General features: G+C 68.0%; 210 protein-coding genes and 1 pseudogene (2 of these 211 only partly in view). 99 read left to right on the forward strand and 112 right to left on the reverse strand.

Annotated features, from left to right (window positions below):
• Both WS54_RS11360 and WS54_RS11365 read left to right on the forward strand, forming a co-directional pair.
• Window positions 1-141, forward strand: the final stretch of a protein-coding gene (locus WS54_RS11360; protein WP_059780021.1) for a bifunctional sugar phosphate isomerase/epimerase/4-hydroxyphenylpyruvate dioxygenase family protein. The gene continues 1752 nt to the left of window position 1, outside the view; the window shows 141 of its 1893 coding nt (coding positions 1753-1893); its start codon lies beyond the left edge, outside the window; its stop codon occupies window positions 139-141.
• 281 nt (window positions 142-422) lie between these two features.
• Window positions 423-686, forward strand: coding sequence for a hypothetical protein (locus tag WS54_RS11365; RefSeq protein WP_006489463.1), 264 nt, complete (start codon window positions 423-425; stop codon window positions 684-686).
• A 94-nt stretch (window positions 687-780) separates the two neighbouring features.
• Here the strand turns inward: WS54_RS11365 and WS54_RS11370 are convergent, their stop codons facing one another.
• Window positions 781-1575, reverse strand: coding sequence for an AraC family transcriptional regulator (locus tag WS54_RS11370; RefSeq protein WP_059780022.1), 795 nt, complete (start codon window positions 1573-1575; stop codon window positions 781-783).
• 587 nt (window positions 1576-2162) lie between these two features.
• Between WS54_RS11370 and WS54_RS11380 the strand changes: the two genes are divergently transcribed.
• Together WS54_RS11380 and WS54_RS11385 are read left to right on the forward strand one after the other, a co-directional pair.
• Window positions 2163-3341: a branched-chain amino acid ABC transporter substrate-binding protein gene (locus WS54_RS11380; protein ID WP_059780023.1), complete on the forward strand. Its 1179-nt coding sequence runs from the start codon at window positions 2163-2165 to the stop codon at window positions 3339-3341.
• Window positions 3342-3657: 316 nt separating this feature from the next.
• Window positions 3658-4968, forward strand: a complete 1311-nt coding sequence (locus WS54_RS11385) for an MFS transporter (RefSeq protein WP_034206090.1) — start codon at window positions 3658-3660, stop codon at window positions 4966-4968.
• A 105-nt stretch (window positions 4969-5073) separates the two neighbouring features.
• Here WS54_RS11385 and WS54_RS11390 read toward each other — a convergent pair whose 3' ends face one another.
• From WS54_RS11390 to garD, 4 genes are all read right to left on the reverse strand, one after another.
• The gene (locus tag WS54_RS11390; RefSeq protein WP_059780024.1) at window positions 5074-5511 is read right to left on the reverse strand and encodes a DoxX family protein; all 438 of its coding nucleotides are present in this window, start codon (window positions 5509-5511) and stop codon (window positions 5074-5076) included.
• Between the two features lie 194 nt (window positions 5512-5705).
• Window positions 5706-6161, reverse strand: coding sequence for an RbsD/FucU family protein (locus tag WS54_RS11395; RefSeq protein ID WP_034206088.1), 456 nt, complete (start codon window positions 6159-6161; stop codon window positions 5706-5708).
• A 79-nt stretch (window positions 6162-6240) separates the two neighbouring features.
• The gene (locus tag WS54_RS11400) at window positions 6241-6633 is read right to left on the reverse strand and encodes a nuclear transport factor 2 family protein (RefSeq protein WP_059499365.1); all 393 of its coding nucleotides are present in this window, start codon (window positions 6631-6633) and stop codon (window positions 6241-6243) included.
• 224 nt (window positions 6634-6857) lie between these two features.
• A complete protein-coding gene (gene garD / locus WS54_RS11405) occupies window positions 6858-8411 on the reverse strand; it encodes a galactarate dehydratase (RefSeq protein WP_034206086.1) in 1554 nt (517 codons plus the stop codon).
• 228 nt (window positions 8412-8639) lie between these two features.
• Between garD and kdgD the strand changes: the two genes are divergently transcribed.
• Entirely contained in the window at window positions 8640-9554 is a 915-nt protein-coding gene (gene kdgD, locus WS54_RS11410; protein WP_034206085.1) for a 5-dehydro-4-deoxyglucarate dehydratase, read from the forward strand.
• Window positions 9555-9670: 116 nt separating this feature from the next.
• On the opposite strand, the gene WS54_RS11415 is transcribed toward kdgD, so the two are convergent.
• Entirely contained in the window at window positions 9671-10225 is a 555-nt protein-coding gene (locus WS54_RS11415; protein ID WP_059780025.1) for a hypothetical protein, read from the reverse strand.
• A gap of 374 nt (window positions 10226-10599) precedes the next feature.
• Entirely contained in the window at window positions 10600-12177 is a 1578-nt protein-coding gene (locus WS54_RS11425) for an aldehyde dehydrogenase (NADP(+)) (protein WP_059780026.1), read from the reverse strand.
• Between the two features lie 238 nt (window positions 12178-12415).
• On the opposite strand from WS54_RS11425, the gene WS54_RS11430 reads away from it, so the two are divergent.
• Window positions 12416-13807, forward strand: coding sequence for an MFS transporter (locus WS54_RS11430; RefSeq protein ID WP_059780027.1), 1392 nt, complete (start codon window positions 12416-12418; stop codon window positions 13805-13807).
• 65 nt (window positions 13808-13872) lie between these two features.
• Here WS54_RS11430 and WS54_RS11435 read toward each other — a convergent pair whose 3' ends face one another.
• Both WS54_RS11435 and WS54_RS11440 read right to left on the reverse strand, forming a co-directional pair.
• On the reverse strand, window positions 13873-14598 hold the full coding sequence (locus WS54_RS11435) for a site-2 protease family protein (RefSeq protein ID WP_034206080.1): 726 nt from the start codon (window positions 14596-14598) through the stop codon (window positions 13873-13875).
• Window positions 14595-15548, reverse strand: coding sequence for a DUF2167 domain-containing protein (locus WS54_RS11440; protein ID WP_059780028.1), 954 nt, complete (start codon window positions 15546-15548; stop codon window positions 14595-14597). Before WS54_RS11440 ends, WS54_RS11435 begins: the two co-directional genes overlap by 4 nt.
• Before the next feature lie 199 nt (window positions 15549-15747).
• Here WS54_RS11440 and WS54_RS11445 point away from each other — a divergent pair, with 199 nt between their 5' ends.
• Window positions 15748-16596, forward strand: a complete 849-nt coding sequence (locus tag WS54_RS11445) for a helix-turn-helix domain-containing protein (RefSeq protein ID WP_059780029.1) — start codon at window positions 15748-15750, stop codon at window positions 16594-16596.
• 31 nt (window positions 16597-16627) lie between these two features.
• Here the strand turns inward: WS54_RS11445 and WS54_RS11450 are convergent, their stop codons facing one another.
• Window positions 16628-17254 (reverse strand): LysE family translocator, encoded by a 627-nt coding sequence (locus tag WS54_RS11450; protein WP_034206077.1) that lies wholly within the window; start codon window positions 17252-17254, stop codon window positions 16628-16630.
• 166 nt (window positions 17255-17420) lie between these two features.
• Here WS54_RS11450 and WS54_RS11455 point away from each other — a divergent pair, with 166 nt between their 5' ends.
• Window positions 17421-17885 (forward strand): Lrp/AsnC family transcriptional regulator, encoded by a 465-nt coding sequence (locus WS54_RS11455; RefSeq protein ID WP_059780030.1) that lies wholly within the window; start codon window positions 17421-17423, stop codon window positions 17883-17885.
• Here the strand turns inward: WS54_RS11455 and WS54_RS11460 are convergent.
• The 11 genes and pseudogenes from WS54_RS11460 to WS54_RS11510 all read right to left on the reverse strand — a co-directional run.
• A pseudogene (locus WS54_RS11460) lies at window positions 17882-18046 on the reverse strand (dihydroorotase); the annotation flags it as partial. The gene WS54_RS11455 and the pseudogene WS54_RS11460 overlap by 4 nt on opposite strands.
• A gap of 45 nt (window positions 18047-18091) precedes the next feature.
• Window positions 18092-18652 carry a gamma carbonic anhydrase family protein gene (locus WS54_RS11465; protein ID WP_034206075.1) on the reverse strand — a complete coding sequence of 187 codons (561 nt, stop codon included), beginning with the start codon at window positions 18650-18652 and terminating at the stop codon, window positions 18092-18094.
• Window positions 18649-19230: a 6-pyruvoyl trahydropterin synthase family protein gene (locus WS54_RS11470; RefSeq protein WP_059780032.1), complete on the reverse strand. Its 582-nt coding sequence runs from the start codon at window positions 19228-19230 to the stop codon at window positions 18649-18651. Before WS54_RS11470 ends, WS54_RS11465 begins: the two co-directional genes overlap by 4 nt.
• Entirely contained in the window at window positions 19224-20144 is a 921-nt protein-coding gene (gene folE2 / locus WS54_RS11475) for a GTP cyclohydrolase FolE2 (protein ID WP_179955197.1), read from the reverse strand. Before folE2 ends, WS54_RS11470 begins: the two co-directional genes overlap by 7 nt.
• A 60-nt stretch (window positions 20145-20204) precedes the next feature.
• Entirely contained in the window at window positions 20205-21413 is a 1209-nt protein-coding gene (zigA, locus tag WS54_RS11480; protein ID WP_179949014.1) for a zinc metallochaperone GTPase ZigA, read from the reverse strand.
• Window positions 21414-21568: 155 nt separating this feature from the next.
• Window positions 21569-22780 (reverse strand): acyl-CoA dehydrogenase family protein, encoded by a 1212-nt coding sequence (locus WS54_RS11485; RefSeq protein WP_059780034.1) that lies wholly within the window; start codon window positions 22778-22780, stop codon window positions 21569-21571.
• Window positions 22777-23619: a hypothetical protein gene (locus tag WS54_RS11490; RefSeq protein WP_034206070.1), complete on the reverse strand. Its 843-nt coding sequence runs from the start codon at window positions 23617-23619 to the stop codon at window positions 22777-22779. Before WS54_RS11490 ends, WS54_RS11485 begins: the two co-directional genes overlap by 4 nt.
• Before the next feature lie 53 nt (window positions 23620-23672).
• The gene (locus WS54_RS11495) at window positions 23673-24329 is read right to left on the reverse strand and encodes a methionine ABC transporter permease (protein WP_034206069.1); all 657 of its coding nucleotides are present in this window, start codon (window positions 24327-24329) and stop codon (window positions 23673-23675) included.
• Window positions 24322-25500, reverse strand: a complete 1179-nt coding sequence (locus WS54_RS11500) for a methionine ABC transporter ATP-binding protein (protein ID WP_059780035.1) — start codon at window positions 25498-25500, stop codon at window positions 24322-24324. The genes WS54_RS11495 and WS54_RS11500 overlap by 8 nt, the downstream gene beginning before the upstream one ends.
• Window positions 25501-25518: 18 nt before the next feature.
• Window positions 25519-26931: an LLM class flavin-dependent oxidoreductase gene (locus tag WS54_RS11505; protein ID WP_034206067.1), complete on the reverse strand. Its 1413-nt coding sequence runs from the start codon at window positions 26929-26931 to the stop codon at window positions 25519-25521.
• Window positions 26932-26942: 11 nt separating this feature from the next.
• Complete coding sequence (locus tag WS54_RS11510; protein WP_059780036.1) at window positions 26943-27785, reverse strand: MetQ/NlpA family ABC transporter substrate-binding protein; 843 nt, start codon at window positions 27783-27785, stop codon at window positions 26943-26945.
• A gap of 493 nt (window positions 27786-28278) precedes the next feature.
• On the opposite strand from WS54_RS11510, the gene WS54_RS11520 reads away from it, so the two are divergent.
• From WS54_RS11520 to WS54_RS11545, 6 genes are all read left to right on the forward strand, one after another.
• The gene (locus WS54_RS11520) at window positions 28279-29643 is read left to right on the forward strand and encodes a 2-hydroxycarboxylate transporter family protein (protein ID WP_034206065.1); all 1365 of its coding nucleotides are present in this window, start codon (window positions 28279-28281) and stop codon (window positions 29641-29643) included.
• Window positions 29644-29762: 119 nt separating this feature from the next.
• Entirely contained in the window at window positions 29763-31649 is a 1887-nt protein-coding gene (locus WS54_RS11525; RefSeq protein ID WP_059780037.1) for a sensor histidine kinase, read from the forward strand.
• Entirely contained in the window at window positions 31639-33000 is a 1362-nt protein-coding gene (locus WS54_RS11530) for a sigma-54-dependent transcriptional regulator (protein WP_034206063.1), read from the forward strand. The genes WS54_RS11525 and WS54_RS11530 overlap by 11 nt, the downstream gene beginning before the upstream one ends.
• A gap of 26 nt (window positions 33001-33026) precedes the next feature.
• Window positions 33027-33356 carry a DUF3579 domain-containing protein gene (locus tag WS54_RS11535; protein ID WP_034206313.1) on the forward strand — a complete coding sequence of 110 codons (330 nt, stop codon included), beginning with the start codon at window positions 33027-33029 and terminating at the stop codon, window positions 33354-33356.
• Between the two features lie 462 nt (window positions 33357-33818).
• Entirely contained in the window at window positions 33819-34670 is an 852-nt protein-coding gene (locus tag WS54_RS11540; protein ID WP_059780038.1) for an alpha/beta fold hydrolase, read from the forward strand.
• A gap of 263 nt (window positions 34671-34933) precedes the next feature.
• A complete protein-coding gene (locus WS54_RS11545) occupies window positions 34934-35869 on the forward strand; it encodes a helix-turn-helix transcriptional regulator (protein ID WP_179950154.1) in 936 nt (311 codons plus the stop codon).
• Here WS54_RS11545 and WS54_RS11550 read toward each other — a convergent pair.
• The 5 genes from WS54_RS11550 to WS54_RS11570 form a co-directional block, all read right to left on the reverse strand.
• Window positions 35832-37241 (reverse strand): hypothetical protein, encoded by a 1410-nt coding sequence (locus tag WS54_RS11550; RefSeq protein WP_236872718.1) that lies wholly within the window; start codon window positions 37239-37241, stop codon window positions 35832-35834. The genes WS54_RS11545 and WS54_RS11550 overlap by 38 nt on opposite strands.
• Window positions 37242-37368: 127 nt before the next feature.
• Window positions 37369-38658 (reverse strand): DUF6765 family protein, encoded by a 1290-nt coding sequence (locus WS54_RS11555; protein WP_236872719.1) that lies wholly within the window; start codon window positions 38656-38658, stop codon window positions 37369-37371.
• 44 nt (window positions 38659-38702) lie between these two features.
• Window positions 38703-40337 (reverse strand): LVIVD repeat-containing protein, encoded by a 1635-nt coding sequence (locus WS54_RS11560; protein ID WP_059780042.1) that lies wholly within the window; start codon window positions 40335-40337, stop codon window positions 38703-38705.
• A 46-nt stretch (window positions 40338-40383) separates the two neighbouring features.
• Window positions 40384-40809 carry a hypothetical protein gene (locus WS54_RS11565; RefSeq protein WP_034206057.1) on the reverse strand — a complete coding sequence of 142 codons (426 nt, stop codon included), beginning with the start codon at window positions 40807-40809 and terminating at the stop codon, window positions 40384-40386.
• 404 nt (window positions 40810-41213) lie between these two features.
• Window positions 41214-41642 carry a hypothetical protein gene (locus WS54_RS11570; RefSeq protein WP_059780043.1) on the reverse strand — a complete coding sequence of 143 codons (429 nt, stop codon included), beginning with the start codon at window positions 41640-41642 and terminating at the stop codon, window positions 41214-41216.
• Window positions 41643-41769: 127 nt separating this feature from the next.
• On the opposite strand from WS54_RS11570, the gene WS54_RS11575 reads away from it, so the two are divergent.
• A complete protein-coding gene (locus WS54_RS11575) occupies window positions 41770-42381 on the forward strand; it encodes a TetR/AcrR family transcriptional regulator (protein WP_059780044.1) in 612 nt (203 codons plus the stop codon).
• 273 nt (window positions 42382-42654) lie between these two features.
• Here WS54_RS11575 and WS54_RS11585 read toward each other — a convergent pair whose 3' ends face one another.
• The 6 genes from WS54_RS11585 to WS54_RS11610 form a co-directional block, all read right to left on the reverse strand.
• A complete protein-coding gene (locus WS54_RS11585; RefSeq protein WP_059780045.1) occupies window positions 42655-43068 on the reverse strand; it encodes a hypothetical protein in 414 nt (137 codons plus the stop codon).
• A gap of 350 nt (window positions 43069-43418) precedes the next feature.
• Window positions 43419-44288 (reverse strand): PhzF family phenazine biosynthesis protein, encoded by an 870-nt coding sequence (locus WS54_RS11590; RefSeq protein ID WP_059780046.1) that lies wholly within the window; start codon window positions 44286-44288, stop codon window positions 43419-43421.
• Between the two features lie 311 nt (window positions 44289-44599).
• Window positions 44600-46135 carry a multidrug efflux transporter outer membrane subunit OpcM gene (gene opcM / locus WS54_RS11595; protein WP_034206312.1) on the reverse strand — a complete coding sequence of 512 codons (1536 nt, stop codon included), beginning with the start codon at window positions 46133-46135 and terminating at the stop codon, window positions 44600-44602.
• A 10-nt stretch (window positions 46136-46145) separates the two neighbouring features.
• Window positions 46146-49331: a multidrug efflux RND transporter permease subunit CeoB gene (gene ceoB / locus WS54_RS11600; RefSeq protein WP_034206053.1), complete on the reverse strand. Its 3186-nt coding sequence runs from the start codon at window positions 49329-49331 to the stop codon at window positions 46146-46148.
• Window positions 49332-49377: 46 nt separating this feature from the next.
• A complete protein-coding gene (ceoA, locus tag WS54_RS11605) occupies window positions 49378-50595 on the reverse strand; it encodes a multidrug efflux RND transporter periplasmic adaptor subunit CeoA (protein WP_034206052.1) in 1218 nt (405 codons plus the stop codon).
• Window positions 50596-50626: 31 nt separating this feature from the next.
• Window positions 50627-51487: an alpha/beta hydrolase gene (locus tag WS54_RS11610; RefSeq protein WP_034206051.1), complete on the reverse strand. Its 861-nt coding sequence runs from the start codon at window positions 51485-51487 to the stop codon at window positions 50627-50629.
• A gap of 173 nt (window positions 51488-51660) precedes the next feature.
• Between WS54_RS11610 and ceoR the strand changes: the two genes are divergently transcribed.
• Window positions 51661-52665, forward strand: a complete 1005-nt coding sequence (gene ceoR / locus WS54_RS11615; protein ID WP_034206050.1) for a putative multidrug efflux transcriptional regulator CeoR — start codon at window positions 51661-51663, stop codon at window positions 52663-52665.
• A gap of 416 nt (window positions 52666-53081) precedes the next feature.
• Window positions 53082-53375 carry a DUF4148 domain-containing protein gene (locus tag WS54_RS11620; protein WP_034206049.1) on the forward strand — a complete coding sequence of 98 codons (294 nt, stop codon included), beginning with the start codon at window positions 53082-53084 and terminating at the stop codon, window positions 53373-53375.
• Between the two features lie 221 nt (window positions 53376-53596).
• On the opposite strand, the gene WS54_RS11625 is transcribed toward WS54_RS11620, so the two are convergent.
• The 3 genes from WS54_RS11625 to selD all read right to left on the reverse strand — a co-directional run bounded on the left by WS54_RS11625 (window position 53597) and on the right by selD (window position 56652).
• On the reverse strand, window positions 53597-54676 hold the full coding sequence (locus WS54_RS11625) for a purine-nucleoside phosphorylase (protein ID WP_034206048.1): 1080 nt from the start codon (window positions 54674-54676) through the stop codon (window positions 53597-53599).
• Window positions 54677-54907: 231 nt separating this feature from the next.
• Complete coding sequence (locus WS54_RS11630; RefSeq protein ID WP_059780047.1) at window positions 54908-55501, reverse strand: LysE family translocator; 594 nt, start codon at window positions 55499-55501, stop codon at window positions 54908-54910.
• Window positions 55502-55587: 86 nt separating this feature from the next.
• Window positions 55588-56652: a selenide, water dikinase SelD gene (selD, locus tag WS54_RS11635; protein WP_082725020.1), complete on the reverse strand. Its 1065-nt coding sequence runs from the start codon at window positions 56650-56652 to the stop codon at window positions 55588-55590.
• A 128-nt stretch (window positions 56653-56780) separates the two neighbouring features.
• Between selD and WS54_RS11640 the strand changes: the two genes are divergently transcribed.
• The gene (locus WS54_RS11640) at window positions 56781-57617 is read left to right on the forward strand and encodes a DMT family transporter (RefSeq protein WP_059780049.1); all 837 of its coding nucleotides are present in this window, start codon (window positions 56781-56783) and stop codon (window positions 57615-57617) included.
• A gap of 260 nt (window positions 57618-57877) precedes the next feature.
• Here the strand turns inward: WS54_RS11640 and pdxR are convergent, their stop codons facing one another.
• Window positions 57878-59386, reverse strand: a complete 1509-nt coding sequence (gene pdxR, locus WS54_RS11645; RefSeq protein WP_059780050.1) for a MocR-like pyridoxine biosynthesis transcription factor PdxR — start codon at window positions 59384-59386, stop codon at window positions 57878-57880.
• Window positions 59387-59512: 126 nt separating this feature from the next.
• Here pdxR and WS54_RS11650 point away from each other — a divergent pair, with 126 nt between their 5' ends.
• Both WS54_RS11650 and gabD read left to right on the forward strand, forming a co-directional pair.
• Window positions 59513-60796, forward strand: coding sequence for a 4-aminobutyrate--2-oxoglutarate transaminase (locus WS54_RS11650; RefSeq protein ID WP_108041876.1), 1284 nt, complete (start codon window positions 59513-59515; stop codon window positions 60794-60796).
• A gap of 87 nt (window positions 60797-60883) precedes the next feature.
• A complete protein-coding gene (gabD, locus tag WS54_RS11655) occupies window positions 60884-62353 on the forward strand; it encodes an NADP-dependent succinate-semialdehyde dehydrogenase (RefSeq protein WP_034206310.1) in 1470 nt (489 codons plus the stop codon).
• 116 nt (window positions 62354-62469) lie between these two features.
• Here gabD and WS54_RS11660 read toward each other — a convergent pair whose 3' ends face one another.
• Window positions 62470-64014 carry a methyl-accepting chemotaxis protein gene (locus WS54_RS11660; RefSeq protein WP_059780214.1) on the reverse strand — a complete coding sequence of 515 codons (1545 nt, stop codon included), beginning with the start codon at window positions 64012-64014 and terminating at the stop codon, window positions 62470-62472.
• A 413-nt stretch (window positions 64015-64427) separates the two neighbouring features.
• A complete protein-coding gene (locus WS54_RS11665) occupies window positions 64428-65972 on the reverse strand; it encodes a methyl-accepting chemotaxis protein (protein ID WP_059780052.1) in 1545 nt (514 codons plus the stop codon).
• Here WS54_RS11665 and WS54_RS33635 point away from each other — a divergent pair.
• The 4 genes from WS54_RS33635 to WS54_RS11680 all read left to right on the forward strand — a co-directional run bounded on the left by WS54_RS33635 (window position 65971) and on the right by WS54_RS11680 (window position 68309).
• A complete protein-coding gene (locus WS54_RS33635; RefSeq protein WP_159086669.1) occupies window positions 65971-66246 on the forward strand; it encodes a hypothetical protein in 276 nt (91 codons plus the stop codon). The two genes, WS54_RS11665 and WS54_RS33635, sit on opposite strands and share 2 nt — an antisense overlap.
• Window positions 66247-66281: 35 nt before the next feature.
• Window positions 66282-67139, forward strand: a complete 858-nt coding sequence (locus WS54_RS11670) for a class I SAM-dependent methyltransferase (protein ID WP_059780053.1) — start codon at window positions 66282-66284, stop codon at window positions 67137-67139.
• The gene (locus WS54_RS11675; protein ID WP_034206041.1) at window positions 67136-67696 is read left to right on the forward strand and encodes a GNAT family N-acetyltransferase; all 561 of its coding nucleotides are present in this window, start codon (window positions 67136-67138) and stop codon (window positions 67694-67696) included. Before WS54_RS11670 ends, WS54_RS11675 begins: the two co-directional genes overlap by 4 nt.
• A gap of 133 nt (window positions 67697-67829) precedes the next feature.
• Window positions 67830-68309 carry a DUF523 domain-containing protein gene (locus WS54_RS11680; protein WP_442861314.1) on the forward strand — a complete coding sequence of 160 codons (480 nt, stop codon included), beginning with the start codon at window positions 67830-67832 and terminating at the stop codon, window positions 68307-68309.
• Window positions 68310-68410: 101 nt separating this feature from the next.
• Here WS54_RS11680 and pcaF read toward each other — a convergent pair whose 3' ends face one another.
• Entirely contained in the window at window positions 68411-69613 is a 1203-nt protein-coding gene (gene pcaF, locus WS54_RS11685; protein ID WP_059780055.1) for a 3-oxoadipyl-CoA thiolase, read from the reverse strand.
• Between the two features lie 226 nt (window positions 69614-69839).
• On the opposite strand from pcaF, the gene WS54_RS11690 reads away from it, so the two are divergent.
• On the forward strand, window positions 69840-70628 hold the full coding sequence (locus tag WS54_RS11690; RefSeq protein WP_059780215.1) for an IclR family transcriptional regulator: 789 nt from the start codon (window positions 69840-69842) through the stop codon (window positions 70626-70628).
• 268 nt (window positions 70629-70896) lie between these two features.
• Here the strand turns inward: WS54_RS11690 and WS54_RS11695 are convergent, their stop codons facing one another.
• Window positions 70897-72012, reverse strand: a complete 1116-nt coding sequence (locus WS54_RS11695) for a succinylglutamate desuccinylase/aspartoacylase family protein (protein WP_059780056.1) — start codon at window positions 72010-72012, stop codon at window positions 70897-70899.
• Window positions 72013-72067: 55 nt separating this feature from the next.
• The gene (locus tag WS54_RS11700; protein WP_059780057.1) at window positions 72068-72841 is read right to left on the reverse strand and encodes a transporter substrate-binding domain-containing protein; all 774 of its coding nucleotides are present in this window, start codon (window positions 72839-72841) and stop codon (window positions 72068-72070) included.
• A 136-nt stretch (window positions 72842-72977) separates the two neighbouring features.
• Here WS54_RS11700 and WS54_RS11705 point away from each other — a divergent pair, with 136 nt between their 5' ends.
• Window positions 72978-73898 carry a LysR family transcriptional regulator gene (locus WS54_RS11705; RefSeq protein ID WP_059780058.1) on the forward strand — a complete coding sequence of 307 codons (921 nt, stop codon included), beginning with the start codon at window positions 72978-72980 and terminating at the stop codon, window positions 73896-73898.
• Window positions 73899-73947: 49 nt separating this feature from the next.
• Here the strand turns inward: WS54_RS11705 and WS54_RS11710 are convergent, their stop codons facing one another.
• From WS54_RS11710 to WS54_RS11725, 4 genes are all read right to left on the reverse strand, one after another.
• Complete coding sequence (locus tag WS54_RS11710) at window positions 73948-75279, reverse strand: MFS transporter (RefSeq protein ID WP_034206035.1); 1332 nt, start codon at window positions 75277-75279, stop codon at window positions 73948-73950.
• Window positions 75280-75335: 56 nt separating this feature from the next.
• A complete protein-coding gene (locus tag WS54_RS11715) occupies window positions 75336-76526 on the reverse strand; it encodes a M20 aminoacylase family protein (protein WP_059780059.1) in 1191 nt (396 codons plus the stop codon).
• A gap of 556 nt (window positions 76527-77082) precedes the next feature.
• On the reverse strand, window positions 77083-77958 hold the full coding sequence (locus WS54_RS11720) for an SDR family NAD(P)-dependent oxidoreductase (protein WP_059780060.1): 876 nt from the start codon (window positions 77956-77958) through the stop codon (window positions 77083-77085).
• 167 nt (window positions 77959-78125) lie between these two features.
• Window positions 78126-78704, reverse strand: coding sequence for a TetR/AcrR family transcriptional regulator (locus tag WS54_RS11725; RefSeq protein WP_034206033.1), 579 nt, complete (start codon window positions 78702-78704; stop codon window positions 78126-78128).
• A 201-nt stretch (window positions 78705-78905) separates the two neighbouring features.
• On the opposite strand from WS54_RS11725, the gene zwf reads away from it, so the two are divergent.
• The gene (gene zwf / locus WS54_RS11730) at window positions 78906-80381 is read left to right on the forward strand and encodes a glucose-6-phosphate dehydrogenase (protein WP_059780061.1); all 1476 of its coding nucleotides are present in this window, start codon (window positions 78906-78908) and stop codon (window positions 80379-80381) included.
• A gap of 70 nt (window positions 80382-80451) precedes the next feature.
• On the opposite strand, the gene WS54_RS11735 is transcribed toward zwf, so the two are convergent.
• Window positions 80452-81393, reverse strand: a complete 942-nt coding sequence (locus tag WS54_RS11735; protein WP_059780062.1) for a LysR family transcriptional regulator — start codon at window positions 81391-81393, stop codon at window positions 80452-80454.
• Between the two features lie 101 nt (window positions 81394-81494).
• Here WS54_RS11735 and WS54_RS11740 point away from each other — a divergent pair, with 101 nt between their 5' ends.
• From WS54_RS11740 to WS54_RS11770, 7 genes are all read left to right on the forward strand, one after another.
• The gene (locus WS54_RS11740; protein WP_059780063.1) at window positions 81495-82697 is read left to right on the forward strand and encodes an MFS transporter; all 1203 of its coding nucleotides are present in this window, start codon (window positions 81495-81497) and stop codon (window positions 82695-82697) included.
• A 26-nt stretch (window positions 82698-82723) separates the two neighbouring features.
• Window positions 82724-83047: a MoaF-related domain-containing protein gene (locus tag WS54_RS11745; protein ID WP_034206029.1), complete on the forward strand. Its 324-nt coding sequence runs from the start codon at window positions 82724-82726 to the stop codon at window positions 83045-83047.
• A gap of 15 nt (window positions 83048-83062) precedes the next feature.
• The gene (locus WS54_RS11750) at window positions 83063-84019 is read left to right on the forward strand and encodes a TIGR03571 family LLM class oxidoreductase (RefSeq protein ID WP_059780064.1); all 957 of its coding nucleotides are present in this window, start codon (window positions 83063-83065) and stop codon (window positions 84017-84019) included.
• Window positions 84020-84169: 150 nt separating this feature from the next.
• On the forward strand, window positions 84170-84976 hold the full coding sequence (dkgB, locus tag WS54_RS11755; protein ID WP_059780065.1) for a 2,5-didehydrogluconate reductase DkgB: 807 nt from the start codon (window positions 84170-84172) through the stop codon (window positions 84974-84976).
• 68 nt (window positions 84977-85044) lie between these two features.
• Complete coding sequence (locus WS54_RS11760) at window positions 85045-86160, forward strand: alkene reductase (RefSeq protein ID WP_059780066.1); 1116 nt, start codon at window positions 85045-85047, stop codon at window positions 86158-86160.
• Window positions 86161-86377: 217 nt separating this feature from the next.
• On the forward strand, window positions 86378-86896 hold the full coding sequence (locus WS54_RS11765; protein ID WP_059780067.1) for a DUF3455 domain-containing protein: 519 nt from the start codon (window positions 86378-86380) through the stop codon (window positions 86894-86896).
• Between the two features lie 553 nt (window positions 86897-87449).
• Window positions 87450-88838 (forward strand): NCS2 family permease, encoded by a 1389-nt coding sequence (locus WS54_RS11770; protein WP_034206024.1) that lies wholly within the window; start codon window positions 87450-87452, stop codon window positions 88836-88838.
• Between the two features lie 204 nt (window positions 88839-89042).
• Here WS54_RS11770 and WS54_RS11775 read toward each other — a convergent pair whose 3' ends face one another.
• Both WS54_RS11775 and WS54_RS11780 read right to left on the reverse strand, forming a co-directional pair.
• Window positions 89043-89444, reverse strand: a complete 402-nt coding sequence (locus WS54_RS11775) for a CopD family protein (protein WP_059780068.1) — start codon at window positions 89442-89444, stop codon at window positions 89043-89045.
• Entirely contained in the window at window positions 89441-89749 is a 309-nt protein-coding gene (locus WS54_RS11780) for a DUF3817 domain-containing protein (protein ID WP_034206022.1), read from the reverse strand. The genes WS54_RS11775 and WS54_RS11780 overlap by 4 nt, the downstream gene beginning before the upstream one ends.
• Window positions 89750-89855: 106 nt before the next feature.
• On the opposite strand from WS54_RS11780, the gene WS54_RS11785 reads away from it, so the two are divergent.
• The 4 genes from WS54_RS11785 to WS54_RS11800 all read left to right on the forward strand — a co-directional run bounded on the left by WS54_RS11785 (window position 89856) and on the right by WS54_RS11800 (window position 94150).
• Window positions 89856-90803 (forward strand): GlxA family transcriptional regulator, encoded by a 948-nt coding sequence (locus WS54_RS11785; RefSeq protein WP_059780069.1) that lies wholly within the window; start codon window positions 89856-89858, stop codon window positions 90801-90803.
• A gap of 77 nt (window positions 90804-90880) precedes the next feature.
• Window positions 90881-91801: a LysR substrate-binding domain-containing protein gene (locus tag WS54_RS11790; RefSeq protein WP_059780070.1), complete on the forward strand. Its 921-nt coding sequence runs from the start codon at window positions 90881-90883 to the stop codon at window positions 91799-91801.
• 226 nt (window positions 91802-92027) lie between these two features.
• Window positions 92028-92810: an ABC transporter substrate-binding protein gene (locus WS54_RS11795; RefSeq protein ID WP_034206019.1), complete on the forward strand. Its 783-nt coding sequence runs from the start codon at window positions 92028-92030 to the stop codon at window positions 92808-92810.
• Window positions 92811-93034: 224 nt separating this feature from the next.
• Window positions 93035-94150 (forward strand): succinylglutamate desuccinylase/aspartoacylase family protein, encoded by a 1116-nt coding sequence (locus tag WS54_RS11800; RefSeq protein ID WP_034206018.1) that lies wholly within the window; start codon window positions 93035-93037, stop codon window positions 94148-94150.
• 152 nt (window positions 94151-94302) lie between these two features.
• Here the strand turns inward: WS54_RS11800 and WS54_RS11805 are convergent, their stop codons facing one another.
• On the reverse strand, window positions 94303-95109 hold the full coding sequence (locus WS54_RS11805) for a MetQ/NlpA family ABC transporter substrate-binding protein (RefSeq protein WP_059780071.1): 807 nt from the start codon (window positions 95107-95109) through the stop codon (window positions 94303-94305).
• A gap of 306 nt (window positions 95110-95415) precedes the next feature.
• Here WS54_RS11805 and WS54_RS11810 point away from each other — a divergent pair, with 306 nt between their 5' ends.
• From WS54_RS11810 to WS54_RS11850, 9 genes are all read left to right on the forward strand, one after another.
• Complete coding sequence (locus WS54_RS11810; protein WP_059780072.1) at window positions 95416-96573, forward strand: porin; 1158 nt, start codon at window positions 95416-95418, stop codon at window positions 96571-96573.
• A gap of 220 nt (window positions 96574-96793) precedes the next feature.
• The gene (locus WS54_RS11815) at window positions 96794-97054 is read left to right on the forward strand and encodes a DUF2866 domain-containing protein (RefSeq protein WP_011548992.1); all 261 of its coding nucleotides are present in this window, start codon (window positions 96794-96796) and stop codon (window positions 97052-97054) included.
• 124 nt (window positions 97055-97178) lie between these two features.
• Window positions 97179-97562 (forward strand): DUF6232 family protein, encoded by a 384-nt coding sequence (locus WS54_RS11820; protein WP_059780073.1) that lies wholly within the window; start codon window positions 97179-97181, stop codon window positions 97560-97562.
• 210 nt (window positions 97563-97772) lie between these two features.
• On the forward strand, window positions 97773-98000 hold the full coding sequence (locus WS54_RS11825) for a hypothetical protein (RefSeq protein ID WP_034206014.1): 228 nt from the start codon (window positions 97773-97775) through the stop codon (window positions 97998-98000).
• Window positions 98001-98233: 233 nt separating this feature from the next.
• Window positions 98234-100507 carry a TonB-dependent hemoglobin/transferrin/lactoferrin family receptor gene (locus tag WS54_RS11830; protein ID WP_059780074.1) on the forward strand — a complete coding sequence of 758 codons (2274 nt, stop codon included), beginning with the start codon at window positions 98234-98236 and terminating at the stop codon, window positions 100505-100507.
• 49 nt (window positions 100508-100556) lie between these two features.
• Entirely contained in the window at window positions 100557-101648 is a 1092-nt protein-coding gene (locus WS54_RS11835) for a hemin-degrading factor (protein WP_034206013.1), read from the forward strand.
• Complete coding sequence (locus tag WS54_RS11840) at window positions 101645-102562, forward strand: heme/hemin ABC transporter substrate-binding protein (RefSeq protein WP_059780075.1); 918 nt, start codon at window positions 101645-101647, stop codon at window positions 102560-102562. The genes WS54_RS11835 and WS54_RS11840 overlap by 4 nt, the downstream gene beginning before the upstream one ends.
• Before the next feature lie 15 nt (window positions 102563-102577).
• Window positions 102578-103666, forward strand: coding sequence for a FecCD family ABC transporter permease (locus tag WS54_RS11845; RefSeq protein ID WP_059780076.1), 1089 nt, complete (start codon window positions 102578-102580; stop codon window positions 103664-103666).
• A 19-nt stretch (window positions 103667-103685) separates the two neighbouring features.
• Window positions 103686-104516, forward strand: a complete 831-nt coding sequence (locus WS54_RS11850; RefSeq protein WP_059780077.1) for a heme ABC transporter ATP-binding protein — start codon at window positions 103686-103688, stop codon at window positions 104514-104516.
• Window positions 104517-104599: 83 nt separating this feature from the next.
• On the opposite strand, the gene WS54_RS11855 is transcribed toward WS54_RS11850, so the two are convergent.
• Together WS54_RS11855 and WS54_RS11860 are read right to left on the reverse strand one after the other, a co-directional pair.
• On the reverse strand, window positions 104600-105211 hold the full coding sequence (locus WS54_RS11855) for a trimeric intracellular cation channel family protein (RefSeq protein WP_034206008.1): 612 nt from the start codon (window positions 105209-105211) through the stop codon (window positions 104600-104602).
• 8 nt (window positions 105212-105219) lie between these two features.
• Window positions 105220-107346: a penicillin-binding protein 1A gene (locus tag WS54_RS11860; protein ID WP_059780078.1), complete on the reverse strand. Its 2127-nt coding sequence runs from the start codon at window positions 107344-107346 to the stop codon at window positions 105220-105222.
• 239 nt (window positions 107347-107585) lie between these two features.
• Here WS54_RS11860 and WS54_RS11865 point away from each other — a divergent pair, with 239 nt between their 5' ends.
• Window positions 107586-108380, forward strand: coding sequence for an aminoglycoside phosphotransferase family protein (locus WS54_RS11865; protein ID WP_059780079.1), 795 nt, complete (start codon window positions 107586-107588; stop codon window positions 108378-108380).
• A gap of 81 nt (window positions 108381-108461) precedes the next feature.
• On the opposite strand, the gene WS54_RS11870 is transcribed toward WS54_RS11865, so the two are convergent.
• The 5 genes from WS54_RS11870 to WS54_RS11885 all read right to left on the reverse strand — a co-directional run bounded on the left by WS54_RS11870 (window position 108462) and on the right by WS54_RS11885 (window position 112629).
• Window positions 108462-109298 carry a bifunctional allantoicase/(S)-ureidoglycine aminohydrolase gene (locus WS54_RS11870; protein WP_059780080.1) on the reverse strand — a complete coding sequence of 279 codons (837 nt, stop codon included), beginning with the start codon at window positions 109296-109298 and terminating at the stop codon, window positions 108462-108464.
• Between the two features lie 854 nt (window positions 109299-110152).
• Window positions 110153-110590 carry a hypothetical protein gene (locus tag WS54_RS11875; RefSeq protein WP_027781621.1) on the reverse strand — a complete coding sequence of 146 codons (438 nt, stop codon included), beginning with the start codon at window positions 110588-110590 and terminating at the stop codon, window positions 110153-110155.
• Window positions 110591-110965: 375 nt separating this feature from the next.
• Window positions 110966-111625, reverse strand: a complete 660-nt coding sequence (locus WS54_RS11880; RefSeq protein ID WP_059780081.1) for a methyltransferase family protein — start codon at window positions 111623-111625, stop codon at window positions 110966-110968.
• A 159-nt stretch (window positions 111626-111784) separates the two neighbouring features.
• Complete coding sequence (locus WS54_RS33975) at window positions 111785-111961, reverse strand: hypothetical protein (protein WP_179949012.1); 177 nt, start codon at window positions 111959-111961, stop codon at window positions 111785-111787.
• Window positions 111962-112209: 248 nt separating this feature from the next.
• Window positions 112210-112629, reverse strand: coding sequence for an HIT family protein (locus tag WS54_RS11885; RefSeq protein ID WP_034206003.1), 420 nt, complete (start codon window positions 112627-112629; stop codon window positions 112210-112212).
• 242 nt (window positions 112630-112871) lie between these two features.
• Here WS54_RS11885 and WS54_RS11890 point away from each other — a divergent pair, with 242 nt between their 5' ends.
• A complete protein-coding gene (locus WS54_RS11890) occupies window positions 112872-114293 on the forward strand; it encodes a serine hydrolase domain-containing protein (RefSeq protein WP_059780082.1) in 1422 nt (473 codons plus the stop codon).
• 75 nt (window positions 114294-114368) lie between these two features.
• On the opposite strand, the gene WS54_RS11895 is transcribed toward WS54_RS11890, so the two are convergent.
• The 6 genes from WS54_RS11895 to WS54_RS11920 all read right to left on the reverse strand — a co-directional run bounded on the left by WS54_RS11895 (window position 114369) and on the right by WS54_RS11920 (window position 119933).
• Complete coding sequence (locus WS54_RS11895) at window positions 114369-114992, reverse strand: glutathione S-transferase family protein (RefSeq protein ID WP_034206001.1); 624 nt, start codon at window positions 114990-114992, stop codon at window positions 114369-114371.
• Window positions 114993-115064: 72 nt separating this feature from the next.
• Window positions 115065-116564 carry a TIGR01777 family oxidoreductase gene (locus WS54_RS11900; protein WP_059780083.1) on the reverse strand — a complete coding sequence of 500 codons (1500 nt, stop codon included), beginning with the start codon at window positions 116562-116564 and terminating at the stop codon, window positions 115065-115067.
• Window positions 116561-117430 carry a thiol-disulfide oxidoreductase DCC family protein gene (locus WS54_RS11905; RefSeq protein ID WP_059780084.1) on the reverse strand — a complete coding sequence of 290 codons (870 nt, stop codon included), beginning with the start codon at window positions 117428-117430 and terminating at the stop codon, window positions 116561-116563. The genes WS54_RS11900 and WS54_RS11905 overlap by 4 nt, the downstream gene beginning before the upstream one ends.
• 94 nt (window positions 117431-117524) lie before the next feature.
• Window positions 117525-117995 carry a DUF2269 family protein gene (locus WS54_RS11910; RefSeq protein WP_059780085.1) on the reverse strand — a complete coding sequence of 157 codons (471 nt, stop codon included), beginning with the start codon at window positions 117993-117995 and terminating at the stop codon, window positions 117525-117527.
• A complete protein-coding gene (locus tag WS54_RS11915) occupies window positions 117992-119311 on the reverse strand; it encodes an SDR family oxidoreductase (protein ID WP_059780216.1) in 1320 nt (439 codons plus the stop codon). Before WS54_RS11915 ends, WS54_RS11910 begins: the two co-directional genes overlap by 4 nt.
• A gap of 88 nt (window positions 119312-119399) precedes the next feature.
• Window positions 119400-119933, reverse strand: a complete 534-nt coding sequence (locus tag WS54_RS11920; RefSeq protein ID WP_034205998.1) for a GbsR/MarR family transcriptional regulator — start codon at window positions 119931-119933, stop codon at window positions 119400-119402.
• Window positions 119934-120096: 163 nt separating this feature from the next.
• Here WS54_RS11920 and fabV point away from each other — a divergent pair, with 163 nt between their 5' ends.
• Window positions 120097-121299, forward strand: coding sequence for an enoyl-ACP reductase FabV (fabV, locus tag WS54_RS11930; RefSeq protein WP_034205997.1), 1203 nt, complete (start codon window positions 120097-120099; stop codon window positions 121297-121299).
• 49 nt (window positions 121300-121348) lie between these two features.
• On the opposite strand, the gene WS54_RS11935 is transcribed toward fabV, so the two are convergent.
• A complete protein-coding gene (locus WS54_RS11935) occupies window positions 121349-122053 on the reverse strand; it encodes an SDR family oxidoreductase (RefSeq protein ID WP_059780086.1) in 705 nt (234 codons plus the stop codon).
• Between the two features lie 347 nt (window positions 122054-122400).
• On the opposite strand from WS54_RS11935, the gene WS54_RS11940 reads away from it, so the two are divergent.
• On the forward strand, window positions 122401-122982 hold the full coding sequence (locus WS54_RS11940; protein ID WP_059780087.1) for a TetR/AcrR family transcriptional regulator: 582 nt from the start codon (window positions 122401-122403) through the stop codon (window positions 122980-122982).
• A gap of 39 nt (window positions 122983-123021) precedes the next feature.
• Here the strand turns inward: WS54_RS11940 and WS54_RS11945 are convergent, their stop codons facing one another.
• The gene (locus WS54_RS11945) at window positions 123022-123600 is read right to left on the reverse strand and encodes a hypothetical protein (protein WP_059780088.1); all 579 of its coding nucleotides are present in this window, start codon (window positions 123598-123600) and stop codon (window positions 123022-123024) included.
• A 25-nt stretch (window positions 123601-123625) separates the two neighbouring features.
• Window positions 123626-124156, reverse strand: coding sequence for a GNAT family N-acetyltransferase (locus WS54_RS11950; RefSeq protein ID WP_059780089.1), 531 nt, complete (start codon window positions 124154-124156; stop codon window positions 123626-123628).
• Window positions 124157-124360: 204 nt separating this feature from the next.
• Between WS54_RS11950 and WS54_RS11955 the strand changes: the two genes are divergently transcribed.
• The 3 genes from WS54_RS11955 (at window position 124361) to WS54_RS11965 (ending at window position 125779) form a co-directional block, all read left to right on the forward strand.
• Window positions 124361-124726 (forward strand): ArsR/SmtB family transcription factor, encoded by a 366-nt coding sequence (locus WS54_RS11955; RefSeq protein ID WP_059780090.1) that lies wholly within the window; start codon window positions 124361-124363, stop codon window positions 124724-124726.
• Window positions 124698-125183, forward strand: a complete 486-nt coding sequence (locus WS54_RS11960) for an SRPBCC family protein (protein ID WP_059780091.1) — start codon at window positions 124698-124700, stop codon at window positions 125181-125183. Before WS54_RS11955 ends, WS54_RS11960 begins: the two co-directional genes overlap by 29 nt.
• Before the next feature lie 119 nt (window positions 125184-125302).
• Window positions 125303-125779, forward strand: a complete 477-nt coding sequence (locus WS54_RS11965) for an SRPBCC family protein (RefSeq protein WP_059780092.1) — start codon at window positions 125303-125305, stop codon at window positions 125777-125779.
• A 15-nt stretch (window positions 125780-125794) separates the two neighbouring features.
• Here WS54_RS11965 and WS54_RS11970 read toward each other — a convergent pair whose 3' ends face one another.
• From WS54_RS11970 to WS54_RS11985, 4 genes are all read right to left on the reverse strand, one after another.
• Window positions 125795-126910: an amidohydrolase family protein gene (locus WS54_RS11970; RefSeq protein WP_059780093.1), complete on the reverse strand. Its 1116-nt coding sequence runs from the start codon at window positions 126908-126910 to the stop codon at window positions 125795-125797.
• 1 nt (window position 126911) lies between these two features.
• Window positions 126912-128219 (reverse strand): MFS transporter, encoded by a 1308-nt coding sequence (locus tag WS54_RS11975; protein ID WP_034205989.1) that lies wholly within the window; start codon window positions 128217-128219, stop codon window positions 126912-126914.
• A gap of 83 nt (window positions 128220-128302) precedes the next feature.
• Entirely contained in the window at window positions 128303-129595 is a 1293-nt protein-coding gene (locus WS54_RS11980; protein WP_059780094.1) for a CaiB/BaiF CoA transferase family protein, read from the reverse strand.
• A complete protein-coding gene (locus tag WS54_RS11985; protein WP_059780095.1) occupies window positions 129592-130578 on the reverse strand; it encodes a hydroxymethylglutaryl-CoA lyase in 987 nt (328 codons plus the stop codon). The genes WS54_RS11980 and WS54_RS11985 overlap by 4 nt, the downstream gene beginning before the upstream one ends.
• 172 nt (window positions 130579-130750) lie before the next feature.
• Between WS54_RS11985 and WS54_RS11990 the strand changes: the two genes are divergently transcribed.
• Window positions 130751-131569 carry an IclR family transcriptional regulator gene (locus WS54_RS11990; protein WP_059780096.1) on the forward strand — a complete coding sequence of 273 codons (819 nt, stop codon included), beginning with the start codon at window positions 130751-130753 and terminating at the stop codon, window positions 131567-131569.
• Window positions 131570-131712: 143 nt separating this feature from the next.
• Complete coding sequence (locus tag WS54_RS11995) at window positions 131713-132351, forward strand: 2-hydroxychromene-2-carboxylate isomerase (protein ID WP_034205985.1); 639 nt, start codon at window positions 131713-131715, stop codon at window positions 132349-132351.
• 27 nt (window positions 132352-132378) lie between these two features.
• On the opposite strand, the gene WS54_RS12000 is transcribed toward WS54_RS11995, so the two are convergent.
• Window positions 132379-133362, reverse strand: a complete 984-nt coding sequence (locus WS54_RS12000) for a LysR family transcriptional regulator (protein ID WP_059834305.1) — start codon at window positions 133360-133362, stop codon at window positions 132379-132381.
• Window positions 133363-133463: 101 nt separating this feature from the next.
• Between WS54_RS12000 and WS54_RS12005 the strand changes: the two genes are divergently transcribed.
• Window positions 133464-134696 carry an MFS transporter gene (locus WS54_RS12005; RefSeq protein WP_059780217.1) on the forward strand — a complete coding sequence of 411 codons (1233 nt, stop codon included), beginning with the start codon at window positions 133464-133466 and terminating at the stop codon, window positions 134694-134696.
• Window positions 134697-135122: 426 nt separating this feature from the next.
• Window positions 135123-135815 (forward strand): phosphatase PAP2 family protein, encoded by a 693-nt coding sequence (locus WS54_RS12010; protein ID WP_059780218.1) that lies wholly within the window; start codon window positions 135123-135125, stop codon window positions 135813-135815.
• A gap of 99 nt (window positions 135816-135914) precedes the next feature.
• Here the strand turns inward: WS54_RS12010 and WS54_RS12015 are convergent, their stop codons facing one another.
• The gene (locus WS54_RS12015; RefSeq protein ID WP_059780097.1) at window positions 135915-136574 is read right to left on the reverse strand and encodes a glutathione S-transferase family protein; all 660 of its coding nucleotides are present in this window, start codon (window positions 136572-136574) and stop codon (window positions 135915-135917) included.
• Window positions 136575-136698: 124 nt separating this feature from the next.
• Complete coding sequence (locus WS54_RS12020) at window positions 136699-137769, reverse strand: rhodanese-like domain-containing protein (protein WP_059780098.1); 1071 nt, start codon at window positions 137767-137769, stop codon at window positions 136699-136701.
• A gap of 342 nt (window positions 137770-138111) precedes the next feature.
• Between WS54_RS12020 and WS54_RS12025 the strand changes: the two genes are divergently transcribed.
• A complete protein-coding gene (locus tag WS54_RS12025) occupies window positions 138112-139017 on the forward strand; it encodes an HTH-type transcriptional regulator ArgP (protein WP_059780099.1) in 906 nt (301 codons plus the stop codon).
• A gap of 155 nt (window positions 139018-139172) precedes the next feature.
• The gene (locus WS54_RS12030; protein WP_034205979.1) at window positions 139173-139385 is read left to right on the forward strand and encodes a DUF1059 domain-containing protein; all 213 of its coding nucleotides are present in this window, start codon (window positions 139173-139175) and stop codon (window positions 139383-139385) included.
• 109 nt (window positions 139386-139494) lie between these two features.
• Here the strand turns inward: WS54_RS12030 and ltaE are convergent, their stop codons facing one another.
• The 3 genes from ltaE to WS54_RS12045 all read right to left on the reverse strand — a co-directional run bounded on the left by ltaE (window position 139495) and on the right by WS54_RS12045 (window position 141515).
• Complete coding sequence (ltaE, locus tag WS54_RS12035; RefSeq protein WP_059780100.1) at window positions 139495-140508, reverse strand: low-specificity L-threonine aldolase; 1014 nt, start codon at window positions 140506-140508, stop codon at window positions 139495-139497.
• A 115-nt stretch (window positions 140509-140623) separates the two neighbouring features.
• The gene (locus tag WS54_RS12040) at window positions 140624-141175 is read right to left on the reverse strand and encodes a YMGG-like glycine zipper-containing protein (protein WP_059780101.1); all 552 of its coding nucleotides are present in this window, start codon (window positions 141173-141175) and stop codon (window positions 140624-140626) included.
• Between the two features lie 13 nt (window positions 141176-141188).
• Window positions 141189-141515 carry a hypothetical protein gene (locus tag WS54_RS12045; RefSeq protein WP_059780102.1) on the reverse strand — a complete coding sequence of 109 codons (327 nt, stop codon included), beginning with the start codon at window positions 141513-141515 and terminating at the stop codon, window positions 141189-141191.
• Between the two features lie 469 nt (window positions 141516-141984).
• Between WS54_RS12045 and WS54_RS12050 the strand changes: the two genes are divergently transcribed.
• Genes WS54_RS12050 through WS54_RS12060 form a run of 3 tightly spaced genes read left to right on the forward strand, consistent with a single transcriptional unit; the run spans window position 141985 to window position 144595 of the window.
• Window positions 141985-143406: a cytochrome ubiquinol oxidase subunit I gene (locus WS54_RS12050; protein ID WP_059780103.1), complete on the forward strand. Its 1422-nt coding sequence runs from the start codon at window positions 141985-141987 to the stop codon at window positions 143404-143406.
• A gap of 30 nt (window positions 143407-143436) precedes the next feature.
• The gene (cydB, locus tag WS54_RS12055; RefSeq protein WP_034205974.1) at window positions 143437-144444 is read left to right on the forward strand and encodes a cytochrome d ubiquinol oxidase subunit II; all 1008 of its coding nucleotides are present in this window, start codon (window positions 143437-143439) and stop codon (window positions 144442-144444) included.
• Entirely contained in the window at window positions 144416-144595 is a 180-nt protein-coding gene (locus tag WS54_RS12060; RefSeq protein WP_034205973.1) for a hypothetical protein, read from the forward strand. The genes cydB and WS54_RS12060 overlap by 29 nt, the downstream gene beginning before the upstream one ends.
• 250 nt (window positions 144596-144845) lie before the next feature.
• Here WS54_RS12060 and WS54_RS12065 read toward each other — a convergent pair whose 3' ends face one another.
• Window positions 144846-145040, reverse strand: a complete 195-nt coding sequence (locus WS54_RS12065) for a YqaE/Pmp3 family membrane protein (RefSeq protein ID WP_034206306.1) — start codon at window positions 145038-145040, stop codon at window positions 144846-144848.
• Between the two features lie 179 nt (window positions 145041-145219).
• A complete protein-coding gene (locus WS54_RS12070) occupies window positions 145220-146896 on the reverse strand; it encodes an alkaline phosphatase family protein (RefSeq protein WP_059780104.1) in 1677 nt (558 codons plus the stop codon).
• A 251-nt stretch (window positions 146897-147147) separates the two neighbouring features.
• On the opposite strand from WS54_RS12070, the gene WS54_RS12075 reads away from it, so the two are divergent.
• A complete protein-coding gene (locus tag WS54_RS12075; RefSeq protein WP_011548933.1) occupies window positions 147148-147369 on the forward strand; it encodes a hypothetical protein in 222 nt (73 codons plus the stop codon).
• A 52-nt stretch (window positions 147370-147421) separates the two neighbouring features.
• On the opposite strand, the gene WS54_RS12080 is transcribed toward WS54_RS12075, so the two are convergent.
• Both WS54_RS12080 and WS54_RS12085 read right to left on the reverse strand, forming a co-directional pair.
• Window positions 147422-151249 carry a DUF748 domain-containing protein gene (locus WS54_RS12080; RefSeq protein ID WP_059780105.1) on the reverse strand — a complete coding sequence of 1276 codons (3828 nt, stop codon included), beginning with the start codon at window positions 151247-151249 and terminating at the stop codon, window positions 147422-147424.
• 151 nt (window positions 151250-151400) lie between these two features.
• Window positions 151401-152837 (reverse strand): DUF1254 domain-containing protein, encoded by a 1437-nt coding sequence (locus WS54_RS12085; protein ID WP_059780106.1) that lies wholly within the window; start codon window positions 152835-152837, stop codon window positions 151401-151403.
• A 466-nt stretch (window positions 152838-153303) separates the two neighbouring features.
• Here WS54_RS12085 and WS54_RS12090 point away from each other — a divergent pair, with 466 nt between their 5' ends.
• Window positions 153304-156363 (forward strand): heavy metal translocating P-type ATPase, encoded by a 3060-nt coding sequence (locus tag WS54_RS12090; RefSeq protein WP_082725009.1) that lies wholly within the window; start codon window positions 153304-153306, stop codon window positions 156361-156363.
• A 147-nt stretch (window positions 156364-156510) separates the two neighbouring features.
• On the opposite strand, the gene WS54_RS12095 is transcribed toward WS54_RS12090, so the two are convergent.
• From WS54_RS12095 to WS54_RS12100, 3 genes are all read right to left on the reverse strand, one after another.
• Complete coding sequence (locus tag WS54_RS12095; RefSeq protein ID WP_059780107.1) at window positions 156511-156990, reverse strand: GNAT family N-acetyltransferase; 480 nt, start codon at window positions 156988-156990, stop codon at window positions 156511-156513.
• Between the two features lie 155 nt (window positions 156991-157145).
• The gene (locus WS54_RS33980; RefSeq protein WP_011548928.1) at window positions 157146-157301 is read right to left on the reverse strand and encodes a hypothetical protein; all 156 of its coding nucleotides are present in this window, start codon (window positions 157299-157301) and stop codon (window positions 157146-157148) included.
• A gap of 174 nt (window positions 157302-157475) precedes the next feature.
• On the reverse strand, window positions 157476-158753 hold the full coding sequence (locus WS54_RS12100) for a hypothetical protein (protein ID WP_059780108.1): 1278 nt from the start codon (window positions 158751-158753) through the stop codon (window positions 157476-157478).
• A gap of 235 nt (window positions 158754-158988) precedes the next feature.
• On the opposite strand from WS54_RS12100, the gene WS54_RS33640 reads away from it, so the two are divergent.
• Entirely contained in the window at window positions 158989-159288 is a 300-nt protein-coding gene (locus WS54_RS33640) for a hypothetical protein (protein ID WP_156444571.1), read from the forward strand.
• Window positions 159289-159744: 456 nt separating this feature from the next.
• On the forward strand, window positions 159745-160383 hold the full coding sequence (locus WS54_RS12105) for an alanyl-tRNA editing protein (protein WP_059780109.1): 639 nt from the start codon (window positions 159745-159747) through the stop codon (window positions 160381-160383).
• A gap of 16 nt (window positions 160384-160399) precedes the next feature.
• Here WS54_RS12105 and WS54_RS12110 read toward each other — a convergent pair whose 3' ends face one another.
• Complete coding sequence (locus WS54_RS12110; protein WP_082725010.1) at window positions 160400-161839, reverse strand: aminotransferase-like domain-containing protein; 1440 nt, start codon at window positions 161837-161839, stop codon at window positions 160400-160402.
• A 225-nt stretch (window positions 161840-162064) separates the two neighbouring features.
• On the opposite strand from WS54_RS12110, the gene WS54_RS12115 reads away from it, so the two are divergent.
• The 10 genes from WS54_RS12115 to WS54_RS12160 all read left to right on the forward strand — a co-directional run bounded on the left by WS54_RS12115 (window position 162065) and on the right by WS54_RS12160 (window position 171762).
• Window positions 162065-163078: a methyltransferase domain-containing protein gene (locus WS54_RS12115; protein WP_059780111.1), complete on the forward strand. Its 1014-nt coding sequence runs from the start codon at window positions 162065-162067 to the stop codon at window positions 163076-163078.
• A 51-nt stretch (window positions 163079-163129) separates the two neighbouring features.
• On the forward strand, window positions 163130-163933 hold the full coding sequence (locus WS54_RS12120; protein ID WP_059780112.1) for a hypothetical protein: 804 nt from the start codon (window positions 163130-163132) through the stop codon (window positions 163931-163933).
• A 74-nt stretch (window positions 163934-164007) separates the two neighbouring features.
• A complete protein-coding gene (locus WS54_RS12125; protein WP_159086670.1) occupies window positions 164008-164268 on the forward strand; it encodes an acyl carrier protein in 261 nt (86 codons plus the stop codon).
• Between the two features lie 17 nt (window positions 164269-164285).
• Entirely contained in the window at window positions 164286-165161 is an 876-nt protein-coding gene (locus tag WS54_RS12130; RefSeq protein ID WP_159086671.1) for an alpha/beta hydrolase, read from the forward strand.
• Window positions 165158-166954, forward strand: a complete 1797-nt coding sequence (locus WS54_RS12135; protein ID WP_059780115.1) for a non-ribosomal peptide synthetase — start codon at window positions 165158-165160, stop codon at window positions 166952-166954. Before WS54_RS12130 ends, WS54_RS12135 begins: the two co-directional genes overlap by 4 nt.
• A 7-nt stretch (window positions 166955-166961) precedes the next feature.
• Entirely contained in the window at window positions 166962-167903 is a 942-nt protein-coding gene (locus WS54_RS12140; RefSeq protein WP_059780116.1) for a chlorinating enzyme, read from the forward strand.
• Window positions 167904-167941: 38 nt separating this feature from the next.
• The gene (locus WS54_RS12145) at window positions 167942-168373 is read left to right on the forward strand and encodes a VOC family protein (RefSeq protein ID WP_059780117.1); all 432 of its coding nucleotides are present in this window, start codon (window positions 167942-167944) and stop codon (window positions 168371-168373) included.
• 13 nt (window positions 168374-168386) lie between these two features.
• A complete protein-coding gene (locus WS54_RS12150) occupies window positions 168387-169151 on the forward strand; it encodes a thioesterase II family protein (RefSeq protein ID WP_159086672.1) in 765 nt (254 codons plus the stop codon).
• Window positions 169152-169199: 48 nt separating this feature from the next.
• Window positions 169200-170456, forward strand: coding sequence for a benzoate/H(+) symporter BenE family transporter (locus WS54_RS12155; protein WP_082725012.1), 1257 nt, complete (start codon window positions 169200-169202; stop codon window positions 170454-170456).
• Window positions 170457-170523: 67 nt separating this feature from the next.
• Entirely contained in the window at window positions 170524-171762 is a 1239-nt protein-coding gene (locus WS54_RS12160) for a cation:proton antiporter (protein WP_059780120.1), read from the forward strand.
• Between the two features lie 329 nt (window positions 171763-172091).
• Here the strand turns inward: WS54_RS12160 and WS54_RS12165 are convergent, their stop codons facing one another.
• The gene (locus WS54_RS12165) at window positions 172092-172790 is read right to left on the reverse strand and encodes an MgtC/SapB family protein (protein WP_059780121.1); all 699 of its coding nucleotides are present in this window, start codon (window positions 172788-172790) and stop codon (window positions 172092-172094) included.
• A gap of 114 nt (window positions 172791-172904) precedes the next feature.
• Between WS54_RS12165 and WS54_RS12170 the strand changes: the two genes are divergently transcribed.
• Window positions 172905-174014 (forward strand): AGE family epimerase/isomerase, encoded by a 1110-nt coding sequence (locus WS54_RS12170; RefSeq protein ID WP_059780122.1) that lies wholly within the window; start codon window positions 172905-172907, stop codon window positions 174012-174014.
• On the opposite strand, the gene WS54_RS12175 is transcribed toward WS54_RS12170, so the two are convergent.
• A complete protein-coding gene (locus WS54_RS12175) occupies window positions 173987-175606 on the reverse strand; it encodes a methyl-accepting chemotaxis protein (protein WP_059780123.1) in 1620 nt (539 codons plus the stop codon). The two genes, WS54_RS12170 and WS54_RS12175, sit on opposite strands and share 28 nt — an antisense overlap.
• A gap of 281 nt (window positions 175607-175887) precedes the next feature.
• On the opposite strand from WS54_RS12175, the gene WS54_RS12180 reads away from it, so the two are divergent.
• The gene (locus WS54_RS12180) at window positions 175888-176331 is read left to right on the forward strand and encodes a PaaI family thioesterase (RefSeq protein WP_059499490.1); all 444 of its coding nucleotides are present in this window, start codon (window positions 175888-175890) and stop codon (window positions 176329-176331) included.
• Between the two features lie 56 nt (window positions 176332-176387).
• Here WS54_RS12180 and WS54_RS12185 read toward each other — a convergent pair whose 3' ends face one another.
• From WS54_RS12185 to WS54_RS12200, 4 genes are all read right to left on the reverse strand, one after another.
• Complete coding sequence (locus WS54_RS12185) at window positions 176388-176669, reverse strand: type II toxin-antitoxin system RelE family toxin (RefSeq protein ID WP_059780124.1); 282 nt, start codon at window positions 176667-176669, stop codon at window positions 176388-176390.
• On the reverse strand, window positions 176659-176907 hold the full coding sequence (locus WS54_RS12190; RefSeq protein ID WP_034205945.1) for a type II toxin-antitoxin system Phd/YefM family antitoxin: 249 nt from the start codon (window positions 176905-176907) through the stop codon (window positions 176659-176661). Before WS54_RS12190 ends, WS54_RS12185 begins: the two co-directional genes overlap by 11 nt.
• Before the next feature lie 118 nt (window positions 176908-177025).
• On the reverse strand, window positions 177026-178078 hold the full coding sequence (locus tag WS54_RS12195; RefSeq protein WP_059780125.1) for a CaiB/BaiF CoA transferase family protein: 1053 nt from the start codon (window positions 178076-178078) through the stop codon (window positions 177026-177028).
• A gap of 166 nt (window positions 178079-178244) precedes the next feature.
• Window positions 178245-179009, reverse strand: coding sequence for an IclR family transcriptional regulator (locus WS54_RS12200; RefSeq protein ID WP_059780126.1), 765 nt, complete (start codon window positions 179007-179009; stop codon window positions 178245-178247).
• Between the two features lie 134 nt (window positions 179010-179143).
• Here WS54_RS12200 and WS54_RS12205 point away from each other — a divergent pair, with 134 nt between their 5' ends.
• The 7 genes from WS54_RS12205 to WS54_RS12235 all read left to right on the forward strand — a co-directional run bounded on the left by WS54_RS12205 (window position 179144) and on the right by WS54_RS12235 (window position 186657).
• Window positions 179144-179926, forward strand: a complete 783-nt coding sequence (locus WS54_RS12205; protein ID WP_059780127.1) for a crotonase/enoyl-CoA hydratase family protein — start codon at window positions 179144-179146, stop codon at window positions 179924-179926.
• Between the two features lie 76 nt (window positions 179927-180002).
• Window positions 180003-181223 carry a CaiB/BaiF CoA transferase family protein gene (locus WS54_RS12210; RefSeq protein ID WP_059780128.1) on the forward strand — a complete coding sequence of 407 codons (1221 nt, stop codon included), beginning with the start codon at window positions 180003-180005 and terminating at the stop codon, window positions 181221-181223.
• Complete coding sequence (locus tag WS54_RS12215; RefSeq protein ID WP_082725013.1) at window positions 181220-182020, forward strand: enoyl-CoA hydratase/isomerase family protein; 801 nt, start codon at window positions 181220-181222, stop codon at window positions 182018-182020. The genes WS54_RS12210 and WS54_RS12215 overlap by 4 nt, the downstream gene beginning before the upstream one ends.
• An 82-nt stretch (window positions 182021-182102) precedes the next feature.
• Window positions 182103-183155, forward strand: coding sequence for a porin (locus tag WS54_RS12220; protein WP_059780129.1), 1053 nt, complete (start codon window positions 182103-182105; stop codon window positions 183153-183155).
• 10 nt (window positions 183156-183165) lie between these two features.
• Complete coding sequence (locus WS54_RS12225) at window positions 183166-184488, forward strand: MFS transporter (protein ID WP_059780130.1); 1323 nt, start codon at window positions 183166-183168, stop codon at window positions 184486-184488.
• A gap of 38 nt (window positions 184489-184526) precedes the next feature.
• The gene (locus WS54_RS12230; protein ID WP_059780131.1) at window positions 184527-185681 is read left to right on the forward strand and encodes an acyl-CoA dehydrogenase family protein; all 1155 of its coding nucleotides are present in this window, start codon (window positions 184527-184529) and stop codon (window positions 185679-185681) included.
• A 37-nt stretch (window positions 185682-185718) separates the two neighbouring features.
• Window positions 185719-186657: an alpha/beta hydrolase gene (locus WS54_RS12235; protein WP_059780132.1), complete on the forward strand. Its 939-nt coding sequence runs from the start codon at window positions 185719-185721 to the stop codon at window positions 186655-186657.
• A 55-nt stretch (window positions 186658-186712) separates the two neighbouring features.
• Here WS54_RS12235 and prpF read toward each other — a convergent pair whose 3' ends face one another.
• The 4 genes from prpF to prpB all read right to left on the reverse strand — a co-directional run bounded on the left by prpF (window position 186713) and on the right by prpB (window position 192775).
• Window positions 186713-187903 carry a 2-methylaconitate cis-trans isomerase PrpF gene (gene prpF, locus WS54_RS12240; protein ID WP_059780133.1) on the reverse strand — a complete coding sequence of 397 codons (1191 nt, stop codon included), beginning with the start codon at window positions 187901-187903 and terminating at the stop codon, window positions 186713-186715.
• Window positions 187904-187927: 24 nt separating this feature from the next.
• Entirely contained in the window at window positions 187928-190522 is a 2595-nt protein-coding gene (gene acnD / locus WS54_RS12245) for a Fe/S-dependent 2-methylisocitrate dehydratase AcnD (protein ID WP_059780134.1), read from the reverse strand.
• A gap of 81 nt (window positions 190523-190603) precedes the next feature.
• Window positions 190604-191776, reverse strand: coding sequence for a bifunctional 2-methylcitrate synthase/citrate synthase (gene prpC / locus WS54_RS12250; RefSeq protein WP_034205934.1), 1173 nt, complete (start codon window positions 191774-191776; stop codon window positions 190604-190606).
• 105 nt (window positions 191777-191881) lie between these two features.
• Window positions 191882-192775 (reverse strand): methylisocitrate lyase, encoded by an 894-nt coding sequence (gene prpB, locus WS54_RS12255; protein ID WP_034205933.1) that lies wholly within the window; start codon window positions 192773-192775, stop codon window positions 191882-191884.
• A gap of 170 nt (window positions 192776-192945) precedes the next feature.
• Here prpB and prpR point away from each other — a divergent pair, with 170 nt between their 5' ends.
• The gene (prpR, locus tag WS54_RS12260; RefSeq protein ID WP_059780135.1) at window positions 192946-194928 is read left to right on the forward strand and encodes a propionate catabolism operon regulatory protein PrpR; all 1983 of its coding nucleotides are present in this window, start codon (window positions 192946-192948) and stop codon (window positions 194926-194928) included.
• 15 nt (window positions 194929-194943) lie between these two features.
• On the opposite strand, the gene WS54_RS12265 is transcribed toward prpR, so the two are convergent.
• The gene (locus tag WS54_RS12265; RefSeq protein WP_059780136.1) at window positions 194944-195597 is read right to left on the reverse strand and encodes a CGNR zinc finger domain-containing protein; all 654 of its coding nucleotides are present in this window, start codon (window positions 195595-195597) and stop codon (window positions 194944-194946) included.
• A 254-nt stretch (window positions 195598-195851) separates the two neighbouring features.
• On the opposite strand from WS54_RS12265, the gene WS54_RS12270 reads away from it, so the two are divergent.
• Window positions 195852-196235, forward strand: coding sequence for a VOC family protein (locus WS54_RS12270; protein ID WP_027781675.1), 384 nt, complete (start codon window positions 195852-195854; stop codon window positions 196233-196235).
• 187 nt (window positions 196236-196422) lie between these two features.
• On the opposite strand, the gene WS54_RS12275 is transcribed toward WS54_RS12270, so the two are convergent.
• A complete protein-coding gene (locus WS54_RS12275) occupies window positions 196423-197271 on the reverse strand; it encodes an ureidoglycolate lyase (protein ID WP_059780137.1) in 849 nt (282 codons plus the stop codon).
• A gap of 662 nt (window positions 197272-197933) precedes the next feature.
• On the opposite strand from WS54_RS12275, the gene WS54_RS12285 reads away from it, so the two are divergent.
• Both WS54_RS12285 and WS54_RS12290 read left to right on the forward strand, forming a co-directional pair.
• Window positions 197934-198755, forward strand: a complete 822-nt coding sequence (locus tag WS54_RS12285) for an IclR family transcriptional regulator (RefSeq protein WP_034205927.1) — start codon at window positions 197934-197936, stop codon at window positions 198753-198755.
• A gap of 176 nt (window positions 198756-198931) precedes the next feature.
• Window positions 198932-199483, forward strand: coding sequence for a hypothetical protein (locus tag WS54_RS12290; protein WP_034205926.1), 552 nt, complete (start codon window positions 198932-198934; stop codon window positions 199481-199483).
• A 657-nt stretch (window positions 199484-200140) separates the two neighbouring features.
• Here the strand turns inward: WS54_RS12290 and WS54_RS12295 are convergent.
• The 5 genes from WS54_RS12295 to WS54_RS12315 form a co-directional block, all read right to left on the reverse strand.
• Entirely contained in the window at window positions 200141-202498 is a 2358-nt protein-coding gene (locus tag WS54_RS12295; RefSeq protein WP_059780138.1) for a GNAT family N-acetyltransferase, read from the reverse strand.
• 595 nt (window positions 202499-203093) lie between these two features.
• Window positions 203094-203399 carry an H-NS histone family protein gene (locus WS54_RS12300; protein WP_034205924.1) on the reverse strand — a complete coding sequence of 102 codons (306 nt, stop codon included), beginning with the start codon at window positions 203397-203399 and terminating at the stop codon, window positions 203094-203096.
• Between the two features lie 103 nt (window positions 203400-203502).
• Window positions 203503-203775 carry a hypothetical protein gene (locus WS54_RS12305; protein WP_052100172.1) on the reverse strand — a complete coding sequence of 91 codons (273 nt, stop codon included), beginning with the start codon at window positions 203773-203775 and terminating at the stop codon, window positions 203503-203505.
• Between the two features lie 61 nt (window positions 203776-203836).
• A complete protein-coding gene (locus WS54_RS12310) occupies window positions 203837-204364 on the reverse strand; it encodes a BON domain-containing protein (protein ID WP_059780139.1) in 528 nt (175 codons plus the stop codon).
• A 54-nt stretch (window positions 204365-204418) separates the two neighbouring features.
• Window positions 204419-205906, reverse strand: coding sequence for a sigma-54 interaction domain-containing protein (locus tag WS54_RS12315; protein ID WP_034205922.1), 1488 nt, complete (start codon window positions 205904-205906; stop codon window positions 204419-204421).
• A 316-nt stretch (window positions 205907-206222) separates the two neighbouring features.
• Between WS54_RS12315 and WS54_RS12320 the strand changes: the two genes are divergently transcribed.
• Window positions 206223-207626, forward strand: coding sequence for a GntP family permease (locus WS54_RS12320; protein ID WP_034205921.1), 1404 nt, complete (start codon window positions 206223-206225; stop codon window positions 207624-207626).
• A gap of 310 nt (window positions 207627-207936) precedes the next feature.
• Window positions 207937-208188, forward strand: a complete 252-nt coding sequence (locus WS54_RS12325; RefSeq protein ID WP_059780140.1) for a DUF4148 domain-containing protein — start codon at window positions 207937-207939, stop codon at window positions 208186-208188.
• 34 nt (window positions 208189-208222) lie between these two features.
• Here WS54_RS12325 and WS54_RS12330 read toward each other — a convergent pair whose 3' ends face one another.
• Together WS54_RS12330 and WS54_RS12335 are read right to left on the reverse strand one after the other, a co-directional pair.
• Window positions 208223-209818 (reverse strand): thioredoxin family protein, encoded by a 1596-nt coding sequence (locus WS54_RS12330; RefSeq protein WP_059780141.1) that lies wholly within the window; start codon window positions 209816-209818, stop codon window positions 208223-208225.
• A gap of 256 nt (window positions 209819-210074) precedes the next feature.
• Window positions 210075-210575, reverse strand: a complete 501-nt coding sequence (locus tag WS54_RS12335; RefSeq protein WP_034205918.1) for a GNAT family N-acetyltransferase — start codon at window positions 210573-210575, stop codon at window positions 210075-210077.
• 580 nt (window positions 210576-211155) lie between these two features.
• Between WS54_RS12335 and WS54_RS12345 the strand changes: the two genes are divergently transcribed.
• The 3 genes from WS54_RS12345 (at window position 211156) to WS54_RS12355 (ending at window position 215193) form a co-directional block, all read left to right on the forward strand.
• Entirely contained in the window at window positions 211156-213507 is a 2352-nt protein-coding gene (locus WS54_RS12345) for a phosphocholine-specific phospholipase C (protein WP_059780142.1), read from the forward strand.
• 266 nt (window positions 213508-213773) lie between these two features.
• Window positions 213774-214043, forward strand: coding sequence for a hypothetical protein (locus WS54_RS12350; protein ID WP_006480304.1), 270 nt, complete (start codon window positions 213774-213776; stop codon window positions 214041-214043).
• A 154-nt stretch (window positions 214044-214197) separates the two neighbouring features.
• Window positions 214198-215193, forward strand: a complete 996-nt coding sequence (locus WS54_RS12355) for a DedA family protein/thiosulfate sulfurtransferase GlpE (protein ID WP_059780143.1) — start codon at window positions 214198-214200, stop codon at window positions 215191-215193.
• Window positions 215194-215247: 54 nt separating this feature from the next.
• Here the strand turns inward: WS54_RS12355 and WS54_RS12360 are convergent, their stop codons facing one another.
• From WS54_RS12360 to WS54_RS12390, 7 genes are all read right to left on the reverse strand, one after another.
• A complete protein-coding gene (locus WS54_RS12360) occupies window positions 215248-216720 on the reverse strand; it encodes an OprD family porin (protein WP_059780144.1) in 1473 nt (490 codons plus the stop codon).
• A gap of 168 nt (window positions 216721-216888) precedes the next feature.
• The gene (locus WS54_RS12365) at window positions 216889-217908 is read right to left on the reverse strand and encodes an ABC transporter ATP-binding protein (RefSeq protein WP_059780145.1); all 1020 of its coding nucleotides are present in this window, start codon (window positions 217906-217908) and stop codon (window positions 216889-216891) included.
• Window positions 217905-218897: an ABC transporter ATP-binding protein gene (locus WS54_RS12370; RefSeq protein ID WP_059780146.1), complete on the reverse strand. Its 993-nt coding sequence runs from the start codon at window positions 218895-218897 to the stop codon at window positions 217905-217907. The genes WS54_RS12365 and WS54_RS12370 overlap by 4 nt, the downstream gene beginning before the upstream one ends.
• A 1-nt stretch (window position 218898) precedes the next feature.
• Window positions 218899-219801: an ABC transporter permease gene (locus tag WS54_RS12375; RefSeq protein ID WP_034205913.1), complete on the reverse strand. Its 903-nt coding sequence runs from the start codon at window positions 219799-219801 to the stop codon at window positions 218899-218901.
• A 13-nt stretch (window positions 219802-219814) separates the two neighbouring features.
• Window positions 219815-220753: an ABC transporter permease subunit gene (locus tag WS54_RS12380; RefSeq protein ID WP_034205912.1), complete on the reverse strand. Its 939-nt coding sequence runs from the start codon at window positions 220751-220753 to the stop codon at window positions 219815-219817.
• Between the two features lie 11 nt (window positions 220754-220764).
• Window positions 220765-222378, reverse strand: a complete 1614-nt coding sequence (locus WS54_RS12385) for a peptide ABC transporter substrate-binding protein (RefSeq protein ID WP_059780147.1) — start codon at window positions 222376-222378, stop codon at window positions 220765-220767.
• Between the two features lie 178 nt (window positions 222379-222556).
• On the reverse strand, window positions 222557-223135 hold the full coding sequence (locus tag WS54_RS12390; RefSeq protein WP_059780148.1) for a cupin domain-containing protein: 579 nt from the start codon (window positions 223133-223135) through the stop codon (window positions 222557-222559).
• A 497-nt stretch (window positions 223136-223632) separates the two neighbouring features.
• Between WS54_RS12390 and WS54_RS12400 the strand changes: the two genes are divergently transcribed.
• Window positions 223633-225150, forward strand: a complete 1518-nt coding sequence (locus WS54_RS12400; RefSeq protein WP_034205910.1) for a peptide MFS transporter — start codon at window positions 223633-223635, stop codon at window positions 225148-225150.
• A gap of 120 nt (window positions 225151-225270) precedes the next feature.
• Window positions 225271-225477, forward strand: a complete 207-nt coding sequence (locus WS54_RS12405) for a hypothetical protein (RefSeq protein WP_034205909.1) — start codon at window positions 225271-225273, stop codon at window positions 225475-225477.
• Window positions 225478-225520: 43 nt separating this feature from the next.
• Here WS54_RS12405 and WS54_RS12410 read toward each other — a convergent pair whose 3' ends face one another.
• The 3 genes from WS54_RS12410 to WS54_RS12420 all read right to left on the reverse strand — a co-directional run bounded on the left by WS54_RS12410 (window position 225521) and on the right by WS54_RS12420 (window position 228263).
• Entirely contained in the window at window positions 225521-226645 is a 1125-nt protein-coding gene (locus WS54_RS12410) for an OpgC domain-containing protein (protein ID WP_059780149.1), read from the reverse strand.
• Between the two features lie 409 nt (window positions 226646-227054).
• Window positions 227055-227954, reverse strand: a complete 900-nt coding sequence (rarD, locus tag WS54_RS12415; RefSeq protein ID WP_034205907.1) for an EamA family transporter RarD — start codon at window positions 227952-227954, stop codon at window positions 227055-227057.
• Between the two features lie 12 nt (window positions 227955-227966).
• A complete protein-coding gene (locus WS54_RS12420; RefSeq protein ID WP_034205906.1) occupies window positions 227967-228263 on the reverse strand; it encodes an acylphosphatase in 297 nt (98 codons plus the stop codon).
• A 152-nt stretch (window positions 228264-228415) separates the two neighbouring features.
• On the opposite strand from WS54_RS12420, the gene hpnA reads away from it, so the two are divergent.
• Both hpnA and WS54_RS12430 read left to right on the forward strand, forming a co-directional pair.
• Window positions 228416-229423, forward strand: a complete 1008-nt coding sequence (hpnA, locus tag WS54_RS12425; RefSeq protein WP_059780150.1) for a hopanoid-associated sugar epimerase — start codon at window positions 228416-228418, stop codon at window positions 229421-229423.
• A gap of 108 nt (window positions 229424-229531) precedes the next feature.
• Window positions 229532-229562: the 5' portion of a hypothetical protein gene (locus WS54_RS12430; RefSeq protein ID WP_059780151.1), read on the forward strand. It continues 1367 nt past the right edge of the window; only the first 31 of its 1398 coding nucleotides appear in the window; it begins with the start codon at window positions 229532-229534; its stop codon lies off the right edge, out of view.

Raw genomic sequence — 229562 nt, forward strand, 5'->3', positions numbered from 1 at the left:
GGCGAATTCCTGCATGCGTATACGGAACTGGTCGACAACCGCTTCTCGCTCGAGATCGTCGAGCGGCGCGGCGGGTACGACGGCTACGGCGCCGCGAATGCGGCCGTGCGGCTCGCCGCGCAGGCGCAGCGCAGGAAATAAGGAACGGACCGGCGTTTGGGGGCCGGACCGCGTTCGCACGTCGGCAGTCGAGCGGACGGGCGCCGCTCGCCCGCGCCATCGTGGCAAAGCGCGGCCACGGGGCCGGCCGCGCGGCCGGCCCGCGCACATGCCGGAAGCCGCGCGTCGTCTGACGTTACATCCGGTAACCCACGCCGCAGTGCAGCATTGCGTCGCCCGCCACGGTTTTAAGAATCGCTTAAGTCTTCGACGGCACCATCCGCAACCAGTACCCGATGGTTATCTTGAAAAGGAGGAAAGCGATGAGCGCCGTAGAAGCACCCGCGGGCCGCCCGGCCGCGCCCCCTGCAAAGAAGACGATGCTGCGCCGCCTGCTCAGTCATCATGAAATCGCGACGTTGCTCGTGCTGCTGCATGCACCGATCGGCGCGAACGCCAAACCCGAATTGCCCGCGCTGCAGGAAGCCGGCCTCGTCGAAATGGTCAAGCTCGACCCCGATACGGCCCCGAGCTTCCGGCTGACCGAAGACGGCACGGCCGTCCTGAAAGGGCTCGGCTACCGCTGAGCCGCCGCTTTCACCGCTTTCACCGCTTTCACCCCTTCCCTCTTTCCCGCCCGACAGGATCCCCGCGACCCGCCGGCCACGCCGGCGAGTAGCATCACCCCGCGCGTTCCTGCAGCATCAGCCGGTATTCCGTCGGCGTCACGCCGACCGTCGCCTTGAACTGGCGCGTGAACGCGCTGTGATCCGTGTAGCCGCATAGCGCCGCGACGTCGGTCACCTTGTCGTGGGTGACCAGCAGCGCGGTGGCCGCGTCGAGCCGCGTCTTCAGCAGCACCTGGCGCGGCGTCAGGTGGAACACCTTGTGGAAGTAGCGTTCGAGCTGCGCGACCGACATCCCGGCCATCTGCGCGAGCTGCTTCAGGTTCAGCGGCTGCACGTAGTGATCCTGGATGTGCTGGACCACATCGGCGAGCCGGCTGTACGCCGGGTGCGATCCCTCGTGCGCCTTCAGGTCGCGCGAGATGCCCGCGAGGCCGACCACCCGGCCCGCGGCGTCGCGCAGCGGCTCCTTGCAGGTCAGGCACCAGCCCGGCTGGCGGCCCGGATACAGGTGCAGCTCGAGCTGGTCCATCAACTGCTGGCCGGCATTGATCGTCGCCATGTCCTGTTCGAAGTAACTCCGGCCGAAGCGGTGCGGAAACACCTCGTCGGCCGTCTTGCCGAGCAGGTCGCGCTTGTCCTTGTAGCCGCAGCGCATCGCCAGCGTGCGATTGACGAGCGCGTAGCGGCCGCTCGCATCCTTCACGAAGAACGCGACATCCGGCAGCGCATCGAATACCGGTTCGAGCAGGCGGAAATGCGCGAGCATCGCACTGAGATCGGCGTTGTCGGGCTGGTGGCGCAACGTATCGGACAGGCTCATGGGCGGTACGGCAAGCAAGGTCGTCATCCCGGCAACCGCGAAGCGAGTGGCAGATGGCGTCGATTATAGGAGCGCCCCTTCGATCGCGTCGCGCCGAACGCGGGGCAGGCAAGACGGCGGCCGGTTGCGTCGTGTGTCCCGGCCGGTTGCATCGGTCAGCGGGACAGGTTGCGCGCGCAACCACTACTACGCCATTACGCGGCAGGTATGCGGCCGGCAGCCGTTCCCGCCGCTACCGCCGCCGCAGCGCATCGACACGCCGGCGCCACGCTCCCGAATCCGTCATCCTAAAAATGCCGACGACCCGCGTCTTGGCGGGTTTGCGCATTCGTCATGACGATTTCGGCATATATCAGGGTTATCGACGATATGCCGATATCGTCGCCAGCCACGCATCGAACGCGCAAGACGCACGCATTTTCGTTACCTAGACTTCGCTTCACGGTCACGAGACGACATCCCGCCGCTGCCGCAATCGGCACGCGCGGCCCACCGCATCCGCCGCCGCGCACGCCGATTCCGGCACAGCGCGCGCAGCACGCGACAAGCACGCACGGCCTGCGCGTCGGCCTGCGGACCGATACGTCTCGCCCGGTTTACCGGCGCCGGCCCGCATGCCGGCGGCGGCCCAACCACGCCATCAAGGGGAAGTGAAAGTGAAGCTGAAGGTATCGCACGTCGCGCTGGCCGCCGCCTGCGCACTGTCGGGCGCGCACGCCGTCGCCGCCGACGTCGTCAAGATCGGTTTCGCCGCACCGCTGACCGGCCCGCAGTCGAATTACGGCACGGACATGCAGAAGGGCGTGCAGCTCGCGATCGCCGATTTCAACGCGACGCATCCGACGATCGGCGGCAAGCCGGTCACGTTTCAGCTCGACTCGCAGGACGACCAGGCCGACCCGCGCACCGGCACGACCGTCGCGCAGCGGCTGATCGACGACAACGTCCGCGGGATCATCGGCCACTTCAACTCGGGCACCAGCATCCCCGCGTCCGACCTGTACGATCGCGCGGGGCTGCCGCAGATCTCGATGGCGACGTCGCCGCAATACACGGCGCGCGGCTACAAGACGACCTACCGGCTGCTGACGAGCGACGCGCAGGCCGGCCGCATCGTCGGCACGTACGCGGTGAAGACGCTGCGCTTCAAGCACATCGCGATCATCGACGACCGCACGGCCTACGGCCAGGGCATCGCCGACGAATTCGCGAAGGCCGTGGAAGCGGCCGGCGGCACGATCGTCAAGCGCGACTTCACGAACGACAAGGCGCTCGATTTCTCGGCGATCCTGACCAACCTGAAGGGCGTGAATCCGGACGCGGTCTTCTACGGCGGCGGCGACGCGCAATCGTCGCCGATGATCCGCAAGATGCGCCAGCTCGGGATGAAGTCGGCGTTCGTGACGGGCGAGATGTCGCGCTCGCCGACGTTCCTGAAGGTCGGCGGCGACGCGGCCGAAGGCGCGATCGTCTACATGGGCGGGCTGCCGAAGGAAAAGATGCCGGGCTTCTCCGGCTACGCGGCACGCTACAAGGCGCGCTTCAACGAAGACGTGATCACGTATTCGCCGTACTCGTACGACGGCACGATCGCGCTGCTCACCGCGATGAAGGAAGCGAATTCGACCGATCCGAAGGTGTATACGCCGTACCTCGGCAAGGTGTCGATCAAGGGCGTGTCGGCCGCGAGCATCGCGTACGACTCGAAGGGCGACCTGAAGGATGCGCCGGTGACGATCTACAAGGTCGAACGCGGCGCGTTCAAGCCGGTCGATACGATCGCCGGCAACTGATTACGCCGGCCCTGCCTCGCGCGGCGCACTGGCGGCTCACCGGCCGCACGCGCCGCGCGCGCTTCGGCTGCATGGTCCGAAGCCGTTCTCGGCGCGCGCCCGCGTGCAGGCATTTCGCGCTCCTGTAGAATCCCCCCACCCGCTTTGACGCCTCGTCTCCGCCGTGCCCCATCCCGGTGCGGCGGCGCGTGTCGCGTGCCTCACCCGGCACGCGGCATGCTTCGACGACGCAAGCCGCGCCTTGTCAGTCCATGCCGATAGCGGGCCCTGGAGACGCAGCACCGACAACAACATTCGAAAACCGATCGTCCTGACCATGCAAGCTTCCGAATTGAGCGGCGTGCCTCGCGCCGCCGAACGCGCGCTCACGCGCAGCGACTACAAGACCCTTGGCCTTGCCGCACTCGGCGGCGCCCTCGAGTTCTACGACTTCATCATCTTCGTGTTCTTCGCGCCGGCGATAGGACAACTCTTCTTCCCGCACGACATTCCCGACTGGCTGCGCCAGTTGCAGACGTTCGGCATCTTCGCGGCCGGCTATCTCGCGCGCCCGCTCGGCGGCGTGATCATGGCGCACTTCGGCGACCTGTTCGGCCGCAAGCGGATGTTCACGCTGAGCGTGCTGATGATGTCGGTGCCGACGCTGCTGATGGGCATGCTGCCGACCTACGACACGATCGGCATCCTCGCGCCGGTGTTGCTGCTGCTGTTCCGCGTGCTGCAGGGCGCGGCGGTCGGCGGCGAAGTGCCGGGCGCGTGGGTGTTCGTGTCCGAGCACGTGCCGTCGCGCCATATCGGCTACGCATGCGGCACGCTGACCGCGGGCCTGACGGCCGGCATCCTGCTCGGCTCGCTCGTCGCGGCCGGCATCAACAGCCGCTACTCGACGGCCGAAGTCGGCGCGTTCGCGTGGCGCATCCCGTTCCTGCTCGGCGGCGTGTTCGGGCTGTTCTCCGTGTACCTGCGCCGCTGGCTGCACGAAACGCCGGTGTTCGCCGAGATGAAGGCGAAGAAGGCGCTCGCGGCCGAGATTCCGCTGAAGGCGGTATTGCGCGATCACGGCCGCGCGGTAATCGTGTCGATGCTGCTCACGTGGATGCTGTCGGCCGCGATCGTCGTCGTGATCCTGATGACGCCCGCGCTGCTGCAGAAGCAGTTCCACCTGACGCCGGCGACGACGCTGTTCGCGAACAGCGTCGCGACGCTGTGCCTGACGGCCGGCTGCATCGCCGCGGGTTCGCTCGCGGGCTGGATCGGCGCGAAGCGCGTGCTCGGCATCGGCGGCATCGGGCTGGCCGCGTGCTACTACCTGCTGTTCGCGCAGGTCGCGGCCGATGCGTCGACGCTGCCGCTCTACTACGGGATCGCGGGCTTCATGGTCGGCACGATCGGCGCGGTGCCGTTCGTGATGGTGAAGAGCTTCCCGGCCGTCGTGCGCTTCTCGGGCATCTCGTTCTCGTACAACGTCGCGTATGCGATCTTCGGCGGCCTCACGCCGGTGATCGTGTCGCTGATGATGAAGTCGAATCCGCTCGCACCGGTCGTGTACGTCGCGGCGATCTGCGTGCTCGGCGCGATCGCCGTGCAGTTCTCGAAGGATGCGAAGGACGTGCAGGGCACGCACTGAACGCCGGCGCCCGCGCCCGCTGGATGAACGAAGGGCCGAATCCCGCGGCGTGCGGGATTCGGCCCTTTTGACTTGCCTTCGCGTAGCGGCGCGCGCCCGGTCAGTTCAACGCAGCAAGCCGTACGACGAACTCGGCCGACGCAACGCGTCGATGCTCGCGCCGCCGGCGCCGGTGACGAACAGCAGCAGGAAGCCGCCGGAAATCGCGACGTTCTTCCAGAAGTGAATCACCATGTCGTGCTGGACGGCCGCGTTGGTCGCGTCCCAGAAATTGTGCCCGACCATCGCGGTCGCGATCGTGTAGACCGCCATCAGCAACGCGAGCGGCCGGACCTTGTAGCCGACGATCAACAGCAGGCCGCCCAGCCCCTCGATCGCGACGACGATCGGCGCGACGACCTGTTGATAGGGCACGTTCATCGTGTGCAGATACGCGACGAAATCGCCGTAGCCGAGCAGCTTCATGATGCCGCCCCACAAGAACAACGCCGCCAGCGCCAGGCGTGCGAAAAAAATGACGCCGGAATCGACGGTACGCGTCATGCCTCTCTCCTCGTATGCAATTCGGCCGCCCGCGCGGGGCGCGCCCGTGCGGTTCGGCGCCGCGCGGCCCCGGAAGGGCGCGCGGCAAATGGGCCAGCATAGAGGGTCTTTTCGCGGTGTCCAAGAAAAAGGTTGTAGCAAATCTTTACACCGCGGCGGCGGCGCCGGCAGCCCGGCGCGCCGAAAAAACGCGTTTAGCCCGCGTCGCTCAACAGCACGCCCTTCTTGAAGATGAAGCAGCCGTAGCCGCGCTGTTCGCCGGTCACGATCACCGCATATGCCTGCTGCGCGCGCTCGTAGAACGCGAAACGCTCGACGCCGGTGAGCGGCACTGAACGCCCCTCCGCGCGGTCGATCTCGGCCTGCACTTCGCGCTGCACGGGCGGCACCGCGGCAGCATCGCCGACGACTTCCATCCGCCACGCGGGCGTGTCGACGAACGTGTCGAGCGGCAGCACGGACAGCACCGCGCGCACGACGCGCGCCGAATCGGCGCCGTCGATCCGCAGCGCACGGCCGACCACCGTGTGCTCCGCGACGGATTCCGCGGGGAAATTCGCATCGCAGATCGCGATTTCGTCGCCGTGGCCCATCGCGCGCAGCGTGTGCAGGATGTCGGCGTGCAGCAGCGGATCGAGATTCTTCAACATGTGGGCTAGTCTCCGGGTTCAGGAACGAATCGCATAACGTTACCCGATCCCGGCGACCGCGGTGCGTACATCGTTCACGTCACGAAGCCGCGGCCGGCATTTCGTCGATGAAACCCGTGACCGATGCGAGGCGGCCCGACGCGTCGACGGTGCCGAAGTCCGAGCCCTTCACGATCGCCGCGCCGTCGGGCGACACGAGCGCCCACGAGAATCGCAGGTGCTGGCCGAACGCGTCGACGTCGGTCGTGCGGCGGAAGCGGTATGCGGGGAAACGTTGCTGCACGGCGGCGATCATCGTGTCGATGCCCGCGTGGCCGTCGCCGGCCATCAGCGGATCGCGATAGGCCGCGTCGCTCGCGTACGTCGCATCGATCAGCGCGCGGCGGCGCACGACGTCGGGTTCGTTCCACGCGTCGAAGTAGCGGTCGATCAGATCGGCGTGAACGGACGATGCGGATTGAGCGGTGTTCATGGCGAGACTCCTTGTGTCGGTGACTGACGTTGTCGCGGACGTTTCGTGTCCGCGTGCCGCTATCGTCGCCCGGCCGGCGGGGGCGGTCGATTACGCGGGAGGTAAGGAAATCGCGCCGGCCACGTGCCGCATGCCCGCGCCCGATCGCCACGTGCATCGCAACGAAAACGGGCGCCCGAAGGCGCCCGCATCGTCTTGCCGCCCCCCCCCCCCCCGCATACGCGTCAGGTCACCGGCGCCGGATTGAACAGCGTCAGCGCATTCGCGAGCTTCCATTGCTCGGCCCACGTGCGGCGCTTGCCGCTGGCGACGTCGAGCATCAGCCGGAACAGCGCCCAGCCCGTGTCCTCGATCGTCGCCGCACCGGTCGCGATCTGCCCCGCGTCGAGATCCATCAGGTCGTGCCAGCGGCGTGCGAGATCGCTGCGCGTCGCGACCTTGATCACCGGCACCTGCGCGAGGCCGTACGGCGTGCCGCGGCCGGTCGTGAAAATGTGCAGGTTCATCCCCGCCGCGAGCTGCAGCGTGCCGCAGATGAAATCGCTCGCGGGCGTCGCCGCGTACAGCAGCCCCTTTTGCCGCGCGCGATCGCCGGGGCGCACGACGCCGGCGATCGGCGCGCTGCCCGACTTCACGATCGACCCCATCGCCTTCTCGACGATGTTCGACAGGCCGCCCTTCTTGTTGCCCGGCGTCGTGTTCGCGCTGCGGTCGACGCGGCCGCGCTGCAGGTAACGGTCGTACCAGTCCATCTCGCGGATGATCTCGCGCGCGACGTCCTCGTTTGCCGCGCGCGACGTGAGCTGCGCGACGCCGTCGCGCACTTCGGTCACCTCCGAGAACATGATCGTCGCGCCCGCGCGCACGAGCAGGTCGGCCGCGAAGCCGACCGCCGGATTCGCGGTGAGCCCCGAGAACGCGTCGCTGCCGCCGCATTGCACGCCGACGACGAGATCCGACGCCGGGCAGGTTTCGCGACGGCGGCGGTTCAGCCGCTCGAGATGCGATTCGGCCATCTTCATGATCGAATCGATCATCGAGTTGAAGCCGACGTGCGCGGCGTCCTGCAGGCACACCACGCCGCCGTTGTCGGTCGCGCCGTCGGCCGCCACCGGAATCGCGCCCGGCGGCAGCAGGCGCTCGGGCTGCAGCTTCTCGCAGCCGAGGCTCACGGTCATCACTTCGCCGCCGAAGTTCGGATTCAGGCTGATGTTGCGCAGCGTGCGGATCGGGATGTCGGCGTCGGGCGCGTCGATCGCGACGCCGCAGCCGTACGTGTGTTCGAGCCCGACCACGTCGTCGACGTTCGGGTAGCGCGGCAGCAGTTCGTCCTTGATCCGCTTCACCGCATGCTCGACGACGCCCGACACGCACTGCACGGTCGTCGTGATCGCGAGGATGTTGCGCGTGCCGACCGAGCCGTCGGCATTGCGAAAGCCCTCGAACGTATAGCCTTCGAGCGGCTCGAGCGGCGGCGCGGCACGCGTGGCGAGCGGCAGGTCGTCGAGGCCCGGCGGCTCGGGCATGCGCATCGTGCGCTCGTTGACCCAACTGCCGCGCCGCAGGTCGGTCAGCGCGTAGCCGATCACCACGTTGTAGCGCACGACCGGATCGCCGGCCGCGAGGTCGACAAGCGCGACCTTGTGCCCCTGCGGCACGCCTTCGCACAGCGTCAGCCCGTCGGCGAACGTCGCGCCTGCGGGCAAACCGCCGTCGTTGACGACGATCGCGACGTTGTCGTCCGGATGCACGCGGATGTAGAGAGGGGAAGCAGTCATCGGAATTCCTGGAAGCTATCTGCGATATCGTTAGTCATCATACGACATTCAACGTCATTCGACGATGCTGCGTAAACCCCTATCCGGAAAGACCCTACCCTTGGCCAGCCAGCAAACCGCTTGCGCCGCTCATTCTTGCGTTGTACGATGACATACAACGACATCGCCAATATGGCCCGGATGCCGTACCGACGAACCCCGCACTCGCGCTAGACGGACGACCCAACCATGACTTCACCGCAAGAACTCAAACAGATCATCTCCCACGGCCTGCTGTCGTTTCCGCTGACGGATTTCGACGCCGACGGGAGCTTCCGCCCGTCCACCTATGCCGAGCGCCTGGAATGGCTGGCGCCGTATGGCGCGAGCGCACTGTTCGCGGCCGGCGGCACCGGCGAATTCTTCTCGCTCACGCAGCGCGAGTATTCGGACGTGATCCGCGTCGCGACGGAAACCTGCAAGGGCAAGGTGCCGATCCTCGCCGGCGCGGGCGGCGCAACGCGCGTCGCGATCGAATATGCGCAGGAAGCCGAGCGCCTCGGCGCGAGCGGCGTGCTGCTGATGCCGCACTACCTGACCGAAGCGAGCCAGGAAGGGATCGCCGACCACGTCGAGCAGGTCTGCCGCGCGCTGAAGATCGGCGTCGTGGTGTACAACCGCGCGAATTCGAAGCTGAATGCGGACATGCTCGAGCGCCTCGCCGACCGTTGCCCGAACCTGATCGGCTTCAAGGACGGCGTTGGCGAAATCGAAAGCATGGTCACGATCCGCCGCCGCCTCGGCGACCGTTTCGCGTACCTCGGCGGCCTGCCCACGGCCGAAGTCTATGCGGCCGCGTACAAGGCGCTCGGCGTGCCGGTGTACTCGTCGGCGGTGTTCAACTTCATCCCGAAGACGGCGATGCAATTCTACGAAGCGATCGCGAAGGACGACCACGCGACGGTCGGCCGCCTGATCGACGAATTCTTCCTGCCGTACCTGAAGATCCGCAATCGCCGCGCGGGCTACGCGGTCAGCATCGTGAAGGCGGGCGCGAAGCTCGTCGGCCACGACGCGGGCCCGGTGCGCGCACCGCTCGTCGACCTGACCGACGAAGAAGCGGCCGAGCTCGACGTGCTGATCAAGAAGATGGGCCCGCAGTAAGCGGGATTCGCCGGCGGCGCGGGGCCTTGATCGGCACGGCGCGCCGGCTCCCGCACGCGTCCGTATCCGTATCACGCGATGGCCGCGCGGCTCGACGAGCCGGCGCGGCCACTTCATTACATCTGCGCGATCGCGCCGATGATCCGCTGCCGCACGCTCGCGAGCGTCCGCTGCGTCTCGTCGATCCCTTTGCGCGCCGCAAGCGGCCGGCCGCGCGCCGGCGACTCGGCGCTCATGATCTGTTCCAGCACGTCGCGGTCGACGACAGCATCGAAGAACCGCCCGACGGTAAACATCGCGTACTGCTTCGCGGTCGCGAGATGCGTGTTGGCCTGCGTGAGCGCGTCGGCACGCTGCGCGCCGTTCGGCCCGTCGATGCTGCGGCGATGCTTCAGCGCGAACACTACCGCCTGCATGTCGTACCTGAAGCGCTCGACGGCTCTGCCGAAGATCAACGAATGCGGATCGGAGCCCGCGACGGGCCGTCCCTGGTTGATCGTCACGTCGAATTCGCTGCCGCCCAGCTCGCGCTGCAGCGCGAACAGCGCGTCGGCCAGCACACGCCCTTCGCTGTATTCGCCGATCTGGGTGCGAACCGATTTCGCGACGTCGCCGATCGCTTTCCACAACCCGGCTGCGAACAGGTGGTCGCCACGCTTGCTGATATTCATCGGATGGTTCCTTGTTGGTCTTGTGATCTCTCAGGCTCGCCTGCGAACCGGACGGCTCGCGGCTTCGCTACTGTAAGAGAAACGCGGGCAACAGGAAAGCCGACCGCTCACCACCCCGTCTGCGCATCACCCGGAGCGCCATTTGATGTCGTGATTGATACCGGCGGCAGCAAGCTATGGACGCGCGACCGGCGCCTGCTGGTTGCAGCGGAGCGCCTGGAACTCGCCGCCCGCCCTGCTCAGTGACCGAGCGAAGCCGGCACGAAAGCCCGCGTTGAATAAAAAAGGCGGCGGGGCCCGTGGGCCCCGCCGCCGCGTTTCGACGTGCCGGAACGCGCCCCTTCCGGGACGCTGCGCTCAGCGGTTACGCCACGTCACTCCGCCTTCCCGTCGCGCAGCCGCGGAATCGCCAGCGGATTGCCTTCCTGCAACCCTTCGGGCAGCAGGTCGTCCGGGAAGTCCTGATAGCACACCGGCCGCAGGAAACGCTCGATCGCGGTCGCCCCGACCGACGTGACGGACGGGTTCGACGTGGCGGGGAACGGGCCGCCGTGCACCATCGCATCGCACACTTCGACGCCGGTCGGGTAGCCGTTGACGAGCAGGCGCCCGGCCTTGCGTTCGAGGATCGGCAGCAGCCGGCGCGCGAGCGGCTTGTCGTCGGCATCCATCTGCAGCGTGGCCGTCAACTGGCCTTCGAGCGCGTCGAGCACGCGCGCGACTTCGTCGAGATCGCGGCAGCGCACGATCAGCGACGCCGGCCCGAACACCTCGTGGCTGAACGCCGGCTCGGCCAGGAACGCCTGCGCGCCGACTTCGTACAGCGCGCCGCCCGCCTGGCAGTCGGTCTGCGCAGCCTCGCCCGCGCCGATTTCGCGCACGCCGGGCAGCTCGGCGAGCTTGCCGCAACCGTTGCGGTACGCATCGGCGATGCCGCGCGTGAGCATCACGCCGGCCGGCTTCTTCGCGAGCGCCTGCGCGGCGACCGTCTCGAAGCGGTCGAGATCGGGGCCGTCGATCGCGAGCACGAGGCCCGGATTGGTACAGAACTGGCCGACGCCGAGCGTCAGCGAATCGACGAAGCCCGTCGCGATCGCATCGCCGCGCGCGGCCAGCGCGGCCGGAAACAGCACGACGGGGTTGATGCTGCTCATTTCCGCATAGACGGGAATCGGTTGCGGGCGCGCGTTCGCGAGCTGCACGAGCGCCATCCCGCCCTGCCGGGAACCGGTGAAACCGACGGCCTGGATCGCCGGATGGCTGACCAGCGCCGCGCCGGTCACGCGGCCGGGGCCGACCAGCAGCGAGAACACGCCGGCCGGCATGCCGGTTTTCACGACCGCGGCGCGAATCGCACGGCCGACCAGCTCGGACGTGCCGAGGTGCGCTTCGTGCGCCTTCACGATCACCGGGCAGCCGGCCGCGAGCGCCGACGCGGTATCGCCGCCGGCCACCGAGAACGCGAGCGGGAAATTGCTCGCGCCGAACACGGCGACGGGCCCGAGCGCGATTTTCTGCAGCCGCAGGTCCGCACGCGGCAGCGGCGTGCGGGCCGGCTGCGCGGGATCGATCGACGCGGCGAGGAAGCGCCCGTCGCGCACGACGCGCGCGAACAGCCGAAGCTGGCCGACGGTGCGGCCGCGCTCGCCCTGCAGCCGCGCGACCGGCAGGCCCGTTTCGGCATGCGCGCGCTCGATCAGCGCGTCGCCGAGCGCGACGATTTCATCGGCGATCGCGTCGAGAAACGCCGCACGGGCCGCGAGCGGCTGCGTGCGGTACGCGTCGAACGCGTCGCGTGCGAGTTCGCACGCGCGGTCGACGTCGGCCTGCGTCGCGACGCCGAACGCCGGGACGTCGATCGGCACGCCCTTCGTCGGGTCGAACGCGTGCAAGGTTCCGGCCGAGCCGGCCACCGCTTCGGCGCCGATCAGCATCTCTCCTGTCAGTTGCATGGGGTGTGCTCCGTGGTTCGGGAATGGATTGCTCATTGTAGCTCAACAGATACGATGTCTGCCGACGGTATCGCGCCGCCCGCGAAGGCGCCGACGATACACCCGCCCGCCTCGCGGGGCCAGAGAATCCCGGTCTTCCCATATTGTGACGACGATCCTCGAGGGAAAACCCGAGGTTTCTGGATTCGCACATTCTCAATAAACTTTCGCCCATGTCATACGACGACGTACGTTTAAAGTGAGCAATCAGACCTCCCCTCGCGATCTCCCGCTCGACCTCGCGCGCACCGCGCGTCGAACCGCCGTGCGCTACTGGATCCTGGCGATGCTGTTCGTCGTCACGACGCTCAACTACGCGGACCGCGCGACGCTGTCGATCACCGGCACGCCGATCCGCAAGGCGTTCGGCATCGATCCGGTGACGATGGGCTACATCTTCTCGGCATTCAGCTGGGCGTACGTGCTCGCGCAACTGCCGAGCGGCTGGCTGCTCGATCGCTTCGGCGCGCGGCGCGTGTATGCGGCGAGCATCTTCCTGTGGTCGGCGTTCACGCTGCTGCAGAGCACGATCGGCCTCGGCGGCAGCGCCGCGTTCGCGGTCGCCGCGCTGTTCGCGATGCGCTTCGCGGTCGGCATCGCGGAAGCGCCCGCGTTTCCGGCGAACGCGAAGGTCGTCGCGAGCTGGTTCCCGACCGCCGAGCGCGGCACGGCATCGGCGATCTTCAACGCCGCGCAGTATTTCGCGGCCGTCGTGTTCTCGCCGCTGATGGCGTGGCTCACGCATGCGTACGGCTGGCACCACGTGTACCTGTGGCTCGGTCTCGCCGGCATCGCACTGGCACTCCTGTGGCTGCGCGTGATGAAGGATCCGGTCGACCATCCGGGCGTAAACCGCGCGGAACTCGAGCATATCGAACAGGGCGGCGGGCTGGTGCGCTCGACGGGCCGGCCGGCCGGCGCGCGCGGCAGCGGCGGCGCGTCCGAAGGCAGCCGCGTGGCGGGTTGGTACTACGTGCGTCAGCTGCTGTCGAACCGGATGCTGCTCGGCGTCTATCTCGGCCAGTACTGCGTGAACGTGCTGACGTACTTCTTCCTCACGTGGTTCCCGATCTACCTCGTGCAGGCGCGCGGGATGTCGCTGCTGAAGGCCGGCTTCATGACGTCGCTGCCGGCGATCTGCGGGTTCCTCGGCGGCGTGCTCAGCGGGATGCTGTCGGACGCGCTGATCCGCCGCGGCGTGTCGCTGACGCTCGCACGCAAGATTCCGATCGTCGGCGGGATGGCGCTGTCGATGGCGATCATCGGCTGCAACTACGTCGACAGCGAAGCGCTGGTCATCACGCTGATGGCCCTGTCGTTCTTCGGCAAGGGGATCGGCTCGCTCGGCTGGGCCGTCGTCGCGGACACCGCGCCGAAAGAGGCGATCGGCCTGTCGGGCAGCCTGTTCAACATGTTCGGCAATACGGCGGGCATCGTCGCGCCGATCGCGATCGGCTACCTCGTCGGCGCGAGCGGCTCGTTCAACGGCGCGCTCGTGTTCGTCGGGTTGAACGCGCTCGTCACCGTGTTCAGCTATCTCGTGATCGTGAAGGACATCAAGCGCGTCGAACTGCGGCATCGCGACGCGTGAGGTTCGATCTTCGAGCAACGGCGGCCGCGTAGCAGCGGCCGCCGTTTTTTTGCATCGAATCGACGTCAGGTCGACGCATGCACGACGCGCAGCATGTCGTGCACGCCGGACGTCATCAGCGCGAGGAACGCGAGCAGGCCGACGTAGCAGAGTGCGTAGGTCGTCTTCGTCTCGATCGACGTCGCGTAGTACACGCGGTTCTCCGGCGCGTCGGGATCGTAGCGCCACGCGCGCTTCAGTTGCGGCAGCGCGAGGATCGCCATCACGATCAGCAGCGGGCTCGGCCGATACACGAACAGCGCGATCAGCACCGGCACGCCCGCGAACCAGATGCGCGGCGACAGCACCGCGGTGATCCGCCCGCCGTCGAACGGCGACAGCGGAATCATGTTGAAGAGATTCAGGAAGAAACCCGTGTACGACAGCGCGAGCAGCAGGTTGCTGTCGTAGTGGCGCGCGGCCGCATAGCAGGCCAGCGCGCCGAGCGTGCCGACGAACGGCCCGGCGAGGCCGACGTATGCCTCCGTTTCCGCGTCGTGCGGCATTTCCTTCAACTGGATCCACGCGCCGACGAACGGGATGAAGGTCGGCAACCCGACGTCGAGCCCGCGCCGCTGCGCGGCGACGTAATGGCCGGCTTCGTGCACCAGCAGCAATGCGACGAAACCGGCCGCGAAGCGCCAGCCGTAGAACAGCGCATAGACCGCGATCGACGCGAGCATCGTGCCGGCCGATACGAGCACCTTGCCGAGCTTCAGGCCGCCGAAGATCAGCAGCAACAGCTTGGTCATTCCTTGCGCTCCGTGGCGGCTGCGTCGGATGCGTCGGCGACGGCCGGCACCGCGACCGCCTTCGGCTTGCGCCCGAAGAAGCGCTTGAGCGCCGCGCCGCCGGCCAGCAGCGCGACCGCGCCGATCTTGAAGAACTTCGCCGCGAACGCGCCGATCAGCGCGAGCAGCCCGAGCTTTTTCGCGCCGACGCCGACGATCAGCGCCGCGAGCCCGTACTCGGCGACGTGGTCCGTCGACTGGTTGAAATCGGCATAGCGCTTGCCGTCGTTGAAGCTGATGTTCGCCAGCAACGCGTCGGCCGACGCCTTGTACTTCGGCAGGTCGGCGAGCGTCGACGCCATCGTCAGCGACAGGTAGCCGTCGCGGCCGAGCACGAGCGTCCGATAGTTCACGCCGTCGTTGCCGGCATTCGGCGCCGCGCCCTTGTCGCGGATGATCGCCGACCACACGAGCCGGTGCGTGGCCGCGTCGTATGCGGGCGCCTTCGCCCAGCCGACCACCTCGGTTTCGGGCAGGCCACGCTCCTTGCGCGCCGGGTTGTTCGCCTCGGTGCCGGCCTGCAGGCTTTTCAGCAGTTCGTCGGGCTTCCAGTCCTTCGCGTCGTCGTCGCGGATGTAGCCGCTCGGCTCGAACGACACGACCGAGATCCAGTCGGCGTCGGGATCGTCGGGCAGCACGAGGCCGACCAGCTTCGATTCGTCGATCGCGTTGCCCATCGAACGCAGGTAGCGGCCGGCCTCGGCGGCCGGCACGAACGATTCGCCGGCCTTCAGCTTCAGCACGGCTTCGTGTTTCACGTCGATGTCGGTCGGCCCCTTCACGACCGCTTCGTTGGCGGCCGCGGCGGCGGCCCTCATTTCCACCTGCGCAGCTTCGGTCTGCGCGTGGCCGCTGGTCGCGGCGAGTGCGAGCGTCGCCACGCAGGCGAGCCGGACGGCGAGTTTTTTCATTGTTGGATTCCCCTGGAATGCCTTGTTGTCGATGTGCGCGGCGGCCGGCCCATGCGTTGTCGTCGCGGGTCCGGCGCCGCCTCTCAGGTGGCACGGCGGCTATGGTAACGCAGCGGCCGTGCGCGCCGGGGTGGGCGTGGCGCGGCGCTTACCTCGCAGGTAATGCCAAAGCGGCGCGGGATTGCCTATCATCTGCGCCATGAACCCGACCGCCGCCCTCCATTCGCCCTCCCCGTCCGCCGGCCGCGCGTCCGGCATCGGTCCGCTGCTGCGCACGTGGCGGCAACGCCGTCGCCTGAGCCAGATGGCGCTCGCGCTCGACGCGGACGTATCCGCGCGCCACCTGAGCTTCGTCGAATCGGGCCGCGCGCAGCCGAGCCGCGAGATGGTGCTGCATCTCGCCGAACGCCTCGACGTGCCGCTGCGCGAGCGCAATGCGCTGCTCGTCGCGGCCGGCTTTGCGCCGCTGTTTCGCGAACGGCCGTTTTCGGACCCGGAACTGGATGCGGCGCGTCATGCGGTCGAGGCCGTGCTGCGTGGGCACGAGCCGTACCCGGCGCTTGCGGTGGACCGCCACTGGACGCTGCTCGCGGCGAACCGGATGCTCGGCGCGCTGGTCGCGCAGGCCGATCCGGCGCTGCTGCAGCCGCCCGTCAACGTGCTGCGGTTGAGCCTGCATCCGGACGGTCTCGCGTCGCAGATCGTCAACTGGCACGAATGGCGCGCGCACATCCTGCATCGGTTGCAGCGACAGATCGATGCGAGCGGCGACCGCACCCTGCATACGCTGCGCGACGAACTCGCCGCGTATCCGGCGCCGGCCGGCCAGCCCGACGACGCGCCCGCGCGCACCGATTTCGCGGAGATCGCCGTGCCGCTGCGGCTACGCACGGCAAGCGGCGAGCTGGCGTTCTTCAGTACGACGACGGTGTTCGGCACGCCGGTCGACGTGACGCTGTCGGAACTGGCGATCGAGGCGTTCTTTCCGGCGAATCCGGACACGGTGGATGCGATGCGGGCACTGGCGGACGCGTTGCCGGCGGCGTAACGCCGGCCGGCGCGCCGGCATCGTGCCCCGATCAGCGACGCTCGAGCGCCAGCTTCACGCCCAGCGCCAGCAAGACGACGCCGCTGACGCGATGCATGCGCGTCAGGATGCGCGGGTTGCGGCGGATCGACGCCGACAGCAGGCCGGCGAACAACGCGACCGGCCCCTTGACGAGAAACGTCAGCCCGGCGAACGTCGCGCCGAGCACGAACAGCGACAGCATCGGATGCGGGGCGCCCGCCGGAACGAATTGCGGCAGGAACGCCAGATAGAAAAGCGCGACCTTCGGATTCGACACGTTGGACAGCGCGCCTTGCGCGAACGTCCGGAGCCGCGATGCCGGCGCATTGCCGTTGCCCGCGAGCGTCAATTCGCCCGACGAACGCAGCAGCGTGATGCCGAGGTACAACAGGTACAGCGCGCCGATCACCTTCAGCGCGGTGAACAGCCATTCGGATGCCTGAAGCAGCGCACCCAGCCCGAGCGTCGCGAGCATCGTATGGACGAGCAGCCCGACGCTGACGCCCGCGGCGGTCACGAGGCCCGCGCGCGTGCCGCCGGACAGCGTGCGCGACATCACGAGCACCATGTCCTGGCCCGGCGTCAGAATGATCAGAAGGGAGGTGGCCATGAACGGCAACCAGGCGACGTGCGGCATCGGGAAGCTCCTGAAAGTGGCGCCGCGGCGGGCGGGGATCGCGCGCGCGGGTTCGGGCAGTCGTCGGATTATCGGCAACTTCCGTTGGAGATTGGATGCAAAGTCGGCTATTTTCGGCCATGAATTTGGAGTTATTCTCCAATACTCATATTGCGGGTAGCCAAAAATGCCAATCAAACTGGACGCGATCGATCGACGCATTTTGCGTGCATTGCAGCAGAATTCGAACCAGACGAACGCCGACATCGCGCAGCAGGCCGGCCTGTCGCCCACGCCGTGCCTGCGCCGTGTTCACCTGCTCGAGGAACAGGGCGTGATCGACGCCTACGTCGCGCTGCTGAACCCGGCGGCCGTCGAGCTGCGCTTCACGGCATTCGTGCGCGTGACGCTGGAGCGCCAGGACAAGACGACGGTCGAACGCTTCGCGCGCGAGATGGAACGGGCGCCCGAGGTGCTCGAATGCCATCTGATGGCCGGCAGCTACGACTATCTGCTGCGCGTGATCGCGAAGGATCTCGACGACTATCAGCGCTTTCAGATGGAAACGCTCACGCAGATCGAAGGCGTACGCAACGTCGAAACCGAGATCCCGCTGAAGCGCATCAAGCAGACGGTGCGGCTGCCGATCTAGGTGTCGAGGAACGTCACGGCCATCCCGGCCGGCCGGCCGTTCAACTCGCCGTCACGCACGACGACCCGCCCGCGCACGACCGTATGCACGGGCCAGCCCGTGACCGCGCATCCGTCGTACGGCGTCCAGCCGCTCACGCTCGCGATCCATTCGTCGCGGACGGTCTGCCACAGCGCGTCCCGACGATGCCGCTCGCGCACCGGCAATCAGAACTCGTTCTGGATGTGCTTGTAGCCGCGCACCAGCGCATTGTTCGTCCGCGCGACGTCCTCGGAGAAATCGCTCGCGTCGGGCGTCACTTGCGGCAACGCGGCGAGGTCGGTTTCCGGCCCGATGCGTTCGGTCGAGCGCACGTAGAAGCCCGGCGGCAGGCGGCAGCCGTCGACGACCGCGTTGTAGCGCACCACGCAGCCGTCGTCGATCGTGCAATTGAACAGCACGCTGTTGAATCCGACGAACACGCCGTCGCCGACCGTGCACGGCCCGTGGACGATCGCGCGATGCGCGATCGACGTGTGCCGGCCGATCGTCACGCTCGCGCCCGATTTCGAATGGATCACGACGCCGTCCTGGATGTTCGAATGCGCACCGATCACGATCGGCGCGATCTGGCCGTCCGCATCCGTCTCGTCGGCGCGGATCACCGCGTACGGGCCGATGAACACGTTCTCCTCGACGATCACGCGCCCGCACAGGATGGCGGTCGGGTCGACGAACGCGTTCGGATGAATCTGCGGCAGGTCGCCGCGCGGGTTTTTTCGGATCATGAGGATTCCTGCCGGGAAAGAACCTGACCGCGCTTGAGCCGCTCGAACAGACCCGGATCGCGCCACTGCGCGACGATCGCGGGCGCGAACACGATCGCGTCGAGGTCGATGCGGCCCATGCGCGGGTTGAATGCATCGTCGCGGAAGCACTGCGCGTAGCCGGTCTCGGTTTCGTGAACGATCACCGAATACAGTCGCACGTCGGCTTCGCCGTTCGACATCGGCGTGCCCGACAACGCGGCATCGACGAGCCGGAACAGCACGCGCGAGAACTGCTCGGCGCTCGGCGACACCGGCAGCCGCACCCAGCGCTCCGAATGCCGGCACATGCTTTCGACGTAGCGCGGATCGTCGTCCGACCACAGCGTCACCGCATGGTCGAACGCGTCGATCAGTTCGCGCACGTCGCCCTTGAGCAGCCCGAAGTCGTAGATCATCTGCCCGTGATCCAGCGCATGCGCTTCGAGCAGCAACTCGACACGGTACGAGTGGCCATGGATCGAATGCGAGCAGCGTCGCGTGCTGCAGCCGCGTACGACGTGTGCGTTCTCGAACCGGAACAGCTTGCGGATCAGCATGCGTCGCTCCCTTCGCGTACCGGTGCGGCCCACGCCACTGCATCGTGCGGATGCAGGCTTTCGAGATGGCGCACGTGCACGCGCGGGCTCGCATGGCGATCCGCCAGCGCGGCCTGCACGCGGCGCGCGGCATCCTCGACGAACATCAGGTTCTCGCCGTTCAGCACCGCGAACGCCTGCTCGTCCGCACGCTTGACGGCCGTCTGCACCGGTGTGCCTAGCGCACGCTCGACGCGATCGACGAGGTCGATCAGCCCCAGTGTCGCGCCATCGGCCGGCAGCGCCACGCCGACGACGGCTTCGCTGCGCTGGCTGTGCGGCGTGGCGGCCGTCGCATGCCGTTTCAGCCACGCGGCGACCGCCGCCGGCTCCACGCGATCGTCGCGGCCGAACGCCGTCAGAAACGCCTGTTCGACCCAGTGCCGCGACAACGCGGCCGAGCACGGGCACGTCGACGAATAGACGATCGTCGCCTGCGCACGCAGCGCGAACGCCTCCCCGGCCAGCGTCGCGTCGATCTGCACCGGATAAGCCTTCCAGCCGGCCAGCCCGTCGGTCACGAGCGCGGCGCGACGGGCCAGCAGGTCGAAGCGCAGCCGCACGCGCGCGCTGCGCGTATCGCAGTCGCGGTGGCTGTCGATCATCGCGCGCAGCAGGCGCTGCAAGCCTGCCGGCGACAGCGCTTCGCCGTCGGCCAGCCCGTCGAGCAGCCCGTACAGCCGCGACATGTGGATGCCTTTCACCCGCGGCGCAGGCAGATCGACCTGGACGTCGGCACGCGCATGCACGTCGCGCCGGCAGCCGGGCTCCGCCACGACGACGGGCAGATCGATGCCCTGCATGCCGACCCATTCGAGCGGGCCAGGGCCCGGCGCGGCATCGGTCAGGGAAATATCGGGAAGCGCTGCATTCATGTCTGGAATCCGGTGGAGCGCCTTCTCCATCCGGATCGATGCAGGCAGCGCGCGTTCAGGTCAGGGCCAGTCGCGAAACGGGTTGTCCCACGTGGTCCAGTGTTCGGGGCCGGTCGCCATCTCGGCGTCGGTCAGCAGACACGCGTCGAAGCGCGCGCGCAGCGCCGGCTCGTCCATGTCCATGCCGATCAGCACGAGTTCCTGCCGTGCGTCGCCGACGTGCTCGTCCCAGCGCGCGCGGATCTGCGCGACGGCTTCCGGATCCTGCGGCCAGCGCTCGGGCGGCACCGCCGCCCACCAGTGGCCGGCGGGCCCGTGCCGCGCGACCGCGCCCGCCTGCGACCACGAACCGGCGACGGTCGGATGCGTGGCCAGCCAGAAGAACCCCTTCGAGCGGACGACGCCCGGCCATTCGCTTTCGACGAGATCGAGGAAGCGCTGCGGATGGAACGGCCGCCGCGCGCGATAGACGAAGCTGCGAATGCCGTATTCGTCGGTCTCCGGCGTGTGCGTGCCACGCAGCTCCTGCAGCCAGCCCGGCGCGCGCGACGCCGCGTCGAAGTCGAACAGGCCCGTGTCGAGCACACGTTCGAGCGGCACCTTGCCGAATTCGGCGATCTCGATCCGCGCTCGCGGGTTCAGCCCGCGCAGCAGTGCGACCAGCCGCTCGCGCGCGCTGTCGTCGATCAGGTCGATCTTGTTGATCACGAGCACGTCGCAGAACTCGATCTGGTCGATCAGCAGATCGACGACCGTGCGCGCGTCCTCGTCGCCCATCGACTCGCCGCGCGATTGCAGGCTGTCGCGCGACGCGTAGTCGCGCAGGAAATTGAACGCGTCGACCACCGTCACCATCGTGTCGAGCCGCGCGACTTCGCCGAGACTGCGGCCGTCCTCGCCTTCGAACGTGAACGTCTCGGCCACCGGCAGCGGCTCCGAGATGCCGGTCGATTCGATCACGAGTTGATCGAAGCGCCCTTCGCGCGCGAGCCGGTCGACCTCGATCAGCAGATCCTCGCGCAGCGTGCAGCAGATGCAACCGTTGCTCATCTCGACCAGCTTCTCGTCGGTGCGCGACAGCCCCGCGCCGCCGTCGCGCACGAGCGCGGCGTCGATGTTGACCTCGGACATGTCGTTGACGATCACCGCGACGCGACGGCCCTCGCGATTGTTGAGGATGTGGTTGAGCAGCGTCGTCTTGCCGGCGCCGAGAAAGCCGGACAGGACGGTCACGGGAAGCCGCGTGGACGGGTGAAGGGCGGGACTCATCGGGCAATTCCGGAACGGGACGTTGGGGATGAAATGATATATTGTATCGCTACGATATAACATATCATTTCGGACGTCCAGCAGGCCGGCTCGTCGATGCGGCAACAGCGAAAGCAGCAGCACACGGCGCCGTGCCGGTGCCGCCGCGCTGCGTATCACGTATAGAGCGACGCGGGCGGCAATTCCGCGGTGAGCGCGAACCGGCCCACGTCGCGCAGCCGATAGTCGAGCGGATCGTGCAGCGTATGCGTGCGCGCATTCCGCCAGAAGCGGTCGAGGCCGAGCGATGCGGCCGTCGCGCGCGCGCCGCACGCATCGAACAGCGCCTCGCCGTTGTCGAGCGCCGCGCGCTGCGCGACGATCTTCGCTTCCGATACCGCGAGCGCGACTTCGGCGCGTTCGTCGGCCGTCAGCGCATCCTGCCGCGCCCACGCGTGCTGCAACGCGTCGGCCGCGCGATCGGCCAGCGCGGCCGCGGCAATCGCGCGCACGCGCATGTCGCCGAAGCGCTGGAGCGTGTACGGATCGTCTTCGGCCCGCTCGACGTTCGAGTGAATCCACGGGCGGCCATGCTGCCGCACGTAGTCGCGCGCCTCGTCCAGCGCGCCTTCCGCCAGGCCGACGAACAGGTTCGTCAGCACGAGCTGCGACACGAGCGTGCGCAGCGTCGCGCGCGGCGTTGGCGGCGTCTCGGAACGATGCAGCACCTCGTCCGCCGCGAGCGCCACGCCGGCGAAGCGCACGCTGCCGCTGTCGGTCTGGCGCTGGCCGATCGGGTCCCAATCCTCGTTGACCGCGATCCCCACCCGATCGGTCGGCACCACGCCGAACACGGTCCGGCCGGTGGTCGGATCGTGCGCGGACACCGTCATCCGCTGCGAGCCGCGCGTGCCGGAGCAGAAGCCCTTCACGCCGTCGAGCCGGTAGCCGCCGTCGGGCGTCGCCGTGGCCACGAGCCGCGTGTCGAGCGGATTGACCGCGTTGCCCCACCACCAGCGCTCGTCGACCGTGCCGCGCAGGTAGCGCTCGCGCTGCGCGGCGCTGCCCCACACGTCGACGCTCACCACTTGCAGGCACTGGAACCCGACGAGATGCGCGAGCGCGCTGTCGACCCGCGCGACCTGCCGAATGATGTCGTAGATCGCGGGCCACGCCGCTTCCTGACCGCCGAATGCGCGCGGCACCGCGAGCGTCAGCAGGCCCGCATCGGCGAGCCACTGCTTCTCCTGTGCCGCATGACCGCCCGCGCGGTCGCGCTCGGCGGCGCTCGCGCGCAGTGCGTCGATCGCGCGCGCGAGCGCAGCGCGGTCGACGGCCGGCGTATCGGTATCCGGCGCGAGGGTCGCCGGACGGCGTGGATCGTTCATGCGACGGCTTCCTGTTCAGCGGTTTCGCCCGACAGCGGTACGAGCGCGCCGAGCCGGCGGCCGGTCAGCCGCGACAGGATCTCGCGCCGCCAGTCGTCGTAGATCGCACGATATTCCGCGATATCCGCGCCGAACACCAGCGCGGTGTGCGCGTACTCGTCGTGCAGGTAGCCGTCGAGCCGCGCCTGGGTTTCCTCGTCGGCCGCGATCACGCGATCGATCAGCGCGTCGCGCTCGGCGGCCGGCAGCGCCTGTAACGTGTCGAACCACCACTGGACGATCTGCACGCGATGCCACTCCTCGTCCGGGCGAATCCGGTTCTCGCCGTGCTCGCGCATCGCGCTGTCGCCGATGCGGCCGGTCTTGCGCTGAATCCACAGCTTCGCGAGGATGTGCAGCTCGTAATGCCATTCGAACGCGAGAAACCCCGCGACGTCGCGCACCGCGATGTCGCCGATGCGCGCCCAGTGCGCGGCGACGAGCCGGTCGACTTCCGGCAACGGATCGCGCCCGGTGAGTGCGGTCACGCGCTCGCGGCCGATCGCCGCATGCGCGCCGTCGTCGCCGAGCTGGCGCGACAGGATCAGCTGGAAATGCGGATCGTCGCGGAACAGCGTGTCGATCGCCTTCGCGACGACCTGCACGATGAACAGGTCGTGCGACGCCATCTTCGTGTAGTAGTCGGCGACGGCGGCCAGCTCGTCGTCGTTGCGCGGCTCGCGCGGCGGCGTCGCCAATTTGTCGGGGAAGTCCGGACGATGGCGTCGCGCCACGTCGAGAAACAGCGCTTCCTCGAATTGTCCGTTCCATTCGCGCGGCGCGCCGAGGGGCAAGGTCATCGTTTTTCTCTCTCAGGATCATGAAGGAAGCGAGCGGACGCTCGTGGCGTCGCTCAGGTACGCCGGGTCACGCGTCGGACCAGGCGGTCGCCCGTGATTTGCACGGCCGAGACGAGCGCGATCAGGATCACGATCACGGTCGCCATGACGGTGGTGTCGAAACGTTGATAGCCGTAGCGGATCGCGAGATCGCCGAGGCCGCCCGCGCCGACGGCGCCCGCCATCGCGGTCGAGCCGATCAGCGCGACGACGGTGATCGTGAAGCCGCCGAGCATGCCGGGCAGCGCTTCGGGCAGCAGCACGTGCCACACGATGTGGCGACGCTTCGCGCCCATCGCGAGCGCGGCCTCGATCAGCCCGCGATCGACTTCGCGCAGGCTCACTTCGGCGATCCGCGCGAAGAACGGGATCGCGGCGATCGACAGCGGCACGACGGCCGCCCAGACACCGATCGTCGTGCCGATCAGCACGCGCGTGAACGGCAGCAGCGCGACCAGCAGGATGATGAACGGCGTCGAGCGGAACACGTTGACGAGCGCGCCGAGCACCGCGTTCACGCCGCGCCGCGCGTAGATGCCGCCGGGCGCGGTGGTCACGAGAATCACCGCGAGCGGGATGCCGACCAGCGCGGCGATCGCGGCCGACGCGGCGACCATCGACAGCGTGTCGCGGATCGCGTCGAGCAGTTCGGGCCACCAGAGCTCAAACATAGCCGAGCACCTCCGCGCGATTCGCATGGCGGCGCGCGCGTTCGAGCAGCGCGGCGACCGCACCGCCGCGCGCCGCCGACGGGCCGGCGTCGTCCGCACGCGGCGTCGCGGCGATCACGAGTCGTCCCTGCGCATGCCCGCGGATGCTTTCGATGCCGCCGTGCAGGAACCGCACGGAGCCGCCGAGCGCCGCCGCGAGCGCGCCGACGTCCGGCTCGCCGCCGCTCTCGCCCGTATAGCGGACGTCGAGCACGATCTGCGCGCCGTCGGGCAGCGCGGCCGGCTCGGGCAGCGGCCGCACGCGCGCGGCCAGCTCGGCCGGCAGGTCGTACCCGAGCGTGCTCAGCAGCGCGCGCGTCGCACCGTGGCGCGGATCGCCGAACACGCGCCACACCGGCCCCGTTTCGACGACCTCGCCCTGTTCGATCACCGCCACGGTGTCGCACACCGCGCGGATCACCTCCATCTCGTGCGTGATCAGCACGATCGTCAGCCCGAGGCGGCGATTGATGTCCGCGAGCAGCGCGAGGATCGATTGCGTGGTCTCCGGATCGAGCGCCGACGTCGCCTCGTCGCACAGCAGCACCTCGGGATCGTGCACGAGCGCCCGCGCAATGCCGACACGCTGCTTCTGTCCGCCCGACAGGCTCGCCGGATACGCATCGCGCTTCGCGGCGAGCCCGACGAGATCGAGCAGCGCCTCGACCTTGCGCACGCGCTCCGCCTTCGGTACGCCGGCAATCTTCAGCGGCAGCGCGACGTTCTCGAACACCGTCTTCGCGGACAGCAGGTTGAAATGCTGGAACACCATGCCGGTGCGGCGCCGCAACGCGACGAGGCCGTCCTCGTCGAGCGTGCCGACGTCGACGCCCTGCACGCGCACGCGGCCCGAGCTCGGCCGTTCGAGGCCGTTCACGAGCCGCAGCAGCGTCGACTTGCCGGCCCCGCTGCGGCCGATGATCCCGAACACCTCGCCGCGCCGCACGTCGAGCGTCACGTCGCGCAGCGCGGCGGCGTGGCCGCGCGGCGTCGCGAACACCTTGCCGACCTGCTCCAGCGACACGGCCGCGCCATCGGCCGGCGCGGCCGTTTCCTCATGCGCCGTCGCAGCGGCGCCGGCGCGCACGGCCGATGCCTCGATGAAACCCAGCGTATCGAACAATTGCGTCATCGCTTCGCTCCGTCACGTTCAGGCATGCGCGGGATGCGCGGATTCGGATACGGCCGTCGGCCGGTGCTGCGCGCCGGTGTGCCACGCGGGCAGCCGCGGGCCTGCGCCGAACAGCTTCTCGCGCAGCGTCGGCGCGGGATCGTAGTCTTCCTTGTAGACGCCGCGGTTCTGCAACTCGGGCACGACCCAATCGACGAAATCCTCGAACGATTCCGGCATCACGGTGCGCGTCAGGTTGAAGCCGTCGATGCCCGTCTCGTCGATCCACGACTGCAGCTCGTCCGCGACCTGCGACGGCGAACCGACGATCGGCGCATAACGGCCGCCGAGCGACATCTGCTCGAGCATCCGGCGCACCGTCCACGTGCCGGTCGTGCTCTTGCGCGAGATCGCGTCGACCGCCGACTGGATCGAATCGGTCTTCACGTACGAGATCGGCTCGTCGAGACCGTATTTCGCGAAGTCGATGCCGGTCGAGCTCGCGAAGTGCGCGAGGCCGGCTTCCGGGCTCGCGTAGCGCCGGTACTCGTCGAATTTCTCGCGCGCGAGCCGCTCGGTCTCGGCGGTCACGACGCTCACCCCGGCGAAAATCCTGATCGACGCCGGGTCGCGCCCCTGCCGCGCGGCGGCCGCGCGGATGTCGAGCGCCGCCGCGCGCGCCGCGGCCTTGCTCTGTCCGTTCACGAACACGCATTCCGCGTGGCGGCCCGCGAACTCGACGCCGCGCGCGGACGAGCCGGCCTGGTACAGCACCGGCGTGCGCTGCAGCGACGGTTCGCTCAGATGAATCGCATCGATCGAATAGAACGGGCCGTCGTGCTTCACGCGCCGCACCTTGCCCGGCTGCGCGAACACACGCGCCTGCGCGTCGCGGATCACCGCATCGTCGTCCCAACTCCGTTCCCACAACTTGTAGACGACGTCCATGTAATCGTCGGCGCGCTCGTAGCGGTCGTCGTGGCCGATCTGCTGCGCGAGGCCCATCCCGCGCGCGGCGCTGTCGAGGTAGCCGGTGACGATGTTCCAGCCCACGCGCCCTTTCGTCAGATGATCGAGCGTCGACATGCGGCGCGCGAACAGGTACGGCGGCTCGTAGGTCAGGTTCGCGGTCACGCCGAAGCCGAGATGCCGCGTGACCTGCGCCATCGCCGGCACGAGCAGCAGCGGATCGTTGACGGGCACCTGCACCGATTCGCGCAGTGCGACGTCCGGGCTGCCGCCGAACACGTCGTACACGCCGACGATGTCCGCGAGAAAGATCCCGTCGAATTTGCCGCGTTCGAGCGTCTTCGCGAGATCGGCCCAGTACTCGAGATCGGTGTAGTGCGCGGAGCGGTCGCGCGGATGCGTCCACAGCCCGTGGTTGATGTGCCCGACGCAGTTCATGTTGAACGCGTTGAGCAGAATCTTCTTGCGGTTCGCCGTCGTCATGTCGCCCCCCGTCACCATGCGATCGCGTACAACGAGCCGAACGCGTTGTCGAGCGCTTTACGCACGGCCGGCGAGTGCTGGTAGATCGCGATGAACTTGCGGATGCGCGGATCGTTCGCGCTCTCGGGCCGCACGACCCACTGGATCGCGAAGTTCTTGTTCTCGGTGCCGTCGAACAGCAGCGCGCCGTTCGGGTCGGTCGTGCCCGCGAGCTTGATGAAGCTCGGGTAGCCCTGCGCGAGGTCGACGTCGTCGAGCGAGCGCGCGAGCTGCGACGCTTCGAGCGGAATGATCTTCAGGTGCTTCGGATTGGCGACGATGTCGTGCGTTGTCGCACGGTAGTCGGCGCCCGGCTTCAGCGTGATCAGCCCCGCGCGCTGCAGCAGCAACAGCCCGCGCCCGCCGTTGACCGGGTCGTTCGCGATCGCGACGCGCGCGCCGTCCTTCAGCTCGGCGAAGCTTTTCACCTTCTTCGAATAGAGGCCGATCTTCATGATCGTGCCGGGCGCGATCGCGATGAAATCGTAGCCGCCCTGCTTCTTCGCGTTCTCGAGAAACGGGATGTGCTGGAAGTAGTTGACGTCGATGTCCTTGTTCGCGAGCGCCGCGTTCGGCGTATTCCAGTCGGTGAATTCGACGATCTTCACGTCGAGGCCCTGCGCCTTCGCCTCCTTCGCGGCGATCTTCAGCGCCTCGATCTGCGGGCTGGTCGAGATGCCGACCTTCAGCGGCGCGGTGTCGGCGCGCGCGCCGTTCGGCAGCACGAGGCCGAGCCACGCCGCGAGCAGCGCGGCCGTCAGCAGGCGGGCCACGCGGCCGGCGGAAAAGCGGGCGGAAAAAACGGGATGCAGCATGGAAACCACTCTCCTGTCCAAGGACGGTATCGACGGATGAGCGACGCCGCGGCGAACGCACGGGCGCTCTCCGGACAGTCGTCGTTGCATCGGAAAAGGATCAGCCGATGATAGAGAGCGGCGGCAGGGCGGTCTACGAAGCGATTGTGCGAAGAAAATCGCGCGCGGCGATATGGCGGCCGTCGGGCGCGCTGCGCCGCCCGGCAGACCGAATGCCGCCCATGCCGCGCCGATCGCCCGCGCGCGCCGCAGCGGAGCAACGGCCGGCTGCCCGGGCCGCCGCCAGGCCGAAATCTCGGCCTGCCCGCCGCGCCGATTCCGAAATCTCGGCCAGCCGGCGTGGAAACCCTTTCCGCAGACGAAACAAATCCCTTATGAATCAATGCATTGAAAATATTCCGGCAAGCCGCGATGCTGGCACGGGGGTTGCATAACAGACGGCACACGATGCCGCGAAGCGAATGCAGGCATTCCAAACATCAGGAGACACGTCTTGCAGACCTCTATCCAAACCCCGTCCCAGCCGGAGCCGATTGCCGCCACCGGTCCCGCCACGCGCGAACGTTTCTGGCCGGAAGGCTGGTGGAAGCTGATGGAAATCCGCATCGGCATCATCCCGCTGCCGGTCTACGTGATCCTGTTCGGGCTGATCGTCGGCTTCGCGGTGACGGGCAAGGTGCCCGGCGAAATCTCGATGGCGATCGCCGTCCTCGCGTTCTTCGGATTCACCTGCGCGGAACTGGGCAAGCGCCTGCCGCTGCTGCGCAACATCGGCGCGGCCGCGATCTTCGCGACCTTCGTGCCGTCGGCGCTCACCTATTACCACGTGCTGCCGAAGCCGGTGCTGAACCTGACGGTCGAATTCACGAAGTCGACCAACTTCCTGTACCTGTTCATCGCGTCGATCATCGTCGGCAGCATCTTGAGCATGGACCGGCGCGTGCTGATCCAGGGCTTCGTGAAGATCTTCGTCCCGCTCGCGGTCGGCTCCATCGCGGCCGCGATCGTCGGCACGGCGGTCGGCACCGCGCTCGGCCTCGGCGCACGCCACACGCTGCTGTACATCGTCGTGCCGATCATGGCGGGCGGCGTCGGCGAAGGCGCGATTCCGCTGTCGATCGGCTATTCGGAACTGATGCACCTGCCGCAAGGCGAGATGTTCGCGATGGTGCTGCCGTCGGTGATGCTCGGCAGCCTGACCGCGATCATCCTGTCGGGCGCGCTCGACATGGTCGGCAAGCGCCTGCCGCACCTGACCGGCAACGGTCGCCTGCAAGTCGGAGAAAGCGGCGACATGACGCCGGAAAGCGAGGAGATCCGCGGCCACGTCGACGTCACGCACATCGCCGGCGCCGGCATCACGGCGATCACGCTGTACCTGGTCGGCCTGATGGCGCACAAGCTGTTCGGCCTGCCCGCGCCGGTCGCGATGCTGTTCCTCGCGGTGCTGGTGAAGCTCGCGCGTGCGGTGTCGCCGCCGCTGCAGGAAGGCGCGTTCGTCGTCTACAAGTTCTTCTCGACCGCCGTCACGTATCCGCTGCTGTTCGCGATCGGCGTCGCGATGACGCCGTGGGACAAGCTGACCGCCGCCTTCACGATCGTCAACGTGGTCACGATCGTGTCGACCGTCGCGACGCTGATGGGCACCGGTTTCGTGGTCGGCCGCCTGTTGAAGATGTACCCTATCGACACCGCAATCGTGAACGCCTGCCACAGCGGGCAAGGCGGCACCGGCGACGTCGCGATCCTGACCGCCGCGAACCGGATGCAGCTGATGCCGTTCGCGCAGATCGCCACCCGCATCGGCGGCGCGATCGTCGTCACGGTGACGCTGATCCTGGTCGCGCACTTCGGATAATGCGCGGCCGCGCGCATCGTCGCGCCGGCTGCCTCGCACGCGCCGCCGCCGGCCCTGCCGGCGCGCGGCGCGCGTCGTTCAGCGCGGCCAGGGCCGGTTCACGCCGATAGCGGGCTTCGATGAGGGCGAACGTGCAGAAGAGCTTCAAGGGAATCCCGTGGTGGGGCTGGGCATCGGCCGCGGTGCTGTATGTCGGCGTGGCCGGCGCGGCCGTCGATTTCGCGTGGGAACGTGCGATCGACGCGCTCGAGGAGGCCGGCGCGCACCGGCTCGACCTGTACGCGTCGAGCCTGAAAAGCGAGCTCGGCCGCTTCGAGATCCTGCCCGGCCTGGTCGCGCGGCAGGACGGCGTGCGGGCGATGCTGAAGGCCGCGCCGAACGATGCGCCCGAACTCATGCATGCGGTGAACACCTACCTCGAAGCCGTGAATCGCGACGCGGGCAGCGGCGCGGTCGACGTGATCGATCTGCAAGGCGACGTGATCGCCGCCAGCAACTGGAACGAGACGATCAGTTTCGTCGGCACCAACGTGTCGTACCGGCCGTACTTCAAGGACGCGCTCGCGCGCGGCAGCGGCCGCTTCTTCGGCATCGGCACCAACACCGGCGTGCCGGGCGTCTACTTCGCGAGCGCGGTGCGCAGCGACGGCGCGCCGATCGGCGTGGCCGCCGTGAAGATCAGCGTCGACCCGCTCGAATCGGCGTGGCGCGCGCCGGGCGTCGCCGCGCTGGTGGTCGACGGCAACGGCGTGGTCGTGATCTCGACCGAGCCCTCGTGGAAATTCACCGCGCTGCGCCCGATCACCGCGCAGCAGCAGCGCGACATCCAGGCGTCGCGCCAGTACGCGGGCCGCACCGTCGACGCGCTACCCTATCGCCGCATCGGCGACCGCAGCTCGGCCGCCTGGTTCGGCACCTTCCCCGATCCGCACCACGCCGGCCGCACCGCGCGCTATCTCGTGATGTCGCGCCCCGCGCCGCAGGCCGGCGATTCGCTGATGGTGCTGCTCGACATCGCGGGCGCGCGACGCCAGCAGCAGACCGCGTTCGTGTTCGTCACCGGCGCGTTCCTGATCGTCGCGCTGCTGGTCGGCTATGCGATCCAGCGCCGCCGGGCGATCATCGCGCGGCTGAGCGCGCAGGACGCGCTGCGCCGCGCGAACGACCGGCTCGAACTGACGGTCGCGCAGCGCACGGCCGCGCTGACGGCCGCGAACGAGCGGATGCAGCGCGAGATCGACGAGCGCGAACGCACCGAACAGCGCCTGCGCGCATCGCAGCAGGAAGTCGTGCACGCGGGCAAGCTCGCGGTGCTCGGGCAGATGGCCGCCGGCCTCACGCACGAGCTGAACCAGCCGCTCGTCGCGATCCGCACGCTGTGCGACAACGCGCGCACGTTCTTCGAGCGCGGCCAGCCGGCGCCGGCGCTCGCGAATCTCGAACGGATCGGCAAGCTGGTCGACGGCATGGCCGTGCTCACCGGCGAGCTGAAGACCTTCGCGCGCAAGCCCGACGTCGAGCGCGTCGCGGTGTCGCTGAACGAGGCCGTCGCGCATGCGCGGCTCATCTACGAAGCGCGCATTCGCGACGAAGGCGTGCGGCTCGACGTGAACATCGCGCCCGGCACGGTGGTATCGGCCGAATCGAGCCAGTTGCAGCAGGTGATCGTGAACCTGCTCGGCAATGCGCTCGACGCGGTGCACGACGCGCCGGTGCGCCGCATCGTCATCGAGGCAGCCGAAGCGGACGATGCCGGCCGCGTGCGCTTCACGGTAGCCGACAGCGGCGCCGGCATCGCGCCCGACGTGCTGCCGCACCTGTTCGAGCCGTTCGTCACGACCAAGCCGCGCGGCCAGGGCCTCGGGCTCGGCCTCGCGATCACGTCGCGCATCGTCGAGGCGTTCGGCGCGAGGATCGCCGCGACGAACCGCGACGAAGGCGGCGCGCAGTTCACCATCGAATTCGCGGCGGCGACGCCGCAACAAAGGACAGAGCATGGAAGATGAGATTCGGGTGCTGGTCGTCGAGGACGATGAAAACGTCCGGATCGGCGTCGAGCAGGCCGTCGCGCTCGCCGGGTTCCCGGTCGACGCGTTCCCGTCGGCCGCCGACGCGCTCGCGCACGTCGCGCCCGGCGCGCCGGTGGTGATCGTGTCGGACGTGCGGATGCCGGGCATCGACGGGCTGCAGTTGCTCGACCGCGTGATGGCCGTCGATGCGCAGATCCCTGTCGTGCTGATCAGCGGCCACGCGGACATCTCGACGGCCGTCGGCGCGATGCAGGTCGGCGCGTACGACTTCATCGAGAAGCCGTTTTCGTCGGACGTGATCGCCGGCCGCGTCGCGCGCGCGGTCGAGAAGCGCCGGCTCACGCTCGAGGTGCAGGGGCTGCGCGCGGCGCTGAACAACTGGCAGGGCATCGAGGCGTTCGTGCTCGGCAAGTCGCCCGCGATGGCCGACGTGCGCAAGAAGATCCTGCGCCTCGCGGATACGTCGGTGTCGGTGCTGATCACCGGCGAGACAGGCACCGGCAAGGAGCTGATCGCGCGCAGCCTGCACGACTTCGGCGGCCGGCGCGATGCGCATTTCGTCGCGCTGAACTGCGGCGGTCTGCCCGAGCAGGTGTTCGAGAGCGAGCTGTTCGGCCATGAAGCCGGCGCGTTCACCGGCGCGATCAAGAAACGCATCGGCAAGATCGAATGGGCGGATGGCGGCACGCTGTTCCTCGACGAAATCGAGACGATGCCGATTGCGCTGCAGATCAAGATGCTGCGCGTGCTGCAGGAGCGCGTGATCGAGCGGCTCGGCGCGAACGAACTGATTCCGGTCGACTGCCGCGTGATCGCCGCGTCGAAGGCCGATCTGGCCGAACTCGCGGCCGACGGGCGCTTTCGTGCGGATCTGCTGTATCGCCTCAACGTCGCGCAGATCGAGCTGCCGCCGCTGCGCGAGCGGCGCGAGGACGTGCCGCTGCTGTTCGAGCATTTCGTGCTCGCGGCCGCGCGGCGCTTCGGGCAGCCGGCGCCGGTCGTCACCGCCGCGCAGGTGTCCGAACTGATGACGCATGCGTGGCCCGGCAACGTGCGCGAACTGCAGAACGTGGCCGACCGCTTCGTGCTCGGGCTGACCGGCGACAGCCTGCTGTCGTCCGGCGGCGCGCCGACGGCCGGCGGCACGCTCGCGGAACAGCTCGCGTATTTCGAGCGGATGCTGATCGAGGACATGCTGCGGCGTCACGGCGGCAACGTCGCGGACGCGAGCGAGGCGCTCGGCATGCCGAAGAAAACGCTCTATCACAAGCTGCGCCACCTGCGGATTCCCGCGCGCGGCGACGCCGCGGCCGACGGCGGCGAATGACGCGAATCGAGGACACGCACGACAGCATGGATCGCATCGACATCAACGAACGCGGCCGTCTCCACGGTCATCTGATTCGCGGCGTCACGCGCGCGCGGAAAACCTTTCGCCCGAGCGACTGGCCCGAGCGGCTCGCGGGCGTCATCACGCTGTTCGTCGGCGAACGGCGGCCCGGCTATCCGTGCGCGCTGTCGCGGCTCGCGATGCCGGTCGTCGACGGCGGCGTCAAATGCCTGTTCGTGTCCGACGAGTTGCGCGACGTGTGCGCCGATGCGTTCGAGTTCGCGATGCGGTTTGCGGCGGACAATGATTTGCCGGTCGAGGTTCGGACTGCGCCCGTGCTCGCAGTGCGGTGATACGCAGGCCGCATTTGGCGGCCTACCCTCTGCGGCGAAAAGCGCTTCGAACGCGTTTGAGTACAACTGAAGCATGCTCGAGCCAATCCTTTCGTCATAAATTTGCAGTGTCCGAGCCACCAAGTCACGAATGCGCGGGTTCGATACGCCCTAACGTGGCCATGTGAGATCACTCGGCCACGTTAGGGCTCCCTGCACATGCCCCACTCGCCCGACATCCCATGTCGCTTCACGGTGCCGTGACGTTAAGCAGTTCGCCGTCGATAGACGGCTGCTCCAGCCGTATGTATATAGGGACAGGCTGAAGATCAGCGCACCTGTGATCGCAGCACCCTATCCGACAAGGGTTTCCGGCCGAACCATCAAAAAAATTGATCGTCACGATGAAAATTATGCGTTTTCCTTGCAGCTCGCCGTGATGCATAGTTGCGTCGTGTTGACGCACCTTTGAGTCTTTCAGTCATGAACATGCGAATCGAGCCGTCCGTGCTCGCGAACCCCGACCTGCAATTTGCGACGCTGTCGTCAGGCATCAGCCTGCCGTATGTCGAGCGGGGCAGCGGCGCGCCGATGGTGTTCGTGCACGGCTCGCTGTGCGACTACCGTTACTGGGATCCGCAGCTCGCATCGCTGTCGGCACACTACCGCTGCATCGCGCCGAGCCTGAGCCACTACTGGCCGGCCGTCGAAGCGGGCATCCAGGACGAGTTCAGCTGGCAGAACCACGTCGACGAGCTCGCCGAATTCATCGACGCGCTCGATCTCGGCCCCGTGCATCTGGTCGGTCATTCGCGCGGCGGCAGCGTCGCGTTCAACGTCGCGCGCCAGCATCCGCACCTCGTCGAGTCGCTGACGCTCGCCGATCCGGGCGGCCCGCTGCAACAGCCGGGCGTGCGCGAAGCCGCATTGCCCGCCGCCGCGATCGCGCTGCGCACGAAAGCCGTGAACCTGATCGAGCAAGGCGACGTCGAAGCCGGCCTCGAGATGTTCGTCGATTCCGTGAGCCTGCCCGGTGCATGGAAGAAGAGCACGTCGCGCTTTCGCACGATGGCGATCGACAACGCGAGCACGCTGCCGAAGCAACTGCGCGATCCGCTGCCCGCGTATTCGGCCGAAACCGCAGGCGATATCGCCTGCCGCACGCTGCTGATCGACGGCCAGCGCAGCCCGAAGATGTTCCGCCACAACGTCGACACGCTGTCGCAGTGGATCGGCAATGCACGACGGCAGACCGTCGCCGGCGCATCGCACGGAATGAACGCGGCAAGCCCCGCCGTGTTCAACCGTTACGTGCACGAGTTCGTCGCCGCGTAACGTCGCGGGCGGCCGGCGCGCCGCCCGTCTTTCCCGCTGTCGTCGCACTACCCGCGACCGAACCGAAACGACGTGCGCCGCCCGCATCGAATCGTTTCGCACCCCTCGGCGTCATGCCACCAATGCGGCCCCGGCGCACACACGCGTGCCAGGTAAGAATCGAGTAAGCATCGCGGCCTACAGTGGGTTCGCTTGCGCGATGCCATCGCGGCATCGAATCGCATTTCGGGAACCGCTCGCCAGATCAGACGAAAGGAGAACGCGTGATCAGCCGGCCAGCCATGAGGGACGTCTGCGCGATTGGGCCGAACGGAAGCCGCGTCAGTTGGCATCCGCCGCACAAGTGGAGAAGGCAGCCCGTCGCGCCGTCGTTCGCCGCGGTCTCGATCGAGCACTACATCGCCAGCGCCACGGAAATCGTCGATCTGGAGACGACCGGCCCGATCCTGGGCATGTACCTGCAGGCGCCGACGACGCTCGAGCTGCGCACGAACACCGGCCGGTGGGCGCCCGCCCGCGTTCGCGGGCCGCTGGCCTATGTTCCGCCCGGCTTCTCGTTTTCCGGCCGATGGTCCGATGAAATCGAGTGGATCAGCGTCCACTTCGAACCGTCATGGCTGTCGCGGACGGGGCTGCAAAGCGACGGCTGGTTTGCGTCGGGCGCGCTCCGGATGGACGTGATCGACGACCTCCTCGCGCAGATCGTCCGCAGCCTCCATGAAGACGCCGTCGCGGGGATGCCGCAAGGTCCGACCTATGCGGAAGCGCTCGGGTCCGCCGCGCTGCATCGCATGTTGCACCTGGAGTCGCGGCCGCAGGCGAAGCAATATGCGCATGCGGGCATGATGCGCAAGGCCGGCGAGTACATCAGGGATCATTTCCGCGGCCCGCTGACGCTGATGATGGTGGCCGAGGCCGTCGGCTACCCGGGCGATCTCTATTCGTTCATCCGGAGTTTCAGAAAAGCCCACGGACTGACGCCGCACCAGTACATCATCGAGAGCCGCCTTCAAGCCGCCCGCCGCCTGATCGAGCGCGGCGCATGCGACGTGACGGAAGCCGCGCTCGACTGCGGCTTCTCGTCGGCCAGCCACTTTTCGGCGACATTCCGCAAGCGGTGGGGCGTGTCGCCATCCGCGCTCAAGCCGCGTGCCGCGACCGCTATGCCAGCGGAAGCGAAAGAATCCACAGGCCGCTGATCGTCAATGCGATCGTCAGCACCAGCAACGGCAACTGGCCGACGGTCGCCCTTCCGACCGGATTGCCGCTCCGGACGGCAATCGCATGCGTGAGCATCACGCTCACGATGTGCCCGGCGAGAATCAGGAGCACCTGCGCATGCCAGACGTATCCGACGTCGATGAGCGCCTGGGCCGCCGACACCTGATCGGCCACGGCCGCCACCGGCAATAGATTCCACCCGAGTCCGAGCGGATCGGATGCGAGCCGGACGATCTGCCGCCCCTGATCCCAGAACAGCGTGAAGTAATGGCAGACGTTGTAGAAGAACGCGATCGGCAGCAGTAGCAGACAAAACTGCCGCGAGAACGACGCCCCGCCCGACGACGACCGCGAACCGATCGCGCCCAACGTGCAGCAGCCGCGGAATACCAGGTAGTACGCGATGCCGATGATCGCGAACGCCAGCCATTGCCATGTCAGCAGGATTTCCGCTGAAAAAGCGTAGTCACGGCCCAGCGACGGAAACAGACCGACGACGTGCGGATAGATGCTGCGCCAGAAGAACGCGTGCCACGTAGCCGTATCGCGCAAGCCGTCGTAGGCCGTCGACGACAGCATGAACGACAGCAAGGCGACGACGCTGGTACCCGCCGGCCCGTCGCGCGACATGTCCGCAATCGGGTTCCTCGATTCCACGATCACGTGACGGTGCGCTGGCCACCGCCATTTCAGCGGCGACAACTTCGCGCATAGCCGGCACAGCACGCCGAACGTATCGCCGTGGGCGAGCCAGCGCTCGCGCCCGAAGCAGAACGCGCCGATCAGCGCATAGGCGACATACGCGACGAGGAACAGACCGACGTCTCGGGGGCGCCCCGCACCGAACAGTTCCAGCGCGATGAGCGCGATGTAGCCGCCCAACGCGGGCCACGAGGCAAGATGTTGCGGATAACGATAGCGCCCGCATTCCAGGATGGGGAAACAGCGCGCGGCGATTCGCAACAGCAGCGCAAACGGATTGGTGAACGCATAAACGTCGCCCAGTATTGCGCTGACATACAAAGCGCCCAGATAGAACCAGATCCAGAAGCCCGACATCGCCAGGTTCAGGAACGGATTCGCGGTTCCCGCGAGGCCGGCAACGATCAGGATCGCGACGAATGCCGCACTCGCGAGTTGCCCTGCGTTCACAAGGAAAATCGGAATTCTCACCGCCTTCGTCCACGTTCCGGATCGCCTTCCCGGCTCGGGCATGCGCGTGCCCGACGCAAACGCCAGGATCATGAAGGACGCCATCAGCGTGCCCGTTGCGGCATAGGCATACAGCCACAACGGCACCGGGAGGTAGTACGGGATATTCCACGCGTGGGCGCTCGCGCCGGTCGGCATGCAGAGCACGATCCACGCGAGCCCCGTGGGCGGCCATCCTCTTTTGCGCAATGCCAAGCCTTCGAAGTGACCGCTCGCGCGCGCCGTTCGATGCACGATATCGTCACGCATCTCGACCTCTTCCCGATCAGTAGTCGGCGGACGAGACCCACCCCGTCACCTTCCAGCCGGCCCCATTGCGCTTCTCCGACACGATCCCCACGGTGTCGTACGGCGCGTCGAGCAATTTGACGAGTGCAACGGCGCGCGGGTTGCCGGCGCTCGAGCGCGGTAGCGCAAACACGAGGAAAGGCAGGACGGGGGACGGTTTCTCGCCTTCGACGATCAGCGGCAGTACGGCGTCGTTCAGTGACCTGAACACCTCGAACGAGGCGCGATCGTGCGCAGGCGTGGGCGAATGCGTCGTCGAATGCGGCAGCCCTTCGACGGCCAGATGAGCGCCGTGATCCCTCAGTCTCCATTCGACGAGCGCGTTGACCAGTGCATCGTCGGGCTTCTTCCCGCGCTCGGCCGAAATCGCAGGCAGCCAGCGCTTGTCGACCGGCGACGTCGTGACCCAGTCGACGAAAAAGCGCGTGTAGAAATCGACGACGTCCTTGTCGACGCCGGCCTGCGTCGCCGACGGCAGCGGCACGGGCAGGTCGCGCCGCCCGTGCCATCGGACTGCCTTCCACGCAGGCCCGTCGGGCAGGCTGATACCGTCGAGAAACGACGTATCCGCGATGCCGTTCGCGACGAACCAGTCCGACTTCGCGCGCTTCGTTCGCGCGGCGACGAAGCCGGGAAACCGTTGCCGGACCTGATCCCACGGTGTCGCCTTCCGCGCCGCTCCCTCTATGTTCGGATACCTGATCATCTGAAGATAGGTCGCCTGCGCCATCGCCTCCGTATCGGCGGGCCGACGCCAGGTCAGATCCGCCGCGTGGCTCGACGGCGTGCGTCGATCGAGCGGCGCCGCCATCGCCAGGCCGGCATCGCACGCAATGCCGTCGCGGCTCCAGTCCGGAACGGACGGCACCCCGCGATGCGCCCACGAATCCTGCCAGCCATGGAGCGCGCGGCCGAATTCGCCGAGCATGAACGCGGCCTTGCCGCCGCCGGCCTTGCCGAGCGCCGCGTCGACAGGCGCCAGCGCAGCCGGCCCGCCGGGCACGACTACGCTTGCCCGCGCATCGGCCGGCACGCTGCGCGCGCCCGGATAGTGCCGAGCCTGCGCATCGACGGCATCGGGGACAAAGCGCGACAAGCACGCGTACTGCAACGGCGACGTCATGTACTCGATCGATCCTGCGTCGATGCGTTGATCCGCGAGCGCAATGGCCTCGGCGTCGCGCGGCGCGAAGCCGGCCTGCCGGGCGAGCCACAGCGTGAGGCCGAAGTGCACGTCGGCCTCGAAACCGGCACACGTCAGCGGCATCGCGAATGCCATCGCGCAAACCAGCAAGCCGCGGCGACAGCGCATCAATTGCCGATCTCCGTTGCCTTCGTGCTTTCAGGGAACGGCCAACTGCCGTTCTCGAACGACAGCACGAGCATGCCGTTGTCCTGGCATGCGGTGGTCAGGAGATGCCGGTCGAAATCGAAATCCAGACGCGACGCGCACCAGTCCGGCCCGCCCGCACGGTACTGGCCGAACATCAGATGCGCCGAGCCCGCGCCGGGCGACTTCACGGAAGCCGGGTTGTAGTACGCGATCTCCTTCGGCTTCGACGGATCGCGAATGTCGAAAACGCGAATGCCGGAGTTGAAGTAACTGCATGCGAGCGCGGTCGCATTCTGCCGATTGTCGACGCTGCAGTAGTGCGCGCCGTACGTGAACGTGGTCAGGCCGGCGATATCGGGCATGACCTTGCTGCAGTTCGCGATCGCGTGCGTTTCGAGCCGGAGCTCCGACACCAGTCGCGGCACGGCTTCGTTGGACATGTCGTAGATGTGCCCCATCGGGAACGGCGCCACGCCGGCATTGCACGCGGCCTTGACGGCCGTTGCGCCCGGATCCTGGATCCCGCCGCCCCCGCCCTCGTCGACTTCGATCAGATACGGCCTGCCCGCCACGGCGAACGAGATCGTATGTTGCGCGATGCTGCCGTTCCGCACCGGCACGGTCGCGATCCGGTGCATCTGCGCGTTGGGACGCCGGCTCTGCACTTCGCTGGTATCGACGACGAAAAAGCCGTTGTCGCCGGTCGCGTTCGCGTCGTTCAGCGGCGGCGCACTCATGCCGACGGCCGCGCCGCCGTTCCCCGACGCGACGAAGTACGCCCGCGTTCCGTCCTGGCTCACCGACAGGCCGTGCGAGAAGCTGCCCATGCCCAGATCCGACAGGCTGATCGCGGCAATCATCTTCGGCCGGGTCGGCACGGTCAGGTCGACCGCGTAGTAGCTTTTCGTGAAGGCGCCGCCGACGTAATAGGTCAGCCCGTCTGGTGAAAATCCGCCTTCGTGACCGAGCGACCGGGTGGCCGGGACGATGCCGCCGTCCTCGCCCGTGCCGACAGGCACGCTCGCCAGCAACTGCGGCCGTGTGCAATCCGAAGCAATGTCGTACAGGTCGATCTCCGGGCCGCCACCGCCGCCCAGGCCGTTGTCGGCGGCGAGGATCCCGCGCGCGACGTTCACGCGCAGCGACTCCCACGGATCGATCATCGACGTGGACGTCAGCGAGCTCACCCGCACCGGCTGCGCCGGGTTGGTGATGTCGATCACCGGCACGCCCGGGTTCACGCGCGGCGGCGCATCGGGATTGTTGAACAGCGCGCTCGCGCCCATCGTCGCGTGATAGAAGCAGGTCTGGCCTTTCCTGTCGGTATACGTGGCGGCCGACCACGACGCGCCTTCGCCCTGAACCTGGCTGACGCGTTTCAGGTTGCAGTTGAAGCCGCCGAATCCGGCCTGTCGAAGCGCGGCCGGCACCTGCCCCTGCAGCGCGGTCTCGGGCGTATCGCCCGGGCTGCAGCTCGGCACGCGCGGCACGACATAGTCGGCCACGGACACGCCGGGCGTGGCCGCCGGCGTGTCGTCGGCCTCTCCGCCACATCCGGCCAGCACGAACATGCAGAGCGACAGCGCGAACGCTGCGCGAATCGGTGATTGCATCGTTGTCTCCTTCCGTCTCGTTTGTCGTGGTGAAAATGCGCTGCGGTCACGGCCCCGGATAGATTTCGATCACGGCGACCTCGATCGTGTCGCCTGTCCGGCTGTGGAAATGCAGCGAGAAACGCCCGGTGATGCCGACCGGGAGAATGTCCAGCGACTGCACGCTGCCGGACGCGCATGCCGCCAACGCGCCCGGTATTTCGTGCGCCATCAGGACGCCGGTTTCCCGCGCATGCACGTCGATGTGCACCGGCACGCCTTCGCGCATCGCGATCACGGGTCGCGCCCACGGCGCCCTGTCGCGGTCAACGTCGACGGAGAAATGCCGTTGCTCCGGCGGCACCGGCGATGCCCGCGACGCATGCCTCGCGACGCCGTATGCCAGCAGCAGCGTCGCCGCGAAGGCGATCCATGCCGGCCACCGGCCGCGTGACGGCCGGTGGCCGGCCTCGATGCTCGTGCTTCGTTCCATCGGTACTCACGCCACGCGAGGTGGCTCCGTCAAACCGCCCGCCCATCGGGTGGATTCGATATCGATGGATGGTAGTGAGCGGTGCCGCGACGAGATATCGGCTTATTGCGGACTGTCGAAAAATTGCGTACCGAGTAACCCGAGTCGTTGCGACGAATGAAGCGCGGCGCCGATGTCGCTTCGGCCGGTGCAGGGACAGGGAGCGGCACCCCGGCACGACGGCCGGCCGGGAAATCGCATCGCGGCAGGCGGCCCGTCAGCGGCACACGGGGTGCGCCCGCGCGGCAGACGAACGTGACGGCACGACGCAGGCGACGGACTGAATACGACGACAATCGACCGGTGTGGCGGCGACCGCCGCCACACCATCGGCCAACGTCGAACGGCTTGGCCGCCAGTCGCGCTTAGTGTGCTACCGCCGCCCCCTGAATCGAGTCGACGAGCGACGCGTTGTCATAGCGCCGTCCGGCTATTCCCCATCCGCCGTCGACTGCGTGCACGACATTCACCCACACCTGCGCCGGCGTCAGCCGCCCGCGAGCGCGGTGCAGCACGATCCCGGTCGCCCGTTCGACGAACAGTCGCTGCTTGTCGGGCGCCGCGAGCGCCACCGCAGGCAGCTTCAATTCGACGAACGCGGCGGGCTGCGCGCGCCCCTGCACGAAGATGCGCTCGCGCGGCAGCACGTTCAGCGTGCCGATCACGTTCGGCGCCAGGAACGCGTTCCCGGTCAACCCCTCGACGTCCAGCAGCGCATCGGTCAACTCGGCAAACACCGGTCCTTCGTCTTCTTGCGTGAAAACCCCTTCTGATACGGTCAGCGTAATCGGCATCGCAGTTTCTCCAGGTCAGGTCATCAGGATCGTGACGTGATATAAATATCAGTCACTCTCTATACATTAGACACTGATCGCTCTCTATGCAAGCAATAAAGAGCGATCGCTCTGAAGCGAGCCCGTCATGCGTTATTCCGCCGAGCACAAGCACGAAACCCGCACCCGCATCCTCGAAGCCGCGAGTCGCCTGTTCCGCCAGGAAGGGTATGGCGGCTCCGGCATCGGTCCGTTGACGAAGGCGGCCGGCGTCACCAACGGCGCGTTCTACGGGCATTTCAAGTCCAAGGGTGAAGCCTTCCGCCAGATCGTGCTCGACGGCCTCGACCAGCTCCGGCAAGGTGTCGCAACCTTCAAGGCCGAGCATGGCGCCCGTTGGCGGCGCCCGTTCGTAGCGTTCTACCTGGGGCCGCGACGCACCTGCGCACTCGGCGAAAGCTGTGCGCTGCCGAGCCTGTCTCCCGAAGTGATGCGCGCCGACGACGACACGCGCGACGCGTATGAACACGCGCTGCGGCAAATCGTCGACGAAGTGTCGTCCGGGCTCGGCGACACGCCCGACGACGACCGCGCGATCGCGTTTCTCGCGCTGCTGTCCGGTGGCGTCACGCTCGCGCGCGCGGTGCGCGATCCCGAACTCGCGCAGCGCATCGCCGATGCGGTCGGCCGTTACGCGGTCGTGATCGCCGAGCGTACCGACGTGCAACCCGAACCACGGTCATCGCGCGCCGACGCCTGAGCATCGCCGCTGCCGACTGCGCCCTTCAACGCGTGCGCTTCGCCGCGCGCGGCCGTTTCCCGGTCGCCGATCAACGTAATCCCGTCGTGGCGCTTCACGAAATGGCGCAATACCGCGAGCGAGTTGGTCGTCAGCGTCGGATGAAGGCGCTGGGCGGAACTGACCGCTGGTTGCCAAACGCGGTGCAATAAAAAAGGTAAGGTTCTTCGTGGATTTCCGTGGACGCCGCCTTCCGGCCCGGAACGGTCACTTATCGATACGATGCTCGGAAAGTCAGCGGACAAGCAGTCCGGACACGCGAACCCATACCGCCCGAAGGCGTCGCGCGCGATCCTCGAAGAGATAGGAGGCCGCAAGGGCCAGGAGACCTGAAATTGCCCCCGTCACGATGTGCTCGACATAGGGGATACGGTAACGACTCGTGTGCGAGTACGCGTCGCCCAACGTCGTCAGGACGCCAACGACCAGCGCATTGCCGTATCGATGCGCATAGAGCTTCCCCACCGGCGTGAAAGTCAGAAGCACAGCCAGGAGTCCGGTCAGCAGACCCGTATGAAATGCGATGGTCCAGTGGGGAAGGCTCGTGACATTTCCCCAGCTCCCCGGCATGCAGGTCATGCACGCACTGGTCGGCTGCCAGAAACGCTGGACAAACAGTCTGACGCGGTGCTTCCACTCGGTTGACATGATGCATTCCCATCGATGCCGTCGCCGCGGCCGGCGCCGCCGCACGTGTCGTTGAAGCCGTTTCCGAACGCGCTTCAACGAGCTTGCCGTCGCCGTCACGGAGGGATCGGCTGTGCGCCGTGACGGCCGGGCATGATCCCGGCATGGGGAAATACTACTCCACGATTAGACGGCCGCCGTGTCGACCGGGAGCGGAATTCAACGCTTGCATCCATCGGGGCGGCTCCGTCCGTGATACCGTCGAACGATGCGCTTACGCGCGAAGTCGACGGCATCGCCCCCCGGGCTGCCGGCCGTGCGGCCGGAATCGCCCGGCCGGTTCGGGAAGTCCTCCGGCCGCACGGCCCGGATCAAGCCAACGCGCGAACCGCCCCCGATACCCGTATGCTCGCGCCGGTTTCCGGGGAGATTTGCACATGGATGCGGCTGCGCATCCCCATGTCCTCGCCCTGAATGATGTCGAGCGGGCCATCGCGCAGCCACCCCGCATCCCGAAGATAGCCGGCCAGGGCCGCCGCTGCCGCTCCCGTCGCCGGGTCTTCGTACACCCCTCCCGCCGCAAAGGGATTGCGAGCGTGAAACAGCCGTTGATGCTCTGCGTGCACCAGCGCGATCGTGGCGAAGCCGTGAGCCAGCATGAGTTCGCGGCCGACATCGAGGTCGTAGTGCATTTCAGATAGACGCGTGCGTTCGGCCAGTGCGAGGACGAGGTGCTTTGCACCACCACGCGCAATCGCAGGGGGCAGGCGCGGATCGAGGTCGCGGTGTCGATAGTCGAACAGCGCCAGTGCATCGCGCACGAGATCGGGCGGCGCCGGCTCGCTATGGGTGGGCGGCGACTGCAACGCAGCGACCAGCGCCGTACCGTCACGACGCCCCTCGACCGTGATTTCCGCGTCGTTGAGACGCAGATGAAACAGCCCGTCTCCTTCACGCCGGGCAAGCGCAGCGCCCAGTGCGATGGTGGCATGTCCACAGAAGGGAACCTCGATTTCGGGCGCGAAATAGCGTACCCGCCACGCATCGCCGAGCGGCGCCGCGAATGCCGTTTCGGAATAGCCGACCTCCGCGGCGATTGCCTGCATGGTGGGAGCATCCGGCAACACCGCGCAAATCACGACACCGGCAGGATTGCCGCCGGCATTGCCATCGGCGAACGAGGCCAATCGTTCGACGGGGAAAGGGCTGAGCGGCGAAACAGGGTGTTCTGTCGTGGTCATTTGTTGGTTCCCAGTGGTGAATGAATGCGCGGCGAAAGGTTGGATCCGATCCCAGGCAATTTTCGCATCTTCACATCGACGATACGAATCCCGGGCACGACCAGACGGCGCGACGGCCGCGCTCAGGCTGCCGCTGACGCTCGAATGTGTGGGCCTATGCCTCTGGCGAGTGACGCATGACGGCCAATCGCTGCCGCTCCTCCCTGAAATTTTCGACGACTCGTAAAAAACCCCGACACGCAGACCTGAGCCTGCATGCCGGGGTTTTTCGCTTCTCGGCCGGCGAGCGACGAATCGCCCGCCGCTCGCGCTCACCGCGCAGCCATATCCTCCTTGCCGGTCGCCGCGCCGCCGACCGCCGTCGGCGCCGCGCCCCACCCGCCGCCGAGCGCACGGATCAGGTTGACGGTCGACACGGCCTGCGCACCGGTAAGCTGATTCGCCTGCAACTGCGACTGCAACACCGACCGCTCGCTGTCGATCACGTCGAGATACGCGACCTCGCCTTCCTGATACTGCGTACGCGACAGCTTCGCCGCCCGGCGCGACGCGTTGACGGCGGCATCCTGCGCGCGGATCTGGTCGTCGAGCAGGCGCAGATCGGCGAGATTGTCCTCGACCTCGCGGAACGCGACGAGCACCTGCTGCCGGTAGTTCGCGACCTGTTCGTCGTACTGCGCGCGCGCCTGCTGCACGCCGGCCGCCCGCCGCCCGCCGTCGAACAGCGGCAACGTCAGCGCGGTGCCGGCGAACGGCCCGAGCAGGAACGTGCGGCTCGACCACAGGAACAGGTTGCCGAGCGTCGACGCCTCATAGCCGAACGACCCGGTGATATCGAGCTTCGGGAAGTACGCAGACTTCGCGAGCCCGATCCGTGCGTTCGCGGCCGCCATCGCGCGCTCGGCCGCCGCCACGTCCGGGCGGCGTTCCAGCAGCGCGGACGGCAGGCCCGGCGGAATCTTCACCGCGACCGGCACGATCGGCGTTTCCTTGAACGCGAAATCCGCGGGCGCCTTGCCGAGCAGGATCGCGAGCGCATGCTCCGACGCCGCGCGCCGGCGCGCGACGCCGACCGCATCGGCCTGCGCGCTGGCCAGTTCGTTCTTCGCGCGCGACACGTCGAGCTCGCTGATGTCGCCTTCGTTGAAGCGGCGCTGCACGAGCTTCAATGCCTGTTCGCGCAACTCGACGGTGCGGCGGTACAGATCCTGGTCCGAGTCGAGCTGACGCAGCTCGAAGTAGTTCTGCGCGACATCGGCCTGCAGCGCGAGCTGTACCGAGCGGAACAGCGCTTCGCTCTGCGCCTGGTCGGCACGCGACGCCTCGACGTTGCGGCCGACGCGGCCGAACAGGTCGGCTTCATACGACACCGTGCCCTGCGCGCGCCACAGCGTCGCGTTGGTCGGGCCCGTGCCCTGCGGCTGGAACTGCGATGCCGACGACAGCCCCTCGCGCGTCGGCCCGAACCCGGCGCCGATCTGCGGGAACCATTGCGAGCGCGCCGAACGCGTCGCCGCACGCGCTTCCTCGACCCGCGCGGCCGCGGCCTTGAGATTCTGGTTCGCGGCGAGCGCCTGCGTCTCGAGCGAATCGAGCACCGGGTCGCCGAACACCTTCCACCATTCGCCGCGATGTTCGCCGTCCGACGGCTCGGCCGTCTTCCACGTGCCGGCCTGCTCGCCGGCGGCGAGGGTCGGCGCTTCCTTGAACGCGGCGGGCGCCGCCGCGTCCGGACGCTTGTAGTCTGGGCCGACCGCGCACGCGGCGAGCAGCGTCGCGAGCAGAGTGCTCGCGGCCGCCACCTTCGCGAAGCGCATCAGGCCGTTCGTATCGTGCATGTCGTTCATTTTCTGGTCCTCAAGCATCGGGCGCCGGTACACCGTACCCCGTCGAATCCTTGCCGGCGACGTGGATCTTGCCGCCCGCGAGCGTACGCAGCACGACATAGAACACCGGCGTCAGCATCAGCCCGAACAGCGTCACGCCGAGCATCCCGAAGAACACCGCGACACCCATCGCATGGCGCATTTCCGAACCGGCGCCCGTCGACGTGACGAGCGGCACCACGCCCATGATGAAGGCGATCGACGTCATCAGAATCGGGCGCAGCCGCAGCCGGCTCGCCTCGATCGCGGCCTCGAGCGGCGTCCTGCCGTCGTGTTCGAGCTCGCGCGCGAATTCGACGATCAGGATCGCGTTCTTCGCCGAGAGCCCCACCAGCACCATCAGGCCGATCTGCGTGAAGATGTTGTTGTCGCCCTGCGTGAGCCACACGCCCGTCAGCGCCGACAGGATGCTCATCGGCACGATCAGGATCACCGCGAGCGGCAGCGTCAGGCTTTCGTACAGCGCGGCGAGCACGAGGAACACGAGCAGCACGCTGATCGGGAACACGTACATCGCCGAATCGCCCGCGAGGATCTGCTGGTACGTGAGGTCGGTCCACTCGAAGCGCACGCCGCGCGGCAGCGTTTCGTGCGCGATGCGCTCGACCGCGGCCTGCGCCTGCCCCGACGAGAAGCCGGGCGCCGGGCCGCCGTTGATGTCGGCCGCCGTGTAGCCGTTGTAGCGCACGACCATTTCCGGGCCGAACGTCGGCGTCACCGTGACGAGCGACGACAGCGGCACCATCTCGCCCTTATCGTTGCGTGTCTTCAGTTGCAGGATGTCGTCCGCGCGCTGGCGGAACGGCGCATCGGCCTGCACGCGCACCTGGTACACGCGCCCGAAGCGGTTGAAGTCGTTCACGTACAGCGAACCGAGATACACCTGCATCGTGTTGAACACGTCGGTCACCGGCACGCCGAGCTGCTTCGCCTTCACGCGATCGAGATCGACGTTGAGCTGCGGCACGTTGATCTGGTAGCTCGTAAACAACGGACCGAGTTCCGGCGCCTGCTGCGCGCGCTTGATGAAATCGTTGGTCGCATCCGACAGCTTCGCGTACCCGACCGCGCCGCGATCCTCGATCTGCATCTTGAACCCGCCGAGCGTGCCGAGGCCGAGCACCGGCGGCGGCGGGAACACCGCGACGAACGAATCCTTGATCGCGCCGTATTTCTGGTTCAGCGCACCGGCGATCGCGCCGGCCGACAGCGCCTTGCCGTGCCGTTCCGAGAACGGCTTCAGCGTGACGAACACGATGCCCGCGCTCGAGCTGTTCGTGAAGCCGTTCACCGACAGCCCCGGGAACGCGACCGCGCTCTCGACGCCCGGCTGCTTCAGCGCGATCGAACCCATGTCGCGGATCACCTTCTCGGTACGATCGAGCGACGCACCGTTCGGCAGTTGCGCGAACGCGATCAGGTATTCCTTGTCCTGCGCGGGCACGAAGCCGCCCGGCACGACCTTCGACACCAGCACCGTCGCCCCCACCAGCACGAGGTACACGCCGAGCATCAGCGTCTTGCGCGACAGCACGCCGCGCACGCCGCGGCCGTAGTTCTCCGCGCCGCGATGGAACACCTTGTTGAAACGGCGGAAGAAGCCGCCGAGCACACGGTTCATCACGCGCGTGAGCCAGTCTTCCTTGTCGCCGTGGCCCTTGAGCAGGATCGCGGACAGCGCCGGCGACAGCGTCAGCGAGTTGAACGCCGAGATCACCGTCGAGATCGCGATCGTCATCGCGAACTGCTTGTAGAACTGGCCGGTCAGGCCCGACATGAACGCGAGCGGCACGAACACGGCGACGAGCGTCAGCGCGATCGCGATGATCGGCCCGCTCACTTCCTGCATCGCCTTGTAGGTCGCCTGCCGCGCGGTCATCCCGTTCTCGATGTTGCGCTCGACGTTCTCGACGACCACGATCGCATCGTCGACCACGATCCCGATCGCGAGCACCATCCCGAACAACGACAACGCGTTGATCGAATAGCCGAACGCCAGCAGCAACGAGAACGTGCCGACGATCGACACCGGCACCGCGATCAGCGGAATGATCGACGCGCGCCAGGTCTGCAGGAACACGATCACGACGATCACGACCAGCGCGATCGCCTCGAGCAGCGTGTGCACGACGGCCTTGATCGACGAACGCACGAACTGCGTCGGGTCGTAGACGATCTTGTAGTCGACGCCCGCCGGCATGTCCTGCTTCAGCTCGGCCATCGTCTTGCGCACTTCGTCGGAGATCTGCAGCGAGTTCGCGCCCGGCGACTGGTTGATCGCCATCGCGACGGCTGGCTTGTTGTCGAGCAGCGAGCGCAGCCCGTACTCGGACGCGTCGAGCTCGATGCGCGCGATGTCGCGCAGGTGCGTGACGCCGCCGTCCGGCGTCGTCTTCACGACGATGTCGCCGAATTCCTCTTCCGTCTGCAGACGGCCGCGCGCATTCACCGACAGCTGCAGCGGCGTGCCCGGCAGCGACGGCGATGCGCCGATCACGCCGGCCGCGACCTGCACGTTCTGCTCGCGGATCGCCTGCACGACGTCCTCGGCCGACAGCCCGCGCTGCGCGACCTTCTGCGGATCGAGCCACACGCGCATCGCGTAGTCGCCCGAACCCCACAGCTGCACTTGGCCGACGCCCTGGATCCGCGACAGGCGATCCTTCACGTTGATCAGCGCGTAGTTGCGCAGGTAGGTCATGTCGTAGCGGTTGTCCGGCGAGATCAGGTGAACCACCATCGTCAGCGTCGGCGAGCTCTTCACCGTGGTGATGCCGAGCCGCTGCACGTCTTCCGGCAGGCGCGGCAGCGCCTGGTTCACGCGGTTCTGCACGAGCTGCGTGGCCTTGTCCGGATCGGTGCCGAGCTTGAACGTGACGGTGATCGTCATGTTGCCGTCGCTGTTCGCCTGCGACTGCATGTAGAGCATGTCCTCGACGCCGTTGATCTGCTCTTCCAGCGGCGACGCGACCGTCTCGGCGATCACTTTCGGGTTCGCGCCCGGGTACTGCGCCTTCACGATCACGGAAGGCGGCACGACTTCCGGATATTCCGAAATCGGCAGCAGGAACATCGCGATCACCCCGCCCAGCAGGATGACCACCGATAGGACTCCTGCAAAGATCGGCCGGTCGATAAAGAATTTGGAAATGTTCATGTGTGGCTCTGTCTGGTTGAACGCGGATGCGAAGCGGGCGCGCCGCTTACGAATCCGCCTTCGCCGGTGCGGCCGGCTTCGCGGTGCTCGCGAGCGGCGCGGCCGGATCGTCGCCGCCCGTCATCGGCACCATGTGCGGCTTCACCTGCTCGCCGGGGCGCACGCGCTGCGTGCCGTTCACGATCACGCGATCGCCGGCGGCCAGGCCGCTGACGATCACGCGCCGGTTGCCGTGCTGCATCCCCGGCTGCACTTCGCGATACGACACGCGGCCCTGCTGGTCGACGACGAACACGAACTTCTTGTCCTGGTCGGTGTTGATCGCCGCGTCGTCGACGAGCAGCGCCTCGTGCGGCGCGCTGCCGCCCACCTTCACGCGCGCATAGAGGCCCGGGACGAGCGTGCCGTCCGCGTTGTCGAAGCGTGCGCGCACGCGGATCGTGCCGGACGACGTGTCGAGCCGGTTGTCGACCGAATCGATCTCGCCGCTGCGCGAATAGCCGGTTTCGTTCGCGAGGCCGAGCTCGACCGGCACCTTGCGGCCGCTGCGCGCGCCGTTGATGTATTGCAGGTAGGTCTGTTCGTCCGCGTCGAACGATGCGTAGATCGGCGACACCGACACCAGCGTCGTCAGCGGCGCGGCCGACGCGCCGGCCGACACGACGTTGCCGAGCGTGATTTCCGCGCGCGACACGCGGCCCGATACCGGCGCGGTGATGCGCGTATAGCCGAGATTGATGCGTGCCGTTTCCAGCGCGGCTTCGGCGGCCTTCAGGTTCGCGCTCGCCTCGCGTGCCGCGTTCTGCTTTTCGTCGTAGTCGCGCTTCGCGATCGCGTTGTCGCCGATCAGCCGCTGCGCGCGCTGCCAGTCCGTCTGCGCGTAGCCGTTGCGCGCCTGCGCGGCCGCGAGCTGCGCGGCGGCGCGGTCGACTTCCGCCTGATACGGGCGCGGGTCGATCACGAACAGTACGTCGCCCTTCTTCACGAGCGCACCGTCCTTGAAGTTCACCGCGACGATCGTGCCCGACACCTGCGGGCGCACGTCGACTTTCTCGACCGCTTCGAGACGGCCCGAGTAGCTTTGCCAGTCGGTCACGGTCTGCGGCACGACGGTCGCGACGTCGACTTCGGGCAGCGGCGCCGCCGCTTTTTCGGGTGCGTTCGCGTTGACGCGCATCGCGCCGAACGTGCCGAGGCCGACGACGGCGAGCGTGACGATCGCCGCGGTCGCGATTCGGGAACGGGTGGTGCGTAGGATGGCCATGTGGATCTCCGGTAAGCGTGGATTGGTCTGGTTATTCGGAACGGTTCGGCTGGCGCGCCTGGAAGCGGCACTGGAAGAAGCGCACGGCTTCCTCGAACGCGGCTTCGTGCGTGGCGAGCGCGGCGTGCGTGATGTCCGGATAGCGGATCACCTGCGTAAGCACGCCCGACGAAATCAGGCAGCCCGCATATTTCTCCGCTTCGACGTGCAGCACGTCGTTCTGCGCGGTGACGACGAGCGTCGGCGGCAGCCCCGCGAGGCGCACCGATTCGATCGGCGCCGCGTACGGGTGCATGCGTTGCGCCGCCTGCGGCAGGTATGCGCGATAGCAGGCCGCGCATTCGCGCGCGGTGATGTCGGACGCGAGCCGCTCGGCGTCGCCGATGCGCGTCATGCTCGGGTCGAGCATCGGCCCGAACAGCGCCTGCGCGACGATCGACACTTCGCCGCGGTCGCGTGCGATGAAGGCCAGGCAGTTCGCGAGCTGGCCGCCCGCGTCGTGCCCCGCGACCCCGATCTTCTTCGGATTGCCGCCGAACGCGCGGGCGCGCGTCGCGGCCCAGACGGCGGCGCGATACGCATCCTCCGGCGCGGCCGGAAAAGGAAAGGCCGGCGCGAGCGAATAATCGACCGACACTACGAGAGCTGGTAAGCGTTCTGCTAAAAAACGCGCGGCGAAGTCCGCATCTTCGAGCGAACCGCGGACGAAGCCGCCGCCGTGGAAATAAAGCACTACTGGCAACCCGGTCTTGTCCGGGCGGCGGTAGAGGCGCAGCACGATGTCCTGTGCGTAGCCGGGAATTTCCACTTCGGCCACCGTCAGCGCCGCGCCCGCCATGGCTTGCGCGGGCAATGCGGCTTTCAGGAATTTGCTGAATTCAGAAGCGTCCATGACGATGCAGCATCCATTTCGAGATGGAACGAATTCTGGGTCCGGCAGACATTGGGATAAATGCCTATAATCCGGCAACACAATTCAACGCCCCCGAACAATCCGAGGCTGCGTTTACCCACGAGGTAGCGCAGCCTTGTCGTTCGCGGGCTCATTAGATTGCGGAGGTTGTGATGGACCGGCTTCAGGCCATGCAGGTGTTTACTCGTGTCGTCGATACAAGCAGCTTCACCAAGGCAGCAGAAACGCTCGGCTTGCCGCGGGCGTCCGTCACGACGATCATCCAGAATCTCGAAGCATTCCTCGGCGTGCGGCTGATGCACCGGACCACGCGCCGGCTCTCGCTCACGCCCGACGGCGCCGCCTACTACGAACGCTGCGTGCGGATCCTCGCGGACGTCGAGGAAACCGAAGCAAGCTTCCAGGCCAACAACCGGAAGCCGCACGGAAAGTTGCGTATCGACATGCCGGGCTCGATCGGGCGGCTGCTCGTGATTCCGTCGCTGTGCGAGTTTCATACGCGCTATCCGGACATCGACCTGCAACTCGGCCTGTCCGATCGGCCGGTCGACCTGCTGCAGGAAGGCGTCGACTGCGTGATCCGCGTCGGTGCGCTGCAGGATTCGTCGCTCGTCGCACGCCGCGTCGGCCTGTTCGAATGCGTGACGGTCGGTTCGCCCGACTATCTCGAGCGCCACGGCGAACCGCAGACGATCGACGACCTGAGCCAGCACAAGGCCGTCAACTACTTCTCGAGCCGCACCGGCCGCACGATCGACTGGACGTTCCTGATCGAAGGCAAGGAAGTCGAGATGAAGATGGAGGGCATCGTGTCGGTGAACGATGCCGATGCGTACGTGACGTGCGGCGTCGAGGGCTTCGGGCTGATCCAGCCGCCGCTGTTCATGGTGCTGCCGCACCTGCGCGAGGGCCGGCTCAAGGAAGTCCTGCCCGGCGTCAAGCCGCTGCCGATGCCGATCTCGGTCGTGTATCCGCACAGCCGTCATCTGTCGCCGAAGGTGCGCGTGTTCGTTGACTGGATCGCCGAAGTGTTCGACCGGTGCCCGCTGCTGAGCGGCAAGGGCAGCCTCGACGCGACGTGCAGCAAGCGCACGTTCGAGGAAGCCGAGCGCGCGCCGGCGCTCGATACGCCGGTCATCAACGAGTGGGTCGCGTAATCGTCCGACCTCCACGCGCGGGCCGCAGCGCCCGCGCGTCATCCTGCCCGAGCGCGGCCCGGGCACGCCTTTCAAGCGCGGCGCCGCGATCCTTCCCGAATCCGCAGTAAATCTTTGCGCGGCGCGCGGCAATCGGCCGCGTGCGTCGTTGCGTGTCGTCGCGCGTCGCCGCCGCACCTCCCTGCGAAGCCCATGCCGCGCGGCTCCCGGCCATTTCCGCATAACCCTGCCGGCGGTGCGGATGGCGATTGTTCCACTGACACGACAATTCAATTCGCGTCTGCTGCATTTATCGCGACGGAACGGCAACCTAGAGTAAACCCTGTCGCGCACCTCGTTGCGCATCGAACAGATCCCGCCCGCGGGACCGGAGTCAGCGCTCAGGCGCGCGCTCCGACATCTCCAGGAGTTACGCCATGAACCGCCGCCATCTTCTCTCGGCCCTTGCGCTCACGCTTGCCGTGTCCGCACCGGCCTTCGCCGATTCGGACACCTCGCACGCCGGCGACTCCGGCAACACGTCGTGGTCCGCGCAGCACAACGGCCCGCGTACGCGCGCCGAAGTGAACGCGGAAGTCGAGCAGGCACGCAAGGACGGCACGCTCGCGTACCTGCGCAAGGCGACGTCGTATCCGCAAGGGCTCGAACTCGCGCAAGGCCCGTATCGCCCGACACCGGAAGGCAACCAGCTCGCCGGCGCGGGCCGGTAAACGCGAGACGCCGCGCAGCGGATTGCCCGGTGCGCGGCGTCTCGAACGACGTTGTCGACGACTCGTCGAGTCAGTCAGTTAGTTAGTTAGTTGCAGGAGTACATGATGAACGACCCACTTCCTTCGCCGCTCGATCACTGGGACGACACCACGCCGGTGTGGACGCCGTTCCGTTCGGCCCCGCAATCGCATTGACCGCCGGCTGAATCATCGTCCTGCCGTCAACGGCGCGGCACCCCGTCGCGCCATTCGCCCCAGTGCGTGACGATGTCCTGCACCAGCGGATTGCCCGCGCGGTACAGGTTTTCGGTCGCCGGGGCGAAACCGCCCTGGTCCGCGTAGTTCAGCAGGTTGTCGGCGCTCGTCTGCCCCGCGTACGGCCGATCGAAATCGGACCCGGTGCGCAGCACGGCCACGCGCGACAGGTCGACCCGCTTCACGCTCGCCGCGCGCTTGAGCGCTTCGTACGTCGCGTTGTCTTCCTGCGCGGTCATGCAGTAGGTGCCCTTGCCGTCCGTCAGGATCTTGGTCCACTGGCGTGCGCGCTCGCCGATCAGCGTGCCCGAGAACCACGTGTTGCCCGATGACGTGTCGCACTGGATCACCGTCGGCGGCCGGTTCGCCGGCGCATACGTGAACTTCGCACGCGCCGCTTGCGCCTGCGCGCTGTCTGCCAGCACGACGTTGCGCGACAGCGCGTAGGCGGCGTCGGTCAGTTGCGGGTTGAGCTGAAACACTTCGGTGCGATAGTCGAGCGGCGGCTTGTCGTTCGGGCTCTTCGTATTGATGCCGAGATAGCCGGTGTTCCAGCCGGCCGGAATCTCGCGCGCATCGAGCTCCCACTGCAGGCTGAAATCGACGAGGTATTTCGACCACGCGGCCGATCCGACCGTGCCTTGCGCGGGGTCGACGCCCGCGATGCCCGAGACCAGGAAATACGTGCGGCGCAGATCGAAGCGTTGCGAGAACGTGAGCGCCATGATCGTCGCCGACGCGTTCGCATAGCCCATGCCGGTCGTGACCACGCATACGTCCTGCTTGTTGCAGTGGACCGCCGGATAGTCGGGCGACAGGCCGGGCACGGCGATGTCGCGCCACGGGCCGAGCCGGTCGAGCCACGCCTGGCCCTCCGGCCCGAACATCGTGACGATCATGACCTTGACCGGGCGGCCATGCGAGCCGGTCTCGGCGAATGCCGCGTTGCCGGCATCGTTGCCCTGGTTGTCCTGCGCGATCGACGGCGCGGTCGCGCAGGCGGCAAGCGAGAATGCGGCGGCGGAAAGAATGGAGCGAGTCAGCATCGGCGTTCCTTGTTTCGGTGACGTTGGGTGAGAACGGCTGTCGGAGACTGCGCGACGAGTATAGAACGGGCGTACGCGATGCGGAACCCGACTACGAAACGGCCGGCGATGTTTCGTGCGAACGGATGCGTGTTGCGTGACGGAAAATCGCGCGTTCGTCGCGGCGTCGAAAAACATCAGGAATGCTATCGGGTTGGTCGCCGAGTGCAACGTCGGCTGCTTCGCGCCGCGCTACACGCGCATCAGCCCTGCCACGCCGTAACCGAGCACGACGAGTGCGGCGACTACATGGCTCGCGGCGAGCCACCCCGGCGATTTCACGAAGCGCCCGATCGCGCTGCCGCCGAACGCGAACACGAGTTGCCCGGCGAGGCTGCCCGCAAACACGCACGCGGCGCCGAACAACCAGTGGCGGTGCGCACCGGCGGCAGCCGTCGCATAACCATAGAACAACAGGATGGTCAGCGGGTTCGCGAGCGTGACGACGAACATCGACATGAACGGGCGAGCGCCCGACGGCGGCGCTCCGTCGCCGTCGAGCGTGCGGCGTCGGGCGCGCAGCGCCTCCCACAGCATCCGCGCGCCCATCGCGAGCAACACGAGCGCACCGACCATACGGAACAGCGCCAGATGCGACGCAAGCGTGCCCGTGAGCATCGCACCGATCGTGAACGCAACGACCGCATAGCAGCCATCGGCGGCGGCTACCCCGATCGCCGCACGCACGCCGGTCGCCGTGCCGGCGCGCATGCCGTAGTTCGCGATCATCAGCGCGACGGGCCCGACCGACAGCGCGATCGTCAGCCCGAACAGGAAGTCGCTCATCGGTCGTCTAAAGCATCAATTCAATACCGTCGATGGAGGACATCGATTCCAGCGACGTCGAAACGATTCAGTGCGTGAATCCGAACTCAGGCGACATCGACGCGCGCGGGCCCGTCCACCATCTCGCCGATCACCGCCGCGCGGTCGAAACCGTCGGCACGGAAGCACGCGAGCACGTCGTCGACCGCGTCCGGCGCGCATGCGACCAGCAGCCCGCCCGACGTCTGCGGATCGGTCAGCAGCGCCTGCGCGACGGGCGGCAGCCCGTCGGCGAGCCGCACGTCGGCGCCGTATGCGGCCCAGTTGCGACCCGACGCGCCGGTAAACACCCCGTCGGCAACGAACGTCTCGACACCCGCAAGCCACGGCAGCGATGCATAGTGCACGCGCGCGGTGAGCTGCGCGCCGCGCGCCAGTTCGAGCGTATGGCCGAGCAGCCCGAAGCCCGTGACGTCGGTCAGCGCATGCACGCCCGGCAGCGCGGCAAGCTCGGCGCCCGGCCGGTTCAGCTTGGTGGTGGTCGCGACCATTTGCGCGTAACCGTCGGCATCGAGCTGGTTCTTCTTCAACGCGGCCGACAGCACGCCGACGCCGAGCGGCTTGCCGAGCACGAGCACGTCGCCCGCGCACGCGGCCGCGTTGCGCTTCACGCGCGACGGATGCACGACGCCGATCGCCGCGAGCCCGTAGATCGGCTCGACCGAATCGATCGAATGGCCGCCCGCGACCGGAATGCCGGCATCCGCGCACACCGATTCGCCGCCGCGCAGCACGGCGGCGATCGTCTCGTGCGGCAGCACGTTGATCGGCATGCCGACCAGCGCCAGGGCGAGGATCGGCTTGCCGCCCATCGCGTAGACGTCGGACAGCGCATTGGTCGCCGCGATGCGGCCGAAGTCGAACGGATCGTCGACGATCGGCATGAAGAAATCGGTGGTCGCGACGATCGCCTGCTCGTCGTTGAGCCGGTAGACGGCCGCGTCGTCGGAGGTTTCGGTGCCGACCAGCAGGTCAGGGAACAGCGCGGGCGGCGTCGCGCGCTTGAGCAGCTCGGACAGCACGCCCGGCGCGATCTTGCAGCCGCAGCCGCCCCCGTGCGACAGGCTCGTGAGGCGCGGAACGGCAGGCTGGGCTTGAGTGGCTTCGGTCATCGTCGGCATCCGGTGAATACGGTGAATAACAACGCTCCATTATCGACAATTCCGCGCGAGCGCGCCCGATACCCACATAATGGACGGCCCTTGCCGGCTCCCGCCCTTGTTCGCTTCCTCATTGATCGATGGATCACGTCTTCGTCGCCCTCGTGCTGTGCTCGGCTCTGCTGCACGCGATCTGGAACGCGTTCCTCCACGTCAGCGAAGATCGGCTGGCGCAACTCGGCACGATGTCGCTGCCGTATCTCGCGTTCGGCGTCGCCGGCGCCGTGCTGCTGCCCGCGCCGGCGCCCGCCGCATGGCCGTACGTCGCCGCGTCCGCGATGCTCGAGGTCGCGTACTGCTTCACGCTCGCGCGCGCATACCGCAGCGGCGAGTTCGGGCATATCTATCCGATCGCGCGCGGGATGTCGCCGCTGCTGGTGTCGGTGCTCGCGTTCGCCGTGCTGCACGAACGACCGACGCCGCTCGGCTTCGCGGGCATCGCGCTCGTATCGTTCGGGATCATGTCGCTCGCGCTGCGGCGCGGCTTCAGGTTCTCCGGGGAAGGCGTGCCGTACGCGCTGCTCACGGGCGTGTTCATCGCCGCGTATTCGCTCTGCGACGGTATCGGCTCGCGCGTATCCGGCAGCGCGCTCGGCTACATCGCATGGGTGTACCTGATGTGGAGCGTGCCGCAGCTCGTGCTCGTCTGCGCATGGCGCGGCGGCCCGCGCGCGGTGCTCGGCTCGCGCACCGCCGTCGCGCAGGGCGCGATCGCCGGCACGATCTCGCTCGCCGCGTACGGGATCGTGATCCTCGCGTACCGGCACCTGCCGGTCGCGACCGTGTCGGCGCTGCGCGAAACGAGCTCGATCTTCGCGGTCGCGATCGGCTGGTTCGTGATGCGCGAGCGCCCCGGCGCACAGCGGCTCGCCGCGTGTGCGCTGGTGGTTGCGGGCGCGGCGTTGATCCGGCTGTAGCGCCCGCACCGGGCCCTTGGCCGGTGCCGGCCTTCATGACCGCTTCCGCGGGATGCCCGCTCCGCGCGGCCGCGGGTTGCAACGTGCCCCCGCTCTTGCCCGACGGGAAGAGGCATGAACCGGTTGGCGATTCCCATTCAACGGCGCGAAAGCAGGCGGGCTGGCCGCGCGCGAAAAACACGCGCCTCGTTGCGGAGCGTATCGAGCTTCGACCGGTCTTCGACGGAATCGCAACGAGTCGATATCGCCGCGCTCGCACGTCACGCCGCCGCAACCGCCCCGCCGAACGCCCGCTCGTCGATCGCCTCGGCCAGCGTCGCGAACGCCGTCGCGATCTCGTCCTCCGGCACGCACGCATAGCCGAGCAGCAAGCCCGACGCCGCGCGCTCGCGGTGCGCGTAGTAGCCGGACAACGGCCGCACGACGATGTTGCGTTCGAGCGCGGCCTGCGCGACGGCCCGATCGTCGACACCGTCCGGCAGCCGCGTGACGAGATGCAGCCCCGCGTCGCTGCCGAGCGCGTGCAGCGTATCGCCGTAGCGGCGCGCGACCGCGTCGAGCAGCACCTCGCGGCGTTGTCCGTACAGCGTGCGCATCTTGCGGATATGCGACACGAAGTGCCCTTCCGCGATGAACTCGGCGAGCACGGCCTGCTGCAGCAACTGGCCTTCGCGATACAGCTCGGCGCTCGCGGTCGCGAAACTCTCCGCGAGCGGCTCCGGCGCGACCAGATAGCCGACCCGCAGCCCCGGGAACAGCGTCTTGCCGAAACTCCCGACGTAGATCACCTGCCCGGCCGTGTCCAGCCCCTGCAGCGACGCGAGCGGCCGGCTGCCGTAGCGGAATTCGCTGTCGTAGTCGTCCTCGATGATCCAGCAGCCGTGCTGGCGCGCGTATTCGAGCAACATCCGGCGGCGCGCGAGGCTCATCACCATCCCGAGCGGATACTGATGCGACGGCGTGACGAGCATCAGCTTCGGCGGCGCGGCGAGATCGGCCGCCGACGGCGCGATGCCTTCGTCGTCGACCGGAATCGGCCGCGTGGTGAGCCCCGACACGTTCAGCACGCTGCGCACGCCCCAGTAGCACGGATCCTCGGTCCAGATCGCGTCGCCCGGGTCGGTCAGCAACCGCACCGCGAGGTCGATCGACTGATGGATGCCGGTCGTGATCACGATCTGCTCGGGCGTGCACCGCACCGAACGCGACGTGCGCAGGTAGTCGGCCAGCGCTTCGCGCAGCAGCGCGAGGCCGCCGCCGGGCGCATAGGTCAGCAGGTCCGGGCGCAAGCGCCGCCAGTACTTGTTGTGCAGCCGCGTCCACACGCGCGCCGGAAATCGCGACACATCGGGCACGCCCGGCATGAACGCGCCGCCCTGACGCTTCGACACGCCGGCGCCTTCGACGAGCCGCGTGCCGCGCGCGGACAGGCGCCGCACGGACGGCGTCGCGACGGCCGGCCCGGCCGCCGCGTCGGGCGGCGCGCCGACGATCTCGTCCGGCGCGCTGTCGGCGACGAACGTGCCGCGGCCGGTCGCCGAGTGCACATAGCCTTCGAGCGCAAGCTGTTCGTAGACCTGCGTGACCGTGTTGCGCGCGATCCCGAGCTCGGCGGCCAGCAGCCGCGACGACGGCACGCGCGTGCCGGCCGGCAGTTCGCGCGACAGGATCGCCTGTTGCAGCAGCCGGTGAAGCTGCCGGTAGATCGGCTGTTCGCCGCCACGCACGAGGCGCTGCGCCAGCCAGTCCGACAACACGCTCGCGCGCATGATTGGCTCCTGAATATTTATTGAAATGGCTCTGATTGCCGGAGCCAAATGTGATTATAGTCGCGTCCATGGGCTGCCGAGGCGCCCGATTTTCTACCTATCGGACCGAACATCAAGGAGATGACCGTGAAGAATGCCGACCTGCAGGCCCGCAAGAACGCCGCCACCCCGCGCGGCGTCGGCGTGATGTGCGATTTCTACGCAGCCCGCGCCGAGAACGCGGAGCTGTGGGATGTCGAAGGCCGCCGCTTCATCGATTTCGCCGCCGGCATCGCGGTGCTGAACACGGGCCACCGCCACCCGAAGATCGTCAAGGCGATCGCGGATCAGTTGAACAACTTCACGCACACCGCTTACCAGATCGTCCCGTACGCGTCGTACGTCGAGCTGGCGGAAAAGATCAACGCACGCGCGCCGGGCGACTTCCCGAAGAAGACGGCGTTCTTCACGACCGGCGCCGAAGCCGTCGAAAACGCGATCAAGATCGCGCGCGCGGCGACCGGCCGCCCGGGCGTCATCGCATTCTCGGGCGGCTTCCACGGCCGCACGATGATGGGCATGGCGCTGACCGGCAAGGTCGCGCCGTACAAGCTGAACTTCGGCCCGTTCCCGGGCGACGTGTTCCACGCCCCGTACCCGAACGCGCTGCACGGCGTGACGACGGCCGACTCGATCAAGGCGATCGAGATGCTGTTCAAGGCCGACATCGATCCGAAGCGCGTCGCCGCGATCATCTTCGAACCGGTCCAGGGCGAAGGCGGCTTCAACCCGGCGCCGGCCGAGTTCGTGCGCGCGCTGCGCAAGATCTGTAACGAACACGGCATCCTGCTGATCGCCGACGAAGTACAGACCGGCTTCGCGCGCACCGGCAAGCTGTTCGCGATGCAACACTACGACGTGCTGGCCGACCTGATCACGATGGCGAAGAGCCTTGCCGGCGGCATGCCGCTGTCGGGCGTCGTCGGCCGGGCGGACGTGATGGACGCGGCCGCGCCCGGCGGCCTCGGCGGCACCTACGCCGGCAACCCGCTGGCCGTCGCGTCGGCGCACGCGGTGCTCGAGATCATCGACGAAGAGAAGCTGTGCGAGCGCGCGACGCAGCTCGGCGACGTGCTGAAGGCGAAGCTGAACGCGCTGCAGGCGGACGTGCCGCAGATCGCCGACGTGCGCGGCCCGGGCGCGATGATCGCGGTCGAATTCCTGAAGCCGGGTTCGGGCGAGCCGGATGCCGAGTTCACGAAGCGCGTGCAGGCGCGTGCGCTCGAACGCGGGCTGCTGCTGCTCGTGTGCGGCGTGTACTCGAACGTCGTGCGCTTCCTGTTCCCGCTGACGATCCCGCAAGCCGTGTTCGACGAAGCGCTCGCGATCCTCGAGGAAGTGCTGAAGGAAACGGTCGGCGTGCCGGCCTGAGTGCCCGTCCCCGACTGAATGCGCCGCCGCCGTCGTGAAGACGGCGGCGGTCGTTTGCATCCGTCCTTTTCGAAGCAGGTGATTCATATGAGCACTGTTCAGGAAACCCTGGCACTGAAAGATCCGTCGCTGTTCCGCCAGCAGGCGTACGTCAACGGCGAATGGCAACCCGCCACGAACGGCGAGACGTTCGAGGTCCGCAACCCGGCGACGGGCGGCCTGCTCGGCACCGTGCCGGCGATGGGCGCGGCGGAAACGCGTCACGCGATCGACGCCGCGAATGCCGCATGGCCGGCGTGGCGCAAGAAGACCGCGAAGGAACGCGCGGTCATCCTGCGCAAGTGGCACGACCTGATGATGGAGAACGCCGACGACCTCGCGCTGATCCTCACCACCGAGCAGGGCAAGTCGCTGGCCGAAGCAAAGGGCGAGATCGGCTACGCGGCGTCGTTCCTCGAGTGGTTCGCGGAAGAAGGCAAGCGCGTGTACGGCGACACGATCCCGACGCCGGCGAGCGACAAGCGCATCGTCGTGACGAAGGAAGCGATCGGCGTGTGCGCGGCGATCACGCCGTGGAACTTTCCGGCGGCGATGATCACCCGCAAGGTCGGCCCGGCGCTCGCGGCAGGCTGCCCGATCGTCGTGAAGCCGGCCGAGGCGACGCCGTTCTCCGCGCTTGCGATGGCCGTGCTGGCCGAGCGTGCGGGCGTGCCGGCCGGCGTGTTCAGCGTCGTCACGGGCGACCCGAAGGCGATCGGCGGCGAACTGACGTCGAACCCGATCGTGCGCAAGCTGTCGTTCACGGGCTCGACGCCGGTCGGCCGCCTGTTGATGGCGCAGTGCGCGGCGACGGTCAAGAAAGTGTCGCTGGAGCTCGGCGGCAACGCGCCGTTCATCGTGTTCGACGACGCCGATCTCGATGCGGCCGTGCAGGGCGCGATCGCGTCGAAGTACCGCAACAGCGGCCAGACGTGCGTGTGCACGAACCGCTTCTACGTGCATGAAGCCGTGTACGACCAGTTCGCGCAGAAGCTCGCGGCGGCCGTCGGCCAGTTGAAGGTCGGCCGCGGCACGGAGCCTGGCGTCACGCAAGGCCCGCTGATCAACGAAGCAGCCGTGCTGAAGGTCGAGGCGCATATCGAGGACGCGCTCGCGAAGGGCGCGACCGTCGTGACGGGCGGCAAGCGCCACGCGCTCGGCCACGGCTTCTTCGAGCCGACGGTGCTGACCGGCGTCACGCCGGCGATGAAGGTCGCGAAGGAAGAGACGTTCGGGCCGCTCGCGCCGCTGTTCAAGTTCGGCAGCGACGACGAAGTGATCCGCCTCGCGAACGACACCGAGTTCGGCCTCGCCGCATACTTCTACAGCCGCGACATCGGCCGCGTGTGGAAGGTCGCCGAAGCGCTCGAATACGGGATGGTCGGCGTGAACACGGGCCTCATCTCGAACGAAGTCGCGCCGTTCGGCGGCGTGAAGCAGTCGGGCCTCGGTCGCGAAGGCTCGCACTACGGCATCGACGACTACGTCGTGATCAAGTACCTCTGCCTGGCCGTCTGACGGTTCGGGGCCTGGCGCGCGAGCGGCAGGCCCTGGCCGCCCGGCCGGAACCGGGCGGTCGCGACGCGGGCCGGTATCCCTCTCCGCCGTGCCCGCGTCACCTGCCTTCTCCGCGATCAGCGGAATACGTTCACCGCCTCCACCAGCCGCGTCGCCTGCTGCTTCAGGCTTTCCGACGCCGCCGTGCTCTGCTCGACGAGCGCCGCGTTCTGCTGCGTGATGTTGTCCAGATGCACGACCGCCTGGTCGACCTGGGCGACGCCCGTGCTCTGTTCGGCCGTCGACGAGCTGATCTCCGCGATCAGATCGGACACGCGCTTCACCTGCGTGACGATGTCCTCCATCGTCTTGCCCGCGCCATCGACGATCCGCGCGCCCGACTCGACACGCTCGACGCTCGCGCCGATCAGCGTCTTGATCTCCTTCGCCGCGTTCGCGCTGCGCTGCGCGAGCGCGCGTACCTCGCCGGCCACCACCGCGAAGCCGCGCCCCTGATCACCCGCACGCGCGGCCTCGACCGCCGCATTCAGCGCGAGGATGTTGGTCTGGAACGCGATGCCGTCGATCACGCCGATGATGTCGGCAATCTTGCGCGAACTCTCGGTGATGTCGTTCATCGTCGCGACGACCTCGCTCACCGCCTGCCCGCCGCGCCCGGCTGCCTCGCTCGCGGAAACGGACAGCTGATTCGCCTGCAGCGCCGTCTCCGCATTGCTCGACACGGTCGCCGTCATCTCGGCCATCGATGCAGCCGTCTGCTGCACGCTCGTCGAAGCCTGCTCGGTGCGCGCGCTGAGGTCGTTGTTGCCTTGCGCGATCTCGTTGCTCGCGCGCTGCACGTTCAGCACCTGTTCGCTGACGTCGTCGACGAGCCAGCGGAACATCAGCCCGAGCTGGTTGATCGTGCGCAGCGTCATGCCGATCTCGTCGACGCGATTCATCCGCACGCCGTTGCGGCTCTCGCCGGTCGCCACGCGCAACGCCTCGTCGCGCAACTGCCGAAGCGGCCGCACGATCTGCGCGTCGAGCCACAGCCCGGCCGCCGCCGTCACGCCGATCGCCGCACCGGCGAACGCCGCGAACGCGCCGCCGCTCAACCCGGCCGCCCAGCCGGTGCCGACGACCGCAGGCACCAGCACACACAGCGTCGACACCAGCCGCGCCCGCACCGACATCGTCTGGAACACCGACGCGACGCGCAGCGCGCCGGTGCGCAAGATCAACCCCTTGTGGAACCGGCGGCTGCCGGCCTTGCCTTCGCGGAAATCGCGATACAGCGCCTCGGCAGCCGAGATCTCGTCGCGCGTCGCCTTCGTGCGCACCGACATGTAGCCCTTCGGCTGCCCGTTGCGCATCACCGGAATCGCGTTCGCGCGCACCCAGTAATGGTCGCCGTTCTTGCGGCGGTTCTTCACGAGCGCGGTCCACGGCTCGCCGCCCTTGAGCGTCGCCCACATGTCGGCGAACGCCTCCTTCGGCATGTCCGGATGCCGCACCACGTTGTGCGGCTGGCCTTCGATCTCCTCGGGAGAAAAGCCGCTGACCTGGATGAATGCCGCGTTCGCGTAAGTGATGTGGCTGTCGACATCGGTCGTCGACATCAGCGTCGCATCATCGGCAAATTCGAATTCGCGTTGCGTGACGGGCTGGTTGTTGCGCATGGTGTGGAGCTCCGGGTGGCGGATCTTGCGTCCGTTCGTCGATTGATTCGAGACCCCGCGCATCGCGATCGATTCGCATGCGTGTGAGTCGGGCTCCTGCACTTTCGGCACATTCGGCGAAAACATTATGCCGTATTCGGGTAAATATGCATTAGATATGCATCAACTTGTTTTTACCGAATGATTTGTTTATGGATAAAACGAAGTGCGTTGCCGGGCAACGATCTGGACGCGATTCGCCCGGCCAATGGATGCCGCGATTTCGGCTCGATTCATTCGCCCCCTCCTGAAATCGGGGAGACGAATATTTCACGTTCGACGTCATTCCATTGAATTCGCCAATCCGAATAAGCACGGTGCGCGACATCCGGCATCGTCGATCGATTCCGCACGCCGCACGCCCTTTCGCGCGATCATCTGAACACGTTCACCGCATCCACGAGGCGCGTCGCCTGCTGCTTCAGGCTTTCCGACGCCGCCGTGCTCTGTTCGACGAGCGCCGCGTTCTGCTGCGTGATGTTGTCCAGATGCACGACCGCCTGGTCGACCTGCGCGACACCGGTGCTTTGCTCGGCCGTCGACGAGCTGATCTCCGCGATCAGATCGGACACGCGCTTCACCTGCGTGACGATGTCCTCCATCGTCCGGCCTGCCTCGTCCACGCGCCGCGCGCCCGACTCGACGCGCTCGACGCTCGCGCCGATCAGCGTCTTGATCTCCTTCGCCGCGTTCGCGCTGCGCTGCGCGAGCGCGCGCACCTCGCCGGCCACCACCGCGAAACCACGACCCTGTTCGCCCGCGCGCGCGGCCTCGACCGCCGCATTCAGCGCGAGGATGTTGGTCTGGAACGCGATGCCGTCGATCACGCCGATGATGTCGGCAATCTTGCGCGAGCTCTCGGTGATCTCGCTCATCGTCGCGACGACCTCGCTCACCGCCTGCCCGCCCCGCCCGGCTGCCTCGCTCGCGGAAACGGACAACTGGTTCGCCTGCAGCGCCGTCTCCGCGTTGCTCGACACGGTGGCCGTCATTTCGGCCATCGACGCGGCGGTCTGCTGCACGCTGGACGCGGCCTGCTCGGTGCGCGCGCTGAGGTCGTTGTTGCCTTGCGCGATCTCGTTGCTCGCGCGTTGCACGTTGTGTACCTGCTCGCTGACGTCGTCGACGAGCCAGCGGAACATCAGGCCGAGCTGGTTGATCGTGCGCAGCGTCATGCCGATCTCGTCGACGCGATTCATCCGCACGCCGCGCCGGCTCTCACCGGTCGCGACGTTCAGCGCCTGCTCGTGCAGCCGCTTCAGCGGTTGCACGATCTGCGCATCGAGCCACCAGCCGGCGGCGGCCGCCACGCCGACCGTCACACCGGCAAACGCCGCGAGCCCATTGCCGCCCAGCCCGCAGGCCCAGCCCGCGCCGACGACCGCCGGCGCCAGCACGCACCATGTCGAATGAACGCGCGCACGCACCGACATCGTCTGCGGCAGCGATGCGATTCGCAGCAGCCCGGTGCGGATGACGAGCCCCTTGTGGAACCGGCGCTGGCCGGTCTTGCCTTCGCGAAACGCGCGATACAGCGCGTCCGCGGCCCGGGTCTCGTCGTGCGGCGCCTTCGTGCGCACCGACATGTAGCCTTGCGGCGCGCCGTTGCGCATCACCGGAATCGCGTTCGCACGCACCCAGTAATGGTCGCCGTTCTTGCGGCGGTTCTTCACGAGCGCGGTCCACGGTTCGCCGCGCCCGAGCGTCTCCCACATGTCGGCGAACGCCTCCTTCGGCATGTCCGGGTGCCGCACCACGTTGTGCGGCTGGCCGACGAGTTCCTCGTTCGAGAACCCGCTCACCTGCGCGAACGTCGTGTTCGCGTAGGTGATGACGCTGTCGGCATCGGTCGTCGACATCAGTGTGACGTCGTCGGGAAAATCGAATTCCTGTTGAGTAATGGGCTGGTTGTTGCGCATGCAAGGCTCCGAAAGGCGGCTCTGTCGTCCGCGCCGCGCTGAAATCGCGCTCAGTAGCCGAAAAACGGTTGATCGCTTTACGACACTCTCGTCCTTTGTCGGCAATGCACCGGGAAACCTTAATCCTGTCGCGCATCCTGCATGCAATTCGGCCATTACCATGATTTCGATCAAATATTCCGGCGATAATCGCGGCACGTGTTTATCGACTTGTCACAACGCGCCACCCGACGTGCCGATGTCGGCATCCGTTGCGCGCGGCGAAACGATTTGAATTATCCTGCTCCATTCCACCGGAATTCGAATTCGATGAAAAAGGCATTGCACGAACTGAATCGGTTGTCCTGGAATAAGGCGACGGTTGCGCATAACAGCCATAAAGGCGATCAGGCTGCATTTTTCCGCAATGGCGGCTCGACGCTGTTTCCGGAAGAACGCGAACTGCTCGGCGATCTGGCGGGTCTGCGGCTCTTGCACCTGCAATGCAACGCGGGGCAGGACACGCTGAGCCTCGTGCGCGCAGGCGCGGACGCAACCGGCATCGACATCTCCGACGAGGCGATCGACTTCGCGCGGCGACTGTCGGCCGACTCGGGCCTGCCGGCGCGGTTCGAGCGCGCCGACGTACTCGACTGGATGCCCGAAGCCGCCGCGCGCGGCGAGCGCTTCGATCGCGTGTTCACGTCGTACGGCGCGATCTACTGGCTGTCTGACCTGACCGCATGGGCGCACGGGATCGCCTCGCTGCTCGCGCCGGGCGGCCGCTTCGCGATGGTCGAGTTCCATCCGTTCTCGCTGTATTTCGACGAACACTGGCAGCCGCACTACGACTACTTCAAGGACGACGCGACCGAGGAGCCCGCAGGCGTCGGCGATTACGTCGCGGTGTCCGGCACGGGGCTCGGCACGCAGCACGACCACCCGGGCATCGTCGATTTCGCGAACCCGCATCCGAGCTACGAGTTCATGTGGGGCATCGGCGAGGTAGCGAATGCACTGATATCGGCCGGTCTCGCGATCGATCGCCTGACCGAATATCCATACGCGAACGGCTGGAAGGGCTTCGACGGCATGCGCGAGTTGGACGGCCGCCGGATGGTGCCGCCCGAAGGCATGCCGCGCCTGCCGTTGATGTACGCGATCGCCGCGCACCGGGTGGCCGCATGACCGGCCGCACCGCCGCCGCGCGCGACGCGCTGTCGGCCCGCCTGCTGGCCCGCGACGACGTGCCGCTCGTGTGGACCATCGACCGGCGTGAAATCATCGAACACCTGTACGTGCTGCGCGACGGCGCGCTGCATCTCGTGCCCGAGTTCTACGACGTGGCCGGCTGGCCCGACGGCGAAGCCGATCACTACACGCCGATCCTGCTCGACTGTCACGACCGCGGCGGCTGGTTTCTCGGCCGGTTCGACGGCACGCGGCTCGTCGCGGCCGTCGTCGTCGACAGCCGGCCGCTCGGCCCGCGGCGCGACATGCTGCAGTTGAAGTTCCTGCACGTGAGCCGCGATTGGCGCGGTTGCGGGCTCGGCGAACAGCTCTATCGCGCGGCGCGGGCGCAGGCACGCACGATGGGCGCCGAGCGTCTGTACGTGTCGGCCACGCCGTCGCAGCGCACGATCGACTTCTACCTGCGGCTCGGCTTCACGGTCAGCGCGGCGCCCGATCCCGAACTTTACGCACTCGAGCCCGAAGACATTCACCTCGAAGGGCCGACGGCGTGACCGCGCGGCATGCGGATGAAGCGTGGAATTTTGCGCTCCGCCACTGCCGTCATCAGTTACCGTCAGCACGTCACGGAGCGCGACATTGAACGACGACCCGCCACCGCCCGCCACGCCGAAGATCCTCGTCAGCATGTGCGTGGTCGGCCATCCGGTCCGTTACAACGGCTCGGCGAAGACCGCCGCGCACGAGGCGCTCGAACGGTGGCAACGCGAAGGGCGTCTCGTGGCCGTCTGCCCGGAACTGGCGGGCGGCCTCGGCGTGCCGCGTCCGCCCGCCGAGATCGCCGGCGGCGCATCGGGGCAGCAGGTGCTGTCGGGTCGCGCACGCATCGTCGACGTGGGCGGCACCGACGTGACGGCCCCGTTCGTGGCCGGCGCTCAGACCGCGCTGGCCCTCGCGCAGGCACACGGCTGCCGCTTCGCGATCCTCGCCGACGGCAGTCCCTCGTGCGGCAGCACGTTCATTTACGACGGAAGTTTCGAGAGCCGGCGGCACGCGGGTGCCGGCGTCACGGCGGCGCTGCTGCGCGCGCATGGCATCGAGGTGTTCGCGGACACCGAGATCGACGCGCTCGACGCACGCCTCAGGCAACTGTCGCCGGCCGGTTAACGACGATGGGCGGCACGAGACACCTCGTGCCGCCCATCGTGGCGGAAACGGCGCGGCGATCAAGCGGCGCGTATCCGGCCGCTTCCCCCCCATCTCGCCGGTCAGACGCGTTCGATCGCGATCGCGATGCCCTGGCCGACGCCGATGCACATCGTGCACAGCGCAAAGCGGCCGTTCGTGCGATGCAACTGGTACATCGCGGTCGTCACGAGACGCGCACCCGATGCGCCGAGCGGATGACCGAGCGCGATCGCACCGCCGTTCGGGTTCACGCGCGGATCGTCGTCGGCGACGCCGAGCATGCGCAGCACCGCGAGACCTTGCGACGCGAACGCTTCGTTCAGCTCGATCACGTCGAACTGGTCGATCGTCATCCCGAGCCGCGCGAGCAGCTTCTGCGTGGCCGGCGCGGGGCCGATGCCCATCACGCGCGGCGCGACGCCGGCCGTCGCGATCCCCAGCACGCGGGCGCGCGGCGTCAGGCCGAAGCGCTTCGCGGTGGCCTCGTTCGCCAGCAGCAGCGCGGCGGCGCCGTCGTTCACGCCCGACGCGTTGCCGGCCGTGACCGAGCCGTCCGGGCGCACGACGCCCTTCAATTTCGCGAGCGCTTCGAGCGACGTTTCGCGCGGATGCTCATCACGCGACACGACCACCGGATCGCCCTTTTTCTGCGCAATCGTGACCGGCACGATTTCCTCGGCGAGCGTGCCGTCCTGCTGCGCCCGCGCGGCCTTCTGCTGGCTGCGCAGCGCGAACAGATCCTGATCCGCGCGGCTGATGTTGTAGTCGACCGCGACGTTCTCGGCTGTTTCCGGCATCGAATCGACGCCATACAACTGCTTCATCAGCGGATTGACGAAGCGCCAGCCGATCGTCGTATCGAAGATATCGGCCTGGCGCGCGAACGCGCTCGCGGCCTTGCCCATCACGAACGGCGCGCGCGTCATGCTCTCGACGCCGCCCGCCACCATCAGCGCGGCTTCGCCCGACTTGATCGCGCGCGCGGCCACGCCGACCGCATCCATTCCGGAGCCGCACAGGCGGTTGATCGTCGAACCGGGCACGCCTTCCGGCAGGCCCGCCAGCAGCGTCGACATGCGCGCGACGTTGCGGTTGTCCTCGCCGGCCTGGTTCGCGCAGCCGTAGATCACGTCGTCGATCGCCGTCCAGTCGACGTCGCGGTTGCGCTCGACGAGCGCCTTGAGCGGCACCGCGCCCAGATCGTCGGCGCGCACGCCGGACAGTGCACCGCCGTAACGCCCGATCGGCGTACGGATCGCATCACACAGAAAAGCTTCGGTCATCAGTGTCTCCGGTCCCGTGAAAGGCTGGGAAATGAACGGGGCGCCCCCTTGCATTGCCCGCCGGGATGCGCTTAAATGTTCTATATACGAACATAAGATCGTGTATCGAACGTTCAACGCATCATAGGGAGTGCAGGGACGACCTGTCAAGGGCGCGGTCCGCCGTGCGGTTGGCGTGTCGGGCCCCATGCGCTATCTTCTCGGCTGCACGACATTCCAGGCGCTCATGACAACCGACGATATTCAAACGAAACCCGGCGACTCCTACGTGCAGTCGTTCGCGCGCGGCCTCGCGGTGATCCGCGCATTCGACGCGGCGCGCCCGGAGCAGACGCTCACCGAGGTCGCGTCGGCCACCGGCCTCACGCGCGCAGGCGCGCGCCGGATCCTGCTCACGCTGCAGACGCTCGGCTACGTCGAGGCCGACGGCCGGCTGTTCCGGCTCACGCCGAAGATTCTCGAGCTCGGCTTCGCGTACCTGACGTCGATGCCGTTCTGGAATCTCGCCGATCCGGTGATGGAGCAGTTGTCCGCGCAAATCCACGAAAGCTGCTCGGCCGCGGTGCTCGACCGCACCGAGATCGTCTACGTGCTGCGCGTACCGACCCGCAAGATCATGACGATCAACCTGTCGATCGGCAGCCGGCTGCCCGCGTACTGCACGTCGATGGGCCGCGTGCTGCTGTCGGCGCTCGACGACGCGGCGCTCGACGAAACGCTCGCGCAAAGCGGCATCCGTGCGCATACGCCGCGCACGATCACCGACATCGGCGAACTCAAGGCGACGATCGCGCAGGTGCGCCAGCAAGGCTGGGCCGTGGTCGACCAGGAACTCGAGGTGGGCTTGATGTCGATCTCCGCGCCGATCCGCAACCGGCGCGGGCAGGTGATCGCCGCGATGAACATCAGCGGCAACGCGCAGCGGCATACCGCGAAGCAGATGGTGAAGGAGTTTCTCGGGCCGCTGCAGCAGGCCGCGCAGACGGTATCGGAGCTGGTCGCACGGCGCGGGTAAGCGGTCACTTCGCGCGCCGGATCGGCAACATGGCCATTCGCGCATGGCGTGAAGCACGCGGATCGAGCCGATAGTGCGGATACCGCGGATAAAAAGACGGGCGGCATGCGCCGCCCGCTCAACTCTCTGACTCTGTTTGCAACGTCCTTCTCACGGAACACGGAGCGCGCTCCGCATCGCCAAATTTAGGGGTGCGGCAACGTCCGGTCAATTTGACGAGAACGAAATTGCACGGCGCCTCTCGGACGCCGTGCAGGCCCGGCACCGCTCACGCGCCCAGCAGCATCCCCGTTCGCACCGGCACCGTGCCGGTCACGCGGCCGAGCGGCGCGCCGGCCGTCACGAAACGGATCGCGCGCCGCATGTAGAACACGCCATCGGTCGCGCTCGAGATCGTCGTGACCGCATCCGTCAGCGGATCGACGATGTCGAACAGCGGATCGCCCGCACGGATCGTCGCGCCGATCGCCGCACGGTGCACGAGGATCCCGCTCACCGGCGCGTAAAACTGCTCGCTGCCCGCAAGCGGCGTGGCCGGCGCGGCCAGCGGCGGCAGCGGTGCGCGTTCGCCGCGCACCGCGCCGCACCACACGAGATAGTCGACGAGCGCGTCGGCGTCGCGTTGCGCGTATTCGTACGTCACGTCGCGCTGGCCGCGGCACTCGACGGTCACGGCCACGGTGCCGGCCGCCATCGGCGTGCCGTCCGGCAAATGCGCGCGCAACCGCGACCACAGCAGGTGATGCGCATCGTCGAACGCATGGCCGCCCGAATCCTCGGCGAGCAGCGACACCTCCGCACCGAGATAACGCGCGAGCGGCTCGACGTCCGGCCACGCGGTCTCGCTCGTGTACACGTGCATCACCGCTTCGAGCGAGCAATGCAGGTCGATCACGACGTCGGCGTCGTGCGACAGCTTCAGCAGCGCAAGCTGCAGCGCATCGAATTCGGTGCGCGGCGCGATGTCGTCGAGCGCCGCGCCGACGCATTCGCGCACGATCGCGCGATTGCGCGCGCCGTCGTCGCCCAGCCGGTCGCGCGCGCGCGCGGCGATTTCCGCGAGCGGCAGAAAGCCGCGGTTGAAGTTGCGGCCGCTCGCGAGGTCGAAACGACCGATGAACTGCCCGAGCAGATGATGATTGAGGCCGACCGGGTTCGACACCGGCACCAGCACGATGTCGGCCGCGAGCCGGCCTGCGGCGTCGAGCTGCGCGAGACGCTGCTTCAGCACGACCGCCGCGAGCATCGCCGGCGTCTCGTCCGCGTGCAGCGCGGCCTGCAGGTAGATCTTGCGGCCGCTGTCGGCCGGCCCGAAATGAAAGCTCGTCAGCGTGCGCTGCGTGCCGATCGACGGCGACAGGAGCGGCGTGGTGCGAATCTGCATCGATGGTCTCGAACGGATGAAAACGGGGAATCGGGACAACGGGCCTGCACGGCGCTCAGTCGCCGTACGGGTTGAAATCGAAGTACTGCTTCGCGATCCGGTCGTACGTACCGTCCTTCAGCATCGCTGCGATCGCGCCGTCGATCGACGCCTTCAGCGCGGTATCCGACTGCCGCATGCCGATGCCGACGCCGCGATCGCCCATGTCGAGCGGCGCGCCGACGAACGCGAAGCCCTTGCCGCGCGGCTGGCGCAGGAACCCGTAGTCGGCTTCCACGGCGCCGAGCAGCGCCGCGTCGAGGCGGCCATTCACGAGATCGGCGAACACGTCGTCCTGGCTCTTGTACGGCACCACGCCGACACCGGCCGGCGCCCAGTGCGCGAGCGCCCACGATTCGAACTGCGTGCCCGACTGCACGCCGACGCGCTTGCCGGCCAGCGACGCCGCCGTGCCGTCGAGCCCGCTGCCGGGGCGCGCGACGAGCCGCGACTTGAAGCGGAACAGCTTCGACGAGAACAGGATCTGTTTCTCGCGCTTCGCGGTGATCGCCATCGACGACAGGATCGCGTCGATCTTGCGCGCCTGCAACGCGGGAATCATCCCGGAGAATTCGAGCTCGACCCACTGGCAGCGCAACTGCGCGCGGCGGCAGATCTCGTTGCCGAGATCGACGTCGAAGCCTTTCAGGCTGCCGTCGGGCGCTTTCGCATCCATCGGCGGATAGGTCGGGTCGATGCCGAGCCGCACCACGTGCGCGTCGAGCGCACACGCGGACGTGGTCGCCAGGCCAATGCACAGGGAAACGAGCGGGACGAGGAGACGTTTCATGGTCGACGATGGGCAGGTAGCGGGACGAACGGCATGCGCCGGACTGCCTGCGATCGTAGGGGCCGCCGGCTGCCGCCGGAACCATCGGCTGACTTATCATGATCGGTATTTCCGATCACCGGCCTCGCAGCTTCCCATGGCGTTCACGCTGTCCCAACTCCGCATCTTCCAGGCCGTCGTCGAGCACGGCAGCCTGCGCGCGGCCGCACGCGCGCTCAATCTCGCGCAAAGCGGCGTCTCGCAGCAACTGCAGGGCCTCGAGGCGACGCTCGGCGCGACGCTGTTCACGCGCACCAATCGCGGGATCGTGCCGACGGCCGTCGGCCAGCGGCTGCTCGCGCGCTCCGGTTCGATCCTCGGCGAATGCGACCAGGTCGAGCGGGAAATCCGTCAGTTGAGCGGCGCCTACGAAGGCACCGTCACGCTCGGCCTCGTGACCGAGCCGCTGATCGACGCGTTCGCGCCCGTGCTGACCGCGTTCCGCGCGCGCTTCGACAAGGTGGACGTGCACCTGCGCACCGGCACGTCGCGGATGATGATCGGCTGGCTGCGCGAAAGCGCGGTCGATTTCGCGATCGCGCTGGTCGCGAAGCAGACCGACACGACCGATCTCGCGGTCACGCCGTTGCGCACGTCGGCGCCGGTGGTCGTCTGCCGCAACGGGCACCCGGCGATGCATGCGCGATCGCTCGCCGAGCTGGCCGCCTACGGATGGGTGTCCACGCGCTCGCCGAACCTGAGCGCCGACCCGGTCGTCAACCGGCTGCTCGCGTACTTCGACGCACACGGCCAGCCGCCACCGAAGATTCTCGCGACTGTCGAAGGGATGTTCGAGACGCTGCAGATCGTCACGCAGACCGATTCCCTCGCGCTCGAAACCGAAGCGATCACGCGGCACGGGCCGTTCGCCGGCGCACTCGTGAAGGTGCCGGTGCGCGAACGGGCCGAAGCGCAGGACGTCTGCCTGCTGCAGCGCGCGGCCGTACCGCTGACGCCGGCCGCGCAGGAACTCGCGACGATGCTCGCGTCGTATCTGAGGGTGGTGCGCGGGCGGTAAGCGCGCACGGCCGCGCGCGCCACCCGCATCGCGCATCACGCGTCGAGCGTCAGTCCAGCGATTCGCGCGCGGTCTCGCGCAGCATCGCGACCGCGATCAGCGACAGCACCACGCATGCGGCCACGTAGCCCGCCGGCGCGAGCTTGCTGCCGGTCGTCTTCACGAGCCAGGTCGCGATCAGCTGCGCGGTGCCGCCGAAGATCGTCACCGCGAGCGCATACGCGATCGAGATGCCCGTCGCCCGCACGTGGCGCGGCAGCGACTCGCACATCAGCGCCATTTCCGATGCGGAGCCGAGCGAATAGAACAGCAGCATCAGCGCGGTCAGCGGCAAGATCACCGACAGCGTCGGATGATGGTTCATCAGCCAGAATGCCGGAAACAGCAGCGCGACCAGCACGCCGCGGCCGACGAAGATCGGCAGGCGCCGGCTGCCGAGCTTGTCCGACAGCCAGCCGAACAGCGGGCACGTGACCAGCATCACGCAGCCCGACGCGACCCCGACGAACATCGACAGCTTCATCGGCAGGCCGAGCGTGTGGATCGCGTAGGTCGGCATGTAGAACGTCAGGATGTAGGTCGACACCGTGCCGCCCATCACCGTGAGCATCAGCAGCAGCACCGTGCGCGCGTGCTTCGAGAACAGCTCGCGCAGCACGCCGCGCTCGATGCCGTGATGGCGGTCGCCGGGCGCGTCGTCCGCGAGCCGGCGACGCAAAAACATCCCGACCGGCGCAATCAGCACGCCGACGAGGAACGGCAGCCGCCAGCCCCAGCCTTCCAGTGCGTCCTTCGTCATCGTGTTCGACAGCAGCGCCGCGAACCCCGAGCCCATCAGCGCGGCGCCGCCTTGCGTCGCGAGCTGCCAGCTCGCGCGGAACGCGCGGCGCGACGTGCCGCCCTGTTCGAGCAGCGTCGACGTCGCCGCGCCGAATTCGCCGCCTTGCGAGAAGCCCTGCAGCAACCGCGCGAACACCACGAGCAGCGGCGCGGCCACGCCCACCTGCGCATAGGTCGGCGCGATCGCGATCAGGCCGGTGCCGAGCGCCATCAGCATGATCGTCAGGTTCAGCGCGGCCTTGCGCCCCTTGCGGTCGGCGTAGACGCCGAGCACGACGCTACCGAGCGGCCGCGTGAAGAAGCCGGCGGCGAACGTCGCGACCGACAGCAGCAGCGACGTGGTCGGGTCGCTCGACGGGAAGAACAGCTTGCCGATCAGCACCGCGAAGAAACCGTACACGGTGAAATCGAAGAATTCGAGCCAATTGCCGATCACGGCCGCGGCGATCGCGCCGCGCCGCGTGACGGCAGGCGCGCCGGGCGCGCCGGCTTCGGCGGCGCCCGGCGACGCGGGGTGCAGCGCGAGATGGTCTTTCTGCATCGCTCTCCTCTCCTCTGAATGCGGCCGGAAGCGCCGGCCGCGCGCCGCCGTTGCGATCACTGCCCGAGGTAACGCTCGACGAGGCGCGTCCAGAACGCCGCGCCGATCGGCAGATTGCGATCGTTGAAGTCGTATTTCGGGTTGTGCACCATGCAGCCGTCCTCGCCTTCGCCGTTGCCGAGCCGCACGAACGAGCCCGGCCGCTGCTGCAGCATGAACGCGAAATCCTCGCTGCCCATCAGCAGGTCGGCCTGCTCGACCACGTGCGCATCGCCGACGAGTTCGCGCGCGACCTGCGCGGCGAAATCCGTTTCGGCATCCGTATTGACGACGACCGGATAGCCTTCGATGTACTCGACGTTCGCGGTCGCGCCGTAGCTCGCGGCCTGCGTTTCGGCCAGCTCGATGATGCGGCGCTTGAGCAGCGCGCGCACGTCGGGGCTGAACGAACGCACGCTGAGTTCGAGGCGCGCGCCGTTCGGAATCACGTTGTTCGCGGTGCCCGCGTGCATCGAGCCGACCGTGACCACCGCCGGCTGCGACGGGTCGACGTTGCGCGCGACGATCGTCTGCAGCGCCATCACGATGCTCGCCGCGACGACCACCGGGTCGACGGTCAGATGCGGGCGCGCCGCGTGGCCGCCGACGCCTTCGATCGTGACGATCGCCTTGTCGCCGGCCGACATGAACGGGCCGCGTCGCGTGAGGAACACGCCGGGCGCCGCGCCCGGATGGTTGTGCATGCCGAACACGGCGTCGCACGGGAAACGCTCGAACAGGCCGTCGTCGATCATCTTCTTCGCGCCGCTGTCGACGCCATGCTCTTCCGCCGGCTGGAAATACAGGTGCACGGTGCCCGAGAAGTTGCGCGTCTTCGCGAGATGCTGTGCGGCGCCGAGCAGCATCGTCGTGTGGCCGTCGTGGCCGCACGCGTGCATCTTGCCGTGCGTGCCACTCGCATACGGCAAGCCGGTCGCCTCGACGATCGGCAACGCATCCATGTCGGCGCGAATGCCGATGCTGCGTGCGCCGTCGCCCACCCGCAGCGTGCCGACGACGCCGGTCTTGCCGACCCCGCGCGTCACCTGCCAGCCCCATTGCGCGAGCTTGTCCGCGACGAGCGCGGCCGTGTCGTGCTCTTCGTACGCGAGTTCGGGATGGTGATGGATGTGGTGACGGATCTCGCGCAGCCCGCCTGCGGCGGGCATCAGATCCTCGACTTCGGTGAATCGGGTAGCGGTGGTCATCAAGAGGCTCCTGCCGTTCGTCTGCGCACGCCGGGGATGCGTGCGGGAAAGCGAGCCACTATAGCGAGCCGATATCCGCGCAATAAGATGCGGAATTTTTCACCGCGATAAGGTTTATTAATCAGGGTTAATACGGGGCGTCGGTCCGGTGCGTGAACTTCGATTAGATGCGGGTACGACTTTCGATCAGATGTGGACGGGACCGCCTAGAGCATCGCGGGAACGCCCGTGGCATAAGGCATATCCGTATCTAACCGAAAGTAGCTTCTGGAGCCCTCTCACGAGGGCCCGTACATTGTCGCGAACATGTCAATGGCAAACCCCGGAGCGCCCGACCGCAGGCATTTCGCAAGAAAGCGAAGCACCTCGAGCCAAGGCGACGCCACCCTCTCGTGCGCGACTTGCTTCGGCGAGTGACAGGAAGCGGGCGCTGCGTCGACGGCCGCGGCGACTGCTTGGGCGATGGGCGTACACGCGCCCGCCCTCGACCGGCCGCCGAGCGCCCCGCCGCAACGGCGGCGCGGCACACCCACCGCCGACGCCACGCCCCTCGCAACTACTCGACCTGCTTCAACGCTTGCAGCCCGTCGGGCAACTTCGCATCCGGAAACTGCGTGGACAACGAGGCATCGCGCCACCGCGCCGCCTCTTCCGCACGCTGCCGCTCCGCCTGCTCGCAGACGAACAGCGCATCGCCGCCGAGCAGCAAGCGCATCGGCACGTCGTCGCGACGCGACAGCTCGACGATCAGCGCCGCGATCCGGGCGGGATCGCCGACCTCATGCCCGCCATACGCGCCGAGCAGGTCGAGAATCTTTCCGACCGACGGCCGATAGTCCGGCAGCAGATCGTCGATCCCGCGCTTCGCCTGTGCGGCCCATTCGGTACGCATCCCGCCCGGCTCCAGCGTGCACACGCGCACGCCGAGCGGCGCGACTTCCTTCGCGAGCACGTCGCTGAACCCGCCGACGGCCCACTTCGCGGCCTGGTACGCGGACAATCCCGGCGTCGACGTCCGCCCGCCGACCGACGACACCTGGAAGATGTGCCCCGCGCGCTGCGCACGCATCGTCGGCAACACCGCCCGCGTCAGGTTGATCACGCCGAACAGGTTCGTTTCGATCTGGTCGCGGAAGACGTCGGCGCCCATCTGCTCGAACGGCGCCGTGTGGCCGTAGCCCGCGTTGTTCACCAGCACGTCGATGCGCCCGAACGCGGCGCGTGCCGCCGCGACGGCCCGCGCGGCCGCCGCTTCGTCGGTGACGTCGAGTTCGACCGGCAGCAGCCGGTCGCCATGACGCTCGGCCAGATCGGCCAGTCGCGCCGGATCGCGCGCGCCGGCCACCAGCCGGTCGCCGGCTGCCAGCACCGCTTCCGAAATCGCTCGGCCCAAGCCGCGTGCGGCCCCCGTTACCAACCAGACTTTCGACATTTTCCGCTCCTTGATCGTGATGAAACGACTAAAATGAATGATTACTCACTCATTAATATGAACGACGTAGCAGCCCTTGCGACCCTGCAACGCCCTGCCTGCATCGCTCTACCTGCAACGCCCTGCCGGTCGTGGCGGCACGCGCCGCCACGACGGCGACTTTCGACTCACACCGCGTGCAATACGGCCCACAACGCGCGAAACCCCGCTTCCCGGTAGGCATCGGCCCGCGCCGGGTCGCGTGCGATCGACTCCATCGCGGTTGCCGCGATCGACGTAAACAACGCCGAGCAGAACGCATGCGCTTCGTCGCGGTTCAGCGCGCCCGACGCGGCGACCTGCTCGCGCAGCAGCGTGCCGATCGCGCCGAAGCCTTCCGCGCCGGCCGCGCGATGCGCGTCGTCGATGCGCCCGCTCACGCCGAGCTGCTGCAGCGCGCGCCGGCCGTCCGGATTCGCGACGCCCCACGACACATAGCCGTTCCACGCATGCCGCACGGCCTGCTCGGCCGGCGCACGCTCCGGAAACCCGGCCATCATCGCTTCGCGCAAGCCGGCCTTCAAGCTCAGATACAGCGCGTTCAGCAACGCATCCTTGGTCTCGAAGTACGTGAACACCGTGCCTTCCGCCACGCCGGCGAGCCGCGCGATGCGTGCGGTCGTCGCGGCCGCGCCGTCCTCGGCGAGCGCGCGCGCGGCCGCGGCGAGGATGGCTTCGTGCTTGTCGGGACTGCGCGGTCGGGCCACGTTCGATTCCTTTAATGAGTGAGCGCTCAATCATAATTGAGCGGCGAGGCGCAATGCAAGCCCTGTTACATCCTGGGGAACGCATACGCAATCCATCAAAACGGTGCACTATTAGCGTTTTGCCGTACCGGCACCGGCCATCCGGCGCCCGATGCCCTCGACGTTCGTTTCACGTTCACCGTTCCAAACCGCGAACCTCCCATGACGAATCAGCCTTCCCAGACCGCGGCCGACCGGCCCGTCGACATGATCATCTTCGGCGGCGGCGGCGACCTCGCCGCCCGCAAGCTGTTGCCCGCGCTGTACATGGCGCACCTGCACTGCAATCTTCCGCCCGAGACGCGCATCATCGCCGTCGGCCGCCGCGACTGGGGCATCGACGGCTACCGCAAGTTCATGGACGAGCAGTCGCGCCCGTTCATCGACGAGAAAGCGTTCGACGCCGACGCGTGGAGCCGCTTCCTCGACCTGTTCAAGTACGTGCTGATCGACGTGAACGCGCCGGACGACTACCAGCGGCTCGCCGAAGCGGCGCGCGGCGACGCGATCCGCGTGTTCTACCTGTCGACGTCGCCGGAGCTGTTCACGACGATCTGCGACAACCTGTCGGCCGCGCACCTCGTCGACGCGCACTCGCGCGTCGTCCTCGAAAAGCCGCTGGGCCACGATCTCGCGTCCGCGAAGGCGATCAACGACGCGGTCGGCAAGCACTTCGAGGAATCGCAGATCTACCGGATCGATCACTATCTCGGCAAGGAAACCGTGCAGAACCTGATGGTGCTGCGCTTCGGCAACCCGATCTTCGGGCCGCTGTGGCAGGCGCCGAGCATCCGCAGCGTGCAGATCACGGTCGCGGAAACGGTCGGCGTCGGCAGTCGCGCGGGCTTCTACGACCACACCGGCGCGCTGCGCGACATGGTGCAGAACCACCTGCTGCAACTGCTGTGCATCGTCGCGATGGAGCCGCCCGTGTCGCTCGACCCGGACGCGGTGCGCGACGAGAAGCTGAAGGTGCTGCGCTCGCTGCGACCGATGTCGCTGTCGGACGTCGCGCGCGACACGGTGCGCGGCCAGTACACGGCCGGTGCGGTCGACGGTCAGCCGGTCAAGGGCTATCTCGAGGAAGACAACGTGCCGGCGGACAGCCGCGCGGAAACCTTCGTCGCGCTGCGCGCGTACATCAACAACTGGCGCTGGGCGAACGTGCCGTTCTTCCTGCGCACCGGCAAGCGGCTGCAGCGCCGCCAGTCGGAAATCGTGATCGAGTTCGCGGACATGCCGTTCTCGATCATCCCGACCGGCCCGCGCCACTACAGCAACCGCCTCGTGATCCAGCTCCAGCCGGAAGAGTCGATCCAGTTGCAGATGCTCGCGAAGGAGCCGGGCAGCGGGATGAACATGGTGCCGGTGAGCCTGAACCTCGACCTGCAGCAGGCGATTCCGGAGCGGCGCGCGGAAGCGTACGAACGGCTGCTGATCGACGTGATCCGCGGCCGCCTCACGCACTTCATGCGCCGCGACGAGCTCGAAGCGGCGTGGTCGTGGGTCGAGCCGATCCTCGACGGCTGGAAGCAGCTCGGCGACCGGCCGCGCCTGTACACGGCCGGCACGTTCGGGCCTGCCGCCTCGTCGGCGCTGCTCGCGCGCGACGGGATGTCGTGGGCCGAAGAGGCGTAATCGCCGCCCGACGGCGTGCCGCCGCGCGGCACGCCCGTTCCCGACCGGCCGCGCCGCCGGCGCCGCGTCGCTACGGCGACAGCAGCCACGTGGCCTTGCGTCGCGCCGGCGCATCGCGCCCGCTGCCGGCGCCGAGCATCTCGATCAGGTAATCGACGAACGACGCGATCCGCGACGAGATCGCGGTGTTCCGGTAATACACCGCGTTGATCGGCTGCTCGACCTCGAGCGTCTGCCGCGCGAGCACCTGCACGAGCCGCCCGGCCTCGCGATCCTGCGCGGTCACGAAATCCGACAGGCACACGACACCCGTGCCCTCCAGCGCGAGCTGCCGCAGCGTCTCGCCGCTCGACGACCACACGTCGGGCTCGATGCGGCAAGGCTCGCCGTCCGTGCCGAGGATCGGCCATACGTTCAGCGATTCGGGCTGCGTGAAGCCGAGCAGCGTGTGCTTGCGGAGATCCTCGACCTTGCGCGGCTGGCCGTGCGCTTCGATGTAGGCGGGGCTCGCGAGCATGCGCACCCGGCTGTTGCCGATGCGCCGGCTGTGCAGCGTCGAATCCTTCAGCCGGCCGATCCGGATCGCGACGTCGGTGCGCCGCTCCAGCAGATCGATGATGCCCTCGTTGCTGTTCAGTTCCAGTTCGACCTTCGGAAAACGCTCGCGGTAGCCGCGCACGAGCGGCACGATCACGTGCAGCATGAACGGCGTCGCGGCGTCGACGCGCAATCGCCCGGACGGCATCTCGCGCCGCGCGAGCATCTGCTCTTCCGCGTTCTCGACCGATTCGACGATCGCGCGCGCATCCTGCAGGAATGCGCGCCCTTCCTCGGTCAGCTCGAGCCGGCGCGTGGTCCGGCGCAGCAGCGTGGTCTTCAGCTTCTCCTCGAGCCGCGCGAGCGTGCGGCTCGTCGCCGACACGGTAAGGTCGAGGTGCTGGGCGGCGGCGGTGATCGAACCGGTGTCGACCACGGCGATAAAGGCCTGGAGTTCGTCGAGGGTGGTCTTCATTGTTGATTTGAAATCAAAACAATTTGGTTTATAGACCAGTTTTTAAGCAAAAGTAAAGCCGGCACACTGCGATCCATTCCTACCGAAACCCGGATCCCGTCATGCCACTCGCGTTGCTTGCGTTGACCATCAGCGCCTTTGCCATCGGCACCACCGAATTCGTGATCGTCGGGCTGATCCCGACGATCGGTGCGGACCTCGGCGTCAGCCTGCCGTCCGCCGGCCTGCTCGTCAGCCTGTACGCGCTGAGCGTCGCGATCGGCGCGCCGCTGCTCACCGCGCTCACCGGCCGCGTGCCGCGCAAGGCGCTGCTCGCCGGGCTGATGGCGCTCTTCACCGTCGGCAACCTCGTCGCGTGGCAGGCGCCCGGCTACGAATCGCTGATCGTCGCGCGCGTGCTCACGGGCCTCGCGCACGGCGTGTTCTTCTCGGTCGGCTCGATCATCGCGACGACGCTCGTGCCGAAGGACAAGGCCGCGAGCGCGATCGCGACGATGTTCAGCGGCATGACCGTCGCGTTCGTCGCCGGCATTCCGCTCGGCACGTTCATCGGCCAGCACTTCGGCTGGCGTGCGACGTTCCTGATCGTCGCGCTGTTCGGCCTCGTCGCGTTCGTCGGCGCGGTCGCATTCGTGCCGCGCGGGCTGCCGCAGTCGCCGCCGGCGCCGCTCGCCCGCCAGTTGCGCGTGCTGGCCCAGCCGCGCCTGCTGCTCGTCTATGCGATGACGGCCGTCGGTTACGGCGGTTCGCTGATCGCGTTCACCTATATGGCGCCGCTGCTCGAACGGATCGCCGGCTTCACGCCGTCGCAGGTCAGCCTCGTGCTCGTCGGCTACGGCGTATCGGTCGCGATCGGCAACGTGTGGGGCGGCAAGCTCGCGGACGCCGTCGGCCCCGTGAAGGCACTCAAGCGGATCTTCCTGCTGCTCGCGATCGTGCTGCTCGCGCTGACCTTCACGATCCACGCGAAATGGCTTGCAGTCCTGACGATGCTCGCGTGGGGCGCCGTGGCGTTCGGCAACGTGCCGGGGCTGCAGGTGTACGTCGTCAAGCAGGCGCGCCACTTCGCGCCGGACGCCACCGACGTCGCATCGGGCTTCAACATCGCCGCCTTCAACCTCGGCGTGGCCGGCGGCTCGTCGCTCGGCGGCCTGGTCGTCGCGAACGTCGGCCTCGGCCACACGCCGTGGATCGCCGCCGTCGTCACGCTCGGCGCATTCGCGCTCACCGCGCTGAGCGGCCGTCTCGACCGCCGCCACGGTCTGCCCGAGCGCACGGCCGGACCCGTCGAACTCGCCCATTGAACTCACCTTTTTCAGGAGCCACCAGCATGAACGCACCGACCCCACGCCCGCCGTTCGCCGGCAAGACTTTCGAAGTCCGTTACGACGGCCTCACCGCGCTCAACGCATACGACGAAGACGGTCGCCACATGCGCTACGAGATCACCGAAGGCCCTTACGCGGGCGCGAAGGGCGAAGTCGAATACACGTGGCAGCGCGTCGCCGGCGAGACCTACGCGATCTCGTGGCAGGAAGCCGATCGCGCCACCGTCGTGCATATCGACGATTTCGCCGCCGGCACGTCGCGCTCGTTCTTCACCGCGTCGTCGCTCGATTTCTACCGGCTCGACGGCAGCCTGCGCGCGGTCTGAACGGAGGCGTCCATCATGCTCACGTCGCTCGACAAGCTCGCCGACGGCGGCTTCAGCATCGGCATCGGCATCGAACTGCCGCTCGACAACGACTGGACCCCGGCCGGCAACGCGAAACGCCAGCATGACGGCCGCCACCCCGGTGTGCCCGACCTGGAAATCCACGCGGAACTCGCGCAACTGGCCGACACGCTCGGCTTTCGCGCGCTCTGGGTGCGCGACGTGCCGGTGTACGACCCGTCGTTCGGCGACGCCGCGCAGGTGTTCGAGACGTTCTCGTATCTCGGCTACCTCGCCGGGATCACGCGCGACATCCTGCTCGGCACCGCGGCCGTCGTGCTGCCGCTGCGCGAACCGCTGCTCACGCTGAAATCGGCCGCGACGATCCAGGAATTGAGCGGCGGCCGCCTGCTGCTCGGCGTCGCAAGCGGCGACCGGCCGGTCGAGTATCCGCTGTTCGGCCGCGACTTCGCCACGCGCGGTGCGACCTTTCGCGACCACGTCGCGCTGCTGCGCGACGGCGCGCGCGGGCATCTGCCGCACGGCCTGGACGTGCTTCCCGCAGCCCGTTCGCCGGTGCCGCTGCTCGTCGCGGGCCTCGCGCAGCAGACGCCCGCGTGGATCGGCGAGCACATGGACGGCTGCCTCGCGTATCCGGGCACGCCGGCCGATCATCTGCAGCGCGCCGCGAGCTGGCGTGCGGTGGCCGGCGGCAAGCCGTACGTGAGCTTCATCCATCTCGACCTCGCGGAAGATCCGCACGAACCGCTGCAGCGGCACCGCTTCGGCGCCCGCGCGGGACGCGTCGCGCTGACGGAGGAACTCGCGGCGATGCGCGACGCGGGCGTGCAGCACATCGGCCTGCATTTCCGCCGCAACCGGCGGCCGCTCGACGAAACGATGGCCGAGATCGCGGCGGACGTGCTGCCCGCATTCCATCCGGCAACGAATCCGCAGACGCGCGCCGCATAAGGCCGACGAACGCATTCCCATTGGCGAAGCGCCGACCAATATTTGATTTTTAATCAAATATTTTTGATCTCTAAAGGCGTTTATTTCATGAGTCTCAAGCGCCAGAATGATTCCGATACCGCAATCGTTCCCCCTCTTTCAGGAGCACAGATGAGCAAGATTCCCGCATTCGGCCTCGGTACGTTCCGCCTGCAAGGCCAAGTGGTCATCGACTCGGTGCGCAACGGCCTCGAAGTCGGCTACCGCGCGATCGACACCGCGCAGATCTACGGCAACGAAGCCGAAGTCGGCGAAGCGATCGCCGCGTCCGGCGTGCGCCGCGAAGACCTGTTCCTCACGACGAAGATCTGGGTCGACAACTACGCACCGGACAAGCTGGCGGCCAGCCTCGAGGAAAGCCTGCGCAAGCTGCGCACCGACCATGTCGACCTGACACTGATCCATTGGCCGGCGCCGGGCAACGGCGTGTCGATCGACACGTTCATGACCGCGCTGGCCGACGCGAAGGCGAAGGGCCTCACGCGCCAAATCGGCATCTCGAACTTCAACATCGAACTGACGAAGGAAGCGATCGCGGCCGTCGGCAGGGACGCGATCGCGACGAACCAGATCGAGCTCAGCCCGTACCTGCAGAATCGCAAGCTGGTCGAGTTCCTGAACGCCGAAGGCATCCACGTGACGTCGTACATGACGCTCGCGTACGGCAAGGTGCTCGGCGACCCGGTGCTCGGCGCGATCGCGCGGCGTCACGACGCGACGCCGGCGCAAGTCGCACTCGCATGGGCGCTGCAGCTCGGCTACTCGGTGATTCCGTCGTCGACCAAGCGCGAGCACCTCGCGAGCAACCTGCTCGCGCAGACGCTGCGCCTGACCGACGAAGACATGACGCAGATCGCCGCGCTCGAACGCAACGGTCGCGAAGTCGACCCGGCCGGCCTCGCGCCGAAGTGGGACTGAGCGCGCCGCGCCCTCATCCGACACGACCCGTCGCGGCCCGCCGGCCGCGGCACCGACAGGACACCACCATGACCCAGGACCCGCTTTTCCAACCGCTGCGGCTCGGCGCGCTGACGCTGCCGAACCGCATCGTGATGCCGCCGATGACGCGCTCGCGCGCGAGCCAGCCCGGCGACGAAGCCAACGAACTGATGGCCGCGTATTACGCGCAGCGCGCGAGCGCGGGCCTGATCGTCAGCGAAGGCACCTACATCGCGCCGCTCGGCAAGGGCTACGCGTGGACGCCCGGCATCCACACACCGTCGCAGATCGCCGGCTGGCGCAAGGTGACGGACGCCGTGCACGCCGCGCACGGCCGCATCTTCGCGCAGCTGTGGCACGTCGGCCGGCTGAGCCACACGAGCCTGCTCGGCGGCGCGCAACCGGTGTCGTCGTCGCCGCTCCAGGCGAAGGGCGTGAACGTGTTCATCGCCGGCGAAGACGGCAGCACCCCGGGCTTCGTGCAGGCATCCGAGCCGCGCGCGCTGTCGATCGACGAGATCCGCGAGACCGTCGATCAATACCGCGCCGCCGCCCGCCACGCGATCGAAGCCGGCTTCGACGGCGTCGAGCTGCACGGCGCGAACGGCTACCTCGTGAACCAGTTCATCGACTCGAACGCGAACACGCGCACCGACGCGTACGGCGGCTCGCTGGACAACCGGCTGCGCTTCCTGCGCGAAGTCGCGCAGGCGCTGATCGAAGGCGCCGGCGACGCGTCGCGCGTCGGCATCCGCCTCGCACCGTTGACCACGCTGAACGGCTGCGTCGACGACGATCCGGAAACGACCTACGTCGCCGCCGCGAAGCTGCTCGGCGAGCTCGGCGTCGGCTACCTGCACATCGCGGAAGCCGACTGGGACGACGCGCCGCTGATGCCGGTCGCCTTCAAGCAGCAATTGCGCGCGGCGTTCCCGGGCGTGCTGATCTACGCTGGCGCGTACACCGCCGAGCGTGCACGCGAAGCGATCGCCGCCGGCTGGGCGGACCTCGTCGCGTTCGGCCGTCCGTTCGTCGCGAACCCCGACTTGCCCGAGCGCCTGCGCACCGGCGCGCCGCTCGCGCCGCATGACCGCAACACGCTGTTCGGCGGTGGCGCCCGCGGGCTGACCGACTACCCGACGCTCGCGCAAGCCGCGGCCTGAACGCTTCGGTCGTGCGTGCCCGGCCGGGCGCTGTATGCCGGCTCCGCACCGGTCGACATTGGCCCGGTCGCGATCCACCGATCGCTGCCCCGCTGCCTCGGCAATCGCGGCGACTATCGCCGCGATTGCCATTTCCTCATTGCGGCCGGTGCAATCGGCGTCTAACGTTGACGGAATCGCCTTCGTACGACCATTCGACCTGAAAGGACGCCTCGCCATGCCCAGTTGCTCCCCGACCCGCGACATGCTGCTGGCCATGACGGCCGGTCTTGCCTTGGCGGCCGTCGCCGCACCGGCGTACGCCGGCGATCCGGCCGGCCTCACTCCCCCCGATCCCGTGACGACGGTGCTGTCCACCACCGCGACCGGCGTGCAGATCTATGCATGCGAATACGATGCCGAACACCGGCTTGCATGGTCCTTCGTGCGGCCGGAGGCGATGTTGTTCGATGAAGGCGGCGCGCTCGTCGTGCGGCACGGCGCGGGGCCGTCGTGGGAAGCGCTCGACGGTAGCCGCGTGACCGGCAAGAAGCGCGCGGAAGCGCCGAGCGCCAGCCCGGCCAGCATTGCGCAACTGTTGCTCGCGACGACGCCGCCCGCGACGGGCACGCTCGCCGGCGTGCGTTTCGTGCAGCGGCTCGATACGTCGGGCGGCATGCCGCCGGTCGCAACGTGCGCAACCGAGCATGCGGTCGGCCGCTTCCCGTACTTCGCGCGATACGTGTTCCTGAAGTGACGCGCGCGGCACCGTCGGCGTCGGGCGTCGTCGCGGCAATCCGCCAGTTACTCGGTGTTCCTGTCTTTCAGGCACGCATGGTTGCGCGCGGCGGCGAATCCCGTCGCCCGCCGCAGTTCGCACCGACCTTCCCGGCCACGCCGAAGGCTATTTGTAATATTCAATGCATCGCCCCCTTCCATCCCGCCCGCCGACCCTGCATTCAAATAGTCCCCTTAACGGATTCGAACTAGGCGTATACACGTGTGTCGGCGCGACGAAGCCCCGTTGCACGCCGATATAAGCGCTGCGACATGCGCTGCATGCTCGTCCCCCGATGGGACGTGATCGGTTGCTCGCCTAACCTTCGCTACGGCAAAGCACACGTGACGGGGTCGACCACACCACGCGTCGTCCGACGCGACACCCTCGCGATCGTTTCGATTCGCCCGTCACGACGCGCATCGCGCGTCATTCGTCGCCACGACGTTGCCGAACAATCCCAACAGATACGAGACACCCTGACGACGGTCCGCCACGGACCGTTTCAGCATGCTGATAAAGGAGCAAGCTCATGAGCGATACCCCGGTGCAGCCGACGGTCGGCGTCGGCGCGGAAGAAACTGACTTTGGCGCCCAGGGAGTCATCGACCGGTACTTCGGCATTTCGTCGCGCGGCAGCACGCAGCGTCGCGAGATCATTGCCGGCGTGACCACCTTCCTCGCGATGGTCTATTCCGTGTTCGTCGTGCCCGGCATGTTCGGCAAGGCAGGGTTCGACACGAGCGCCGTGTTCGTCGCGGTCTGTCTCACCACCGCGTTCGGCTCGCTGCTGATGGGCCTGTGGGCGAAGCTGCCGATCGCGATCGGCTGCGCGATCTCCCTGACCGCGTTCACCGCGTTCGGCCTCGTGCTCGGCAAGGGGCTGCCTCCGACGGTCGCGCTCGGCGCCGTGTTCCTGATGGGCCTCGTGTTTACCGGCATCTCGGTCACCGGCGTGCGGTCGTGGATCCTGCGCAACCTGCCCGCGGGTGTCGCGCACGGCACGGGGATCGGCATCGGCCTGTTCCTGCTGCTGATCGCATCGAACGACGTCGGCCTCGTGATCAAGAACCCGGGCGCCGGCCTGCCGGTCTCGCTCGGCCAGATCACCGCGTTCCCGGTCATCATGTCGGTCGTCGGCCTCGCCGCGATCTTCGGCCTCGAAAAGCGTCGCGTGCCGGGCGGCATCCTGCTCGTCGTGATCGCGATCTCGGTATTCGGCCTGATCTTCGATCCGGGCGTGAAATACCGCGGCATCTTCGCGCTGCCGTCGCTCAGCGCGCCGGGCCACGCATCGCTGATCGGCGCGATGGACATCAAGGGCGCGCTGTCGATGGCCGTACTGCCGAGCGTGCTCGCGCTGGTGATGACCGCCGTGTTCGACGCGACCGGCACCATCCGCGCGGTCGCCGGGCAGGCCGGCCAGCTCGACGAAAACGGCCGCATCGTCAACGGCGGCCGCGCACTGACCGCCGATTCGATCAGCTCGATCTTCTCCGGCCTGCTCGGCGGCGCGCCGGCGGCGGCCTACATCGAGTCGAGCGTCGGCGTGGCCGCCGGCGCGAAGACGGGCCTCGCGGCGGCCGTGGTCGGCCTGCTGTTCCTCGTCGTAATGTTCTTCTCGCCGCTCGCGGGACTCGTGCCGTCGTACGCCACCGCACCGGCGCTGATGTACGTCGGCCTGTTGATGCTCGGCAGCGTGAGCAAGCTGCACATGGACGACATGGTCGACGCGATGTCGGGCCTCGTGTGCGCGGTGTTCATCGTGCTGACCGCGAACATCGTGACGGGCATCATGCTCGGCTTCTCGACGCTCGTGATCGGCCGCATCGCCAGCGGCGAATTCCGCAAGCTCAACGTCGGCACCGTGCTCATCGCGGCCGTGCTCGTCACGTTCTATCTCGGCGGCTGGGCGATCTGAGCGCGGCACCTGCGCGACGTCGCCTGCACGAGGGCGACGCGCATCGAGACGAGATCGTCTCCTCCACCATCGTCGTCGATGGTCTCCAGGCCTGGGAACGCGAGTTTCCAGGCTTTTTTTGTCCGTGCGACGCCGCGTGACGCGCTTCGCGACAACGGCGCGATACCCGTTCGCGCCCGGCGCCACGCTCGCGGCGTCGCGCCGTCAGAACGGCTTGATCACGGCCAGCCCGACGACGAGCGCGATCGCGACGATCGCCGCGCCCGCCGCTTGCCCGAGCCACGGCGTCGGCATGACGACGAGATCGTCGCGCTCCATGCGCCGCAGCGTGCCGGCCAGGATCCCGTGCAGCACCGACAGCGCCGCGACGAGCGCAAGCTTCGCCGACAGCCACGCGGCGCCGAACCAGTGACCGTTCAGCGCGAGCGCGATGCCGGCGATCCAGACGAGCGCGAGCGCGGGCGCCGTCACCGTGCGATCCCAGCGGCGCACCGCGCGATGCACGGCGAGGTTCGCAATGCGGACCCCGACGGACGACAACAGCAACCCGCCGACGAACGTGACGACGGCGACCAGATGCACGGCCTTCAGCACCAGGTAGATCATCGTGCGTGCCGCCTGCGCGCGATCCAGCCGGCACTCGCCAGCCCCGCGAACGGCACGACGGCCGACAGCACGAGCCGCGCGACTTCGCCCTTGCTCCACAGCCCGCTCGACGCGGTGCCGACCACCGCCCATCCATACATGACGAACGCGACGCCGTGAACCGGGCCCATGATCGATACCGCGACCGGATAGCCGGCCAGATGCTTGAGCGGCACGGCCACGCACACCAGCACGACGAGCGTGGTCGCTTCCAGCAGCGACAGGTATTGCAGGTTCCGCAACGCGTTGCGATCGTCTTGTTTCATCGGCAGGCTCCAGGTGGGTCCGCCGCGATTGTCGCGTGTGGTGCGGGGTCGAGCCATTGGCTAGAATGACATCTTTCAACGGATTCTGGCCACGGCCGCACACGCCATGCACACGGTCGCCGTTCTTGCGTTGCCCGATGTCGTCCCGTTCGATCTGGGCGTTGCATGCGACACGTTCGCGCGCGTGCGGGCGCCCGACGTCGCGCCCGCGTACCGCGTGCGCGTGTGCAGCGAGCAGCCGCGCGTCGGCGGCGACCTCTTCGAGCTGCGCCCGCCGTTTCGTCTCGACGCGCTGGCCGACGCCGACACGATCATGGTGCCCGGCACGTCGGCGCCGCTCGCGCCCACGTCGCGCCGCGTGCTCGACGCGCTGCGCGCGGCGGCCGCGCGCGGATGCCGGATCGCGTCGATCTGCAGCGGCGCGTTCGTGCTCGCGGAAGCGGGGCTGCTCGACGGCCTGCGCGCGACGACGCACTGGCTCGCAGCCGCCGAACTCGCGCGCCGCTATCCGACCGTCGACGTCGACCCGAACGTGCTGTTCGTCGACAACGGCCAGATCCTGACGTCGGCCGGTGCGGCCGCCGGCCTCGATCTGTGCCTGCACATGATCCAGGCCGACTATGGCGCGGCGGTCGCCGTCGATGCCGCCCGCAGCGCGGTGGCGCCGCGCGTGCGCGAGGGCGGGCAGGCGCAGTTCATCGCGCCCGAATGGCCGACCGGCGGCGACGGCCTGCACGACCTGATGGACTGGCTGCAGGCCAACCTGCGCAAGCCGCTGACGCTCGACGCGATCGCGCGCAAGGCGTCGACGAGCGTGCGCACGCTGACGCGGCGCTTCCGGGAGCAGACGGGCACGTCGCCGGGGCAATGGCTGCAGACCGCGCGCGTCCGGCATGCGCAGCAGTTGCTGGAGGTGACCGAGCTGTCGATCGAACATGTGGCGACGGAAGCCGGGTTCGGTTCGGTCACCGCGTTTCGCGAACGCTTCGCGCGCATCGTCGGCACCTCGCCGCAGCGTTACCGACAGGCGTTCCGCGCGCGCGCCGATGCGTGACGCGCATCGGGATCGCCCCGCCGCAGCATGAATCCGTCGCCCGCCGCCGCCCCTTTCGCGCCCACCGGACTCCCTCCATGACCCGCATCCGCAACCCCTTGAACATCGCGCAGCTCCAGGCGTTCGTCTCCGCCGCGCACCACAAGAGCCTGCGCGCCGCCGCCCGCGAGCTCGGCGTCACGCAGCCGGCGATCACGCACACGATCCGCGAGCTCGAAACCGCGCTCAACGCGGAGCTGCTCGCTCGCAGCGTGCGCGGCGTCGAGCTGACCGCCTGCGGCGAGGCGCTGCTGCCGCGCGCCGAGCAATTGCTCGGCGACATCCGCCGCACGGTCGAGGCGGTCGAGCAGGTGAAAGGCGAAATGTCGGGCCGCGTCGCGGTCGGCACGATGCCGTCGATCGCGCTGACCGCGTTGCCGCGCGCGGTGACGGCATTCCGCGAGTCGATGCCGAACGTCAGCCTGCATCTGGAGGAAGTGACGGTGCCCGACGCGCTCGCGCAGTTGCGCAACGGCACGCTCGACATCGCTGCGATGCACCATGTGCCCGCGCTCGACCGCGATTTCACGCAATTGCCGCTGCTGTCGACCGAATTCACGATCGTGATGCGCGACGGTCACCCGCTCGCGCATGCGCGCCGGTTAGAGGAACTGCTCGACGCCGAATGGATCGTCACCGTCGGCGCCGAGCAGTTTCCGCACAGCGTGATGGTCGGGATGTTCGAGGCGCACGGGCTGCCGCTGCCGAAACGTTTGCTGCGCTCGCCGATGTCGTTCGCGGTGACGCTGGGGCTCGTCGCACGCTCGGACGTGATCGGCTGCTTCACGCGCCCGCTCGCCGCGATGGTCGCGCCGCTCGGCATCCGCACGGCCGAACTCGACGAAAGCATGCCGCGCTTCGACCTGTCGATCATCGCGCGGCGCGACCTGCTGCCCACGCCGGCCGTCTCGCACTTCGTCACGTGCCTGCAGCGCGCGGTCAACGAAACGCTCGGCTGAATCGTTCCTGTGTGTGAAACGGCGACGCGTCCGACGCGCCGCCGCCGGGCCCGGTATCGGGGCTTGTCCTAGGCGCCCTGCCGGTATTTTGTCTTGATAATCTTGCGCACGTCGCGCGCCCCCATCGGGCGGGCGAAACGGACTGTCCGACGCGAAGCCGCGGCGGGCCGAAGGCTTACGGCGCGGCACAACCGCGCACCCATCGAACAAAACGAGGAGTCACCGAGTGAAAAAGATTCTTGCGGCTGTGACCGTGGCCCTGCTCGCCGTATCGGCCGGCAGCGCGTACGCGAAAGACTGGACGACCGTGCGGTTCGGCGTCGACGCAAGCTACCCGCCTTTCGAATCGAAAGGCGCCGACGGCAAGGTGGTCGGCTTCGACGTCGATCTGGGCAACGAAATCTGCCGCCGCATGAACGCGAAGTGCGTGTGGATCGAAAACGACTTCGACGGGATGATCCCGGCGTTGAAGGCCCGCAAGTTCGACGGCGTGCTGTCGTCGATGTCGATGACGCCGGCGCGTCAGGAACAGATCGCGTTCTCGGCGAAGCTGTTCAACACGCCGACGCGCCTCGTCACGAAGAAGGGCGCCGGCCTGATGCCGACGGCCGAATCGCTGAAGGGCAAGTCGGTCGGCGTCGAGCAGGGCACGATCCAGGAAACCTACGCGAAGACGTACTGGGCGTCGAAGGGCGTGAACGTCGTGCCTTACCAGAACCAGGACCAGGTCTACGCCGACCTGATCTCCGGCCGTCTGGACGGCGCGCTGCAGGACGCGGTGCAAGCCGAGATCGGCTTCCTGAAGACGCCGCGCGGCGCGAACTTCGACTTCGCCGGCAAGGATCTCGACGATCCGAAGACGCTCGGCAACGGCGCCGGTATCGGCCTGCGCAAGGAAGACACCGACCTGAAGGCGAAGATCGACGGCGCGATCGCCGGCATGCGCAAGGACGGCACGTACGACAAGATCGCGAAGAAGTACTTCGATTTCGACGTCTACGGCAAGTAATCCGGCCGACGCACGCGCGATTCGGCGCGACGGGAACGGGCTCCGCGAGGAGCCCGTTTTTTTTGCGCGCGGCGCCGGCGACGTTATTTTTTCCGCGTCAACCCGATGATTCGCAAAGGAAAACCGCGCGTTCTGGCGCCGGTTTGATGGCGGCGAGAAAGGCAACGTACAATCGATCTTCCACGCACACGGATCATTCGCGGCTGCGCCGCACTCCCCTCATCATGCAAACGCAGACCCATCCGCTGATTTCCCCCGCCGTCGGTACCGAACGCCAGATCACCAGCTTCCATTACGGCCCGCGCGGCGGCAAGAAGGTCTATATCCAGTCGTCGCTGCACGCGGACGAGCTGCCCGGCATGCTGGTCGCCACGCTGCTGCGCCGCAAGATCGCCGCGCTCGAAGCAGCCGGCAAGCTGCGCGGCGAAATCGTCGTCGTGCCCGTGCCCAATCCGATCGGCCTGTCGCAGCACGTGTTCGGCGATCACCTCGGCCGCTTCGAGCTCGGCTCGATGCAGAACTTCAACCGCAATTTCTACGATCTCGCGGCGCTCGTGCTGCCGCGTGTCGAAGAGCGCCTCACGAACGACGCGCAGCGCAATCTGGCCGTCGTGCGCACGGCGATGCGCGAAGCGCTCGACGAGCAGAAGCCGCGCACCGAGCTCGACTCGCAGCGCCTCGCGCTGCAGAAGCTGTCGTTCGACGCCGATATCGTGCTCGACCTGCACTGCGACAGCGACGCGGTGATGCATCTCTACACGAATCCCGATCTGTGGCCGGACGTCGAGCCGCTGGCGCGCTATCTCGATGCCAAGGCGTCGCTGCTCGCGCTGAATTCGGTCGGCAACCCGTTCGACGAAATCCACAGTTTCTGCTGGTCGGATCTGCGCAGCCGCTTCGGCGACCGCTTCCCGATCCCGAACGGCGCGATTTCGGTCACCGTGGAACTGCGCAGCGAACGCGACGTGTCGTACGAGTTCGCCGAAAAGGATGCGCAGGCGATCGTCGAATACCTGACCGAGCGCGGCATCGTCGAAGGCACGCCGGCGCCGCTGCCGCCGCTCGCGCACCCGGCCACGCCGCTCGCGGGCACCGATCCGCTCGTCGCGCCCGTGTCGGGCGTGATCGTGTTCCGCACGCCGGTCGGCGCGATGATCGAGGCAGGCCAGGCCGTGGCCGACATCGTCGATCCGCTGACCGATCGCGTCGTCACGCTGAAGAGCAGCGTGTCGGGCGTGCTGTACGCGCGCCAGGTCGTGCGCTTCGCGACGGCCGGCATGGAAGTCGCGCGCATCGCGGGCGCGACCGCGATCCGCACCGGCTCGCTGCTGTCCGCCTGAGCCCGGGCGCGCGACCCGCGCGCCAGGCCATCCCGCACTGTGCATGCAATCGCATGCACCAACGCAATCGCCCGCTTGCGCGGGCGATTCGCTTTCCGGAGCACGCGTCGGCGGCCGGCGATCGCCCGCTGGCGGCCGCGCGCGAACGCCGTTCAGAACGCCGGCACGATCGCGCCGCCGAACTTCTGGTCGATGAACTTGCGCACGTCGTCCGACTCGTAGGCCGCGACGAGCTTCTTCACCCACGGCTTGTCCTTGTCCTGCGCGCGCACCGCGATCAGGTTCGCGTACGGCCCGCGCAGATCCTCGATCGCGATCGCATCCTTCACCGGCGTGAGCCCGGCCTTGACCGCGTAGTCGGTGTTGATCGACGCGGCATCGACGTCGGGCAGCGCGCGCGGCAGTTGCGCGGCGTCGAGCTCGACGATCTTGATCTTCTTCGGGTTCTCGGCGACGTCGAGCGGCGTCGCGTTCACGCCGTTCGTGCCGGCGCCGGCCTTCAGCTTGATCACCCCGTACTTCTGCAGCAGCAAGAGCGCGCGGTTGCCGTTCGACGGGTCGTTCTGGATCCCGACCTTCGCGCCGACCGGCAAATCCTTCAGCGACTTGAGCTTCTTCGAATAGAAGCCCATCGGCGCGGTATAGGTGAGCCCGACGTTGACGATCTTGTAGCCGCGCTGCTTGATCTGGCTGTCGAGGAACGGCTGGTGCTGGAAGCCGTTCGCATCGAGATCGCCGGAATCGAGCGCCGCGTTCGGCTGCACGTAGTCGTTGAATTCGATGACCTTGATCGCGAGCCCTTCGCGCGCGGCGACCTTCGTCACTTCGGTCCAGATCTGCGCATCGGGGCCGCTCATCGTGCCGACTTTCAGCGTTTGCGGGTCGGCGTGCGCGCCGGGGGCGGCGAATGCCAGCGCGGCGGCGAGTGCGCCGAGGCCGGTCAGGATCGAACGTCGCATGGTGTCCTCTTGTCCCGTGTCGTTGTTGAAGCGCGCATCGTGGCACGGGGCCGGAACGGCACCAACCAAGCTTATTTCATGTGCATATTCCCGACCGTCATCGAATCTCAGGCGGAATCGGTATAACTCCCTGCTGTACAACCGGGCAAAATCCAGTGTCGCATCGGCACCACACATTCTTCATATGACAGTCGCTGTCATATTCATTACGTGGCCCGCCGATAAAGTTGCGCCGGTCCGTGAAAGCGCCCATAGAGTGCGCCGGAACCGCAACTGGACACGCCATTCATTCGCTCGGAGAATCCTTTGAACAAGAAACTGTTGACCCTCGCCGCCCTGGCAGCAACGGCCGGCACGGCACACGCACAAAGCAGCGTGACTCTGTACGGCGTCATCGATGCCGGCATCAGCTACGTGAACCACAGCAAGACCGCCAACGGCGGCACGGGCAAGCTGTTCAAGTACGACGACGGCGTGGCCCAGGGCAGCCGTTGGGGCCTGCGCGGCACCGAAGACCTCGGTGGCGGCCTGAAGGCGATCTTCGTGCTCGAAAACGGCTTCAACAGCGGCAACGGCACGATCGGCCAGGGTGGCGCGATCTTCGGTCGTCAGGCTTACGTCGGCCTGAGCCAGTCGCAATACGGCACGGTCACGTTCGGCCGCCAGTACTCGTTCTCGACCGACATCCTCGGCTCGAACTACTCGACGGGCGGCAACACGGTCGCGGGTAACTACGCGTACCACGTGAACGACATCGACCAGCTCACGTCGAGCCGCATCAACAACGCCGTGAAGTTCCAGAGCGCGAACTACTCGGGCTTCACGTTCGGCGCGTTGTACGGCTTCTCGAACTCGACCGACTTCGCAGGCGCACCGGCAACGACGACGGGCACGACGACGACGGCAGGCTCGTCGCGCGCATACAGCTTCGGCCTGAACTACGCGAACGGCCCGTTCGCGCTCGGCGCCGCCTACACGGACATCCGCTTCCCGAGCCAGTCGACGCCGGCCTTCTCGACGACGATCGCGAACCTGAGCACCGGCAACGTCCGCGACCTGCGCACGTACGGCGTGGGTGGCCGCTACGTCTGGGGCCCGGCGACGGCATGGCTGCTGTGGACGCGTACGCAGTTCTCGACCGTGTCGGGCGCGGGCGGCACGTTCTACAACGCATATGAAGCAGGCGCGAAGTACGCGTTCACGCCGGCACTGTCGGGCGGCCTCGGCTACACGTACACGAACGCCACGCAGAACGGCAACTCGTGGCACTGGAACCAGGTCAACGGTATCGCCGACTACGCACTCAGCAAGCGTACGGACGTGTACGGCCTGGTCGTATACCAGCAGGCTTCGGGCAAGGGCGTGCAAGCGCAGATCGGCTCGAGCACGAGCTACTTCAATACGTCGGGCACGGGTTCGAAGAACCAGATCGCCGCACGTATCGGTATCCGTCACAAGTTCTAAAAGCATCCGCTCGACTGTCCGCGTCACGCGGACCGCGACGGCAAGCAGCGCCCCGCTCCACGCGGGGCGCTTTTTTATGGGCTTTTAAGTTTCGCTTAATTCTGGGCTGAGAGGATGCTCTCACCCCCCCTGTTGGCCGCCTGAGCATCGGCGGCTTTTTTTTTGAGACACCCCTACGGCACCGCCATCAACTGCCCACAAGACAGGATCGGAGGCCACGATGATCGAAGATACCGTTTTCAGCCATCTGCACGCGATTCTGACGTGCCAACACTCGCTGCCGGTCCAGAGTTGCCGCGTGTCGGTGGAAATGCAGCGCCCCTGGGGCCGTCCGTATCGCCTCGTCGAGTGGACGATGCATCTCGACGCGCCCGCGCGGCGCCAGATCGTGCCGGCCGAATCGACCGACGAAGAAATCGCCGAGGTCGTCGCGTCGCACGTGCCCGGCCGGCTTTACGGCGACGGCCGACTGCAGTTCTGAACGCGTCTGCGCGCCACCCGTCTTCCGGCTGGCGGCCGCGCCGCACGCATCGTGCGGCAGTCGGTCTCGTTTGACGCGGCAACGAAACCTGCTACGCTGCGCGTTTTCGTCCACGCAACACACGATGGAAAACGCATTCAACGAGCGCGGCGTCATGGTCACGCGCAACGGCCTGTCGGCCGCGGGGCAGGTATTCGCACTGCGTGACATTCGCCACGTCGACGTCGTCAAGATTCCGAAGAACCGGCTCGTGCCGTCGCTGATCTCGCTGATCGGCGCGGCCATCGCCGTCGCCGGCGGCATCGGCGCGTCGAGCGCCGCGCTGGTGGTCGGCGCGATGCTCGTCGTCGTCGGCTATCTTGCGTGGGTCACGCAGGACATCACGTATCGCCTGATGGTCGAGATGCCCGACGGCAAGCGCGAAGCGCTGTCGAGCGTCGACGCCGAGTTCGTCGAACGCGTCGCGCAGGTCGTGCGCGATGCACAGGCCGCGACGGCGGCCGGCTGATTCCATTCGCGTCGCGGCGCGCTTCGGTTCGCGATCCGCGGATGCGCGCGGCGCGTATCGGCTCGCAAGGCACCTCGTCGTTTCGGGCCGAGGCATCTTCGTCGAATCGGCTTCCCGCGTCATCGTCTCGCGTGCCGCGCGTGCGCGGCGACTGCCGACCGCCTAGTATGGAAAGAGCGGCCCGCCGCCGCATCGTCCGAGGAGGCCAGCATGAACGCCCAATCGCTGTCCGGCATGCTCCGCGCACAGGAACTGCTGATCGTGTCGATGATCCGCGCGCTTCCCCTTGACGAACGCCGTGCGCTCGTCGATCTCTACACCGAACAGATCGCGTTCGCCGAGCAAGCCGGTATCGAAGGCCACGGCGATCGCGCGACCCACGATGCGTTCATCGCGCATGCGCGCAACCTGCTGATTCGCATCGAAGCGCTCGCTTAAAACCCCATTTCCCCGGAATTTCCGTCCCGGCTCGCACGAGCCGCGCATGCGAGCACTCACTCGCGTGGGTCGCTTCGCGTCCTTGTATCGATAATAATTCTCATTTACACTGGCAAAATTGTCAGTTGCCTTTCAAATCGCCGTTTGCCGCATGCCGCGCGCAAACGGGCCAGCCAGGTGAACGCGTCACCCAGCCAGCCTTCGGGCTTGTTACCGTCAATGGGAGACCACCTGTGCATTGCTATACGCTGGCGCGGCGGCCGATCTGTGCCGCGCTGTTCGGCGCGTTCGGCCTGTCCGCCGCCACGGCTCACGCCGATTCGTCGCCGCAAGGCGCCACCCCGCCTGCCGCCGTCCTGACCGCCGCCGCGTCCACGCGCGGCGATGCGGCGCTGCTCGACCCCGTCACCGTCACGGCCACCCGCACCGCCACCGCGGCGAGCCGCACGGCGGCGTCCGTGTCGGTGATCACCGACGAGGATCTCGAAGCGCAGCAGGCCACCAACATCAAGGACGCGCTGCGCTACGAGCCCGGCATCACGGTGCGCCGCACCGCGTACCGGCCCGGCAGCGCCGCGCTCGGCGGCGGCCGCGACGGCGATTCGAGCATCAACATCCGCGGCCTCGAGGGCAATCGCGTGCTGCTGATGGAAGACGGCATCCGCCTGCCGAACGCGTTCTCGTTCGGGCCGCTCGAAGCCGGGCGCGGCGACTACGCCGATCTCGACACGCTCAAGCGCATCGAGATCCTGCGCGGGCCGGCGTCGGCGCTCTACGGCAGCGACGGCCTGACCGGCGCGGTGAACTTCATCACGAAGGATCCGCGCGACCTGCTGTCGATCTACGGCAAACCCCATTACTTCTCGTTCCGGCCAAGCTACGACTCGGCCGACCGCAGCATCGGCGCGACCATGTCGGCCGCGGGCGGCAACGATCGCATCCAGGGGATGATCATCGCCGACGGCCGGCGCGGCCACGAGGTCGACACGCGCGGCGGCAACAACTCGGCGAGCACGCTGCGCACGACGTCGAACCCGCAGGACGTCTATTCGGAGTCGCTGCTCGGCAAGCTCGTGCTGACGCCGACCGCGCGCGACACGGTCAAGCTCACCGCCGAAACGGTGCAGCGGCGCGTGAGCACGGATGTGCTCTCCGCGATCAATGCGCCGGCGACGCTCGGCCTCACGACTCGCGACCGGCTCGAGCGCAACCGCTTCAGCGTCGACTACGACTTCCGCGACGACGCATTCCGCTGGTTCCAGACCGCGCACGTGCAGTTCTACTACCAGGACGCGAAGCAGGACCAGTACGCGTTCGAGACGCGTGGCGCGCCGCTGAAATCGCGCTCGCGCGACAACCAGTACAAGGAACGCACGTTCGGCGGCGCCGCGTTCGCCGAAAGCGGCTTCGCGACCGGCCCGCTCGCGCACAAGCTGCTGTACGGCGTGGACGGCAGCCTGTCGCGCGTGACGAACATGCGCGACGGCACGGTGCCGGGCGTCGGCGAAGCGTTCCCGAACAAGGCGTTCCCCGACACCGACTACACGCTGTTCGGCGCGTTCGTGCAGGACCAGATCGGCTACGGCCGCCTGCTCGTCACGCCGGGCCTGCGCTTCGACACGTACCGGCTGAGCCCGACCGAAAACGATCCGCTGTTCACCGGCAAGGCCGTGTCGACGAGCGCGAACGAACTGTCGCCGCGCGTCGCCGTGCTCTACGAGATCACGCCCGCGGTCATTCCGTACGTGCAGTACGCGCACGGTTTCCGCGCGCCGACGCCCGACCAGGTGAACAGCAGCTTCTCGAATCCGGTGTACGGCTACACGTCGATCGGCAATCCGAATCTGAAGCCCGAAACCAGCGACACGTTCGAAGCCGGCCTGCGCGGCAAGGCCGGCACCGGCTACGGCGTCGTGCGCTACAGCGCGGCCGCGTTCACCGGCCGCTACCGCAACTTCATCTCGCGCACGACGATCGCCGGCAGCGGCCGCCCGGTCGACCCGTTCGTGTTCCAGTACGTGAACTTCGCCGACGCGCGCATCCACGGCCTCGAAGGCCGCGCCGAATGGGTGATGCCGAACGGCATCACGCTGAAGACGGCGATGGCGTTCACGAAAGGCTCGACGCAGAACGACGGCGCGGCCAGCCAGCCGCTCAACACCGTGAACCCGTTCTCGGCCGTGTTCGGCGTGCGGTACGAGCCGGGCGAACGCTGGTTCGTGCAGACCGACCTGCTGTTCCAGGCCGCCAAACGCGACAAGGACGTCGACAAGTCCGACTGTTCGAACAAGGCGTGCTTCACGCCGCCGTCGTCGTTCGTCGTCGACCTGCGCGGCGGCTACCGCTTCAACAAGCACGTGAGCGCGACGATCGGCATCCGCAACCTGTTCGACCGCAAGTACTGGAACTGGTCGGACGTGCGCGGCATCGCGGCCGATTCGCAGGTGCTCGATGCGTATTCGTCGCCCGGCCGCACGGTCGCCGTCAGCATGAAAGTGGATTTCTGATGCGCGGTGCCCGCGCTGCCACCCCAACCGTTACTTGAAGGAGTCCGACATGATGCCATCCGCCCTTCCCGGTCAATCGGCCACGCCGGCCCGCGCGGCCGCCGCGCTGCGCGACGCGTTCATCAAGCTCAAGACCGAGCGCCAACTGCGCAACCGCGACGTCGCGCAGGCGCTCGGCGTCAGCGAAGCCGAGGCGCTCGCCGCGTTCGTCGGCGAGCACGTCGTGCGGCTCGACGCGCGCTTTCCGACGATGTTCGAGGAAATGCCGCGCCTCGGCCGCGTGATGGCGCTCACGCGCAACGACACGGCCGTCCACGAAAAAGACGGCGAGTACGCGCAGATGAGCCACGACGGCCCCGTCGGCCTCGCGCTCGGCGACATCGACCTGCGCATCTTCTATCGTCACTGGGTATCGGCGTTCGCGGTGCGCGACGAAACCGCGCACGGCCCGCTGAAGAGCCTGCAGTTCTTCGATGCGCAGGGTCATGCGATCCACAAGGTCTACCTGCGCGCGCACAGCGATCATGCCGCATACGACGCGTTCGTCGAACGCTGGCGCGCGCCGTCGCAGGAGCCGGGCCTCGAGGTCGCGCCCGCCGCGCCGAAAACGCCCGAGCGCGCGGACACCGAGATCGACGTCGCAGGCTTTCGCGCCGCGTGGGACGCGATGACCGACACGCATCAGTTCTTCGGCATCACGCAGCGCTTCGGCGTGAGCCGCATGCAGGCGCTGCGCCTCGCCGATCCGCACTACGCGTATCCGGTCGAAACCGCGCATGCGTTGCGCCACGTACTCGAACAGGCGGCGAAGAGCGGCCAGCCGATCATGGTGTTCGTCGGCAACGCGGGGATGATCCAGATCCATACGGGCCCCGTCGCGAACGTGCGCGAGGTCGGCGCGTGGATCAACGTGCTCGATCCGGGATTCAACCTGCACGTGCGCGAAGACCTGATCGCCGCGGCGTGGGTCGTGAAGAAGCCGACGAGCGACGGCATCGTCACGTCGCTCGAGCTGTTCGACCGACAGGGCGACCACGTCGCGCTGCTGTTCGGCGAGCGCAAGCCCGGCAAGGCCGAGCGCGACGACTGGCGCGCGCTCGTCGCGACGCTGCCGGCGGCCGCACGCGGAGCCGCGCGGTGAGCGCGCGGCCGTTCGATCCGCGCCGCCGGTCGCTGCTGGCCGGCGCAGCGGCCGGCGCGCTCGCGGCCGCGCTGCCCGGCGGCGTGCTCGCCCAGGCCGCGCCGGCCGCCCCGACGCGCGTGATCGTGATCGGCGGTGCGCTCGCGGAGACCGCGTTCGCGCTCGGCGGCGCCGAGACGCCGCGTTATCGGCTCGTCGGCGCCGACACGACCTGCACGTATCCCGACGCCGCGAAGCGCCTGCCGAAGGTCGGCTACCAGCGCGCGCTGTCGGCCGAAGGGCTGCTGTCGCTGCGGCCCGATCTCGTGCTGGCATCGGCGGAAGCCGGCCCGCCGACGGCGATCGCGCAAGTGAAAGGCGCCGGCGTCACGGTGACGACGTTCGACGAGCGCCACGACGTCGAATCGGTACGCGCAAAGATCGCCGGCGTCGCGCAAGCGCTCGACGTGCGCGACGCCGGCGCCGCGCTGCTGCGGCGTTTCGATCGCGACTGGCAGGCCGCGCGCGACGCGGTCGCCGCGCGCGTGCCCGGCGGCGCGCAGCCGCCACGCGTGCTGTTCGTGCTGAACCATACCGGCACCCAGGCGCTCGTCGCCGGCCAGCGCACCGCCGCCGACGCGATGATCCGCTACGCGGGCGCGCGCAACGCGATGCAGGGCTTCGATCACTACAAGCCGCTGACGACCGAGGCGCTCGCGGCGGCCGCACCCGACGTCGTGCTGATCTCCGACGAAGGGCTGGCGGCCGTCGGCGGTCACGCCGCGCTGCTCGCGACACCCGGCTTCGGCGCGACGCCGGCCGGCCGCGCGCGGCGCGTCGTGTCGCTCGACGCGCTGTTCCTGCTCGGCTTCGGCCCGCGCCTGCCGCTCGCCGTCACGACCCTGCATCGACGCCTGTCGGATGCGCTCGCCTGATTCCGGATCGACCCGATGCCCGCTCACGTTTCGTCCTTCAACGCGTCATCGTCCGCCTCGCGCACCGGCGCCGCGCGCGTCGGCACGTCACGCCGCTTCGCGCCGTTCGTCCTGGCCGCGCTCGCCGTTCTGGTGGGCGCGATGTCCGTCGTCGCGCTGTGCGTCGGCGCGTACCGCATTCCGCTGGCGCAAGCCTGGGCCGCACTGAGCGGCGACGCGGCTGCGCAACAGGCGCGCGCCGTGCTGTTCGACATCCGCGCGCCGCGCGTCGCGCTCGCGCTGCTGGTCGGCGGCGGCTTCGGCGCGACCGGCGCCGCGATGCAGGCGCTGTTCCGCAATCCGCTCGCCGATCCGGGGCTCGTCGGCGTGTCGAGCGGCGCCGCGCTCGGCGCGACCACGCTGATCGTGCTCGGCCCCGCACTCTTCGCCGCCCACGCGAGCGCGGCCGCGCTGCCGGTCGCCGCGTTCGCGGGCGGCCTCGCGGTCGCAGCGCTCGTCTACCGGCTGGCCGCATCGCGCGGCCGGCTTGCGCTACCGCTGCTGCTGCTCGCCGGCATCGCGATCAATGCGCTGGCCGGCGCGGCGATCGGGCTGCTCACGTTCGTCGCCGACGATGCACAGCTGCGTTCGCTGACCTTCTGGAGCCTCGGCAGCCTCGGCGGCGCGCAATGGTCGACGCTGGCGGCCGTCGCGCCGTGCGTCGCGATAGGCTGCATGCTGCTCGTGCGCGACCGCGACGCGCTGAACGCGCTGCAGCTCGGCGAAACCGAAGCGCTGCATCTCGGCGTGCCCGTGCAGCAACTGAAGCGGCGCGTGCTCGTCGCGGTCGCGCTCGCGGTCGGCGCGCTCGTGTCGTGTGCGGGCATCATCGGCTTCATCGGGCTCGTCGCGCCGCATTGCGTGCGCCTCGCGTGCGGCCCCGACCAGCGCATCGTGCTGCCCGGCGCCGCGTTGCTCGGCGCGTTGCTGACGCTCGCGGCCGATCTCGCCGCGCGCACCGTCGCCGCGCCCGCCGACATTCCGCTCGGCGTGCTGACCGCGCTGCTCGGCGCGCCGTTCTTCCTCGTGCTGCTGTGGAAGAACCGCGGCGCGCTCGGCGGGTGATCCCTTCTTCGAGACGACCATGCTGACCGCCCACCACCTCAACGTCGCCCGCCGGCACGGCACGATCCTGCGCGACCTGTCGCTGTCGATCGAACCCGGCCGCGTGACGGCGCTGCTCGGCCGCAACGGCGCGGGCAAGAGCACGCTGCTGAAAGCCTTCGCCGGCGAGCTGACCGGCAGCATCGCGCCGAACGGCGTGCGCGTGACGGGCGACGTCACGCTGAACGGCGAATCGCTCGCGCGCATCGACGCGCGGCGGCTCGCGTGCCTGCGCGCGGTGCTGCCGCAGGCCGCGCAGCCGGCCTTCCCGTTCAGCGTCGACGAAATCGTGCTGCTCGGCCGCTATCCGCATACGCGGCGCGGCGGTACGCGGCACGTGATCGCACACCGCGATCGCGACATCGCGTGGCGCGCGCTCGAACGCGCGGGCGCCGATGCGCTCGTCGGCCGCGACGTCACGACGCTGTCGGGCGGCGAACTCGCGCGCGTGCAGTTCGCACGCGTCCTCGCGCAGCTGTGGCCGGACCACGACGCGACGGAACCCGGCCCGCGCTACCTGCTGCTCGACGAGCCGACCGCCGCGCTCGATCTCCCGCACCAGCACCGCCTGCTCGATACCGTGCGCGCCGTCGCGCGCGAATGGCAGCTCGGCGTGCTCGCGATCGTCCACGATCCGAACCTCGCCGCGCGACATGCGGATGCGATCGCGATGCTCGTCGACGGCACGATCGTCGCGCATGGCGCACCGCGCGACGTGATGACGCCTGCCCATATCGCGCGGTGCTATGGCTTCGCGGTGAAGATGGTGGAAACCGGCGACGGGACGCCGCCGGTGATGGTGCCCGCGTAGCGCGGGCGCGTATCGCATGATCGTTGCGTCGCTCGATGCGGTTCGTTGCCCTCGTTGACGGCCGTCGCGAAGACCCGCCTTGCTCAATGCTCGACGTCCGCCGCGCCGAAGCTTCGCATCTTCCAGCCGAGCCGCACGGCGAGCATCCGCATCGAGAAGCCGGCCGCCAGCGCGACGAGCGTTGCGCATCCAGCGTCGATGCCGACATGCTGCATCCCGACATACAGCGCGCCCGTGACGAACGCGACGCTCGCATACAGTTCCTCGCGCAGGATCAGCGGCATCTCGTTGCACAGCAGGTCGCGCAGCATCCCACCACACACGCCGGTGATCGCGCCGGCCAGCACCACGATGATCGGCGCCGTGCCGGTCGACGCGCCGATGTCGCAGCCGATGATCGTGAACGCCGCGAGGCCGATCGCATCGACGGTGACGAACAGCGTCTTCATGCGCGCGACGTGCCGCGCCGCCCACGACGCGACGGTCGCCGCGACGAGCGTGATCACCAGGTATTCGGGATGCGCGATCCAGCCGAGCGGATAGTGGCCGAGCAGCACGTCGCGCACGGTGCCGCCGCCGAGCGCCGTCACCGCGCCGACGAGCGCGAGCCCGAAGCGGTCCATCCCGCGGCGCATGCCCATCAGCGCCCCCGACATCGCTTCCGCGACGATCGCAATCAGATAGAGCGTATGCATGGCGTGGGTCAGTCGTCGGTCCGGAACAGGTCGAGCACGCGTTCGCGCTCGGCCGCATCGACGGCGGCGGGCATCGGTGCGTCGCGCTTGCCGTGGTCGGCCGGCGCATCCGGTGCATCGACGGCCGCCGCGCCGCCGCATGCAAAGCGGCTGCGGATATACGCCGGCACGTCGGCCGTGCACGTGCCGCGCGTGTATTCGGCGTAGACGAAATCGCCGTCGACGAGCGCGACGTCCTGCGGCGGCGTCGCGGCGACCGGCGTGCGCCCGTCGACGGCCGTCTTCATGTAGTCGAGCCAGACCGGCAGCGCCAGCGTCGCGCCGGTCGCCCGCCCCATCGGGCGCGGCGTGTCGTAGCCGAGCCACGCGACCGCGACGATGCCCGACGAGTAGCCGGCGAACCATACGTCCTTCGATCCGTTCGACGTGCCCGTCTTGCCCGCCGTGTCGTCACGCCGCAGCGCGAGCGCGCCGCGCGCGGTACCGGCCCGCACGACGTCGCGCAGCATGCTGTCCATCACGAACGCATTGCGCGCCGATACGACCCGCTCGCCCGCCGGCACGGTCGCCTCGTACATCGCGCCGCCGTGGCGCTGCTTCACCGACAGGATCAGGCGCGGCTCCATCCGCGTTCCGCCGTTCGCGAACACGCCGTATGCGCTCGCGAGTTCGAGCGGCGTCACGGCGCCCGCGCCGAGCGCGAGCGGCAGCGACGCCGGATTGCGCTGCGCGTCGAAGCCGAAACGCACCGCGTGCTGCTGCACGTAGCGCGCGTCGGCCGCCTGCATCAGGCTGACCGCGACCAGGTTCTTCGAGCGCACGAGCCCGCGCCGCACCGGGATGAAGCCTTCGTAGCGATTGCCGAAATTACGCGGACGCCACGGCCGCGCGCCGGTTTCCGCGTGCGTGAGCGTGCGCTGCGTATCGTCGACGAGCACGCCGGGGAAGTAGCCCTTCTCCAGCGCCGCCGAATAGACGAACGGCTTGAAGCTCGACCCCGGCTGGCGATACGCCTGCAGCGCATGGTCGAACACGTTGCGGTCGAAATCCGCGCCGCCGACCAGCGCGAGCATGTCGCCGGTGGCCGCATCGAGCGACACGAGCGCGCCTTCGAGCCCGTTGCGCATGTCGCGCTTCGCGCGCGGCTGCCGGCTCAGCGTGCGCTGGAGCGCGGCTTCGGCCGCGCGCTGGTCGCGCATCGAGATCGTCGTCGTCACGTCGAGGCCCAGCGTGTACGCGTCGTCGTGAAACCGCTCGACCATCATGCGGCGCGCGCGCTCGGCGACGTACGGCGCCGCGACGATCCCCGGCGGCGGCGTGGTCGCCAGCACGATCGGCGCGTCGACGGCCGTGCGATACGCCGCATCGTCGAGCTGGCCGAGCGCATGCATCCGGCCGAGCACGTAGTTGCGCCGCGCGGTCGCGCGCGCCGGGTTGACGACCGGGTTGAACGCGGACGGCGCCTTCGGCAACCCGGCGAGCACGGCCGCCTCGCCCGCGCTCAGCGCGTCGAGCGGCTTGCCGAAGTACACGTGCGCGGCAGCCGCGAAGCCGTACGCGCGCTCGCCCAGATAGATCTCGTTCATGTACAGCTCGAGCAGCTTGTCCTTGCGGTATTCGCGTTCGAGCTTGGCCGCCATCAGAATCTCGGCGAGCTTGCGGCTCAGCACCTTGTCGCGCGTCAGGTAGAAGTTGCGCGCGACCTGCATCGTGATCGTGCTGCCGCCCTGCCCCGGCTGCCCGGTGACGACGTTCGCGAACGTCGCCCGCGCGAGGCCGCCGACATCGACCGGGCCGTGTTCGTAGAACTTCGCGTCCTCGGCCGCGAGCAGCGCATGCCGCATCAGCGGCGGGATGCGTTCGAGCGGCACGAACTCGCGCCGCTCGACGCCGTATTCGGCCAGCAGGTCGCCGTCGCGCGAGAAGATCCGCAGCGGCAGCGCGGGACGATAGACGGCCAGGTGTTCGACGGACGGCAACTGCGTCCAGATGCGGTCGATCGTCCAGGCGCCGATGCCGGCGCACGCGAGCGTCAGGCCGAGCAACGCGCCCGCGAGCGTGCGCCATACGCGGCGGCGGCGCGGCGGTGCGGAGGGCGGCGCGGGCGGCGGCAGGTTGGCGGTGGGGTCGGTCATGTCGGGCTCCTTCTTCAATGCCGCGACGGCCGGCGCGCGAGCGGCGCCGATCGGTCGCGAAAGGCGCGCATTGTCGAAGGGATGACGTGAAACCGGAACATTCTTTAGCGAAAGTTTGGCTGGCTAAATTTTATTTAGGAAAGGGCGGCGGGTCGGTTCGCGGCGCGCGTGCGGGCCTGCGGCACGCGGTCACGGCGGACCGCGCGGCGCGCGAGCCGGTTCGCCTGTACCATCGCGTGATGTTCGATCGATATCTCGACCTGTGGGGCCTCGTCCCCGACGGCGGCCCGATCCTGACCGCGAGCGGCGGCCTGTTGCCGGTCGTCTGGCGCGCGCGGCCCGCGATGCTGAAAGTCGCCACATGCGACGAAGAGCGCCGCGGCAATGCGCTGATGGCGTGGTGGAATGGGCAAGGCGCCGCGCAGGTGTGGCGGCACGACGGCGACGCGATCCTGCTCGAACGCGCGCAGCCGGCGCCATCGCTAGCCGCATTGTCGGCAGCAGGCCACGACGACGACACGATGCGCATCGCCTGCGACGTCGTGGCGCGGCTGCACGCACATCGTGCGCCGCAGGTGCCTGCGGTCGTGCCGCTGCATGACTGGTTCTACGCGCTGCTGTCGAGCGATGCGGACCACGATGCGCTGCGTTGTTCGGCGGCGGTCGCTCGCCAGTTGCTGGCGAGACCATCCGTCGACGAAGTCGTGCTGCACGGCGACATTCATCACGACAACATTCTTCATTTCGGCGATCGCGGCTGGCGCGCGATCGACCCGAAAGGGCTGCGCGGCGAGCGCACGTTCGACTACGCGAACCTGTTCTGCAATCCCGCTCACGACATCGCGGTCGATCCCGTGCGTTTCGAGCGGCGCATCGTGCTCGTGGCCGACGCCGCACGACTCGACCGGCGCCGGCTGCTGCAGTGGATACTCGCGTGGTCGGGGCTGTCGGCCGTGTGGTTGATCGAAGACGAGCTGCCGCCCGATACGCGGCTGCAGATCGCCGCGCTGGCTGCGGCCGCGCTCGACCGGTAGCCCCACACCGCGCGCATCGCCCATGAAAAAAGCCCACCGGCTCACACCGGCGGGCTTTCGTGTCCGACTTTGCGCGGCGCTTCAGCGCGCCGGGTTCAGCGTCAGGTTCATGTGACGGTTCACGTCCTTGTACAGCAGGTAACGGAACCGCCCAGGCCCGCCCGAATAGCATGCCTGCGGGCAGAACGCGCGCAGCCACATGAAGTCGCCGGCTTCCACCTCGACCCAGTCCTGGTTCAGGCGATAAACGGCCTTGCCTTCCAGCACGTACAGGCCGTGCTCCATCACGTGCGTTTCGGCGAACGGAATCACGCCGCCCGGCTCGAACGTCACGATGTTCACGTGCATGTCGTGACGCATGTCGCTCATGTCGACGAAGCGCGTCGTCACCCATGCGCCGTTGGTGCCCGGCATCGGGATCGGCTCGACGTCCTGCTCGTTCGTCACGAACGCTTCGGGCAGTGGAATGCCGTCGACGGCCTGGTAATGCTTGCGGATCCAGTGGAAACGCACCGCCGCATCGCTGACGTTGTGCAGCGTCCAGTCCGCGCCCGGCGGAATGAACGCGTAGCCGCCCGGCTTCAGCGTGTGCTGCCTGCCTTGCAGCGTCAGCTCGGCTTCGCCTTCGACGACGAACAGCACGGCTTCGGCGTTCTTGTCCTGCTCGGGCTTGTCGCTGCCGCCGCCCGGATTCACTTCGACGATGTACTGCGAGAAGGTTTCCGCGAAACCCGACAGCGGGCGGGCGATCACCCACAGGCGCGTGTGGGTCCAGAACGGCAGCCAGCTCGTGACGATGTCGCGCATCACACCCTTCGGGATCACCGCGTACGCCTCGGTGAACATCGCGCGATCGGTCAGCAGATCCGTTTGCGGCGGGTGGCCGCCGTGCGGCGCGTAATACGTTGTCTTAGACATATTGCATCCAGGCAATGGGTTGGTCCGGCCCCGGGCGCAAACGGCGTCGGGCGGTCCGCATGCGCGTGGGGCACGCAAGCGACGGCGGGACATCGTTGCCGGGGTGGCTTGAAAGCGCATGCGCCTTCGATCGGTCGGCCAGGCTTCGCGTCGGGTCCGTCCGGTTCGGCGGACGCGGCGGCCCGAGTCGTCGGGCCGGCGCCGGGCCGCCGCGCTCGCGATCATGCGGCGAGGCGCGGACGACGGCACGGTTCGGTGCCGTACGCGAGCATCGCCGACGATAGCGAAGTCGATCCCGATCGACCAATTAAATGTTGCGATGACATCCATTCGATTTGCCACTACCCGCCGGCGCCCGTGATGCGCGGTCGGGAGGCGTCGAGGGACGGGCCGACTATCGGGGAAATCCTGACGGTCGCGACGTTCGCGGAATGCGTCGATACACGGCAATGCGGCGCGCAAGCGACGGTCTCGGTGCATTTCGTGACGCGGATCGAAGTCGGTTGCTACGTGCGGGGCAGCGGATCGCTGCGACAGGATCGCGGGAGACGATCAGGTCAAGTCAGGTTGGAACGAGTCGACGTGTCGAAGGAAAAACAGATGTCGTTCGGCCGATCCTGTGCGGATGCGTTCGGACGCGGCAGACGATGTCGTCGAGAAACGGGCAAAACGGCGGGAGGAGAATGGCCGGCCCGTCGATCGGGCACACGGCAGCGGCTGATGCAGCCGGAGGAGAATCGCCGGTCCGGCCGGCGAAGCGGCCCGGCAGGACGCCGGGCTGAAGTTCGCGTCGGGATGCCGACGCCGTCGGCGCGCCGGTGCGCGGCTCGCGCACCGTGCCGCGCCAGCGGCGATCAGTCCCAGTCGCGGTGGTGACGATGCTTGCGGTGACGGTAGCCGCGGTCGCCGTGATCGCGATCGTACGAACTGCGCGACATGTTGCCGCCGAGTGCCGCGCCGGCGCCGCCGCCGACTGCCGCGCCCAGCAGGCCGCCCGTACGGCCGCCCATCGCGTTGCCTGCGGCGGTACCTGCGCCGCCGCCAAGGGCGCCACCGATGATCGCGCCGGTGCGCTCGCGACGGTTCGACGTCACCGCGCCGCCGGCGCCGCCGCCGATCGCGCCGCCGATGACGGAGCCGGTGCTGCCGCCGACCGCGCCGCCGACCGCTGCGCCGGCAACCCCGCCGAGCGCGCCGCCGAGCGCGTTGTTCAAGTCACCGGCCACTGCCGGCAGTGCGGTCGCGCCGGTCAGCACGGCGACGACGAGAGCGGGGGCGATTTTCTTCCACATTCCCGTATTCTTCCTTGTTCGCAATTCTGGTTATCGAGGTCCGCTCGGTACGACGATCTGAATCGATCGACGTCGGGCCAGGCATTGTGCCGAACCGCGGACCAATTCATTTCAATGAGCTTGCGGCGAAGAATAGCACCGGTCCCGCATTCCTGCCGTAGACATTCTGGTAACAAGTTGTTTACGAATCGCGCATACCGCACGCGTACCGGAAATCGCTCGAAATCCTTGCTGGTATTGACTTGTGCGAGGGTCCGGCCCCGCTCAGGGATAGACCGCTCATGCACGCGAACGCACGTTCGAGACACACGTGGCAACACATCTGCACATGCGGTAAGCGGCCTCCGAACGACGGGCCGCGAAAAGATGGCGGGGTCAGTACACGCCGGGCAGCAAGCGCCACGTCCGCGCGCAGTACGCGTCGTATTCGGCGCCGAATTGCGAACGCAGCAATGCCTCCTCCGAGCGGATCCGCGCAACGAGCGGCACCAGCATCAGCACGACCAGCAGCACGCCGACACCCGAACGGAACACCAGCGCCCAGCCGAGCGAATTGACGAGCAGACCGAGATAGCTCGGATTGCGGATGCGGCTGTAGATGCCGCCCGTCACGAGCGTATGGCCCGGCTGGATCGCGACGAGCCCGCTGAAGCGCTTGCCGAGCACGAACACGGGCCAGATGCGCAGCACGCCGCCCGCGATGTACAGCACGACGCCGATCCAGCGCACGGTGTCGCCGCCGAAGGTCCAGACGTCGAGCCGGTCGGTCAGCGCGGGCAAGTACGCAAGCAGGAAGCCGCTCGCCGCGAACGCCGCGAGCACCCAGCGATTGTCGCGGTTCTCGCGCTCGCCGCTGCTCAGGTTGCCTTCGGTGAACAGTGCGGCGACGGCCATCGCGAGCGTCGCGACGACGACGACAATCAACGACGGATGCGAGAAGAACGCGGCGAACCCGCCGCTGCCGAGGACGGCGAGCCCGAGATAGACGAGCGTGGAGACGCTCGACAGGACGACGACCTTGGGAGTAACGGTCATGATGACGGCCTCGCGGGGGCGTGCTTTCCCGTGAAGTATAGGAATTGCACACACCCGGTGCCGTGCGCCGCCTTCATGCGGCGCGCGCGTTCGCGCGCATCGTCGAGCCGCGGGCGGCCGACCGGGCCGATATGGCCGAGGCGGGCGCCCTACAGCGGATCAGCGGATGCGGAAGTGGCCGCCGATTCCGACGCTGACGGGCGGCGCGTAGTACGCGGGCGCATAGCCGTAGCCGTAACCGTAGTAAGCCGGCGCGGGCGCGTAACCGTACGGCGGCGCGACGTAGCAGCCGGACAGGCCGGCGATCAAGGCAAGCGTGATGAGAAGTCTGGACATGACTCGGTTCCCCGCGCAAAAAACGAACGGCACCGCGCGAAGGCCGTGCCGCCGCGACGGGCGGCGGCCGGCACGAAGGGGCGATCCGCCCTTCCTGTCGCTCGATGAAACAATGCGCGGAGTCTAGCGCCGGGCCTGGCCGGCCGAGTTTCCCGGGCGGTTACACGTGTTACCTGGTGTGACCGCTGAAACACGCTCGGGCGGCACGGCGGTCGGTGGACGGCGGCTGCACCGAGTACGTCGGGCCGTTACACGAAGCGGGCGCGAATGCGCTGCGCGAGCGCTTCGAGCGTCGCTGCGTCGGCGACGTCGCGCGCATGCATCCGCAGCTCCGCGCCTTCCCAGCGCGGAATCACGTGGAAATGCACGTGCGGGACCGTCTGGCCGGCTGCCGCGCCGTTGAACTGGCCGATGAACACGCCGTCCGGATCGAGCGCCGCGCGCACCGCCGCCGCGACGCGCTGCGTCATGCGGATGCCGGCCGCGGCCGCATCGCCGGACAGCTCGAAGATCTGCGCGGCCGGCTCCTTCGGGATCACGAGCACGTGACCGTCGGCCTGCGGCATCAGGTCCATGATCGCGAGCGTCGCGTCGTCTTCGGCGACCTTCACGCACGGCAGTTCGCCGCGCAGGATCCTGGCGAACGGGTTGTTGTTGTCGTAGGACATGGCGTTTTCCGATCTCGGTTGGACAGTGGGACTGAGAGAGCAATGCGGACGATTATCGGCCGATGGCCGGCCCGATATCAACTCGCCCCGACGCGCGACGCCGGCCGACCTGTCGGGTACGCGGCAGCGCGAATGCATGCGGCCGTCATCGCGCGTCACGCGGCTGCGATTGCAACGCCTCGCCCGAACCTGCGACACTGCCGCATCGTTGCCGGCCGGCACGCCACCGAGGATGCTCGCGCATGACGATCCCCCTCAAGAAAGTGATTCTGCGCGCTGTCGCGTTCATGCTCGTTGCCGCGCTCGGCTACACGGGCTACATGCTGTCCCGGCTTGCGCCGATCGCGACCGGCTATGCGGCCAAGGCGCTGTGCTCGGGCGTATTCGTGTCGGGCCGCCCGGCCGCGTCCGTGATCGACGTCGACATCATGGCCGGCGTCCATCCGCTGCTGAAACTGGTGCGCCCGTCGATCGACCCCGACCGTCATCGCGCGGTGGCGACCTTCGCCGGCTTCGCCGAACGCGAAGCCGACTTCCGGCCGGGACTCGGCTGCACGCTCGCGCTCGTGCCCGCGACCGGTGCGGCGGCGGCCACCTTGCCCGTCGCGTTGCCGCCCCTCCCCGATCCGCCACCCGAGCCGCCCGAGCCGGCCACGCCGGCCACGCCGCCCGCCGGCATCGACGCCCACAAGCTGCAAACCGCGCTCGACCGCGCATTCGACGAACCCGATCCGGCGCGGCCGCGGCGCACGCGCGCGGTGGTCGTGCTGTGGCGCGGCCAGGCGATCGCCGAACGCTATGCGCCCGGCTTCACGGCCGACACGCCGCTGCCCGGCTGGTCGATGACGAAGACCGTGACGGCCGCGCTGGTCGGCACGCTGGTCGCGCGGCACAAGCTGTCGCCGGACGCGTCGGCGCTGCTGCCCGAATGGCGCGGCAGCGGCGATCCGCGCGCGGCCATCACGCTCGACGAGCTGCTGCGGATGACGAGCGGCCTGCAGTTCAACGAGGACTACGACGACCCGCTGTCCGATGTCGCGGTGATGCTGTTCACGCAGCCCGATACCGCGCGGTTCGCATCGGCGAAGCCGCTTGTCGCGACGCCCGGCGCGCAGTGGTCCTACTCGAGCGGCACGAGCGCGATCGTCGCGCGCGTGATGCGCGAAGCACTGGGCGGCAGCGACGCCGACTACCTCGCGTTTCCGCGCCGTGCGCTGTTCGCGCCGCTCGGGATGCACAGCGCGGTATTCGAGCCCGACGCGTCGGGCACGCTCGTCAGCGCGTCGTACATGTATGCGAGCGCACGCGACTGGGCGCGCTTCGGGCAATTTCTGCTGCAGGACGGCGTGTGGAACGGGCAGCGACTGCTGCCGGAAGGCTGGGTGCGCTACCTGACGCGCGCGACGCCGCAGTCGTCGCGACAGGAATTCGGCGCGCAGCTGTGGGTCAAGGTGCCGGAGCCGTTCAACGATCGCGATCCGCACGCGCGGGCGATGCCGGCCGACGCGTTTCATGCGGTCGGCCATGAAGGCCAGTTCGTGAGCGTGGTACCGAGCCGTCAGTTGGTGGTCGTACGGCTCGGGCTGTCGCGGCCGGAAGCCGCGTGGAATCACGAGGCGTTTCTCGCGCGCGTGCTCGACGCGGTGCCGGCGCCCGGGGCGTGACGGCTGGCCGTTGCCCGCCGGACGCGAGAAAGCGGCGGCAGTGACGCCGCCGCTTCACGCGCTATCTGCGCTGCATTACGGATTCGCGCTGCCCGCGTACTGCTTGAAACCCTCGCGCGTCGCGAGGCGTTCGATATAGCGCGACACCGCAGGCAATTCCGGATGTTCGAACGGCGTGCCGAACCAGCGATTCACCGACAGGCCGATCGGAATGTCCGCGAGCGTGAAGGTATTGCCCGCCACGTACGCGCCGGTCTTTTCGAGCTGCGCATTCAGCACCTGCATGTGCTTCGTCCAGCCCGCGATCGACTGCGCGATGCCGTCCGGATCCTGATGGTCGGGCGATTTGCGCACGAGGCCGAGGAATGCGCCGACCCACGAGCGGTTCAGATCCGAGCCCTGCCAGTCGATCCACTGGTCGACCCGCGCACGCGCCTGCGGCTCGGCCGGATACAGCGCATCGCCGCCGTAGCGGTTCGCGAGATAGCGGATGATCGTGTTCGATTCCCAGAGCACGAAATCGTCATCCTTGATGACGGGTACGAGCGCGTTCGGATTCAGCGCGAGATAGGCCGGATCGTGGGTCGTGCGGAAGCCCGCGCCCCAGTCTTCCTGTTCGAACGGCAGGTTCAGTTCGGTGCACAGCCACAGCACCTTGCGGACGTTGATGGACGGAATCTTGCCGAGGACGTGCAGCATGCAGTCTCCTTGTGAGGTCGGATGCGGCGCATTCGGCGCGCACGACACGCACCGAACGCGTTCATGCGGAATTTATACACGACCTCGCGGGAAACGGCAGGCCGCGGGCGCGAAATCGGCGTGCGGCCGATTCGTCAGGTCGCGCAGCGCGTGCTCGGCCGTCGGGAAACGGAACATGAATCCGTCCTGATGCAGCCGTGCCGGCACCACGCGCTGCCCGTCCAGCAGCAGCTCGGCCATCTCGCCCATCGCGGCGCGCAACGGCGCGGCCGGCACGTGCAGGAATGCCGGGCGGCGCAGTACCTTCGTCACGATCCGCACGAACGCGCGCTGGGTCAGCGGCGCCGGTGCGACCGCGTTGTAGACGCCGCGCATGCCCGCGTTGGACATCGCTCGCGCGACGATCCGCAACACGTCGTCGCGGTGAATCCAGCTCATCACCTGCGCGCCGTCGCCGAATCGGCCGCCCAGCCCGAAGTAATGCGGCATCAGCATCGGGCGCAACGCGCCGCCCGGGCCGAACACGATGCCCAGCCGCAGCACCACCGCGCGCACGCGGTGGCGCTCGAGCGGTTGCACGGACTGCTCCCACTGCCGGCACAGCTCGGACATGAAGCCGGTGCCGGTGCTGCTGCCTTCGTCGAGCCGTTCGCCGCCCGGCCGCACGCCGTAGTAGCCGATCGCCGACGCCTGGATCCACGTACGCGGCTTGACCTCGGCGGTTTCCACCCAGCGCATCAGCGCCTGCGTGACGCCGACGCGGCTGGCGAGCAGCACTGCCCGCCGGCGCTTGCTCCAGCGTGCGCCCAGCACCGGCGCACCGGCGAGATTGACGACCGTGTCGAAGCGCTCGTGCGGCTGCAACTGGTCGACGGACGTCACGCTGCGCACGCGGCCGTGAAACAGGTAAGCCGCGCGCAACGGATCGTGCGCCAGCAACGTGACCGTATGCCCTGCTTCGAGCAACCGGTTGACGAGCGTTTCGCCGATGAAGCCGGTCCCGCCGGTGACGAGCACGTTGCCCGGCCGCTGCCCCGCGAACGGGTTGGCGGCCGGCGCGCGTGGCGCGATACGGCACGCGGCGATCCCGTCGCGCACGCCCGACACCGTCACGCCGACGGCGAACAGGCCGAGCAGCCAGCCGCGCCAGCCGAGGTCGATCGCGTGCAGCGCGGTGGGCGCGTGCGCCCACACGGCGAGCTGCATCGCGATCATGCCGAACAGCGCGCCGCCGTTGACGGCCAGCAGCGTATGCAGCACGCGCTCGGTCGCCGGCAGCTTGCGGCTCTGGTCCTCGACGACGAAATCCCACAGCGTCAGCACCACTTCGACGAGCACGACCGCCGCGAGCACCGCGACCCACGCGCCGTGAAACGCGACGTTCGCGATCGACGCGAACACGAGGCCGTACAGCACTGACCGCACCGCGTGAATCGCCAGTTCGAGCCGCGCGCGCGGGCTGTGCGGCAGATCCTGCGTGAGTTCGTGGTGGTAAAGCGTATCGAATGCGCCCATCACGCCCTGCACGATCAGCAAGTCGAGCGCCCAGTCGAAAGCAGGCAGCATGTTCATGCGGTATCCCTCCTCCACAACCAGACCAGCGGCGGCACCATCGCGACGAGTGCGGCCACGTCGATCGCCACGTGCCCCCACACCTGCGCCTGCCACGACAACAGCATGTCCTGCGGCGCCCAGATCAACAGGCCGGCCAGCAGCCAGCCCCACACTTCCCGCTTCCGCAACCGGTTGCCGAGATGGACGAGCGCGAGCATCCAGACTGCGGCGCACTGCACCGTCGCGCCAAGCAGCGACATCCACCAGATTTGCTGGGCGCGCGCGGCGTCGGGCGCCGCGGTCGACCGGAAATGCCACTCGATGCCCCGGTGATACGCGTCGAGCCACGATGCGCCGGCAATCCACGGAATGGCCGCGCCAACGAGCAGGTGCGCGATCGCGGCTGCGTACATCCAGCGCACGACGGTGCGGCGCGGGATGTCGCGCGGCGGGCGATTCGCTGCCGTGCTTTCGGCGTTCCGGCCGAGGCTGCACGCGCCGCCTTCACGGCAGGCTTCCGCGCGATACCCGAGCCAGTGCGATACCGCATACCGGTTGCGGGCCAGGCGGCGATACAGCGGCGCGAACACGGCACGCATCGCCGGCACGCGAAGCAGCGAGGCGAACCAGCGACGCCCAACCAGCGCATGGGCGGCCGCGATCCCGTCGATGCCGGTCAGCATGCGTCCGTCGGGCAGGCGCGCATGCAGTTCGCGATTCAGCGCGGGCAGGTCGACGCCCAGCGGCCCCGGATCGAAACCCGGCTCGGCGATGTCGACGAACGCCAGCCGATGTCGCGCGTCGCGCTCGCCAAGACGCCGGATTTCCGCGACGCATAACGGGCATCGCCCGTCGAAGTAGAGAACCAATTCACTTGCATCCATGCTTTGCACTCCTTCTTGTTATCGCTGGCATCAGGAACCGGTCGATCGACTGCTTTCCCGCGCACGCCGCCGCTCCCGCGCGACGGCGACCGGCTCACATCGGCTTGACGACCATCAGGAAGTAAATGGTCAGCATCGCGAAGAACGCCGGATAACCGAGCCGTTCCCAGCGCTTCGCATAGCGCCAGTAGCGCTCGGGCAACGCGGCGTCGCCGTTCGCGTGCGCGAGCTTCGCCATCGATGCAAGTTCGATCTGCAGCCACACGACCGGCAACCAGCACGCGCCGGCGAGCGCATACAGCACGATCGACGCGAGCAGCCACGGCGTATGCCACGGCCAGCCGGCCGTGTGCGCGAGCCACAGCCCGGACGCCGGCTGGAAGATCACGGCCGGTGTCGTGAACCACCAGTCCGCGCGCACCACGAGCCGCGATATGGCCGCGATCGCGGGCACCGACCGCGTGCGGTTCGCGAAGAACAGATAGAACGCGGTGCCGAAACCCGTGCCGACCAGCAGCACCGAAGACAGGATATGAAGCGCCTTGACGACGAGATAGGTATTCATGCGTGTTCTTCTTCTGAATAGAGGATCAACAGGATGGCGAGAATCGGCACGTTCTTGAGCACGGGGCCGAACGGTTCGGCCAGCAGGCCTGGCATCGTGACCGCGATGACCGCCGAGTACGCGACGATCAGCGCGGCTTGCGCGGCCCACAGGCGCCGCGACGGCGCGACGACGGTCGCGATGCCGAACGCGAAATCCAGCGCGCTGGCCGCGTAAAGCGCGATCAACGCGGGCAGGCCCGTCAGGTGCGCAAGCGCCAGCAGCGCGAGGCTCGCGTGCAGCGGATGGATGAAGGCGCTCGCGATCGCCGTCCAGATCCATACGATCGCGAGCGCGCCCAACAGCAACGGGCGCCGCCACATCGCGAGCGCGTCGCGGCGCAATGCGCCAGCGTCCGCGCCGATGAAGCTGCCGAGGCCGCGCGGCGGCCGGCCCAGCACGGCGGTGGCGGCCGCCGGATCGCCGGTGTTGCCGCCGCGCAGCATCGTCCACGTATCGCGCGTCAGCATCGCCCCCGGCAGCGTGCCCAACAGGGCGGCCGCCGCGCCGACCAGCGGACCCGGCAGCGTCACGCGGGCCGCCGGCGGAAACCCGAGCGCGGCGCGGTAGCAGGCCAGCATCTCGCGGTATTCGACCTCGTCGCCGCCGACCACGTCGATCACGCGGCTGCCCGCCGCCCGCGAATCGCCCGTGTGCTCGACGAGCCGCACCACGACTTCGGCGAGATCGTCGACGTGCACCGGGCGCAGCCGCTGACGGCCGCCCTCTGGCAGTCCATGCACGGGCAGGCTCGCGAGCATCCGGAACAACCGCGCGGACGCGCCGGCCGCCCCGTAGACGAGCGCGGGGCGCACGATGCGGAAGTCGATCGGCAGCGTCTGCAGGAAGCGGTCGGCCGCGTGCTTGCTCGCGAAGTACCGCGTGTCGCCGCGCTCGACGCCGAGCGCCGAGATCTGGATCACACGCCCCACGCCGGCAAGGCAGCATGCGGTAAAGAGCGCGCACGGCGCGGCGCGATGCACGGCGTCGAGCGTCGCGCCGCGTCGATCGGCCAGCATGCCGACCGCGTTGATCACCACGTCGACGCCCTTCAGCCGCGCGCGCCACGCTCGAGGATCGACGTCCCGCGCGAAGTCGATCGCGACGTCGTGCGGGCCGGCCGCGCGGCGCACGCCGCGCAGCACGCGATGCCCGCCGCCTTCGAGCCGCGCGCACAGCGCCTGCCCGATGAAACCGTTCGCGCCGCACACGAGCACGGTCATGCCGCGTGCGCCGGTGCGATCGGGCGAACAGGTCGATGGCAACGCTGCGTTCATGCTCATCCTCTATTTACAGTTATTTCTGTACAGACAGAAATAAAAACCCCGAAAAAAGCGGGCTGCGTGCCCGCTCTGCCGTGACCGCTTACTTCGACGGCTTGCGCCTGACCGTCTGGCTGATCTTCGCGCCGATGCCGAGCGCCTTCATCAGCGTATCGGGCTTGAGCCGCAGCATTTCGTCGGACCAGGTCGTGAGCGTCTCGACGAACTGCAGCGTGTCGCGAATGCGCTGTTCGGTCTCGCGGCTCTCGTTCGCGATGTCCGGATTCGTCAGGCACTCGCGCAGCACCGTGAGCGTCGGCTCGATCTCGCGTTGCCGCCGCCCTTCGACGATCAGCTTGAACAACTCCCAGATGTCGGTCGACGTCTCGAAGTGGTCGCGGCGATCGCCCAGCACGTGCACGACCTTCGCGAGCCGCCACGCCTGCAGCTCCTTCAGGCTCGTGCTGACGTTGGAGCGTGCGACGTTGAGCGTCTCGGCGATCTCGTCGGCCGCAACCGGCCGTCCGGCCAGGTAGAGCAGCGCGTGAATCTGCGAGACAGTACGGTTGACGCCCCACCGCGAGCCCATTTCGCCCCAGTGAAGAATGAATCGTTCGGCAATCGGTGTGAGTTCCATGGTGGGGAATTTAGATATTTCAGTTATTTCTGTCAAGAGAGAAATAACCGGGCGATCCGACGCCTTCCGGCCGCGCCCGCCCGCGATCGGCCGCTTCCTTTACAATGCGCGGGATTTTTCCGATTTCAGGCCGTCCCCGCCTTTCTGATAGACAGAGGTTTCCATGATCATCAAACCGCGCGTGCGTGGCTTCATCTGCGTGACGACTCATCCCGTCGGCTGCGAAGCCAACGTCAAGGAACAGATCGACTACGTGACTTCGCACGGCCCGATCGCCAATGGCCCGAAAAAGGTGCTCGTGATCGGCGCGTCGACCGGCTACGGCCTCGCCGCCCGGATCTCGGCCGCCTTCGGCTCGGGCGCGGACACGCTCGGCGTGTTCTTCGAGCGCGCCGGCAGCGAAACGAAGCCGGGCACGGCAGGCTGGTACAACAGCGCCGCGTTCGAGAAATTCGCCGCGGAAAAGGGGCTGTATGCGCGCAGCATTAACGGCGACGCCTTCTCCGACAAGGTCAAGCAGGTCACGATCGACACCATCAAGCAGGATCTCGGCAAGGTCGACCTGGTCGTCTACAGCCTCGCGGCGCCGCGCCGCACGCACCCGAAGACGGGCGAAACCATCAGCTCGACGCTCAAGCCGGTCGGCAAGGCCGTCACGTTCCGCGGCCTCGACACCGACAAGGAAGTGATCCGCGACGTGTCGCTCGAACCGGCGACGCAGGAAGAGATCGACGGCACCGTCGCGGTGATGGGCGGCGAGGACTGGCAGATGTGGATCGACGCGCTGGCCGAGGCCGGCGTGCTGGCCGACGGCGCGAAGACCACCGCGTTCACGTACCTCGGCGAGAAAATCACGCACGACATCTACTGGAACGGCTCGATCGGCGAAGCGAAGAAGGATCTCGACAAGAAGGTGCTGTCGATCCGCGACAAGCTGGCCGCGCACGGCGGCGATGCCCGCGTGTCGGTGCTGAAGGCCGTCGTCACGCAGGCCAGCTCGGCGATCCCGATGATGCCGCTGTACCTGTCGCTGCTGTTCAAGGTGATGAAGGAAACCGGCACGCACGAAGGCTGCATCGAGCAGGTGTACGGCCTCCTGAAGGACAGCCTGTACGGCGCGACGCCGCACGTCGACGAGGAAGGCCGCCTGCGCGCGGACTACAAGGAACTCGATCCGCAAGTACAGAACAAGGTCGTCGCGATGTGGGACAAGGTGACGAACGAGAACCTGTACGAGATGACCGACTTCGCCGGCTACAAGACCGAGTTCCTGCGCCTGTTCGGCTTCGAGATCGCAGGTGTCGACTACGACGCGGACGTGAACCCGGACGTGAAGATCCCGGGCATCATCGACACGACGGTCTGACGGCACGACCCGCCGCCGCGCGTGCGGCGGGCTCGCATTGCCGGCGGCGTCAACGCGGCGCCGGCTCTTCCAGATAGACGCCCGACGACAGCGCGGCCTTCACCTGCCGCGTGAATTCGTCGGTCGACACCTCCTCCGCCCCCGCTTCGATGGCGTCGTACGCCTGGCGCACGACGTCGGCCGGCGTGGCCTTCGGCACGTCGAGGCCGGCCGTCAGGTCGGTATCGATGAAGCCGGCATGCAGCCCGACCACCTGCGTATGCTGCTCGCGCAGCGAATGGCGCAGCCCGTTGGTCAGCGCCCATGCGGCCGATTTCGACACGCCGTAGCCCGACAGGATCGGCCGGTTCACCCAGCTCGCGACCGACAGGATGTTCAGGATCGCGCCGCCGCCGTGCGCCGCGAGGGTTCCCGCAAACGCCCGCGACATCGCCAGCATCCCCAACACGTTCGTCTCCAGGTGAGCGCGTAATGCGTCGACCGCACCGTCGTCCGTCAAGCTGCCGAGCCGCGCGATTCCGGCGTTGTTGATCAGCAGCGTGACGTCGCGCGCGGCATCGGCCGCCGCGGCCACCGCCGCCGGATCCGTCACGTCGAGCTTCACGGGCACGACGCCCGGCAGCGTCACGCTGGCCGGATCGCGCGCCGCCGCATAGACCTTGCGAGCCCCTCGGGCGAGCGCCTGCTTCGCAAACTCGAGCCCCAGCCCGCGGTTCGCGCCCGTGATGAAAACGACTGCACCTTCGATCTTCATGATCGTTCCTTTCGCATGATGAATCGCCTGCGCGCCGGCTCGCCACGCGCTTGAGATCCGGTGAAAAACGAGGCTGCCGTCGCGAGCCGAGCCGTTGCGCCGCCGGTGGCGAACGACGAGCCGTCCATCCGCTGCCGGCATGACCCCGCGACGTCGCAAACGTCGTCCGATTGCCATCCCTGCCCCCGACTTGGCTTTGCGTTGCCTGCCAAGTCGGCTACACTCGATGTCAATGGTGATCGCCATCGTCTTTGCGATGCATTGTGTTCGCGCCGGACGATCATGTCAATGGCGATCACCATTGTGTTTTTCAATCGATACGATCGGCAATGATCAGGGAGAGATCGATGGGCGTATCCAGACAGCAGGCTGCCGAGAACCGAAGCGCGATCGTCGCGGCCGCCGAGCGGCTGTTTCGCGTGCGCGGCGTCGATGCGGTGGGATTGACGGAGCTGATGAAGGAGGCCGGCTTCACGCAAGGCGGGTTCTACAACCACTTCAAATCGAAAGACGCGCTGGTCGCCGAAGTCATGGAAAAGGCGATGCGCGACCGCGCGGATTCGCCGAGCGCCGGCAATCTCGACGCGCAGGTGGCGGCGTATCTGTCGCCCGCGCATCGCGACAACGTCGAGGCCGGGTGCCCGCTGTCCGGCTTCGCGGGCGACGCACCGCGGCTGACCGATACGGCGCGCGCATGCTACGCGCACGGGCTCGCCGCGTATCTCGATCGACTGGAACGGATGGTGGCGACCGACGGCGCCACGCCGGAGCAGACGCGTCGCGACGCGCTTGCGGCCTTCAGCCAGATGGTCGGTGCGCTCATGCTGTCCCGCGCGATCGCCGGCAGCGATCCCGCGTTGGCCGACGAAATTCTGGACGCGGGGCGGGACGCGCTGACCGGCCGACGCGATCCCGCCACATCGGCGTAACGGCGCGCCCTTCGTCGCGGCGCCGCCGTCCTGGTCACGCTATTCGATTGCCCGCGCGGCATCCCACAGCGGCTGCGTGCCGCGCGCCGCATTCCACGCGGCGAACTGCGTGCGCCACGATTCGAACGGTTGCGCGAGCGGATGGCGCGGGTCGTCGCTGAGCGAATACGCCATCCCTTCGATCAGCCAGCGCGGCTTGGTCAAGACGGCCAGGTTGCCGAGCACTTCGGCCTGGCGATGATGGATCAACTCGTGCGCAAGAAAGTAGGTCTGCCAGCCGCGCGGCGCGATCACGATGCCGAAATCGCCGAGCGTCAGCGCCGCGCGCGTGCCGAGGCCGAACGCATCGGCGCACGCACGCGTCGAGCAGAACACGATGCGCGGTGCGGCGCGGAACACGCCGACGGCCGCCGCCGCGCGCGCGGCGCCGTCGCGGTAGAGCTGCTGCGCGGCGCCGAGCGTCGCGACATCGTCCGTGCAGATGTCGGCGCTCGGGCACGACACGCCGGGAACCAGCGCGGGCGCGACGACGCGCAGCGGTTTGACGAGCGCGTACGCGGCAATCGGCAGCGCGACGAGCAGGCCCGCGAGGGCGAAAGCGATAGGGGCGCGTTTCATCGAGGCGGCGGTTTGACGGATGCCATCACGCGAGCTGCTTGTGGAAATACGTCGTCGCGCAGAGTGCGCCGTCGGGCATCAGCGCGTAGTTCGGCACGACGCCCACGCGTTGCCAGCCGGCCCGCTCGTACAGCCGCTCGGCGTCGCCGCCCGTCACCGTGTCGAGCACGAGCACGGTCTTGCCCGCATCGCGCGCGGCCGCGTCGGCCGCCGCCATCAGCCGCGCGGCGATGCCCTGCCGGCGCGCGTGTCGCGACACGAGCATCTTCGCGACGTCCGCGCGATGCGGCTGGTTCTCGGGCTGCGCGGTCAGGAGCTGCACGGTGCCGACGATGCGGCCCGACGCATCCTCGGCGACGAGCAGGATGCGCTCGTCGTTCGCGACGCCCTCGGCCACGCGCGTCCAGAATGCGACGGCGGTCGTCCGCTCGATCGGCAGCATGAAGCTGACGGATGCGCCGCCTTCGACGCAATCGATCAGCACGTCGGCCAGCGCATCGACACAGGCCATCGCTTCGCTCGCGCCGACGCGGCGGACGGTAACAGGTTCGGTCATGCCATCCCCGGTAGTCAGATGGGCCGCATGCACGGGTGCGGCATGGGTCGGAATCGGAACGCACGCCGGCCGGGTATCGAGGCTCGCGCGACGGCGGCAGGCGTCCGGTAACGTGGCGCCCGATCGGCGCGTGTTACCACCCCATCATCGTACGCGACGGAAATTTTCGTTGCATCGGTTTCGACATCGCCTACACTTAGCCGAATGGATAACATTCAACCCGGCATCAGCGACGTGTTCCATGCCCTCGCCGATCCGACGCGCTGCGCGATCGTCAGCGCGCTCGGCCACGGCGAGCGGACCGTCTCCGCGCTGGCCGCGCCGTTCGACATGGCGCTGCCGTCGTTCATGAAGCATGTCGCGGTGCTCGAGCGCAGCGGCCTCGTGGCGACCCGGAAAACCGGCCGCTCGCGCACCTGCGCGCTGGTCGGCAGCCGGCTGACCGAGGCTGAGGCATGGCTCGCCGCGCAGCGCGCGCAGTGGGAAGCGCGATCCGATCGTCTCGTCGAATTCGTCGAACGCCGTCACCAGGAGGAGCAAGATGTCCGCAAGCCACGTCGAACCCGCTGAAGCCCACGATCTCGTCATCACGCGCACGTTGCGCGCGCCGCGCCACGCGCTCTGGCGCGCATGGACCGACCCCGAACTGCTGAAGGAATGGTGGTGTCCGAAGCCGTGGACCACCGAGGTACGCGCGTTCGACCTGCGGCCGGGCGGCGCCTTCCATACGTTCATGCGCGGCCCCGACGGCGGCACGAGCGACAACCCCGGCTGCTTCCTCGAAATCGTGCCGGAATCGCGCATCGCGTTCACGTCGATGCTCGCGGGCGGCTGGCGGCCGCAGGCGCCATGGCTGGGCTTCACGGCGATCGTCACGATGGCCGACGACGACGCGGGCAGCCGCTACGAGGCGCGCGTGATGCATCCCGACGCCGCGACGCGCGAGCGCCACGAAGCGCTCGGGTTTTTCGAGGGCTGGAACACCTGCATCACGCAGCTCGACGCGTTCGCCGCCACGTTGCGCTGAACGCCGCCTCGCGCGCGGTCATTGCATGCCGCCGCGCCCGCGCCTAGGATTCCTGAAGGAAGCACGACGACACGCCGGGCGCCGGCGTGCACCGTCGCGCGCGCTTCGCGGGAGGCGACATGTTGCACACGCACACACATTCGACCCGGGTCAGCCGGCACCTGAACGCCCCGCGCGGACGCGTCTACCGCGCGCTGCTCGACCCGCACGCGGTCGAGCAATGGAAAGTGCCCGACGGCATGACCTGCCGCGTGCACGCGTACGACACGCGCGAAGGCGGCGCGCTGCGCGTGTCGCTGAGCTACGACGCGCCGTCGGCCGGCACCGGCAAGACCACCGCGCGCACCGACACCTATCACGGCCGCTTCGTCACGCTCGTGCCGGACCGGCAGATCGTCGAGATCGATGTATTCGAAACCGACGACCCGATGCTGCGCGGCGCGATGACGATCACGATCACGCTGTCCGACGAAGCGGGCGGCACGCGCGTGGACGCGGTGCATGACGGCGTCCCGCCCGGCGTACCGGTCGCCGACAACGAGACCGGCTGGCAGATGGCGCTGGCGCGGCTCGCGGCGCTGGTGGAAGCCGGATGACGCCGCGCAAGCGCATCAGCCGAGCCGGTACACCCTCGTAGCCGTGCCGCGGAACAGCGCGTCGCGCTCGTCCGCGCCGGCCTGCGCGGTCAGTCGCTTGAACGCGTTCCAGCCGTTCACGAACGCATACGATCCCTTGTCGACCGGGAAATTGCTCTCGAACATGCAGCGCCCGGGGCCGAATGCGTCGATACAGGTCATCATCCACGGCTTCCACGCGTCGGCGAGCTGCGCCGACGACGGCGGCTTCGCGCCTTTCTCGAAATCGAACCCGTTGATGCGCATTCCGAGGCCGCCGACCTTCACGTACACGTTCGGCAATTGCGCGAGCGTGCGCATCGACGTCGACCAGCGCGCGAACACCTCCGGCCGCTTGTCCGCATAGCTGCCGATCCGCACGACACCGCCGCAATGATTGACGACGATCCGCGTGTCCGGGTTCGCTTTCGCGAGATCGAACAATTCGGGTAACTGAGGGAAAAACAGCCATGCGTCGTACGACAGCCCGAGCGGCGCGAGCTGCGCGACGCCGGCCCGGTACGCGGGATCGAGCAGCAGCCCGCGCGGCACTGCCGACAACGGATTGGCGAGCGTCGGATCGGCATCCCACGTGCTCAGGTGCCGCACGCCGCGAAACCGCCCGCGCCCGACTTCTACATGCGCTTCCAGCACGTCGCGCACGCGTTCGCCGAGCCGCAGGTCCGCATGGCCGACGATGCCTTTCGCGACGGCCACGGGGCCGTGCTGCAGCGGCTCGGTCACGCCGGCGACATAGGCCGTCTCGCCTATCGGCTTCAGTTCCGCCGGGCCTGAATCGCGATAGCGCGTCTGCGCCTGCATGTAGACGGACGCCTGGATGTTGTGGCCCGAGCGTGCGTCCTGCAGATAGTCGTCGAGCATGTAGATCCAGCCCGGCCGTTCGTAGAAGTGATGATGCGCGTCGACGATCGGCAGGTCGGGCTCGAGCGCGGGTTCGAGCGCCGACGCGAGCCAGTCGGGACGGACCGCGAGGTAGTTGCTGTGCGTCATGCGGGGAGCTCCGTCGTGGGCCGGCGTGTCGGCGAACGCGGGCAGCGCGAGCGATGCGGCGGTCGCACCGATCAACCGGCGCCGTTTGATCGAAAAGGTCATGTCATTCGCTCCGGTCGAACGCGTACAGCGACAGCGTGAGCAGTGTCGTGATCGCCAGGACGATCGCGAGGCCGAGCATCCCGGCCGTGAACGTGCCGAAGCCGTCCTTCAGGTAGCCGACGAGATAGGGGCCCGCGAAGCCGCCGAGCGCGCCGATCGAATTGATCAGCGCCAGCCCGCCGGCCGCGGCCTGGCCGGACAGGAAGCGCGACGGCAGCGTGTAGAAGATCGTGCGGCCGGCAATCGTGCCGATCAGCGCGAGCGTGATGCCGACGAGCGCCGGCCCGAGGGTCAGGAAATGCGTCGACACGCCGAGCGCCACCGCGCCGATGAGCAAGCCGATCGCCAGGTTCGCGACCGGACCGCCGCGACGGTCCACCCGCTTCGCCCACCACAGCAGCGCGACCGTTGCGAAGAAGTAAGGCACCGCGGACAGCCAGCCGGTCTGCATCGTCGACATCCCGTGTGCCTTCAGCATTTGCGGCAACCAGATGCCGATTCCGTACGAGCCCATCGTGAAGCCGAACGAAATCAGCGCGAGCACGTACACGCGCACGTCGCGCAGCGCGACGCCGAAGCGCTTCTTGCGGCCGGCCGCCGCGCCGTCGCGCTCGAACGCACGCTGCAGCGCGGCACGCTCGTCGTCCGACAGCCACGCGGCATTCGCCGGCGAATCGGACAGCAGCTTCAGCACGAGGAAGCCGAGCGCGCACGCGGGCAGCCCTTCGACGATGAACATCCATTTCCAGCCGGCGAGTCCGAGCGTGCCGTCGAGCTGCAACAGCCACGTCGACAGCGGGCCACCGATCAGCGACGACAGCGGCGTCGACACGGTGAACCACGCGAGCACGCGCGTGCGGTAGCTCGCGGGAAACCACACGGCGAGGAAGAAGATCACGCCGGGAAAGAATCCGGCTTCGCCGATGCCGAGCAGCAGCCGGATCGCGTAAAAACTCGTCGGCCCCGTCGCGAGCGCGGTCGCGGCCGCCATCAGCCCCCACGTGATCATGATCCGGGCGAGCCAGCGGCGCGCACCGAAGCGGTACAGCGCGAGATTGCTCGGCACTTCGAACACGCAGTAGCCGGCAAACATGATCCCGGCGCCCCAGCCGAACTGCGTGGCGGTCAGCCCGAGATCGCGATTCATCGTCAGCGCCGCGAAGCCCACGCTCGTGCGGTCCAGATAGTTGAAGAAATACGCGAGCGCGAGCAGCGGGATGAAGCGCCACGCGGCCTTGCGCACCGCGCGTTGCTCGATCGACGCGTCGGCCTCGCGATCGGCGGCCAGCGCCGGGGAAGCGGATGTCATGGTTGTCTCCGTGGATGCGGCGCTCCTCCCCCGCGCGGCGCGCGGCCGGGACGCCTTTGTTCGTTCGATGAATCGCGGCTGCGCTATGCGCTCGCCACTTCGTTCGCCGAAGGTGCGCCGCCCGGCCCGTCGCCGTGCGCGGCGACGTCCGTGCCGGTCGGCCCCGCGACGACGCCCGCATCGATCAGCGCACGCGCGTCGTCGGGCGTGTAGCCGAGCTCGCCGAGCAGCGCGCACGTGTCCTGGCCGAGCGCGGGCGGCGCCGAGCGCAGCCGCAGGCGCTCGCCTCCCAGCGTCAGCGGCAGCAGCGCGGTGCGCGTGTCGACCGGCTGCCCGGCGCTGCTCGCGTCGGCCGGCAGCGTCACGGCTTCGAGGCCGCCCGTGGCGAGCAGATGCGGATCGTCGAACAGGTCCTGCGGCTTCGTGATCGGCGCGTACGGCAGGCCCGTCGATTCGAAGATCGCGCCGATCTCCGCGGCCGAGTACGGCGCAAGCCGCGAACGCAGCTCGGGCAGCAGCCAGTCGCGCGCCTGCACGCGCAGGTTGTTGGTCGCGAGGCGCGGATCGTCCTTCAGCGCGGCCAGGCCGAACGCATCGCAGAACAGCGCCCACTGCGTGTCCGACACGACCGCGAGAAAAATCTGTTCGTCATCCTTGACGGAGAACACGTCGTAGACGGCCCACGCGGAAATCCGGCTCGGCATCGGCGACGCGGCCTGCCCGGTCACCGCGAACTGCATCATGTGCTGCGCGACGAGGAACACGTTGTTCTCGAACAGCGAACTCTGCACCTGCTGGCCGCGGCCGGTGCGCTCGCGCTGCGCGAGCGCGGCCATCGCGCCGATCGCGCCGAACATGCCTCCCATGATGTCGTTCACGCTCGCGCCCGCGCGCAGCGGCCGCCCTTCCGGGCCCGTCATGTAGGCGAGGCCGCCCATCATCTGCACGACCTCGTCGAGCGCGGTGCGATGCTCGTACGGCCCCGGCAGGAAACCCTTGTGCGACACGTACACGAGGCGCGGATTCAGCGACTCCAGCGCCGGATAGCCGAGACCGAGCCGGTCCATCGTGCCGCTCTTGAAGTTCTCGCTGAAGACGTCCGCGGTCGCGACGAGCCGCCGCACGATCTCCAGCCCGCGCGGATCCTTCACGTCGACCGCGAGGCTCTTCTTGTTGCGGTTGAACATCCCGAAGAAGCCCGCGCCGGAACCCCGCAGCGCCCGCGTGCCGTCGCCCGCGATCGGCTCGATCTTGATCACTTCCGCGCCGAGATCCGCGAGCAGCATGCCGCACGTCGGGCCCATCACCATGTGCGTCATCTCGATCACGCGCACGCCCGCGTACGGCAGCGCGGCGGCCGGTTGCCGATCGTTCATCGTGCGACTCCCGCCACGCAACCTTCCGGTTGCACGGCCGATGGCGCGCGGCCGTCCGCATAGCGAAAGCCCTTCGGCAACCCCGCGTCGGGCACGTGGCCGTACAGCGCGTCGGACGGCAGCGCCGCATGCAGGATCGCGCGCGCGGCGAGCAGCGCGTCGACGTCGATGCCCGTGTCGTATCCCATCGCCTCGAGCAGGAACACGAGATCCTCGGTGACGATGTTGCCGGTGGCGCCCGGCGCATACGGGCAGCCGCCCAAGCCGCCCTGGCTCGCGTCGATGGTCGTCACGCCCGCGTCGAGCGCCGCGACGACGTTCGCGAGCCCCTGCCCGCGCGTGTTGTGGAAATGCGCGCCGCCGGCCTTGTCGCCGACTTCGCGCCGCAGCCGCGTGAACAGCCGGCGCACCTGCGCGGGATTCGCGTAACCGCTGGTGTCGGACAGGCCGATCTCGTCGACCCCGCATTCGGCCATCGCGACGGCCATCGCGATCGTCTCGTCGTCGGAGACCGCTCCGGCCATCGTGCAACCGAACGCAACCGACACGCCCGCCTCGATCTGCACCGACGGAAACCGCGCGTCGCGCAGCGCGACGATCGCGCGCACCTCGTCGATCATCTGCGCGGGCGTCTTGCGGATGTTCGCGAGCGAGTGCGCTTCGGTCACCGATACCGGCAACGTCAGCTTGTGGACGCCCGCGTCGAACGCGCTTTCGGCACCGCGCAGGTTCGGCGCGAGCGCGGCGACGTGCAAACCGGGAATTGCGAGCGCGTGCGCCACGACTTCGCGTACGTCGGCCATTTGCGGCAACAGCGTGGCCGGCACGAACGACCCGACCTCGATCTCGCGCAGGCCGGCCGCGGCCAGCGCGGTGATCCAGTGCAGCTTGGCAGCCGTCGGCATCACGGTCTTGATACTCTGCAGCCCGTCGCGCGGCCCGACCTCGCTGACCAGCACCGCCGGATTTTTGGAAACCTTCATTCGACGCCTCATCGTTCTACCTGAAAGAACATAGTTCTGTTTGATAGAACTTTAAGTGTGTGTCGAACGGGCGATAAGCGGGGTATACCCGTGAAATCGCGTTTTTTTGGAACTTGTGTTCTGCCAGATGGAACGATATAGTCCGCCGACCATCATTCGAAGGAAGCAGGCCGTGTCCAGGAATCCAGCAGATCACGCTCGCGACCCAGCCGATCCGGCGACGGAAGAAGCGTCCAGCGGCGTCGCCGTGCTCGACCGCGCGTTCGCGATCCTCCGTGCGTTCGGCCCGACCGACGACCAGCTGTCGCTCGCCGAACTGTCGCGCCGCACCGGGCTGTACAAGAGCACGATCCTGCGCCTTCTCGTCGCGCTCGAGCATGGCGGCTTCATGCGCAAGCTCGACGACGGCCAGTACGCGATCGGGCACGAACCGTTGCGGCTCGCCGCGCTGTACCAGCGCTCGTTCCGCGTCGGTCCGGTGGTCGAGCCGCTACTCGAGACGCTGAGCCGCGAACTCGGGGAAACGGCATCGTTCTATGTGCGCCAGGGCGACGTGCGCTCCGTGCTCTATCGCGTCGAGCCCGCGCGGGCGGTGCGCGTATCGATCCGCGTCGGCGAGGAGTTTCCGGTCGGCCAGGGCGCATCGGGGAAGGTGCTGCTGGCCTTCACCGACACGCAGGACGCCCGCTGGAACGACGTGCGCGAACAGCTGTGGGCCGCGTCGTACGGCGAGCGCGACCCGGAGACGGCATCGGCGTCCGTGCCCGTGTTCGGCGCGGCCGGCGAATGCGTCGGCGCGCTGACGGTGTCGGGCCCGAAGTCGCGGCTCGCCGCCGCGCCGGCGATGACGGCGGCGCTCGCGATGCTGCTGCCGCTCGCGCAGAAGGCGACCGTCGCACTCGGCGGCGCGGGCGCGCGCTACGACGCGCCCGCCGTGCGCGACAGTCTCGCGCGGCTCGCATCGTCGGCGGACGCCGCCGCCCGGTCGTAGGGAGCCGGTTGCATCGGCACGCGACACGGCAGCGCGAAAGGCAGCCGCATGCGACACTGGCCGCCGATGCACGCAGCGCGCCGTTCGCAGGCAACGCACCGCGCGTGCAACCGTCAACCGGACCCGCACGAGGAGACACCGCGATGAACGCCGCGCGCACCGCCACCTGGTATTTCGATTTCGTTTCGCCGTTCGCCTACCTGCAACAGGAACGGTTCGACCGGTTGCCGCCCGCCGCCGCGTTCGAGCCGCGGCCGATCGTGCTCGGTGCGCTGCTCGCGCACTGGGGCCAGAAAGCGCCGGCGGAAATCGCGGCCAAACGCGTGTTCACCTATCGGCATGCGCAATATCGCGCGGACAAGCTCGGCATTGCGTTCCGGATGCCGCCCGCGCATCCGTTCAATCCGATCAGGCCGCTGCGCCTCGCGATCGCGATGGGCAGCTCGCCGGACGCGATCCGGCGGATCTTCCGGCATATCTGGCGCGACGGCCAGGACGTGTCGACGCCGGCAGGCTTCGCCGCGCTGTGCGAAGCGGTCGGCTTTCCGGAAGGCGTGACGGCTGTCGAGGCCCAGCCGGTCAAGGACGCGTTGCGCGCGAACACGGATCGCGCGATCGCCGACGGCGTGTTCGGCGTGCCGACCTTCGCACTCGACGGCGACCTGTTCTGGGGCGAGGACGCGACCGACATGTTCGTCGACTGCGCGACGTCGCGCGCGTGGCTCGATTCGCCCGAAGTCCGCCGCATCAGCGCGCTGCCCGAAGGGATCCGGCGCGGCTGACGGCGCCCCCCGCCGACGTCGCCCGCTTCAGCCGTCGCGCCCTTCGACGAGCGCCGGCACGGCCTCGCGCATCATCGCCGCGAACCGCACGAGCCGCGACGGGTAGAACTGCGCATGCGGATAAGTCAGGTAGACGGGCAGCGGCGCGGCCTGCCATTCGGGCGCGAGGTGCACGAGATCGCCGCGCGCGAGATCGTCGGCCAGCATCCATGACGATCCGACACATGCGCCGACGCCCAGCAGCGCCGCGCTGCGCAGCGCATACAGGTTCGCGGTCGTGATGCGCGGGCGGATCGCGATGCGCCGCGTGTCGCCGGTCGCTGCATGCGTGAGCGCGAGCTCGGTACGGTAATACGTGCGCAACGCGAGCCACGGCAGCGCGGCGAGCGCGTCCGGATCGGCCGGCACGTCGGCGCCGTTCAGTATGGACGGCGCGGCGACCACGAAGCGCGGCACCTTCGTCAGCCGGATCGCGACCACGCCCGGATCGGTCGGCTCGCCGACCTGGATCGCGCAATCGATGCCGCTGCCGACGAAATCGCGCACCTCGTCCTGCAGCAGCCACTCGACCGACACGCGCGGATAGTCGCGCAGGAACTGCGCGAGCGGCGCGACGAAACGCTGCTGCCCGAACGCGTGCGGCACCGCGACGCGCAGCAGCCCGTCCGGCTCCTCCTGCGCCCCGCGCAAATCGGCCTCGAACGCCGCCCAGCTCGCCAGCAGTTCCTTCGCCCGCTTGAAGCAACGCTCGCCGTCGACGGTCAGCCGCATCGTATGGGTCGTGCGTTGCAGCAGCCGCATGCCGAGCGAATTCTCCAGCGCCTGCAACCGCCGGCTGACGGTCGGCTGCGTCGTATGCAACTGCACGGCGGCCGCCGACAGGCTGCCGGCCTCGACTATGCGCACGAAGGTTTCCATCAGCTCGAAACGATAGCCGGCGCCGTCCACCGGCACCGTCTGAATGCGCCGAGACCCGCCAGCAGCGGGAGAGGAAGAGGATTTTTCGGTCATGCATGCAGCGTATAACAAATCTGCGCCAGCCGGTACTACCGTCGCCGGCCGCGTACCGCCACACTCGCGTCCATTCCATTCTTCAATCGAGGATGTACGCGATGTCCACCCCGACCCGTCTCGACACCACGCCCCGCGTGGCGCATGCCCCGGCCCATCCGGCCGCCCATTCGATGCCCGATCGCCGGCTCGTGCTGCTGCTCGCAGCGGCCGCCGGCCTCGGCGTCGCCCCGCTCTACTACGCACAGCCGATGCTCGGCGCGCTCGCGCCCGATCTCGGCGCATCGGCGCGAGCGATCGGCTTCGTACCGACGCTCACGCAGCTCGGCTATGCGCTCGGCATTCTGCTGCTCGCGCCGCTCGGCGACCGCTTCGACCGGCGCCGCGTGATCGTGACCAAGGCCGCCGCGCTGGTCGTCGCGCTGCTGCTGGCCGCCGTCGCGCCGTCGCTCGGGCTGCTGCTCGCGGCGAGCTTCGCGATCGGCCTCGCCGCGACGATGGCGCAGGACGTCGTGCCGGCCGCCGCGACGCTCGCACACGACGCGCATCGCGGCCGCATCGTCGGTACGGTGATGACGGGGCTGCTGCTCGGCATCCTGCTGTCGCGCGTGGTGGCCGGATTCGTCGCCGAGACGGCCGGATGGCGCGCGATGTTCGCGCTCGCGGCCGTCAGCGTCGCCGCGATCGGCGCGGTGGCCGCACGCGGGCTGCCGCGCTTCGAGCCGACCACGCGGCTGCCGTATCGCGCGCTGATCGGCTCGCTCGGCGCACTGTGGCGCGCCCATCCGGCACTGCGCCGCGCCGCCCTCGCGCAGGGGCTGCTGGCCGTCGGTTTCAGCGCGTTCTGGTCGACGCTCGCTGTGATGCTGCACGGCGCGCCGTTTCACCTCGGCAGCGCGGCCGCCGGCGCCTTCGGCCTCGCGGGCGCCGCGGGCGCGCTGGCCGCCCCGATCGCCGGGCGCCTCGCCGATCACCACGGCCCCGAGCGCGTCACGCGGATCGGTATCGGCATCGCGACGGTGTCGTTCGCGTCGATGGCCGCTGCGCCGCTGATGTCGCCGCATGCGCAGCTCGTCCTGCTCGCGCTCGCGACGATCGGCTTCGATCTCGGCGTGCAGGCCACGCTGATCGCGCACCAGGCGATCGTCTACCGGATCGATCCCGCATCGCGCAGCCGCCTCAACGCGGTGCTGTTCGTCGGCATGTTCATCGGGATGGCAGCCGGCGCCGCGATCGGCAGTTCGTTGCTCGCGCAACTGGGCTGGAACGCGGTGACCGCGCTGGCCGTCGCGACATCGCTGGCCGCGCTCGCCGTGCGGGTGTGGCGCAACTGAAGCCGGGCATCGCGTCAGGCCGGCGGGCAAGCCCACGCGGTTTGCCCGCTTTTTTTTATTTTCGATCGACGCGCGTGACGCTGCGCCGTGCGACAGATTCGCGCCGTTGCGGCACGGCAATCGCTCGTCCGGCGCAAGGACGGCGGCGGCTCGCCGAATTGTCCAGTTCACCAAAATATTTTTTCCGACGCACGTGCACGCCCGCCCGCAAACGTCGGATGAATCGCCGCTGCCGCATCGCACGGCGCTCTCCCATCCGGCCCCACCACACGGTTCCGGTGTATCAGGGGATTCCCGGTATTTTTTCGCATTTTCTTCGAAATAACGGGTGACATACTTGCCCCCCGTTGCGCTCCGTGCGAGCGCGCTTTCCGATCCAGCCGGCCGCCCGTCATGCGCTGCGCGTCCGCCCGGGTCGCACAGGACATGAACGATTTCGACACCACGATCCAGATCTTCCTCACCCACGTGACGTTCGGCCCGTTGATGAATCACGCGATCCGCGTGATCGCGGGCCTCTACACGTTCAAGGGCTTCGTGCTCATTCCCGTGCTGTGCTGGCTGTGGTTCCAGCCCGGCCCGAATCGCGAACGGCAACGCGAGCTGGTCGTCGCCACCGTCGCGAGCGGGCTCATCGCGCTGGCCGTCGGCCGCGTACTTGCGCAGGTGCTGCCGTTCCGCGTGCGGCCGATCTACAACCCCGACCTGCACCTGCACTTTCCGTCGGCCGGACTGCGCGCGGCGACGCTGCAGACATGGAGTTCGTTTCCGAGCGATCACGCGATGCTCTGGATGGCGATCGCGACCGGCATCTTCATCATCGCGCGCCGCATCGGCATCGTCGCGCTGCTGTATTCGGTCGTGTTCATCTGCCTGCCGCGCGCGTATCTCGGCTTTCACTATCCGACCGACCTGATCGCGGGCGCGGCGATCGGCATCGCGATCGCATGGCTGCTGACGCGCGACGCGGTCCGGTCGCGCTTCGCGCCGGCGGTGCTGGAGATGATCCGGCGCTTCCCCGCGCCGGCCTATACGCTCGCGTTCCTGCTGTGCTTCGAGTTGATCACGCAGTTCGACGAGTTGCTGACGCTCGCGCAGTCGGCCACGCGCACGATGTGACGAGCGCCCCCGCGATGCTGCCGCTGCTGTCGTTCCGTCGCCCCGGCGCGCGCTGCCGGCCATGCGCGGCCGCGGCACGCGGTGCGACGGCCGTGCCCGTCAGTCGCGATCGGGCGCGCCGAGCGGAAAGAACGAACGATACGGTCGTGCCTCGTCGACCGCGCGCGCGAACGACGGCCGCGCGAGCAGACGCTTGCGGTATGCGATCACGTTCGCGAACGCCGGGTCGATCCGGTGCGTCCAGTCCGCGTAGAACAGGAACGGCGCCGCGCCGCAATCGGCGAGGCTGAAGCGGTCGCCGGCCGCCCATTCGCGATCGGCCATCGTCTTGTCGAGCCACGCATACGACGTGTCGAGCATCGCGCGCGCATCGGCCACCCCACGCGCATCGCGTTCGGCTTCCGGCCGCAGCGCATCGAACACGACCTTCTGCTGCGGCGTCGCCACGTAGTTGTCGAAGAAGCGATCCATCGTCCGCACCTCGAGCGCCGCGCGCGGATCGTCGGGCAGCAGGCGCACGGGGCCCGGATGGTGCAGGCCGAGATACTCGATGATGATCGACGCCTCGATCACCGTGCGGCCCGCGTCGACGAGCACCGGGAAACGCTTCAGCGGCCACAGCGCGGCCAGTTCCTGCATCGGCTTCGGATCGTCGTGCGCGAGCACGCGATAGTCGAACGGCGTGCCGTTCTCGTACAGCGCGGTCAGCACTTTCTGGCAGTAAGACGAAAAGGGATGAGCGTAAAGCGTCGGCATCATGGACGGTCTCTCGGGTTTCGGCGCCGCGTCATGCGGCGCCACGTGATCGGATACCTTGACGACGAACGGCGCCCGGCCGTTTCGACATCGATCCGGAATTTTTTTTTCGAGGGACTGCCGGGGCCTACGAGCGGCCATCCGTCACGACACGCCCTTCGGCACGCCAGCGCAGCATCCCGCCGCCGAGATTCGCGACCGCTTCGAAGCCGGCCTTCTTCAGGATCACCGTCGCCTGCGCGGAGCGCCCGCCGGCCCGGCACACGGTCACGACCGGCCGCTCGCGCGCGATCTCGCCGGTGCGCGCGGCCAGTTCGCCGAGCGGGATCGGCATCGCGCCGGGCAGATGGCCGAGCGGGCCCGCGAATTCGTCCGGTTCGCGCACGTCGACGACCTGCACGGCCGGCAGATGATCCTCGAGCCATTGCGGATCGATTTCCCAGAAACCCGCGAACGTATAGACGAGCGGCGCCCAGTCGGCCGCCGCCCGCGCATCGGGCGCGTTCGCGGCGACGCCGCACTGGAGATTCGCCGGCACCGCGACGTCGATCTGGCGCGGATGCGCGAGCCCGAGGTTGCGCATGTAGCCGGCGAAATCGTCTTCGCTGAGATCGCCGCCGAGGCGCGGGTTGAAGCGCCGCTCCTCGCCGACGCTCGTCACCGTGAGCCCGCGATAGTCGTGCGCCGGATACAGCAGACACGCGGCCGGCAGCGTGAAGAGCCGGCCGTGCACCGCGCGATACAGCGCGCGCGGGTCGCCCTGCTGGAAGTCGGTGCGGCCGGTGCCGCGGATCAGCAGGCAATCGCCGGTGAACGCCATCGATTCGTCGTCGAGCACGAGGCTGATGCACCCGCTCGTGTGGCCGGGCGTCGCGCGCACGGTCAGGTAGCGCGAGCCGAACATGCAGCGGTCGCCGTCGTTCAGGTAGCGGTCGGCGCCCTGCGCGCCGCTCGCGGCCGAGATCGCGATCGCGCTGCCCGTGTGCTGCTTCAGGAGCCACGCGCCCGTCACGTGATCGGCATGCACGTGCGTGTCGACGGTCGCGACGAGCCGCAGCCCGAGTTCGTCGAGCAGCGCCGCGTCGCGGCGCACCTGCTCGAACACGGGATCGATCAGCAGCGCCTCGCGCGATGCGCCGTCGGCGAGCAGATACGTGTACGTCGACGATTGCGGGTCGAAAAGTTGCCGGAAGATCATGGCTCTGGGGCTCCGTCGCGGGTTCTTCAGTGGGTGTAGTCGAATCGGCATGCTGCATGGCGTCGCCGGGCGTCGGGCGTCGGGCGTCGGGCGTCGGGCGTCGGGCGTCGGCGTCGGCGTCGGCGTGACGATATCGCCACTGCGCGAGCGGCATCGGCCACCGCGGTTCGCACATTCACACAGCGTAGATCAAAATGCCCGCGCCGCCGGCAACACCCTGCGCGGCACCCGTTTCCGACGACGAATCGCGCACGGCGGGACGATACGCGGCACCGGGGCGGCCGCGCATGCTGCCTTACACTACGGCCTGTTCTCGTCCCCGATCACAGGAATGCCCCCGACATGTCGATGACGATCGATCCGAAGCAGGCCGCCGCGCTGCTGGCCGTCGCCGACACCGGCAGCTTCGAGCAGGCGGCCGTGCGCCTGCACGTGACCGCGTCCGCCGTCACGCAGCGGGTCCGCGCGCTGGAGGCGAGCCTCGGCACGCCGCTCGTGCTGCGCACGCGGCCGTGCCGCCCGACGGTGGCCGGACAGCGCGTGCTGCAGCACCTGCGCCGCGTCGCGCTGCTGCAGGCCGACCTGCAGAGCACGCTCGCGGCCGAGCGCGAATCGCCGATCTCGGTGACGATCGCCCTGAATGCCGACAGTCTCGGCACGTGGTTCCTGCCCGCGCTGACGTCCGTGCTCGCGGGCGAGCGGATCCTGTTCGAGCTGATCGTCGAGGATCAGGATCATACGTTCGCGCTGCTCGAAAGCGGGATGGCGGTCGGCTGCGTGACGACCGAGCCGAAGCCGATGCGCGGCTGCATCGCGACGCCGCTCGGCACGATGCGCTACCGGCTGCTCGCCGCCGCCGCGTTCGCCGGTCGCTGGTTCCCGCGCGGCCTGAACCGCACGAGCGCGCGCCACGCGCCCGTCGTCGCGTATTCGCGGCGCGACACGCTGCAATCGTCGTTCCTGAAGGAGAAGTTCGGCTTGCCCGAAGGTGCGTACCCGTGCCACTACGTGCCGGGCACCCATTCGCACTTCGCCGCGGTGCGGCACGGGCTCGGCTACGCGATGGTGCCGGAGCCGCTGATCGGCGCCGCGCCGCTCGACGCGCAGGGGCTCGTCGATCTCGCGCCCGCGCATCCGACCGACGTCACGCTGTACTGGCACGCGTGGACCGTGCAGTCGCCGACGATGGCGTCGCTGTCCGAGCGGGTCGTCGAAGCGGCGCGCCGGCTGCTCGCGCCGTTGTCGTGACGCGCAGGCTCGCGGGCGATCGACGTTGCCGGCGCGGGATGCGCGGCGACAGGAAAGTCAGCCGCGCCGCCTATACTTTTTCCATCGGCCTCGCGAACGTGCCGCGCGGCCGATCATCCAGGTCCGGCCGTTCCCTTTCGTGTGAGGAGAACATCATGTCCCGCCGCTATATCGATTGCCGCGAGTTTCCCAGCGCGACGCATTGCTCGGTCGCCATCTCCGCCGACTCCGACAACGAACTGCTGGAGGCCGCCGTGCAACATGCGGTTTCGGTACACCAGCACACCGACAGCGCCGAACTGCGCACGCAACTGAAATCGCTATTCCACGACGGCACACCGCCCGCCGACATGCCGCGGCAAGCGTAATCGGCTGGCACGGCAACGATCGAGCGACCGCGCGCCGCGTCACCTCTTCGTGCGTGACGTCATGTCATGCCACGCCGCGCCGGCCCGTCGCCGGCCGGCGCGTTCCGCTTCACGCGCGACGCTGCGCGAAATACGCGCCGACCGCGCCGACGAACGTGTCGATGTCCGCGCGCGACACGTCGCAATGCGTGACGAAGCGCGACGCATACAGCATCTGCGTGAGGATCCCGCGCGCCTTGAGCCACGCCTCGAGCGGCGCGCAATCGGCTTCGGGGAATTGCGCGAACACCATGTTCGTCGCATGCGACAGCACCTTCACCGCGTCGATGCGCGCGAGGCCGGCCGCGAGATGCGCGGCATTCGCGTGATCGTCCGCGAGCCGCTCGACGTTGTGATCGAGCGCATACAGGCACGCCGCCGCGAGAATGCCCGACTGCCGCATCCCGCCGCCCAGCACCTTGCGCCAGCGCTGCGCGCGCTCGATCAGCGCACGGCTGCCGACCAGCACCGAGCCGACCGGCGCACCGAGCCCTTTCGAGAAACAGATCGACACGGTGTCGAACGGCGCGCACAGCTCGGCGATCGGGCGACCCGATGCGACGGCCGCATTGCATACGCGCGCGCCGTCGAGGTGCGTGGACAGCCCGCGGCTGCGCGCGAACGCGACGGCTTCCCGCACATAGCCTTCCGGCAAGACCTGGCCGCCGATCGTGTTTTCGAGCGCGAGCAGTCGCGTGCGGGCAAAGTGATTGTCGAGCGGCTTGATCGCCGCGGCGATCTTCGCGAGCGGCAGCGTGCCGTCCGGCGCGTTCTCGATCGGCTGCGGCTGGATGCTGCCGAGCACGGCCGCGCCGCCGCCCTCGTACTTGTAGGTGTGCGCGAGCTGGCCGACGATGTACTCGTCGCCGCGCTCGCAATGCGACATCAGCGCGGCCAGGTTGCTCTGCGTGCCGCTCGGGAAGAACAGGCCGGCCTCCTTGCCGGCGCGCTCGGCCGTCACCGCCTGCAGGCGCAGCACGGTCGGGTCGTCGCCCCAGACGTCGTCGCCGGTTTCGGCGGCGGTCATTGCGGCCAGCATCGCCTGGCTCGGACGTGTCACGGTATCGCTGCGTAAATCGATCATCGCTGTGCCCTGAGTAAACGAGCCGGCATCCCTGCGTCCGGCCCTGCCGAAAACGAGACTCAGAGTGTACGCAATTCACGCAGCGCGTGCCGGTGGAGGCACGCGGTCGCGCGGATCAATATCGCGGCGGGGGCGGCTGGAAGCCCGCCGGCGGCATCGGCGGCGCGGCGCGCGGCGCCGTGCCGTAGCCGCCCCCGCCGTACCCGCCGCCACTACCGCCGCTCATGCCGCCCGGCACCGGCACACGGTTGCCGGTCGCATACATGCACTGCAGATACGCGTAGTCGTAGCGCCGCTGGACATCGTAGGCCGAGCCCTGCGCGGCGCCCGCGCCGACGACGCTGCCCGCGAGCAGCCCCGCGCCCGCGCCGACCGCCGCGCCGGTGCCGCCGTTGAATGCGGCGCCGGCCGCCGCGCCGAGCGCGGTGCCGACGGCCGCGCTGCCGACCGCGCTCGCGGTCGACGCCTGCCCGGCGCTCACGCCGCCCGATTGCTGGAACGCATACTGGCGGCAACTGCCGTCATCCGCGCGGAACTGGTCGAACGACTTGCCGGTGCCCGGCAGCGCCATCACGCTCGGGCCGGTCGGCATGTATGCGCATGCGCCGAGCAGCGCGACCAGCGCCAGCGCGGCCGGCACGCGCAGCGGTCGAAATACGGTCTTCATCGTCGCGCCTCCGTCACTGCGGCCGCGCCGGCACCGTGCGCCAGCCCGACTTGCAGGTCTTCACATACGGGTAGTAATGCTTCGACGCGTCGCAGTAGTACCAGAGGTTCGCGTCGCCGTCGTCCTGCGGCTGCCCCTTCTCGACATACTCGGGCGGCGGCGGCGGAGCGACCGGCACCGCGACGACGGGCGGCGGGTAGTAGTACGGCGCAGGTACGACAGGGGCGTAGTACGGGTAGCCGGGGCCGATATAGACCCCGACCCGGGCGGCATGCGCCACGCCGCCCGTCGCGACCGCCACCGCGGCCGCCGCGCCCAGCGCGAGCTTCAATCCATTCACGTCACGTTCTCCGGCAGGCCGGTTCGTCGATCCGAACCGGACATCCCGAACGCTACGCCGCACGCGATCCGGTATCCATTACGGGCGGGCGCGCAAATGTTGCGCGACGTTACCCATGTGACAGACGCCCGGCTCGTTCGGACGCGCGCGTTACGCGTTTAACGCTTCGAAACCGTTGGCCCTCCCGGCACACGGTTTTCGTCTGCGCAAAACCGTTCCGATGACGCGACGCGCCATATTGACGCACGTGCGTCAGACCGCCACGCCGCGGCCGTGCGCGCCGCGAACGGCCTTCTTGATACGAATCAACGATTTATCCGGAAATCGCGCGCGACGGGCTGGACATCTGCGACGAGTTGGCGCATTTCGCGGTGCAACATCGCGGCCCATACTCCAGCCAACCCCGACGCCGTCCGCCGGGGTCCGCCGGCACCCGCCGGCGGGTATCGTCAAGCCTCGGTCAACTGGTATGGACACCGCACTTTCGGCCCTCGATCTGGCCCGCCTGCAATTCGCGTTCACCGTCTCGTTTCACATCGTCTTTCCGGCGCTGAGCATCGGCCTCGCCAGCTTCATCGCCGTGCTCGAATATCGCTGGCTGAAGACCGGCAAGCAGTACTACAAGACGCTCTGCCTGTTCTGGTCGAAGATCTTCGCGGTCGCGTTCGGGATGGGCGTCGTGTCCGGCGTCGTGATGAGCTATCAGTTCGGCACCAACTGGTCCGGCTTCTCGAGCTTCGCCGGCGCCGTCACCGGCCCGCTGCTGATGTACGAGGTCATGACCGCGTTCTTCCTCGAAGCCGGCTTCCTCGGCATCATGCTGTTCGGCTGGAACCGCGTGAGTCCGCGCGCGCACTTCGGCGCGACGCTGATGGTCGCGATCGGCACGCTGATCTCGACGTTCTGGATCCTCGCATCGAACAGCTGGATGCAGACGCCGCAGGGCTTCGAGATCGTCGACGGCCGCGTCGTGCCGACCGACTGGTTCGCGATCGTCTTCAATCCGTCGTTCCCGTACCGCCTCTTCCACATGGCGATCGCCGCGTTCATCGTCGCCGCGCTCGTGGTGGCCGCGACGGGCGCGTGGCACCTGCTGAAGGGCCGCCGCGACAAGGGCGTGAAGAAGATGTTCTCGATGGCGCTGTGGCTGCTGCTGGTGCTCGCGCCGCTGCAAGCCGTGATCGGCGACCAGCACGGCATCAACACGCTGAAGCACCAGCCCGCGAAGATCGCCGCGATCGAAGGGCTGTGGGAAACCGAAAAGGGCGGCACGCCGCTGAACCTGTTCGGCATCCCCGACATGAAAGCGGAGACGACCCGCTACGCGGTCAAGGTGCCGCACCTCGGCAGCCTGATCCTCACGCATAGCTGGGACGGCGAAATCCGCGGGCTGAAGGACTTCCCGCCGGAAGACCGCCCGAACTCGACGGTCGTGTTCTGGAGCTTCCGGATCATGGTCGGCCTCGGCTTCGCGATGATCGGCCTCGCCGTGCTCGCGTGGTTCCTGCGCCGCCGCGGCCGCCTGTACGAATCGAAGTGGTTCCAGCGCTTTGCACTGGCGATGGGCCCGACCGGTTTCGTGTCGCTGCTCGCGGGCTGGGTGACGACCGAAGCCGGCCGCCAGCCGTGGGTCGTGTATGGCGTGATGCGCACCGCGCAGGCCGTGTCGCCGCTGTCGGTGCAGCAGGTCAGCCTGTCGATGATGACGTTCGTGATCGTGTACTTCCTCGTGTTCGGCACCGGCGTGTACTACATGCTGAAGCTGATGAAGGCCGGCCCCGCGCTGCCCGACGTCGAGCACGACGCGACGCACGACCTGCCGGACACGCGCCCCGATCACACCGCGCGCCGCCCGATGTCGGCCGTCGACGAGCTGATCGAGACCGTCTGAGCCCACTCCTTTCGCATACGAGAAAAACCTATGGACGTCACCGTAATCTGGGCCGCGATCATCGCATTGGGGCTCTTCATGTACGTCGTGCTCGACGGCTTCGACCTCGGCATCGGCATCGTCTTCCCGTTCTTCCCGGACGAGCGGGAACGCGACCTGATGATGAACACCGTCGCGCCCGTGTGGGACGGCAACGAGACGTGGCTCGTGCTCGGCGGCGCCGGGCTGTTCGCGGTATTCCCCGTCGTCTATTCGACGGTGCTGTCGGCGCTGTACCTGCCGCTGATCTTCATGCTGGTGTGCCTGATCTTCCGCGGCGTGTCGTTCGAGATCCGCGCGAAGGCGCGGCGCACGAAGCAGCTGTGGGATCTCGCGTTCATCGGCGGCTCGGCCGGCGCGACGCTGTTCCAGGGGATCGCGCTCGGCGCGTTCCTGCAGGGCATCGACGTGAAGGACGGCGTGTACGCCGGCGGCGCATTCGACTGGCTCACGCCGTTCAGCCTGCTGACGGGCCTCGGCCTGATCGTCACGTACGCGCTGCTCGGCTGCTGCTGGCTCGTCGCGAAGACGGAAGGCGACCTGCAGCGGCGCCTGCATCGCGTCGTGTGGCCGCTGACCGTCGTGCTGCTCGGCTTCATCGCGATCGTCAGCCTGTGGACGCCGCTGCAGGATCCGGCCATCGCGCAGCGCTGGTTCGATTCGGGGCTGTTCTGGCGCCTGCTGCCGGTGCCGTTCCTGGTGGCCGCGTGCGCGGTGTGGATGCGTCGCGCGGTACGCGACCGGCACGACATGACGCCGTTCGTGCTCGCGCTGGCGCTCGTGCTGCTCGGCTACGTCGGCCTGCTCGTCACGCTGTTCCCGTATGCGATTCCCCAGACGATGACGATCTGGGAAGCGGCGGCGCCGCGTTCGAGCCAGACCTTCACGCTGGTCGGCGCAGCGGTTATCCTGCCGATCATCATCGCCTACACGACGATGGGTTACTGGGTATTCCGAGGCAAGGTGCGCCATGAAGACCAGCATTACTACCACCACTGATTCCGTCGATCGCCCGCCTGCGGCGCCGCGGCCGCGGATGCGCGGCTGGATGTGGTTCGTCGTTCTGTGGGTGGGCGGCGTGCTCGGCGCCGTCACGCTCGGCTATGCGTTCAAGATCTTCATGAACCTCACGCTGTTTGCGGTGAAGTAGGCGAAGCGGCCGCCCCGGGTCGAACGATGGCCCGGGCGGCCGTTTTGTCGTCGGGCGCAGCTTTGGCCAGATGCATCAAGCGACGCATCGTGCATCCGCTCCCGCGGAGACGGCATCAGGCCGAACCACTCACGAATCCGCCATTCAGGCAGAAATCTATACAAATCACATCGCGGATGTGAGTAAAACATATAGATTTCTACCAAAATACAAACCGCGCCGCTGGATCGATCAACCGCACACTGCGCGTCTACCCCCGCCCGCGCAACGCCGCCTCGATCTTGCGATCGGTCTTGTACTGGCTCAGCGCATACACCGACCAGATCGCGGCCGGCAGCCAGCCGATGATCGTGAGTTGCAGGAGCAGACAAATGATCCCGGCGATCGGGCGGCCGATCGTGAAGAACTGGAACCACGGGAGCAGCAGGGCAAGCAGAAGGCGCATGAACGATCCTCTCGGTACATCGTTGAACGGGTGATGCGCGACGAATATGCCGGTGCACGCGCCCGAATTCAAGCCATGCACCGGCATCGCGGCGCCTCGATCCGCCAGGCGCCGCGTTCATCACACTTCTCTTCCGAAGCGCCCGCGTCATGCCGCGGGCGCGCCGCCGTTCCTGGCGCTCAACGCCCGATACCGAGCCCCGGCAGCACGCGCGTATTCTCGGCCACGACCGCCTGCAGCAGGCGCGGGTCGGCGCCGAGCAGCGCGAGGATCGTCGGCGCGACCTGCTTCGTGCCGACGAGATCGTTCACCGTGCGCGCACGATGCAGGCCCGGATACGACACGAGCAAGCCGAGGTGGCTGTCGTCCGGCGCGTTGCCGCCGTGCTCCTCGTCCTTCTTCGTGCTCGACGTGTAGATCACGCCCGGATTCGGCTGGACGACGATGTCCGGCGTGCGGCCGTTGGCCGGATCGCCGAAGCGGTCGGCGAGCGCCGCGCCGTACAACACGTACGCCTGCGGGCCGTCCGCGCAGATGCCCGGCGCGTTGCAGCCGAGATTCGCCTTCAGCGTCTGTACCACGGCCGTGCGCTGGCTGCGGTCGCGCAGCCAGATCAGCCCGACGTCGTCGGTCTGCACGAAGCCCGTGCCGACCAGGCCCGAACCGTCGTTCAGGTTGCCCGTCGCCGTGTTGTTCTGGCCGAAGTTGCCGTTCGGGTCGATGAAGTTGTTCGCTTCGAGCAGCTTCGTCAGCGTGTCGCCGTTCTTCACGAGCTTCGTGTGATCGGTCGGCGACTGGCCGTGCTTCGACGTGACGATCACCGCCGTCGACGAATACAGGTTGGCCTGCTTCAGCGCCGCGACGACACGGCCGATCGCGTCGTCGACGTACGTGATCGCGTTCGCGACCTGCCCGTTCGGCGTGAAGTCGGCGTCGAGATAGCCGCCGCCCTTCGCGACCGGCGCCTTCTGCGCGACGCTCAGCGTCTGGAAGTTCGCGCCGAACAGCGTCGGCACCGGCGCGCTCTTCGTGCCGGTCGAATCGCGGCCGCCGATCTGGTTGATCAGCGCCTGCACGTGCAGGTTGTCGAAGCGCGCGGTGTGCGAGTAGACGTCCGTATAGTCAGTGTTGGTCGCCGGGTCGATCGAATTGATCTCGGTGCGCATCAGATCGTCGACACCGGTGCCCGACGGGCCGTTCAGCCAGTCGTAGCCCCACGCATGCTTGTCGGCCCATGCGGTGCGCGCATTCGGCACGCCGGCCTTCACGGCCTCGAACACCGTGTTGGTCTTCACGTAGTTGTGCGGGTAGACCGGCACGCACTGGCCGTTGACCTTCGCATGCGGGATCGCCTGCGGATTGAACGCGCCGCCGCCGTCGAGGTGCACGAGCGCGCCGCCATTGAATGCATCGATGCCGGTCGTCTCGTCGAACACGACGTTCCAGCCCTGCTTGCCCGAGCACGTCGTGTCGCTCGGCGCGTACAGGTTGCGGTCGTACGACACGTCGTAGAACAGGCCGGCCGTCTTCGGCGAGCCGCCCGTCACGAGCGCGGCGAGGCCCGGGAACGAATCCGACAGGCCCGGCGTGTACGCATTCGCGTACGTCACGCCGCTCTTCGCGAGCACCGCGATGTTCGGGCACGTATTCGCACCGATGCAGCGCGCGAGATCCTGTTCGTGCAGACCGTCGATGCTCAGCAGCAGCACATGCTTCACGACGCGGCTCGTCCGCCCGTTGCTCTCGCCGTGAGCGTTGCCGTCCTGTTGCGCCGCATGCGCGCCCGCGCTGGCGAGCGCCAGCGCACCCGCCACCATCACCGCCATTTTCCGTTGCTTGATGAACCTGGAAATCATCACCCCACCTCACCGATTGATGTTGAACTACGCGACTTGCCGTCAGGCGCGCAAAATATCGCCGGATCGTGCGGCGGTCGGATGAAGCGGGGCTTTCTGTTCTCTGTCAAACGTAACCAATCGCAAATGACACGAAGCAGTCGCAATACGCGGCCTTCGCGTGCGCCGGCCCGCGCGGCCGGGTTTTTTTTCGGCTTGGCCCGCGACTATTGGCGTGTGATAAAGGGTTTTCCCTGACCCGGAGCACGACTATGTCAACCCTGGAAGCTCTCCGGTTCGTGCTGGACGATGCACGTACCCCCGAAATCATTCGCCATCACGTCGTCGACGCGCTGCAGTACGCATTGCGCAACTACGGACAGGTGTTCACCGCGAAGGAAGTCGAATGGCTGACGCAGTGGGACGACGCGCGTCTGCCGCTGGCCGCGAGGAAGGAGCTGGACAAGCGCGAACCGGCGATCGCCGGGCGCTGACGAGACCGCCGCGCCCGGCGGGTGCGGGCGCGGCGGCGGATGGCGGCGACGCTTACTGCAGCCCGAAGTCGACGCGGGTCGTCGCGCCCTTGTCCGAGATGCCCTTCGCGTCGAGCTTCGGCGCGACGACGAACATGCGGCTCGAGTCGATCTTGCCGTCGAGATACTGGCGCACGACCTGCGCGCGCTGCTGCGCGAGCGCACGCAGCGCGTTGTCGTCGGCCGGCGCGTGATCGGCGAGCGCCTGCTTCATGTCCGCATCGGGCAACGTCTTCTGCAGGCCGACGAGGTTGCGCGGCTTCTTGAAATCGGCGGCCTTGTACGCGCGCGTCAGGTACTTCGAGTATTCGGCCTTGTCGACCTTCACCGACATCGGATCGACGCTCTCGCCCTGACCGACCACGTCCTTCAGCTTCTGCTGACGCACCAACCGCTCGACGTACGCGTCGCGCAGCCCCGGCGTGTCCTGCGCCGGGTCGACGCGGCCGATCAGGTCGAGGCGGATCGACGGCTTCTCGGTCAGCATCTTCACGACGGTGTCGAGCTTCTTCTGCTGCGCGTCGGTCAACGCGTACGAACCCGGCGCGAACTCGACGTAGCCGAGATCCTCGCCGCCGCTGCCGCCGAACGCACTCGCGAGCAGCGTGAACGGCGACGTGACGGCCTTCGCGATCAGGTTCAACACCGCGTGCCAGATCAGCCCGCCGACGCTGAACTCCGGATTCGACAGCGAGCCCGACACCGGCAGGTTCACGTCGATCTGGCCGCGCGTATTCTTCAGCAGCGAGATCGCGAGCTTCACCGGCAGCTTCGTCGCCGTGTCGTTCTCGACACGATCGCCGAACGTGAGCTGATCGATGAAGATGTGGTTGTTCGCCGACAGCTGGTCGTTCGCGAGCTGGTAGTGCAGATCGACGTTGAGCTTGCCCTTCGTGATCGGGTAGCCCGCGTACTTCGCCGAATACGGCGTCAGATTGGTCAGCTCGATGTCGTGCGCGATCGCCGTGAGGTCGAGCGCCGGTTTCTCGATCAGCGGGTTCACCGAGCCCTTGATCGAGATCGGCCCGTTGCCCGCGAGGTTCGCGGCGACGTCGACCGGTGCGGACGTCGTCGAATCCGTGCCGAACGCGCCGACCGTGCCCTTGATCGCGACGAGGTTCGCCGTGTAGTTCGGCTTGATGAAGTTGTCGGTGTACGTGACGCGGCCGTTCTGCAGCACCAGTTCGCCGAAATGCATCCGCACCGGGTTCTGCGGCTGCGGCGCAGCCTTCACGACCACCGTCGCCGACGCGGCGGCCGGCACGGACGCCTGCTGCGCGGCCGCGGCCGACGCGGCCTGCGCGGCGGCCGGCGGCGTCACGCCCGGCGACAGCGGCACCGGCTCGCCCTTGCTCGCGTCGCGCGTGAGCGACTGCGCGGGGCCGGTCTCCTTCGCGACCACGTCCTTCAGGTTCAGCCGCCCCTGCGCGTCGAGCAGCACGCGGCCGTAGAAGTTCGAGAACGTCACGCGCGCGGCGTCGACGTCGGTGCCCTTCTCGTCGTAGTTCGCCTTCAGGTTCGACAGCGCGAGCGAGCGCCAGCCCGCGAACGGGTCGGAGGTCGCCTTGTCGAGCATCCGCACGTCGACCAGCGCGACGTCGCCGCGATAGGTCGCGCGCGGCGTGTCCTTCACCTGCGCGAACGTCAGGTTGCCTTGCGCGTTGAGCAGCGCGCTCGCGATCGTCGCGTTCAGCGCGCTGCCGAAGTACGGCTCGAACGCGGCCGCATCGAGACGGTTGCCGTTGATCTTCAGGCCGAGCTTCAGCGGCTGCGCGGTCACGTCGCCCGACACGTTCAGCGAGCCCTTGCGGTTCAGCGTCGCCTTCAGTTGCACGGGCAGCGGCTTCGTCAGGTCGTCGCTCACCTTCTGCACCGACAGCTCCAGCGGCTTGATCGCCAGCTTCACCGGGCGCGGCGTCGACAGGTCGGTGAAGTTCGCGGACGCGTCCTTCACGTTCAACGCATCGATCCGGTAGTGCCACGACGGCGCGGCGGCCTGGGCCTTGCGCGCGACGGTGCGCTGCGGCACCGCCGCCTGCGCGGGTTCGGCCAGCGCCGCGAGGTCGATCTTGCCGTCCTTCAGGCGCTTCACGTCGAGCGCGAGCCCGCTCGCGTCGACGCTCGCGATCTCCGCGGTGCGCGCGGCGACGTCGACCTTCGCGATCTTCGCGCTCGCGTCGGGCAGCGCGATCGCGGGCGCCTTGTCGTTCGGCGCGGCGACCTTCAGCGACTTCAGGCTGATCGTGCTGTCCGCGACTTCCGCGGCGAGCGGCGTCTTGCCCCAGTCGGTCTTCGCGTTGACGGTCGCGCCGAGCGTGCCGTCGAGCACGCGCGCGCGCGTCGCCTCGCCCAGGTACGGCTGCAGCGCCGGCAGCGCGAGCGCGGCGACCGTCAGCTTCGTGTCGGCCTGCTTCGCGGCGAGATTGAACGCGCCTTCGGCCGTCACGTCGCCGCCGCGCGACAGCGACGTCGACAGCGTGTATTTCGCGGGTGTCTTGCCCTGCAGCGAAAAACCGTCGAGCGTCGCGGCGAGCTTCGTCAGCGACATCGCGGTCGGCGTCGCCGGCACGCGGTCGTCGACGTTGATCGTGCCGCCGTCGATCGCGAAACGACGGATCGTCAGGTCGAGCGGCGGCGCTGCCTTCGCGGCGGCGCTGCCTTCGGCCTTCGCGCCACTGGCGGCGCTGGCCGCGGCGACGGTGGCGCCGGAAGCGCCGGCAACGGCGACGGCCGACGCGGCCGGCTTGCCGGCTTCGGCCTTCGGTGCGGCGGCCGGCTGCGCGACGAGCTTCTCGACGTTCAGCACGCCCTGCTTGTCGCGCGACAGGTCGACCACCGGCCGGTCGATCTGGATCTCGTCGAAGTGCATCGCGTTGCGCAGCGGCTCGAGGCCGGCCGCCGCGACGTGCACGCCGCGCGCGGCGAACAGCGGCGCCGACGCGCGGTCGGTCACCTTCGCGTCGTTCAGATCGACGGTGCCCGACACGCGCAGCGCGGGCGTCTCGCCGCTCATCACGAAATTGACCGTGAGGTCGCTGCTCAGCAGGCCGCTCGTCACGATCACCGGCAGCTTCGCCGGCGCGTACGAGATCAGCTTCGGCACGTCGAGGCGGTCGAATTTCAGCGCGATTTCCGATTCGCGCGACTGCGCGAACGGCTTGGTCTTGCCGTCGATCGAGAGCGGGCTGCCGTCGAAGCGCGCGCGCAGCTTCGGCTCGACGAAGATGTCGGTCTTCGAGGCCAGCGTCGCGATGTACGGAATGCCGAGCGTCCAGTTGTCGACGACGTGCTTTTCGTTCAGCAGGCGATCGTCGAAGTCGATCCGGCCGTCGTTGACCTGGATGTTCGACACCGAGAACTGCGCCGGCTTGCTGTCCGGTTGCGGCGACGGCGACGAGAACTTCTCGATCAGGTCGGTGAAATTGAAGCGCTGGGCGTCGTAGCGGACGATGCGAAAGCGCGGCGAATCGAGCCGGATTTCGTTGACGATCGGCGCGCCGCGGAACAACGACGACCACGACGGCCTCACGACGAGCTTGCCGATGTCGATGAAGTCGCCCTGACCGCCGCGCTCGCCGAGGTGGATGCCGTCGGCTTCGAGGTTCAGCGTGTACGGGTTCAGTGCGATGCGCTGGATCGTGGCCGGACGGTCGAGCTGCTTGCTCAGTTGCTGTTCGGCGACATGGCGGATCAGCGGCGGCGCCGCGAAGAAGCCGAGCAGTCCGAATAAAACGACGAAGATCAGCACGCCGATGCCGATACGCCGGGTCCGGCGCGAGCGTGCAACGCCGCCGAGGGCATGGAGGGTCGAGGGTACGGTTTCTTTGTCTGCGCTTGCCATGCTTGAGTGTCTCGGAAATGGATGACGGGCCGCGCCGGACAACCGGGCGGCCGCGCACGCTATCCCGAAAGTATAGGCTCAGGAAGTGACGGTACGGAGGTCGGGCGCCGCCGCCGCGCCCGCCGGTCGGACAGCGGCGGCGGTCAACCGTTCATTTCCGGACGACGACGGGCGGCATCCACGACCCGTCGCTCGCCTGCGGCTTCGGCGCGTACAGGCGCAACGCGAGCACGAAATCGGTACGCGGCGCCGGCAGCCAGTTGGCCGCATGCGTGCCGCCCGGCGACGCCGACACGACGATGTCGATCGAGCCGTCGCGGTTGCGGCGCAGCCGGTCGCGATCGCCGAGCGAACGACGCGCCGACCCGACGTCGGGCAGCGCGCCGTTGGTCGTGTACGGCGTGAGCGTCCAGAACGCGCGCACCGGCGGCAGCGCGCCCGGCGCGAAATGCAGCACGTAGCGGTTCGCGCCGTTCAGCGGATGGCCGTCGCTGTCGACGCGGGTGATCGCGAGCGTCTCGTCGTCGCGCGTGGCGGTGCCGAACTGCGTGTAGGCCGCGTACGCGCGCAGCGCGTAGTCCTGGCCGTACTTGCCGGCCGTGTCGCCGATCCAGTTCCAGCCGTTCGCGTTCAGCAGGTTCGACGGCGGCGTCGCGAGCCGCGCGCGCGCCTCGGCGATGCCGGCCGTCGCGGCCGTGAGACGGTCGCCCGTCCACAGTACCGGGTAGCCGGCCTTCACGCCGATGTCGGCGAGCGATTCCTGGGCGTGCGCGTCGTCGGCCGGCGCCGGATTGTCCTGCAGCGCCTGCGCGAAGCGCGTGAAGAACGCCTTCGGGTCGAGCGCGGCCACCTGCTCGGCCGGCGTGCCGCCGCCCACCGCCTCGGACGGCGCGCTGCCCGCATGGACCGCGACCGACGCGCCGCGCTCGGCGCCCGTGTAGACCGACAGCGGCACCACGCGGATCGCGCGCTGCAGCTTCTTCACGTTCGTCAGGTCGCGTCCGCCGCTCGTCTGCAACCGCACCTCGAGCCACGCATTGGCGGACGGCACGTCGACGCGCAGCACACCCTTCGGCAGCGTGCCCTGCCAGTCCCTGGCGGCGAAGGCAATCGTTTGCGACCGTCCGGCGCCACGGGCGCCGCGCGCTGCAACGCTCGACGACGACCACAGCACGTTCGTCCACATGTCGAGCGCGCGCGCGTCCCAGTAGCGGCCGCGCGTGTCGGGCAGCGTGACGATCACGGGTTCGGCGGCGACGTCGAGCCAGCCGGTCGAGTCGAGCGTGTCGACGCCCGGCAGCGGCGGATTGACCGCGCCGACGGGCGGCAGCGCCTGTGCGTGGCGCAGCGTGTTGAGCGGGGCCTGCCCCGGTTGCGCGCCGTCGCCGCCCGTCGCCGCTTCCTTCGCGACGTCCATCAGCACGAGCGGATACGCATAGATATAGGAGTCGGCGACTTCCGCACGCATCCAGCCGGTTTTCCGCTGGATCGCGTCCGGTTGCGACGCGCATCCCGCAAGCAACGCCGCAATGGCCAGCGACGCGCACGCGCGTCGCAGAGAAACTGATTCTCGCTGGTTTTCAATCATCGATTACTGGCCGAATATCATTCTTTTCAGTCAACGCCCTGTTCGCCTCGCGAACGGCGAAAACAAGGCACCCCAGCGTGCCCGGATGACCGTTTCGCTACGATTCGTAACGGTGGGCGCTGATGTCAGGCCGGTATCATAGCGCCTAAGGGCATCCCCCAATATGCCGAATAACGGGTAGAACGCTAGCCGAACCGTTAAAAAATCCGAAATAGTCCACGGGATTCGGCAAAAATCCGGAACTGCACCGGGAGCATCAACCCGTCAACGCCTCGCGAGCGCCAAGCCTGGCGCCTCGGCGCGCGCCGGCTGTCCGTCTGGAAGCCGGGCGATCGCCTTTTCCGCATGGTGACAATCTGTGTGCATCGACATGCGGCGCATCGTCGCCGGCGCTTGACCTTACCATCATGGGAATGTTGATACTGGCACCATTCGCGGCACGAACCGCGCCTTTGGGGAATCCGACATGACCGAACCACTTGCCTCCGCGGCGCTGCACACGATCGAACTGAGCGTCGACGGCATGCATTGCGGCGGCTGCACCGGCCGCGTGCAGCGCGCGCTGGCCGCCGTGCCGGGCGTCGTCGGCGTGGCGGTCGATCTCGACGCCCATGCGGCAACCGTCACCGCACAGGAGACGGTCGAGCCCGGTCGGCTCGTCGACGCCGTCCGCGAGGCCGGCTACCGCGCAGCGGTGCGCGAAGCGGCGGTCGACGCCGTCGAAGCCGTCGCGGCCGCGCATTCGGCGCACGCGCCCCTCCCCGCGGCGCCGGCTGCCGCCGCGACGATCGAACTCGACATCGACGGCATGACCTGCGCGTCCTGCGTGTCGCGCGTCGAGAAGGCGCTCGCGAAGGTGCCGGGCGTCACGCGCGCATCGGTCAATCTCGCGACCGAGCGCGCGACCGTCGATGCGTCGGCAGGCGTGTCCGCCGCGCAACTGGCGGATGCCGTGAGGCAGGCCGGCTATGGCGCAACGCCGACGACGTCGGACACCGCCGTCCCGGCCGCTGCCACTGCCACTGCGTTGCCCGCCGCGCCCGCCAGCATCGAACTCGACATCGATGGCATGACTTGCGCATCCTGCGTGTCGCGCGTCGAAAAGGCGCTCGCCAAGGTGCCGGGCGTCACGCGCGCATCGGTCAACCTCGCGACCGAACGCGCGACGGTCGACGCGTCGGCCGACGTCTCCGCCGCGCAGCTTGCCGAAGCGGTGAAACAGGCTGGCTATGACGCGACACCGGCTGCCGTCGCCACGCCTGCCGTCACGTCCGCTGCCGCCGACATCGAACTCGATATCGGCGGCATGACCTGCGCGTCCTGCGCCGGCCGCGTCGAAAAAGCGCTGGCCGCCGTGCCGGGCGTCGCGCGCGCGACGGTCAATCTCGCGACCGAACGCGCGTCGGTGCACGGCGCCGGCGCACTCGATCCCGCTACGTTGATCGCGGCAGTCGCCACGGCCGGCTACCGTGCGTCGCTTCCCGCCGCCTCACCCGCAGCCGAAACGACCGGCACCGACTTACGACCGGCCAGTCCCGGGCACGACCCCGACGCACGCAAGCGCCGCGAAGCGATCCGCGAACGCAACCTGGTGATCGCGGCCGCCGTGCTGAGCGCGCCGCTCGTCGCGCCGATGCTCGCCGCACCGTTCGGCATCGACCTGATGCTGCCCGGGTGGCTCCAGCTCGTGCTCGCGTCGATCGTGCAATTCGGCTTCGGCGCCCGCTTCTACCGCGCGGCCTGGCATGCGGTGAAGGCGCGCACCGGCAACATGGATCTGCTCGTCGCGCTCGGCACGTCGGCCGCGTACGGGCTGAGCCTGTGGATGCTGCTGCGCGATCCCGCGCATCCCGGCCATCTGTATTTCGAAGCGTCGGCCGTCATCGTCACGCTCGTGCGCTTCGGCAAGTGGCTCGAATCGCGCGCGAAGCGCCAAACCACCGAGGCGATCCGCGCGCTGAACGCGCTGCGCCCCGACCGCGCGCGCGTCGTCGAGCACGGCGTCGAACGCGACGTGCCGCTGTCGCAGGTGCGCGTCGGCACACGCGTCGGGATTCGGCCCGGCGAGCGCGTGCCCGTCGACGGGCGGATCGTGTCGGGTCGCTCGCACATCGACGAATCACTGATCACCGGCGAAAGCCTGCCCGTGCCGAAGGACGACGGCGACGCCGTCACGGCCGGCTCGATCAACGGCGAAGGCGCGCTCGTCGTCGAAACCACCGCGATCGGCGCGGAAACGACGCTCGCGCGCATCATCCGCCTCGTCGAATCCGCGCAGGCCGAGAAGGCGCCGATCCAGCGGCTCGTCGATCGCGTCAGCGAGGTGTTCGTGCCGGCGATCCTCGGCATCGCCGTGCTGACGCTGGTCGGCTGGCTGATCGCCGGCGCCGGGATGGAGACCGCGATCCTCAACGCGGTCGCGGTGCTCGTGATCGCGTGCCCGTGTGCGCTCGGTCTCGCGACGCCCGCCGCGATCATGGCCGGCACGGGCGTCGCAGCCCGGCACGGCGTGCTGATCAAGGACGCGCAGGCGCTCGAGCTCGCGCAGCGCACGACCGTGATCGCGTTCGACAAGACCGGCACGCTGACCGAAGGCAAACCGTCCGTGACGGCGTTCGACGCCGTCGGCGTGCCGCGCGGCGAAGCGCTCGCGCTCGCGGCGGCCGTGCAGCGCCAGAGCGATCATCCGCTCGCGCGTGCGGTGGTCGCCGCGCATGACGCGGACGTGGCCGCACGTGGCGCCGCCGCCGAGTCGGTCGTCGCAACCGACGCGCGCGCGGTGGCCGGACGCGGCGTGGAAGCGCACGTCGGCGGGCAGCGGCTCGCGCTCGGCAGCACGCGCTGGCGCGACGAACTCGACATCGCGGTACCGCCGGCGCTCGACGCCCGTGCGGCGGAACTCGAGGGCGCCGGCAACACGATCTCGTGGCTGATGCGTGCCGACGCGCCGCGCGCGGTGCTCGCACTGATCGCATTCGGCGACACCGTGAAGCCGGGCGCCCGCGACGCGATCGCGGCGTTGTCGGCGCGCGGCGTCGCGAGCGCGCTCGTGACGGGCGACAACCGCGGCAGCGCGGCGGCCGTCGCGGCGGCGCTCGGCATCGGCGAAGTGCACGCGCAGGTATTGCCCGACGACAAGGCGCGCGTCGTCGCCGAGTTGAAGCGCACGCACGGCGGGATCGTCGCGATGGTCGGCGACGGGATCAACGACGCGCCGGCGCTCGCCGCGGCGGACATCGGCATCGCGATGGCGACGGGCACGGACGTCGCGATGCACACGGCCGGCATCACGCTGATGCGCGGCGACCCGGCCCTCGTCGCCGACGCGATCGACATCTCCAAACGCACGTACCGCAAGATCCAGCAGAACCTGTTCTGGGCGTTCGTGTACAACCTAGTCGGCGTGCCGCTCGCGGCGCTCGGGTTGCTGAACCCGGTGATCGCGGGCGCGGCGATGGCGTTTTCCAGCGTCAGCGTCGTGACCAACGCGTTGCTGCTGCGGAGATGGAAAGGCCGCGCGCGTTGATGCGGCTGGCGGTGTATGCCGGATGAGCGAACAGGTCGGCGCTCGACCTTCGACCGACAGGAACAGTCGGGAAGCGTGCCGACGTTGGTCGGCTACACGGCGAGCGGAACCGGCAGCACGTCACAACGCATCGCCGCGTCGGCGGATTCAGTCCGACACGACCGGTTTGATCAACGTCGTGGTGATCGGCGCGAAGCCGCACGCGCGATACAGCGCACGCGCCGCCGCGTTGTGATTGAACACCGACAATCCGATCTCGGTGACGCCGTACCGGCGTGCCTCGGCGTCGAGCGCATCGAGCGCGCGCGTGGCCCAGCCCTGGCGACGCCGGGACGGGACGATGTCGAGGTCGTAGATGAACAGTGTGCGGTTCGGCCCTTCGGGGACGATCGCGTACCAGAGGTCGCCCACCGGATCGCCGCTGGCGCCGTCGATGAGCGTGACGAGGGTCTGGCCGGCGGTCAGCAGGCCGTCCGGCAGCAGCGTGTCGAAACAGGCGCGCGCACGATCGGCCGCGTCTTCGACAGCATTTTGCCCGGAGGAAACGAGATCGCTCGCGTAGCCGTCGATGGCTCGCGTGCGGTACGCGTGGAATTCGCCGGCCGTCATCGGCCGCATCTGCAACATGGCCCGGTCGCCGTGAACGGAATCGAACTTCCAGTGTAGCGGGACGGGCGCACCAGCGCGCAATGCGGCGGTGGAAAGCGGGCAGGCAGGGAGGTGCGACGGACGCCGCGCCGAATCAGCGAATCAGCGAATCAGCGAATCAGCGAATCAGCGAATCAGCGACGATACAGAACGATCGGCACCAGGTTCGCACGGCGCACGCGCTCGGCCTCGGCGTGACGTGCGGCGTACGAGTATTCGGCGTCGAGCGGCAGGTGCGGGGACACGAACAGGTCGTCGATTTTTTGCAGCAGGGCGAAGATGAAGCTCATGTGAGACTCCTGACAGATAGTGCTAGGGTTTTCCCTTAGATGCCACCATTCTAAGGGTTTTCCCTAAATTCTGCCAGTGGGCTGCATCGGTTTGCCGCACGCGCACGACAGCCGACCGCCGCTGCGGAACGGCGATCCTTGCTCCATCACGCTTTCAGGATAGGGTCGAAACGATCAGCGCGTGCGACGCCCCCGCTTCGCGACGGCCGCGTCGCGGTTCGCGTTGCGCTGAAGCCGGTCGACTTGCGACAGGAGCGCTTCGTGATGCTCCTCGAGCGTCATCAACGTGGCCTGCTGCGTCGACAGATCGGCCGCAAGGCGATCGATCCGTTGCTGCTTGGCGGCCACGTCCTGCTTCAGGTGCGCGATCTGCCGCGTTTGCAGCACCAGCGCGACGAGCCCCGCCAGCACGACGACGGCCAGCGCGAGCAGCAAGCGGTTGACGCGGCGCATCTCGCGATCGGCCGAGCCCGTCAAGCCGTCCACGTCGGACTGCAACGCGGCGAGCCGGTCGGTCAGCGGGCGCAGGTGCGTGTCCGGATCGAAGGCTGGCGCGGCCGGCTGCGTACGCTCCGATGATGGCCGGGTCACGAACGACGCGGCCGATGCCACGGGCTGCGCAACCGGCGACGGCCGGGTGTCGGGTTGCGGGGCAGCATCACGAGGCGGCGCGGCCTGCATAGCGATTGCTGGCTGGGCCGGCCGGCCCGGCGTCTGCACGCCGATGGGCGCGGCAGCGGCCGCCGACGGCTTCGATTCAGTCGCTTCCGGTACCGTATCGACGTGCGTCGCGACCGGCTCGGACCGCATCGGCGCCACCGCTTCGCTGGCACCGGCCGCCGCCCGACGTCTGCCGCCGAACGACGCGCGGCGCTCCTTCACGGCGTCACCGGGCGGTCGCCCTCCACGTGATTTGACGGCCGTTGCACCGGCGGTGGCGGCAAGGACCGGTGCCGCGACTTCACCGCCCGCCGCGTGCCGCTCGATCGCGGCCATCGCAGCGGCATCGACCAGGGGCGCGTCGTCGGCCTTCGTTGCGGCACCGTCAGCCGCAGGCAAACGATCGGCAATCGCGGCCTCGCCCGCACCATCAGCCGGCACGGCGCGCCCGGTTTCCGCCGGTCCGACCGCCGTCGCGCCCTCCGGCGCGCTGAACCCGTCCAGCGTTGCCTGCATTCCCGCGGCGGCATCCTCGGCAGCACCGGTCGCCGCGTCGGTTTCCTCTACGACTTCGTCACGCGACGCGACCGGCGCCCGTTCGACAGGCTCGAGCACCGGATCGCCGAACAGGTCGAGCGTCAGCGCATCGCGCGACGCATCGCCGCCCGATGCACTATCGGGGCGCGCGGTCGTCCTGGCGAACGTGTCGCCCGCAGCAGCGGCTGAACGCATGCGGGACCGGCCGGGTGAACGGTTGGAACGGGAACGTAAGCGAGGTGAAGCTTCGGTCATGTCTGCCAAATTATTGTCCGAGGACGTCCGTCAGAAACCAAGTATTCTGCAATAAATCAATAACTTGCACCATCAACTTGTCGAATTTACTCCAACGCTATCCAGCCCGAGCCAGCGACGCTTGCTGGGCAATGGGCGACGTGATGGGCCGAAAACCGATGCTAACCGACAAACGAGCCAAAACGCTCAAACCAACCGACAAACCAGTCTTTGACGGAAAGGTAACGGGGACTGCTTGCCGCTCCCCACGAAGTCGGGCTTCAAATGGACCCTACGCTTCACCCGCCCGGTGACGGGTAAGCAATGCGACGCGGGCTTGGGCGCCTACTCCGAAATCTCTATCGCTGAAGTAAATGAGAAAACGATTGCGCTACGCAAACCCATCGATAACGACGAAAATCCAGTCGACCAACGCAATCGGGATCGAGAAGCGGCCAGCATTGCCACCGCTGTCCTGACATTCGAGAAAGCCGCCCGCCGGGCTCATGAAAAACTGAAGCCGAGCTGGAAAGGCGAGAAGTATGCAACTCAATGAAGGCACGCGAAAAAGTGCCGAACGACACGACGTCGACAGGATTCCTCCGTCGCCCCAAAGCCGAAAGCAATGCGCGCGGCCGCGTTGCCGCTCACGGCTTCCTATCCAGTTTCCGGAATTGGGCCAGCGAACCCATTCGACCTGAACAATGTCCAACGGGCATTTCGCGACTAGCGAGCCTGGCGCTATCATCGCGTCGGTAAGCGCGTCGCGGTCAAGCGCGTCGGTCTCACGATGCTGCGCCCAGCGCCGGGAAATTGTGGTGCGGATCACCGACACGTCGCAGGCGTTTGTTAGCCGGCTCGCTCCGGAGGACCCGCCGCAGAATACGCGTCGTTCCCTCAAGACGGATCTTCAGTTTTGATATGCACGCTGCGCTGGACGTTCGCGCAACTTGTGCGGCGTGGGTTGGCGCGATACTGTCCGCGATTCCATTCATGAGCCTTCCAACGCACCATGACTCGCAAGCTATTCTGGGAAGATGCCTACCTCAGCACGCACCGTACCGTCGTCACTGACGTGAACGGTCCCGATGTGCGACTGGCCTCGACGATTTTCTTCGCATTCTCGGGCGGGCAGGAAGGCGACGCCGGCACGATCGGCGGCCATCCGGTCTGCGAAGCGCGCAAGGAGGCGCTCGACATCGTTTACCGGCTGTGCGCCGGCCACGCGCTCGAAGTGGGCCAGACCGTCGACATCGAGATCGACTGGGCGCGCCGCTATCGCCTGATGCGGCTGCATTTCGCAGCCGAAATGGTGCTTCAATTGATCTATCGGCAGGTGCCCGGAATCGTGCGGATCGGCGCACACATCTCCGTCGACAAGGCGCGCATCGATTTTGCGCACGACACGAGTCTCGCCGCCCTGCTGCCGTTTCTGGAACAGGAAACGGCAGCGCTCGTCCGAGCGGATCTGCCGATCGTGACCGGCTACACCGACGTCGCGCTGCAGCGCCGCTACTGGCGAGTCGACGGCTTCGCGACGATGGCTTGCGGCGGTACGCACCCCCGCACGACGGGAGAAATCGGCACGCTCGTGCTCAAGCGCAGGAATCCCGGCAAAAGCAAGGAGCGCATCGAGATCACGCTCGGCTGAGACGGAGCGCTCCATGTCAGGACGCCTCGCGCTTCGCTGCAACCGCCCCAGCGCGGTCGCGTGCATACGAATCCTGCAGGAACGACAGCGCGCGTCTGTCCCGCGCATACGCGACATTGATCCTCAGCCACGGAGACACGTTGTTGTCGACGTGGTAATAACTCCCCGGCGCGATCGTGACGCCGTGATATTCGGCGTTCGCCGCAAGCTCTGCTGAATCGTCGATACCGGGCAGCCGCGCCCACAGCAGCGAGCCGCCTTTCGGGCGCACAAACAACTCCCAGCCTGAAGCCTCGAGCTCACGCATCGTGTCGTGCATCGCCGCGTGCAGGCGTGCGCGCAAACGCTCCGTGTGCCGCCGGTGCCCGCCCCGCCGAAACCACTCGTAGACAACCGCCTCGGCAAAAGGAGAGCACCCGACCATCGTGTGAGCCTTGACGTCGGCGAGCATGTCGATCACGGCGGATGACGCGATCACGTAACCGATACGCAGTGACGACGACAGCAACTTCGACAATCCACCGACGTGGATGACACGTTCGCGTCCGCCCAGCTTTGCCAGGCGATCGCTCGGTTCGAATTCGAGATCGGCGTGAACGTCGTCCTCGACGATCCTCAGGTCGTACGTCTCGGCCAGGAACAGCAATCGCATGCAAACCCGCGGATCGATCGTGGAGCCGGTTGGATTGTGCAGCACCGTGTTGACGAAATAGAACGTGGGCCGGTGCGTCTTCACGAGCGTTTCGAGGCAGGCGAGATCCGGCCCGTTGGGCAGGCGCGGCACCCCCACGACATGCACGCCCTGCATTCGCAACAAATTGAATAGATTGAAATAGCCCGGATCGTCGACGAGCACGGTATCGCCGCGTTGTACGAAGCAGCGCACGACCAGATCGAGCCCATGACTGATGCCCGCTGTCAGCATAATCTCGGGCATCGTCGCATCGATTCCGAAACGCGCCGCCTGCTGCAACAATGCCGCTCGCAATTGCGGATTTCCGAGCGGCGTCCCGTAATCGACGAGACTGCCGCCCGCGTCTCGCACGACCTGGCGAATCGCCGCCGAGAGCCCGTCAATGTCCCGCCACGGCTCGGGGATGACACCGCTCCCGAGTTTCAGCGTGTCGCCCGGTAAATTGAACCGCTGAATCGAGCGCGATCGCTCGTCGATTTGCGCGCGGAGAACCCCGCGTTCGGCGAGATCAAGTGCGGGAATCGCGCCTTCGACGACGAAATAGCCGACGCCCGGGCGCGAGCAAACAAGACCGCGCGACACCAGTCGATCGTATGCCTCGACGACCGGAAAGAGACTGACACCCGATTGTGCGGCGAGCCGCCGAATCGACGGCAGCTTGCTGCCCGACATGAGCCGCCGCTCAGCGATCATGCGTTCGATCGTGCTCGCGATTTGTTCTGAAAGTGGTGTTCTCGCGCCATCGTCAAATTGAATTTTCATGATTCAGACTCTGTTAGGTCGCGTTGCATAACAGTTCGTCTCAGGCCCCGAATCACTGTACATGGCTTTCATCGACGATGCATTCAAAAATCAATTCGCCACCTATTCGATTCGGCCAGCACCAAGCTGAACCACGTGACAGTCACGTTCATCGACATGCGACCGATGCGTGAGTGGCGTTTACGCCGCCGGATTCCACCTGCACGAAATACGAGGCCCCCGTTCATGTCCGTACAACGATCGTCCGTCAGCAGCGCCGTCGCACAAGATCTCACCGGCAAGGCCATCTTGCTCGAAATCGGCGAGAACCTCGGCATCCTGCCGCTGCTCGTGCGCGGCGGCACGCAGCTCCGAGCCACCGATCTCGTGAATCCGAGCTGCCCGAACGCCGAACTTGCCGGCGCCTATCTGTCCGCGCTCAGTCATCTCCACCTTGTCTCCGAGTCAAACGACGGGTCCGGCGGCTTCACATACCAGGCCGCCCCGGCATTGCGGCAGGAAATCAACAACGCGGGCTACTTACTGTGGGGCCTGATGTCATGCGCGCCGCTCGTTGCGAACGCGGCGCGCTTCGCTGCCGATTACGATGTCGCCGAAAGCACGCACGTGCGCGACGGCGAACACGTCGCGCGCACATCGCGCTGGATGGGCGAAACTGATTTCTACCCTCACGCAGAGGCGGCACTCGTGGAAACCGCGCCGCGCAAGATCGTCGATCTTGGCGCAGGCACGTGCGGGCTACTGATGCGCTGCCTGCGGCGGCTGCCGGGCGCGACAGGCATAGGCATCGATCTCAGCGAAAAGGCCTGCCGCCGTGCACGCGAACTGATCGCGGCGGAAGGGCTGGACGGGCGGCTGTCGGTCGTTCACGCCCCGATTCAGAGCCTCGTCGACGATCCGACGCCGCTGCACGGCGCAGAACTGATACATGGTGGTTTCGTCTTCCACGATCTGATGCCGCAAGACGAACCGATACTGGATCGGCTGCTGAACACGTTCGTCCATCACGCACCGGCAGCGACGCTGCTGATCGTCGATGCCGTCCCGTTCGCCGACCCTGACGACGAAGGCGCGTTCTCGACTGCCTTCACGTTCCTGCACAACCATTTCATGCGCCGCAAGCTGATGACGACCGATGAATGGCGCCACAAACTCGGGCGCGCGGGTTACATGCGCGTCGACGTCAGCCCGCTCGGCATCTCCGGTGGACGCATCCTGCGCGCCCATCCGCCGCGTTAACGCAATACGCGGTCGCCCGCCAGCCCAACTCACTCACGCTCCGAGGAGCTTATCGCCATGGCAATTTCCGAACTCGTCGACGAAATCAAATCCCATCGCTGCTACAGCCATCCCATCTTCGACCATTGGGCTGCCATGCAGCCACCGAAGGAAGTGATCGGTGCGTTGTTTCATCACGTCCGCAGCTTCTGCGATGCGACGCGCCCGGGATGGAACCTGCCGGACGGCTTGCGTGAGATTGGGCTGTCGGAAGAAAGTTCGCTGCTTCAGGAAATCGTGGAGAGCGAGGAGGATCACGGTCCTGAACTCGCGACGATGGCCGGCCACATCCTGAATCGCGCTGCGGGCGATACCGTTTTTTCGGACCTCAAGGATCAGCAAGCAATCGAGGGGCAACTCAAACGCTACTCGGACCAGATCCTCGGTGCGTTGCCCGGTTACGACCGCGAAACCGGCCTGATGCCCCAGACGCGCAGGGCACGTGCCGTGTTCGATCGACGCAAGCTCACCGATTGCACGTCGATCTACCAGAGCCTCGGCACGACGCTCGCGCTCGAGATCATCTCGAATCGCCACCTGATCCCGGGCGAGAAGAAATGCCTCGTCGACTCGGGACTCTACAACGCGTCGCTCGACGAGCAGGAGATGCACTACCTGAAAGAGCATTACGGCGAAGCCGGTGCGGAAGCGTTCCACGAGCAAAACGCAATCGACGCAGTCGGTTCGGTGCTGTCGCCCGACAACGAAGCGCTCGTCCGAGCAGGTGCGCGTGAGTTTCTCGATTCGCTAGCGTCGCTTTGGGATCTGCTCGACTCCGCACTGCTCGGGGCTGGCGGTCTGCGCGCGGCAGCGTGACCCCGCCGTATCGACGACCGACGGGCTCGCTCGCAACGCGAGCTCCGTGTTCCTCATTCGACAGGATGCGTACCGTGGCCGATTCAAAAAACATCCAAGATATTCGAGTATTGTGGGCCGATATATTCGGTCGCCCGATCGGCGATGACGAAAACTTCTTCGCGATAGGCGGCGACTCTCTGAGCGCGGTCAATCTCGTGCTCGCCCTGCAAAAGCAGCATAACGTGCGGATCGAACTCGAGACCTTCTTCGCCGCCCCGACCATCGCCGGGCTCGCACGCTGCTGCGCGGAATCCGAAGCGACCGCCGGCAGCCGTGCGGCCGCGTCGGCTTGACACGTCGCCAACGCTTCATGGACCTGCTCCACGATTGCGTCACTCTGCCCGACGGCACGCGAACGCATACAACCCGCACTCGTCGCGAACCGCAGCGCCCCAATCTCGTCGTCATGCCGCCGCCCGGCGCAAGCCCCCGGCTGCTCGATTCGGCGCTCGCGACGCTCGGCGAGCGTTTCAACGTGCTGTCATGGGAGCTACGTTGCATTGCCGGATCGCCACCGCGGAATGGCCTCCCGTCCGTCGCCTGCGAAAGCGATATGCATGTCGGCGATTGCATCGGCCTACTCGACCGCTACGGTTGGCCGATGGAGGGCCTGTGCTGCATCGGCTACTGCGCAAGCGCGCCGCTCGCGATGCGTCTCGCCGTCGCTCGTCCGCGTCTGGTCACGCGACTGGCACTCGTCAGCGGTGCCTACTTCCTTCCGCCGGACGTCGCGCCGCAAACGCAGTACGAACGCGACATGCGACGGCTCGTGGCGCAGCTCGCCGCCGGCCCGGACGCCGTGCCGGAGCTGTATCGGCTTTGCATGGACAGTCAGCGCGTGCGCGACGATGCGCCCGCATTCGAGCAGGCATTGCGCTATCCGTTCCGCAGTGTGGCGGTACTGCATGGGTATGCGCTGACGCTCGCGGCATTGCAGCGCATCGACACGCGACGCCTTGCTTCCCGCATCGCGGTGCCCACCCTGGTATATGCCGCGCGGACCGACCGCGTCGCCGCGGCTGCCGCCGCGCAGACGATCGCCAACTTGCTGCCCGCCGGATGCCTGACGCTCGCCGCAGCCGGTGAGCATCACGACTTCCCGCACGCGAATCCGGCCGTGGTCGATGCCGTCGTGGATTTTCTCACCGACTGTAACGTTACGGACTGCTGTGGAGCGCCGTCATGACGCCCCTCCTCGTCTTCCCGGATATCGTCGAGCAATATGCGGCCGTGGTTGCACGGCAACCTTCGGCGATCGCGATCAGCGACGCCGAAGGCGCTCTGACCTATGCCGCGCTCGATCGCGAAACCGACGCGATCGCACAGCGGATCGCACCGTGCCTGACACCGGAAAACCGACGGTTCGGGATCTGCCTGCCGCGCGGCCGCGCGTTCATCGTCTCTGCAATTGCAACGCTCAAGGCGGGAGGCGTCTACGTGCCGCTCGACCCGACGCTGCCCGAGGCTCGGCTCAGGTTGCTCGCGGAGGCTGCCGCGCCGGCAGCGACGATCGTCGCACGCGTCCCCGTGGCCTCACGTCGCGCGCTTCCCGGCCGCACGATCGCGTTCGATACGCTGGCCGCATCGCCATGCGCGCATACCTCGCCGCCAAGGGTGTACGCCGAGGACGCCTGCATCCTGTATACGTCCGGCACGACGGGAAAACCCAAGGGTGTCGTCATTCCCCGCCAGGGCATTACGCGACTCGTCACGCCGCAGCATTATCTGGCCGTCACGTCGGACGATCGGATCCTCCATCATTCGAACCTGTCGTTTGATGCATCCACCTTCGAAATCTGGGCGCCGCTACTCAATGGCGCAACACTCGTCGTGCACACGGCCGATACCTTCGATCTGGCTGCCTTTGCGCGCGCGGTGCGCGACGAGCGGATCACCGTCCTGCTCGTCACGACAGGGCTGTTTCATCTGATCGCCGACCTGATGCCCGCATGCTTTCGAGGCGTTCGAGTCGTACTGACCGGTGGAGAATCGCTGTACGCAGGCCCGGTACGCCGCGTACTCGCCGCCTGCCCATCGACATCGGTCGTCAACGGGTATGGGCCAACCGAGAACACGGTCTACACGACGTGCCACCTGATCGAGCCCGGCGCCGTCGTAACCGATCCGATCCCCATCGGCCGACCGATTGCCGGCACCGAGATCCGGATCGTCGCCGACGATGCGTCGAGCGACACGCGTATCGGCCATTTGCTCGTCAGCGGCACGGGCCTGTCGCGCGGCTATTTCGGTCAGGACGCGCTCAACGCACACGCGTTCGAAATCGACGATACGCAACGGCCACCGAAGCGTTTCTATCGGACCGGCGATCTGGTCCGGACCGATGACGACGGACATTTGTACTTTGTCGGTCGCATCGACAATCAGGTCAAGTTGCGCGGCTTTCGCATCGAACCCGAGGAAATCGAGTCTCGCATCAACGCGGTTGCCGGAGTGACCGGTTCGGTGGTCACGCTGCACGGCACGCACGCGTCGAACCGCCATCTCGTTGCACACGTGAAGCTGGCGCCCGAGTCCGGCGCGACAGCCGTGTCGGTCAGGAACGCACTGGAACGTGCGCTGCCCACCTACATGGTCCCGTCCGCGATCGTTGCCGTCGATACGTTGCCGCTTACGCCGAACGGCAAAGTCGACAGAGCGCGGCTCGCCGCATCGTACACAGGGCCGGAAGCATCGGTCGACGATGCCGCTACCGACGCTACCGCAACCGACGCTCCCGCCCGCCTCGGCTGCGTCCTCGACAGCTGGCGCAAACATCTCGATGCACCTGGCCTCGAATGGCACGACAACGTATTCGATCGAGGCGCATCGTCGCTCACCGCCGTGAGCGTCCAGATCGATATCGATCGCACGCTGGACTGTTCGGTGCCGATGACAGCGCTCGTCGCAGCGCGCACACCGCTCGACTGGGCGGACGTTTACGCATCCCGACTGCTGGACCGCTTCCAACCCTCCACATAGGTGCTCCATGACTACCGGCAACTTCAGCCTCACCCGCGAAGAAATCCAGCAATTTGACCGCGATGGCTATCTGGGGCCCTTCACGCTGTACGAACCGGATCAGGCCAAGACACTGTATGCAGCATTGCGCGGACAATTGTTCCAGCGGCGTTTCGCACCTTATGACGCGCCGCTCGACAGCGCAATCGCGAACTACGATCGCCATCTGGATCTGGACGCGCTGAGCGCCCATGTGTGCCGCGCCGAGATCGTCGATCGGCTCGTTGGCATCCTCGGCCCGGACGTACTGTGCTGGCGCAGCGAATTCATCCCAAAGTATCCGGGTGCGGAAGGGACCGACTGGCACCAGGCAGATACATTCGGCCACGCATCCGGCGAACCGCAACTCGTGTGGCCGAAGGACGAGCCTTTCGGCGGGGCGATCAATGTATGGACCGCGTTTACCGACGTGACCGAGGCGAACGGCTGCATGCTGTTCATCCCCGGCACGCACCGGCAGATGAACTACGACGAATCGATCGGCATGCAGTTCGATCCACAACTCAACACCAACGTGGTGAAAGACGGCGTCAAGCGCGGCTTCAACGGCTACGACTATCGGGTATTGCAGAAGGACCGCGACTGGAAACCCGACGAATCGCAGGCGATCCCGATGGTGATGAATGCCGGCCAATTCGTGATATTCCGTTCGATGTTGATGCATGCGTCGAAGCCGAACGTCACCGCCGATAAGACGCGTATCGGCTACGTCGCGCGCTATGTCCCGGGCCGGGTGAAAGTCTATCCCGATACCGACTTCGTGAAGGAATTCGGCGGAGAGTACAGTCTCGACCGATTCGGCGTCGTGGAAGTTGCCGGTCGCAACCAGCAGCACGGCAATCGCGTCGCCCGCGTGAATCTCGCCGGCACGCCCTTTCCGGTCGGCCGTGCCGAGCCGGTCCCATCCTGAGCCGACGTCGCGCTCCGATCATGCAGGAGAAACGATCCATGAACGAAGCTGGTCCGCTTTGCGGCTGCGACCACATCGCGTACGCGACGCGCGACGCCGATGCGACGATTCGCCTGCTCGAGATGCTTGGGTTCAGTACGGTCGTCTACAAGCAGCCGCTCGAACGCTTCGGCGTATCGATCTCGAAAATGATGTCGCCACGCGGCGATATCGTCGAAATCGTCGAACCGGCGTCGCCGACCAGCAGCGTGAGTCGATTGCTGGCGCATGCATCGACCGTGCTCTATCACGCTGCGTTCAGGACCGGCACCTTCGGCGCGACCCGCGAGGCATTGCTCGCAGCCGGTGCGCTGTCGGTGTCGTCGCCGGCGACGATTCCGTATCCGGCGACACCGCTACACCGCAGATTCCATGCAAACCATATGTATCACGATCATCTCGGCTTGTTCGAGATCACCGGTAGCGACTAGCCTGGAGGGCACATTGAACGATTCCAGCTTCGTCAAGCTCGCGGCCGGGACGGCACCGTATCTGCGGCTCGTCTACTTTCCTCATGGCGGAGGCGGCCCATCGGCCTGTCGCGGATGGCTTGAACAGCTACCGCCGGAGATCGAATCATGGGCCTTGTGCCTCCCCGGGCGCGAGACGCGTGCACACCTGCCCAGCACCGTATCGCTCGATCCGCTCATCGACGCCCTCGTCACGGACCTGAACGCGTTGTCACCGTTGCCAAGCGTTTTCGTCGGGCACAGCCTGGGCGCGGCGCTCGCCGTTGAACTGGCCGCTGCGCTGTGCCGAACGGACGCCCATGCGCGCATGCCGCTCAAGTTGATTCTGAGCGGACGACTGCCTCCGCACGCGCGCTATCCGGTCGACATGCTGTCACTCGAAGACGATGCCTTCGTGACGGAACTGATCCGGATGGGCGGCGTGCCGGCACCGCTCGCTGCGGAGCCCCTCCATCTGGCGGCCTTCCTGCCGCGCATTCGAGCCGACTACCACCTCAACCACGCCACGATCGGTCGTAGCATCGAACCGCTCGACATCCCGATCACGGTCGTCAACGGCCGGCATGATTCGCTCGTGGACGCTGCCGAGGTCGAAGCCTGGCGCCGCTATACGCGTCGCGAATTCCGCAACGTATGGGTCGACGGCGGGCATTTTTTTCCATATCAGAACACCGCTTGCTTTCTCGCGCTGCTCCGCTCGGAGCTCGCGACCGTGTTCGATTCGATCGTATCGCCGTGATCGCTCACGTCGCGCTCGCCCTCCCGAACCCTCTCCATCCGAACCCTCATGCCACCGACCTTCGCCTCCCGTTTCAATGCCGTGCTGCCCGCTGTCGCATCGGGAGGCATCGCCGTACTCGTCGGCATCAGCAGTTCGATCGCCGTCGTCGTCAGCGCTGCGACCAGCGCGCATGCGGCGCCTGCACAGATCGTGTCGTGGCTCACCGCGCTCTGCATCGGGATGGGTGTGACGAGCATCGCGTTCTCGGTCCGGTACCGAACGCCGGTGGTCACAGCGTGGTCGACGCCTGGCGCGGTACTACTTGCGACGTCCGCCGGCCACTACGCCCCGCCTGAGCTGATCGCAGCGTTCATCGCAGCCGGCGTCCTAGTCGTGCTGACCGCCGCAACCGGCATGTTCACGCGTTTGTCCGATGCGCTGCCGGCACCGCTTGCCTCAGCGATGCTCGCAGGCATTCTGCTCAAGTTCGGCATCGGTGTATTCGCGTCGTTGCACGATGACCTCGTACTGGTCGCACCGATTCTCGTGTGCTATCTGCTGTTCAAGCGACTGCGCCCCCGCGCAGCCGTGCCGGCGTGCCTGCTTGCCGGGCTGATCGCCGCGAGCCTCGCGCCACACGGGGCATCGCACTCGATTGACGTTTCGTGGCCGGCCCTCGTGCCGATCGCACCTCGTCTCGACATTGCGGCCTGCATCGGCATCGCGATCCCGCTCTACATCGTGACCATGGCGTCGCAAAATCTTCCCGGCGTCGCGGTACTGAAGGCGGCCGGCTACGCTCCCCCGTCGGCTACGCTGGTCGGCGGAACCGGGCTCATGACCGTGATGCTCGCTCCGTTCGGGGCATTCATGATCTGCCTGTCGTCGATCACGGCAGCGATCTGCACCGGCCCCGACGCGCTGCCAGAGCCATCGCGCCGTTACCTCGCCGCCGTTGCCGCCGGTGCGTGGTATCTCGTCGTCGCACTGCTCGGCGGCGTCATCGTCACGGTGATTGCGATACTTCCGTCGTCCGTTCTCGCTGCGATCGCGGGCGTCGCGCTATTCGGCATCCTGTCGAGCTCGCTGTCGGCGGCGTTCTCGTCTGGCGATGCGCGTGAACCCGCGCTCGTCACCTTCGTCGTGGCCGCATCTGGCGTCGAGTGGTTCGGTATCGACGCCGCGTTCTGGTCGCTGCTCGCAGGCCTGATCTGTCTGCACGCGTGGAATCCCGCACGGCCGGCGATCACACCGCACACGAGTGGAACCGCGAGTCCGGACCGGTCCCGTCACAGCGCCCCAGCACGGAACAAGGAGGGGTGATGCCGGCACGACATCCTCGCACCTCGCGGACGCGACCCTCGAATTCGTATATGACGCATCTTCCATCATGTGGCTGATCCAGTTCGTCGTCATCGTCGCCGCCTGCCGACTGTGCGGCATGATTGCGGTACGCGTTGGCCAATGCGAAGTCATCGGCGAGATTGCTGCGGGCCTGCTGCTCAGCCCTTCGATACTCGGCGCATTCGCCCCCGGCCTGCACGCGGCGTTGTTCGGTGCCGGCACGGCGGCTACACTCGCCGGGTTTAGCGAGCTCGGTCTGCTCCTGCTGATGTTCGAGACCGGCATGCATCTCCAGCTACCGCACGGCCGCCCTCGCGCGATGCTGGCCCTGCCCGGCATGGTCGCACTGCTCGGCTTCGCCATGCCGTTCCTTGCGGGTATCGGCGTCGCCCTCTGGATCGCGCCACTGTCGCCGCCAGCTTCGTCCGCGATGCCTTATGCGTTGTTCTGCGGTATCGCGCTGGCTGTGTCCGCGGTGCCAGTCTTGGCGCGCATCATCCGGGATCTCGCGCTCGACAGCCATCTTGCCGCCCGAACTGCGATGACAGCGGCACTTCTGACGGACATGGCCGGATGGTCCGCACTCATCGTCGTGGCGGGCATGGCGCACGTCGGAAATGGCATCGGCTGGGCCGGCCAGCTGCTCGCGTTCTCGGGCTATGCCGTCGCCTGCGTCATCGTCGCGCGCGCTGCAGTCTTGCCGTTTGCGCGCAAGCTGTCGACGGCGCGGCAAACGCGTGCATTGCTGACACTCTCGCTGTGCTGCATCGCGTTGTCCTCATGGGCCACCGATCGTCTCGGCTTTCATGCGGCCATCGGCGCGCTGTTGCCCGGCCTGTTGCTGCGCTCGGTACCCGACCTACGCGAACACTGGCAGCGGACGATCGGCGAGTTCGGGCACCTCGCGCTCGTGCCGCTATTCTTCTCATACGCCGGTACGCAGACGTCGATTTCATTCGCGGCCGGCACTGCTTTGTGGCTACCGTTCTGTTGCTTCTTCATCGCCGGCTTCGTCGGCAAGTTCGGGGGCGCCTACCTCGGCGCTCGCTTGGGCGGACTGGCCTCCAACGATGCGGCAATCGTCGGCATATTGATGAACACGCGAGGATTGATGGAGTTGATCGTTCTGTCGGTTGGACGCCAGCTCGGCATCCTGCCCCCTTCCGTCTACGCGATGTTCGTCGTGTTCGCACTGCTGACGACCGCTATGACAGCGCCCGTCGTTCGGTTCGCGACGCGCAACCACGCACGCATCGCAACCCGCGCGTCGGGTTCGGGTGCCTGATCGCTCGGGCTCGAACCCTGAAACAATGAAAATAGTTTGGCATCACGGGAACGACAGGGGGAATCCCATAACTGGAGAAAGGGTCGTTCGATACGCGCGACGGTACTTCCGGTTTGACCCTGCCATATCGTGTTACTCGATAAATCGGTACAGGATGAGCCCAAGCCATCACCAACACATTGAGTTCATTGGCCTCATTGAAACGATTTAGCAGGTCATATCGGATGGCAGGCCCACGCGCAAAATCGATGCCGAACGGAATCGGTGACCAGCCATCGTCGCATGCCTCGTCACTGGTTCAACCGATCCAGCAGGCAGCACCGATGTGCCTATTCATCGCCGGACAGCCCGCTTCCTTTCTCGAAGCGCGTGACGCCCGGCAGCGCGCGCAGCTTGTCGCAGATCGCCTTGTATTCGAGTTCCGACACCCGCGCGAGCGCGATGCGCACCTCGTCCTGCTCGCCCGTGTCGTCGGCACGCTGCACGATGAACTGCTTCACGCGCGCACTGTCGGGGCCGAGCGCCGCGTGCAGCGAATCGAACGTCAGCGTGCCGCTCGCAACCGTCAACGCAAGCTGGCGCCGTTGACGCACCGTGAAATAGCGCCGCTCCAGCGGCTTGATGCCGGCCAGAATGATCAGGATGATGATCGTCGCCGACACCGACGCGACATAGAGCCCGCCCCCCACCGCAAGGCCGATCGCGGCGACCGACCACAGGCTCGCGGCCGTCGTCAGCCCGCGCACGATCTCGCCGCGCAGCAGGATCGAGCCCGCGCCGAGGAAGCCGATGCCCGACACGACCTGCGCGGCGATCCGCGACGGATCGAGCACGACGTGGTCGCTGGTGCCGAGCACGTCGGCGAAACCGAACGCCGACACGATCATGATCAGCGTCGAACCGACGCACACGAGCATGTGCGTGCGCAGGCCGGCCGCCCACGACAGGCGCTCGCGCTCGAAGCCGATGACGCTGCCGAGCGCCGCCGCGAGCACGAGCCGCATCACGAGTTCCAGGTTGTTGAGCATCCGATTTCTCTCCTTTTTTGGTGCCGGCCGCGCGGAATGTTTTATCCTTGGCCCCGGCCGCGCCGATTCCCGGGCCGCGCCGACACGTTTTCGATCCAAGCGCTCAACCCCGCCATGTCCGTTTCCGACTCCGCTTCCGCCCAGGCCGCCCAACTGCGCCACCATTTCGCGCACGTCGTCTTGCCGATCTGGCGGGGTTCAGGGTTCGACCCGGCATTGCACCTGCCGTTCGAGGCCGTGGATCCGGCCACCCACGCGCCGCTGCCCGTGACCCGTTATCGCGCAATGGCGTGCGCGAGGCAACTGTTCGTGTTCGCGCGGGCCGGCGACCCGGCGCACGCGGCCACGCTGTTCGACGCGCTGTGCCGGCACTTTCGCGACCCGCGTCATGGCGGCTGGATCTACAGCGTCGACGCGCAGGGCGCGCCGCTCGATACGACCAAGGATCTCTATACGCACGCGTTCGTCGTGTTCGCGTGCGCCGCATGGCATGCGGCGTCGCGCGACGCCGCCGCACGCACGGTGGCGGAAGAAACCGCCGCGCTGATCCAGGATCGCTTCGCGCCGCGCCACGGCGACGCGTTGCTCGATGCCGCGCGCCACGCCGATTTCTCGTCATCCGACAGCGGCGCGCTGCAGAATCCGCTGATGCATCTGACCGAAGCGTGGCTCGCGGCCGCCGACGCGTTCGGCGACCCGGCGTTCGACGATGCGCTCGCGCGCACCGCGCAGGCCGTCGAGCGCACGTTCGTCGATGCGGCGACCGGCTGCGTGGCCGAGTTGCCGCTCGGGGCGGCCGACAACCGTTTCGAGCCCGGCCATCAGTTCGAATGGTTCTATCTGGTCGACGCGGCCGGCGCGCGGCTCGCGCAGACCGGACTTCCCGCCGCGCTGTCGCGCGCGTTCGCGTTCGCCGAGCAATACGGCGTCGATCCGCGGACGGGCGGCGTGTGCGCGGCGCTCGACGCGCAGGGCGCATGCATCGACGGCACGCAGCGGATCTGGGCGCAGACCGAATACCTGCGCGCGCTCGCGACGCACGGCGGCACGCCGGCCTCGGCGCCGCTCGCGCGCCAGATCGAGCGGTTCGCCGCGCGCTTCCTGCATCCGCGCGGCTGGTTCGAGTGCAAGACGGCGGAGGGCCAGGTGTCGCGCGCCGACATGCCGTCGACGACGCCCTACCACCTCGCGACCGCCTACGCGGCGCTGCCGGCCGGTTCGTAGCCCGTCGCGGCGAACGACGGCGCCGCGCGGCCGCCCGGTGCGGCGCGTCCGTCGCCCAGCTCGAACACCGACACCGCCTGCATCAGGTGTGCGGTCTGGTCGTTCAGCGATGCGGCGGCGGCCGCGACTTCCTCGACCAGCGCCGCGTTCTGCTGCGTGAGCTGATCCATCTGCGTGACGGCCTGGTTGACCTGCTCGATCCCGACGCTCTGCTCGACCGACGCCGCCGTGATCTCCGCCATCGTCTGCACGACCCGCGTGATCGACGCCGACACCGAGCGCATCGCATCGCCGGCGCGCTCGACGAGTTCCGCTCCGCCGTTGATCTGCGCGACCGAATCCTCGATCAGCGCCTTGATCTCCTTCGCCGATTGCGCGCTGCGCTGGGCGAGCGAGCGCACTTCGCCCGCGACCACCGCGAAGCCGCGCCCCTGTTCGCCGGCCCGTGCGGCCTCGACCGCCGCGTTCAGCGCGAGGATGTTGGTCTGGAACGCGATGCCGTCGATCACCGAGATGATTTCCGCGATCCGCCCCGAGCTCTGCGCGATGCCGCGCATCCGGTCGATCACGCTGTCGACCACGCCGCCGCCATGGCTCGTGGCTTCGAGCGCCGCGTCGGCCAGCGCGCTCGCCGCACGAGCGCTGTCGGTGTTCTGCCGGACGGTCGCGGTCAGTTCCTCCATGCTCGCGGCGGTTTCCTCGAGCGATGCGGCCTGCGTGCCCGTACGCGCCGACAGGTCGGCGTTGCCGCCCGCGATCTCGCCCGCGCCGAGGTGGATCGCATCGGACGCGTGGCGCACCGTGCGCACGGTGCCCGCGATGCTCGTCTGCATCGCGGCGAGGCCGCGCAGCATCCGGTCGATCTCGAACACGCCGCCCGCCTGCACGGCTTCGTCGAGACGGCCCTGCGCGATCCGCTCGAAATGACGGCCGGCCTGCTCCAGCGGCGCGACGACCGCGCGCCGCGCGGCCGCGTAGATCGCGACGCTCGCCGCGAGCATCGCCACCAGCAGCACGATGCCGACCGACTTGAACCACAGCATGCCGCCGTCGATGGTGTCGAGCGCCGCGCGGCTCGAGGTGCCGCCATAGTCGGTGAAGCGATGCAGTTCGGCGATGTACGCGTCCTGGAAGCCCTGGGTCGGCTGGTCGAGGAACGCCTGGATGTTGTCGGCGTCGAGGAACTGCACGAGTTCGCCCAGTGCGCCGCGCAGCGCACGATAGCGTTCGGCGAGCGCCGCGACGCGTGCGCGGTTGGTGTCGTCGACCGGCTGCGCGGCCGTCAGCACGGCGAACGCCTTGTCCGCTTCCGCGAGCGACGCGCCCGCGTGGCGGATGATGTCTTCGGGCTTCGGGCCGCCGCGCACCATCCGCGTGCCGGCACGCGACAGGTTGATGCGTGCGTCGAGCAGTTGCTCGGTCGCCCGGCTGGCCGCGTCGACCTGCGCGATCGCGACGTTCGACAGATCGTCGACGCCGCTGCGCGTCGACGCGAGCGTCCAGAAGCCGAGCGCTTCGATCGCGAACAGGAAGAGACAGAACACGGTCAACACGCCGAGCAGACCCGACGCGAGCTTGATTTTTCCCAACATGGAGGATTTCCTGGAGAGCGGACGATGAGGCAATGCCCCGGCATTAGCGGCATTTCTTCGTCGGACTTTAGGCGGATTGCCGGCAACGCAGGTCAATCGCGCGCTTCGCACGCGCATTCGCGTCGAATCGCCCGCAAACGCGGAAGATCTTGGGTATTCGGCGCAATAATCGCGTCGCATCGCACCGGAATTTGCCCGAAACGCGAACGAATTTCCTTGCTTATCCGCAGCCCCCTTCCTAGAGTTCAGCGCAAGCGGGCACTCATTTGGAAGGAAGTTCGATGACCGACATCACGGACCACGCGCGCGGCGCATTGCGCGCGCAACCGTTCAGCATGCTGCTGGGCACGGAGCTGATGCATATCGGCGACAACGAAGTGTCGCTGTGTCTGCCCGTACGCGAGGAACTGCGGCAGCAGCACGGCTTCGTGCACGGCGGCGTCATCAGCTATCTCGCGGACAATGCGCTGACGTTCGCCGGCGCGCTCGTGCTCGGTCCGCGCGTGATCACCGCCGAATACAAGATCAACTACCTCCGGCCGGCCGTGAACGGCACGCTGGTCGCCCGCGCGAAGCTCGTCTACGCGGGCCGGCACCAGGCGACCTGTCAGTGTCACGTGTTCGTCATCGACGGCGATCACGAGCGGCTCGTCGCGATCGCGCAAGGCACGATCAATCGCGTCGGCGACGGAAAGGTGCCGGACAGGCCGGAGGAAACGGCGTGAGACGACGCCCGTCGCGAGGTCAATGAGAGAACGCCGAACACGCAGCGCGTGTCGCGCTAGCGCTTCATCGCGGCGAGATAGACCGCATCGCGCTCGCGACGCCCCACCGCGACTACCAGTACGACGACTTCCGCATCGCGCACTTCGTACACGAGGCGATAGCCGATACTGCGCAGCTTGATCTTGTAGCGGTCCGGATGACCGTGCAGCTTCGCCGAAGGAATGCGAGGGTTCTCGAGCCGTTCGACGAGTCTGGCCTTGAACTGATCGCGAATGGTGCGATCGAGCTTCCTCCACTCCTTCAACGCAGGTTCGAGAAAGGCGAGCTCAAAGGTCATTCAACTTGACCTTGACGGCTTTCTCCTTGGCGCGCGAGTCGGCCAGCACGTTGTCTTCGATATCTTCGAGACGTTCGACCATCGCCTCCCATGTCTTCGCCGGAATGCAATAGAACGCGGGTTCGTTGTGATTCAGGATCGCGACCGGGAACCCCTCTCCCGCCGCCACGGTTCCCATCGGGTTCCGCTTCAGCTCCGAGACGCTCGCCGTCACGCTAGCCAGGATGGTATGGGGCATGTCTGCTCCTTTTTCGATCGAATTTACATTGTACTTTATTTGACACTATATTTAGCGTGATATTTGGTGCCAAACAGGCGGTACCGAATTCGCTCTCGACCCGTGAAGTTTGATACCCCTACTCGGCCCCGTCCCCCGCCAGCGGCATAAACCGCGGCGCCACCCGCGCCCGGACGTTGCCGTGCTCGTCCGTCCGATAGATCCCGCGCGCCGCGTTGTGCGGATGCACGGCCGCGTCGGCCACGCTCAGCACCGGCGCGAAACACGCGTCGGTGCCTTCGAGCAGCGCGCGCCAGTGCGCAGACGGCTGCCCGGCGAACACCTGCGCGAAACGCGCCTTCAGCGCGGGCCAGCGCGTCCGGTCGTACTGCGACGCGGGATCGACGTCGGTCAGCCCGAGCCGTTCAATCAGCAGCGCGTAGAACGGCGGCTCGAGCGCGCCGATCGTCACGCATTCGCCGTCCGCGCAGCGATACACGTCGTAGAACGGCGCATCGTGGAACAGGCTCGGCTGCGCGCCGTCGAGCTGCCCGCTCGCGCGTGCCCACAGCGCCAGCGACCCGAGCATCGACACGATGTCGACGATCGCGCCGTCGACCACGCGCCCCGGCCCGCCGCCGCGCACGTCGAGCAACGCGCAGACGATCCCGAACGCGAGCCCGAGCGCGCCGCCCGCATCGCCGACGACGGTCGGCGGCACGCCCGGCCGGCCGTCGCGCGGCGCGGACAGCGACAGCAGGCCGGTCAGCGCGACGTAATTCAGGTCGTGCCCGGCCGCGGCCGCGAGCGGGCCGTGCTGGCCCCAGCCCGTCATGCGTCCGTAGACGAGTGTCGGATGGCGGCGCGCGCAAGCGTCGGGCCCGAGGCCGAGCCGCTCCATCACACCGGGCCGCAGCCCTTCGATCAACGCATCGGCCTGCGCGACCAGATCGAGCGCGGCGTCACGCCCGGCCGGCGTCTTCAGGTCGAGTTCGACGATCGTCTTGCCTTCGCGCAGCAGGTCGCCATCGCGGGCCTGCAGCGCGTCCGGCGCGCTCGTGCGGCCGGACGGGCGTGCGACCAGCGTGATGCGTGCACCCATACCGGCGAGCATCCAGCCCGCGAGCGGGCCGGGGCCAAGGCCCTCGAACTCGACGATGTGGATGCCGGAAAGCGGCGCGTTCAATGGCATGGCGACCTCGCTGAAATGCAGCCGGGACAGGAACGGCGAAACGTTCCGATTCTATGCGAATGCATGCACGCGCCGGTTTCGCGCGGCCAGGGCCTGATCACGGTAATCACGGGCTTGCGCTGGCCCCCCGAACGAATTTCTCCGAACAGAGAGGCGTGAACGCGCCCTAGCGAAGCCCGTCGCCCGCGCGCCCGGCCAGCGCCGCCCGCATCGCGCGCACGATCGCGTCCCGATGCGGGTCGATCCGCTCGACGGGCCCGGCCACGCCCATCGCCAGCGGCAATCCGTTCCAGCCGTCCGCGATCACCATCGAGATCATCGCGGCGCCCTGCGTGACGGTGTGCGCCGAATAGGAATAACCGAGCCGGCGGGTCTGTTCGACCTTGTCGAGCACGACGTCCTCGTCGATCGTCCTGCCCGACTTCCCGATCCGGCGGATGCTGCGCGACACGAGCCGGCGGATCGTACTGTCCGGCTGAATGCTCAGCAGCGCCCAGCCGAGTCCCGACATGCAGATCTCGCGACGCGTGCCGATCGGCGCATAGAACTGCACCGGAATCGAGTGCGAGCCTTCGACCGCATCGATGTACTGCACGTACAGGTCGCTCTGCACCGCGATCACGACCGCCTCGTGCGTGCGCGCCGCCACCCGCTTCGCGACGGCATGCCAGTGCCGCCGGCTGCCGGCCGCCGAATCGACCAGCGCTTCGCCGAGATTGACGAGCCGCGCGGTAGGCGCATACACGTGCGTCGCGTCGTCGTACGCGAGGTAGCCGAGCGTCTTCATGCTGGTCAGCAGCGCCGCCGCGCTCGACCCCGGATACCCGCAGCGCGTGGCGATCTCGCGCACGCTCAGCGGCCGCTGCAAGGTGCTGAAGAGTTCCAGCACCTCGAACACGCGCGCCGCGCTCTTGACCACGTTTCCGCTCATCCCGCCCTCTCCGCAGCGACCGGCACGGGCCTTCCACGTATGTGGAACGGAATTTCCCGCCGCCAACCGTCGTGACGATACTAGGCTTCGGCCCGCGGCGTGAAGCCCCGCGGCACCGAACACACGGAGACACCATGGCAGCCTTTTTGATCCGTGAACGGCAGGGCGCGATCCTGACCGTCACGATGAGCCGTCCCGACACCCGCAACGCCATTTCGGACACCGACGCGATCGACGCGCTGACCGACTGCTGCGACGAAGCGAACCGCGACGAATCGATCCGCGTGCTGATCCTGACCGGCGCCGGCACGACGTTCTCGTCGGGCGGCAACGTGAAGGCGATGCGCGCGTTCGCGGAAGCGGGGCCGCACGATCCCGCCGCGATCCGCACCGGCTATCGCCGCGGCATCCAGCGGCTCGCGCACGCATTCCAGCACCTCGAAGTGCCGGCCATCGCGGCGGTCAACGGCCCGGCCATCGGCGCCGGCACCGATCTCGCGTGCATGTGCGACATCCGCATCGCCGCCGAGCGCGCACGCTTCGCGGAAAGTTTCATCGCGCTCGGCCTCGTGCCGGGCGACGGCGGCGCGTGGTTCCTGCCGCGGATCGTCGGCGCCGCGGTCGCCGCGGAAATGTCGTTCACCGGCGACGCGCTGGACGCGCAGGCCGCACTGCGCTGCGGGCTCGTGTCGCGCGTCGTGCCCGATGGCGAGCTCCTCGCGCATGCGCACGAACTGGCCGGCCGCATCGCCCGTCATTCCGGCACCGCGCTGCGCCTGACCAAGCGGCTGCTGCGCGAAGGCCGCCACGCGAGCCTCGACTCGCTGCTCGACCTGTCGGCGTCGTACCAGGCGTTCGCGCACGCCAGCCCCGAACATCGCGCGGCGGTGAACGCGCTGTTCGCCGCGCGCGGCTGAACCCGCGACGCATCGCGGCCGTGCAGCCGGCGCGTGCCGGCCGGCCCGTCGAATCCACAACGAAGGAGACATCGTCATGACCAGCAACAACGAGGGCGCACTCGCAGGCGTGCGCGTGGTGGACCTGAGCCGCGTCTATGCGGGGCCGTTCTGCGCACAGACGCTCGCCGACCACGGCGCGGACGTCGTCAAGATCGAGCCGCCGCAAGGCGACGAAACGCGCGACTGGGGGCCGGCGATGCCGAGCGGCATCTCCAGCTACTACTGGGGTCTCAACCGCAACAAGCGCAATCTCGCGCTCGACCTGTCGCATCCCGACGGGCGCGACGTGCTGTTACGCATGCTCGAAACGGCCGACGTGCTGATCGACAACTTCAAGCAGGGCACGCTCGAACGCTGGGGCATCGGCTACGAAGACTGCCTGCGCGCGCGCTTTCCGCGCCTCGTCCACTGCTCGATCTCCGGATACGGCACCGACGGCCCGCTCGCGCGGTTTCCGGGCTACGACGCCGTCGCGCAGGGCCTCGCCGGTTTCATGTCGATCAACGGCGAGCCGGGCGGCATGCCGCTCAAGGTGCCGTTTCCGGTCGTCGATTACGCGGCCGGCCTGAGCGCCGTCTCCACCATCCTGATCGCGCTCGTCGAGCGGACGCGCTCCGGCCTGGGGCAACACGTCGACATCGACTTGTTCAGCACCGCGCTGTCGATGCTGCATCCGGTCAGCACGAGCTGGATGGCGACCGGCGACGTGCCCGTCGCGACCGGCAACGTGTACGGCGCGATCGCGCCGTACGGCGTCTATCCGTGCAAGGACAAGCCGGTCGCGACCGGCGCCGGCAACAACCGTACGTTCGCGCGGCTCGTCGAGGCCCTCGGCGTGCCCGAGCTGGCGCGCGACCCGCGCTTCGCGACCAATGCACAGCGCGTCGCGCATCGCGAGGCGCTCGACACGCTGCTCGGCCGGTTGACCGCCGAACTGCATGCCGACGACGTCGTCGAGCGACTGCTGCACGCCGGCGTCGCGACGGGGCCGGTCAACACCGTGGCCGACGCGTTCGGCCATGCGCAGGCGGCGCGCAACGCGATGTTCGTCGATACCGATACGTACACCGGCGCGGGCATCCCCGCCAAGCTGTCCCGCACGCCCGGCGCGATCCGCCGGCCGCCCCGGCCGTTCGCCGCCGACACCGACGCCGTGCTCGACGCATTCGGGATCGATGCGGCGCGCCGCGACGCGTTGCGGCGGGCGGGCGTGCTGCACGACACGCGGGCGGACGCCGCCGGGAGCGCGTCATGACCACCGCGCGCTCGTACTCCTCGCCGACCGGCGACGATGCCCCGTCGATCCTGCGCGACGACGCCGACGGCATCGCGTGGCTGACGATCCATCGCCCGCACGTCGCCAATGCACTGTCCGCCGAAGCGATCCGTCGCCTGTGCGAAGAACTCGTCACGCTCGACGACAACCCGTCGATTCGCGTCATCGTGATCCGCGGCGCGGGCGAACGCGCGTTCAGTGCCGGCGTCGACCTCGGCGATCCCGAAATACGCGGGATGCAGCCGATGCGCGGGCTCACGCGCAACGTGCACGAGCTGATCCTGGAGCTGCGCAAGCCGACCATCGCGGCCATCAACGGCTACGCCATCGGCGGCGGCTGCGAAATCGCCCTCGCGTGCGATCTGCGAATCGCCGCCGATCACGCGACCTTCGCGCTGCCCGAAGTGCGGGTCGGCATGGGCGCGAACTTCGCGAGCGTGCTGCTGCCGCGCATGTTGCCGCGCGCGATCGCGATGGAGCTGCTGTTCACGGGCCGCCGCTTCGATGCGGACGAAGCGCGGCGCGCCGGCCTGCTGAACCGCGTCGTGCCCGGCGCCGCGCTCGACGACACCGTGCGCGAACTGGCGCTGACGATCGCCGCGAACGCGCCGCTCACGATCCGCCGCATCAAGGAAACCGCGACGCGCAGCCAGGGGCTGCCGGTGGCCGCCGCGCTGCGGCTGGACGTCGGCCCCGACGTCTACGCGAGCGAGGACCGGATCGAGGGCGCCCGCGCGTTTCTCGAAAAGCGCAAGCCGGTGTTCAAGGGACGCTGAGCCCGGCACGGCACCGCGGCCCCCGGCGCGCACCGCTCCCAGAACGCGGGCGCGCCCCAAAAACATGGACGGAGACACCTTCATGCAACGGAAAGCATTCCTGGTCGGCGCGTGCGTGCTGTGCGCCACGTCGGCGCACGCGTCGTCGGTCACGCTGTACGGGATCGTCGACAGCTACGTCGAATTCGATCGCATCGGCAGCCTGTCGAGCGTGCGGCAAAGCGGCGGCGGCTCGTCGACGAGCCGCTTCGGACTGACGGGCGTCGAGGATCTCGGCGGCGGCACGTCGACGAAATTCGTTTTGGAAAGCGGCTTCTCGCCGGCCGACGGATCGTTCCAGGGCGGTACGCTGTTCTACCGACAGGCGTACGTGTCGCTGCGGAACACGCGCTACGGCGACCTGCGGCTCGGCCGGCAATACACGCCCGCGTTCTACGTCGTGTACGACGGCGATCCGTTCGGGCTCAACGAACGGATGTCGCCGCTCGCGCTGCTCGCGACGTCGACCGACACGATCACGAGCAACACGACCCCGCCGATTCCGCGCTTCAACCAGGCGGCGTCGTATCTGAGCCCCGACTGGAACGGCCTGCGCGTGATGGCCACGTACGGCTTTCCGACGCCGAATGCGCTATCGACGCAGGCCGGACGCAACTACGGCGCCGGGCTTCAGTACCGGATCGGCGGCCTCTACGTCGGCGCCGGCTTCCAGGGCGATACGTCGGCCGGCAGCCTGGCGCCCGTCGTCGCCCCGTCGACGACCCGCCACTACGTGTTCGCGGCCAATTACGCGTTCGCGCGGGTCAAGCTGTACGCCGCGTTCCTGTACGGCGTCGGCACGGCGGCGCGGCTGCCGGCGTTCTCGACCGCGAGTGTCGGCGCGTCGATCGACGTCGGCGCCCTCGATCGCATGCTGGTGTCGCTCGTGCGCCGCGACGTGAAGGGCTCGGCGAACGATGCGACCGCGCTCGGCGTCGGCTACGACCATCCGCTGTCGAAGCGGACGTCGCTCTACGCACGCTATCTCTACATGAAGAACGGCGGCGACGCCCGCAACACCGTCGTCGCCGGTCTGCAACCGCATCCGGGCGGCACCGAGCAGGTGTTCGCGCTCGGCATCGCCCACCGCTTCTGACGGAGTGCCCATGACCCCGACCCTTTCGACCCGCCCGAGCGCCGTCGACGACGGCGCGCCACAGGCGCTCTACCGCCGGATCTCGCGTCGGCTGCTGCCGTTCCTGATCCTCTGCTACACGCTGTCGTTCATCGACCGCATCAACATCGGCTTCGCACACGCGCAGATGGCCGCCGAACTGCACTTCTCCGACGCCGTCTACGGGCTCGGCGCGGGCATCTTCTTCATCGGCTACATGGCGTTCGAGATTCCGAGCAACGCGTGGCTCGCGCGGATCGGCGCGCGCCGGACGATCGCCCGGATCATGGTGCTGTGGGGCCTCGGCTCGGCCGCGACGATGTTCGTCGCGACGCCCGCGCAGTTCTACGCGTGCCGCTTCCTGCTGGGCGTGTTCGAGGCCGGCTTCTTCCCCGGCATCCTGTTCTATCTCGGCGCGTGGTATCCGCCGCGGCAACGCGCGAAGGCGTTCGCGCTGTTCATGACCGCGCTGTACCTCGCGGGGCTGATCGCCGGCCCCGTGTCGGGCGCGATCCTGTCGTACTTCGACGGCGTGGCCGGCCTGAGCGGCTGGCAATGGCTGTTCGTCGTGGAAGGGCTGCCGAGCAGCGCGCTCGGCCTCGTCGCGCTGCGCTTTCTCGACGACCGGCCGGACGACGCACGCTGGCTGTCCGACGCCGACAAGGCCGCGCTGCGCGCCGCGCATGCGCAGGCCGAAGCCGGTACGCCGGCCGCGCACGCGGCGCGGCCGTTGCTCGCGCATCGCGATTTCTGGCTGCTGTGCGCGGCCAATTTCGCGATCGCGGCCGCCGGCTACGCGCTCGTGTTCTGGATGCCCGTGATCCTGCATCGCGGCGGCCTGCATGGCGCGATGCAGATCGGGCTGCTGTCCGCGCTCCCGTATCTGTGCGGCATCGTCGGCATGCTCGCGATGGGCTGGCGCACCGAGCGCCGGCGCGAATGGCGCAAGCACGGCGCCGTCGCGATGCTCGCGTGCGCGGCGGCGCTCGCCGCTCTCGCGACCAGCGCCGGCACGTCGCATCTGATGATCGCGCTGTGCATCGCGGTCGCCACGCACGCCGCGGCGCTGCCCGCGTTCTGGGTGCTGCCGGGGCTCGCGCTGCCCAAGCGCGCGATGGCCGTCGCGATCGCGGCGATCACGATGACCGGCGCGATCGGCGGGTTCGCGAGCCCGTTCCTGATGGGCGTGCTCAACACGGCCACCGGGTCGATGCGCAGCGGGCTCTATTTCAATGCCGCGCTGCTGGCGGCCGGCGCGCTCGCCTTGCTCGGCACGCTGCGCGCCCGCGCGGCGGCGCACGCGAACGCCAGCTGACGGCGCGACTTCTTCCTCCCCTGTACGGACCCACTCTGATGAATTTCGAACTCGAACTCGAACACCGGATGATCCGCGACCTCGTCGCACGTTTCGTGAAGGACGAGCTGATTCCGCTCGAAGCGGCGGTGATGGCGCGCGAGGCCGACGGCCAACGCTTCGGGCTGCTCGCCGACGAGCGCGCGCACCTCGACGCGCGCTCCCGGCAACTCGGCCTGTGGGGACTCGACGCACCGCTCGACGCGGGCGGCTCGGATCTGCCGGCCGTCGCGATGGTCGGCGTGAACGAGGCGATCGGCACGACCGTCACCCCGTACATCCTGCCGCCCGATTCGCCGAACCTGCGAATGCTGTGCGACGCGGCCGACGATGCGCAACGCACGCGCTATCTCGAACCGTACGCACGCGGCGCCACGCGTGCGGCGATGGCGATCTCCGAGCCCGGCGCCGGCTCCGATCCGGGCGCGCTGTCGACGACGGCCGTGCGCGACGGCGACGGCTGGGTGCTGAACGGCCGGAAGATCTGGATCAGCCACGCGGCCGAAGCCGACTGGACGATCGTGATGGCGCTGACCGATCGCAACAAGGGCAAGCGCGGCGGCATGTCGGCGTTCATCGTCGATCGCGGCACGCCGGGCTTCGTCATCGAGCGCCGGATTCCGATGATCGGCGGGCTGTCGACCTACGAGATCGTGCTCGAAGACTGCCGCATTCCCGCGGCGCAACTGCTGGGCAGGGAAGGCGCCGGCTTCGCGCCGATGCAGGCCCGGCTCGCGAACCGGCGGCTGGAGATGGCCGCATGGTGCATCGGCCGCGCCGAGCGCGCGGTGGCGCTGCTGTGCGACCATGCGAAGCAGCGCACGACCTTCGGCGTGCCGCTCGCGGAGCGTCAGGCGGTCCAGTGGTGGGTCGCCGACGCGCTCACGCAGATCCACGCATGCCGCCTGATGACCTACGAAGCGGCCGCGCGCGTGGATGCCGGGCAGGATGCCCGCACGCAGATCTCGATGGTCAAGGTGTTCGCGACCGAAATGGCGTGGACCGTCATCGATCATGCGATGCAGACGCTCGGCGCGATGGGCATGACGAAGGAAATGCCGTTGCAGCAGATGGCCACCGAGGCGCGACTGATGCGCATCTTCGAAGGCCCGACTGAGGTGCACCGCTGGGTCGTCGCACGTAGCGTGCTGTGACCGCGGCGCGCCGCCCACTTCCACGATGGAGCCTGCATTGAAGACCCTGCATCTCGTCGATCCCGAAATCCGCCCGCTGCTCGAGACCTGGCCGACCGTCACGCTCGACGCCGACAACCTCGCGCAGTCGCGCCGGCGCGTGCTGCCGCTGCCGCCGCCCGACCTGGCCGGCAGCACGCTCGAACGCCGCACGGTGCCCGGCCCCGCCGGCGCGCCGGACGTCCCGGTCCTCGTCTATCTGCCCGACGGCCACGCGCGCCCGCTGCCGGCGATCGTCCACCTGCACGGCGGCGGCTTCGTGCGCGGCGCGGCGAAGGATCTCGAAGCGGTGCACCGGTCGCTCGTGACGCAGCTCGGCTGCGCGCTGATCTCGGTCGACTACCGCCTCGCGCCGGAAACCGTGTTTCCCGGCGCGATCGAGGACTGCTATGCGGCGCTCGCGTGGGTGTTCGGTCACGCCGACACGCTCGGCCTCGACGCCGCGCGGATCGGCGTGGCCGGCGAAAGCGCGGGCGGCGGGCTCGCCGCCGCGCTGGCGCTGCTGGCGCGCGACCGCGGCGAATTCCCGCTCGCGTTCCAGCACCTGATCTATCCGATGCTCGACGATCGCACCTGCACGCGCACGCCGCATCCGCATGCCGGCGAATTCATCTGGCATGCGGCCAACAACCGGTTCGGCTGGACCGCGCTGCTCGGTCATGCGCCGGGCATCGACGGCGTGTCGCCGTACGCGGCGGCCGCGCGCGCCACGCGGCTCGACGGCCTGCCGCCCACGTTCCTGTCGGTCGGCTCGCTGGACCTGTTCCTCGACGAGAATCTCGACTACGCGCAGCGCCTGCTCCGCGCGGGCGTGCCGACCGAGCTGCACGTGCTGCCCGGCGGCGTACACGGGTTCGACATCGTGCCCGGCGCGCGCATCTCGGAAACGGCACGCCGCCTGAGCCACGACGCGCTGCGCCGCTTCCTGCACGGCTGACGAAAACGACGCGGGCGGCCGAAGCCGCCCGCATCCGCGCCGGTACCGACGACGATCAGAACGCGTCGCCCGGCACGCGCACCCAGCCTTCCATCAGCACGCGCGCGCTGCGGCTCATGATCGCCTTCGTGACGGTCCACTCGCCGTTTTCCCGTTTCGCTTCCGCACCGACGCGCAACGTGCCCGACGGATGCCCGAAGCGCACCGCGTTGCGTTCGCCGCCGCCCGCCGCGAGATTGACGAGCGTGCCCGGAATCGCCGCGGCCGTGCCGATCGCGACCGCCGCGGTGCCCATCATCGCGTGATGCAGCTTGCCCATCGACATCGCGCGCACCAGCAGGTCGACGTCGCCCGCGTTCACGCGCTTGCCGCTCGAGGCGACGTAATCGGCCGGCTTCGCGACGAACGCGATCTTCGGCGTGTGCTGTCGCGTCGCGATTTCGTCGAGCGTGTCGATCAAGCCCATGCGCAACGCGCCGTGCGCGCGGATCGTCTCGAACTTCTCGAGCGCCTTCGCGTCGCCGTTGATCGCGTCCTGCAGCTCGGTGCCCGTATAGCCGATCGCTTCCGCGTCGACGAAGATCGTCGGGATGCCCGCGTTGATCATCGTCGCCTTCAGCGTGCCGACGCCCGGCACGGTCAGATCGTCGACGAGGTTGCCGGTCGGGAACATCGAGCCGCCCGCGCCTTCTTCCTCGGCGGCCGGGTCCATGAATTCGAGCTGCACTTCGGCGGCCGGGAACGTGACGCCGTCCAGCTCGAAGTCGCCCGTCTCCTGCACCGCGCCGTTCACGATCGGCACGTGAGCGACGATCGTCTTGCCGATGTTCGCCTGCCAGATCCGCACGGTCGCGACGCCGTCGCGCGGCACGCGCGCCGGATCGACGAGGCCGCCGGCGATCGCGAACGGGCCGACGGCCGCCGACAGGTTGCCGCAGTTGCCGGTCCAGTCGACGAACGCGCGGTCGATCGCGACCTGCCCGAACAGGTAGTCGACGTCGTGGCCCGGCCGCGTGCTCGTCGACACGATCACCGTCTTGCTGGTGGACGACGTCGCGCCGCCCATCCCGTCGATCTGCTTGCCGTACGGATCGGGGCTGCCGATCACGCGCAGCAGCAGCGCGTCGCGCGCGGCGCCGGGCGCCTGCGCGGCATCCGGCAGATCCTGCAGCCGGAAGAACACGCCCTTGCTGGTGCCGCCACGCATGTAGGTGGCGGGAATCCTGATTTGAGGAATATGAGCCATGTCTGTGTTCTCAATGTGCGTCGTTCAGGCGGCCTGCGACGATTCGAGGAAGTCCTGCGCGAAACGCTGCAGCACGCCGCCGGCCTCGTAGATCGACACTTCCTCGGCCGTATCCAGCCGGCACGTCATCGGCACTTCGACACGCTCGCCGTTCCTGCGGTGAATCACGAGCGTCAGGTCGGCGCGCGGCGTGCGCTCGCCGATCACGTCGAAGGTCTCGGTGCCGTCGATGCCGAGCGTCGTCCGGTTGGTGCCCGGCTTGAACTCGAGCGGCAGCACGCCCATCCCGATCAGGTTGGTGCGGTGGATCCGCTCGAAGCCTTCGGCGGCGATCGCCTCGACGCCCGCGAGCCGCACGCCCTTCGCGGCCCAGTCGCGCGACGAGCCCTGGCCGTAGTCGGCGCCGGCGATCACGATCAGCGGCTGCTTGCGATTCATGTACGTCTCGATCGCTTCCCACATCCGCATGACCTTGCCTTCCGGCTCGACGCGCGCGAGCGAGCCCTTCTTCACCGCGCCGTCGACGACCGCCATCTCGTTGATCAGCGTCGGGTTCGCGAAAGTCGCGCGCTGCGCGGTCAGGTGGTCTCCCCGGTGCGTCGCGTACGAGTTGAAGTCTTCTTCCGGCAGGCCCATCTTCGCGAGGTACTCGCCGGCCGCGCTGTTCGGCAGAATCGCGTTCGACGGCGACAGGTGGTCGGTCGTGATGTTGTCGCCGAGCACCGCGAGCGGGCGCATGCCCTTCAACGTGCGCTCGCCGGCCAGCGCCCCTTCCCAGTACGGCGGGCGGCGGATGTACGTGCTCTGCGCGCGCCAGTCGTAGAGCGGCGCCGCGCGCTCGCCGGCGGCGGCGCCGCGCGCGAACATCGGCTCGTAGACCTTGCGGAACTGCTCGGGCTTCACGCTCGACGCGACGATCGCATCGATCTCCTCGTCGCTCGGCCAGATGTCCTTCAGCGTGACGGGCTTGCCGTCGGGGCCGTGGCCGAGCACGTCGCGCTCGATGTCGAAGCGGATCGTGCCGGCGATCGCATACGCGACCACGAGCGGCGGCGACGCGAGGAACGCCTGCTTCGCATACGGATGGATGCGGCCGTCGAAGTTGCGGTTGCCGGACAGCACGGCCGTCGCGTACAGGTCGCGATCGACGATCTCCTGCTGGATCTTCGGGTCGAGCGCGCCCGACATCCCGTTGCAGGTCGTGCACGCGAACGCGACGATGCCGAAGCCGAGCTTCTCGAGTTCCGGCAGCAGGTTCGCTTCTTCCAGATACAGCTCGACCGCCTTCGAGCCGGGCGCGAGCGAACTCTTCACCCACGGCTTGCGCGTGAGGCCCTTCGCATTCGCGTTGCGCGCGAGCAAGGCCGCCGCGATCACGTTGCGCGGGTTGCTGGTGTTCGTGCAGCTCGTGATCGCGGCGATGATCACCGCGCCGTCGGGCATCTGGCCCGGCTTGTCTTCCCACTGGCCGGCAATGCCGCGCGCGGCGAGATCGGACGTCGGCAGCCGCTTGTGCGGGTTCGACGGGCCGGCCATGTTGCGCACGACGCTCGACAGGTCGAACGTCAGCGTGCGCTCGTATTGCGCGTTGCTCAGCGTGTCGGCCCACAGACCGGCCGTCTTCGCATACGTCTCGACCAGCTTCACCTGCTCGTCGCTACGGCCGGTGAGGCGCAGGTAGTCGATCGTCTGGCCGTCGATGAAGAACATCGCGGCCGTCGCGCCGTATTCGGGCGCCATGTTCGAGATCGTCGCGCGATCGCCGAGCGTCAGGCTCGCCGCGCCTTCGCCGCGGAATTCCAGATACGCGCCGACCACCTTTTCCTTGCGCAGGAACTCGGTCAGCGCGAGCACCACGTCGGTCGCGGTGATGCCGGGCTGGCGCTTGCCGGTCAACTCGACGCCGACGATGTCGGGCAGGCGCATCCACGACGCGCGGCCGAGCATCACGTTCTCGGCTTCGAGGCCGCCGACGCCGATCGCAATCACGCCGAGCGCATCGACGTGCGGCGTGTGGCTGTCGGTGCCGACGCAGGTGTCCGGGAACGCGACGCCATCCTGCGCCTGGATCACCGGCGACATCTTCTCGAGATTGATCTGGTGCATGATGCCGTTGCCCGGCGGGATCACGTCGACGTTCTCGAACGCCTTCTTCGTCCACTCGATGAAGTGGAAGCGATCCTCGTTGCGGCGATCCTCGATCGCGCGGTTCTTCGCGAACGCGTCGGGGTCGAAGCCGCCGCATTCGACGGCGAGCGAGTGGTCGACGATCAGTTGCACCGGCACGACCGGGTTCACCTTCGCCGGGTCGCCGCCGCCGTCCGCGATCGCGTCGCGCAGGCCAGCGAGATCGACGAGCGCCGTCTGCCCGAGGATGTCGTGGCACACCACGCGCGCCGGGAACCACGGGAAATCGCGTTCGCGCTTGCGCTCGACGATCTGCTTCAGCGACTCGGCGAGGATCGCCGGATCGCAGCGGCGCACGAGATTTTCGGCGAGCACGCGCGACGTGTACGGCAGCGTGTCGTACGCGCCGGGCGCGATCGCGTCGACCGCGGCACGCGCGTCGAAATAGTCCAGCGACGTGCCGGGCAGGGGTTTGCGGTTGGCGGTATTCATGATGTGGGGCGGGAATTCGGGGTATGACGCGCCGCGCGCCGGCCGCCCGCCTCGCGGGCGCCGGTGCGCGCGGCGGACGTGTCAGCGCTTCTCGATCGGCACGAACTGCAGGTCTTCCGGGCCCGTGTAGTTCGCGCTCGGGCGGATGATCTTGTTGTCGATGCGCTGCTCGATGATGTGCGCGCTCCAGCCCGACGTGCGCGAGATCACGAACAGCGGCGTGAACATCGCGGTCGGCACGCCCATCATGTGATACGACACAGCGCTGAACCAGTCGAGGTTCGGGAACATCTTCTTCGCGTCCCACATCACCGATTCCAGGCGCTCGGCGATGTCGTACAACTTCAGGTCGCCCGCTTCCTTCGACAGCTTGTGCGCGACGCCCTTGATCACCTTGTTGCGCGGATCGGAGATCGTGTAGACCGGGTGGCCGAAGCCGATCACGACTTCCTTGTTCTCGACGCGGCGGCGGATGTCGGCTTCGGCGTCGTCCGGCGAGCTGTAGCGGCTCTGGATCTCGTACGCGACTTCGTTCGCGCCGCCGTGCTTCGGACCGCGCAGCGCGCCGATCGCGCCGGTGATCGCCGAGTAGATGTCCGAGCCCGTGCCCGCGATCACGCGGCCGGTGAACGTCGACGCGTTGAATTCGTGCTCCGCGTACAGGATCAGCGACGTGTGCATCGCCTCGACCCACGACTTCGACGGCGTCTTGCCGTGCAGCAGGTGCAGGAAGTGGCCGCCGATCGAGTCGTCGTCGGTTTCGGTCTCGATGCGCTTGCCGTTGTGCGAGAAGTGATACCAGTACAGCAGCATCGAGCCGAGCGACGCCATCAGGCGGTCGGCGATGTCGCGCGCGCCCGGCAGGTTGTGGTCGTCCTTCTCCGGCAGCACGGTGCCGAGCACCGACACGCCCGTGCGCATCACGTCCATCGGGTGGGCCGACGCCGGAATCTGTTCGAGTGCGGCCTTCAGCGCGCTCGGCAGGCCGCGCAGCGCACGCAGCTTGGCCTTGTAGGCAGCCAGTTCGGTCAGGTTCGGCAGCGTGCCGTGCACGAGCAGGTGCGCGATTTCCTCGAATTCGCACGATTCGGCGACGTCGAGAATGTCGTAGCCGCGATAGTGCAGGTCGTTACCGGTCTTGCCGACCGTGCACAGCGCGGTGTTGCCGGCCGTCACGCCCGACAGCGCCACCGACTTCTTCGGCTTGAATGCGCCTGCGGCGGCCGGTGCTGCTGCGTCTTTCGTCTCGCTCATGTTTCCGTTCTCCAATGGGGATCTATCTCGGCCGGGGCCGGCGCTGCGGCGCGCCCCGACTTCATGCAATGCGTTCCGGGAACCGCGTCCCGGCGCGCGGGCGCATTACTTCTTGCCCTGCGCGAACAGTTCGTCGAGCTTGCGCTCGTATTCGTGATAGCCGAGGAAGTCGTACAGCTCGGCGCGCGTCTGCATCGTCGGCACGGCTGCCTTCTGCGTGCCGTCGCGGCGCAGCGTTTCGTAGAAATTCAGCGCGGCCTTGTTCATCGCGCGATACGCGCCGCAGCAGTACAGCGCGATGTCGACGTTCGCCTCGCGCAGTTCGTCGACCGTAAACAGCGGCGTCGAGCCGAATTCGGTCAGGTTCGCGAGGATCGGCACCTTCACGGCCGCCTTGAAGCGACGGTAGTCGTCGAGCGTCTTCATCGCTTCCGGGAAGATCATGTCCGCGCCGGCTTCGACGTACGCGACCGCGCGCTCGATCGCCGAATCGATCCCTTCGGCGGCGGCCGCATCGGTGCGCGCCATGATCACGAACTGGTCGTCGGTACGCGCATCGACCGCGGCCTTCACGCGATCGACCATTTCCTCGGTCGGCACGACTTCCTTGCCCGGGCGGTGGCCGCAGCGCTTCTGGCCGACCTGGTCCTCGAGGTGCACGGCCGCGACGCCGGCGTTGATGAACGAGCGGATCGTGCGCGCGATGTTGAAGGCGCCGCCCCAGCCCGTGTCGATGTCGACCAGCAGCGGCAGGTCGGTCGCGTTGGTGATCCGGGTCGCGTCGATCAGCACGTCTTCCATCGTGCTGATGCCGAGGTCGGGGATGCCGAGCGAGTTCGCCGCGACGCCGCCGCCCGACAGGTACACGGCCTTGAAGCCGACGGCCTGCGCCATCTTGGCCGCGTACGCGGTGATCGCGCCGACCACCTGCAGCGGCTGCTCCGCCGCGACTGCCGCGCGGAACTTCGCGCCGGCGCTCTGAAGATGCGTATTGCTCATGAACGGCCTCCTGATGGAATGCCCGATAACAGCAAGGACCGGGCCAGCACGCGAAACGTCGCTAACCCACTGATTCTTAAGCAACCGCCGAGGGCGTTGCATCGGTCGCCCATTTCAATTCGGCAATTTCATGTTTCAAAAATGAAAGCGCGCGCGCATAATCGGCCGTCATGGACCTCACTTCGACCAAGCCCGTCGGCCCGGCCGACCGCACCGTGCGCCCGCGCATCTGGGCGATGGGCATCAGCCGCCTGCGCGACCTGTTTCGCGAGATCGCCGGCGAATTCGACGAACGCGCCGACGTGCGCATCGTGACGCGCGCGTACGAGGACGCGCTAAGCGCGATCGCCGAGGCCGGCGCCGCGCGGCCCGACGTGATCGTCGCGGCCGGCTCGAACGGCGGCTTCCTGAAAACGCGCGCGCAGGTACCGGTGGTGGTCGTGTCGCCGACCGGCTTCGACGTGATGCAGGCGCTCGCGCGCGCGCGGCGCGATGCCGCGCGGATCGCGCTCGTCAGCGCCGGCGAAACGCCGCCCGAGGTGCGCCGCTTCGTCGCCGCGTACGGCCTCGACGTGCAGTTTGCGTCATATCAGTCCGCGCAGGAAGCGGAAGCCTGCGTGCACGACCTGCGCGATCGCGGCATCGAGACGATCGTCGGCCCGGGCCTCGTCACCGACCTCGCGGCGAGTGCCGGCATGGGCGCTGTGTTCCTGTATTCGCATGCGTCGGTGCGCAAGGCGGTCGAGACGGCGCTCGAAGTCGCATATGCGACGCACGCCGAGGCATTCCGCCGCCAGCGGCTCGACACGCTGCTGCAGCACCTGCGCGACGGCGTGGTCGCGCTCGACGCGCACGGCCGCGTCGAGGCGATCAACGAACGGCTCGCGTCGGCGCTCGGGGTCGAACCGGCGGCGGCCGTCGGTCGCGCGCTCGTCGACCTGCGGCCCGAGCTGCGCACACTGCGCGGCGAAGACGGCGACGCGCTCGCGACGATACGCGGCGTGCGCTACGTCGTGCATCGCGGGCCGCTGGTCGATCGCGGCGTCACGTCGGGCAGCGTGCTGACGTTCCAGGAATCGCGTGCGGTCGAACGGCTCGATCGCGCGTTGCGTTCGCAACCGACCACGCAGCAGTTCGCCGCACGCTACGCGCTCGACGACGTGGTCGGCGCATCGGCGCCGATGACGCGCGTGCGCGACCTCGTGCGCCGCTACGCGAAATCCGACGCGACCGTGCTCGTGCTCGGCGAAAGCGGCACCGGCAAGGAAATGATCGCGCAGAGCCTGCACGCGCTGTCCGCGCGGCGCAACTATCCGTTCGTCGCGGTCAACTGCGGCGCGTTTCCGGAAGCGCTGCTCGAGAGCGAACTATTCGGCTATGAAGAAGGCGCGTTCACCGGCGCGCGGCGCGGCGGCAAGACCGGCCTGTTCGAGGCCGCGCACCGCGGCACGCTGTTTCTCGACGAGATCGGCGAGATGCCGCCGTCGCTGCAGAGCCGGCTGCTGCGCGTGCTGCAGGAGCGCGAGGTGATCCGCCTCGGCTCGACCGAGCCGATCCGCATCGACGTGCGCGTGATCGCCGCGACGCACCGGCCGCTGCTCGCGGCCGTCGAGGCCGGCACGTTCCGCGCGGATCTCTATTACCGGCTCAACATCCTGAACGTGGGCCTGCCGCCGCTGCGAGAGCGCGCAGCCGACATTCCCGCGCTCGCGGCGACGCTGCTCGTGCAGGCCGCGCGGCGCGAGCCGCGTCTCGCCGAACGCGTGCGCGACACCGACGACGCGCTGCGCGTGCTCGACGCGACGCAGGCGACGCTCGCGCGCTACCGCTGGCCCGGCAATGTCCGCGAACTGCAGAACGTGGTCGAGCGGATCGCGGTGGAGCTGGCCGAGGAAGTCGACGAAAGCGATCCGGGCGCCGCGTGCGCGGCGCTCGCCCCCGGCGCGCTGCAGGCGATCGCGCCCGAGCTGTTCGCCGCGCCGCCCGACACGGCCGACGCCGACGACGCGCAAACGCTACATGCGCGCCGCCGTCGCGCGGAAGCCGACGAGATCCGCGCGGTGCTCGACGCGTGCGGCGGCGACCGCGACCGCGCGTGCGCGATGCTCGGCATCAGCAAGACGACGCTGTGGCGGAAGTTGTCGGCGAAATAGGTTCGGGCCGCCCGGTCATTCGGCCTTGTGATAGTGGCGATACGCCTTCGCACGATTGCCGCACGACGACATCGAGCACCAGCGTCGGCTGCCGTTCTTGCTGTCGTCGATGAACAGCCACTGGCATGCATCGTTCGCACAGCGCTTGACCTTCGCGAGCCGCGTGCCGCCGAGCAGGTCGATCGCCGACCACAGCACCGGACTCAACAGCCCCGCGAGCGTGGCGCCCGACGCGTCGATCCGCCACGCATAGCGACCGTCGACGCGCGCCAGCGCAACGCGCGGCGACGCTTCCGCCAGAAAGCCGCCGAGCAGCGCGAGATCGGCATCCTGCGGCTCGCGCTGCTCCGCCTGGGCGTGAAATAGCCGGTATAGCGCCTCGCGCAACGCGAGCGCCCGCGCGAGCATCGTCGGCGCGTCGCCCGTCTCTTTCCCTTCGCCGGGCACGCGACATGCGTCGGCCAGCCCGGCCGGTACGCCGGCCTGTTCGCGGCACCACGCCAGCAGGTCGTCCAGCGTGCCGAAGGTTTCCGTCGGCGGATCGCTGCCGCGCCAGTACAGCGTGTTCGCGAAATCGAGGCTCAGCGTTTCGGGCGGCGCCGGGATCAGGCAGTCCGTCGTGACGGAAGGTTGCGTTTTTCTCATGACGCGATCGTATCTAACCACCATGCCGGTTGACAAGCGCCCGAGCGATTTCTAACATAACCGGCATGGTGGTTAAAAACAGGTTGACTGCACCGACGCCCCCTTCGACTCAAGGAGACACAGATGATCGATCGTCTTTCGTTCAGCGTTATCCACAAACCCACCGGCCGCACGTACGACGACATCACGCTCGGCGCGCTTCGCTACAAGCGGTTGGCATGGTGTCTATAAGCCGGTTCGCCGCACTGACGTCCCCCCTCGGTTCAAAGGAGCCACAGATGATCGATCACCTTTCGTTCGGCGTTGCACACATCGGCCGCAGCCGCACCTTCTACGACAGCGCGCTCGGCGCACTCGGCTACAAGCGTCTGTATAGCGACGACGGCGCCATCGGGTACGGCACGACCGAGCCCGAGCTGTGGTTGCAGCACGCGGCTCGCCCCGTCGTCGCCGATCCCGATTCGGGATTGCACCTGTCGTTCAAGGCCGCGTCGCCGGTCGAGGTCGACGCGTTCTACCGCGCCGCGCTCGAGCACGGCGGCAAGGACAACGGCGGGCCCGGCAAGCGCGAGCACTATGGCCCCGGCTATTACGCGGCGTTCGTCGTCGATCCCGACGGGTATCGGCTCGAAGCGCATTGCGAGCTCGACAACGTCGTCTGATCCGCTTCGTCCGGCCCCGGACGAGCGACAAAGGCCCGATTCCGCATCGCGCGGAACCGGGCCAATCGTTTCGGTTACCTCGTCGTTCGGTGCGCGCCGGTCGCGGCGGCGGTCATGCCGACGGGTCGAGTAGCATGACCGGCGCGCGGGTGGCGGCATGCTCCAGCCGCCCGCGCCGCTCACGCGCTCATTGCGCGTTGCGCGTGCTCTGCAACTGCTCGCCGAGCCCTTCGATCCCGAGGCGCACCGTCTGGCCGGCCTTCAGGAACACCGGCGACGGCTTGATGCCCATGCCGACGCCCGGCGGCGTACCGGTCGTGATCACGTCGCCCGGCTGCAGCGTCATGCAGGTCGACAGATACGCGATCAGTTGCGCGACCGTAAACACCATCGTGCGCGTGTTGCCGCTCTGATAACGGTGGCCGTCGACTTCGAGCCACAGGTCGAGACGCTGCGGATCCGGCACTTCGTCGCGCGTGACGAGCCACGGGCCGAGCGGGCCGAACGTGTCGAAGCCCTTGCCCTTGTCCCACTGGCCGCCGCGCTCGAGCTGCCATTCGCGCTCGGACACGTCGTTGACCACGCAATAGCCCGCGACGTAATCGAGCGCGCGCGCTTCTCCGACGTCCTTGCACGTCGCGCCGATCACCACACCCAGCTCCACTTCCCAGTCGGTCTTGACCGAACCCTTCGGGATGTCGATGCCGTCGTTCGGGCCGCAGATCGAACTCGTCCACTTGCCGAACACGACCGGCTCCTTCGGCACCGCCATGCCGGCTTCGGCCGCATGGTCGGCATAGTTCAGGCCGATGCCGATGAACTTGCCGACGCGGCCGACGCACGCGCCGATGCGCGGCTCCCCGGACACGAGCGGCAGCGTGGCGGGATCGAGCGCGCGCAGCCGCGCGAGACCCGCGTCGGACAGCACATCGCCGGCAAGATCCGGCACGTGCGCGGACAAGTCGCGAATCCGGCCGGCCGCGTCGAGGATGCCGGGCTTTTCCTGGCCGGACGGGCCATAGCGAAGCAGTTTCATCGTGCTTAACCTCTGTTGTCGAATGGGACAGGATACCGGCCGACGCGGCCTTTCGCGGCCGCGCGCCGGACGGGTCGTCGATCGTCGAGTGCACGCGTCGGCGCCGCCTGCGGCATGCCGTCGACGCGCGAGCGTCGCGCGGGCGCAGCGATCGCGGCGCCGTACGACGGTACGGCGCGCATCGAACGGGCGGCCGCCGGTCTGCGCATCGGCGACGACGGCCTGGCATCCGCGACGCGTGCCGGCCCATGCCGGCCGGCTGCACGCGCGGCCGCGCCGTCGCTGGCCCGCAAGCCTTTGTACCATCGGCCGCGCGCCGTGAAATGACGCGCGACGGATACCGACTATTGGTGCGTCTGCCGACACTGCGGCGCAGCACCCGCTGCACCGCGTCGATCGATCGGCCGCCGTTCGCGGCAGCATCTGCCATCGGAGCATGAATACTGGCTATTCGGGGTGCCCCTGTCATCGAAAACGTTTGCCCATCCGTTCTTGTTCGGTAACGATCGGTAAAAAGACGCTGCATTGCACACTGTATGTTTATTGCTAAGCTCGCACGGATGGCTTCCATGGCCATCCGCGGGGCCGCCCTATACGCGTGCAGAACCGGCCAGCGTGCGTCGCCAACCGATCGACGGTAATCCCCCAACCTCACACCGACAATGCAGACAACCAACGACCCGCTTCCCGGCAGCGACGCACGGGAATCGATGGCCGCTATCGACCGCTATCGCGCACCCGCGCTCGACAAGGGCCTCGACATTCTCGAACTCCTGTCCGAGCAGAAGGAAGGACTCACCCGCACCGAAATCACGAAGGAGCTCGGCCGTAACGCGAGCGAAATCTACCGGATGCTCGAACGCCTCGTCGCGCGCCGCTACGTGATGCGCTCGACCGGCGGCGACCGCTACACGCTCAGCCTCAAGCTGTTCGCGCTTGCGCACCGGCATCCGCCGATGAACCGGCTGATCGCCGAGGCGCTGCCGCCGATGCAGCGCTTTGCCGATGCGGCCGAGCAGTCGTGCCACCTGTCCGTCTACGATCGCGGCAACCTGCTCGTGATCGCGCAGGTGGACGGGCCCGGCCCGTGGGGCGTGTCGGTCCGGCTCGGCTCGCGCGTCGGCCTCGCCGATACGGCGTCGGGCTGCATGATGCTGGCGTACCAGGGCCCCGAGCAACGCGCGCACATGCTGGCCGAGCACTGCAAGGTCAAGGGCGAGGCGCCGCTGAACGAGCAGGAGCTCGCGAATGCGTGTCAGTCGATCCGGCAGTCCGGCTATCTGCGCCAGGACAGCCGGCAAGCGTACGGCGTGACCGACCTGACCGTGCCGATCCTCGGGCCGGCCGGCCACGCGATCGCCGTGCTGACGTGTCCGTACATGCGCCGGATCGATGCGCACATGGCGCCGTCCGTCGACGTGGTCGTCGACGCACTGCGCGATACGGCCGCTTATCTGTCGATGTGCCGCACCGAGACCTGCTGACGCGCGGGTTACCCGACAAAATGCACGGGGCACGGCGCGGCGGCGCCGGCTCCGGGTGTGCGCGACGCCCGTGCGGTGCCCGATGCGCGATGTCGCATCGGGCGTCCGCGGCGCTACGCTAGAATAGCGGCCCTCTCAAAAACTACGGCGGCCGGTTGTCGCGACCGTCGTGTCCGATGGATGTCATGGCCAAACTTCTGAACGATCAAGAATTCCAGCGTTTCTCCGAACTTCAGCAGAAGCAGGCAAGCTTCACGATCACGCCCGAGGAAGCGGACGAGTTGCGCGATATCGTCGCGCGCGCGCAGAAAAAGCGCGACGATCGTGCCGCCGCAATGCAGGCGATCGAAAACTACATCGAGCAGTTCGACATCACGCCCGACGAACTCTTCTCGCCGGAGCAGATCGGCGACGCGGCGCGCACCTACGGGCTCATCACGGCGACCAAGAAGGAACGCACGCTGCCGCCGTCGATCACATTCAACGGCAAGCCGTACCAGTGGACCAAGACGCTTCCGGACGACGTGCGCGGCGCACTGTTCGACGCGTTCACGTCCGGCGAGTCGGTCAAGCGCTTCATCGCGATGCCAAAAGACACCGCGCGCTGTGCGCTCACGATCGCGCGCCTCGAACGCGAAACCGGTGCTGTCTATGCCGATGCGCACCTCGAGGAACTCGCGATTTCGCGCGACCAGGTAAACGACGCGGCGGCGAAACTCGCTGCGTGAAAGTAATCGCGGGCACGGTTCCTGCGTGCCCGCACCCGCGCGTCACGCCGGCACGAGCCGGCGCCGCGCCCACGGGAGCCGCGCGTTCGCATGCTCCCGAAAAAGCTCACCTGAGCATCCCGCAAGCGCTCACCACGGTCTCCCGAAAAGCCTCACCCGAGACTCGCGAAACGCTCACTGACGGCTCCCGAACGTCCTCACCCATCGCTCCCGCAAGTGCTCACCGAAGCCTCCCGGAAAGGCTCACCGGCCTCTCCCGTAGGTGCTCACCGGCCGTTCCCGGGAGAGCTCACCGAACGCTCCCGTATCGGCTCACCATGCTGCCCCGGAAAAGCTCACTCGCCGCTCCCGAAAAGTCTCACCTTGGTCACGGCGTTGAAAACGCGAGGCCGGAGTGCGGTAGCGAAGGCTTGCAGGCACATCGGGGGAAACGGCCGCGGCGGACGAATATCGCAGCACGCTGCGAGCATCGCCGGACGCCATGCATGCGTTGCGGTATCGCTGCGACCGACAGGTCCGACACGTTGCCGGACGCCTTGCTTCAAGGCCGGCTCAAACGATTTGCATTCCTTATTTATCGCGCGACTTGACGAAATGTTCGGACGCGTCGACGCCCTGCGCTGCCCCGAGCGCCAGACCTGAGACCGACGCGGACGCCTACGGCTGCAACTTCATCCTGAAACCCACGACGCCAGGCTCCTCCGTCGTCGACACCGCAAACCCGCACGATTTCGCGAGCGAGATCATCGCCGAATTCTCGCGCAGCGCCTCGCCGACCATCCAGGCGGTGCCGCGCGAGCGCGCGTAGTCGATGATGCGGGTCATCATCAGCCTGCCGAGCCCCTTGCCCTTTTGATCGGGCCGTACCGCGATCGCGAATTCCGCCGTCTCGTTGTCGGGATCGGCGACCGCCCGCGCGACCGCGAGCGTGTGGTCGCGCCCCGACACATCGGTGAAGGACACGATGAAAGCCATCTCACGGTCGTAATCGATCTGCGTCATGCGCGCCACCTGCGAATGATCGAAGCTGCGCACCGCGCCGAAGAAACGCATCCGCAGATCTTCCGGCGTCATCGCGCCGAGCAGCTCGTTGTGAGCGGCCTCGTCTTCCGGACGGATCGGACGGATCGTCACCGTCTCGCCACGCCACTCGAGCGTCTGCTCGAGGTGCCGCGGATACGGCATGATCGCGAGCCGGCTGCGCCCCGAAGCCAGCGTGATGCGCGGCGCGACCACCCATGTGCGGTCGGGCAGCACGCGCAGCGTGACCGACATCGCAACGACTTCGCGCACGTCGCACACGACTTGCGACAGTGCCGTCAGCGCGTCGAGCGTCGGCTCGACGGGCGTGCTGCGCGCATACGGCGAACGCTCCATCACCGCGCGGGCGAGCACAGTGTTCAGCGGCGGCAGGCCGTAGACGACGAACGGCGCCGATACGCCGTCGGCCGGTGGCACCGCATAGCGAAACACCGGACCGAAGTTCGAATCGTCGTACATGTCGACCGTGATGTCGACGACCTTCTTGCCGGCCGGTTCGTCGGGCGGCTCGCCTTGCAGACCGAAACGGGACAGCCAGTGCAGCGCGGCTTCGCCGGCCAGTTCATGCTGACCGGCTTCGACCATGCGGCGTGCGTCGGCCTGGGCGGACGCCACGCACTCGGCCGGCTGCGGCGGCGTGCCCTCCGGCGTCTGCATCAGCAACTGGCGCCCGAGGTTGTAGTCGACGAGACGCGCATAGGCGCGTGCGAGCCGCTGCGGCGTCGTGTGCACCGGAATGCCGTTCGCGTGCAGCGCGTCGCGCGTCGCCGCGTCGACCGCACCGAAGAAACACGCGAAGATGCCGCGATGCGCATGCTGCCGCGTGTCGATCAGCGTGCGCGCGACCGAATCGGCCGGCGCGCTGTGCGAAGTGGAATGAACGACGAACAGCGTGCCCGTCTGCGGAAACGGGGCAAGCGCCTTGATTGCCGCGGCAAAGTGCTCGGGGCGCGCATCGTCGCCCAGCGTGAGCGGATTGCCGGGCGCCGCGAGGTGCGGCAGCGCAGCCGCGACGGCCGACGTTGCCGCGGGCGACCAGTCGGTCAGCACGTCGCGCACTTCGGCAACCGCATCGACCGCGAGTTTCGCCACGCCCGCATCGCTCGTCACGAGCGTCGCCGCGCCCCGCGCGGTGACGCGGCCGACGCCGAGCGTCTCGATTTCGTCGAGCAGATCGTCGAGCGCATCGACGCGCACCATGCCCGCGCGCTGGAACGCCGCCGTGTAGAGCGCATCGCCGGGGTCGGCACGGCCGGTGCGCAACGCGAGCACCGGCTTGTTGCGTGCGGCCGCGCGCGCCGCCGACATGAACTTGCGCGCGGCGCGCACGGTATCGAGCTCGAGCAGGATCGCGCGCGTGCCGGGATCGCTCGCCAGATAGTCGAGGACGTCGCCCGCATCGACATCGGATTCGCTGCCGAGCGCGACGACATGCGAAAAGCCGAGGCCCCGCGCATCGGCCCAGCCGAGCACCGCGTTCGTCAGCGCATTCGATTGCGACACCCAGGCGACACCGCCCGATCGCACCGTATAGGCAGGCGCGCCGAAATGCGCATGTCGCGCGGGCGACGACACGCCGAGACTGCCGGGCCCGACGATACGGAGCACGAACGGCTTCGCCGCCTTCAGCGTGCGATCGACCGCAGCGCGATCGGCCTCGGTGCGCGCCTCGCCGACGATCACCGCGACGCGCGTGCCGAGCTCGCCCAGCTTGCGCACGATGCCGGCCCAGGTCGCGGGCGGCGTGCAGATCACGGCAACCGACGGCGGCGTGGGCAGCCGGTCGACATCGGAGACGACCGCATGCCCGTCCAGCTCGCGATATTTCGGATTGACCGGCCACACGGGCCCCTGGAACGCGCCGTCGAGCACACGCGACCACACCATCGCGCCGATACTGCCCGCGCGCGACGACGCGCCGACGATCGCCACGGACCTGGGCTGGAACAACGCATCGAGATGGCGAACGGTCACATCGGCTCCCTGCGGTGACGAAAGACGACACGATCGGCGTGCGGCCTTGCAGGCCGTGCGCCGATCGACGCGAACTCCAAGCATAGGCGAAGCGCCCGCGACTGCCTATATGCCGAACGGCCGACTATTCGACGGACGTCAATGCTCGCAGCATGGACGGCAACCCACGCTGCCCGGCGTCGCAGCGCCAGTTCTTCGCGCGATGCATGCAGCGCGGCACGTCACGCGGCACGACGCTGCAGCCGCTTCTCAAAGGTGAGGATTTACAGGAACCATGGTGAGTATCTTCGGGATTCACACGACACACTGCGCCAGCATGCGAAATGTGATGAAAATCCGTGTCGGGCAGGCACCGCGAAAAGCGCGAACGACAATGCGCATGCATTGCGCCATTACGCGGGTGTTTACGGAAATTCGCCGCAATATGCGGCCGGATCGCGGCGAATTCGCAAAACGGGATCCGTTAATTGCGCGACGTTGCACTTCAATTCGCCGGGGAAAAGCGCATGACGATTGCGCCCAAACAAAACGGTGCGAAGGCCGCATGGCCGTTCGCACCGTCGGTCGGCACGCGAAAGGTGAGGATTTTCGGGAGTCAGTCCTTGATCAGGAAACGCCCGCGGTTCTTGCCCAGCCATGCCGGCGCCCGCCCGCGGCCGCTCCAGGTTTCGCCCGTCTTCGGGTTCAGGTACTTCGGCGGCAAGGTTCGCTTGGGCTTCGCGGCGGTAGCGGCGGCAGCCGATTTTGCCGGAAGAAAACCGAGCTCTTCCGGCGTAATGTCGTATTCGTCGATTTTCGCGCGGATATGCGCAATCGCGTCGGCAACCGCCTTTTCACGTTCCTTGTCGATTTTTTGCTGAAGCCGTTCGAGCTGCGCGCTCAGTTGCCTGTAGGTCGCCATATGGATGGGACTCCATGAGTGTTATTCGTGAAAAACAAGTGACTCAAAGCAAACGGAAAAGCGCTTCGCCCGATCGTGATCTCCTCGGCCGGTCATTTCGGGATCAATAACCGCTCTTCTTCTTGCATGCGAAGAGAAGATTTCGCACGGCGTCATCCGTCGATTGCTGGATCACGTCGAAATCGCCGTTGCACATGGCCCGGGCATTGTCGGTGCAATTGCTCCAGTCGCTGCCGGTGCATTGCACCTGAGTGGTCGGACGCCCGTCCGACGTGAACAGCGGAGCACTGCCGCCGCACCCGCCGAGCCCGGCAACCAGAACCCCCATCACGGCCGCCCGAGGCCACCGACAGACCGACGCAAGCATGTGTTTCATCGTTCTTCCCGTCAACCTTTTTTTGAATGTCGCGAGTATGCCATGGGCGGCCCTTCGGCCGTCAGTCCGGCGTGCGCTCGGGTTGCCCGCGCACCTTGTACGGCAAGCGCTTGCGCGGATCGTCGGTGATGCGAACGAAAACCTGCTCGACGTCCGGAAGCGCCTCGAATTCGCGTTGCAGCGCCTGACGATCGAGCGTCGTATCCGCGCATCCTTCGACGTAGATGAAACGTCGCTGCACGGTGATCCACAGGCTCGTGCCGCGCAGACGATCCGAGCCGGCGAAGTGTGCCTTCGCCGCATCGGCGATCGACGCGTCATACATATACGAGTTCGGTTTCGTGCAGCGATGGGCGAGCCAGCAGGTCGTGCCGCGTTCGGCGCGGTAGTGCGCATCGTCCGTCATCTCGGCGCGTGTCATCCACGGGCCGAGCGGCAATGGGCATTCGGCCACGTCCTGCGACAGCGCGACGAACGGATCGCCGTACCAGTTGCGCCGCGCGTCGGGCGCATCGGCGTCGCCGGCCTGCGCGAGTGCGGCGCTCGCGAGCAACATGGTGAGCCATCCTACAATGCCGATCCGCTTCATCGCGATCTCCCGTTCGATGCGTTACGTCGAGCCGCATCGGCATCGCCGATCGGCCTACCGGTCGATACCGAGCGCAGCCAGTTTCTTGTACAGCGTCGCGCGGCCGATCCCGATACGCGCGGCCGCTTCGACCACTTTCCCGTCGCAGGCCGCCAGCGCATCGGTCAGAAACTGGCGCTCCCACGCCGCCAGCGCATCGGCATACGAGGCGGCCGGCGCACCGGATGCCGTCGACGCATCGCCCGCGCGCTGCTCGGCCGGCGCCGCGGCGACTCGCTGCACCGGCGCGGCACCCTCCGGCGAGATGCGCACCGGCCCGAGAAACGGCGCGAGCGCACGCGCATCGATCACCGAACGGTCCGACAGCATCAGCGCGCGTTCGAGCGTATTGCGCAACTCGCGCACGTTGCCGGGCCACGGATACGCGCACAGCATCCGCAGCGCATCGTCGGTCAGCTCGCAGTGCGCGGCGCGCCCGTGCTGGGCTGCCAGCTCCTCGAGCGTCGCGTAGACGAGCGCGGCGATGTCCGATGCGCGCTCGCGCAACGGCGGCGCATGGATCGTCAGCACGTTCAGCCGGTAATAGAGATCCGCGCGAAACCGCCCGGCTGCCACGAGCGCCGGCAGGTCGGCCGACGTGGCGGCAATGATGCGCACGTCCGCGCGCACGATCCGGTTCGAGCCGACCGGCTCGAACTCCTTGTCCTGCAGCACGCGCAGCAGCTTGCCCTGCAACGGCAGCGGCATGTCGCCGATCTCGTCGAGAAACAACGTGCCGCGATCGGCCAGCTCGAATTTTCCGACGCGCCCCTTGCGATCGGCGCCGGTGTACGCGCCAGGCGCCGCGCCGAAGAATTCGGTTTCGAGCAGCGTGTCGGGAATCGCGGCGACGTTGACGGTCACGAGCGGCTGGAGCGCACGCGCCGATGCCGCGTGTATCGCGTGGGCGAGCAGCTCCTTGCCGGTGCCCGTCTCGCCGAGCAGCAGCACCGGCGAGTCGACCTGCGCGGCGCGGCGCGCCTGGCGCTTGGTCTCGAGGCTCGCGGCACTCGTGCCGACGAAGCTCGCGAACGTGTATTTCGCGCGGCGCGCCTGGGCGAGCGAGCGCTGCGTCGCGATCAGTTGCTGCTGAAGCTGCGCGTAGCGAGAAAAAATCGGCGTGAGCGTCTTCAACTGGTCGAACAGCGCGAAGCCGATCGCGCCGACCGTCTCGCCGGCCTCGTTCTTCAACGGCAGGCGCGTGACGACGAGCGGCTCGCGGCCCGTCTCCATGATGTCGAGCAGGATCGGCTGCCCGGTCGACACGACCTCGCGCATCAGGCTGTTCGGAATCACGGCCTCGCAATCGAGGCCGACGGCCTGCTGCGGATCGGCGAAACCGAAGCGCGCCGCGTAACGCTCGTTCATCCACACGACGCGCGCGTCGCGATCGACGACCACCGTGCCCGCGCTCGAATCCTCGAAGGTCCGGAACAGCGACTCGGCAGCGCGCCGCAGCACGTCGCCGTAGTTGACGGGCAGGCGGGCCCAGTCGTTCATCATCGTGTCTTCGTCTCCGTTTATCGTCGGCCGGGCGTCTCCGGAACGAGACGGATTATCTCACTCCGGAGACACGCCGCAACGCGTTGTCCGGGAAAGCCCTGCACGATGTCGACGGTCGACCGGATGGCCAAAACGTCTCCGGATGGAGACGTTTTATGTAGAATCGTCAGACCTACGCCGGCGCGGGCCCGCCGGCCGCCGGCGGACCCATGTCCGGCGGCGCAATCCGGCCGATGGCACGAAACCTGCACGAACCTGAGCCGGTCCGCGGCGCACCGCGCGATCGAACAACAACCAAAGCCATTAGGAGACTCCCTTGTCTTTCGTGATCGTCCTCGCCGCGCTGGCGTTCCTGATGTTTGCCGCGTATCGCGGCTACAGCGTGATCCTGTTCGCGCCGATCGCCGCGCTCGGTGCGGTGCTGCTGACCGACCCCGCCGCCGTCGCACCGGTCTTCTCCGGCATCTTCATGGAGAAGATGGTCGGCTTCGTCAAACTGTATTTCCCGGTCTTCATGCTCGGCGCCGTGTTCGGCAAGGTGATCGAACTGTCCGGGTTCTCCGAGTCGATCGTCCACGCGGCGATCCGCTACATCGGCCGCTCGCGCGCGAATGCGGTGATCGTCGCGGTGTGCGCGCTGCTCACCTATGGCGGCGTATCGCTGTTCGTCGTGGTGTTCGCGGTCTATCCGTTCGCGGCCGAACTCTATCGTCAGAGCAACATCCCGAAACGGCTGATGCCCGGCGCGATTGCACTCGGCGCGTTCTCGTTCACGATGGATTCGCTGCCCGGCACGCCGCAGATCCAGAACATCATCCCGACCACGTTCTTCAAGACGACTGCCTGGGCCGCGCCCGCGCTCGGCACGATCGGCTCGCTGTTCATCATCGTCGTCGGCCTCGCGTATCTCGAATGGCGTCGCCGTTCGGCGATGGCGAAGGGCGAAGGCTACGGCACGTCGCTCGTCAACGAGCCGGAGCGCGTCGAGGCAACGGCGCTGCCGCATCCCGCGCTGGCGATCCTGCCGCTGATCCTCGTCGGCGTGTCGAACTTCGCGTTCACGAAGCTGATCCCGCAGTGGTACGGCGCCGCGTCGTACACGGTCGCGCCGGAAGTGCTGCCGGGCGTGCACGCGCCGGTCACGACGTCGATCAAGACGGTCGTCGCGATCTGGTCGGTCGAGGCCGCGCTGCTGCTCGGGATCGTGCTGGTCTTGCTGACCGCATTCAAGCGCGTCAGCGGTCGCTTCGCGGCCGGCTCGAAGGCCGCCGTCGCCGGCGCGCTGCTCGCCGCGATGAACACCGCGTCGGAATACGGCTTCGGCGGCGTGATCGCCGCGCTGCCGGGCTTCCTCGTCGTCAGCGATGCGCTGAAGAGCATCCCGAACCCGCTCGTCAACGCAGCCGTGTCGGTCAGCTCGCTCGCGGGCATCACGGGCTCCGCGTCCGGCGGCATGAGCATCGCGCTCGCCGCGATGTCGGACCTGTTCATCAAGGGCGCGCAGGCGGCCAACATCCCGATGGACGTGCTGCACCGGGTCGTCGCGATGGCGAGCGGCGGCATGGACACGCTGCCGCACAACGGCGCGGTCATCACGCTGCTCGCCGTCACGGGCCTCACGCACCGCGAGTCGTATCGCGACATCTTCGCGGTCACCGTCATCAAGACGCTCGCGGTGTTCTTCGTGATCGCCGTGTACTACGCGACGGGGCTCGTGTAAGTCTCGGCATCAAGGCGGCGTTTCGTGCGCCGCCGTCTCGCTTTCAGGATCGGACCGCATGCGCACCGGAACGGATTCCGGCAAGCGCATCCGGTCCGATTTTCATTTCCCTACGCCAAATCGACACGCCGGCAGTCGTCCGGGCCATCGCTCGCCCCCGCCCCCACGCATTGTTACCCGCAGCAAAACACTGCGTTGGGCGCGATCGCATTTTTCAGGCGCCCGCCCCGGCCTACACTGATTTCAACGTCTCGCGGCGCTTCGACGAACGAAGCGCCGCGATTCACCGGAAATCGTGGAGGTCCCCATCATGAAGCGCCTGATCCCAGCCATTGCCGTCGTCCTGGCCGTGTCGGCCCCGCTTGCCGCACAGGCCCAGTCGAACCAGCCGCTCACGCGCGCGCAGGTCCACGCCGAAGTCAAGGCGCTCAAGCAGGCCGGCTTCCAGTCGAGCGACTGGTTCTATCCGGCCAGCATCGTCTCCGCCGAAGCGAAGATCGCCCGTCAGCACGACGCCGGATACGGAAGCGATCGCGGCGCGTCGTCGGAGTCGGGCCGGTAATCGTCGGCCCGCCCGGCGATCCCTCCGCGCGCCGTTACGCCTTCACGGGCTGGATCAGCTTCGCGCACGCCGCCGCCTGCGGATCGCCCGCCGGCAACTTGCCGCACACGCCGTCGAACTGCTTCACGACCGACCTGACCGACGCATCGTGCGCGCCGCTGCCGCGCCAGCGGTTCAGTTGCGTGACGACCTTGGTCAGCGCGCGCAGGTTCGCGCCGTAGAACGCGTCCCGGGTCTTGTCGGCCTGCGCGAGCACACTGGCTGCGATCCCTTCGATGCGCGCCGAATCGTCCGGCGCCAGTTCGACCGCATTCGCAAAGTAGGTCGCGCCCCAGCGCAGCTTCGTCGCCGGCCCGCTCGCCGCGTCGTACGCCTTGCGATACCAGTCGAGCGCGGCCGCCTTGTCGCCGCGCGCCTTCGCGTTCGCGGCCAGCCCCGACATGAAGTAGTACGGCGTGGACGAACGCGGCAACTCGGCCTTCAGCAACGCATCCGATTCGTCGTACAGCCCCGCGTCGGTCAGCGTATCCGCGCCTTCGCTGACGAGCGCCTGCCGCTCGTACGCGTTCGCCGCGCGCTGCACCGACGCGGCGATCTGTTTGCGCGCGGTGTCGGCCAGCGCCGGTGCGGCGGGCGGTGCGCCCTTGCGCGCGTCGCCGCGCGCGAGCAGCACGCGGCCGTGCAGCGCCATCAGCCGGTCGATAGACGACAGCGTGCCGTCGGTCGACAGGCGCGCCAGCGCCGCGTCGTACGCGCCGCGCAACTTCGCGCGCTGCGCGTCGTCGCCGCCGAGATACGCGACCACGCGCGCGGGCGCCGCGACCAGCACGTCCGAATCGGCCCGCGACAGCGCCGGATCGCGCAGCACCGTGCGCAGCGAATCGGCAAGCGCGGCCTTGTCGAGCGCACCGGCCTGCGCCGGGTCGTCCGACGCGGCGACCACCGCCGACTTCAGCGCGAAGCGCGCCGATTCGGCTTTCGCACCGGCCGCCCGGGCGCGTTGCGCGAGCGACTGCAGCGTCTCGGCGACGCGATCGGCCGGCACCGGCAACGCGCCGTCGGTATCCCATGAATAGTCGGCCAGCAGGCGCCATTCGTCCGGCGTCAACGACGCGCCGTTCTTCAGCGCCGTCGCAAGCGTCTGCCGCACCGGATGCGCGGCCGTCATCCCGAGCGACAGCGCCTGCATGTAGCGGTCGAGATCGGCTTCGCCCGGCAGCCGCGTCACTTCGGTGCCGTCGGGGCGGAACAGGATCATCGTCGGATAGCCGTGCACCTTGAAACGCTCGCCGAGCTTCTGCGCGCTTTCGGTGTCGCCGTCGAGATACACGGGCACGAAGAACGATGAACGCGTCTTGAATGCCTGCTGGCTGAAGATCGTCGACTTCACCTGGTTGCACGACGGACACCATACCGCGCCCCAGTACAGCAGCAGCGGCTTGCCCTCGCGCTTCGCGAGCGCGAACGCGGCATCGACGTCGCCGTGTTGCCACGCGATGCCGGGCGGCAGATGCGCGCCGTCGGGCGACGCGTTCGCCACCGGAGCGCCGGCGGGCGCGGCAGCGGCAAGCGCGGCACTGGCGGCAGCGAACAGACAGGCGGCGGTGAGATTGCGAAGAACGGTTTTCATCGAAGCGGGTTCCGTTGAAAAGACGGTTTCAGGGGGATGCCGCGCGCGCAACGAGGGCCGCGATGCGATGGCGATGAAGCCGGCCGACCTGCAGCGCCGCGCATGCATCGATACGAAAAAACGAAGCCGGCCGCAGCGACCGGCAAATCGTTCGACGATACGACGGATACAGCCGAAGGAAAACGAACGAATTCTCGATTGAATATGACGCGCGGCGTCGTGCCCGCGTGCCGTCACGTCCGCAACGGCCGGCCCTTCATTGCCGCGTCCTGATGCGGGCCATGTGATACACGGACGCATGCACGCCGTCGCGCAACGCGTAATCCGGCGATTCGCCCTCGATGCGGAAACCGTGTTGCTCGTAGAGTGCGATCGCCGCACGGTTGTCGGTAAACACGGTCAGTTCGAGACGCGTGATGTTCAACCAGTTCTCCGCGAGATCGATCGCGGCCGCGAGCAGCCGGCCGCCGATGCCGCGCCCGTGATGGGCCGCGTCGACCATCATGCCGAGCGCCGCCGCGTGGCGCCGGCGCGGATTCGGCTCGGGATGCAGGCCGAGATGGCCGACCACCGTGCCGTCGATTTCGGCAACGAGGCTCACGCCGTGCTCGCGCACGTCGTCGAGCCGCTTCCGCCATTTTTCGAGCGACGGAAATGGCTGCTGCAACGTATTCGTGTACACCGCGGGATGCGCGGCGATCTGCCGGATCGCGTCGACGTCGTGCGTCTCGCTATGCCTGATCCTGATATCGGTCATGGGTGGGCCGGTTCCGAAAAGTCGCGCCGAACGCGCGGACTGCGCACGTGCGCAGCAACGCGTCGAGCTTAGCCGATTTCACGCATTTGAAACATGGGCGTCACGCCGTCGCGCGTCAGGTTGTATCCGCAACGAAGCGAGTGCATGCCATCCCCGCGAAATCCGGAAAATTCTGACCGGTCGCACCTGCGACGACCGGTAATTTATTACCGTTTTCGATCTCGCATTCGCGCGTGAACGAATCGTTGCGCACGCAACGTCACGCACGCGACACGCGATGTCATTTCTTCATCACGTCGACGTCATGTCGCGTCCCTAGACTGGGCGCCGCCCCAGCCCGGCGTGCGTCGGGCCGGTGTGTGCCGATACTGCCCCGCGCATCACGCGCGCGCGGCGCGCAGGATCGCGACGGCGAGGCCGCGGCATCCGCGCGACGTCGCGCGTCGGGCGCGATACGCGCCGCGACGCACGGCCGATACCCCAGGCACGCACGCATCGCGGATCGTCCCGGGGCGGGACGCCGCGCGGGCACCGCCGGACGAACTCACGAACGCTCCCACCCTCACAGGATCCGAACGCCATGACGTCACGCCGCAAATTCCTTCAGCAGACCGCCGGCTCCGGCCTCGCCGCCGCCGCGCTGTCCGCGTTTCCGCCGAGCATTCGCCGCGCGCTCGCCATTCCCGCCTTCCACGAAACGGGGACCATCCAGGACGTCAAGCACGTCGTGCTGCTGATGATGGAGAACCGCGCGTTCGACAGCTACTTCGGCACGTTCAAGGGCGTGCGCGGCTATGGCGACCGCTTCGCGGTGCCGTCGCCGAACGGCCGCGACGTGTTCTATCAGACGTACACGAAGGCGGCGCCCGCCGCGACCGTGACGCCGTATCACCTCGACGCGCGCCAGGGCAACGCGCAGCGCGCGGGCGGCACGCCGCACACGTGGGCCGACGCGCAGGCCGCGTGGGATCACGGCCGGATGAACCGCTGGCCCGACGCGAAGACGCCGCTGTCGATGGGCTATTACGACGCGGCCGAAGTGCCGTTCCAGCGCGCGCTGGCCGATGCGTTCACGCTGTGCGACCACTATCACTGCGGGATGCACACGGGCACGATCGCGAACCGCCTGTTCTACTGGAGCGGCACCAACGGCCCGAACGGCATCAGCCCGGCCGATGGCAGCCGTGTGAAGATCGCCGCGCTGAACAACCAGTTCAACGGCGGCAACGACATCGGCCCGTCGAGCCAGGGCTGGACCTGGACGACCTATGCCGACCGGCTGCAACGGGCGGGCGTGAGCTGGAAGGTCTACCAGAGCCTGATCGACAATTTCGGCTGCAACGAGATGATGAGCTTCCGCCACTGGCGTGCGGCGATCGAGCAGATGCCGGCCGCGCGCCGGCCCGCGTACGTCGCGTCGACCGATATCACGCAGCCGGTCACGGCGGCCGGTGCGTTCTACGACCCCGCGATCGACGATCCGCTGAGCCCGCTCGCGAAGGGCTTCGGCAACACGATGCCGTACGGCTTTCTCGAAACGTTCCGCGACGACATCCGCAACGGCAAGCTGCCGGAAGTGTCGTGGATCATCCCGCCGTCCGCGTACAGCGAGCACCCGGGGCCGTCGAGCCCCGCGCAGGGCGGCTGGTACGTGCAGGCCGTGCTCGACGCGCTGACGGCGAACCCGGAGGTCTGGAGCAAGACCGTGCTGCTGGTCAACTACGACGAGAACGACGGCTTCTTCGATCACATGCCGTCGCCGGCCGTGCCGTCGCGCAACGCCGACGGCACGCTCGCGGGCGGCCATACGCTGTCGGCCGCCGACGTCGCGGTCGAGTACCACGACTTCACGCCGGCCACGTCGAGCCAGCCGGCCACCGACGGCCGTCCGTACGGCCCGGGCCCGCGCGTGCCGATGTGGATCGTGTCGCCGTGGAGCCGCGGCGGCTGGGTCAACTCGCAGGTGTTCGACCATACGTCGACGCTGCGCTTCCTCGAGACGCGCTTCGGCGTCGCGGAGCCGCAGATCGGCGCGTACCGCCGCGCGGTGTGCGGCGACCTGACGAGCGCGTTCAATTTCCGCACGCCGAACAACGAGCCGCTGCCGACGCTCGCGGGCCGGACGACGAAAAGCCAGGTCGACGCACTGAGCGCCGCGCAGCAAACCGCGCCGAAGATCGTGCCGCCCGCGACGCCCGCGCTGCCCGCACAGGCGACCGGCGTGCGTCCGTCGCGCGCGTTGCCGTACGAACTGCACGCGAGCGCGCGCACCGATGCCGGCGCCGGCACGGTCACGCTGAAGTTCGCGAACACCGGCCGCGCCGCCGCCGTGTTTCACGTCTATGACAAGCTGCACCTCGACCGGCTGCCGCGGCGCTACGTCGTCGAGCCCGGCAAGACGCTGCGCGGCGACTGGGCCGCGCGCGCCGACGATGGCGGTAAATATGACCTGTGGGTGCTCGGCCCGAACGGCTATCACCGCCGCTTCACCGGCGACCTGAGTCGCCTGGCCGGCGCGCGCGCGCCGCAACCGGAAGTACGCGTCGGCTATGCGGGCGCGAGCGGCAACCTCCACCTGCGGCTGCGCAACGACGGCGGCGGCACGGTACGCTTCACGGTGAAGTCGAACCAGGTCTACGGGCCGCTGCCAGGACACGGCGGAAACGACGACCACGGTCATGGCCGCGACAACGAAAACGGTCACGGCCCGGGTCGGGGCAACGGCCATGGCGCCGGCACCACGTGGACCGTCACGGTGCGCGCCGGCGACCAGTCCGAACTGCACTGGAAGCTCGACTCGACCGGCTACTGGTACGACTTCATCGTCACCGCCGACAGCGACGCGAGCTTCTCGCGCCGCGTGGCCGGCCGCGTGGAAACCGGCCGGCACTCGGTCAGCGACCCGGCGATGGGGCTCGCCGACCGCTTCTGACGCCACCGCGGCGACGCGCGGCGCGTGTCGCCGCCCGCGTCGGCGTGGCCGCGAATGCCGCTCGGGCACCGGTTCCCGCCGGTGCCCGATCCAGCGCAGACGCCCGCCCGGCGTGGCTCAAACATCAGAAGGATCGGTGGTTCAGCCCTCATTTCACCCCCACGAAAATGCTCCGTGTTGCGGCCCGTTCGCGTTAAACTGCATCAAGCCGTATTCAACAAAGACATCTTTGCCGCCAAGGCATCCACGACACGAGGATAGGTTCGATGCGCACTACCGGCTCATCCGGGGCAATGACCCTGCTCACCGAACACGACGCGGCCGACGGCCGCGAACTGCGCTCGCTCCGGCTCGAAGCGACCGGCGACGGCAAGAGCGTGCTGCTGATCGAGATCGACGAACGCAAGCCCGGCATCCACCGCGAAGTCCGCTACGAGATCACCCCGGCCGAACTGATCGCGGCGATCCGCTCGCACGGCGCCGAGCTGCCCGGCGAAAACCACGGCGCCGCATCGCTCGCCCGCACGCCCTCCTGATTCCGAACGGTGAGCCGCGCGCAATGCGTCGGCTCACCCCCATCCCCCTGTCGCCGTCAGGCGCTTTGCATCATTCCCGCCGCTGCGTTGAAAAAGGCCGATAATCGGCCCATCTGCATTTCCCGCCCACGCGTTTCCTTTTCGGCCAGCCGTCATGCTCCTACGTGACCTCGTCGCCCAGTACGGGCCGCTTCTCGTGTTCGCCAACGTGCTCGCGGCGGCCATCGGCCTGCCGGTGCCCGCGATGCCGACGCTCGTGCTGTTCGGCGCGATGTCGGCGATGCATCCGGCGATGATCGGCTCGCAGCTCGTGACGGTCGTGGTGCTGTCGGTGCTCGGCGCGCTGATCGGCGACACGGTCTGGTACGTCGCCGGGCGGCGTTACGGCGGCACGACGCTGAAGACGATCTGTCGGCTGTCGCTGTCGCGCGATACCTGCGTGAAAAAGACCGAACGCTTCTTCGGCCGCTACGGCGTGCGCGTGCTCGCGGTCGCGCGCTTCATTCCCGGATTGTCGCTGGTGTCGGTGCCGATGGCCGGTGCGCTCGGCACGCGCTATCGCACGTTCGCCGGCTACGACGCGCTCGGCGCCGCGCTGTGGACGATCGTCGGGCTGATCGCCGGCCTCGTGTTCTACCGGCAGATCGACTGGCTGTTCGCCGGCGCGAGCCGTCTCGGCCGCGCGGCGCTGCTCGTCATCGTCGCGCTGCTCGCCATCTATGCGGCCGTGCGCTGGATGCGCCGCCGCGCGCTGATCCGCCAGCTCGCGAACGCGCGGATCGGCGTCGACGAGCTCGACGCGCTGCTGCGCGACACCGCCGCCCCGGTGGTGCTCGACGTCCGCTCGCCCGAGCACCGCAAGCTCGACCCGTTCGCGATTCCCGGCGCGCAGTTCGCCGACGAGCGCCAGATCGGCGACATCGTCGCGCGCTACCCGCTCACGCAGAAGTTCGTCGTGTATTGCTCGTGCCCGAACGAAGTGACGGCCGCGCTGATGGCGAAGCGCCTGCTCGATGCAGGCTTCACCGACGCACTCGCGCTGCGCGGCGGCCTCGACGCATGGCGCGATACGGGCCGCCAGCTCACGTCGCTCGTGGAAGAGGTGCCCGCCGCGAACGATTCCGTCGCGGGATGGCACAAGCCGGCCTGATCGCGTCGATCGCGGGCCGGCCGTGCGAGACAGGGGGCCTTGCGCCCCCTTCCATCAGAACGCGTGCAGCGGCAGGTTCACGACCAGACGGTACTCGGTGTTCGACGCGTCCGAGTAGTGCGCCGAGCCGTTGTGCCACATCGCGATGAACGTGACCTTCGTGTTCTTCAGCTTGCCGCTCTGGAACGTGTACGACGGGATGAAGCCGAACTCGTGGTGACGGCCCTGCACCGGCGCGCCGTTGCTCCAGTAGATGCTCGACTTGCTCGGGTCGTTCGCCGCGCCCGCGCTGCCGTCCGCCCCCCAGCCCGTCACGCCCCACACCATCGCCTTGAAGCCCGGCAGGCCCGCTTCCTTGCCGTAGAACGTGTAACGCAGCTGCAGCGATTTCTCGTGCGGGGCGTTGTAGTCGACGTCCATCGAGTTGGTCAGGAAGATGCCGTTCGTTTCGTTCAGGTAGTCGAAGAACTGGTCGCCGAGCACTTGCTGGAAGCCGAGCAGCAGTTCGTGCGGGCCATGCTGGGCCGCCAGCGACAGGCTGTACGCGTTGTTGTTGATCTTGCCTTGCAGCGCATCGCCCGTGTCGTGCGTCGAGTAGACGTTGCCGAAGCCGGTCCACTTGATCGTCTGCGGGCTGCCGATGCTGTGCTTCACCGACGCGTAGTACTGGTGCCACACGTCGTCGGCCTGGTTCGCGTACAGCGCGACTTCGCCGTTCGGCGAGTAGTCCCACGTGCCGCCGACATAGGTCAGGCGATTGATGCGCGTGCCGCCGTATTGCGTCGTCAGGTTGGTGAGCGTCGTATGGCCGCGCGCGTCGGTCTTCGTGAAGCTGCCGGCCTCGAGCATCACGTTCTTGAATTCATTGCTGACGAGCGTCGCGCCGAGGAACGTCGGCGGCAGCGCACGGTTGTCGTGCTGCTCCATGAACGGGTTGTCGACGGCCTGCAGACCGTACTTGACCACCGTGTTCGAAATGCGCGCCTTGACGTCGTAGATGCCCGGGTAGGCCCACGCGAGCTGGTTGCCGCCGCCGCCGCCCTTCGCGATGTGCACCATGCTGCCGGCGCCCTGACCGCCGTCGAGCTTCAGCGCCGCATACAGCGACGCGTCGAAGCCGATCCCGATCAGGCCGGTCGTATAGCCCGACTCGAAGTTCGCCATCGCGCCCTGGACCCACGCATGGCGATGCGGCCCGCCCTTGGCGTCGAGCACGTCCGCATAGTTGCGGAACAGGAAGTCGAGATGGCTGTCGGCGATGAAGCCGTTCGATTTCGACTGCGCCGACGGCTCGTCGGGCGGCGTGACGGCCTGGGTCGCCTCGGCGTTGACAATGGCGTTCGGAGTCGTTGCCTGCGCAACGGTTGCGCCGGTACCTGAAGCCGGCGCGGCCTGCGCGACCGTCAGCGGCGCGCTCGCCGCGTCGTCGGCGTGCGCGACGCCCGTCAGCGAGACGCCGGCGAGCGCCGGCAGTCCCCATGCGAGCAGCATCTTCGATGCCGTCGCGATCGTCTTCTGCTTTTTCATCGTAATAATTCTCGTCTTGTGTTGATATCGTCCACACCGGTTGCGATCCGCTCCCGGCCCCCCGGCGAGCCCGGCTAAGGGCGCGCCTGTACCCGCGGCGCGAAGATCGTTCGCGCCGCACCTACCCCTGTTGACCTGCCTTGGTTATGTTTGCTGCGTCACTTCACATCACGCCGCGCCCGCGCGGATGCACGCGACGCGCGCCGCCGACCCCTGCCGCACTTCCGGCAGCGGCACGTCCTGCGCGCACGCGTCGATCGCGACCGGACAGCGCGTGCGGAACGCGCAGCCGGACGGCGGGTTGAGCGGCGAGGGCATCTCGCCCGCCAGCAGCATCGGACGGCGAGCACGCTCGCGCGCCGGCTCCGGCGTCGGCGCCGCATCGAGCAGCGCCTTCGTGTACGGGTGTTGCGGCACGCCGTACACGTCATGCCGCGTGCCGAACTCCATCACGCGGCCGAGATACATCACGAGCACGCGCTGGCTGATGGCCTTCACCACCGCCAGGTCGTGCGCGACGAACAGATAGGACAACGACAGTTCGCGTTGCAGATCGCGCAGCAGGTTCACGATCTGCGCCTGGATCGACACGTCGAGCGCCGAGACGGGCTCGTCGCAGATCACGAGCTTCGGCTCGCCGATCAGCGCACGCGCAATGCCGACGCGCTGGCACTGCCCGCCGGAAAATTCATGCGGATAACGCAGCAGGTGATGCGCGTTCAGGCCGACGCGTTCGAGCATCGCGATCACGCGGCGGCGCACTTCGGTACGGCCGAGGCCGGGCTGATGCGTGACGAGCGGCTCCGCGACGACCTGCTCGATCGTCATGCGCGGGTCGAGCGACGCGAGCGGATCCTGGAAGATCATCTGCACTTCGCGCCGCATCGCGGTGCCGCGCAGGTGATCGGGCGCGACGGCCTGGCCGCGCCATTTCACGGTGCCGGCCGTCATCGGCACGAGGCCGATCAACGCGCGCGCGAGCGTCGATTTCCCGCAGCCCGATTCGCCGACGAGCCCGACCGTCTCGCCACGCCTGACGTCGAACGACACGCCGTCGACCGCGCGCAGCGTGCCCTTCGGCGACCACGGATAGCCGCCGAGCGGCACGCGAAAATGCACCTTCAGATTTTCGACGGACAGCAACGTGTCGTCCGTCGCGCCGGCTTGGCGGCGTTCATCGACGCTCATCGCAGACCTCCCGTCAGATCGGCCACCGGGCGGTGGCATGCGCGCACCGCGCCCGCGGCGCCATAGGTTTCGAGCGCCGGACGCGCGGCGGCGCAGCGTTCTTCCGCATACGTGCAGCGCTTCGCGAACGCACAGCCGGCCGGCGCGGCGCCGGGCATCGGCGGGTTGCCGGGAATCGCGACGAGCGGCGCATCGTCCGCGTCGGTCAGCCGCGGCAGCGCGTTGAGCAGCCCGATCGTGTACGGATGCGACGGCGCCGCGAAGATCGATTCGGCCGGCGCGTATTCGACGGTGCGGCCCGCGTACATGACCATCACGTCGTCGGCGAGGCCGGCGACCACGCCCATGTCGTGCGTGATCAGCACGATCGCGGTGCCGCGCTCGCGGTTCAGCTCGCGCAGCAGGTCGATGATCTGCGCCTGCACGGTCACGTCGAGCGCGGTGGTCGGTTCGTCCGCGATCAGGATTTCCGGCTCGGACAAGAGCGCCATCGCGATCATCACGCGCTGCCGCATGCCGCCCGAGAACTCGTGCGGATACATGCGGATGCGGCGCGCCGCATCGGGAATGCGCACCGATTCGAGCGCCTCGATCGCGCGCTTGATCGCCGCCTTGCGCGACAGCTTGCGATGCAGCTGCAGCGTCTCCGTCATCTGCCGCTCGATCGTCAGGAACGGGTTGAGCGACGTCATCGGATCCTGGAAGATCATCGCGATCCGGTCGCCGCGCACCGCGTTCAGCGCGCGCGTATCCATGTCGAGCAGGTTCTCGCCGCGGTAGCGCGCGGCGCCGGTCGTCGTGCCGTTGCCGGCCAGGAGGCCGAGCAGCGCCATCACGGTCTGGCTCTTGCCCGAGCCCGATTCGCCGACGATGCCGAGCGTCTTGCCGGCTTCGAGCGAGAACGACACGCCGTTCACGGCGTCGATCGGCGGCGCGTCCTTGCGCGTGAAGCGCACGCCGAGGTTTTCAACTTCCAGCAGTGCAGCCATTTCAGCGATCCTTCGGGTCGAGCGCGTCACGCAGGCCGTCGCCGACGAAGTTCACGCAGTAGAGCGTCACGCACAGCATGACGGCCGGGGCCAGCAGCAGCCACGGCATCGATTCCAGTTTCTGCGCGCCGTCCTGGATCAGCACGCCCCAGCTCGTCATCGGCTCCTGCACGCCGAGGCCGAGGAACGACAGCACCGATTCGGTCAGCACGATATTGGGCACCGAGACCGTCGCGTACACGACGACCACGCCGAGCAGGTTCGGCACGACGTGACGCAGCACGATCGACGCCGGCGACACGCCGATCGCGCGCGCCGCATCGACGAACTCGCGGTTGCGCAGCGACAGCGTCTGGCCGCGCACGACGCGCGCCATGTCGATCCACGAGAATGCGCTGATGGTCAGCACGACCAGCATGAACGAGCGGCCGAACAGGGTCATCATCAGGATCGCGATCAGCAGGTACGGGATCGCGTACATCATGTCGACGATGCGCATCATCACGGAGTCGACGCGGCCGCCCGCGAAGCCCGCGGTCGCGCCCCATGCGACGCCGAACAGGCCCGACACGAGCGTGCCGAGCAGGCCGACCTCGATCGATACGCGGCCGCCGATCAGCGTGCGCACGAGCAAGTCGCGGCCGAGCTCGTCGGTGCCGAACCAGTGCTGGTTCGCCCAGGTCGGCGGCAGGCTGATCGAGGCCCAGTCGCTCGCGGCGGGATCGGCCGCGAGCAGCCACGGGCCGACGAAACAGGCGAGCGTGATCAACGCGAGCAGCACGAGGCTGAACACGGCCGCGCGGTTGTGAAGGAAGCGCGCGAACGCGAGCTCGAGCGGCGAGCGCGAACGCGGCGGCGAATCGGTCTGCACGGGCAGGCCGACGACGGGAGTGGTCGGGGTCATCGCTGTGCCTCGCTCAATAACGGATGCGCGGATCGAGCCACGCGTACGCGAGGTCGACCAGCAGGTTGAACAGCACCGCGAAAACGGTCGTCAGCACGACGAGGCCGAGCACCAGCGTGTAGTCGCGGTTGATGGCGCCGTTCACGACGAGTTGCCCGAGACCCGGCAGCGCGAACACCGATTCGGTGACGACGGCCGCCGTGATCGACGTGATGCAGACCGTGCCGAACAGCGACACGACCGGCATCAGCGCGGGCTTGAGCGCGTGGCGCAGCACGATCGTCGAGCCCGGCAGGCCCTTCGCGCGCGCGGTGCGGATGTAGTTGCTCGACAGCGTCTCGATCATCGAGCCGCGCATCACGCGCGCGAGCAGCGACACGTTGATGAAGGTGAGCAGCACGATCGGCAGCAGCCGGTACCGCCAGCCGCCATCGCCCCAGCCGCCTGCCGGCAGCCAGCCGTTGCCGGCCGACGTCTTCAGCAGGATCGCGAAGATCCACACCAGCACCGGGCCGAGCACGAACGGCGGCACGACGTTGCCGAAGTTGCCGATCAGCATCACGAAACGATCGATCACGCTGTCGCGGCGCACGGCCGCGACGGTGCCGAGCAGCACGCCGAGCACGATCGAGATCGGGATCGACACGCCGCCCACGCCGAGGCTCACGGGCAGCGCCTTCTTCACGAGATCGTTCACCGACCAGTCGACGTAGCGGAACGACGGGCCGAGATCGCCGTGCAGCAGCGAGCCGAGATACAGCAGGTACTGCTTCCACAGCGGCTCGTCGAGGTGATACTTCGCGTTCAGGTTCGCGAGCGTCGCGGCGGACAACTGCTTCTCCGTATCGAACGGGCCGCCGGGCGTGAAGTGCAGCAGCAGGTAGCAGACGGTGATGACCGCGAGGATCGTCGGCACCGCCCACAACGTGCGCCTCAATGCGTAGGCCAGCATGATCGCTCCGCTCAGTGCTTGATCAGGTACATGTCCTGCGAAGCACGCATGTCGATCACGTTCTTCAGCGAATAGCCGCCCACGTAGGGCTTCACGAGACGGTCGGCCGAATACTGGAACAGCGGCACCATCGGCGTGTCGTTCATCGCCATGTCGTGCGCCTGCGTGAGCAGCGCGGCGCGCGCCTTGTCGTCGAGCTTCTGGTTGCCTTCGTCGACCAGCGCGTCCATCTGCTTGTTGCAATAGCCGACGGTGTTCTGCGAGCTGCCGCAGCGGATCAGGTCGAAGAAGGTCATCGCATCGTTGTAGTCGGCGAACCAGCCGTCGCGCGCGATCTGTACCTTGCCGTCATGCCGCTGCTTCATCAGCACCTTGAACTCGACGTTCTCGAGCTTCGTGGTGACGCCGAGCTTCGTGCGCCATTCCGATGCGGTGAACAGTGCGACCTTCTTGTGCAGGTCGTTGGTGTTGTACGTGAGCGTGAACGACAGCGGCTTCGCGTCCGAATAGCCGGCCTGCTTCAGCAGGTCCTTCGCGGTCGCGATGCGCTTGGCCATCGGCCACGACGCCCATTCCGGCGTGAACGGCTGCACGCCCTTCGTGCCGTTCGGCATCAGCCCGTACATCGGCTTCTCGCCGGCCTGCGTGAGCTTCGACGTGAGGACGTCGCGATCGATCACCATCGACAGCGCCTGGCGTACGCGCTTGTCCTTCAGCGCCGCGTCGCTGTTGTTCAGGTAGTAGTAGTAGGTCGCGAGTTGCAGGCCCGGGCGCAGTTCGCTGCCGAACTGCTTGCTCACCTGCTGGAAGATGCCCGACGGAATCGAGTAGCTGTAGTCGATCTGGCCGGCCTGGTACATGCGCATCGCGGTTTCGTCGCTTTCGATCGGCAGGTACGTGACCTTGTTGATCACGACCTTCGACGCGTTCCAGTACTTCGCGTCCTTCGTCGCCACGATGCGGTTGTTCGGCTGCCAGTCGACGAGCTGGTACGCGCCGTTGCTGACGATGTTGCCCGGGCGCGTCCATGCGTCGCCGAATTTCGCGACCACGTCCTTGTTCACCGGCGCGAGCGGCGCCATCGCGGTCAGTTCGGGGAAGAACGCGACCGGCACGTCGGTCGTCACCTCGAGCGTGTACGGATCGACCGCGCGCACGCCGAGCGTCGACGGCGCGGCCTTGCCGGCGATGATGTCCTTCGAGTTCTTGATGAACTCGACGAGGATCGTGTATTTCGAGCCCGTCTTCGGATCGACGAGGCGCTGCCACGAATAGACGAAATCGGCGGCCGTCACCGGCTGGCCATTGCTCCACTTCGCGTCGTGGCGAAGCTTGAAGATCCACGTCTGCGGCGTCTTGCGTTCCCACGACAGCGCGACGCCCGGCACGACCTGGCCGGCCGCATCGATGCGCGCAAGCCCTTCGAACAGGTCGAGGCCGATCGTGTTGCCGGTCCACGATTCGATGTGCGCCGGGTCGAGCGACTCGACTTCGGCCGGCACCTGACGCGTCAGGTCCTGTTGGGAAGCGAGCGCGACGTTCGACGGAACGGTTACGGCGTGGGCGACGGGCGTCGTCAGGGCGAGCGCGGCCAGCACGGCCGACATGGCATGCAAGGATTTCATCGTGGCGGTCTTGAGAAGGTGGTTCGGTGGGCGTCGCGCGGCGGATGCCGCGGCTTACGCGTGAGACGCTGACGGGGACAGCGATCGAGGAGGCCCGTGGTTCTCGTATTGCATGTTAGTATTCCTTACATTTCTTTCGACGGGCATTCCATCGAAGAAACGAAGGAATACCCGTGCGTTAGAACAGTCGCGGCGTACCGACCCAGACCACCACCGACTCGATCTTCGCGGTGTTGACCCAGCTGTGCGGGACCGTCGACTGATAGTGCGAACTGTCGCCGGCTTGCAGGACGAACGTCTTGCCTTCCAGCGTCAGCGACACTTCCCCTTCAATCACGTACAGGAACTCCTCTCCTGCATGTGTCGTCACCTCCGACCGTTTCTGCCCCGGCGGCATCCTCACGAGGATCGCCTCCAGCTGGCGCCCTTCGGACACGTTCGTCAGCCTCGCGAACAGGTTCGCCGAATCGGCAAACCCGAAGAAGCGCAACTGATCGCCTCGGCAAACCGAGCGTTCCTCGCTCGGCGTATCCACGAAGTACTGCACCGTCACACCGAGCGCATGCGCGATACCGGCCAGCGACGTCAGCGACGGCGACGCGAGCCCGCGCTCGACTTGAGACAGAAACGGCTTCGAAATCCCCGCGGCGGTAGCGGTGTCGTCGAGCGTGCGCTTCAGACGTTGGCGCAACGCGCGAATCTTGCTGCCGAGTGCGACAGCGTCTGCCGATCGCGAGTTTTCAGTGGGGGGAATCATAGCAGGCCGAAAAGTGGTCGTCAAAAAATGTTTGATGGAAAGTAACTAAGTTAATACGAGATGGCTTAATCTTCGGGTTCGCACACGCCTTCGGCGTTGAGCCCGGTGCACTAAACAGGGCCCGAAGCGAGCGAAACGACGCGCTATCTTGCCAGACTCGCCGGCTTCACAGGCAAGCTGCAAGCGGCTCTCCGGGAATCTGCGGAGAACGCGCGCCAAGCTTACAAGTAGATGATGAGACAAATGTTCCTGAAAGCTGCTGCCACATCGGGAGTTTCCCTAAGTGGCGCGGACCTGACGCACCGGACCGGCAAACGTTACCATTCGCGCGCCGGTCGGGGCCGCGCTCCGCCTTCCCGGGCGGAGTCCGACCCCGGCCCGGGCCAACCGCCCGACTGCTCCATCGCCGACGCAAGCCTACCCGGCCCCAGTGCTCCGGCGCCAGTTCGACCCTCAAGGCGACGCGCGATCCGCGCCGTCCGTTTCAAACGAGATTGATGATGCACGCACCTGTTTCACAGACCCGATCGTTTACGACGGTCTTCCTCATCGAAATGTGGGAGCGCTTCGGCTACTACGGCATGGCCGCGCTCCTGGTCCTCTTCATGGTCGACCGCCTCGGCTTCACCGACAGCCACGCGAACCTGACCTGGGGGGCATTCACCGCACTCGTCTACGCCGCGCCGTCGATCGGCGGCTGGATCGGCGACAAGGTGCTCGGCGCGCGCCGCACGATGATCATCGGCGCGTGCGTGCTGTGCGCCGGCTACCTGATGCTCGCGGTGCCGAACGATCGCCTGACGTACATGTACGCGTCGCTCGGCGTGATCGTCGTCGGCAACGGCCTGTTCAAGGCCAACGCGGCAAACCTCGTGCGCCGCATCTACGAAGGCGACGACGCGCGCATCGACAGCGCGTTCACGATCTATTACATGGCGGTCAACATCGGCTCGACGGTATCGATGCTCGCGACGCCGTGGATCAAGGATCACTGGGGCTGGCACACCGCGTTCGCGGTCTGCTGCGGCGGCATGCTGCTCGCGATCCTCAACTTCATGCTGATGCACCGTACGCTCGCGCACGTCGGCTCGCAGCCGGACGACGAACCGATCCGCTGGAAGCGCCTCGGCGCGGTCGCGGCCGGCGGCGTCGCGCTCGCGCTGATCACGCTGTACGTGCTGCAGCACAAGCAGCTCGCGGTCGCCAGCGTGTGGACGGCCGCGTTCGCGATCCTCGCGATCTTCGCGTACATGATCGCGAAGTCGGAGCGCTCGGAACGCGCGGGCCTGATCGCGGCGCTCGTGCTGATCGGCCAGGTGATCCTGTTCTTCATCTTCTACGTGCAGATGTCGACGTCGCTGACGCTGTTCGCGCTGCGCAACGTCGATCCGCGCTTCATGCTGTTCGGCACGACGCTGTTCACGTGGAGCGCCGCGCAGTTCCAGGCGCTGAACCCGATCTGGATCATGCTGCTGAGCCCGGTGCTCGTGTGGGTCTACAACGCCGTCGCGAAGGGCGGCCGCGACCTGCCGGTCGCCGCGAAGTACGCGCTCGGTTTCGGCGCGGTCGCCGCGGGCTACCTGGTGTTCACGATCAGCGGCCGCTACGCCGTCGACGGCCGCGTGTCGTCGTGGTTCATGGTGTGGGGCTACGGCCTGTACTCGCTCGGCGAGCTGCTGGTGAGCGGCCTCGGCCTCGCGATGATCGCCCGCTACGTGCCGGCGCGCATGAGCGGCTTCATGATGGGCGCGTATTTCGTCGCGACGGGCGTGTCGCAGTATCTGGGCAGCGTCGTCGCGAACTTCGCGCAGATGCCGTCGCACGAACTGCCGGCCACCGAATCGCTGCCGCTCTACCTGTCGCTGTTCGAGAAGCTCGGCTGGCTCGCCGCGATCGGCATGCTGCTCGCGCTGCTGCTGCTGCCGCTGATGAACCGCCTGTCGCGCCAGCATCAGCGCTGCGCGGAAGAGCGCCGCGAGGAAGCGCTGCAGACGCAGGTCGCCGCCGCGCAGTAAGTACTATCCCTCGGCGTGCGGCTTGCACGCCACATTCTCCCGCCAGGTGCGCGAACGCGTCCTACACTGGTTGCAGGCAATGCATCCGCTTCGCGAGATGCGCACGGGTGGGAGAGCACGATGAAAAGCAAGACGACGCGGCTTTTGAGGATCCTGTCGGACATCCGGCACGCGCAGCGCTGCACCGCGATGCGCGCCGCCCGGGCCGCGGCCGAAGCCGACGCGGTCCTCGCGGAGCGCGACGACCCGGCGCAGGACGAACGCGACGACGCCGAAGCCGACGACGCAACCGCCCCGCCCCGCTCCCGTATCGGCTCACCTCACTGACGCCGCGCGGCGCCTGCCGCGCCGCATGCCCCCTTACGCGCGCCTACGCCGCCGCGCCGCGCCATCGCGCGATCCACGTTCCCGAACCGGCCACCGCCATCATCAGCCCGAGCGCGCACGCGTCGGCCACGAGGCCCACGCCGACATGCCGCAGATCGGCGCCGCGCACGACCGGGTGCAGCAGCGAGTCGATCACGAGCGAGATCGCCGCACCCGCGACGAAGCAGATCAGCCCGCGCTGGCCGACCGCCACGACGGGCCGCACGCCCTGCGCGATCCGCGCGATCCAGCCGAAGCGCACGCAATCGGCCATCAGCCACGCGACGGCCGCGAAGCTCACGACGCGCGGCAGCGCGAGATCGCGCTTGAGCACGCCTTCGGGCACCGGCAGCCCCGAGAACAGCTTGTAGCTCGCACAGCCGAGCACGATCGCGCACGCGAGCCCGGTTGCCGCGGCGCCCCAGCGGCCGAGCGCGATGCGCCGGTAGAACGGCTGGCAGCGCGCGAGCACGCCGGCGACGAACATCAGTTGCCACGCGAACGGGTTGAAGCTCCAGCGGAAGCCGTCGGTGTCGAGCAGCTCCGGGCCGAGCCAGCCCGCCGCGAGCCACGACGCGGCGCTGATCGCGACGAGCAGCCACGGATGGCGCCGCGCGAACGGCACCAGCACCGGCGACGCCAGCGCGAACAGCACGTACATCGGCAGCACCGACGCGAGATACGGCTGGCGCTGGAACGTCAGCAGCTCGGCTGCGCCCGTGAGCGGCGACGCGAGCATCACGCTGACGTCGTCGAGCGCGAGGTTCGGCGCCTCGATGCCGTAGTGGTCGAGCACGGCCGACACGACGAGCATCAGCGTCGACGTCGCGAGAAACGCGCGGTAGATCTGCATCGCGCGCCGCACGAAACGCCGTTGCGCGGCGCGCGCGCCGTGCCGCTCTGCAATCGCGCCGTATGCGCTCGCGGTCGCGAAGCCGCCGAGGAACACGAACACCTCGGCCGCATCGCACAGCGCGAACGCGTGCAGCGTCACGCGCGACAGCACGCTCGCGCCGATGTGATCGACGACGATCATCAACAACACGAGCCCGCGGAAGAAATCGACTTCGATGAGGCGGCCGCTGCGCGACGACGGCACCGTGGCGGAATGCAACGGCCTCAACGACATGAGCGCACCTGTGCGGCGGCGGTGCGACGCGCACCGGAGAAGGGATCGGAAAAAAGCAGGCGAGCGCGATCGGCGGCGATACGCGTATGCTCGCATCGCGCCAACCCGGCCGGCCCGGCACGGAGATGACCGTTCATTGAAAAGCCGCATACGAAGGGAAGTCGGTCAGATCAGTTTAATGACCGATCAGGGGAGACCCTAAGTAACAAAGTGCAACCGAATCTTCTCTTCGATTACAAGCGCGCGTGTTGCGCGGCGAAGCAGGCAGCGTCGCCAGATTCGCGTCAGCGCGGCGCCAGTCGGCGGTCAGTATCGAGGGATTCGGCGGAGCAACGAGCACGACTCGGCGGTCGACGATGCACGCGATGCGCGCCACGTTCCGCACGGCCGGCGCATCGTGACGACGCGCTTATCCGCGCGCGGGCAGGCGCCGCATCAGCATCGCGCTGTGCCAAGCGGTCAGCGCGACGGCGACCCAGATCGGTCCGTACGTCGCGAGCTGCGCGACGCTGAGCGTCTCGCCGAGCAGCAGCAGCGACACCACGACGAGCAGCACGGGCTCGACGTAGCCGAGAATGCCGAACAGCGCCATCGGCAGCATCCGGCTCGCCTTCAGATAGCTCGCGAGCGCGAGCGTGCTGAGAATGCCGAGCCCCGGCAGCAACGCGGCCCACAGCGTCGGATGGCCGGCGACACGCGTCGTGCTCGTCGCGACCATCGCCAACGCGATCGGGCACAGCAGCACGATCTCGATCGCGAAGGCGGCCAGCGAATCGGCGTTGATGCGCCGGCGCAGCACGAAATACGGCGGATAGCCGAGCGCGACGACCAGCGTCGGCCATGCGAACGCGCGCGTCGCCCACACCTCGTGCGCGACGCCGAGCGCCGCGCACGCGACCGCCGCCCATTGCAGCGGGTCGAGCCGTTCGCGATAGTAGAAGCGGCCGACGAGCACCATCGTCAGCGGCAGCAGGAAATAGCCGAGCGACACTTCGAGCATGCGCCCGTGCAGCGGCGCCCACAGGAACAGCCACAGCTGCACGCCGAGCAACGCCGCGCTCGCCGGCAGCGCGATCAGCAGGCGCCAGTCGCGCGCACCGCGCCGCGCAAGCTCGGCGAGCGCCGGCCAGCGGCCGCGCAGCGCGATCAGCGCAAGCGCGCCCGGCGCGGTCCACACGACGCGCCACGCGAAGATGTCGAGCCCCGTGAGCGGCGCGAGCAGTTTCGCGTAAGCCGACATCAGCGCGAACAGCGTCGACGCCATCACCGACAGCATGAGGCCGCGCCCGGCTTCCGGATACCCCGTCATGATCCGTGCCGCTTACTGCTGCTGAAAGCGCTCGAAGCGCCGCTCGGTCTGGCGTTCCTCGAAGGTCACCTCGGTCACGCGCGCGGCGGGCGGCCCGTGACGCAGCCATGCGAGCATCCGGTCGATCTGCGCGCCCGGCCCCTGGATCATCGCCTCGACGGTGCCGTCCTCGAGATTCGCGACCCAGCCGCGCAGCTTCAGCGCATGCGCCTCGCGCACCGTCGCATGACGAAAGCCGACGCCCTGCACGACGCCGCGCACCCGCACGTAGTAGGTCTCGATCCGTTCGTCCAGTTCATTGCGGCTCATCGCGTCGCCCTCCCGTTGCATTCAAGCCCGGCATTGTATTCGCGTCGGCCGCTTCGCACACGCGCCGGCCGGGCGTCGCCGCGCACGCCGACCACGTACAATCTCGCCGATGCCCAACCGCCGCGCCGCGCGCGCGGCCCTGAAGGAAACGCATGACTGATACTTCCCGCGATCTCGTTCTCGTCACCGGCGCGTCCGGTTTCGTCGGCTCGGCCGTCGCGCGCATCGCGCAGCAGAAAGGCTATGCGGTGCGCGTGCTCGTGCGCCCGACCAGCCCGCGCACGAACGTCGCGGATCTCGATGCCGAGATCGTCACCGGCGACATGCGCGACGAGGCGTCGATGCGCGCCGCGCTGCGCGGCGTGCGCTACCTGCTGCACGTGGCCGCCGACTACCGGCTGTGGGCGCCCGACCCCGACGAGATCGAGCGCGCGAACCTCGAAGGCGCGGTCGCGACGATGCGCGCCGCCCGCGCGGAAGGCGTCGAGCGGATCGTCTACACGAGCAGCGTCGCGACGCTGAAGGTGACGAGCGCCGGCGACCCGTCCGACGAGAACCGGCCGCTCACGGCCGAGCAGGCGATCGGCGTCTACAAGCGCAGCAAGGTGCTCGCGGAGCGCGCGGTCGAGCGGATGATCGCCGACGAAGGATTGCCCGCCGTGATCGTCAATCCGTCGACGCCGATCGGCCCGCGCGACGTCAAGCCGACGCCGACCGGCCGCATCATCGTCGAGGCCGCGCTCGGCAAGATTCCCGCGTTCGTCGACACGGGGCTGAACCTCGTGCACGTCGACGACGTCGCGCACGGCCACTTCCTCGCGCTCGAGCGCGGCCGGATCGGCGAGCGCTACATCCTCGGCGGCGAGAACCTGCCGCTGCAGCAGATGCTCGCCGACATCGCGCAGATGACGGGCCGCAAGGCGCCGACGATCGCGCTGCCGCGCTGGCCGCTGTACCCGCTCGCGGTCGGCGCCGAAGCGGTCGCGAAGTTCACGAAGAAGGAGCCGTTCGTCACCGTGGACGGGCTGCGGATGTCGAAGAACAAGATGTATTTCACGTCCGCGAAGGCCGAGCGCGAGCTCGGCTACCGTGCGCGCCCGTACCGCGAAGGGCTGCGCGATGCGCTGGACTGGTTCGGCGCGGCGGGCTACCTGAAGTAACACAAAGCGGCGCACCTCGCGCCGCTTCGCGCACTTTGTTACACGTCGCGCACGGACCGGTATCGGCGCAGCGGTTAAAATCGCGGGTCTTACGCAGAGAAGACACGCATGAACCTGAACGATCAGATCGCTTCGCTCG

Origin of the sequence: Burkholderia sp. NRF60-BP8 (assembly GCF_001522585.2) — a bacterium.
Lineage (GTDB): Bacteria > Pseudomonadota > Gammaproteobacteria > Burkholderiales > Burkholderiaceae > Burkholderia.

Coding starts and splice junctions, on each gene's coding strand:
- WS54_RS11825 (WP_034206014.1), top strand. CDS start 97,773: ATGAACGCCCAATCGCTGTCCGGCATGCTCCGCGCACAGGAACTGCTG.
- WS54_RS11510 (WP_059780036.1), bottom strand. CDS start 27,785: ATGCTGCATCCCGTTTTTTCCGCCCGCTTTTCCGCCGGCCGCGTGGCC.
- WS54_RS11425 (WP_059780026.1), bottom strand. CDS start 12,177: ATGCAACTGACAGGAGAGATGCTGATCGGCGCCGAAGCGGTGGCCGGC.
- WS54_RS12215 (WP_082725013.1), top strand. CDS start 181,220: ATGACCACCGCGCGCTCGTACTCCTCGCCGACCGGCGACGATGCCCCG.
- WS54_RS12115 (WP_059780111.1), top strand. CDS start 162,065: ATGTCCGTACAACGATCGTCCGTCAGCAGCGCCGTCGCACAAGATCTC.
- WS54_RS11535 (WP_034206313.1), top strand. CDS start 33,027: ATGGATCGCATCGACATCAACGAACGCGGCCGTCTCCACGGTCATCTG.
- WS54_RS12225 (WP_059780130.1), top strand. CDS start 183,166: ATGACCCCGACCCTTTCGACCCGCCCGAGCGCCGTCGACGACGGCGCG.
- WS54_RS11800 (WP_034206018.1), top strand. CDS start 93,035: ATGCAAACGCAGACCCATCCGCTGATTTCCCCCGCCGTCGGTACCGAA.
- WS54_RS11395 (WP_034206088.1), bottom strand. CDS start 6,161: ATGTTGAAGAATCTCGATCCGCTGCTGCACGCCGACATCCTGCACACG.
- WS54_RS12100 (WP_059780108.1), bottom strand. CDS start 158,753: ATGACCGAAGCTTCACCTCGCTTACGTTCCCGTTCCAACCGTTCACCC.
- WS54_RS11365 (WP_006489463.1), top strand. CDS start 423: ATGAGCGCCGTAGAAGCACCCGCGGGCCGCCCGGCCGCGCCCCCTGCA.
- WS54_RS11855 (WP_034206008.1), bottom strand. CDS start 105,211: ATGCATACGCTCTATCTGATTGCGATCGTCGCGGAAGCGATGTCGGGG.
- garD (WP_034206086.1), bottom strand. CDS start 8,411: ATGACTGCTTCCCCTCTCTACATCCGCGTGCATCCGGACGACAACGTC.
- WS54_RS11620 (WP_034206049.1), top strand. CDS start 53,082: ATGAACCGCCGCCATCTTCTCTCGGCCCTTGCGCTCACGCTTGCCGTG.
- prpC (WP_034205934.1), bottom strand. CDS start 191,776: ATGAGCGAGACGAAAGACGCAGCAGCACCGGCCGCCGCAGGCGCATTC.
- WS54_RS11550 (WP_236872718.1), bottom strand. CDS start 37,241: ATGCCGACCGGCGCGAGCGCCCACGCGTGGAATATCCCGTACTACCTC.
- WS54_RS11860 (WP_059780078.1), bottom strand. CDS start 107,346: ATGACCGACCCCACCGCCAACCTGCCGCCGCCCGCGCCGCCCTCCGCA.
- WS54_RS11940 (WP_059780087.1), top strand. CDS start 122,401: ATGGGCGTATCCAGACAGCAGGCTGCCGAGAACCGAAGCGCGATCGTC.
- WS54_RS12190 (WP_034205945.1), bottom strand. CDS start 176,907: ATGCCCCATACCATCCTGGCTAGCGTGACGGCGAGCGTCTCGGAGCTG.
- WS54_RS11415 (WP_059780025.1), bottom strand. CDS start 10,225: ATGAATATCAGCAAGCGTGGCGACCACCTGTTCGCAGCCGGGTTGTGG.
- WS54_RS11385 (WP_034206090.1), top strand. CDS start 3,658: ATGCAAGCTTCCGAATTGAGCGGCGTGCCTCGCGCCGCCGAACGCGCG.
- WS54_RS11950 (WP_059780089.1), bottom strand. CDS start 124,156: ATGACCGAACCTGTTACCGTCCGCCGCGTCGGCGCGAGCGAAGCGATG.
- WS54_RS12315 (WP_034205922.1), bottom strand. CDS start 205,906: ATGATGAACGACTGGGCCCGCCTGCCCGTCAACTACGGCGACGTGCTG.
- WS54_RS12105 (WP_059780109.1), top strand. CDS start 159,745: ATGACTCGCAAGCTATTCTGGGAAGATGCCTACCTCAGCACGCACCGT.
- WS54_RS12270 (WP_027781675.1), top strand. CDS start 195,852: ATGATCGATCACCTTTCGTTCGGCGTTGCACACATCGGCCGCAGCCGC.
- WS54_RS11700 (WP_059780057.1), bottom strand. CDS start 72,841: ATGAAACGTCTCCTCGTCCCGCTCGTTTCCCTGTGCATTGGCCTGGCG.
- gabD (WP_034206310.1), top strand. CDS start 60,884: ATGAGCACTGTTCAGGAAACCCTGGCACTGAAAGATCCGTCGCTGTTC.
- WS54_RS12040 (WP_059780101.1), bottom strand. CDS start 141,175: ATGAAGACCGTATTTCGACCGCTGCGCGTGCCGGCCGCGCTGGCGCTG.
- WS54_RS33980 (WP_011548928.1), bottom strand. CDS start 157,301: ATGAGCTTCATCTTCGCCCTGCTGCAAAAAATCGACGACCTGTTCGTG.
- WS54_RS11590 (WP_059780046.1), bottom strand. CDS start 44,288: ATGACCACGACAGAACACCCTGTTTCGCCGCTCAGCCCTTTCCCCGTC.
- WS54_RS11440 (WP_059780028.1), bottom strand. CDS start 15,548: ATGAAAAAACTCGCCGTCCGGCTCGCCTGCGTGGCGACGCTCGCACTC.
- WS54_RS11775 (WP_059780068.1), bottom strand. CDS start 89,444: ATGATCTACCTGGTGCTGAAGGCCGTGCATCTGGTCGCCGTCGTCACG.
- WS54_RS12170 (WP_059780122.1), top strand. CDS start 172,905: ATGTCCGTTTCCGACTCCGCTTCCGCCCAGGCCGCCCAACTGCGCCAC.
- WS54_RS11585 (WP_059780045.1), bottom strand. CDS start 43,068: ATGTCAACCGAGTGGAAGCACCGCGTCAGACTGTTTGTCCAGCGTTTC.
- WS54_RS11760 (WP_059780066.1), top strand. CDS start 85,045: ATGACCCAGGACCCGCTTTTCCAACCGCTGCGGCTCGGCGCGCTGACG.
- WS54_RS12005 (WP_059780217.1), top strand. CDS start 133,464: ATGTCCACCCCGACCCGTCTCGACACCACGCCCCGCGTGGCGCATGCC.
- WS54_RS12205 (WP_059780127.1), top strand. CDS start 179,144: ATGGCAGCCTTTTTGATCCGTGAACGGCAGGGCGCGATCCTGACCGTC.
- WS54_RS11555 (WP_236872719.1), bottom strand. CDS start 38,658: ATGCCGCTGACGTGTGCCGGTTTCGAGGCCGACGTGCACTTCGGCCTC.
- WS54_RS12085 (WP_059780106.1), bottom strand. CDS start 152,837: ATGATTGAAAACCAGCGAGAATCAGTTTCTCTGCGACGCGCGTGCGCG.
- pdxR (WP_059780050.1), bottom strand. CDS start 59,386: ATGCGCGCGAGCGTGTTGTCGGACTGGCTGGCGCAGCGCCTCGTGCGT.
- hpnA (WP_059780150.1), top strand. CDS start 228,416: ATGACTGATACTTCCCGCGATCTCGTTCTCGTCACCGGCGCGTCCGGT.
- WS54_RS12355 (WP_059780143.1), top strand. CDS start 214,198: ATGCTCCTACGTGACCTCGTCGCCCAGTACGGGCCGCTTCTCGTGTTC.
- WS54_RS12360 (WP_059780144.1), bottom strand. CDS start 216,720: ATGAAAAAGCAGAAGACGATCGCGACGGCATCGAAGATGCTGCTCGCA.
- opcM (WP_034206312.1), bottom strand. CDS start 46,135: ATGAACGACATGCACGATACGAACGGCCTGATGCGCTTCGCGAAGGTG.
- rarD (WP_034205907.1), bottom strand. CDS start 227,954: ATGACGGGGTATCCGGAAGCCGGGCGCGGCCTCATGCTGTCGGTGATG.
- WS54_RS11780 (WP_034206022.1), bottom strand. CDS start 89,749: ATGAAACAAGACGATCGCAACGCGTTGCGGAACCTGCAATACCTGTCG.
- WS54_RS11835 (WP_034206013.1), top strand. CDS start 100,557: ATGATGCCATCCGCCCTTCCCGGTCAATCGGCCACGCCGGCCCGCGCG.
- WS54_RS12275 (WP_059780137.1), bottom strand. CDS start 197,271: ATGAAACTGCTTCGCTATGGCCCGTCCGGCCAGGAAAAGCCCGGCATC.
- WS54_RS11560 (WP_059780042.1), bottom strand. CDS start 40,337: ATGCAATCACCGATTCGCGCAGCGTTCGCGCTGTCGCTCTGCATGTTC.
- acnD (WP_059780134.1), bottom strand. CDS start 190,522: ATGAATACCGCCAACCGCAAACCCCTGCCCGGCACGTCGCTGGACTAT.
- WS54_RS11445 (WP_059780029.1), top strand. CDS start 15,748: ATGAACCCGACCGCCGCCCTCCATTCGCCCTCCCCGTCCGCCGGCCGC.
- WS54_RS11470 (WP_059780032.1), bottom strand. CDS start 19,230: ATGCTGATCCGCAAGCTGTTCCGGTTCGAGAACGCACACGTCGTACGC.
- WS54_RS11530 (WP_034206063.1), top strand. CDS start 31,639: ATGGAAGATGAGATTCGGGTGCTGGTCGTCGAGGACGATGAAAACGTC.
- WS54_RS11765 (WP_059780067.1), top strand. CDS start 86,378: ATGCCCAGTTGCTCCCCGACCCGCGACATGCTGCTGGCCATGACGGCC.
- WS54_RS11610 (WP_034206051.1), bottom strand. CDS start 51,487: ATGGACGCTTCTGAATTCAGCAAATTCCTGAAAGCCGCATTGCCCGCG.
- WS54_RS11380 (WP_059780023.1), top strand. CDS start 2,163: ATGCCGGCGGCGGCCCAACCACGCCATCAAGGGGAAGTGAAAGTGAAG.
- WS54_RS12160 (WP_059780120.1), top strand. CDS start 170,524: ATGTGGCTGATCCAGTTCGTCGTCATCGTCGCCGCCTGCCGACTGTGC.
- WS54_RS12155 (WP_082725012.1), top strand. CDS start 169,200: ATGCCACCGACCTTCGCCTCCCGTTTCAATGCCGTGCTGCCCGCTGTC.
- WS54_RS11850 (WP_059780077.1), top strand. CDS start 103,686: ATGCTGACCGCCCACCACCTCAACGTCGCCCGCCGGCACGGCACGATC.
- WS54_RS11935 (WP_059780086.1), bottom strand. CDS start 122,053: ATGAAGATCGAAGGTGCAGTCGTTTTCATCACGGGCGCGAACCGCGGG.
- WS54_RS12110 (WP_082725010.1), bottom strand. CDS start 161,839: ATGAAAATTCAATTTGACGATGGCGCGAGAACACCACTTTCAGAACAA.
- WS54_RS11370 (WP_059780022.1), bottom strand. CDS start 1,575: ATGACGACCTTGCTTGCCGTACCGCCCATGAGCCTGTCCGATACGTTG.
- WS54_RS11920 (WP_034205998.1), bottom strand. CDS start 119,933: ATGGAACTCACACCGATTGCCGAACGATTCATTCTTCACTGGGGCGAA.
- WS54_RS11895 (WP_034206001.1), bottom strand. CDS start 114,992: ATGCTGCACGTCCTCGGCAAGATTCCGTCCATCAACGTCCGCAAGGTG.
- WS54_RS12185 (WP_059780124.1), bottom strand. CDS start 176,669: ATGACCTTTGAGCTCGCCTTTCTCGAACCTGCGTTGAAGGAGTGGAGG.
- folE2 (WP_179955197.1), bottom strand. CDS start 20,144: ATGAATGCAGCGCTTCCCGATATTTCCCTGACCGATGCCGCGCCGGGC.
- WS54_RS11640 (WP_059780049.1), top strand. CDS start 56,781: ATGGATCACGTCTTCGTCGCCCTCGTGCTGTGCTCGGCTCTGCTGCAC.
- WS54_RS12220 (WP_059780129.1), top strand. CDS start 182,103: ATGCAACGGAAAGCATTCCTGGTCGGCGCGTGCGTGCTGTGCGCCACG.
- WS54_RS11980 (WP_059780094.1), bottom strand. CDS start 129,595: ATGAACGATCGGCAACCGGCCGCCGCGCTGCCGTACGCGGGCGTGCGC.
- WS54_RS11915 (WP_059780216.1), bottom strand. CDS start 119,311: ATGAACGCAGCGTTGCCATCGACCTGTTCGCCCGATCGCACCGGCGCA.
- WS54_RS11455 (WP_059780030.1), top strand. CDS start 17,421: ATGCCAATCAAACTGGACGCGATCGATCGACGCATTTTGCGTGCATTG.
- WS54_RS11670 (WP_059780053.1), top strand. CDS start 66,282: ATGAAAAAGGCATTGCACGAACTGAATCGGTTGTCCTGGAATAAGGCG.
- WS54_RS12400 (WP_034205910.1), top strand. CDS start 223,633: ATGATGCACGCACCTGTTTCACAGACCCGATCGTTTACGACGGTCTTC.
- WS54_RS12285 (WP_034205927.1), top strand. CDS start 197,934: ATGCAGACAACCAACGACCCGCTTCCCGGCAGCGACGCACGGGAATCG.
- WS54_RS12310 (WP_059780139.1), bottom strand. CDS start 204,364: ATGAAGCGGATCGGCATTGTAGGATGGCTCACCATGTTGCTCGCGAGC.
- WS54_RS12175 (WP_059780123.1), bottom strand. CDS start 175,606: ATGTTGGGAAAAATCAAGCTCGCGTCGGGTCTGCTCGGCGTGTTGACC.
- WS54_RS11625 (WP_034206048.1), bottom strand. CDS start 54,676: ATGCTGACTCGCTCCATTCTTTCCGCCGCCGCATTCTCGCTTGCCGCC.
- WS54_RS12025 (WP_059780099.1), top strand. CDS start 138,112: ATGTCGATGACGATCGATCCGAAGCAGGCCGCCGCGCTGCTGGCCGTC.
- WS54_RS11870 (WP_059780080.1), bottom strand. CDS start 109,298: ATGTCTAAGACAACGTATTACGCGCCGCACGGCGGCCACCCGCCGCAA.
- WS54_RS12305 (WP_052100172.1), bottom strand. CDS start 203,775: ATGAAACACATGCTTGCGTCGGTCTGTCGGTGGCCTCGGGCGGCCGTG.
- WS54_RS12345 (WP_059780142.1), top strand. CDS start 211,156: ATGACGTCACGCCGCAAATTCCTTCAGCAGACCGCCGGCTCCGGCCTC.
- WS54_RS11675 (WP_034206041.1), top strand. CDS start 67,136: ATGACCGGCCGCACCGCCGCCGCGCGCGACGCGCTGTCGGCCCGCCTG.
- WS54_RS11750 (WP_059780064.1), top strand. CDS start 83,063: ATGCTCACGTCGCTCGACAAGCTCGCCGACGGCGGCTTCAGCATCGGC.
- WS54_RS11995 (WP_034205985.1), top strand. CDS start 131,713: ATGAACGCCGCGCGCACCGCCACCTGGTATTTCGATTTCGTTTCGCCG.
- WS54_RS12350 (WP_006480304.1), top strand. CDS start 213,774: ATGCGCACTACCGGCTCATCCGGGGCAATGACCCTGCTCACCGAACAC.
- WS54_RS12060 (WP_034205973.1), top strand. CDS start 144,416: ATGAAGACCAGCATTACTACCACCACTGATTCCGTCGATCGCCCGCCT.
- WS54_RS11450 (WP_034206077.1), bottom strand. CDS start 17,254: ATGCCGCACGTCGCCTGGTTGCCGTTCATGGCCACCTCCCTTCTGATC.
- WS54_RS33635 (WP_159086669.1), top strand. CDS start 65,971: ATGCAAGGCTCCGAAAGGCGGCTCTGTCGTCCGCGCCGCGCTGAAATC.
- WS54_RS12080 (WP_059780105.1), bottom strand. CDS start 151,249: ATGGCAAGCGCAGACAAAGAAACCGTACCCTCGACCCTCCATGCCCTC.
- WS54_RS12365 (WP_059780145.1), bottom strand. CDS start 217,908: ATGAGCGTCGATGAACGCCGCCAAGCCGGCGCGACGGACGACACGTTG.
- WS54_RS11890 (WP_059780082.1), top strand. CDS start 112,872: ATGACGATCCCCCTCAAGAAAGTGATTCTGCGCGCTGTCGCGTTCATG.
- WS54_RS11805 (WP_059780071.1), bottom strand. CDS start 95,109: ATGCGACGTTCGATCCTGACCGGCCTCGGCGCACTCGCCGCCGCGCTG.
- WS54_RS11970 (WP_059780093.1), bottom strand. CDS start 126,910: ATGACCTTTTCGATCAAACGGCGCCGGTTGATCGGTGCGACCGCCGCA.
- WS54_RS11905 (WP_059780084.1), bottom strand. CDS start 117,430: ATGGATGCAAGTGAATTGGTTCTCTACTTCGACGGGCGATGCCCGTTA.
- WS54_RS11505 (WP_034206067.1), bottom strand. CDS start 26,931: ATGACGACGGCGAACCGCAAGAAGATTCTGCTCAACGCGTTCAACATG.
- WS54_RS12195 (WP_059780125.1), bottom strand. CDS start 178,078: ATGCCATTGAACGCGCCGCTTTCCGGCATCCACATCGTCGAGTTCGAG.
- WS54_RS12390 (WP_059780148.1), bottom strand. CDS start 223,135: ATGATTCCCCCCACTGAAAACTCGCGATCGGCAGACGCTGTCGCACTC.
- WS54_RS11875 (WP_027781621.1), bottom strand. CDS start 110,590: ATGTGGAAGAAAATCGCCCCCGCTCTCGTCGTCGCCGTGCTGACCGGC.
- WS54_RS12210 (WP_059780128.1), top strand. CDS start 180,003: ATGACCAGCAACAACGAGGGCGCACTCGCAGGCGTGCGCGTGGTGGAC.
- WS54_RS11435 (WP_034206080.1), bottom strand. CDS start 14,598: ATGACCAAGCTGTTGCTGCTGATCTTCGGCGGCCTGAAGCTCGGCAAG.
- WS54_RS11880 (WP_059780081.1), bottom strand. CDS start 111,625: ATGACCGTTACTCCCAAGGTCGTCGTCCTGTCGAGCGTCTCCACGCTC.
- WS54_RS11495 (WP_034206069.1), bottom strand. CDS start 24,329: ATGTTTGAGCTCTGGTGGCCCGAACTGCTCGACGCGATCCGCGACACG.
- ceoB (WP_034206053.1), bottom strand. CDS start 49,331: ATGAACATTTCCAAATTCTTTATCGACCGGCCGATCTTTGCAGGAGTC.
- WS54_RS11665 (WP_059780052.1), bottom strand. CDS start 65,972: ATGCGCAACAACCAGCCCATTACTCAACAGGAATTCGATTTTCCCGAC.
- zigA (WP_179949014.1), bottom strand. CDS start 21,413: ATGAGTCCCGCCCTTCACCCGTCCACGCGGCTTCCCGTGACCGTCCTG.
- WS54_RS11500 (WP_059780035.1), bottom strand. CDS start 25,500: ATGACGCAATTGTTCGATACGCTGGGTTTCATCGAGGCATCGGCCGTG.
- WS54_RS11715 (WP_059780059.1), bottom strand. CDS start 76,526: ATGACCACCGCTACCCGATTCACCGAAGTCGAGGATCTGATGCCCGCC.
- WS54_RS11910 (WP_059780085.1), bottom strand. CDS start 117,995: ATGAATACCTATCTCGTCGTCAAGGCGCTTCATATCCTGTCTTCGGTG.
- WS54_RS11985 (WP_059780095.1), bottom strand. CDS start 130,578: ATGAAGGTTTCCAAAAATCCGGCGGTGCTGGTCAGCGAGGTCGGGCCG.
- WS54_RS11745 (WP_034206029.1), top strand. CDS start 82,724: ATGAACGCACCGACCCCACGCCCGCCGTTCGCCGGCAAGACTTTCGAA.
- WS54_RS12030 (WP_034205979.1), top strand. CDS start 139,173: ATGTCCCGCCGCTATATCGATTGCCGCGAGTTTCCCAGCGCGACGCAT.
- WS54_RS11945 (WP_059780088.1), bottom strand. CDS start 123,600: ATGAAACGCGCCCCTATCGCTTTCGCCCTCGCGGGCCTGCTCGTCGCG.
- WS54_RS12385 (WP_059780147.1), bottom strand. CDS start 222,378: ATGAAATCCTTGCATGCCATGTCGGCCGTGCTGGCCGCGCTCGCCCTG.
- zwf (WP_059780061.1), top strand. CDS start 78,906: ATGACGAATCAGCCTTCCCAGACCGCGGCCGACCGGCCCGTCGACATG.
- ltaE (WP_059780100.1), bottom strand. CDS start 140,508: ATGATCGATTTACGCAGCGATACCGTGACACGTCCGAGCCAGGCGATG.
- ceoA (WP_034206052.1), bottom strand. CDS start 50,595: ATGGCCATCCTACGCACCACCCGTTCCCGAATCGCGACCGCGGCGATC.
- WS54_RS11900 (WP_059780083.1), bottom strand. CDS start 116,564: ATGAACATGCTGCCTGCTTTCGACTGGGCGCTCGACTTGCTGATCGTG.
- WS54_RS12165 (WP_059780121.1), bottom strand. CDS start 172,790: ATGCTCAACAACCTGGAACTCGTGATGCGGCTCGTGCTCGCGGCGGCG.
- prpR (WP_059780135.1), top strand. CDS start 192,946: ATGGACCTCACTTCGACCAAGCCCGTCGGCCCGGCCGACCGCACCGTG.
- WS54_RS12065 (WP_034206306.1), bottom strand. CDS start 145,040: ATGCGCCTTCTGCTTGCCCTGCTGCTCCCGTGGTTCCAGTTCTTCACG.
- WS54_RS11710 (WP_034206035.1), bottom strand. CDS start 75,279: ATGCAGAAAGACCATCTCGCGCTGCACCCCGCGTCGCCGGGCGCCGCC.
- WS54_RS11815 (WP_011548992.1), top strand. CDS start 96,794: ATGATCGAAGATACCGTTTTCAGCCATCTGCACGCGATTCTGACGTGC.
- WS54_RS12330 (WP_059780141.1), bottom strand. CDS start 209,818: ATGAAAACCGTTCTTCGCAATCTCACCGCCGCCTGTCTGTTCGCTGCC.
- WS54_RS12410 (WP_059780149.1), bottom strand. CDS start 226,645: ATGTCGTTGAGGCCGTTGCATTCCGCCACGGTGCCGTCGTCGCGCAGC.
- WS54_RS11735 (WP_059780062.1), bottom strand. CDS start 81,393: ATGAAGACCACCCTCGACGAACTCCAGGCCTTTATCGCCGTGGTCGAC.
- WS54_RS11575 (WP_059780044.1), top strand. CDS start 41,770: ATGCGTTATTCCGCCGAGCACAAGCACGAAACCCGCACCCGCATCCTC.
- WS54_RS11490 (WP_034206070.1), bottom strand. CDS start 23,619: ATGACCTTGCCCCTCGGCGCGCCGCGCGAATGGAACGGACAATTCGAG.
- WS54_RS11680 (WP_442861314.1), top strand. CDS start 67,830: ATGTGCGTGGTCGGCCATCCGGTCCGTTACAACGGCTCGGCGAAGACC.
- kdgD (WP_034206085.1), top strand. CDS start 8,640: ATGACTTCACCGCAAGAACTCAAACAGATCATCTCCCACGGCCTGCTG.
- WS54_RS11960 (WP_059780091.1), top strand. CDS start 124,698: ATGTCCGCAAGCCACGTCGAACCCGCTGAAGCCCACGATCTCGTCATC.
- prpB (WP_034205933.1), bottom strand. CDS start 192,775: ATGAGCAATACGCATCTTCAGAGCGCCGGCGCGAAGTTCCGCGCGGCA.
- WS54_RS12015 (WP_059780097.1), bottom strand. CDS start 136,574: ATGATGCCGACGCTTTACGCTCATCCCTTTTCGTCTTACTGCCAGAAA.
- WS54_RS11565 (WP_034206057.1), bottom strand. CDS start 40,809: ATGGAACGAAGCACGAGCATCGAGGCCGGCCACCGGCCGTCACGCGGC.
- ceoR (WP_034206050.1), top strand. CDS start 51,661: ATGGACCGGCTTCAGGCCATGCAGGTGTTTACTCGTGTCGTCGATACA.
- dkgB (WP_059780065.1), top strand. CDS start 84,170: ATGAGCAAGATTCCCGCATTCGGCCTCGGTACGTTCCGCCTGCAAGGC.
- WS54_RS11485 (WP_059780034.1), bottom strand. CDS start 22,780: ATGAACGATCCACGCCGTCCGGCGACCCTCGCGCCGGATACCGATACG.
- WS54_RS12300 (WP_034205924.1), bottom strand. CDS start 203,399: ATGGCGACCTACAGGCAACTGAGCGCGCAGCTCGAACGGCTTCAGCAA.
- WS54_RS11570 (WP_059780043.1), bottom strand. CDS start 41,642: ATGCCGATTACGCTGACCGTATCAGAAGGGGTTTTCACGCAAGAAGAC.
- WS54_RS12145 (WP_059780117.1), top strand. CDS start 167,942: ATGAACGAAGCTGGTCCGCTTTGCGGCTGCGACCACATCGCGTACGCG.
- WS54_RS11690 (WP_059780215.1), top strand. CDS start 69,840: ATGACAACCGACGATATTCAAACGAAACCCGGCGACTCCTACGTGCAG.
- WS54_RS12290 (WP_034205926.1), top strand. CDS start 198,932: ATGGATGTCATGGCCAAACTTCTGAACGATCAAGAATTCCAGCGTTTC.
- WS54_RS12375 (WP_034205913.1), bottom strand. CDS start 219,801: ATGACCCCGACCACTCCCGTCGTCGGCCTGCCCGTGCAGACCGATTCG.
- WS54_RS12405 (WP_034205909.1), top strand. CDS start 225,271: ATGAAAAGCAAGACGACGCGGCTTTTGAGGATCCTGTCGGACATCCGG.
- WS54_RS12335 (WP_034205918.1), bottom strand. CDS start 210,575: ATGACCGATATCAGGATCAGGCATAGCGAGACGCACGACGTCGACGCG.
- WS54_RS12140 (WP_059780116.1), top strand. CDS start 166,962: ATGACTACCGGCAACTTCAGCCTCACCCGCGAAGAAATCCAGCAATTT.
- WS54_RS11720 (WP_059780060.1), bottom strand. CDS start 77,958: ATGTCGAAAGTCTGGTTGGTAACGGGGGCCGCACGCGGCTTGGGCCGA.
- WS54_RS11630 (WP_059780047.1), bottom strand. CDS start 55,501: ATGAGCGACTTCCTGTTCGGGCTGACGATCGCGCTGTCGGTCGGGCCC.
- WS54_RS12180 (WP_059499490.1), top strand. CDS start 175,888: ATGACCGACATCACGGACCACGCGCGCGGCGCATTGCGCGCGCAACCG.
- WS54_RS12095 (WP_059780107.1), bottom strand. CDS start 156,990: ATGTTGCAGATGCGGCCGATGACGGCCGGCGAATTCCACGCGTACCGC.
- pcaF (WP_059780055.1), bottom strand. CDS start 69,613: ATGACCGAAGCTTTTCTGTGTGATGCGATCCGTACGCCGATCGGGCGT.
- WS54_RS11770 (WP_034206024.1), top strand. CDS start 87,450: ATGAGCGATACCCCGGTGCAGCCGACGGTCGGCGTCGGCGCGGAAGAA.
- WS54_RS11845 (WP_059780076.1), top strand. CDS start 102,578: ATGCCCGCTCACGTTTCGTCCTTCAACGCGTCATCGTCCGCCTCGCGC.
- prpF (WP_059780133.1), bottom strand. CDS start 187,903: ATGGCTCATATTCCTCAAATCAGGATTCCCGCCACCTACATGCGTGGC.
- WS54_RS11975 (WP_034205989.1), bottom strand. CDS start 128,219: ATGACATCCGCTTCCCCGGCGCTGGCCGCCGATCGCGAGGCCGACGCG.
- WS54_RS11540 (WP_059780038.1), top strand. CDS start 33,819: ATGAACATGCGAATCGAGCCGTCCGTGCTCGCGAACCCCGACCTGCAA.
- WS54_RS11785 (WP_059780069.1), top strand. CDS start 89,856: ATGCACACGGTCGCCGTTCTTGCGTTGCCCGATGTCGTCCCGTTCGAT.
- WS54_RS11790 (WP_059780070.1), top strand. CDS start 90,881: ATGACCCGCATCCGCAACCCCTTGAACATCGCGCAGCTCCAGGCGTTC.
- WS54_RS33975 (WP_179949012.1), bottom strand. CDS start 111,961: ATGTCCAGACTTCTCATCACGCTTGCCTTGATCGCCGGCCTGTCCGGC.
- WS54_RS12000 (WP_059834305.1), bottom strand. CDS start 133,362: ATGACCGAAAAATCCTCTTCCTCTCCCGCTGCTGGCGGGTCTCGGCGC.
- WS54_RS11525 (WP_059780037.1), top strand. CDS start 29,763: ATGAGGGCGAACGTGCAGAAGAGCTTCAAGGGAATCCCGTGGTGGGGC.
- WS54_RS11695 (WP_059780056.1), bottom strand. CDS start 72,012: ATGCAGATTCGCACCACGCCGCTCCTGTCGCCGTCGATCGGCACGCAG.
- WS54_RS12420 (WP_034205906.1), bottom strand. CDS start 228,263: ATGAGCCGCAATGAACTGGACGAACGGATCGAGACCTACTACGTGCGG.
- WS54_RS11955 (WP_059780090.1), top strand. CDS start 124,361: ATGGATAACATTCAACCCGGCATCAGCGACGTGTTCCATGCCCTCGCC.
- WS54_RS12020 (WP_059780098.1), bottom strand. CDS start 137,769: ATGATCTTCCGGCAACTTTTCGACCCGCAATCGTCGACGTACACGTAT.
- WS54_RS12200 (WP_059780126.1), bottom strand. CDS start 179,009: ATGAGCGGAAACGTGGTCAAGAGCGCGGCGCGCGTGTTCGAGGTGCTG.
- WS54_RS12090 (WP_082725009.1), top strand. CDS start 153,304: ATGACCGAACCACTTGCCTCCGCGGCGCTGCACACGATCGAACTGAGC.
- WS54_RS12050 (WP_059780103.1), top strand. CDS start 141,985: ATGGACACCGCACTTTCGGCCCTCGATCTGGCCCGCCTGCAATTCGCG.
- WS54_RS12370 (WP_059780146.1), bottom strand. CDS start 218,897: ATGGCTGCACTGCTGGAAGTTGAAAACCTCGGCGTGCGCTTCACGCGC.
- WS54_RS12135 (WP_059780115.1), top strand. CDS start 165,158: ATGACGCCCCTCCTCGTCTTCCCGGATATCGTCGAGCAATATGCGGCC.
- WS54_RS12010 (WP_059780218.1), top strand. CDS start 135,123: ATGAACGATTTCGACACCACGATCCAGATCTTCCTCACCCACGTGACG.
- WS54_RS11885 (WP_034206003.1), bottom strand. CDS start 112,629: ATGTCCTACGACAACAACAACCCGTTCGCCAGGATCCTGCGCGGCGAA.
- WS54_RS11390 (WP_059780024.1), bottom strand. CDS start 5,511: ATGACGCGTACCGTCGATTCCGGCGTCATTTTTTTCGCACGCCTGGCG.
- WS54_RS11965 (WP_059780092.1), top strand. CDS start 125,303: ATGTTGCACACGCACACACATTCGACCCGGGTCAGCCGGCACCTGAAC.
- WS54_RS12265 (WP_059780136.1), bottom strand. CDS start 195,597: ATGGTGGTTAGATACGATCGCGTCATGAGAAAAACGCAACCTTCCGTC.
- WS54_RS12075 (WP_011548933.1), top strand. CDS start 147,148: ATGTCAACCCTGGAAGCTCTCCGGTTCGTGCTGGACGATGCACGTACC.
- WS54_RS12380 (WP_034205912.1), bottom strand. CDS start 220,753: ATGCTGGCCTACGCATTGAGGCGCACGTTGTGGGCGGTGCCGACGATC.
- WS54_RS11820 (WP_059780073.1), top strand. CDS start 97,179: ATGGAAAACGCATTCAACGAGCGCGGCGTCATGGTCACGCGCAACGGC.
- WS54_RS12325 (WP_059780140.1), top strand. CDS start 207,937: ATGAAGCGCCTGATCCCAGCCATTGCCGTCGTCCTGGCCGTGTCGGCC.
- cydB (WP_034205974.1), top strand. CDS start 143,437: ATGGACGTCACCGTAATCTGGGCCGCGATCATCGCATTGGGGCTCTTC.
- WS54_RS12070 (WP_059780104.1), bottom strand. CDS start 146,896: ATGATTTCCAGGTTCATCAAGCAACGGAAAATGGCGGTGATGGTGGCG.
- WS54_RS11740 (WP_059780063.1), top strand. CDS start 81,495: ATGCCACTCGCGTTGCTTGCGTTGACCATCAGCGCCTTTGCCATCGGC.
- WS54_RS12230 (WP_059780131.1), top strand. CDS start 184,527: ATGAATTTCGAACTCGAACTCGAACACCGGATGATCCGCGACCTCGTC.
- fabV (WP_034205997.1), top strand. CDS start 120,097: ATGATCATCAAACCGCGCGTGCGTGGCTTCATCTGCGTGACGACTCAT.
- WS54_RS12130 (WP_159086671.1), top strand. CDS start 164,286: ATGGACCTGCTCCACGATTGCGTCACTCTGCCCGACGGCACGCGAACG.
- WS54_RS11705 (WP_059780058.1), top strand. CDS start 72,978: ATGGCGTTCACGCTGTCCCAACTCCGCATCTTCCAGGCCGTCGTCGAG.
- WS54_RS11465 (WP_034206075.1), bottom strand. CDS start 18,652: ATGATCCGAAAAAACCCGCGCGGCGACCTGCCGCAGATTCATCCGAAC.
- WS54_RS11660 (WP_059780214.1), bottom strand. CDS start 64,014: ATGCGCAACAACCAGCCCGTCACGCAACGCGAATTCGAATTTGCCGAT.
- WS54_RS11865 (WP_059780079.1), top strand. CDS start 107,586: ATGTTCGATCGATATCTCGACCTGTGGGGCCTCGTCCCCGACGGCGGC.
- selD (WP_082725020.1), bottom strand. CDS start 56,652: ATGACCGAAGCCACTCAAGCCCAGCCTGCCGTTCCGCGCCTCACGAGC.
- WS54_RS11400 (WP_059499365.1), bottom strand. CDS start 6,633: ATGAACACCGCTCAATCCGCATCGTCCGTTCACGCCGATCTGATCGAC.